Annotated in this window: 220 protein-coding genes and 1 tRNA gene (2 of these 221 running past the window's edge); 88 read left to right on the top strand and 133 right to left on the bottom strand. The window is 40.6% G+C overall.

Annotation, left to right across the window (positions count from 1 at the left end):
- Positions 1-1,637, top strand: the 3' portion of a protein-coding gene (locus ACULLH_RS02725; protein WP_454087192.1) for a tetratricopeptide repeat-containing sensor histidine kinase. It extends 253 nt beyond the left edge of the window; the window shows 1,637 of its 1,890 coding nt (coding positions 254-1,890); its start codon lies off the left edge, out of view; it ends in the stop codon at positions 1,635-1,637.
- Here ACULLH_RS02725 and ACULLH_RS02720 read toward each other — a convergent pair.
- Complete coding sequence (locus ACULLH_RS02720; protein WP_454087191.1) at positions 1,627-2,199, bottom strand: DUF3109 family protein; 573 nt, start codon at positions 2,197-2,199, stop codon at positions 1,627-1,629. The genes ACULLH_RS02725 and ACULLH_RS02720 overlap by 11 nt on opposite strands.
- A 118-nt stretch (positions 2,200-2,317) precedes the next feature.
- On the opposite strand from ACULLH_RS02720, the gene ACULLH_RS02715 reads away from it, so the two are divergent.
- Both ACULLH_RS02715 and ACULLH_RS02710 read left to right on the top strand, forming a co-directional pair.
- Complete coding sequence (locus ACULLH_RS02715; protein WP_454087190.1) at positions 2,318-2,896, top strand: MarC family protein; 579 nt, start codon at positions 2,318-2,320, stop codon at positions 2,894-2,896.
- Between the two features lie 11 nt (positions 2,897-2,907).
- Positions 2,908-3,111, top strand: a complete 204-nt coding sequence (locus tag ACULLH_RS02710) for a hypothetical protein (protein WP_454087189.1) — start codon at positions 2,908-2,910, stop codon at positions 3,109-3,111.
- Here ACULLH_RS02710 and ACULLH_RS02705 read toward each other — a convergent pair.
- The 4 genes from ACULLH_RS02705 to ACULLH_RS02690 form a co-directional block, all read right to left on the bottom strand.
- Positions 3,108-4,739 carry a S41 family peptidase gene (locus ACULLH_RS02705; RefSeq protein ID WP_454087188.1) on the bottom strand — a complete coding sequence of 544 codons (1,632 nt, stop codon included), beginning with the start codon at positions 4,737-4,739 and terminating at the stop codon, positions 3,108-3,110. The two genes, ACULLH_RS02710 and ACULLH_RS02705, sit on opposite strands and share 4 nt — an antisense overlap.
- 15 nt (positions 4,740-4,754) lie before the next feature.
- Positions 4,755-5,192, bottom strand: coding sequence for a deoxycytidylate deaminase (locus ACULLH_RS02700; RefSeq protein WP_454087187.1), 438 nt, complete (start codon positions 5,190-5,192; stop codon positions 4,755-4,757).
- A gap of 85 nt (positions 5,193-5,277) precedes the next feature.
- Positions 5,278-5,862 carry a HupE/UreJ family protein gene (locus tag ACULLH_RS02695; protein WP_454087186.1) on the bottom strand — a complete coding sequence of 195 codons (585 nt, stop codon included), beginning with the start codon at positions 5,860-5,862 and terminating at the stop codon, positions 5,278-5,280.
- 10 nt (positions 5,863-5,872) lie between these two features.
- Entirely contained in the window at positions 5,873-6,610 is a 738-nt protein-coding gene (locus ACULLH_RS02690; protein WP_454087185.1) for a TerB family tellurite resistance protein, read from the bottom strand.
- 125 nt (positions 6,611-6,735) lie between these two features.
- Here ACULLH_RS02690 and ACULLH_RS02685 point away from each other — a divergent pair, with 125 nt between their 5' ends.
- The 6 genes from ACULLH_RS02685 (at position 6,736) to ACULLH_RS02660 (ending at position 11,957) form a co-directional block, all read left to right on the top strand.
- Positions 6,736-7,146, top strand: coding sequence for a BrxA/BrxB family bacilliredoxin (locus ACULLH_RS02685; protein ID WP_454087184.1), 411 nt, complete (start codon positions 6,736-6,738; stop codon positions 7,144-7,146).
- 61 nt (positions 7,147-7,207) lie between these two features.
- Positions 7,208-7,924, top strand: coding sequence for an SDR family NAD(P)-dependent oxidoreductase (locus tag ACULLH_RS02680; protein ID WP_454087183.1), 717 nt, complete (start codon positions 7,208-7,210; stop codon positions 7,922-7,924).
- Between the two features lies 1 nt (position 7,925).
- On the top strand, positions 7,926-8,654 hold the full coding sequence (locus ACULLH_RS02675; RefSeq protein WP_454087182.1) for a lysophospholipid acyltransferase family protein: 729 nt from the start codon (positions 7,926-7,928) through the stop codon (positions 8,652-8,654).
- A 3-nt stretch (positions 8,655-8,657) separates the two neighbouring features.
- On the top strand, positions 8,658-9,308 hold the full coding sequence (locus ACULLH_RS02670) for an HD domain-containing protein (RefSeq protein WP_454087181.1): 651 nt from the start codon (positions 8,658-8,660) through the stop codon (positions 9,306-9,308).
- Between the two features lie 59 nt (positions 9,309-9,367).
- Positions 9,368-10,792 (top strand): Gfo/Idh/MocA family protein, encoded by a 1,425-nt coding sequence (locus ACULLH_RS02665; protein WP_454087180.1) that lies wholly within the window; start codon positions 9,368-9,370, stop codon positions 10,790-10,792.
- A 73-nt stretch (positions 10,793-10,865) separates the two neighbouring features.
- The gene (locus tag ACULLH_RS02660; RefSeq protein ID WP_454087179.1) at positions 10,866-11,957 is read left to right on the top strand and encodes an acyltransferase family protein; all 1,092 of its coding nucleotides are present in this window, start codon (positions 10,866-10,868) and stop codon (positions 11,955-11,957) included.
- On the opposite strand, the gene ACULLH_RS02655 is transcribed toward ACULLH_RS02660, so the two are convergent.
- From ACULLH_RS02655 to ACULLH_RS02615, 9 genes are all read right to left on the bottom strand, one after another.
- Entirely contained in the window at positions 11,954-13,231 is a 1,278-nt protein-coding gene (locus tag ACULLH_RS02655; protein ID WP_454087178.1) for an RNA polymerase sigma factor, read from the bottom strand. The genes ACULLH_RS02660 and ACULLH_RS02655 overlap by 4 nt on opposite strands.
- 133 nt (positions 13,232-13,364) lie before the next feature.
- Positions 13,365-13,718: a YciI family protein gene (locus ACULLH_RS02650; RefSeq protein WP_454087177.1), complete on the bottom strand. Its 354-nt coding sequence runs from the start codon at positions 13,716-13,718 to the stop codon at positions 13,365-13,367.
- A 101-nt stretch (positions 13,719-13,819) separates the two neighbouring features.
- Positions 13,820-14,893 carry a PA0069 family radical SAM protein gene (locus tag ACULLH_RS02645; RefSeq protein ID WP_454087176.1) on the bottom strand — a complete coding sequence of 358 codons (1,074 nt, stop codon included), beginning with the start codon at positions 14,891-14,893 and terminating at the stop codon, positions 13,820-13,822.
- A gap of 55 nt (positions 14,894-14,948) precedes the next feature.
- On the bottom strand, positions 14,949-15,401 hold the full coding sequence (locus ACULLH_RS02640) for an META domain-containing protein (RefSeq protein WP_454087175.1): 453 nt from the start codon (positions 15,399-15,401) through the stop codon (positions 14,949-14,951).
- Between the two features lie 54 nt (positions 15,402-15,455).
- Entirely contained in the window at positions 15,456-17,012 is a 1,557-nt protein-coding gene (locus tag ACULLH_RS02635) for a hypothetical protein (RefSeq protein WP_454087174.1), read from the bottom strand.
- A gap of 24 nt (positions 17,013-17,036) precedes the next feature.
- Complete coding sequence (locus ACULLH_RS02630; protein WP_454087173.1) at positions 17,037-17,819, bottom strand: enoyl-CoA hydratase/isomerase family protein; 783 nt, start codon at positions 17,817-17,819, stop codon at positions 17,037-17,039.
- Between the two features lie 250 nt (positions 17,820-18,069).
- Positions 18,070-19,476 (bottom strand): ATP-binding protein, encoded by a 1,407-nt coding sequence (locus ACULLH_RS02625; RefSeq protein ID WP_454087944.1) that lies wholly within the window; start codon positions 19,474-19,476, stop codon positions 18,070-18,072.
- 160 nt (positions 19,477-19,636) lie between these two features.
- Positions 19,637-20,185 carry a CopD family protein gene (locus ACULLH_RS02620; RefSeq protein ID WP_454087172.1) on the bottom strand — a complete coding sequence of 183 codons (549 nt, stop codon included), beginning with the start codon at positions 20,183-20,185 and terminating at the stop codon, positions 19,637-19,639.
- Between the two features lie 88 nt (positions 20,186-20,273).
- Positions 20,274-23,408 carry a WD40/YVTN/BNR-like repeat-containing protein gene (locus tag ACULLH_RS02615; RefSeq protein WP_454087171.1) on the bottom strand — a complete coding sequence of 1,045 codons (3,135 nt, stop codon included), beginning with the start codon at positions 23,406-23,408 and terminating at the stop codon, positions 20,274-20,276.
- 221 nt (positions 23,409-23,629) lie between these two features.
- On the opposite strand from ACULLH_RS02615, the gene ACULLH_RS02610 reads away from it, so the two are divergent.
- The 8 genes from ACULLH_RS02610 (at position 23,630) to ACULLH_RS02575 (ending at position 31,966) form a co-directional block, all read left to right on the top strand.
- Positions 23,630-24,763 carry an SPFH domain-containing protein gene (locus ACULLH_RS02610; protein ID WP_454087170.1) on the top strand — a complete coding sequence of 378 codons (1,134 nt, stop codon included), beginning with the start codon at positions 23,630-23,632 and terminating at the stop codon, positions 24,761-24,763.
- A 71-nt stretch (positions 24,764-24,834) separates the two neighbouring features.
- Complete coding sequence (locus ACULLH_RS02605; protein ID WP_454087169.1) at positions 24,835-25,923, top strand: DNA helicase PriA; 1,089 nt, start codon at positions 24,835-24,837, stop codon at positions 25,921-25,923.
- A gap of 97 nt (positions 25,924-26,020) precedes the next feature.
- Entirely contained in the window at positions 26,021-26,227 is a 207-nt protein-coding gene (locus tag ACULLH_RS02600) for a hypothetical protein (protein ID WP_454087168.1), read from the top strand.
- A gap of 18 nt (positions 26,228-26,245) precedes the next feature.
- Complete coding sequence (locus ACULLH_RS02595) at positions 26,246-26,887, top strand: hypothetical protein (RefSeq protein ID WP_454087167.1); 642 nt, start codon at positions 26,246-26,248, stop codon at positions 26,885-26,887.
- Positions 26,888-27,040: 153 nt separating this feature from the next.
- Positions 27,041-27,799, top strand: coding sequence for a LytR/AlgR family response regulator transcription factor (locus tag ACULLH_RS02590; protein WP_454087166.1), 759 nt, complete (start codon positions 27,041-27,043; stop codon positions 27,797-27,799).
- 95 nt (positions 27,800-27,894) lie between these two features.
- Entirely contained in the window at positions 27,895-30,120 is a 2,226-nt protein-coding gene (locus ACULLH_RS02585; protein ID WP_454087165.1) for a DUF5916 domain-containing protein, read from the top strand.
- A gap of 11 nt (positions 30,121-30,131) precedes the next feature.
- Positions 30,132-30,596, top strand: a complete 465-nt coding sequence (locus ACULLH_RS02580; RefSeq protein WP_454087164.1) for a nuclear transport factor 2 family protein — start codon at positions 30,132-30,134, stop codon at positions 30,594-30,596.
- A 98-nt stretch (positions 30,597-30,694) separates the two neighbouring features.
- The gene (locus tag ACULLH_RS02575) at positions 30,695-31,966 is read left to right on the top strand and encodes an SMP-30/gluconolactonase/LRE family protein (protein WP_454087163.1); all 1,272 of its coding nucleotides are present in this window, start codon (positions 30,695-30,697) and stop codon (positions 31,964-31,966) included.
- Positions 31,967-31,970: 4 nt separating this feature from the next.
- On the opposite strand, the gene ACULLH_RS02570 is transcribed toward ACULLH_RS02575, so the two are convergent.
- A complete protein-coding gene (locus tag ACULLH_RS02570; RefSeq protein WP_454087162.1) occupies positions 31,971-33,074 on the bottom strand; it encodes a lactonase family protein in 1,104 nt (367 codons plus the stop codon).
- A gap of 69 nt (positions 33,075-33,143) precedes the next feature.
- Between ACULLH_RS02570 and ACULLH_RS02565 the strand changes: the two genes are divergently transcribed.
- The 3 genes from ACULLH_RS02565 to ACULLH_RS02555 all read left to right on the top strand — a co-directional run bounded on the left by ACULLH_RS02565 (position 33,144) and on the right by ACULLH_RS02555 (position 35,838).
- Positions 33,144-34,157 carry a helix-turn-helix domain-containing protein gene (locus ACULLH_RS02565; protein WP_454087161.1) on the top strand — a complete coding sequence of 338 codons (1,014 nt, stop codon included), beginning with the start codon at positions 33,144-33,146 and terminating at the stop codon, positions 34,155-34,157.
- Between the two features lie 80 nt (positions 34,158-34,237).
- Positions 34,238-35,416, top strand: coding sequence for a PQQ-dependent sugar dehydrogenase (locus ACULLH_RS02560; RefSeq protein ID WP_454087160.1), 1,179 nt, complete (start codon positions 34,238-34,240; stop codon positions 35,414-35,416).
- Positions 35,413-35,838, top strand: a complete 426-nt coding sequence (locus tag ACULLH_RS02555) for a nuclear transport factor 2 family protein (protein ID WP_454087159.1) — start codon at positions 35,413-35,415, stop codon at positions 35,836-35,838. Before ACULLH_RS02560 ends, ACULLH_RS02555 begins: the two co-directional genes overlap by 4 nt.
- Before the next feature lie 6 nt (positions 35,839-35,844).
- Here ACULLH_RS02555 and ACULLH_RS02550 read toward each other — a convergent pair whose 3' ends face one another.
- Entirely contained in the window at positions 35,845-37,230 is a 1,386-nt protein-coding gene (locus tag ACULLH_RS02550; protein ID WP_454087158.1) for an MATE family efflux transporter, read from the bottom strand.
- Positions 37,231-38,262 carry a ferrochelatase gene (hemH, locus tag ACULLH_RS02545; RefSeq protein WP_454087157.1) on the bottom strand — a complete coding sequence of 344 codons (1,032 nt, stop codon included), beginning with the start codon at positions 38,260-38,262 and terminating at the stop codon, positions 37,231-37,233.
- Positions 38,263-38,395: 133 nt separating this feature from the next.
- Here hemH and ACULLH_RS02540 point away from each other — a divergent pair, with 133 nt between their 5' ends.
- Entirely contained in the window at positions 38,396-39,244 is an 849-nt protein-coding gene (locus ACULLH_RS02540) for an N-acetylmuramoyl-L-alanine amidase-like domain-containing protein (protein ID WP_454087156.1), read from the top strand.
- On the opposite strand, the gene ACULLH_RS02535 is transcribed toward ACULLH_RS02540, so the two are convergent.
- Together ACULLH_RS02535 and ACULLH_RS02530 are read right to left on the bottom strand one after the other, a co-directional pair.
- Entirely contained in the window at positions 39,230-39,976 is a 747-nt protein-coding gene (locus tag ACULLH_RS02535) for a ThuA domain-containing protein (RefSeq protein WP_454087155.1), read from the bottom strand. The genes ACULLH_RS02540 and ACULLH_RS02535 overlap by 15 nt on opposite strands.
- 9 nt (positions 39,977-39,985) lie before the next feature.
- The gene (locus ACULLH_RS02530; protein ID WP_454087154.1) at positions 39,986-40,864 is read right to left on the bottom strand and encodes a helix-turn-helix transcriptional regulator; all 879 of its coding nucleotides are present in this window, start codon (positions 40,862-40,864) and stop codon (positions 39,986-39,988) included.
- 210 nt (positions 40,865-41,074) lie between these two features.
- Here ACULLH_RS02530 and hemA point away from each other — a divergent pair, with 210 nt between their 5' ends.
- From hemA to ACULLH_RS02460, 14 genes are read left to right on the top strand one after another with little or no spacing between them, the layout of a single operon-like run.
- Complete coding sequence (gene hemA, locus ACULLH_RS02525) at positions 41,075-42,331, top strand: glutamyl-tRNA reductase (RefSeq protein ID WP_454087153.1); 1,257 nt, start codon at positions 41,075-41,077, stop codon at positions 42,329-42,331.
- Positions 42,328-43,254 (top strand): hydroxymethylbilane synthase, encoded by a 927-nt coding sequence (hemC, locus tag ACULLH_RS02520; RefSeq protein ID WP_454087152.1) that lies wholly within the window; start codon positions 42,328-42,330, stop codon positions 43,252-43,254. Before hemA ends, hemC begins: the two co-directional genes overlap by 4 nt.
- 11 nt (positions 43,255-43,265) lie before the next feature.
- On the top strand, positions 43,266-44,405 hold the full coding sequence (locus ACULLH_RS02515; RefSeq protein WP_454087151.1) for a DUF559 domain-containing protein: 1,140 nt from the start codon (positions 43,266-43,268) through the stop codon (positions 44,403-44,405).
- 60 nt (positions 44,406-44,465) lie between these two features.
- A complete protein-coding gene (hemE, locus tag ACULLH_RS02510; protein ID WP_454087150.1) occupies positions 44,466-45,491 on the top strand; it encodes a uroporphyrinogen decarboxylase in 1,026 nt (341 codons plus the stop codon).
- Positions 45,492-45,506: 15 nt separating this feature from the next.
- A complete protein-coding gene (locus tag ACULLH_RS02505) occupies positions 45,507-46,049 on the top strand; it encodes a GNAT family N-acetyltransferase (protein WP_454087149.1) in 543 nt (180 codons plus the stop codon).
- On the top strand, positions 45,959-46,546 hold the full coding sequence (locus ACULLH_RS02500; RefSeq protein WP_454087148.1) for a DUF6973 domain-containing protein: 588 nt from the start codon (positions 45,959-45,961) through the stop codon (positions 46,544-46,546). The genes ACULLH_RS02505 and ACULLH_RS02500 overlap by 91 nt, the downstream gene beginning before the upstream one ends.
- Positions 46,543-47,445 (top strand): oxygen-dependent coproporphyrinogen oxidase, encoded by a 903-nt coding sequence (hemF, locus tag ACULLH_RS02495; protein WP_454087147.1) that lies wholly within the window; start codon positions 46,543-46,545, stop codon positions 47,443-47,445. Before ACULLH_RS02500 ends, hemF begins: the two co-directional genes overlap by 4 nt.
- A 37-nt stretch (positions 47,446-47,482) precedes the next feature.
- Positions 47,483-47,842 (top strand): four helix bundle protein, encoded by a 360-nt coding sequence (locus ACULLH_RS02490; RefSeq protein ID WP_454087146.1) that lies wholly within the window; start codon positions 47,483-47,485, stop codon positions 47,840-47,842.
- Positions 47,843-47,872: 30 nt separating this feature from the next.
- The gene (locus ACULLH_RS02485) at positions 47,873-48,661 is read left to right on the top strand and encodes a PhzF family phenazine biosynthesis protein (protein ID WP_454087145.1); all 789 of its coding nucleotides are present in this window, start codon (positions 47,873-47,875) and stop codon (positions 48,659-48,661) included.
- Between the two features lie 14 nt (positions 48,662-48,675).
- Complete coding sequence (locus ACULLH_RS02480) at positions 48,676-49,287, top strand: TlpA family protein disulfide reductase (RefSeq protein ID WP_454087144.1); 612 nt, start codon at positions 48,676-48,678, stop codon at positions 49,285-49,287.
- Positions 49,288-50,277 carry a porphobilinogen synthase gene (gene hemB / locus ACULLH_RS02475; RefSeq protein ID WP_454087143.1) on the top strand — a complete coding sequence of 330 codons (990 nt, stop codon included), beginning with the start codon at positions 49,288-49,290 and terminating at the stop codon, positions 50,275-50,277. It begins immediately after the preceding gene.
- A 22-nt stretch (positions 50,278-50,299) separates the two neighbouring features.
- A complete protein-coding gene (locus ACULLH_RS02470) occupies positions 50,300-51,601 on the top strand; it encodes a serine hydrolase domain-containing protein (RefSeq protein WP_454087142.1) in 1,302 nt (433 codons plus the stop codon).
- Positions 51,602-51,645: 44 nt separating this feature from the next.
- Positions 51,646-52,767 carry a CNNM domain-containing protein gene (locus tag ACULLH_RS02465; protein ID WP_454087141.1) on the top strand — a complete coding sequence of 374 codons (1,122 nt, stop codon included), beginning with the start codon at positions 51,646-51,648 and terminating at the stop codon, positions 52,765-52,767.
- Positions 52,767-53,237, top strand: coding sequence for a methylated-DNA--[protein]-cysteine S-methyltransferase (locus ACULLH_RS02460; protein ID WP_454087140.1), 471 nt, complete (start codon positions 52,767-52,769; stop codon positions 53,235-53,237). Before ACULLH_RS02465 ends, ACULLH_RS02460 begins: the two co-directional genes overlap by 1 nt.
- On the opposite strand, the gene ACULLH_RS02455 is transcribed toward ACULLH_RS02460, so the two are convergent.
- Positions 53,234-54,343 (bottom strand): hypothetical protein, encoded by a 1,110-nt coding sequence (locus ACULLH_RS02455; protein WP_454087139.1) that lies wholly within the window; start codon positions 54,341-54,343, stop codon positions 53,234-53,236. The genes ACULLH_RS02460 and ACULLH_RS02455 overlap by 4 nt on opposite strands.
- A 74-nt stretch (positions 54,344-54,417) precedes the next feature.
- On the opposite strand from ACULLH_RS02455, the gene ACULLH_RS02450 reads away from it, so the two are divergent.
- Positions 54,418-55,131 carry a 3'-5' exonuclease gene (locus ACULLH_RS02450; protein WP_454087138.1) on the top strand — a complete coding sequence of 238 codons (714 nt, stop codon included), beginning with the start codon at positions 54,418-54,420 and terminating at the stop codon, positions 55,129-55,131.
- A 77-nt stretch (positions 55,132-55,208) separates the two neighbouring features.
- Here ACULLH_RS02450 and ACULLH_RS02445 read toward each other — a convergent pair whose 3' ends face one another.
- On the bottom strand, positions 55,209-57,404 hold the full coding sequence (locus ACULLH_RS02445) for a S8 family serine peptidase (protein WP_454087137.1): 2,196 nt from the start codon (positions 57,402-57,404) through the stop codon (positions 55,209-55,211).
- Between the two features lie 172 nt (positions 57,405-57,576).
- Positions 57,577-58,590: an endonuclease/exonuclease/phosphatase family protein gene (locus ACULLH_RS02440; RefSeq protein ID WP_454087136.1), complete on the bottom strand. Its 1,014-nt coding sequence runs from the start codon at positions 58,588-58,590 to the stop codon at positions 57,577-57,579.
- A 28-nt stretch (positions 58,591-58,618) separates the two neighbouring features.
- On the opposite strand from ACULLH_RS02440, the gene hflX reads away from it, so the two are divergent.
- Positions 58,619-59,830 (top strand): GTPase HflX, encoded by a 1,212-nt coding sequence (hflX, locus tag ACULLH_RS02435; protein WP_454087135.1) that lies wholly within the window; start codon positions 58,619-58,621, stop codon positions 59,828-59,830.
- Positions 59,831-60,159: 329 nt separating this feature from the next.
- On the opposite strand, the gene ACULLH_RS02430 is transcribed toward hflX, so the two are convergent.
- The 13 genes from ACULLH_RS02430 to ACULLH_RS02370 all read right to left on the bottom strand — a co-directional run bounded on the left by ACULLH_RS02430 (position 60,160) and on the right by ACULLH_RS02370 (position 71,759).
- Positions 60,160-61,092 carry a DUF3078 domain-containing protein gene (locus ACULLH_RS02430; RefSeq protein WP_454087134.1) on the bottom strand — a complete coding sequence of 311 codons (933 nt, stop codon included), beginning with the start codon at positions 61,090-61,092 and terminating at the stop codon, positions 60,160-60,162.
- Between the two features lie 61 nt (positions 61,093-61,153).
- On the bottom strand, positions 61,154-61,657 hold the full coding sequence (locus ACULLH_RS02425) for a DUF2480 family protein (RefSeq protein ID WP_454087133.1): 504 nt from the start codon (positions 61,655-61,657) through the stop codon (positions 61,154-61,156).
- 27 nt (positions 61,658-61,684) lie between these two features.
- Positions 61,685-62,047, bottom strand: coding sequence for a four helix bundle protein (locus ACULLH_RS02420; RefSeq protein ID WP_454087132.1), 363 nt, complete (start codon positions 62,045-62,047; stop codon positions 61,685-61,687).
- A 116-nt stretch (positions 62,048-62,163) separates the two neighbouring features.
- Positions 62,164-62,493, bottom strand: a complete 330-nt coding sequence (locus ACULLH_RS02415) for a DUF59 domain-containing protein (protein WP_454087131.1) — start codon at positions 62,491-62,493, stop codon at positions 62,164-62,166.
- A 5-nt stretch (positions 62,494-62,498) separates the two neighbouring features.
- Complete coding sequence (locus ACULLH_RS02410) at positions 62,499-62,921, bottom strand: SufE family protein (RefSeq protein ID WP_454087130.1); 423 nt, start codon at positions 62,919-62,921, stop codon at positions 62,499-62,501.
- Between the two features lie 72 nt (positions 62,922-62,993).
- Positions 62,994-64,208 (bottom strand): aminotransferase class V-fold PLP-dependent enzyme, encoded by a 1,215-nt coding sequence (locus ACULLH_RS02405; RefSeq protein WP_454087129.1) that lies wholly within the window; start codon positions 64,206-64,208, stop codon positions 62,994-62,996.
- A 67-nt stretch (positions 64,209-64,275) separates the two neighbouring features.
- Entirely contained in the window at positions 64,276-64,851 is a 576-nt protein-coding gene (locus tag ACULLH_RS02400; RefSeq protein ID WP_454087128.1) for an outer membrane protein, read from the bottom strand.
- Between the two features lie 108 nt (positions 64,852-64,959).
- Positions 64,960-66,276 carry a Fe-S cluster assembly protein SufD gene (sufD, locus tag ACULLH_RS02395; RefSeq protein WP_454087127.1) on the bottom strand — a complete coding sequence of 439 codons (1,317 nt, stop codon included), beginning with the start codon at positions 66,274-66,276 and terminating at the stop codon, positions 64,960-64,962.
- 81 nt (positions 66,277-66,357) lie between these two features.
- Positions 66,358-67,110: a Fe-S cluster assembly ATPase SufC gene (gene sufC, locus ACULLH_RS02390; RefSeq protein WP_454087126.1), complete on the bottom strand. Its 753-nt coding sequence runs from the start codon at positions 67,108-67,110 to the stop codon at positions 66,358-66,360.
- 83 nt (positions 67,111-67,193) lie between these two features.
- Complete coding sequence (sufB, locus tag ACULLH_RS02385; protein WP_454087125.1) at positions 67,194-68,639, bottom strand: Fe-S cluster assembly protein SufB; 1,446 nt, start codon at positions 68,637-68,639, stop codon at positions 67,194-67,196.
- 33 nt (positions 68,640-68,672) lie between these two features.
- Positions 68,673-69,002, bottom strand: coding sequence for a HesB/IscA family protein (locus tag ACULLH_RS02380; protein ID WP_136468784.1), 330 nt, complete (start codon positions 69,000-69,002; stop codon positions 68,673-68,675).
- A gap of 120 nt (positions 69,003-69,122) precedes the next feature.
- Positions 69,123-70,463 carry a hypothetical protein gene (locus ACULLH_RS02375; RefSeq protein WP_454087124.1) on the bottom strand — a complete coding sequence of 447 codons (1,341 nt, stop codon included), beginning with the start codon at positions 70,461-70,463 and terminating at the stop codon, positions 69,123-69,125.
- A 9-nt stretch (positions 70,464-70,472) separates the two neighbouring features.
- Positions 70,473-71,759: a choice-of-anchor B family protein gene (locus ACULLH_RS02370; protein ID WP_454087123.1), complete on the bottom strand. Its 1,287-nt coding sequence runs from the start codon at positions 71,757-71,759 to the stop codon at positions 70,473-70,475.
- 64 nt (positions 71,760-71,823) lie between these two features.
- On the opposite strand from ACULLH_RS02370, the gene thiL reads away from it, so the two are divergent.
- Positions 71,824-72,864: a thiamine-phosphate kinase gene (gene thiL / locus ACULLH_RS02365; protein WP_454087122.1), complete on the top strand. Its 1,041-nt coding sequence runs from the start codon at positions 71,824-71,826 to the stop codon at positions 72,862-72,864.
- Between the two features lie 128 nt (positions 72,865-72,992).
- On the opposite strand, the gene ACULLH_RS02360 is transcribed toward thiL, so the two are convergent.
- Positions 72,993-73,247 (bottom strand): hypothetical protein, encoded by a 255-nt coding sequence (locus tag ACULLH_RS02360; protein ID WP_454087121.1) that lies wholly within the window; start codon positions 73,245-73,247, stop codon positions 72,993-72,995.
- Positions 73,248-73,517: 270 nt separating this feature from the next.
- Between ACULLH_RS02360 and brnQ the strand changes: the two genes are divergently transcribed.
- The gene (brnQ, locus tag ACULLH_RS02355) at positions 73,518-74,783 is read left to right on the top strand and encodes a branched-chain amino acid transport system II carrier protein (protein ID WP_454087120.1); all 1,266 of its coding nucleotides are present in this window, start codon (positions 73,518-73,520) and stop codon (positions 74,781-74,783) included.
- Positions 74,784-74,867: 84 nt separating this feature from the next.
- Here the strand turns inward: brnQ and ACULLH_RS02350 are convergent, their stop codons facing one another.
- From ACULLH_RS02350 to ACULLH_RS02295, 12 genes are all read right to left on the bottom strand, one after another.
- Positions 74,868-75,383 carry a cupin domain-containing protein gene (locus ACULLH_RS02350; protein WP_454087119.1) on the bottom strand — a complete coding sequence of 172 codons (516 nt, stop codon included), beginning with the start codon at positions 75,381-75,383 and terminating at the stop codon, positions 74,868-74,870.
- Between the two features lie 4 nt (positions 75,384-75,387).
- Positions 75,388-75,999, bottom strand: coding sequence for an FMN-dependent NADH-azoreductase (locus ACULLH_RS02345; protein ID WP_454087118.1), 612 nt, complete (start codon positions 75,997-75,999; stop codon positions 75,388-75,390).
- Positions 76,000-76,059: 60 nt separating this feature from the next.
- Entirely contained in the window at positions 76,060-76,896 is an 837-nt protein-coding gene (locus ACULLH_RS02340; protein WP_454087117.1) for a sigma-70 family RNA polymerase sigma factor, read from the bottom strand.
- A 112-nt stretch (positions 76,897-77,008) separates the two neighbouring features.
- Entirely contained in the window at positions 77,009-77,248 is a 240-nt protein-coding gene (locus ACULLH_RS02335; protein WP_454087116.1) for a hexameric tyrosine-coordinated heme protein, read from the bottom strand.
- Between the two features lie 66 nt (positions 77,249-77,314).
- Entirely contained in the window at positions 77,315-77,938 is a 624-nt protein-coding gene (locus ACULLH_RS02330) for a Crp/Fnr family transcriptional regulator (RefSeq protein WP_454087115.1), read from the bottom strand.
- A 12-nt stretch (positions 77,939-77,950) separates the two neighbouring features.
- A complete protein-coding gene (locus ACULLH_RS02325; RefSeq protein WP_454087114.1) occupies positions 77,951-78,127 on the bottom strand; it encodes a hypothetical protein in 177 nt (58 codons plus the stop codon).
- 98 nt (positions 78,128-78,225) lie between these two features.
- Positions 78,226-78,594 carry a nuclear transport factor 2 family protein gene (locus tag ACULLH_RS02320; RefSeq protein WP_454087113.1) on the bottom strand — a complete coding sequence of 123 codons (369 nt, stop codon included), beginning with the start codon at positions 78,592-78,594 and terminating at the stop codon, positions 78,226-78,228.
- A gap of 10 nt (positions 78,595-78,604) precedes the next feature.
- Positions 78,605-79,348 carry an SDR family NAD(P)-dependent oxidoreductase gene (locus tag ACULLH_RS02315; protein ID WP_454087112.1) on the bottom strand — a complete coding sequence of 248 codons (744 nt, stop codon included), beginning with the start codon at positions 79,346-79,348 and terminating at the stop codon, positions 78,605-78,607.
- Positions 79,345-79,548, bottom strand: coding sequence for a tautomerase family protein (locus ACULLH_RS02310; protein WP_454087111.1), 204 nt, complete (start codon positions 79,546-79,548; stop codon positions 79,345-79,347). The genes ACULLH_RS02315 and ACULLH_RS02310 overlap by 4 nt, the downstream gene beginning before the upstream one ends.
- Before the next feature lie 120 nt (positions 79,549-79,668).
- On the bottom strand, positions 79,669-80,229 hold the full coding sequence (locus tag ACULLH_RS02305) for a Crp/Fnr family transcriptional regulator (RefSeq protein WP_454087110.1): 561 nt from the start codon (positions 80,227-80,229) through the stop codon (positions 79,669-79,671).
- Entirely contained in the window at positions 80,229-81,521 is a 1,293-nt protein-coding gene (locus ACULLH_RS02300; RefSeq protein WP_454087109.1) for an aminopeptidase P family protein, read from the bottom strand. Before ACULLH_RS02300 ends, ACULLH_RS02305 begins: the two co-directional genes overlap by 1 nt.
- A 96-nt stretch (positions 81,522-81,617) precedes the next feature.
- On the bottom strand, positions 81,618-81,899 hold the full coding sequence (locus tag ACULLH_RS02295; RefSeq protein WP_452125407.1) for a hypothetical protein: 282 nt from the start codon (positions 81,897-81,899) through the stop codon (positions 81,618-81,620).
- A gap of 177 nt (positions 81,900-82,076) precedes the next feature.
- Here ACULLH_RS02295 and ACULLH_RS02290 point away from each other — a divergent pair, with 177 nt between their 5' ends.
- The 6 genes from ACULLH_RS02290 (at position 82,077) to ACULLH_RS02265 (ending at position 88,866) form a co-directional block, all read left to right on the top strand.
- Positions 82,077-84,920, top strand: coding sequence for a VPS10 domain-containing protein (locus tag ACULLH_RS02290; protein ID WP_454087108.1), 2,844 nt, complete (start codon positions 82,077-82,079; stop codon positions 84,918-84,920).
- A complete protein-coding gene (locus ACULLH_RS02285) occupies positions 84,920-85,309 on the top strand; it encodes a DUF2721 domain-containing protein (protein ID WP_454087107.1) in 390 nt (129 codons plus the stop codon). The genes ACULLH_RS02290 and ACULLH_RS02285 overlap by 1 nt, the downstream gene beginning before the upstream one ends.
- A gap of 44 nt (positions 85,310-85,353) precedes the next feature.
- Positions 85,354-85,965, top strand: coding sequence for a hypothetical protein (locus tag ACULLH_RS02280; RefSeq protein ID WP_454087106.1), 612 nt, complete (start codon positions 85,354-85,356; stop codon positions 85,963-85,965).
- A gap of 131 nt (positions 85,966-86,096) precedes the next feature.
- Complete coding sequence (locus ACULLH_RS02275; protein ID WP_454087105.1) at positions 86,097-87,275, top strand: DUF1624 domain-containing protein; 1,179 nt, start codon at positions 86,097-86,099, stop codon at positions 87,273-87,275.
- A gap of 50 nt (positions 87,276-87,325) precedes the next feature.
- A complete protein-coding gene (locus tag ACULLH_RS02270; protein WP_454087104.1) occupies positions 87,326-88,186 on the top strand; it encodes an AraC family transcriptional regulator in 861 nt (286 codons plus the stop codon).
- Positions 88,187-88,305: 119 nt separating this feature from the next.
- Complete coding sequence (locus ACULLH_RS02265; protein WP_454087103.1) at positions 88,306-88,866, top strand: hypothetical protein; 561 nt, start codon at positions 88,306-88,308, stop codon at positions 88,864-88,866.
- A gap of 34 nt (positions 88,867-88,900) precedes the next feature.
- Here ACULLH_RS02265 and ACULLH_RS02260 read toward each other — a convergent pair whose 3' ends face one another.
- From ACULLH_RS02260 to ACULLH_RS02250, 3 genes are all read right to left on the bottom strand, one after another.
- Positions 88,901-89,494 carry a 3-keto-disaccharide hydrolase gene (locus ACULLH_RS02260; RefSeq protein ID WP_454087102.1) on the bottom strand — a complete coding sequence of 198 codons (594 nt, stop codon included), beginning with the start codon at positions 89,492-89,494 and terminating at the stop codon, positions 88,901-88,903.
- 130 nt (positions 89,495-89,624) lie between these two features.
- Complete coding sequence (locus tag ACULLH_RS02255; protein WP_454087101.1) at positions 89,625-90,596, bottom strand: succinylglutamate desuccinylase/aspartoacylase family protein; 972 nt, start codon at positions 90,594-90,596, stop codon at positions 89,625-89,627.
- Entirely contained in the window at positions 90,574-91,464 is an 891-nt protein-coding gene (locus ACULLH_RS02250; protein ID WP_454087100.1) for a RimK family alpha-L-glutamate ligase, read from the bottom strand. The genes ACULLH_RS02255 and ACULLH_RS02250 overlap by 23 nt, the downstream gene beginning before the upstream one ends.
- A 241-nt stretch (positions 91,465-91,705) precedes the next feature.
- Between ACULLH_RS02250 and ACULLH_RS02245 the strand changes: the two genes are divergently transcribed.
- The 3 genes from ACULLH_RS02245 to ACULLH_RS02235 are packed head-to-tail and all read left to right on the top strand — an operon-like array spanning position 91,706 to position 95,132.
- Positions 91,706-92,374 (top strand): succinate dehydrogenase cytochrome b subunit, encoded by a 669-nt coding sequence (locus ACULLH_RS02245; protein ID WP_454087099.1) that lies wholly within the window; start codon positions 91,706-91,708, stop codon positions 92,372-92,374.
- A gap of 2 nt (positions 92,375-92,376) precedes the next feature.
- Complete coding sequence (locus ACULLH_RS02240; protein ID WP_454087098.1) at positions 92,377-94,380, top strand: fumarate reductase/succinate dehydrogenase flavoprotein subunit; 2,004 nt, start codon at positions 92,377-92,379, stop codon at positions 94,378-94,380.
- A gap of 5 nt (positions 94,381-94,385) precedes the next feature.
- Complete coding sequence (locus ACULLH_RS02235) at positions 94,386-95,132, top strand: succinate dehydrogenase/fumarate reductase iron-sulfur subunit (protein WP_454087097.1); 747 nt, start codon at positions 94,386-94,388, stop codon at positions 95,130-95,132.
- Positions 95,133-95,185: 53 nt separating this feature from the next.
- Here ACULLH_RS02235 and ACULLH_RS02230 read toward each other — a convergent pair whose 3' ends face one another.
- The gene (locus ACULLH_RS02230) at positions 95,186-96,151 is read right to left on the bottom strand and encodes a WD40 repeat domain-containing protein (RefSeq protein WP_454087096.1); all 966 of its coding nucleotides are present in this window, start codon (positions 96,149-96,151) and stop codon (positions 95,186-95,188) included.
- Between the two features lie 17 nt (positions 96,152-96,168).
- A complete protein-coding gene (locus tag ACULLH_RS02225) occupies positions 96,169-96,756 on the bottom strand; it encodes a YceI family protein (RefSeq protein ID WP_454087095.1) in 588 nt (195 codons plus the stop codon).
- A gap of 106 nt (positions 96,757-96,862) precedes the next feature.
- On the opposite strand from ACULLH_RS02225, the gene ACULLH_RS02220 reads away from it, so the two are divergent.
- From ACULLH_RS02220 to ACULLH_RS02210, 3 genes are read left to right on the top strand one after another with little or no spacing between them, the layout of a single operon-like run.
- On the top strand, positions 96,863-97,744 hold the full coding sequence (locus ACULLH_RS02220) for a helix-turn-helix domain-containing protein (protein WP_454087094.1): 882 nt from the start codon (positions 96,863-96,865) through the stop codon (positions 97,742-97,744).
- Positions 97,745-97,753: 9 nt separating this feature from the next.
- Positions 97,754-98,233, top strand: a complete 480-nt coding sequence (locus ACULLH_RS02215; RefSeq protein ID WP_454087093.1) for a very short patch repair endonuclease — start codon at positions 97,754-97,756, stop codon at positions 98,231-98,233.
- Positions 98,226-99,371 carry a methionine aminotransferase gene (locus tag ACULLH_RS02210; protein ID WP_454087092.1) on the top strand — a complete coding sequence of 382 codons (1,146 nt, stop codon included), beginning with the start codon at positions 98,226-98,228 and terminating at the stop codon, positions 99,369-99,371. Before ACULLH_RS02215 ends, ACULLH_RS02210 begins: the two co-directional genes overlap by 8 nt.
- Before the next feature lie 3 nt (positions 99,372-99,374).
- On the opposite strand, the gene ACULLH_RS02205 is transcribed toward ACULLH_RS02210, so the two are convergent.
- Positions 99,375-100,070: a helix-turn-helix domain-containing protein gene (locus ACULLH_RS02205; protein ID WP_454087091.1), complete on the bottom strand. Its 696-nt coding sequence runs from the start codon at positions 100,068-100,070 to the stop codon at positions 99,375-99,377.
- Positions 100,071-100,215: 145 nt separating this feature from the next.
- Between ACULLH_RS02205 and ACULLH_RS02200 the strand changes: the two genes are divergently transcribed.
- Positions 100,216-100,536, top strand: a complete 321-nt coding sequence (locus ACULLH_RS02200; protein WP_454087090.1) for a hypothetical protein — start codon at positions 100,216-100,218, stop codon at positions 100,534-100,536.
- Here the strand turns inward: ACULLH_RS02200 and ACULLH_RS02195 are convergent.
- The 10 genes from ACULLH_RS02195 to trhO form a co-directional block, all read right to left on the bottom strand.
- Positions 100,525-101,040 carry a GNAT family N-acetyltransferase gene (locus ACULLH_RS02195; protein ID WP_454087089.1) on the bottom strand — a complete coding sequence of 172 codons (516 nt, stop codon included), beginning with the start codon at positions 101,038-101,040 and terminating at the stop codon, positions 100,525-100,527. The two genes, ACULLH_RS02200 and ACULLH_RS02195, sit on opposite strands and share 12 nt — an antisense overlap.
- A gap of 522 nt (positions 101,041-101,562) precedes the next feature.
- Entirely contained in the window at positions 101,563-102,084 is a 522-nt protein-coding gene (locus tag ACULLH_RS02190; protein ID WP_454087088.1) for a hypothetical protein, read from the bottom strand.
- Between the two features lie 34 nt (positions 102,085-102,118).
- Positions 102,119-102,604 carry a hypothetical protein gene (locus ACULLH_RS02185; RefSeq protein ID WP_454087087.1) on the bottom strand — a complete coding sequence of 162 codons (486 nt, stop codon included), beginning with the start codon at positions 102,602-102,604 and terminating at the stop codon, positions 102,119-102,121.
- Positions 102,605-102,610: 6 nt separating this feature from the next.
- Positions 102,611-103,264, bottom strand: coding sequence for a CoA transferase subunit B (locus tag ACULLH_RS02180; protein ID WP_454087086.1), 654 nt, complete (start codon positions 103,262-103,264; stop codon positions 102,611-102,613).
- 34 nt (positions 103,265-103,298) lie between these two features.
- On the bottom strand, positions 103,299-103,652 hold the full coding sequence (locus tag ACULLH_RS02175; protein ID WP_454087085.1) for a four helix bundle protein: 354 nt from the start codon (positions 103,650-103,652) through the stop codon (positions 103,299-103,301).
- 24 nt (positions 103,653-103,676) lie between these two features.
- Entirely contained in the window at positions 103,677-104,378 is a 702-nt protein-coding gene (locus ACULLH_RS02170) for a CoA transferase subunit A (protein WP_454087084.1), read from the bottom strand.
- A 101-nt stretch (positions 104,379-104,479) separates the two neighbouring features.
- Positions 104,480-106,813 carry a penicillin-binding protein 1A gene (locus tag ACULLH_RS02165; protein ID WP_454087083.1) on the bottom strand — a complete coding sequence of 778 codons (2,334 nt, stop codon included), beginning with the start codon at positions 106,811-106,813 and terminating at the stop codon, positions 104,480-104,482.
- A gap of 2 nt (positions 106,814-106,815) precedes the next feature.
- On the bottom strand, positions 106,816-107,304 hold the full coding sequence (locus tag ACULLH_RS02160; RefSeq protein WP_454087082.1) for a gliding motility lipoprotein GldH: 489 nt from the start codon (positions 107,302-107,304) through the stop codon (positions 106,816-106,818).
- Positions 107,294-108,451, bottom strand: a complete 1,158-nt coding sequence (locus tag ACULLH_RS02155; RefSeq protein WP_454087081.1) for a PSP1 domain-containing protein — start codon at positions 108,449-108,451, stop codon at positions 107,294-107,296. The genes ACULLH_RS02160 and ACULLH_RS02155 overlap by 11 nt, the downstream gene beginning before the upstream one ends.
- Before the next feature lie 101 nt (positions 108,452-108,552).
- On the bottom strand, positions 108,553-109,584 hold the full coding sequence (gene trhO, locus ACULLH_RS02150) for an oxygen-dependent tRNA uridine(34) hydroxylase TrhO (RefSeq protein ID WP_454087080.1): 1,032 nt from the start codon (positions 109,582-109,584) through the stop codon (positions 108,553-108,555).
- A gap of 287 nt (positions 109,585-109,871) precedes the next feature.
- Between trhO and recA the strand changes: the two genes are divergently transcribed.
- The 5 genes from recA (at position 109,872) to ACULLH_RS02125 (ending at position 115,643) form a co-directional block, all read left to right on the top strand.
- Positions 109,872-110,879, top strand: coding sequence for a recombinase RecA (gene recA, locus ACULLH_RS02145; protein WP_454087079.1), 1,008 nt, complete (start codon positions 109,872-109,874; stop codon positions 110,877-110,879).
- Positions 110,880-110,971: 92 nt separating this feature from the next.
- Complete coding sequence (locus ACULLH_RS02140; protein ID WP_454087078.1) at positions 110,972-111,394, top strand: hypothetical protein; 423 nt, start codon at positions 110,972-110,974, stop codon at positions 111,392-111,394.
- Positions 111,395-111,427: 33 nt separating this feature from the next.
- Positions 111,428-111,958, top strand: coding sequence for an RNA polymerase sigma factor (locus ACULLH_RS02135; protein WP_454087077.1), 531 nt, complete (start codon positions 111,428-111,430; stop codon positions 111,956-111,958).
- A gap of 8 nt (positions 111,959-111,966) precedes the next feature.
- Positions 111,967-113,583 (top strand): hypothetical protein, encoded by a 1,617-nt coding sequence (locus ACULLH_RS02130; RefSeq protein WP_454087076.1) that lies wholly within the window; start codon positions 111,967-111,969, stop codon positions 113,581-113,583.
- 281 nt (positions 113,584-113,864) lie between these two features.
- Entirely contained in the window at positions 113,865-115,643 is a 1,779-nt protein-coding gene (locus tag ACULLH_RS02125) for a sensor histidine kinase (RefSeq protein WP_454087075.1), read from the top strand.
- Here ACULLH_RS02125 and ACULLH_RS02120 read toward each other — a convergent pair.
- Positions 115,640-116,383 carry a lysophospholipid acyltransferase family protein gene (locus ACULLH_RS02120; RefSeq protein WP_454087074.1) on the bottom strand — a complete coding sequence of 248 codons (744 nt, stop codon included), beginning with the start codon at positions 116,381-116,383 and terminating at the stop codon, positions 115,640-115,642. The two genes, ACULLH_RS02125 and ACULLH_RS02120, sit on opposite strands and share 4 nt — an antisense overlap.
- A 56-nt stretch (positions 116,384-116,439) precedes the next feature.
- On the opposite strand from ACULLH_RS02120, the gene ACULLH_RS02115 reads away from it, so the two are divergent.
- On the top strand, positions 116,440-116,682 hold the full coding sequence (locus ACULLH_RS02115; protein ID WP_454087073.1) for a GlsB/YeaQ/YmgE family stress response membrane protein: 243 nt from the start codon (positions 116,440-116,442) through the stop codon (positions 116,680-116,682).
- Positions 116,683-116,761: 79 nt separating this feature from the next.
- Positions 116,762-117,730, top strand: a complete 969-nt coding sequence (gene trpS / locus ACULLH_RS02110) for a tryptophan--tRNA ligase (RefSeq protein WP_454087072.1) — start codon at positions 116,762-116,764, stop codon at positions 117,728-117,730.
- A gap of 43 nt (positions 117,731-117,773) precedes the next feature.
- On the opposite strand, the gene dprA is transcribed toward trpS, so the two are convergent.
- Entirely contained in the window at positions 117,774-118,880 is a 1,107-nt protein-coding gene (dprA, locus tag ACULLH_RS02105) for a DNA-processing protein DprA (protein ID WP_454087071.1), read from the bottom strand.
- A gap of 105 nt (positions 118,881-118,985) precedes the next feature.
- On the opposite strand from dprA, the gene ACULLH_RS02100 reads away from it, so the two are divergent.
- Positions 118,986-119,930 carry an HU domain-containing protein gene (locus tag ACULLH_RS02100; RefSeq protein WP_454087070.1) on the top strand — a complete coding sequence of 315 codons (945 nt, stop codon included), beginning with the start codon at positions 118,986-118,988 and terminating at the stop codon, positions 119,928-119,930.
- Positions 119,931-119,987: 57 nt separating this feature from the next.
- Positions 119,988-120,503, top strand: coding sequence for an acyl-CoA thioesterase (locus ACULLH_RS02095; RefSeq protein WP_454087069.1), 516 nt, complete (start codon positions 119,988-119,990; stop codon positions 120,501-120,503).
- On the opposite strand, the gene ACULLH_RS02090 is transcribed toward ACULLH_RS02095, so the two are convergent.
- The 9 genes from ACULLH_RS02090 to ACULLH_RS02050 all read right to left on the bottom strand — a co-directional run bounded on the left by ACULLH_RS02090 (position 120,500) and on the right by ACULLH_RS02050 (position 128,696).
- Positions 120,500-121,114, bottom strand: coding sequence for a hypothetical protein (locus tag ACULLH_RS02090; protein ID WP_454087068.1), 615 nt, complete (start codon positions 121,112-121,114; stop codon positions 120,500-120,502). The two genes, ACULLH_RS02095 and ACULLH_RS02090, sit on opposite strands and share 4 nt — an antisense overlap.
- Positions 121,098-121,796: a hypothetical protein gene (locus ACULLH_RS02085; protein WP_454087067.1), complete on the bottom strand. Its 699-nt coding sequence runs from the start codon at positions 121,794-121,796 to the stop codon at positions 121,098-121,100. The genes ACULLH_RS02090 and ACULLH_RS02085 overlap by 17 nt, the downstream gene beginning before the upstream one ends.
- 98 nt (positions 121,797-121,894) lie before the next feature.
- Positions 121,895-122,731 carry an aldo/keto reductase gene (locus ACULLH_RS02080; RefSeq protein ID WP_454087066.1) on the bottom strand — a complete coding sequence of 279 codons (837 nt, stop codon included), beginning with the start codon at positions 122,729-122,731 and terminating at the stop codon, positions 121,895-121,897.
- A gap of 3 nt (positions 122,732-122,734) precedes the next feature.
- Positions 122,735-123,958: a murein hydrolase activator EnvC family protein gene (locus ACULLH_RS02075; RefSeq protein WP_454087065.1), complete on the bottom strand. Its 1,224-nt coding sequence runs from the start codon at positions 123,956-123,958 to the stop codon at positions 122,735-122,737.
- Between the two features lies 1 nt (position 123,959).
- The gene (locus ACULLH_RS02070; RefSeq protein WP_454087064.1) at positions 123,960-124,718 is read right to left on the bottom strand and encodes a DUF4292 domain-containing protein; all 759 of its coding nucleotides are present in this window, start codon (positions 124,716-124,718) and stop codon (positions 123,960-123,962) included.
- Between the two features lie 29 nt (positions 124,719-124,747).
- Positions 124,748-125,662, bottom strand: coding sequence for a tetratricopeptide repeat protein (locus ACULLH_RS02065; protein WP_454087063.1), 915 nt, complete (start codon positions 125,660-125,662; stop codon positions 124,748-124,750).
- Between the two features lie 37 nt (positions 125,663-125,699).
- Complete coding sequence (locus tag ACULLH_RS02060; RefSeq protein WP_454087062.1) at positions 125,700-126,716, bottom strand: sugar phosphate nucleotidyltransferase; 1,017 nt, start codon at positions 126,714-126,716, stop codon at positions 125,700-125,702.
- Positions 126,717-126,802: 86 nt separating this feature from the next.
- Positions 126,803-127,237 (bottom strand): dUTP diphosphatase, encoded by a 435-nt coding sequence (dut, locus tag ACULLH_RS02055; protein ID WP_454087061.1) that lies wholly within the window; start codon positions 127,235-127,237, stop codon positions 126,803-126,805.
- Positions 127,227-128,696 (bottom strand): lipopolysaccharide biosynthesis protein, encoded by a 1,470-nt coding sequence (locus tag ACULLH_RS02050; RefSeq protein ID WP_454087060.1) that lies wholly within the window; start codon positions 128,694-128,696, stop codon positions 127,227-127,229. The genes dut and ACULLH_RS02050 overlap by 11 nt, the downstream gene beginning before the upstream one ends.
- Positions 128,697-128,810: 114 nt before the next feature.
- Here ACULLH_RS02050 and ACULLH_RS02045 point away from each other — a divergent pair, with 114 nt between their 5' ends.
- Complete coding sequence (locus tag ACULLH_RS02045) at positions 128,811-130,448, top strand: sulfatase family protein (protein WP_454087059.1); 1,638 nt, start codon at positions 128,811-128,813, stop codon at positions 130,446-130,448.
- A 72-nt stretch (positions 130,449-130,520) separates the two neighbouring features.
- Here ACULLH_RS02045 and ACULLH_RS02040 read toward each other — a convergent pair whose 3' ends face one another.
- The 12 genes from ACULLH_RS02040 to ACULLH_RS01985 all read right to left on the bottom strand — a co-directional run bounded on the left by ACULLH_RS02040 (position 130,521) and on the right by ACULLH_RS01985 (position 141,614).
- The gene (locus ACULLH_RS02040; protein ID WP_454087058.1) at positions 130,521-131,087 is read right to left on the bottom strand and encodes a hypothetical protein; all 567 of its coding nucleotides are present in this window, start codon (positions 131,085-131,087) and stop codon (positions 130,521-130,523) included.
- Between the two features lie 607 nt (positions 131,088-131,694).
- Positions 131,695-132,555, bottom strand: a complete 861-nt coding sequence (atpG, locus tag ACULLH_RS02035) for an ATP synthase F1 subunit gamma (RefSeq protein ID WP_454087057.1) — start codon at positions 132,553-132,555, stop codon at positions 131,695-131,697.
- A 107-nt stretch (positions 132,556-132,662) separates the two neighbouring features.
- Positions 132,663-134,243, bottom strand: a complete 1,581-nt coding sequence (gene atpA / locus ACULLH_RS02030; RefSeq protein WP_454087056.1) for a F0F1 ATP synthase subunit alpha — start codon at positions 134,241-134,243, stop codon at positions 132,663-132,665.
- Positions 134,244-134,245: 2 nt separating this feature from the next.
- Positions 134,246-134,785 carry an ATP synthase F1 subunit delta gene (atpH, locus tag ACULLH_RS02025; protein WP_454087055.1) on the bottom strand — a complete coding sequence of 180 codons (540 nt, stop codon included), beginning with the start codon at positions 134,783-134,785 and terminating at the stop codon, positions 134,246-134,248.
- 4 nt (positions 134,786-134,789) lie between these two features.
- Positions 134,790-135,290 carry a F0F1 ATP synthase subunit B gene (locus ACULLH_RS02020; protein WP_454087054.1) on the bottom strand — a complete coding sequence of 167 codons (501 nt, stop codon included), beginning with the start codon at positions 135,288-135,290 and terminating at the stop codon, positions 134,790-134,792.
- 82 nt (positions 135,291-135,372) lie between these two features.
- Entirely contained in the window at positions 135,373-135,564 is a 192-nt protein-coding gene (gene atpE / locus ACULLH_RS02015; protein ID WP_045801726.1) for an ATP synthase F0 subunit C, read from the bottom strand.
- A 91-nt stretch (positions 135,565-135,655) separates the two neighbouring features.
- Positions 135,656-136,786, bottom strand: coding sequence for a F0F1 ATP synthase subunit A (atpB, locus tag ACULLH_RS02010; protein WP_454087053.1), 1,131 nt, complete (start codon positions 136,784-136,786; stop codon positions 135,656-135,658).
- Positions 136,787-136,891: 105 nt separating this feature from the next.
- A complete protein-coding gene (locus ACULLH_RS02005; RefSeq protein ID WP_454087052.1) occupies positions 136,892-137,296 on the bottom strand; it encodes a DUF6168 family protein in 405 nt (134 codons plus the stop codon).
- Complete coding sequence (locus ACULLH_RS02000; RefSeq protein ID WP_454087051.1) at positions 137,296-137,526, bottom strand: AtpZ/AtpI family protein; 231 nt, start codon at positions 137,524-137,526, stop codon at positions 137,296-137,298. The genes ACULLH_RS02005 and ACULLH_RS02000 overlap by 1 nt, the downstream gene beginning before the upstream one ends.
- Positions 137,504-137,932, bottom strand: coding sequence for a bactofilin family protein (locus ACULLH_RS01995; RefSeq protein WP_454087050.1), 429 nt, complete (start codon positions 137,930-137,932; stop codon positions 137,504-137,506). The genes ACULLH_RS02000 and ACULLH_RS01995 overlap by 23 nt, the downstream gene beginning before the upstream one ends.
- Positions 137,933-137,938: 6 nt before the next feature.
- A complete protein-coding gene (gene porW, locus ACULLH_RS01990) occupies positions 137,939-140,485 on the bottom strand; it encodes a type IX secretion system periplasmic lipoprotein PorW/SprE (RefSeq protein ID WP_454087049.1) in 2,547 nt (848 codons plus the stop codon).
- Between the two features lie 115 nt (positions 140,486-140,600).
- Positions 140,601-141,614 (bottom strand): GlxA family transcriptional regulator, encoded by a 1,014-nt coding sequence (locus ACULLH_RS01985; RefSeq protein ID WP_454087048.1) that lies wholly within the window; start codon positions 141,612-141,614, stop codon positions 140,601-140,603.
- A 244-nt stretch (positions 141,615-141,858) separates the two neighbouring features.
- Here ACULLH_RS01985 and ACULLH_RS01980 point away from each other — a divergent pair, with 244 nt between their 5' ends.
- The 5 genes from ACULLH_RS01980 to ACULLH_RS01960 are packed head-to-tail and all read left to right on the top strand — an operon-like array spanning position 141,859 to position 143,876.
- Positions 141,859-142,173 (top strand): hypothetical protein, encoded by a 315-nt coding sequence (locus ACULLH_RS01980; RefSeq protein ID WP_454087047.1) that lies wholly within the window; start codon positions 141,859-141,861, stop codon positions 142,171-142,173.
- 1 nt (position 142,174) lies between these two features.
- A complete protein-coding gene (locus tag ACULLH_RS01975; protein ID WP_454087046.1) occupies positions 142,175-142,507 on the top strand; it encodes a TfoX/Sxy family protein in 333 nt (110 codons plus the stop codon).
- Positions 142,504-142,794, top strand: coding sequence for a putative quinol monooxygenase (locus ACULLH_RS01970; protein WP_454087045.1), 291 nt, complete (start codon positions 142,504-142,506; stop codon positions 142,792-142,794). Before ACULLH_RS01975 ends, ACULLH_RS01970 begins: the two co-directional genes overlap by 4 nt.
- 12 nt (positions 142,795-142,806) lie before the next feature.
- Positions 142,807-143,466: a DUF2461 domain-containing protein gene (locus ACULLH_RS01965; protein WP_454087044.1), complete on the top strand. Its 660-nt coding sequence runs from the start codon at positions 142,807-142,809 to the stop codon at positions 143,464-143,466.
- Positions 143,467-143,504: 38 nt separating this feature from the next.
- Positions 143,505-143,876 carry a SnoaL-like domain-containing protein gene (locus tag ACULLH_RS01960; protein ID WP_454087043.1) on the top strand — a complete coding sequence of 124 codons (372 nt, stop codon included), beginning with the start codon at positions 143,505-143,507 and terminating at the stop codon, positions 143,874-143,876.
- Positions 143,877-143,921: 45 nt separating this feature from the next.
- Here ACULLH_RS01960 and ACULLH_RS01955 read toward each other — a convergent pair whose 3' ends face one another.
- Together ACULLH_RS01955 and ACULLH_RS01950 are read right to left on the bottom strand one after the other, a co-directional pair.
- Positions 143,922-144,617 (bottom strand): ABC transporter ATP-binding protein, encoded by a 696-nt coding sequence (locus ACULLH_RS01955; RefSeq protein WP_454087042.1) that lies wholly within the window; start codon positions 144,615-144,617, stop codon positions 143,922-143,924.
- Between the two features lie 41 nt (positions 144,618-144,658).
- The gene (locus ACULLH_RS01950; protein ID WP_454087041.1) at positions 144,659-146,128 is read right to left on the bottom strand and encodes a DUF5687 family protein; all 1,470 of its coding nucleotides are present in this window, start codon (positions 146,126-146,128) and stop codon (positions 144,659-144,661) included.
- A 125-nt stretch (positions 146,129-146,253) separates the two neighbouring features.
- On the opposite strand from ACULLH_RS01950, the gene ACULLH_RS01945 reads away from it, so the two are divergent.
- From ACULLH_RS01945 to arsS, 4 genes are all read left to right on the top strand, one after another.
- The gene (locus tag ACULLH_RS01945; protein WP_454087040.1) at positions 146,254-147,303 is read left to right on the top strand and encodes a 2Fe-2S iron-sulfur cluster-binding protein; all 1,050 of its coding nucleotides are present in this window, start codon (positions 146,254-146,256) and stop codon (positions 147,301-147,303) included.
- A 389-nt stretch (positions 147,304-147,692) separates the two neighbouring features.
- Positions 147,693-148,394: a TIGR04282 family arsenosugar biosynthesis glycosyltransferase gene (locus ACULLH_RS01940; protein ID WP_454087039.1), complete on the top strand. Its 702-nt coding sequence runs from the start codon at positions 147,693-147,695 to the stop codon at positions 148,392-148,394.
- A 166-nt stretch (positions 148,395-148,560) separates the two neighbouring features.
- Positions 148,561-148,896 (top strand): arsenosugar biosynthesis-associated peroxidase-like protein, encoded by a 336-nt coding sequence (locus ACULLH_RS01935; RefSeq protein WP_055397919.1) that lies wholly within the window; start codon positions 148,561-148,563, stop codon positions 148,894-148,896.
- A gap of 10 nt (positions 148,897-148,906) precedes the next feature.
- Positions 148,907-149,995, top strand: coding sequence for an arsenosugar biosynthesis radical SAM (seleno)protein ArsS (gene arsS, locus ACULLH_RS01930; protein ID WP_454087038.1), 1,089 nt, complete (start codon positions 148,907-148,909; stop codon positions 149,993-149,995).
- A 228-nt stretch (positions 149,996-150,223) separates the two neighbouring features.
- Here arsS and ACULLH_RS01925 read toward each other — a convergent pair whose 3' ends face one another.
- Entirely contained in the window at positions 150,224-150,817 is a 594-nt protein-coding gene (locus ACULLH_RS01925) for a hypothetical protein (RefSeq protein WP_454087037.1), read from the bottom strand.
- A gap of 163 nt (positions 150,818-150,980) precedes the next feature.
- Complete coding sequence (locus ACULLH_RS01920) at positions 150,981-152,078, bottom strand: family 10 glycosylhydrolase (RefSeq protein WP_454087036.1); 1,098 nt, start codon at positions 152,076-152,078, stop codon at positions 150,981-150,983.
- Positions 152,079-152,471: 393 nt separating this feature from the next.
- Here ACULLH_RS01920 and ACULLH_RS01915 point away from each other — a divergent pair, with 393 nt between their 5' ends.
- A complete protein-coding gene (locus ACULLH_RS01915; protein ID WP_454087035.1) occupies positions 152,472-153,089 on the top strand; it encodes a TetR/AcrR family transcriptional regulator in 618 nt (205 codons plus the stop codon).
- Here ACULLH_RS01915 and ACULLH_RS01910 read toward each other — a convergent pair.
- The 3 genes from ACULLH_RS01910 to ACULLH_RS01900 form a co-directional block, all read right to left on the bottom strand.
- Complete coding sequence (locus tag ACULLH_RS01910; RefSeq protein ID WP_454087034.1) at positions 153,086-154,135, bottom strand: glycosyltransferase family 9 protein; 1,050 nt, start codon at positions 154,133-154,135, stop codon at positions 153,086-153,088. The genes ACULLH_RS01915 and ACULLH_RS01910 overlap by 4 nt on opposite strands.
- Entirely contained in the window at positions 154,119-154,724 is a 606-nt protein-coding gene (locus ACULLH_RS01905) for a DUF4254 domain-containing protein (protein ID WP_454087033.1), read from the bottom strand. The genes ACULLH_RS01910 and ACULLH_RS01905 overlap by 17 nt, the downstream gene beginning before the upstream one ends.
- A gap of 146 nt (positions 154,725-154,870) precedes the next feature.
- On the bottom strand, positions 154,871-155,803 hold the full coding sequence (locus ACULLH_RS01900) for a hypothetical protein (RefSeq protein ID WP_454087032.1): 933 nt from the start codon (positions 155,801-155,803) through the stop codon (positions 154,871-154,873).
- Between the two features lie 39 nt (positions 155,804-155,842).
- Here ACULLH_RS01900 and ACULLH_RS01895 point away from each other — a divergent pair, with 39 nt between their 5' ends.
- On the top strand, positions 155,843-156,064 hold the full coding sequence (locus ACULLH_RS01895; RefSeq protein ID WP_454087031.1) for a DUF6341 family protein: 222 nt from the start codon (positions 155,843-155,845) through the stop codon (positions 156,062-156,064).
- On the opposite strand, the gene purD is transcribed toward ACULLH_RS01895, so the two are convergent.
- From purD to ACULLH_RS01765, 26 genes are all read right to left on the bottom strand, one after another.
- Entirely contained in the window at positions 156,059-157,330 is a 1,272-nt protein-coding gene (gene purD / locus ACULLH_RS01890; protein ID WP_454087030.1) for a phosphoribosylamine--glycine ligase, read from the bottom strand. The genes ACULLH_RS01895 and purD overlap by 6 nt on opposite strands.
- 58 nt (positions 157,331-157,388) lie before the next feature.
- On the bottom strand, positions 157,389-158,375 hold the full coding sequence (locus ACULLH_RS01885; RefSeq protein ID WP_454087029.1) for a UDP-glucuronic acid decarboxylase family protein: 987 nt from the start codon (positions 158,373-158,375) through the stop codon (positions 157,389-157,391).
- Positions 158,372-159,523 (bottom strand): glycosyltransferase family 4 protein, encoded by a 1,152-nt coding sequence (locus ACULLH_RS01880; protein WP_454087028.1) that lies wholly within the window; start codon positions 159,521-159,523, stop codon positions 158,372-158,374. Before ACULLH_RS01880 ends, ACULLH_RS01885 begins: the two co-directional genes overlap by 4 nt.
- Positions 159,524-159,554: 31 nt before the next feature.
- Positions 159,555-160,406, bottom strand: coding sequence for a polysaccharide deacetylase family protein (locus ACULLH_RS01875; protein ID WP_454087027.1), 852 nt, complete (start codon positions 160,404-160,406; stop codon positions 159,555-159,557).
- A complete protein-coding gene (locus ACULLH_RS01870) occupies positions 160,406-161,170 on the bottom strand; it encodes a methionyl-tRNA formyltransferase (RefSeq protein WP_454087026.1) in 765 nt (254 codons plus the stop codon). The genes ACULLH_RS01875 and ACULLH_RS01870 overlap by 1 nt, the downstream gene beginning before the upstream one ends.
- A 2-nt stretch (positions 161,171-161,172) precedes the next feature.
- Entirely contained in the window at positions 161,173-161,874 is a 702-nt protein-coding gene (locus tag ACULLH_RS01865; protein WP_454087025.1) for a WecB/TagA/CpsF family glycosyltransferase, read from the bottom strand.
- 73 nt (positions 161,875-161,947) lie between these two features.
- Positions 161,948-162,961, bottom strand: a complete 1,014-nt coding sequence (locus ACULLH_RS01860; protein ID WP_454087024.1) for a polysaccharide deacetylase family protein — start codon at positions 162,959-162,961, stop codon at positions 161,948-161,950.
- The gene (gene asnB, locus ACULLH_RS01855; RefSeq protein WP_454087023.1) at positions 162,948-164,789 is read right to left on the bottom strand and encodes an asparagine synthase (glutamine-hydrolyzing); all 1,842 of its coding nucleotides are present in this window, start codon (positions 164,787-164,789) and stop codon (positions 162,948-162,950) included. The genes ACULLH_RS01860 and asnB overlap by 14 nt, the downstream gene beginning before the upstream one ends.
- Before the next feature lie 26 nt (positions 164,790-164,815).
- Positions 164,816-165,724, bottom strand: coding sequence for an O-antigen ligase family protein (locus tag ACULLH_RS01850; protein WP_454087022.1), 909 nt, complete (start codon positions 165,722-165,724; stop codon positions 164,816-164,818).
- A 358-nt stretch (positions 165,725-166,082) separates the two neighbouring features.
- Positions 166,083-167,132 carry a glycosyltransferase family 4 protein gene (locus tag ACULLH_RS01845; RefSeq protein ID WP_454087021.1) on the bottom strand — a complete coding sequence of 350 codons (1,050 nt, stop codon included), beginning with the start codon at positions 167,130-167,132 and terminating at the stop codon, positions 166,083-166,085.
- A gap of 26 nt (positions 167,133-167,158) precedes the next feature.
- Entirely contained in the window at positions 167,159-168,001 is an 843-nt protein-coding gene (locus tag ACULLH_RS01840) for a sulfotransferase domain-containing protein (protein ID WP_454087020.1), read from the bottom strand.
- Positions 167,998-168,969, bottom strand: coding sequence for a lipid II:glycine glycyltransferase FemX (locus tag ACULLH_RS01835; protein ID WP_454087019.1), 972 nt, complete (start codon positions 168,967-168,969; stop codon positions 167,998-168,000). Before ACULLH_RS01835 ends, ACULLH_RS01840 begins: the two co-directional genes overlap by 4 nt.
- 4 nt (positions 168,970-168,973) lie before the next feature.
- Positions 168,974-169,996: a D-glucuronyl C5-epimerase family protein gene (locus ACULLH_RS01830; RefSeq protein ID WP_454087018.1), complete on the bottom strand. Its 1,023-nt coding sequence runs from the start codon at positions 169,994-169,996 to the stop codon at positions 168,974-168,976.
- Positions 169,993-171,234, bottom strand: coding sequence for a hypothetical protein (locus ACULLH_RS01825; RefSeq protein WP_454087017.1), 1,242 nt, complete (start codon positions 171,232-171,234; stop codon positions 169,993-169,995). Before ACULLH_RS01825 ends, ACULLH_RS01830 begins: the two co-directional genes overlap by 4 nt.
- Positions 171,221-171,961 carry a polysaccharide deacetylase family protein gene (locus ACULLH_RS01820; RefSeq protein ID WP_454087016.1) on the bottom strand — a complete coding sequence of 247 codons (741 nt, stop codon included), beginning with the start codon at positions 171,959-171,961 and terminating at the stop codon, positions 171,221-171,223. The genes ACULLH_RS01825 and ACULLH_RS01820 overlap by 14 nt, the downstream gene beginning before the upstream one ends.
- On the bottom strand, positions 171,958-172,830 hold the full coding sequence (locus tag ACULLH_RS01815) for a sulfotransferase domain-containing protein (protein ID WP_454087015.1): 873 nt from the start codon (positions 172,828-172,830) through the stop codon (positions 171,958-171,960). Before ACULLH_RS01815 ends, ACULLH_RS01820 begins: the two co-directional genes overlap by 4 nt.
- Before the next feature lies 1 nt (position 172,831).
- Positions 172,832-174,136 carry an MATE family efflux transporter gene (locus ACULLH_RS01810; RefSeq protein WP_454087014.1) on the bottom strand — a complete coding sequence of 435 codons (1,305 nt, stop codon included), beginning with the start codon at positions 174,134-174,136 and terminating at the stop codon, positions 172,832-172,834.
- Positions 174,137-174,283: 147 nt separating this feature from the next.
- Positions 174,284-175,537 carry a sulfate adenylyltransferase subunit 1 gene (locus tag ACULLH_RS01805; protein WP_454087013.1) on the bottom strand — a complete coding sequence of 418 codons (1,254 nt, stop codon included), beginning with the start codon at positions 175,535-175,537 and terminating at the stop codon, positions 174,284-174,286.
- Positions 175,538-175,545: 8 nt separating this feature from the next.
- Entirely contained in the window at positions 175,546-176,451 is a 906-nt protein-coding gene (gene cysD, locus ACULLH_RS01800) for a sulfate adenylyltransferase subunit CysD (protein ID WP_454087012.1), read from the bottom strand.
- On the bottom strand, positions 176,444-177,046 hold the full coding sequence (gene cysC / locus ACULLH_RS01795) for an adenylyl-sulfate kinase (protein ID WP_454087011.1): 603 nt from the start codon (positions 177,044-177,046) through the stop codon (positions 176,444-176,446). Before cysC ends, cysD begins: the two co-directional genes overlap by 8 nt.
- Positions 177,028-177,459, bottom strand: coding sequence for a DUF2061 domain-containing protein (locus tag ACULLH_RS01790; protein ID WP_454087010.1), 432 nt, complete (start codon positions 177,457-177,459; stop codon positions 177,028-177,030). The genes cysC and ACULLH_RS01790 overlap by 19 nt, the downstream gene beginning before the upstream one ends.
- Positions 177,459-178,274: a 3'(2'),5'-bisphosphate nucleotidase CysQ gene (gene cysQ / locus ACULLH_RS01785; RefSeq protein ID WP_454087009.1), complete on the bottom strand. Its 816-nt coding sequence runs from the start codon at positions 178,272-178,274 to the stop codon at positions 177,459-177,461. The genes ACULLH_RS01790 and cysQ overlap by 1 nt, the downstream gene beginning before the upstream one ends.
- A gap of 140 nt (positions 178,275-178,414) precedes the next feature.
- A complete protein-coding gene (locus ACULLH_RS01780) occupies positions 178,415-179,473 on the bottom strand; it encodes a hypothetical protein (protein WP_454087008.1) in 1,059 nt (352 codons plus the stop codon).
- A 5-nt stretch (positions 179,474-179,478) separates the two neighbouring features.
- Positions 179,479-181,161, bottom strand: coding sequence for a DUF6909 family protein (locus tag ACULLH_RS01775; protein WP_454087007.1), 1,683 nt, complete (start codon positions 181,159-181,161; stop codon positions 179,479-179,481).
- A gap of 247 nt (positions 181,162-181,408) precedes the next feature.
- The gene (locus ACULLH_RS01770; RefSeq protein ID WP_454087006.1) at positions 181,409-182,905 is read right to left on the bottom strand and encodes a GH3 family domain-containing protein; all 1,497 of its coding nucleotides are present in this window, start codon (positions 182,903-182,905) and stop codon (positions 181,409-181,411) included.
- Positions 182,906-183,778, bottom strand: a complete 873-nt coding sequence (locus ACULLH_RS01765) for a M23 family metallopeptidase (RefSeq protein ID WP_454087005.1) — start codon at positions 183,776-183,778, stop codon at positions 182,906-182,908.
- Positions 183,779-183,948: 170 nt separating this feature from the next.
- Here ACULLH_RS01765 and tatA point away from each other — a divergent pair, with 170 nt between their 5' ends.
- From tatA to ACULLH_RS01750, 3 genes are all read left to right on the top strand, one after another.
- Positions 183,949-184,143, top strand: a complete 195-nt coding sequence (gene tatA / locus ACULLH_RS01760) for a twin-arginine translocase TatA/TatE family subunit (RefSeq protein WP_305069276.1) — start codon at positions 183,949-183,951, stop codon at positions 184,141-184,143.
- Positions 184,144-184,373: 230 nt separating this feature from the next.
- Complete coding sequence (locus ACULLH_RS01755) at positions 184,374-186,437, top strand: OmpA family protein (RefSeq protein WP_454087004.1); 2,064 nt, start codon at positions 184,374-184,376, stop codon at positions 186,435-186,437.
- Between the two features lie 258 nt (positions 186,438-186,695).
- Entirely contained in the window at positions 186,696-186,866 is a 171-nt protein-coding gene (locus ACULLH_RS01750; RefSeq protein WP_454087003.1) for a DUF6747 family protein, read from the top strand.
- A gap of 89 nt (positions 186,867-186,955) precedes the next feature.
- On the opposite strand, the gene ACULLH_RS01745 is transcribed toward ACULLH_RS01750, so the two are convergent.
- The 3 genes from ACULLH_RS01745 to ACULLH_RS01735 all read right to left on the bottom strand — a co-directional run bounded on the left by ACULLH_RS01745 (position 186,956) and on the right by ACULLH_RS01735 (position 190,984).
- Positions 186,956-187,945, bottom strand: coding sequence for a DUF4837 family protein (locus ACULLH_RS01745; RefSeq protein ID WP_454087002.1), 990 nt, complete (start codon positions 187,943-187,945; stop codon positions 186,956-186,958).
- 97 nt (positions 187,946-188,042) lie between these two features.
- Positions 188,043-189,674, bottom strand: coding sequence for a LysM peptidoglycan-binding domain-containing protein (locus ACULLH_RS01740; protein ID WP_454087001.1), 1,632 nt, complete (start codon positions 189,672-189,674; stop codon positions 188,043-188,045).
- 119 nt (positions 189,675-189,793) lie between these two features.
- A complete protein-coding gene (locus ACULLH_RS01735; protein WP_454087000.1) occupies positions 189,794-190,984 on the bottom strand; it encodes a phosphoglycerate kinase in 1,191 nt (396 codons plus the stop codon).
- A 132-nt stretch (positions 190,985-191,116) separates the two neighbouring features.
- On the opposite strand from ACULLH_RS01735, the gene ACULLH_RS01730 reads away from it, so the two are divergent.
- From ACULLH_RS01730 to ACULLH_RS01720, 3 genes are read left to right on the top strand one after another with little or no spacing between them, the layout of a single operon-like run.
- Positions 191,117-192,268: a DNA polymerase III subunit gene (locus tag ACULLH_RS01730; protein WP_454086999.1), complete on the top strand. Its 1,152-nt coding sequence runs from the start codon at positions 191,117-191,119 to the stop codon at positions 192,266-192,268.
- Positions 192,269-192,280: 12 nt separating this feature from the next.
- On the top strand, positions 192,281-192,676 hold the full coding sequence (locus ACULLH_RS01725) for a DoxX family protein (protein ID WP_454086998.1): 396 nt from the start codon (positions 192,281-192,283) through the stop codon (positions 192,674-192,676).
- 3 nt (positions 192,677-192,679) lie between these two features.
- A complete protein-coding gene (locus ACULLH_RS01720) occupies positions 192,680-193,171 on the top strand; it encodes a YdcF family protein (RefSeq protein ID WP_454086997.1) in 492 nt (163 codons plus the stop codon).
- Positions 193,172-193,175: 4 nt separating this feature from the next.
- Here the strand turns inward: ACULLH_RS01720 and ACULLH_RS01715 are convergent, their stop codons facing one another.
- From ACULLH_RS01715 to ACULLH_RS01685, 7 genes are all read right to left on the bottom strand, one after another.
- Positions 193,176-195,659, bottom strand: a complete 2,484-nt coding sequence (locus ACULLH_RS01715) for a hypothetical protein (protein WP_454086996.1) — start codon at positions 195,657-195,659, stop codon at positions 193,176-193,178.
- 130 nt (positions 195,660-195,789) lie between these two features.
- Positions 195,790-196,296 (bottom strand): OmpH family outer membrane protein, encoded by a 507-nt coding sequence (locus tag ACULLH_RS01710; protein ID WP_454086995.1) that lies wholly within the window; start codon positions 196,294-196,296, stop codon positions 195,790-195,792.
- 239 nt (positions 196,297-196,535) lie between these two features.
- Positions 196,536-197,366, bottom strand: coding sequence for a class I SAM-dependent methyltransferase (locus ACULLH_RS01705; protein ID WP_454086994.1), 831 nt, complete (start codon positions 197,364-197,366; stop codon positions 196,536-196,538).
- Positions 197,344-197,889 carry a hypothetical protein gene (locus ACULLH_RS01700; RefSeq protein ID WP_454086993.1) on the bottom strand — a complete coding sequence of 182 codons (546 nt, stop codon included), beginning with the start codon at positions 197,887-197,889 and terminating at the stop codon, positions 197,344-197,346. Before ACULLH_RS01700 ends, ACULLH_RS01705 begins: the two co-directional genes overlap by 23 nt.
- 96 nt (positions 197,890-197,985) lie before the next feature.
- Entirely contained in the window at positions 197,986-199,854 is a 1,869-nt protein-coding gene (mnmG, locus tag ACULLH_RS01695; protein WP_454086992.1) for a tRNA uridine-5-carboxymethylaminomethyl(34) synthesis enzyme MnmG, read from the bottom strand.
- Positions 199,855-199,856: 2 nt separating this feature from the next.
- Positions 199,857-200,276 (bottom strand): rRNA maturation RNase YbeY, encoded by a 420-nt coding sequence (gene ybeY, locus ACULLH_RS01690; RefSeq protein ID WP_454086991.1) that lies wholly within the window; start codon positions 200,274-200,276, stop codon positions 199,857-199,859.
- Positions 200,269-203,694, bottom strand: a complete 3,426-nt coding sequence (locus tag ACULLH_RS01685; protein ID WP_454086990.1) for a hypothetical protein — start codon at positions 203,692-203,694, stop codon at positions 200,269-200,271. Before ACULLH_RS01685 ends, ybeY begins: the two co-directional genes overlap by 8 nt.
- Before the next feature lie 130 nt (positions 203,695-203,824).
- Here ACULLH_RS01685 and gltX point away from each other — a divergent pair, with 130 nt between their 5' ends.
- The 3 genes from gltX to ACULLH_RS01670 all read left to right on the top strand — a co-directional run bounded on the left by gltX (position 203,825) and on the right by ACULLH_RS01670 (position 207,656).
- Entirely contained in the window at positions 203,825-205,339 is a 1,515-nt protein-coding gene (gene gltX / locus ACULLH_RS01680) for a glutamate--tRNA ligase (RefSeq protein ID WP_454087943.1), read from the top strand.
- 85 nt (positions 205,340-205,424) lie between these two features.
- Entirely contained in the window at positions 205,425-206,642 is a 1,218-nt protein-coding gene (locus ACULLH_RS01675; protein ID WP_454086989.1) for a hypothetical protein, read from the top strand.
- Positions 206,643-206,726: 84 nt separating this feature from the next.
- The gene (locus ACULLH_RS01670; protein ID WP_454086988.1) at positions 206,727-207,656 is read left to right on the top strand and encodes an SPFH domain-containing protein; all 930 of its coding nucleotides are present in this window, start codon (positions 206,727-206,729) and stop codon (positions 207,654-207,656) included.
- A 259-nt stretch (positions 207,657-207,915) separates the two neighbouring features.
- Here ACULLH_RS01670 and ACULLH_RS01665 read toward each other — a convergent pair whose 3' ends face one another.
- Positions 207,916-209,601, bottom strand: coding sequence for a glutamine--tRNA ligase/YqeY domain fusion protein (locus ACULLH_RS01665; RefSeq protein WP_454086987.1), 1,686 nt, complete (start codon positions 209,599-209,601; stop codon positions 207,916-207,918).
- 261 nt (positions 209,602-209,862) lie between these two features.
- Here ACULLH_RS01665 and ACULLH_RS01660 point away from each other — a divergent pair, with 261 nt between their 5' ends.
- The 6 genes from ACULLH_RS01660 to ACULLH_RS01635 all read left to right on the top strand — a co-directional run bounded on the left by ACULLH_RS01660 (position 209,863) and on the right by ACULLH_RS01635 (position 229,374).
- On the top strand, positions 209,863-212,124 hold the full coding sequence (locus ACULLH_RS01660) for a T9SS type B sorting domain-containing protein (RefSeq protein ID WP_454086986.1): 2,262 nt from the start codon (positions 209,863-209,865) through the stop codon (positions 212,122-212,124).
- A 5-nt stretch (positions 212,125-212,129) separates the two neighbouring features.
- Positions 212,130-214,199: a PorP/SprF family type IX secretion system membrane protein gene (locus ACULLH_RS01655; RefSeq protein WP_454086985.1), complete on the top strand. Its 2,070-nt coding sequence runs from the start codon at positions 212,130-212,132 to the stop codon at positions 214,197-214,199.
- 1 nt (position 214,200) lies between these two features.
- Positions 214,201-227,883, top strand: coding sequence for a T9SS type B sorting domain-containing protein (locus ACULLH_RS01650; protein WP_454086984.1), 13,683 nt, complete (start codon positions 214,201-214,203; stop codon positions 227,881-227,883).
- 18 nt (positions 227,884-227,901) lie between these two features.
- The gene (locus tag ACULLH_RS01645; protein ID WP_454086983.1) at positions 227,902-228,852 is read left to right on the top strand and encodes a PorP/SprF family type IX secretion system membrane protein; all 951 of its coding nucleotides are present in this window, start codon (positions 227,902-227,904) and stop codon (positions 228,850-228,852) included.
- Positions 228,853-228,891: 39 nt separating this feature from the next.
- The gene (gene folB / locus ACULLH_RS01640; RefSeq protein WP_454086982.1) at positions 228,892-229,251 is read left to right on the top strand and encodes a dihydroneopterin aldolase; all 360 of its coding nucleotides are present in this window, start codon (positions 228,892-228,894) and stop codon (positions 229,249-229,251) included.
- 49 nt (positions 229,252-229,300) lie between these two features.
- Positions 229,301-229,374 (top strand) — tRNA-Cys (locus ACULLH_RS01635).
- A gap of 12 nt (positions 229,375-229,386) precedes the next feature.
- Here ACULLH_RS01635 and ACULLH_RS01630 read toward each other — a convergent pair.
- Together ACULLH_RS01630 and ACULLH_RS01625 are read right to left on the bottom strand one after the other, a co-directional pair.
- Positions 229,387-230,061: a LysE family translocator gene (locus tag ACULLH_RS01630; RefSeq protein ID WP_454086981.1), complete on the bottom strand. Its 675-nt coding sequence runs from the start codon at positions 230,059-230,061 to the stop codon at positions 229,387-229,389.
- A gap of 3 nt (positions 230,062-230,064) precedes the next feature.
- Positions 230,065-230,686: the 3' portion of a head GIN domain-containing protein gene (locus ACULLH_RS01625; RefSeq protein ID WP_454086980.1), read on the bottom strand. The gene runs 59 nt beyond the window's last position; the window shows 622 of its 681 coding nt (coding positions 60-681); its start codon lies beyond the right edge, outside the window; its stop codon occupies positions 230,065-230,067.

Raw genomic sequence — 230,686 nt, 5'->3', positions numbered from 1 at the left:
AACTACACCAAGAGGCGCTGGAACTCGCTGAAAAAGCCAACAATACTGGGCTTAGGGTACGGGCATTAAATATGTTGGGTGTTGTATACCGAAGAACGGATGCCATTAAAACCGCCTTGGACTACAATCAAAAAGCACTTGAGCTCGCCGAACAAGTGGAAAATCCTTCCACCCATATAAAACGGAGTATTAATGTCTCCCTAAACTGCATTGGGAACCTGTACCAAACCCTCGAACAGTACGATCTTGCCATTATTCAATTTAAAAGAGCTTTGACCCTGGAAGAGGAATTGGGGAACAAGTTGGGTCTTGCCATCAACTATCAAAACATTGGTGACTGCCTTGAATATAAGGGCGATTTGGAAGGAGCACTGGAAAATTATCGTAAATCCCTTGCTTATAATGAGGATATCAATTCCGATTTTGGACGCGTAGTTTGTAAAAACAGTTTGGCGCAGATCTATCTGAAACAAGATATGCCCTATGCTGCCTTGGTCCTACTTGAACCTCTCCATGAACAATCCAAGAAAATAGGTGACTTTTTTATTACTGCCATGGTGTACATCAATACCGGCTGGGCCCATACCAAATTGGGCAGTTATAACAAGGCCCATGAATTTATTCAGGATGGTCTCGAAATGGCGCAGAGCCACAATTTGCCCAGCAATATTCTATATGCCTATCAAAAGCTTTCCGACCTTGAGCATGAAAGAGGCGATTACCAAAAGGCCTATGAATATTATGTGAAGGCGGACGAGTACGGTAAAGAAATCTCAAGTTCCACCAACTTTAGGTACATGAACGATGTTATTGTGAGATATGAAGCCGATAAAAAGAGCAATCAAATATCTGTTCTTGCAAAGGAAAATGAAATTGTACGGCTTAGGCTTCGTAAAAATCAAACTACGTTATTGGTAAGCGCCTTGATCGTGGGGTTGATTTCATCCATCCTGTACATTCTTTACCGGCAGTATCAGAGCAAAAATGAGAAAAGGGTACTCACACTTGAACAAAATATGCTTCGAAGCCAGATGAACCCTCATTTTTTGTTCAACTCGTTGAATTCTATCAAGCTGTACATCATCAACAACGAGCAGAAAAATGCCGTTCACTATCTCAATAAGTTCTCAAAACTGGTCCGAAAGATATTGGAAGCGTCCTCGTTAAAAGAGATTTCACTTGCAGAAGAGCTGGAAACCGTTGAACTGTACATGAACATTGAGAACATTCGATTTTCCAACGAAATAGATTTCCAAATCATCGTTGATGAAAACATCAATATAGACAACATAAAAGTACCCTCCTTGGCATTGCAACCTTTTCTTGAAAATTCGCTTTGGCACGGCCTCTCACCAAAGGAAGGTGAAAAATTGATTCATCTCCACGTAAAGAAGAAAAGTGAAAGTCACGTTACCATTGAGATTATAGACAACGGTGTTGGAAGGGATGCTGCCCAGGTCAATAAGGCCAATAGGGTCTTAAAAAGAAAATCTGTAGGCATTAGAATCACCAAAGAACGTTTGGCCAATTTTTCCAAAGATTATCAAAATAGTTTTGATGTGGATATTGCGGATCTATATGCAGAAGATGGAACTCCAACAGGAACCAAGGTCACATTGGACATCCCTATTGTTTAGCATTTTCCTTTGCGACTTCTTCCAATTCTTTATACCAAGTTTTCCCAAACTTCCTTATCAAAGCCTCTTTTACAAACTTATAAATCGGAACCTTTAGTTCCTCTCCCAAACTGCAGGCTGGATCACAAATTTCCCATTGGTGATAATTGACCGCAGTGAACTCAGAGTATTCCCTGACCCTGACGGGATACATATGGCATGATATAGGTTTTTTCCACTTTATGGCTCCATCGTTATAGGCTTCCTCCAAACCGCACTTAGCGATTCCCTCTTTGGAAAAAACGACATAGGCACATTCGCTTTTGTTGACCAAAGGAGTTTCCCATTCGCCGTCCTCACCCTTTACAAAAGCTCCTTGTTCCTCGATCGCCAAAATTCCTTCTGGCCTGAGATGTGGTTTGACATCCTGATAGATATCAACCAATATCTCGGTTTCAGCATCTTCAAGAGGTGCGCCGTACTCTCCGTCCACGCAACAAGCCCCTTTGCATGCATTTAGGTTGCATACAAAATCATTCTCTAAAATATCTTCAGATACTATGGTCTTTCCAATTTGGAACATCTCAGAACTTATTTATTGGACAAAAGTAATCCAAAACAAAAAATTGATGTTTTATAAATCCACGTGCGTAATCCAAAAGGCTTTTTTCCACGTAAATTTGCGGACAAATTATAAGGTGATGAATTTCAGTATAAAGGAAATCGTGACTGCCAGCATGGTACTTTTTGCCGTAATCGATATTTTGGGAAGTATTCCCATCATAATTTCTTTGCGAAGCAAGGTTGGACACATTCAGTCTGAAAAGGCGTCCATTGTTGCGGCCTGTATCATGACGGCCTTTCTTTTTGTTGGGGAAAGTATTCTGGGTCTCATCGGAATCGATGTAAACTCATTTGCGGTGGCAGGTGCTTTTGTGATCTTTTTCTTAGCACTGGAAATGGTACTTGGCGTAACCTTATTTAAACATGACGAGCCCGAGAGCGCATCTGTTGTGCCCATAGCTTTTCCAATAATTGCCGGAGCCGGAACTTTAACATCGATTTTAGCACTACGCGCAGAATATCATGTGGAGAACATCATAATTGCCATAATTGTAAACATTATCTTTGTATATCTTGTTCTAAAATCAAGCGCAAAGATTGAACGCTTTTTGGGCAAGAACGGACTTAATGTAATCAGAAAGGTCTTTGGAGTCATTTTGTTGGCGATAGCGGTCAAGTTATTCGCCACCAATGTCAACCAAATGTTTGCACACTAATAGCAATCGCCATGAACAGAACACTTATTATAATTCTCATATTCCTCGCATTGGGGCTGATTGCCTATAATGTTACGCTAGTGGATTTTGAAGCCCCGTTTCAGGGGGATAGCACCATAGCACTCATTGGAATTGTGGCTTCGCTCTGCGCTGTAGTACTTTTGCTGATTTTTATGACCTCCAAGAAAATCGACAAAAAGCTCAAAGACAATTAATCTTCCGGCTTGAAGGCCACTTCTTTGGATTTGTCAAAGGTTGCTGCTGCATCCAAGTCTTTGATTTTTTTCAACATGGTGTCATGCTTCCCTTTTATCTGAGCTGAAAGGTTAGGAGAAAACAATTGTTCCGCAATATTGGCTTTTAGGTAGTCCTTTATTTTATCCTCAAAAGCGTAAAAATCCAACTGTATCTTTCGGTTGAGTACGAACTGAATAAATTCATCAAAAAGAATATCATCTACCTTATACTCATCCAAAAATTGATTTTTGGTGTATTCCATGTACCGTGTGCGGTCCTTTTCCAAATGTTCAAATATGAATCGGGAGAAGAATTCATAGGTGTCATCCATGCTATCTATGGCTTCCTCTTCATTGCTTCCGATAGGAACAAAAACATCGGGGATAATTCCTCCTCCTCCATAGACAATTTTACCCTTGGGCGTCCTAAATTTAAGCGAATCGGCCACTTTAATACTATCCACCGAGATCAACTCACCGCTACTGTACCGCTCCATAAATTTTTGATAGTAATCGCGATGCCCTTTTTTATAGGAACGCTGAATTGAGCGTCCGGTAGGAGTATAGTATCTCGAAACTGTAAGGCGAACAGCAGATCCATCTCCCAAATCCATTTCCCGTTGCACCAAACCTTTTCCAAAGGAACGGCGCCCTACAATTGTGCCTATATCGTTGTCCTGCAAAGCGCCAGCAATAATCTCACTAGCGGAAGCAGATCGTTCATTGATCAAAACGTATACGGGTTTTTCCTCAAAATCCCCATTACTTGTGGCAAATGCCCTTTTTATCCTTCCTTTTTTGTTTTTTGTGTAGAGGATCAACTTATCATCTTCCAGAAACTCATCAGCCAGTTTTTCAGCTATTCCCAAATAACCTCCAGGGTTATCCCTGAGGTCAAGAACCAGCTTTTGGGCCCCTCGTATCTTTAATTTTCTAAGTGCATCCTTAAACTCATTATATGTTGATTCTGCAAAACGATTGATTTTTATATATCCCATGTCACTGGTCAACATATAGTAGGCGTCAACACTTTTGATTGGAATGCGGTCACGTCTGACGGTAACGTCCATCATCCTGTTTTCAGATTTTCTGAACACTTTCAGGTCAACTTTGGTTCCAATCTTTCCCTTCAATGTGGAAACAACAACATTATTGGGTATTCTACGACCGTACAACGTATCGGTATCGGCAATTAAAATTCGGTCTCCGGCTTTGATTCCGCTTATTTGACTTGGGCCATTTTTTATGGTTCGTATTACCGTAATCGTATCCCGGTACATATAAAAGCTAACTCCGATACCCACAAAATCACCCTTCATGTTTTCAGAAACCTCTTCCATTTCACTTTTGGGGATGTACACTGAATGTGGGTCCAATTTTCCAAGGATGTTGTTTACTGTGACATCCACAATGCTATCGGTATCAATGTCATCGACATATTCATAGTCGATATAATCGATGAGTCTATTGAGCTTGTCTTTTTTGGAATTGGTGGAAAACAATTTTTCTGGAGTATCATCAAAGTGAAGCTTACCTCCAATAAAAATTCCGATGGCCACTGCGAGTGCGAGTAGCGTAGGTAATATATATTGATATTTCTTTTTCATAGCTTAATGGTGAGGTTAAACCATTTCTTCCAATATTGGCAGATGATGGGTAACTACCCCGGCACGCTCCAAAAAACGCAGTCCGGAATCGTCTTTATACGCATTTTGATATACCACTCGTTTTATCCCCGCCTGATGTATCAATTTGCTACACTCTCTGCAAGGCGATAAGGTGATATACAGGGTCGATCCCTCGCAAGATTGCGTAGAAGCCGCCACTTTCAAGATGGCATTGGCCTCAGCATGCAAAACATACCATTTGGTATACCCTTCTTCATCCTCACAAAAGTTCTCAAATCCTGTCGGAGTACCGTTATACCCATCAGATATTATCATACGGTCTTTGACTATGATGGCCCCTACCTGTTTACGCTTACAATGGGACAATTTTCCCCATTCCACAGCCATTCTCAAATAGGCTTTGTCATATCTTTCTTGTTTGCGGTCCTCCATATATCAAAAATAAGCCGATAATGAATAAATATACCCGCTTTCAAAGACCCCTACAACCTTATTCGGCTAAATTTAACAAAGGGCCCTATTGGGGAAACGTGGCAATGAGCAAAGGTATTGTAATGGCGATGACCAAAATCGATGCAAGGGCAATAAAAATCGTTCTTTTGACCTTGAGCACGTCCTGAACCAAAAAGGCAATCGCCAAAATCACAAGAATTACGGCCACTTGGGAAAGCTCTATCCCAGTTGCGAAACCCAATAACGGAACAACCTTATCATCCTCCTCTGCCATCATCATTTTAAAGTAATTGGAAAACCCGAAGCCATGGATCAATCCAAAAAAAGTGGTTGCAATCACATGAAGTGTCATACCAACGCTTTGAATCTCTTTTTTGACGTATACAAAATTGAAAAGCGCCGTCAATAAGATTGTGACAGGAATCAAAAATTCAATCAATCCGACATCGACCGTTAGCACCTCGAATGCCGAAAGCGCCAGTGAAGTGCAATGGGCAATGGTGAAGATTGTCGCCAAAATGACCACTCTTTTCCAATTCACAAAGGTAAACGGTATGGCCAATGCCGATAAAAATAGGATGTGATCATAAGCGCCAAAGTCCAACACATGATCCAACCCCAATTTGATATAAAACCAAAATTCTTGCATGATTTATCGATTAAGAAATTCCTCTTTCTTTTTGAATGGTCTCGTAGGCTTTCTGCACCTCCTTGAACTTTTCCTCTGCTCCTTTTTTGATGGCCTCGTTCTCGGTTACCACCCTATCTGGGTGATACTTTTTGGCCATTTTTCGGTACGCCTTTTTTACATCATCGTCCGAAGCGGTCTTTTCAATCTCCAAAATCTTATAGGCATTGTCGGCTGACTTGATGAACATGGCCATGATACTTTCAAAATCGTGGCGTCCAACTCTTAAATACCCAGCGATTTCCTTTAATTTATTTACCTCAGCTTTGCTGACCTGTCCGTCTGCTTGGGCAATTCCAAATAAAAAGTGCAATAGTTGTAATCGAACCTCATACCGTGTTCGTTGGGCGAGATAGGTGGCAATTCGTTGGGCAGAGACTTCCCTTTTTTTGACCACATCGTTGAAGGTTCTGAAAATGGCATTCGCCTTTTCCTTGCCATAGGTACTCAAAAAATATTGTCGAACATAATCCAACTCCCGTTGGCTTACTTGCCCGTCAGCTTTTATGATTATAGAACATAAGGAAAGTAGGTTCAGTTCAAAATCGGCAGGTGAAACGCTTTGGCGGGTAAAATCCTGAAAGACACTTCCACCTCTTGAGCCCGAGCCTCCCACGTTCTCCAAAAGACTTCCAAGAAGAAACCCTAAAATAGCCCCTGGAAACCGTAATATAAAATAGCCCAAAAATGCGGCCACCCATTTAATCATCCCTCAAAATTATTAAAGCCCAAATATAGGGCTTTGCTCAATAAACAAACCTTTTAGGAATGTTAAGGCCTTTGAAAAAAATGCGACAAAAGCCTTATCTTTGAATGCTTTATAAAATTTTAATTATGTATCCAGAAGAATTGGTTAAACCTATGCGAGCTGACTTGGCCTCAGCTGGGTTTGAAGAACTATATACAAGTGAAGCTGTTGAAAACGCATTGAAACAAGAAGGTACTACTTTGGTTGTGGTAAATTCAGTTTGTGGATGCGCCGCTGCCAACGCCAGACCAGCTGCCAAACTAAGTTTGCAGAACAATAAAAAGCCTGATCATTTGGCCACTGTTTTTGCAGGAGTTGACACGGAAGCGGTTAATACGGCAAGGAACCATATGGTACCTTTCCCTCCATCGTCTCCCAGTATGGCCCTATTTAAAGATGGTGAATTGGTCCATATGATCGAAAGACATCATATCGAAGGAAGACCTGCAGAAATTATTGCAGAAAATTTGATGGAAGCCTATAACGAGTTCTGTTAGATTTTATCTTTAGAAAAATTTAGAGACCACCCTTAAGGGTGGTTTTTTATTTTTGCTCCCTATGGAACAAAAAGCAATTGTAATCGGTGCTTCTTCCGGTATTGGAAGAGAACTTGCCATTATACTTTCCCAAAACGGATATCAAACAGGAATTGTTGGGAGAAGGGAGGAACTGCTGGTTCAACTGAATAAGGATTATCCCAACGCTTTTGTTCCGAAAGCCCTTGACTGCACTTCAGAAAATGTCATTGAGAGCCTAGAAGCCCTTGTTGAAAATCTCGACGGTTTGGATCTTCTGGTATTTTCGTCTGGAACAGGAGATCTTAATGAGCCCCTTAATGATCAGATTGAGCAAATGACCAATAACCTAAATGTTATTGCTTTTTCCAAGGTTGTAGGATGGGCCTTCAAGTTTTTCCAGAACCAAGGCCATGGACATCTGGTTGCCATAAGTTCAGTGGGAGGATTACGAGGGAGCCGCATTGCTCCATCATACAATGCTTCCAAAGCATATCAAATCAATTATCTGGAGGGCCTTCGTCAAAAAGCCGCGAAATCCAAATTGACAATAACCGTTTCCGATGTTCGACCAGGCTTTGTGGATACGGCCATGGCCAAAGGGGACGGAAAATTTTGGGTTGCACCTCCAAAAAAGGCTGCGAAGCAGATTTATAATGCCATCAAAAGAAAAAAAGATAGGGTCTATGTCACAAAAAGATGGCGAATCATTGCCTTAATTCTAAAGATTTTACCAACTTGGCTATATAAAAGAATGTAGCATGCTCAAGTTACTTTCATATCCTTTGACCCTTGTATTTTTTATTTGTTTTGGGCTGACTTTGGCAGTTTTTCATCCCATTCAATGGATATGCCTTAACCTTTTTGGTTATGACGCCCATAAGCGAAGTGTGAGTTTGCTTAATTGGTTTTTGATGCGTTGCACCAACTTGTTGGGTGTTCGATATCGATTTGAAAACGAACATGACATCCCAGCAAACAAACCGCTGATCATTGTGACAAACCATCAGAGCATGTACGATATTCCACCTATTATTTGGCATATGCGAAAGCACCATCCAAAGTTTGTCAGTAAAAAAGAATTGGGCAAAGGTATTCCCAGCGTCTCATTTAATTTAAGGCATGGCGGTTCAGCTTTGATCAATAGGAAAGATCCTTCCCAAGCACTGGCTGAAATAGGAAAATTGGGAGATTATATTGAAAAATACAATCGCAGTGCGGTTATTTTTCCTGAGGGGACACGAAGTCGTGACGGCAAACCCAAACCCTTTAAACCTTCCGGGTTAAAGGCGCTAATGAAACATGCTCCATCGGCCCTTGTTGTTCCCATTACCATCAACAATTCTTGGAAAATGTTGCGCTATGGTAAGTTTCCCATGGGATTGGGAGCCTATATCAAATTCAAAGTCCATCCCCCTATCAAAAATGAAGGAAATCCAGATGACCTCATTAAACAAGTAGAGCTTGAGGTCACCAAAGACATCATCTAGTATATGAACAAAGAAGAGATTGTTGCAAAGACCATAACTTTTGTAAAACAAACATTGAAAGGTGCTGAAGGTGGTCACGATTGGTTCCATACCCAAAGGGTATTCAGCAATGCCCATCGCATAGCACAGAGTGAAGATGTTGACGTTTTGATTGTTGAATTAGCTTCTTTATTGCATGATGTAGCTGACCCGAAATTCCATAATGGAGATGAATCCGTGGGTCCTGCAGTTGCCCAACAGTTTCTTCAAAGTGAAAATGTTGCCAATGATATTATTGAGCATGTGGCCAATATTATCAAGTACATGTCCTTCAAAAACAGCTTGGAGGCAGGTGAAAAATTCAATTCCAAAGAACTTCAAGTAGTCCAGGATGCAGACCGTTTGGATGCCATCGGTGCCATTGGAATTGCAAGGACCTTCAATTACGGAGGTTTTAAGAATCGGGAATTACACAATCCTGATATTCCTCCCCAATTGAACATGACCAAGGAAGAATACAAAAACTCCAATGCTCCGACCATTAATCATTTTTATGAAAAATTACTCCTGCTCAAAGACAAAATGAACACTGAAACTGGCAGGAAATTGGCCGAGCAAAGACATCAGTTCATGTTAGATTATTTGGAACAATTTTATAAAGAGTGGGATGCATAACAACCCCTAAGATCTATTGTTGTTTTTTGTATCTTCAATCCATTAAAAATTTAAACTAAATGCAACGAAGAAAGTTTTTGAAAAATGCTGCAGCGTCCTCAGCTGCCTTTACTATTGTGCCCAGTTTTGTACTTGGAAAAAATCACGTACCTCCGAGTGACACCCTTTATGTTGGCGCCTTTGGTGTAGGGGGCCGTGGAAGCGGTGTCATCAAAGGTCTTGCGGCAACGGGAAAGGTGAAGTTTGTATCATTTTGTGATGTGGATGCTAGAAGAGCCAAGCAAACCCACGAGGCGTTTCCTGATGTAAAACGGTACAAAGACTTTCGGAAAGTATATGACAAACATTTAAAGGATATCGATGCGGTTATGGTGGCCACACCTGATCATACGCATGCTACCATTGCGCTGCCTTTTATGCGTGAGAAAAAGCATGCCTATGTGGAAAAACCTTTGACCCATAATATTCATGAGGCCCGGTTGATGACACAGGTCGCCAAGGAGAATGGCATTGTGACGCAAATGGGAAATCAGGGAGCTTCCAGTGATGACAGTAGAATTGCCCGTGAATGGGTTGAGTCTGGTGTTATTGGGAATGTGCATACCATAGAATGTTGGACAAACCGACCTGTATGGCCACAAGGTGTTCCTCTTCCTTCGGAAAAACAACAGGTCCCCAAAGGATTGGATTGGGACCTATGGTTGGGGCCAGCTGCCATGCGAAATTATAACGACGCTTACCTACCGTTTAAATGGAGAGGTTGGTGGGATTTTGGAACTGGGGCTTTAGGTGATATGGGATGCCATATTATGGAAACTCCTTTCAGTGTTTTGGATTTAGGTTATCCTACCGAGGCAGAAGCAAGTTGCACCACCGTTTGGGTTGGAGATTTTGTTGAAGCAGATTACAGTCCTTCATGTCCTCCTTCTTCTAAAATCCACCTAAAATTTGAGCATCCTACGCATGGAGATATTCAGTTGAATTGGTACGATGGTGGTCTTATACCAGATCTTCCGGACGAGTTGAAAGATGGTGAAATTGTTGGCGATGGAAGTGGCGGAACCATTATGTATGGTGATAAAGGAATTTTAGTTTGCGATACGTACTCCAGAAATGCCCGTTTACTGCCATCTGACATGATGGATCTATACAAATCGCCAGACCCTAAATACCCAAGGATTCCGGGAAGCATGGGTGGTCATATTGCAAACTTTGTTGATGGTTGTTTGAACGGAGCCGAGACCTCTTCAAATTTTGATAAGGCAGGTCCATTGACAGAAACGGTCTTAATGGGTAACCTCGCCGTGAAAGCCTATCAATACAAAGTGTTGAAGAAAGGCAAAAAAGTAGGCGATTGGGATCCTTACGAGTATCCAGGAAGACGCAAATTGCTTTGGGATGGTGAAAACATGAAAATCACCAACTACGACAAAGCCAATGAATGGGTAAGCCGTGATTACCGCAAAGGTTGGGAATTGACCTAAACCTTTATTAGGCAAAAATAACGTTGAGGGACCTCAATTTTAAAAGGTTGCAGGTCCCTTAAAACCAATACATATGACCAAACCAGCCAGAATACTTTCAATCGATGCATTGAGAGGTTTCGACATGCTCCTAATTATTTTTGCCGATCACTTTTTTTACAATCTTAACGAAGGAGCAGGAACCTCATTTACGGAATCTTTAGCGGAACAGTTTAGCCATCCAGATTGGTTTGGTTCTACCTTCTACGATATTATAATGCCTTTGTTCCTGTTTGTGGTGGGAGCTGTTATTCCTTTTTCCTTATCCAAAAGGATGCAAGAAAACACCAGTAAGGGCTCTATTTATAGAAAACTGATAAAGCGTTTTATCATTCTTTTTATTCTGGGTTGGATCGTGCAAGGCAATTTGTTGGCTTGGGACATTGACCAATTCCATATTTTCAGTAATACCTTGCAGGCCATTGCGGTTGGGTATTTGTTTTCTTGTATCGCTTACATCCATCTGAAAAGAAAATGGCTGTATGTCATTTTTGGGATTTGCCTTATTGCTTATGCCATGATTTTGACCATCCCGAATGTGCCAGGTTTTGGGAGAAGTTTGCTCTTGCCGGATCAAAATTTTGCATTGTACTTTGATCGTTTGATCCTAGGGAAATTTGATGATGGCCTTCAATATACATGGCTGCTTAGCGGACTCGGATTTACCGCCACCACATTGTCCGGTGTTTTTGCCGGTGAACTTATCAAATCCAACCTCCCTAGAAAGAAGGTTTCATTATATCTGTTGTTAGCAGGTGTTGCCGCATTGGTACTTGGATTGGTGTGGGGTATTTGGCATCCTATTGTAAAAAAGATTTGGTCCAGCACATTTGTATTGGCCTCTTCAGGGGTGTGTTATATGCTATTGGCCTTGTTTTATTGGATTATTGATGTGAAAGGAAAGAGCAAATGGGCATTCCCATTAAAGGTTATCGGCATGAATGCCATTACCGCCTACGTACTTTCCCATGTCATCAATTTTCGGGAGATAGCAGGTTTTCTTCTATACGGACTGGAGCAGTACGCCGGGGGATATTACCAAATGATCCTATCTATAGGAGGTTTTGGAATTCTCTACTTGCTGCTGTGGTATATGTACAAGAACGGCACTTTTATCAAAGTTTAGCTGAGTTTCTTTTGCAAATGTCTCCGAACAAGTTCATTGTCCGTGAATTCAATTGCTTTTTTCAAGGTTGAAGCATGATCTGGATTTTCGAGTTCCAATAACAGCTCTGCTTTGATGGCATAAAACAATCCTGTTTTACCAAAATCGGCCCTATGCTCCAATTTCTTTAGCTCCACAAGCGCTTTTTTGGCTCCATGGACCTTGGCAAAGGGTACGATGCTGTTCAAGGCCAACATGGGTGAATACTGCTGCTTCAATTGTACATCATATAAGTACAGAATGCTTTTCCAATCTGTTTTTTGAAAGGATTCTGCTTGGCAATGATAGAATGAGCGTGCCGCTTCCAAATGATAATTGGACGGTATTTTGTCATCTGTTCCAGAGCTTTCCAAATGATGGACCCCAATTTTAATCAGTTCTTTATTGTATTTGGACCGATCCTGAAATTCCAAAATCACCAATTCCCCATTCTCATCCAACCGGGCATCAAATCGAGAAGCATGAAAACACATCAATGCGATCAACGCTTCCAAATTCGCATGTCTGCAATATGTATTCTCCCTTAGCAACAATGCCAAACGCAAAGCTTCATAACAGATATCCCGTTTTAAAACGAGGGATCCTGTGGTGGCGGCATATCCTTCGGAAAAAAGTAGATAGATTACCCGCAGTACGATGAACAGTCTGGATTGTAATCCCATTTGCACCGGGATTTGCAGGAATTGCACTTCCTCACGGAATTTTTTCTTGGCCCTGGTAAAAGATTTGGCAACTGTTTCTTCTTTCTTCAATAATGCTTCGGCCAGTTCTTTGTTGCTGAATCCCCCAATAAGTTTAAGGCTTAAAATAAGCTGGTATTCTTCGGAAAGGGAGGGATGGCAGCAAGCAAAAATCATTTTTAGCTGACTGTCGGTAATGGAATCGTTCAATGAAGGCTCGTCATCTGAAGAACCTTCCCCCTCTTCTTTCAACTGCCGATCATTCAATAAGTCCATTTTCTTATTTCGCCGAAGAACGTCGATAAGGGCATTATTTGCCACTCTGTACAACCACGCTGTTGGATTATCGGGAATGGATTTGTATGCCCAAACCTGCATGGCTTTAATAAAAGTGTCTTGGGCGGCATCCTCGATTTGCTCCAAGTTTGATATCCCAAATTTATTGGTCAATACGGCAACTATCTTCCCGTATTCATTTCTGAACAAATGGTCTATAGTATTATTAAGGTTGGTCTGTGGCATATTGTAAAAGAAAAGAGGCTGTCTATAATTCATAATTTTCGTCAAACTGAACTAGCTTCAGTTTCTCACAAAAATCGGTTTCCCTACTGATGAGATTCTGAAATAAATTCAGAATGACGCATTTCACTACTTTTTAGACAACCTCTTATGGTTTCAATCTGTCATTTTAATGCCCATCCATGGAAAGAATCTCCCTTACCTCAACAAAACTTCCATCATAATCAAAAATTGGGCATCCTTTGGAAAGCTCCACCGCTTCATCCATATCCTTGGCCGAAACTATAAGATATCCTCCTACGACTTCGGCTCCTTCCGCGTACGGACCGTTGGTAACCAATTCTCCCCGGTTACGCACTACTTTTCCATCCTCGCCCAATGGGAGACCGTCCAAAAGTCGGCCCTTTTCTTTTAGACCTCCCATCCACTCCCCCCAGACCTGCATATGGGCTTGTTTTTCCTCTTGTGATAATTTGGCATAAGCTTCATCACCTCCTCTAAATAAATACAAAAAATTGCTCATTGTTTTTCTTTTTATGTCCCTCCTAAGTGGACTTGTTTTACATCGTTCTTGCTTTAATGACGAAGATTACGCCGGGGATTGGACAATCCCCATAAATTTATTTAAAATAATTTCATTTGGCCATCTTTATATTGCTCATGAAGATCATAGTTCAATTTTGGAAAACTTCTGTCCTTGAAGTATTTCAGTTTGGCCAATCTGGCCATATCATGTATCTGTTTGGCCACATTCCCCTCTCCCCGATTTCGCAATCCAAAACGACTATCATTAATAGAACCACCATGGCAATCTTGGATCAAGTGCAACACTTTTTCCGCTCTGTCGGGCATTGCCTTCTTTATCCAATCGGTAAAAATTTGACCGATAGCGCCGTTTAGACGAACCACTGTTATCGCAAAAGAACTAGCCCCATTGTCTGCTACAGCCTTGGCCAGTTTTAAAAGCTCATGGCTGTTTATTCCGGGAATAATGGGAGCCAACATTGCGTTTACAGGAATTTTGTTTTCTGAAAGGGTCCTAATGGTTTTCAACCGCTTTTGAATGGAAGCCGTTCTTGGTTCCAATTTTCTCCTAGTTTTTTCTGAAAGCGAGGTCACGGATATATTTACTCCGACCAGTTGGTGCGAGGTAAGCTCGGTCAAAATATCCAAATCACGCAAAACGAGCGCATTTTTGGTTATAATCCCAACCGGGTGTCTATACTTTAAAAAGACTTCCAAACATTTTCTGGTAATCTTGAACCTCTGCTCTGCGGGTTGATAACAATCCGTGTTGCCCGATAATACTATGGTGTGTGCCTTCCAATTTTTATGCTTTATTTTATTCTCGAGTAGTTCGGGTGCTGATTTCTTCACCAGAATCTTTCTTTCAAAATCTAAACCAGCACTATAGCCCCAATATTCATGTGCGTTTCTCGCGTAGCAGTAGATACATCCATGTTCACACCCTTGATAGGGGTTCATGGAATACATCATACCCACATCGGGACTGTCCACCTTGTTGACAATCGTTTTTGGAAAAATGGGGATGTACTCCGTTTTGTTGTTCTGCGCTTCCTCTCCTTCCAAACGGCAGAACTCCAAAAAATCTTCCCGCATTTCATACACATGCTGAAGAAACTTGTTGGGCGTATTTTTTTGGGCACCACGTCCTTTAAGTAGGTCTTTAGGTTTCATTTATTGGATTTATTCCAAAAATATGGAAATAATCCAATAATAGATGTTAAGATTATTACTTTTGAAGTGTTAAAAACTTGAACCCTTGATATTCAAGATTTAGGGAATTCCCGTTCGTAAAGACGGATTCAAATTCTGAAAATCCGGTATCGGAATTTCGGCTTTCATTGAAGGATTCGTAAAAAGCTTGACCAAAAACAGTTTCGGCAACCTCAGTTGTTTCCAGTTCCTCTATTACGACAGCATTTGATGTTGTGGAAAACCGTCCACTAAAGGTATTTGCTGAGGTGGTTCCACTAAAGCCGCCATCATTTCTAAAGGTAATGGAAATTATTTCGCCGGTGTTGGGTCCTAAAGTTGGACCTGTAGGACTTGAGTTGTGAATAGCAGAAACTTGCCAAGTTCCAAGTACTCTTTGCTCGGTGACCGTGGTATCATCGGAGCTACATCCCGACACCAAAGCCAGAACTAAATAGCATAGGGTCGATGTAAGAAGACATGCCTTCATGAGAATGGTATTTATCCTTTAGAGGCAGAAACCATCCATCCGTTGCTTTTGTTTCTAAAGAAATGAAACCTTTACCAATTGCTTCTTGCTTCCTCGTTTTGCATAGAAAAGCATATTGTCGTCATTGGAAATCTTGAGGGGTTTGGAAACCATTAAGGGCAAACGCGCTTCCTGGTTGTCGATGATTTTTTCGTAATCCATAACTCCATTTTCATCCAAGGAAATCATAAAAACGTTGCGGTTTCTGCTCAGTCCTTGTTTAAAAATTAGGCGCTCGTTATTGATCAACTGTGGATTCTCCGCAGCGGTGCATATGAAGAAATAGGTTTTTCCATTCTTGCAATATGAACTGTACGAAGCATAGGCGCCATCTCCTTGTGTAACCTCAGCTTTATTGATGTTTCTGGCCCAATCCAAATTTCCATTGGCGTCCAATTTGGCACTTACAATATCATTATGGTGATAGCGATCTATCTTAACACGCTGGCCTGCTCCTGTAACTTGAATACTATTGGTCACAAAATATTCCTCCGCGTTAAAAAAGATTTCTTCTGATGGGGTTACCTCAACACCTTTAAAGACAAGGTTCTTGATGACTTTTTCTTCATCCCGCCCGAACTTGTCTTCCATGAATTGCTGTGAAAACGGATTGTACTTTTTGGAATTGATATCCAAAGAAACCGGACTTACATCAAAATAAGCGATTCCGTTGTAGCGGTTGTCTTTTCTATCGGCATAAAATCCTGCACAGACCAGTCTGTCCTTGAGAATTATAGGATAAAGCGCTTCTGGATACTTTCCGGCATCAACGAATGACTGCGTTTGGCTTCCATTTGGGGAAATCTTGATCAATTCATATTGGAATTTCCGCTCATCCACACGAAAACGCTTCTTTTTAAAATATGCTTTCCCAACGATGTAGACGGTTTGCAAATCTGAAGTGATAGCCAGATTTTCGAACGCATAATTCTTCTCTTCAATTTCATGTGAAAAGTCGTGCTCGAACTGTTTGTTCAAGGCTGTATCATACAGATGGATGATGTGTTTGTTCTGTTTTCCTTTTTTGTGATGCGTGCTGATCACAAAACCTGTTTTCTCCTCATTAAAAAGTATCGTAGTGGAGAAACCACTTGAAAAGTTGCGGTTGTAATAGTTCTTCCCTACTGGATTTCTTACTTCCTCTGAAGCGATGCTCAACAATCTTTTGGGTCTAAAATTAAAGTTGATAATCGGACTGGTATGCACCCAATATTCATATTGTCCCCGATTATAATTATAGTTCAAAAACAGAAGGTTCAGCTGACCGTTTTTAAAGAATCCGTCAACAAAATTCAATCCCTTTAACTTATAGTTATATTCGGATATCAATTCCAGATTGCTATTGTAGCGCTCTATCAAATAACCTTTTGGTTTCAAAATAAGTCCTTGAAAATAGGCCCTTACCAAAATATAACCCCCCGAACCATCATCTGAGATGGTCAAAAGATTCGAATAACGGTATCTATCGTTGAATTTTTCGCCGAAGTCGTAAGAGACCGGCATTTTTTCCTGAGCACTCGTAAGCACTCCTGTCATAAGCAAGCAAAGTAGGATAAATCGCTTTTTCATCATAGTCTGGTTTGGTTAGACCAACAGCTATGACCCCGGAAAATTGGCTTTTCGTTTTTCTAAAAAGGCTGAAGTTCCTTCTTTGAAATCTTCAGTGCCGAAGCAACTGCCAAAAGCTTCGATTTCGGAAGCATAACCATTTACATCATACTTAAAACCAGCATTTACAGCATTTATTGCATATTTTACGGCAACTGGGGAGTTATTCGATATCCTGCTCGCTATTTTAAGGCAAAGTGGCAATAATTCGGCCTGCGGAACCACATAATTGACCAATCCGTACTCCAATGCCTTATTGGCATCGATCATCCCGGCAGTCATGATCATTTCCATCGCCCTACCCTTTCCAATAAGCTGTGGTAGTCGCTGTGTACCACCATATCCGGGAATTACACCAAGGGACACTTCTGGAAGTCCCATTTTAGCATTATCACTGGCGATTCTAAAATGGCTGGACATCGCCAGCTCCAATCCACCACCCAAAGCAAAACCATTAATGGCGGCAATTACTGGGGTGGACAGGTTTTCCACAAAATCAAAGAGGGTTTTTTGTCCTTCTACTGCCAGTTGTCTCCCTTCTTTGACCGAAAAATGTGCAAACTCCGAAATATCGGCCCCGGCTACAAACGCCTTCTCTCCACTTCCGGTCACAACAATCACTTTGGTCTCGCCATCTTCATCCAACTCTTTGAACGCTGTATGGAGTTCAGCAATCGTTCGCTTGTTTAGGGCATTGAGTTTTTTTGGCCTGTTTATGGTGATTGTTGCAATATTGTTTTCTTCCTCGATGTAAATGTTCTCGTATTCCATACTTAGATAAATTCATATATAAATTCCCAAAACCAAAATAAAAATATAATCACCGATAATCCTACAAAATAATTAGCCATAGAGTGATCCATTCTATCAAACGGATCTGTTGGGTTTTCTATGCCATTTACGTATTCTTTGAACTTATATTTCCTTTTTCCTAATACCGTTCGCCAAATAGTTCCAAAAAGATATCTTCAGCAACCTCCTACGAACATAATTAATTCACCTAGTGCTCTTTTGAAAGATGTCATTCCTTCGGAAATTTAACCGTGAACACAGTCCCTTTACCTTCTTGTGAAGTGAAATCTATAGTTCCTTTGTAATTTTCAACAATGTTTTTGACCATCCCCAGACCAAGTCCCATTCCGCTGGATTTTGTAGTGAATTTAGGCTCAAAGATTTTATCCATAAAATCATCTGCAATTCCAATGCCATTGTCGGCTACGGAAATTTTCACATCATCATGTTCAGAGGCGACAGTTACCAAAATCCTCGGTGAGTCCACTTCTGGCACAGCCTGAATCGCATTTTTTACCAAATTGGTTACCACACGAATCAATTGGGTGCGATCCAATTTTGCAATGATTTCCTTTTCATCGGAAATGAAATGGATATAATCTTCATTGAAGATTTCAAGTGCCAACTGAACAATCTTGACCACATTCAAGGTCTCGTTCTGCTGTGCAGGCATATCGGCAAAATTGGAAAATGCCGAAGCAATATTGCTCATGGTATCAATCTGCTGTATCAGTGATTTTGAAAATTCCCTGATTTTTTTCTCCGCTTTCGGGTCATCTGGATTGAACTTCCGCTCAAAACTTTGAACCGTCAATCGCAATGGCGTCAACGGATTTTTGATTTCATGGGCCACCTGTTTGGCCATTTCTCTCCAGGCTTGTTCCCTTTCGCTTCGAGCCAATTTTACAGCACTTTCTTCCAATTCATCTATCATTCCATTGTAGGAATCGACCAACTTTCCTATTTCCTCGCCGGGATTTTCAATATATATTTTCTCGTTCCGTTTGGTTAAATCCGTTTGGTATATTTTATCCGAAATCGTCTGCAACGACCTTGTGATATACTTCGAAATGAAATAGGCCAAAACTATTGCGGATACCAGCATTAGGAGGTAAACCCCGCCTAAACGAAACAGAAATTCCCGCAGTTCCATATTACTAAACGAGTTGTCTTCAAAATAAGGTAGATTTACGATACCAATCGGTTTAAACTTCAGGTCATTGATGTAGGTATAGGAAGCCTGATAGTTATCACCCGCCGCTGTTTTTTTCTCAACATAGCGTTTGTTCGTGGTAATCTTGAGATTATTCAACACCTCTGCATCCAAACAATTGGAAATGGAATCGGCTTCAAATGCAGGTCTTGAGCTTTTGACCAATCCTCCTTCCAAATCATAAATATTAAAAGGAACATTCTGCACATCGGCAATCTTATAAATCTCATCCATAAAAATGAGTTCCAGATTTTCCGTGGTTACCGGATAGGTGGTCTCCCTTAGAACATAGGAAATACTTTGAAGAATCTGCTCCTCTTTCCGTTCCAATCTATTTTCATGGTAATCCTTGCTTTGCTCTCGATACTGGTACACGGTAACCCCAACAATCAATACAGAGGCAATGACCACCAAAAGAATCATGGAGATAAAAATGCGGGAACGAAGCGATAGTTTTTTAAACAATCTTGTGCGGATTTGGGAATAAAGTTAGCAATAATCGCACCAAATTGGTGAACCCTCAAAATTTCAAATCCCAAACTCCAAAAACTTGGAATTTGGTGCTTGAAAATTGGTTTACTATTTAGGCATTTGGATTTTTATCACGGATACGTTTGTACAATCGAATGCCCAACATCAATAAAATGGCAAGAACAAGGATTCCCACAACACCGTAAATCCAGTTAAAGGCATTTTTTAATATCACCAAGAAAACCACGGCAAAAAGAATCAGTGTGGCTCCTTCATTCCAGATTCGCATAAATCGGGAGGTATACTTCACCTCATCGCGCTGCAATTGTTTGAAAATCTGGTGGCATTTCAAATGATAGATAAATAAAAGTCCAACAAAAGCCAGTTTTACATGCATCCAAGGTTGTTGCAGCCAACCTGGCATAAGGACCAATAACCAAATCGCAAATATCGTACACAATATGGCGGAGGGCCAAGTAATGATATACCACAATCGCCGGGTCATCAGTTTTAATTGTGTAGATAGGATTTCCTTTTCCGGCGATGGTTTTTGCCAAGCCTCTATATGGTAAATGAAAAGACGGGGAATATAGAACAATCCAGCAAACCAGGTCACCACGAAAATAAGATGAAGGGATTTGATGTAATTGTAAATTTCCATTCTTTGTGTTGAAGGGACAAAGGTAAAAGGTGTAATCCAGAAATAAAAAAACCTTCTACTTTTTACCCTTCGCCTGTTTGCTCGCTACTTACTCCTCAATAAACAAGTAATCCAACTTAAGATTGTTAAACTCGTTATTGAATGCCACCAGTTCTTCACTTACCAATTTATCAAATGCATCCAACTTTGAATTGATCGCTACAGAAAGCTCATTTTTCACACCGATATCCTGTGCTGTTGGCGGAAAATCATCTATGGATACCAAGCTGTTCAAATGTCCTAACTTGTTGGTCAATCGAATAGGGAAGTTTAAGGGATCTTGAACACTTCTGTTCTTCGTTTGGTACAATGCCTTTTCTATTTCGCCAAAACCTTCCTTCATCTTTTTGGCTTTTTCGACCAAATCCTTGGTTTGTTCATTGTCTTTGTATTGCTTACTAAAGGCATCCAATTGGGCATTGATTTTTCTGATTTTTTTGATGGACTGGTGCGCCCTATCAATGGTCTCGTTGATATCCGAGATAAAATCGTACTGCTTTTGCATATCAGCAACTGAAACCTCAGCTCTAGGATCGGGAAGAATTTTGAATTCTTCGGATTGGTTTGCACCATTGACATTTAAATGGACTTTATAATTGCCCGGTACAGCTTTAGCTCCATTAAGGTTCGCCCACCAAAGAATCATTCCCTTTAACTTTTCTGCGCCTTTTCCGCGGGTGTCCCAGACATGGGTATTCCCTCCTTTTTTCAACTTCAGTTTTTTATCCTTTTTTGAAGTAAAGGTGCTGTACGTTGCCAAAGTGTCGCCGTTCATTTTGGTATAGGTGAGGCTTATACTGTCGTTTTCTGATAGATTTTTCAAATAGAAGTGCGTTATCACCCCATTAGGATGGTTTTGTCCTTCAGTTTTTGAAGGTTCTTTGGCAGCGCTTCCTTTTGTGCGATAACTATCTTTAGGTTGATAGAGCACTGCAGCTGCTGTTTTTTTCGAAGCATCCAACTGATGTAACACCGTCAAATCATCGATCATCCATACGCTGCGTCCCTGGGTGGCCACAATTAAATTGTCATCCTTGATGGTCAAATCGGTGATGGGAACTATTGGAAGGTTCAACTGAAACTTCTCCCAGTTTTGTCCATCATTGAACGAAATGTACATTCCTGTTTCGGTGCCCGCATATAATAATCCCTTGCGTTTAGGATCTTCGCGAAGTGCCCTTGTAAAATGTTCGGCATCTATCCCATTTGTGATTTTGCTCCATGTTTTTCCAAAATCCGTGGTCTTGTAAAGGTAGGGGCGAAAATCTCCCAACTTGTATCGGGTTGCGGCGACATAGCAAGTACCTTCGTCAAAAGCGGAAGGTTCAATGCTATTGATCATGTTCCATTCCGGCATGTTCGGCGGGGTCACATTTTCCCATGTCCTGCCACCATCTTTGGTAAGGTGAATGAGGCCATCATCACTTCCTACCCAAAGCAAGCCTTCTGTTATGGGACTTTCATTGGCCGCAAAAATGGTACAGTAGTATTCCACACTGGTATTATCCTGCGTAATGGGTCCTCCACTCGAAACCAACTTTGCTGGGTCGTTCCTGGTTAGATCACCACTTAACACTTCCCAACTTTGACCTTCATTGGTACTTAAATGTACATGGTTGGAAAAGGTGTACAATTTCTTCGGGTCATGTTTGCTAAAAATGATGGGGAAGTTCCATTGAAAGCGATATTTCATCGCTTCGGCACCATGCCCCATTGGGTTATCGGGCCATACATTGATTCCTCGAACGGTTTTATTTTTATGGTTGACGCGGGTCAAAAATCCATCATAACTACCTCCGTAAACAATGTCGTTATCGGTCGGGTCCACAGCAATATGTGCCGATTCCCCTCCTGCGGTGGGTTCCCAATCATCCTCCCCAATAGACCCATCATCGCTTCGGTGATTAATGCGGATGGTGGAATTGTCCTGTTGTGCCACATAAATCCGATATGGAAAAGCATTATCTGTGGTTACCCGATAAAACTGCGCAGTAGGTTGATTGTAATAGGTACTCCATGTCTCTCCTCCATCATAAGTTACTTGGGCACCTCCGTCATCCCCTATGATCATTCGCTTTGAATTTTCTGGAGCTATCCATAGATCATGATGATCCCCATGAGGGGCATTAAAAGTATTGAAGGTTTTACCACCATCGGTAGATTTATGATATCGGACATTCATTACGTAGACCACATCAACATCTTCGGTGTCTGCATAAACCCTGGTGTAGTACCATGCACGCTGTCTTAACTTTCGTTCGCTATTGACTTGCGTCCATTTTTTGCCCCCATCATCGGAACGATATAACCCTCCTTTTTCCTTGTTTTCGACAATGGCCCACACCCGATCACTATTCACCGGGGAAACTGTTACCCCGATAATGCCCAGAGTATCTTTTGGAAAACCTTCATTTTTTGAAATCTCCGTCCAAGTCTCACCACTGTCCGTACTTTTCCAAAGTGCAGATCCATCACCACCACTGCTTAAACTGTATGGGGTTCTTTTGGCCCTCCATGTTGAGGCATATAAAATTCGTGGGTTATTTGGGTCGAAGGTTAAATCCACAGCTCCGGCTTGATCATTCACAAAAAGTATCTGTCTCCAGTTTTTACCTCCATCGACACTTTTATAAATGCCCCTTTCCTTGGTTGGTTTGTAGATGTTGCCCAAAACCGCCGCATAGACTGTATTATAATCTGTAGGGTGAATTCTGATTCTAGGAACGTGTCGACTGTTTTTAAGTCCTGCGAACGACCAGGTTTTTCCTGCATTCTCAGTTTTCCAGATGCCATAACCACTAGAAACGTTTCCACGAAGTGTTTTTTCTCCCCCGCCAACATACATTACGTTTGGGTCGCTTTTGGCCACTTCGACGGCACCAATACTTCCCCCGAAATAACCATCGGATATATTTTCCCAGCTTCGACCTCCATTGGTAGTTTTCCATACCCCTCCGCCGGTGGCTCCAAAATAGAAGAGATTGGGTTTGCCGGGAACTCCGGTCACCGCTGCCGAACGACCTCCTCGAAAAGGTCCGACCAAACGATATTCCAAACTGGAATACAGTTCTTCTGGATATTCAGGAGCAGTTTGGGTTTTCTTTTTTCGTTGTGATTGGATAGGAATAACAAATAGGCATAGTGCAACCAATAGCACTCCCTTGATGGAAAGCAGTTGTTTCATTTTTTTGATGTTGAATTAGTCTGACTTAAATGTAGGGAAAAAGTAGATATTCTCGCGAGGAATTAACATTGTGCACACCCCACATTCAATACCGTGCTGATCAACTTTTACATTACTAAAACGGTCCCTAATGTAACAATGTGGATAATTTTGTACTAATCCATTGGAGGAAGTATTCATCCAATTTCTTACTTTAGAAACATTAACAAAAACACTTTACCATGGATATTTTTAGCAAGATCAAAGAGAAACTCACCCACGAGTTTATTGATATCATAGAATGGCTCGATTATACTGATGACACCATTGCCCATCGATTTGAGCGCTATCAAAATGAAATAAAAAACGGAGCAAAGCTCATTGTCCGTGAAGGGCAGACCGCAGTCTTTGTGAACGAGGGACAATTGGCTGATGTCTTCACGCCAGGCACTTACGACCTTACCACCAAAAATCTTCCGATTTTGGCAACCTTAAAAGGTTGGAAATATGGATTTAATTCCCCATTCAAAGCGGAGGTCTATTTTGTAAACACCCATTTATTTACTGATGAAAAATGGGGCACCAAAAGCCCAATCACTTTAAGTGATGAGCGATTCGGGCTAGTCGAGATTCGGGCGTTTGGAACCTACGCTTTTAAAATTTCCGATGCCGGAAAGTTCATCGTCGACATTGTGGGTACGGACAACAACTTCACCAATTTTGAAATCAATGAGCATTTAAAAAGTTTGATTGCCACCCGATTCACCGATACTGTGGGCGAGGCCAATCTTCCCATCGAATTATATGCTGCCAACACTTCCGAACTTTCAGATACTTGTAGGGAAGTAATGGCTCCGGAGTTTCAGACCGTTGGAATCTCCTTGGAAAAATTCTATATCGAAAATGTTTCCATGCCCGAAGATCTCAAAAAAGAAATCTTCGAGTACAGTAGAATTGACAAGCTGGATCTGGACAAGTTGACCAAATTCAAAACAGCCAAAGCCATTGAGGCCGCTGCCAAAAACGAAGGTGGAACCGCTGGTGCAGGAATGGGAATGGGAATGGGCTTTGTATTGGCCCAACAAATGGGTGGAATGATGAGTCCGCAAATGGGCGGAAATCAGCAGGTACAGCAAGCAGGAGCTCCAGTACCTCCGCCTATCCCCGCTGCAGTTCAATACTTTTACGCAGTAAACGGCGCCCAACAGGGACCCGTTTCTTTTGAACAGCTACAAGCATTGTTCGCGGGTCGGACCATTAATCGGGATAGCTTGGTCTGGAAACAGGGCATGGCCAACTGGACGGCCCTAAAAGATGTGGAAGAACTAAAATCGTTCTTGGGAGGAAATACGCCACCACCCTTGCCAAATTCTTAATAGTATTCTGTCATTCCTGTGAAGACAGGAATCCATAACAATATGATTCCCGCTTTTGCGGGAATGACATCATGAATGAAACGATAAAAAAAACAGAGCTTAAAAAGTCCTGTGTCAATTGCGGTGCGGAACTCAAATACAAGCCTGGAACCACCAGCATCAGTTGTGAGTATTGTGGCCATGAAGAGGCCATCAACATTGATGAGAATGGGTTCGAGGAATTGGAGCTGTACCCCTATTTGCAGGAAATGGGCGCCCAAAAACACAGTGAAGAGATTTCGATGCTTCATTGCAAAAATTGTGGCGCCAACCAGCATGTCGAGGAAAATTACAAGTCCCTCCACTGTGTATATTGCAGTACACCTTTAGTGATTGAAGATGCCTATAAAGAAGAGTGGATTCTGCCAGGGGCCGTACTTCCTTTTCAGGTGGAGAAAGAGAAGTCCTTTCTTATTTTTAAAAAGTGGGTAGACCGTTTATGGTGGGCTCCCAACAAATTGAAAAAGGCGGCGATAGACCCGCAGTTTACAAAAGGTCTGTATTTACCCTATTGGACCTTTGATGCGCAGCTCTATGCTGCCTACACGGGACAACGGGGTGAGTATTATTATGAGACCCAACGGTATCGGGACAGTAATGGCAAAACCCAGACAAGACAGGTTCGCAAAACACGTTGGTACCCAGCTTCTGGTAACGTTTCGGGTTTTGTTGATGATACCTTGATCAAAGCCTCAAAGCAACGCTCAGGAAGAATTCCAAGTAAAATTGCCCATTGGAACTTAAAAAAGCTTCAACCCTTCGATAGCAGTTTTTTATCCGGTTTTGTTACTGAAAAGTATACCATTCCTTTAAAGGAAGGTCATTTGCATTCCAAGGATGTAGCCAGGGATATAGCAACGAGATGGTGCAGACAAGACATTGGAGGCGACACCCAAAGAATATCCCATATGGACATGAAATTGTCCGAAGAGACTTTCAAGCACATTTTGCTTCCAGTGTATGTGAGTGCGTATCGCTACAAAGGCAAGGAGTATAACTTTTATATCAATGGTGAAAACGGACAAATCTCTGGAACGCGACCCTATAGCTTTTGGAAAATATTCTTAGCTGTTGTTTTTGTATTACTGGTAATTGGCTTGCTGGTCTTTCTGAACAGATAATGGAGCCCTACAACCACTTTTAGGCATAAAAAGTGACCTAACGTCCCATTCGGTGTCTTATCCGTATATTATTATATTAACCATTAAATCACATAATATGCTGACTAAGAAACTAGTGGCCTTCATTTTTATGATTGGCATTATCGTTATGTCCTGCAAAAACACCCAAAAAGAGCAGGAAGAACTCAACCAAAAATTAGAGCAAATAGAAGCTGTTGAAACTGCTATTGACTCAACTCTCAATGTCGTAAACGAAAAGACAGAGCAGGTAGAAGAACTTATTAAAGAGTTGGATAGTATTTAATCCCATAAAAGAGAAAAAATGAAAAACATAGTAAAATCCGCATTGCTTTTAATTATGATGTTTGGCATTGTTGTATCAGTAAATGCACAGGGCAAATCCCAGGATAAAGGAAAAGGAAAGGCTAAGACCGAAAAGGTAAAAAAAGCTAAACAAGACGCTGAAGATGCCGCTGAAGACGCACAAGAAGAAGCCAAGGAAAAAGGTGAGAAAATGAAGGAGAAGGCTGAAAAAATGAAAGAAAAGCATCAAAAAGATGTTGATGAGATGGAAGACGATATCGAAGAGGTCAAAGAGAAAGCCGAAAAAGCCAACAAAGGAAATGCTTATGGCAAAAACAAGGGTGATATGTCCGGAAAAGAGTTTGGTCAATTTCGAGCTTCTCAGGCAAAGGAAAAATTGATGGCTTCCGAAAATATGCTGAATGAAGATGAAGAAGTTCTTAAGAGGGGACGAAGATCTTTGGAGAATGCCAAAAAAAGAGTTGAAGAAGCAAAAGAAAAAGGAGAAGAGCCCGAAATAATAGCACAAAAAGAAGAGCGGCTCAAAAAAGTGGAGGAAAAATTGGATGAGCTGGAAGTTTCCATTAAAAAAGGCAGAGAAAAGTTAAAAGAAAAAACCGAACAGCTTAAAAAGGTTGTTGAGCCAGAAGTGAAGCAATAAATCGCTTTATCAAATAATCACTATAGACCATCTTCCAGGAATACTGGAAGATGGTTTTTTTTGTGCACAGATTTCTATTTAATCCCGAAATAAATTCACTAACTAAATCTTAAAGTTTTAGATGTCAGCCAATAGAATCATTACTTTTAAAGCATGATGAAACGTACAGGTTTAATATCCATCTTTGTTTTGCTGAACATGGGCGTAGGCCGCATGTTCCAAGAAAGTCTGGGTATTAGCTGTTTTTCTGAGCTGTCCATTCTAGCCCTAACAAGTTTTTTCTTTTGGAATATCTCTGCGAAGCAAATTAAGGTCCTTGCTGGAAGATGGGCGTTGGACACTACCGGAAAGAATATTTTGGTACAGGGTGGCATTGGGCTGTCCGCTTCTGCCATAAATATTCTTGTTGGGCAAGTTTTAGTGGTTTTTCTAATGACTACTGTTTATAATTGCACGTCACCGAGTTTCAATATGCTCAATGCAAGCCTTACCAACAATATAGCCGTGAATTTGCTCTGTTACTTCGCATTGCTCTTTTACTTTGTCGGTATTAAAAAAGATAAGTCCACACCTCAGCACAATGGAACCGAGCAAAAAAGTCGTGTTGCAGTTTCAAAAAAGGGTTCGCAATTTCTTTTGGACCCACATGAGATTGTTTATGTGGAGACCAGCAACAATTGTATTGTTTTGCATACCCAAAAAGGCAAGTTTGTAAAATATCAAAGTCTTCGTTCCTTTTCACAGACGCTTTGTCCAAATACTTTTAAGCGGATCCATCGGTCGTATTTGGTCAATTCGGAATTCATAGATCAAATCCAAAAGAATACCAGTGGTGACGGCAAACTTCTTTTAAAAACCGGTGATGATCTAAAGTTCAGCCGAACCTATCTTCAGGAACTCGCACATATTTAGTTTCCGCAACTTACCCTTTTTTTCCCGCAGCTTACGTAGCTATTTTTTATTCCGCAACAGTACACAACTAACTTTGGCCCAAACTGGTCTTGCCTATGCGTTACCTTATTTTAATCCCATTTCTGTTTGTCCCGACATTTTTGTTTTCACAAGATTATTTAAATAGTATTGAGAACATTCACGGTACTAAGGAAAAACTGATTCTTGATGGTTTTTTGGACGAACCTCTTTGGAAGGATGCCCAAAGTTTTCCATTTATGGAATGGCGTCCCGATTGGGGAACCCTGGATAGCCTTACAACACTTTTTATCACTTTTGATGATGATTATTTGTACGTTGGTTTGAACGCAAAAGACTCTAATCCGGATAAGATCATAAGTCGAAATTTGGTCCGGGACGGATGGTATGGAGATGATTATTTTGCCTTTCAAATTGACCCCAATCGCACGCGGAAAAATGCACTGATTTTCAGTATCTATCCTTCAGGAAGTAGATATGACGATGCTATTTACAATGACAATGTACCTTTAGGCAACGCACCTTCCACACCAGCCTATGATATGATTTGGGAAGGAAAGACCCAGATTACCAAAGAGGGTTGGCAGGCAGAGTACCGGATTCCATTGTCCAATCTTAGATTCGAGGTTCGAGACGGGGAAATTTTAGGAGGTATTTCCGCCCAACGAACCATAAATTACGAAAACAAGCTACTGGTTTATCCCGAAGTCCCACAAAGTATTACGGGCGCCAATGGAAAACCTTCCCTAAAAAAACCCGTGCGTTTTGTAGGGTTGCAACCTAAAAAAGACCTTCAGATTACGCCCTATCTTATGGCATCGACACAAACCCAGTTTCAACTTTCCGAAGATGAAACCCAATACCAGAAAAATTCGTTTAACGAACTGAATGCAGGATTGGATGTCCGTTACGGCCTCACTCCAAGTTTAACCTTGGATCTTACCTTGAACACTGATTTTTCGCAAGTGGAAATCGATGACCAAATTTTCAACCTTGGGCGAGCCTCCATTTTCTTTCCGGAGCGTCGAAAGTTTTTTTTGCAGCAATCCGGCCTTTTTGATTTTGACCTGGGCATTCTCTCCCAACTTTTCTACAGCAGGACCATCGGAATCAATAATGGACAATTGACACCCATCATCGGTGGAGCAAAATTGACCGGCGAATTGGGAAATTGGGACTTGGGCTTTCTTTCCTTGCAGACCGAAGGCACAACCATAAATGATAGTGCATTGCCCACCGAGAATTTTACCGTTTTAAGGCTAAGAAAAAAAGTGTTCAACGACCGATCTTTTGTTGGCTTTATGGCTACAAACCGGATAAGGAAAGGAAGCCTCAACACTGCACTGGGAGTGGACGCTGTAATCGATGTTGGCCAAGAGAATTTTATCATCACTTCACTTGCCACAACTTTTGATGGTGAAAAGTTCTCTAATATTGACTACAATCCAATTGACAATTCCAGGTTTGCTTTTCAATTTGCAAAAAGAAAACAGGACGGCTGGTTTTATCGGGCAGCATATGAATATTCCGGGGAAGATTTCAATCCCGGTTTGGGTTTCTTGCTTCGCGAAAAGCACCATAATGTTTATGTTGGACTTAATCACGGTAAATTCAGGACAAATCGGGAAGAGAACACCTTTCAATACAGAAGATGGATGCCCCTTAATTCAGATCTTTATTTCACTACCGACTTGACCAAAGTACTGACATGGTATAACCGCGCCCAATGGACAGGAAGGTTTTTTAATAATGATGAGATTTCCCTTTTTGGACAGTTGCAATATGAATTTTTACCACAACCGCTGCAATTCTCGAATAAAATAGCCATCCCGCAGGGGGACTATTTTTTCAACTTTTTTGGGGCGTCGTATTCGAGTGGCTTTCAAAGGGCGATAAAGATTCCCATTTCTGCGCAATATGGAAGTTTTTTTGATGGTGAAAATCTTCAGTTTCGAGTGAGTCCGGAATGGAGTATCAATGAGCATTTTACTTTAGAAGGTTCTTGGCGTATCAACTATCTCAATTTTAAAAACAGAAATGTCGATGAATGGATCAACGTTCCTCAATTCCGATTGAATTGGGCTTACAATCTTCATCTTTCAGGTAGTGTCACCACTCAGTATAATTCTATCCAAGACCAAGTTTTCGCAAGCGCCCGTCTACGCTATAATTTTAAGGATGGACACAATTTGTACGCAGTCTTCAACCAAGATTACAATACAGGTTCAACCCAAATGGATATTCCATTACCTCGTTTCAACAATCGTTTGTTTACGCTAAAATATCTATATACATTTTTCTAAATCCATACATTATGAAGAACTCGATTCAATTCTTTTTAATCTTGGCAGTTACCATTTCTTGCCAGCAACAAAAACCCGAAGTGGTTCAAACATCAACAATCAACAGTGAGGACCAAAAAATCCTAAGAAATTTGAAGGAGGTCCAATGGCCCATGGCATACCGTGAGCAAGACACCCTTTTGCTCGATAAAATCTTGGGTGATGACTTTCAAATGATCGATGCTTCCGGGGAATGGTCCAATAAAGTCAAGGAACTAGAATGGATCAAAGAAACTGCCATGGAAAACGATTCGTTTTTTTATGAAATTAAGCGTCTGGATGTGCTTCCCAATGGAACCGCGCTTATTTGCGGTACTGGCCATATTTTTAATGATAGTACCGAGACCATTTACCAATCGAGCAATATCCTGATAAAACGCGAAGGTGTATGGAAGGCGGTTGCATCACATGTTTCCGGTATCAAGAAATTGGAATGAGTTAAGCGTGCAGTTTTTGCCTCGTTTTCAGTTTAACATATCTTTTTAAAAGATGGAGCTATATATCCCTTAAATTGAGCTAAATAATCAACCTCTATATGAGATCACTCATTTGGATTTTTACATGTATTTCCTTTTCCATCCAAGCCCAAAATATTGAATTGGCCTTTGAAAAAGACTTGATTCCCGAAGGCATTGCAGTCCATCTGAAATCGGGAAAAGTATATATCAATAGCTTAAAGAAGAACAAAATTGTTCGTTGCAATCTTGATGGTTCCAATCCTGAGGAATTTATTGGCAGCAATCAATATGGCTATCTTTCCGGATTTGGAATGACCATAAAAGGGGATACCCTATTTGCACTTGGAAACAGTCTTCCAAAAATCAACAACAAATCCATTGTATTGCTATTGGATGTCACTTCAGGAAAATTGATCAAATCCTATCCCCTGGACATCCCAGATTTCATTTACCTCAACGATATCGCTATCGGGTCAAATGGAAATAGCTATATCACCGATTCAGAAAGCACTAACATCTACACCGTCAATAAAACTACAGAAAAGCTAGAGGTTTTTTTCTCGGATGAAGAGATCAAACACTCCAACGGAATAGCCATTTCTCCAGATGATAAATTTCTATACTTTGCTTCCTATACCAGCGGAATCCGCATTTTGGATATAGCTACAAAAAAATTGATCAATCAACCCAACGACCATAAGGGTATTGATGGCATGAAATTTTACAAAAACAGTTTGGTCGCAATTGTGAACAGTAGACGGGATAAAACCCAAAACGGGATATATCGGTTCTTTTTAAATGAACAAAGCTCGAAGGTCGTACGTCAGGAAAAATTACGGAACTTCTCTCAAGCCTCTGATATCCCAACCACCTTCGATTTGCAAGGAGATACCATGTATTTTGTAACGGATTCACAATTGGATAACCTGGATCAAGAAAACATCACTATTCTAGACACTTCCGAATTGGAAAACTATCGTCTAAGTGTTTCAAATCTGAAGCATCTTAAAGGCAAGGTATATGCCAAAAGGTATTGCACTGAAATTGGTCGTTTTGATTTGCTTTTTGATGATGATGAAATAGCTGGTGCTTACTATTTGAAGCCCAAAAATGCCCTAGGTGGAATTTGGGGAAAATTGAAAGGGAATGTCATGACCGGAAGATGGCACGATGCCGATGGCGAAGGAGATATCATCCTAACCTTTAACGAAGATTTTTCATTTTTTACCGCGGATTATAGAGCGGATGACGAACCTGAAAAATGGTATAAAGATTCCTGGCACGGCGCTTTAAGACCGGACGATTCCATTTCATTTGAATTCAATCATAAAACTTATCGGTGCGAATAGCCCTTTAATCCAAAAACTCCAAGCAGACAGGACTTGACATGTTCAGTTCGTTCAAGAATTCAAGGGTCCCGTGCTCAACATCCCTTTTGTAAATGGTAATATTGTTGCTCCGCTGATTGGCAACCAAGAGGAAATTGCCGGAAGGGTCTATGGCAAAATTTCGGGGCCAATCTCCACGAACCGATTCCCGCCCTGCCAGACTCAGTTTTCCAGAATCTGAATCCACACTAAAAATCACAATGGTATTCTCTCCACGGTTTGACCCATACAAGAACTTGCCATCCGCCGATAGGTGCACATCGGCACAATAACTTTTCCCTTCAAATCCGGCATCCAAAGTGCTTTGGGCTTCTATTTCCACATAGGAGCCGTTTCCATCCTTCTGAAGAACGGTAATGCTCGAGTTCAATTCATTGATTACATAAAGGAATTTATCGCCTGCCCCAAATGCAAAATGTCTTGGACCTGCACCCTCAGCCAAACCTAAGGAGGGTTGTTCCGCCGCAACGAAAGTGCCATTGTCGTTTGAATAGCGCTTAACCGCATCCAACCCTAAATCGGCCACGAAGACATCGCTCCCCTTAAACCCTGCCATATGGGCGTGAGAGGTTTTTGAGGTATCCAAAACTTTGTGGTCTATTATTTGCGGATTTTCATCCAATGATCCGTCCTCCTTTAACTTAAAAACAGAAACATTACCTCCTGAATAATTCGAAGCAGCCAAATACCCCTCTTCCGAAAGTGCCACGTGACAAGGATGTTTTCCCCCCGTGCCCATGCTGTTCAAAAGCTCCAATTGTCCTTCTTTCAATTTAAACGCAGTCACGCCACCACCCAAACTATCAAAGTCAGCGGTTTCCTGAACTGCATAAATGTTTTTCTTGTCGCTTGAGATTTTCAAAAAAGACGGATTGGGCAAAACAGCCGCCAGATTCTTGTCCGTGAGTTCCCCAGTACCGGAGTCGAAGGTAAATTTATAGATGCCCTCGCTGTCTCCATCGGTATAGGTTCCAACAAACAGTTGATACTTCTTCTTTTCTTCTTGCTTTTCGGAACATCCAACCAAACCCATCAGTAAAACACTTAAAATCAAACTAAAAAATCTCATCGCTAAATTGTCTTTTGCTAAAAATAGCAACTATATATTTATTTGGGTCCTACTTTTTATTTTTGCGACATGAACAAAGAAGCCATAATATTGGTTTTAAGCTGTCTGGGAGTTGCCCAGGCCCTATTCCTCTTTATATATCTCATCTCACGCAATAAAAGGGACGGAAATGCAACTTTTTTTCTTGCTTTTGTGATTTTGGGATTGACCATTCGAATTGGTAAATCCATCCTCAATGTTTATTTGGATTTACTCCCTTGGCAACGCAACCTTGGCCTTTCAGGAATTCTATTGGCAGGGCCATTCTTATGGTTCTACGGAAGGATATTACTATCTGCAACCAAAACCATCCCTGGTAAAGATTATCTCCATTTGGTTCCATTTGTACTTTTTGCAGTATTGAGCTATTTCATTCCCAATACAGCATCATTGGTTTCGTATATCATCTACATAGCCGTTTTTGGGCATTTGGCTTTTTACGTCGGACTTTCTTTTGCCATCTTTTACAAATTCCGGGGCAAAGTGCATCCGCAACGCGCAAAATGGTTTAGAAATTTAGCCATTGGGGTTGCCCTAATTTGGGTGTTTTATATGGGCAATTTGGCCGGAATATGTTCATATTACATTGGAGGTGCTCTTTTCTTCTCGCTTTTGATTTACATTTTCTCCTTTCTTTTTCTTCAAAAACACGCTTTTCAACTCGGCAAGTACAATACCTCAACCTTGGATTCATCCGCCTCACAAAAACTTATGGCGTCGGTTAAAACCCTATTTGAAGAGCAAGAAGTTTTTTTGGACAATACCATTTCACTTGAAAGTATCGCCGCTAAATTGGACATTTCACCTAGAAAACTATCACAGGTCATCAACGAAAATGAGCAAACCAATTTTTCTGACTTTGTAAATAATCATAGAATTGAAAAAGCCAAAGTGCTATTGGCAGACCCCAATCTCCAAAACGAAAAAATTGTGGCAATAGCTTATGATTGTGGCTTTGGAAATGTGACATCTTTCAATATTGCTTTTAAGGTAAAAACGCAATTGACACCTTCACAGTTTCGAAATCAGTTTAAGGGACAATAGTTCCTTTTTCGTTTTAAAAATCATGTTTCTTAAAGAAAAACACAGTTAAGTTTTCATCATTTGCATGAAAATCATAGCTGATGAAGAAACTAGTCCTTTTGCTGTTCATTCTTTTTGTGGGTTGTGAGAACAATAAAAAGATTCCAGATCCAGGCCTGACCCCGTCCTTCCCCTCTAAGCATATCGTGATGGACGGATTGAATCACCCGTGGAGTATTGCCTTCCTGTCCAATAATGAAGCATTGGTTTCAGAGAAAGATGGGAATCTGTTGCGCATCAATCTTAACTCTAAGGAAAAACATATTGTCAAGGGGTTCCCTGAAGACTTGACCGATAGTATTCGCGCTGTTCATTTTGGGGACAACTCAGGAATCTTTGAAGTGTTGGTAGATGCGGAAAGCGAAAAGAATCCCTGGGTCTATCTCTCGTATGCCGCAAAACAAAAAGGTCAAGGCGCCACTACTAAAGTTATTCGTGCTAAACTTGACAAGGATTCCCTATATGACCACCAAACGCTGCTGGTTGCGGAACCTTTTACCAAAGAATATTTTCATTATGGTGGAGGAATGACCTTTGGGAAAGATGGAAAACTTTACATCACCATGGGTGAACGCTTGTTTTGGGAAAGGGACGAGCCAGAAATTCCAATTGCACAAGACGTTACCGATAAACGTGGAAAAATCTATCGAATTAATCCGGATGGCAGTATTCCACCTGACAATCCCGATTTTGGAAAAGAAGCTGTTCCTGGGCTTTTCGCGATGGGAATCCGAGCTGCCCAAGGGATAACGGTCCAGCCCGAAAGTGGCAAAATATGGTTCAGTGAACATGGAACAATTCAAGGTGACGAAATAAACATTTTGGAAGCCGGAGCCAACTACGGTTGGCCCAATGTTACCTCTGGAAAATTAAGAAGTTCCGATTATTTGCCACCAAAATTGGAGGGTGTAAGCTTTACGCCGCCAGTGTGGTTTTGGCCGCACACGGTAGCCCCGACCGGACTTACATTTTACACTGGAAATGACTTTCCGGAATGGAAAAATAATTTAATCGTACCAGGTTTGTCCAGAGGTAGCCTTTGGAGATTCAGGATAGAAGGCGATACCATAAAAAGTGCCGAAGAACTGTTCTTGGATGACCGGATCCGGATTCGAAAGGCTATGCAAGGACCTGATGGAAAACTTTATGTCCTCACGGATGAGGATAACGGAAAACTAATTCAAATAATTCCGCATAAATCAAATTCAATTAGCAAATGAAAATCTATTTTTTAGGACTTCTCTTAGTAGCGTTCAATATTCAAGTTTATGCCCAATCGGAAGAAGCGGCCATTAAAGCTACGCTTCAAAAGTATCTCGATGGTTCATCACATAGTGATCCCGATCTGATCACTTCAGCTTTTTACGAGGAAGCGGATCTATTTCTTTCCAAAAAGGATCAGGAACTCTGGGTCCTGTCACCAGAGGAATATGCCAATCTTTTTAAAAACCGGGAAAAAGGAAAGTTCAATGGAAGAGTTGGTAAAATCCTCAGTGTGGACTACGCCAATAACATTGCCAGCGCCAAAGCAGAAATTGCCATTCCGTCGAGAAATATGTTGTTTATTGATATTTTCCTTTTGAAAAAATTGGAAGGTGAATGGAAAATTATAAGCAAAGCCGCTACTTCCATAGATCCTTAAAAGATCTTATTCGCGTTCCACCAATTTGGTTTTGATTTCCTTCCACAGATAGAATCCAGTAACCAGGGTTGCGAGTGTATCAGCAATAGGAAATGAAAGCCACACCCCAAGTTCGCCCATAAAATTTGGCAATACTAAAATCAGCGGGATAAAAAAGAATCCTTGCCTTGTCAATGTCAAAAGCAAGGCAGGAATTGCTTTTCCAACGGCCTGAAAATAAGCGGCACCTATCAGTTGCAAGGCAATAATGGGTGTCGCTGCGAATACCAACCGCATAGCATTGGGTGCATGCTCCATGACAAAACTGTTGGCGGCCAACTCCTCCGCCGGCAAGTTTGGTTTGTCACTCAAAAACAAGGCGGTGAAGAAATCAGGAAAAACCATAAGCAAAACAAATACCAGGGAAGCAACAAATGCGGCATACTTTATCGCTGTGTAAATTGATTCCTTAACCCGATTGTATTTGGTCGCTCCGTAATTGAATCCGGCAATGGGCAAAAAGCCTTGGGTGACTCCAAAAACTGGAAAGAACGCAAACATTAACATTCTTCCGATGATGGCATAAACCGCAACCATGGCCTCTCCTCCTAAATTGAACAATATATTGTTCATCAGCAAATAGGTGATACTGGTCACGGCCTGTCGCGCAAGCGTCACAAAACCAAGTGCGCCGATTTCCCTGAGAATAGGTGTATTCAATCCAAAATGTGGAAGGGCTATCTTAAGTTCCGAATTTTTGGAAAGGAAGAAGTAAAGAATGTATCCGAAGCATAACAAATAACTCGCAGTAGTTGCCCATGCTGCTCCATGCATTCCCCAATCAAAAACGTAGATGAACAGGTAATCCAAAAACAGGTTGCCAACCGATGGTATTATCATGGCCACCATCGCAAATCTAGGTTTTCCCTCAGCTCGAATGACGGTATTCCCCATCATACAAAGTGCTAGAAAGGGCACTCCATATAGTATGATGGTATAATAGATCTTAGCTGGATCAAAAATGCTTCCTTTTCCCCCAAAAGCTGGAATTAGGTTATCCACAAAATAAAGCCCCAAGGCCACCATGGCAATGGTCACCAAAAGCGTCAATGTTATTTGGTTACCGAATGTTTTGAGTGCTTTCTCCTTATCCCCAGAACCTAAAGCGCGTGAAATAATACTAGATCCCCCTATCCCAATGGCCATCCCCAAAGCAGCTATAAAAAACGAGACGGGAAGTACGACATTGATAGCAGCAATCGCAATGGAACCGATCCAGTTTCCCACAAAAATGGAATCCACCAGTACGTTTAAGGACATCACCAGAATCCCGATGGATGCAGGTACAGCTTGTTTGATCAGCAATTTGCCGATAGGTTCAATCCCTAATTGTTCTGAAGATACTTTTGCCATTTACACGGGCAAAATTTCCTTGGATTGCCATTCATTGACCCACTTGGTCATCAATGCTACCCATGCATCATTGTCATTTAGACATGGGATGTGTTTGTAACCATTACCTCCTGCTTCCTCGAATTGTTCTTTCCCCTCCATGGCAATTTCTTCCAAGGTTTCCAGACAATCGCTAACAAAAGCTGGGGTTATCACCACCAATTTTTTTATGCCCTCCTTTCCAAGACGTTCAAACTCGAAATCCGTAAAAGGTTGAAGCCAGGGGTCGCGACCTAATCTTGATTGGAAGGAGGAGCTTACCTTATCCTCGGGTAAATCCAAATACGCCTTTACCAGTTCAGTGGTATCATAGCATTGGTGTCTGTAGCAGGTGTGATGCGCCACTGAGTTGGTCTTGCAGCAATTTCCATCAATCTTACAATGGAACTTTGTTGGATCCGACTTACGGATATGTCGCTCCGGAATTCCGTGATAGGAAAATAAAATATGGTCGTAGTCAAAATCTTTTAAGCCTTCAGCAATACTTTCCGACAGTACCTTTATGTACTCAGGATTCTTGTAAAAGGCCGGTAAGGTGGTCAACTTTATTTCAGGAAAATGGGCCTGTTGTACTTCCATGGTCTTAACCACTACCGTTTCGTAGGACGACATGGCATAATGCGGATATAGCGGCACTAATAGCACATCATCAACTCCTTTGTCCTTCAATTCCTGAAGGGCATTTTTAATGCTCATAGAGCCGTATCGCATCCCCAGGGCGACGGGCATATCGGTCTGACTACGAATTTTTTCAGCAAATCTCTCCGAGATTACAATCAGCGGAGAACCTTCGTCCCACCATATTTTGGCATACGCTTCTGCGGATTTTTTAGGCCGGGTTTGCAGAATAATCCCCCTAACTATAATATTTCGAAGCCATTTCGGGGTATCGATTACCCGTTCGTCCATCAGGAACTCATCCAAATAGGGTTTCACATCTTTTGCTGTCGGACTGTCCGGGGAACCTAAATTGACCAATAATACTCCTTTCATAGCACTGAGGATGGTTTTGTTATTAGAGGCGATAAAAATACTACTTGAAGATGATTTAACATTTGATTCCCCCAATTTGTTTCCTTATAATTCCATAGATAATCCTAATTTCGAGGTGCAAACCCACAGTCAAATGATTCGAAGAAGGCTATTTTACTTTTTTCTTGTTTTTTCAACTATCAGCAATGCGCAAATAACGTATACCGCTGCAGATTCAACTCTTTTTTATTCCAAACTAAAAGAGTTAAGCCAAATCGAAGGTGAACACCTGGGTGATAGTTTGGTATTTGTTGGAAAGTCTTTTTTGAACACCCCTTATGTTGAAAAAACCCTGGAAATTGGTCAAGTTGAAACCCTTGTAATCAACTTGAGGGGATTGGATTGCACCACGTTTGTGGAGAATGCTCTGGCGTTTACCACCACCTTTAAAAATGAACAGACTGATTTTGCGGATTTTACCAAAAATTTAAAAACCATTCGGTATAGAAATGGGGTTTTGGATGGTTACCCATCTCGTTTACATTACTTTACCGATTGGATACGGAACAACGAAAAAAAAGGATTGGTTAAGGATATCACATCTGAATTGGGAGGTGCCGAGCATAATAAAGCCATCAATTTTATGGGTACGCATCGAGACCTGTACCCATTTTTGAAACAGGATAATAACTATAATGCCATTCTCAAGGCAGAGGCGGGATTGGCACAGGAAAATCTGTGCATTTTAGCCCAAGATCAAATTGAAAACAGCGAACATCTGATTCAATCGGGAGATATCATTGCCCTGGCCACTTCCATTAAAGGACTGGATGTTACACATACAGGAATTGCTATTCGAGAAACAAGCGGAAGAATCCATCTACTGCATGCATCCATTTCAGGTTCGGTACAAATTACCAAGGAACCCTTGGTGGATTACCTCAAAAAAATCAAAAGCAATATTGGGATAATTGTGGCCCGACCAACTTTACTTTCTCCTTAAGCACCATTCAATGGCCCCAAGTAAATGTTGTTTAAAATCAGGGTCGTCGTAAGAGGCTTCGGTATGTCCCAATCCCGTATAAAAAGCCCTGCCGCCATCAAACTCATGATACCAAGCTATGGGATGGTTATCCCCGTTGGTTCCACCTTTGTAACTGGTTTCATCCAACTTCATCAACACATTTACCTTTGGATTTAGGTTTTTGAAGTTGTACCATTCATCAAAATGGAGCCACTCACTTTTTAAGTGGACGGTTGAAGGGTGGGACCTGTCCACAACATCAATTTTGGCCTGTTGTTGTTCAGGATGACTTTCAAAATATGCGCCTGCCAGTTTACCGTACCATGGCCATTCATATTCAGTATCAGCTGCGGCATGGATTCCCATATAACTACCTCCGCCTTTGATGTAAAGTTCAAAAGCTCTTTGCTGTTGGGCGTTTAGAATATCCATAGTAGTGTTCAAAAAAATCACCACCTTGAAATTTCTCAGGTTTCGAATGTTGAAATCCTCGGCAGATTCACTTTGCAACGCTATAAAGCCATTGGTTCTACCAATTTGGCGCAAGGTCCGGGCCCCTTTTTCAATAGCCTTATGCCGGTAGCCTTCAGTTTTGGTAAAAACCAATACTAAATCGGGCATCTTAGAGCCTTCTTTTATGTTGATTGGCTCCTGGGCATAGGAAGTGAAGACGAGGCAAAAAGCAATAAATGAGAGTGTTATCAGGCGCATGGTAAAATTTTAAGCGCTTGAAGTTAAATATTTTTTGGGTGTGGTACCATATTTCTTTTTAAATGAGGCAATAAAGTGGCTTGCTGTGCTATATCCAACTTTTAGGCCTACTTCATTTACGTTATGACTTCCTGTTTCCAGCATTTTTCGTGCATATTCCATTTTATAGTCGAACAAAAATCCATAAACCGAGTCCCCATAAATCTGTTTAAAGCCTTCCTTCAATTTCTTTAGGCTCAATCCGATTTCTTTGGAAAGTTCAACCAGCGTTGGCGGCTCCGCCATTCTAGAAATCATGATTTCCTTGGCCATGCGGATACGCCTAACATTGTCTTCATCAGCCAAGAAAGGACATTGTTCAAGGTCGGCATCAGGAGTTTTGTTGAAATACAAAGAAATCAACTCGTATATCTTTCCCCTTATGTACAACTCCTTTATGGAATGATGTAGACTGTAGTTCATGATTTGGCTCAATACCACAGCGATGGTAGGGGTAACCACTTCTTGGGAATAGTACTTTTTTTCCTTGTTCTCATCACTTAAAAAAGGAATATAGTTGGCCTCGGATGAAAACAAAGAATGAAATTTTCGAATGGTCATTATTACCGATAGCAACCAGGTATTGGGTGCAACGCTCAAATTCATCGGAAGATCTTTTTGCGTATTATAAAGCAAAAGCGAATTTTCTTCTGATACCTCAAGCTGATAATTTCCTTGATTGAAATGGAATTTTGAACCGCCCTTTAAACAAAAATGAAATTGGATAAACGAACTGTCTATTTCCCTTTCAACAACTGCAATTTCATCGCTATCGTTCTGAATCTTAAGTACATAAAACCCATCTTCAATCAAAATTTCCTCATAAGAACCTTTGGCGACATTTTTCATACGGACTTCGAATTGGAAAACAGCAAAACAGCTATTTATATTGATTCTAAATTAACTTATATAATATCAAAATTATCAATAAAACCAATGTTTTTGCAATTTTTTTCCAAAAAATACATCTAAAAGTGTAGGAGGTGATATTTATAGTTCCTCTAGCGTTATTTTTTATGTAATAGTGCTCTTATTTTTGTGACCGATTTTAAATCCCTCATGAGGAGTTATCATATTTCAAAACATAGTTCTTTTTATGCCATTGGCCTAAGCTATAAAAAAGCGGATGCCGAAGTCCGCGGAAAGTTCAGCTTGGATGTTCCGGCCATAGATAGAATAATGTCTCAAGCCAAGGAGCAGGGCATTGATGGTCTTTTGGCCATTTCTACATGCAACCGCACCGAATTATATGGTTTTGCACAACATCCCTTCCAGCTTATAAAAATGCTTTGTGACCAAACCCAGGGAAGTGTTGAGGAATTTCAGGATGTCGCATATGTTTATAAGAACCATGATGCCATCTCCCATATGTTCAAAGTAGGTACTGGGCTTGACAGTCAGATTTTGGGCGATTTTGAAATCATCAGTCAGATAAAACAAGGTTTTTATCGTGCCAAAAAACACGATATGGCCAATCCGTTCATAGAGCGTTTGTGCAATGCGGTAATTCAGGCCAGCAAGCGTATCAAAAATGAAACGGAACTATCTTCTGGAGCAACTTCGGTTGCTTTTGCTTCGGTAAAGTATATTCTGGACCATGTTCAGAACATTTCTGAAAAGAACATTTTGCTTTTTGGTACTGGAAAAATTGGGCGCAACACCTGTGAAAACCTGATTAAGCATTCGAACAATTCACATATCACCCTAATCAACAGAACTCGGGAAAAGGCCGAGGTCATAGCCGGTAAATTCCATCTCACGGTCAAGGATTATGGTGACCTTCAGACAGAAATCAGAAAGGCGGATATTCTTGTGGTGGCAACGGGCGCACAATTGCCCACGGTTTCCAAAGCATTGATCTATTCGAAAAAACCATTGTTGATTTTGGACCTTTCCGTTCCCAAGAATGTTTCTGACGATGTAATGGAATTGGACAATGTTTCGTTGGTCCACTTGGATCAGCTCTCGAGAATTACCGACGATACCCTTGCTAAAAGAAAGGAATTTATTCCAAAGGCCGAAGCTATCATAGAGCAGGTGAAAAAGGACTTCCTAAAGTGGTTGGAGACCCGAAAATTTGCACCGGTTATCAATGCGCTCAAAGAGAAGTTGAAGACGATGAAAGCAGAGGAAATAGATTTCCATTCCAAGAAGTTATCCGATTTTAACCAGGATCAAGCGGAAATTATTTCTGAACGCATCATTCAAAAAATTACCAAGCAGTTTGCAAACCATCTAAAAAGTTCGGAAGTCGACACGGAAGATAGTTTGGCACTTATCCAAAAGGTGTTTCAGTTAGAAATCGATTCGCGATGAGCAAAATCATAAGAATCGGTACCCGTGATAGCGAGCTGGCGCTGTGGCAAGCGCATACGGTTCAGGACAAACTTGCAACTCTTGGATACGATACTACATTGGTTCCTATAAAATCCACAGGGGATCAAGTATTGGATAAGCCCCTGTACGAACTAGGAATCACTGGGATTTTTACCAAAACCTTGGATATTGCCTTACTTAAAGGGCAAATAGATATTGCAGTGCATTCCATGAAGGATGTACCCACCCAATTGCCTAAAGGGATTATTCAAGTTGCTGTGTTGGAACGTGCAATTGCCCATGATATTCTTGTGCATAAAGGGTTGGATTTTCTGGAATCGGATGAATCTTCCACTATCGCCACTGGAAGTCTACGCCGAAAGGCCCAATGGCTTCATAGATATCCACACCATCAAGTTGTCGATTTAAGAGGAAACGTAAATACGCGCCTTCTAAAACTCATTGAGAATGATTGGAGTGGTGCAATTTTCGCACAAGCAGGCCTACAACGCATAAAATTACTTCCGAAGGACGCATTGGTGCTCGATTGGATGGTTCCTGCCCCCGCACAAGGCGCCATGGTGGTTGTGGCCTTGGAAAACGATGATTTTTCGAAAGAAGCTTTGCAAAAATTGAATCATTCCGATTCTGAAATCGCAACTGGAATTGAACGCGAGTTCCTAAGAAAACTAGAAGGTGGTTGTACCGCTCCCATTGGGGCCTTGGCCCAAATAAAAGACCAAAAGGTTTATTTTGAAGGGGTGCTGTTTTCACTGGATGGAAAGGAAAAAATAAGTGTTGAAAAGAATGTTCCACTTTCAAAGGCTAAAGGCTTTGGACAAACTTGTGCCCAAGAGGTTTTGAACAATGGTGGAGATAAATTGATGGAAGCCATACGAAATGAAAACAGTGCTCTCCACTAAAATGAATTTACATGTCCCCTCTCCATAGGGAGAGGGCTAGGGAGAGGGATATGAACAGAAAAATCCAAATAGCAAGATTATTGCGAAAAGAACAGACCAAAGCGGAAAAAAAGCTTTGGGGATATCTTCGAAATCGGAATTTTGAAAATCTAAAGTTCAGAAGACAACATCCTCTTAAAGATTACATTGTTGATTTCTTTTGTGATGAATATGGAATTGTGATAGAATTGGATGGTGAATATCATAATCAGCTTAATCAAAAGGAAAAAGATGAATTGCGGGATATCCATCTAACTGAATTAGGATACATGGTCTTGAGATTTGAAAACAAAGTTGTCTTTGAACAAATTGATACATTGCTCCAGACCATTAAAAATGCCAAAGAAAAACAACATGATTATTCAATAGCTAGAAAAAAGCAATTGGATGAGCGAAGCAAGGGGCGTAAAAGCCACCTCTCCCCAACCCTCTCCTCAAGGAGAGGAAGCTGTACTATCCTCTCCACTAAAATACTCACCCCTTCCCAAAAAGAATTAGTGTTAAACTCAGGCCTTGGTTTCGTAGAATACAATGCCTTGGAAATTGAATTTTTAGCAGTAGAAATTCCCACGAACTATGTGAATTACATTTTCACCAGTAAAAATGCTGTAACAGCTTTTCTAAGGCAAAGTGACGATTTAAAGCTTTCCAAAAACCATGCATTTTGCGTAGGTGAAAAGACGAAACATTTTTTAGAAGAAAATGGGCTAAAAGTGATTAAAATGGCTCAAAATGCTTCAGAATTAGGTGATTTTATAGCAAAAAATCATAAAAATGATAAATTTCTTTTCCTGTGTGGAAATCAAAGAAGAAACGAATTACCACAAATTTTGACACAAAACAACGTTCGGTATGATGAAATTGAAGTGTATATCTCGCATTTAAAACCCAAAAGGTTCAACCGAACTTTTGATGGCATCCTATTCTATAGTCCTAGCGGAATTCGAAGCTATCTAAAAGAAAATGAAATTGGTCAAAGTTGGGTTTTTTGCATTGGATCAACCACGTATATAGAGGCTAAAAAGCATACCTCCCAAATCATAACCGCAAACAAACCCACTGTGGAAAATGTGTTGGTTCAGGCTATCAAAAAACTGTCGTTCCGCACTTGATGTGGAATCCAGAACATAAAAATAAGATTCCTGCCTGCGCAGGAATGACAAAAGAAAAATATGATTAAAAACGACTTATTCCTTAGGGCCTTAAAAGGCGAAACTGTTGACAGACCTCCTGTTTGGATGATGCGCCAAGCGGGGCGTTATCTACCAGAATTTATGGCCCTAAAAGAAAAATACGATTTCTTCACCCGTTGTCAGACTCCAGAATTGGCTTCGGAAATAACGGTTCAGCCCATTCGTAGATATGGAATGGATGCTGCCATTTTGTTCAGTGATATTTTGGTAATCCCCCAAGCCATGAATATCGAAGTACAAATGAAACCAAACTTTGGCCCTTATTTGCCCAATCCCATTCGTTCCGCGAAAGATTTGGAAAGTGTGATTATCCCAGATATTCAAGAATCTTTGGGCTATGTTATGGACGCCATCACCCAAACCAAGGAAAAATTGAAAGATGAGATTCCATTAATTGGTTTTGCGGGTTCTCCATGGACCATCTTGTGTTATTGTGTAGAAGGGCAGGGTAGTAAAAGTTTTGACAAAGCAAGAGGTTTTTGTTTTACGCAACCCGAGGCAGCTCATCAATTGTTGCAAAAAATAACGGATACCACCATTGCTTATTTGAAAGCGAAGGTCAAGAGCGGCGTCAATGCCGTCCAGGTCTTTGATTCCTGGGGAGGCATGTTGTCCCCAACCGACTACCAAGAGTTTTCTTGGAGGTATATCCAGCAAATTGTTGATGCCTTAAAAGATGAAGCTCCAGTAATCGTGTTTGGCAAAGGCTGCTGGTTTGCGTTACGGGAAATGGCACAGTCCGGAGCCTCTGCTGTGGGGGTGGATTGGACATGTTCCGCCAAAAATGCCCGCTATCTGACCGGAGGCAACATTACATTACAAGGAAACTTCGACCCTGCAAGATTGTTATCTCCCCCCGGGGATATCAAAAAGATGGTCACCCAAATGATCCGTGAATTCGGAAAAGATAAATATGTGGTGAACTTGGGACACGGAATTTTACCCCATATCCCATTGGAAAATGCCAAGGCATTTATCGATGCGGTTAAAGAATACAAGGACTAAATTTCAGCGGTATTAATGCAAATCAAATTTGAAAACTACAGCATAAGTCCCATTCAAGAAAAAGATGCCTGGCGCATCTGCGACTTTGTGGTTTCCAATGAAGATCGGCTTAAGGATTATTTCCCAAAAACGGTACAGCAAAATCTTAATCCGACATTGGCACAATTCTTTGTCGCCAAAAAAGTCAAGGAATTTGCAGCCCAGGAAGAATTCCTTTTTACCATAAAGGAAAACACGAACCGAACTATTGTCGGTCTGATTTTTCTAAAAGAACTCAATACTTCGCACAATCAAGGAGAATTGGTATACTGCATTGGTTATCAATATGAGGGTAAAGGAATTATGACCACCAGCGTCAAAAAGTTTATCCCATGGTGTTTTGAGGATAAAGAGCTGAAAACCTTGCAAATCATAGTGCACAAGAGCAATTTGGCGAGCAAAAAAATTGCGGAACACAATGGGTTTCAATGGAAACGGACATTATTGAAAGAGCACACTACAGGTACTGGCGAGACTTTGGATATGGAATTGTACGAACTCCAAAATCCATACATGTAATGCTAAAGGTGCTCAATACATTGAAACGTATCAGTCCAAAAAAACTTTGGAGCTTGGCAAAGCTTTGCTTAAAATTTCCACGTTTTGTTTTCCCGACACTGACCGCTACCAAAAACTGTATGTCACTTTCAACCCAATTATATGGGCGTTTGCATCACAAAAATGGTCCTGCCAATGCCTTTAGACATGCTTTTTGGAATTATTCGATTGCCAAAAAATGTTTTCGCTCGGGAAAAAACATAGGCCCCGTATTAAGTTGGACCAAGAAAATTACCGATTGGCATGAAAATGCATTTCCCAATCGTGAATTGGCCAGAAAGATGGATTTGCATAACAATGAAGTAGGGCGTTTTATTTTCCAAGAACACCTTTCAAAATTGGAAAACCATGTGGTTGAAATTTTGAAAGTAATGGCCTCAAAGGCAGTTAAAATAGACTCTCAAACGGACTTTACCTCACTAAAAAACCAATTGGTTTATATAATTGACGACGAATGAAAGACAAGTTTCACACGTATATACAACAGCTTCAGGATGCTATAACTTCTAAATTGGAAGAGGTCGATGGCGCAGCTAAATTCCAGGAAGATCTATGGAAAAGACCAGAAGGGGGAGGCGGAAGAACTCGGGTAATTGAGAATGGCGCTGTATTTGAAAAAGGTGGGGTGAACATCTCAGCTGTACATGGTGCGCTTCCGCAAAGTATGCAAAACTACTTTGGGGTAACCGATGCGGATTTCTTTGCCTGCGGACTTAGTTTGGTGATACACCCTAAAAGTCCGATGGTTCCCACAGTTCACGCCAATTGGCGTTATTTTGAAATGTATGACAAAGAGGGAAACATTGTTGATCAATGGTTCGGTGGTGGTCAGGATTTGACACCTTATTATCTTTTTGAAGAAGATGCAAAGCATTTCCATGCCATTTGCAAAACTGCCTGTGACGCCCACAATCCAGAGTTTTATCCAAACTATAAAAAGCGATGCGATGAGTATTTCTGGAATTCCCATAGAAATGAGGCCAGAGGTGTAGGTGGACTTTTCTTTGATTATTGCAAAGCAACGGACACCATGGAAATGGAAGATTGGTACAACTTTGTTACCGAGGTGGGGAATAGCTTTTTGGAAGCATATATACCAATCGTTTTAAAAAGAAAAGAGCTCTCGTATGCTGATAAACAAAGGGATTGGCAAGAAGTTAGGCGAGGAAGATATGTTGAATTCAATCTCGTGCATGATAAAGGAACCTTATTTGGATTAAAGACTAACGGACGTATAGAAAGTATATTGATGAGTCTTCCTCCGCACGTTCAATGGAAGTATGACCATCATCCGGAAAAAGGAAGTAAAGAGGAAAAATTGATTCAAGTATTGCAAAACCCTTTGGATTGGGTATGAAAATAGCCACAGCTGACAGTTAAAAGCAAATATCATTATGGTTGATTATAAAAATTATAAGGTTTGGCACAAGTCTCATCTTCTGGTAATTGAGATATATCAAATCACAGATATCTTCCCCAAAAAAGAGCAATTTGGCTTAGTTTCCCAAATAAATAGAGCTGTCGTTTCGATTCCAACAAACATTGCCGAAGGTTGTGGAAGGGAAACCCAAAAAGAGCTTGTTCGGTTTCTGTATATTTCCTCAGGTTCAGCCCACGAATTAGAATATCTTGTTATGCTTTCAAAAGAGCTTAACTTTATCACTGAAGAACAGTTCAACGCGTTGGCTCCCAAAATCGTGGAAATTAAAAGAATGCTGGCCGCGCTAATCAATACTATCAAAAAAGACTTATAAAAACCTTTAGCTGTAAACCGTGAACTTAAAATGAAACAGAAAATATATCAAATAGATGCTTTTACCGACCATGTCTTTGGAGGTAATCCGGCTGCAGTATGCGTTTTGGACCATTGGCTGGATGATGGACTCATGCAAAAAATTGCCCAAGAAAATAACCTAGCAGAAACTGCTTTTGCGGTCAAAAGTGCAGAAGGTTATGAGCTTCGTTGGTTTACCCCAGAAGTAGAAGTAGATTTATGTGGCCATGCAACTTTGGCAACCGCTTATGTGCTCTTCAATTATTACGTTGTTCCGGAAAATACCATCAAATTTCATTCGCCACGCAGCGGTGAGCTTATTGTTGACAAATCATCTGACGGTCTCCTAACTTTGGATTTCCCCACGGATGAAACTGCATTTATCCGAAATATTCCAGAAATAGATAATGCCATTGGATTGACACCCATAAAAACCATCAAAGGAAAAACGGATTATCTGTTGATCTATAATTCCCAAGCAGAAGTAGAGGCCATTACCCCAAACTTCCATTTACTCGACCAACTGGATTGTAGAGGTGTTATTGTTTCTGCGCCTGGAGAGAAAGTAGACTTTGTATCACGCTTCTTCGCTCCTCAATGTGGAATTCCAGAAGATCCTGTAACGGGTTCAGCACATACGACCTTAACGCCATATTGGGCCAGCGTATTGAATAAAAACAAAATGACTGCCAAACAACTGTCACAACGAAGTGGAGATCTGATCTGTGAATTTCTGGGTGCTCGGGTCAAAATTTCTGGAAAAGCAGCGCCCTATCTTATTGGCGAAATAGAAATCTGATTCAATCTAAACCAATGAAAAAGCTAAGATTGGAATATTCATTCCTTTTACAAGGCGAATTTTCTCCCGGAAAGAGGAATCTGCTGTTTGTCTTTCAGGTGAATTGCCCAGGATGTTTCTTCTATGGCTTTCCTTCGGTCAACAATTTGTTCAAAAAATATAGCACCCAAATCAATTTTTTAGGGTTGTCCACAGCTTTTGAAGACTTTCAATTCAATTCCCTGGAAAACACCAAAATGTTGTTGGAAGAAAAAAAGCTCGTAGGAGAAACCAAGAAAGCTTTTGAGACCCATCCAGAAGAGTTTCAGCTTTCTGAAATCGACTTTCCCGTTGCGATGGATGTATTGAGTGATAAAACATTCATCACCCAGGAAAATATTGTATATATCGGCAATCATTTTGCAAATTATGGCCAAGCTCCTGAGCGTGAACGAGAGCAATTTGATTATAAAATCAAGGATTATCTAAATAGGAATCCCATAATCCCGGTCACTTTTACATTGAATCAATTTCAGGGAACGCCCACTTTTGTCCTTTTTGATGAAGATCAAAACATTTTGGAGCACTGGTTTGGGCATAGACCCCATGAAGAAATAGAATATCTCATTAAAAAACATCTCGAATAAATGTTTCCACTGATAAGAAATAGAAGACTTCGTACATCTGAATCCATTAGACGATTGGTTCGTGAAACCATCGTAACGGCAGATGACTTTTTAGTACCCCTTTTTGTTGTTGAGGGGAAAGGGATCAAAGAAGAAATTCCATCCATGCCCAATTATTACCGCCTTAGTTTGGACAATCTGGAAAAGGAAGTAAAGGAGCTTTGGGAAATGGGGCTTTGTGCTGTTCTGCTTTTTGTAAAAGTACCTGACAATCTTAAAGACAACAAAGGAACCGAAGCATTGAATCCCGATGGATTGATGCAACAGGCCATTAAAACAGTAAAAAACGCCTGCCCTGAGATGTTGGTTATGACCGATGTTGCTTTGGACCCCTACTCCTCCTATGGACACGACGGTATTGTTGCGGAAGGACAAATACTAAACGATGAAACCTCCGAGGTTTTGGCAGAAATGAGCGTCTCCCATGCCCAAGCCGGAGCTGATTTTGTCGCACCAAGTGATATGATGGACGGACGCATTCTTACCATTCGGGAAGCTTTGGAAGATGAGGGCTTTCAAAATACAGGAATTATGAGTTACTCGGCAAAATACGCCAGTGCCTTTTACGGTCCTTTCCGCGATGCGTTGGATTCGGCTCCTGTCGACATCGCCAATGTTCCGAAGGACAAGAAAACCTACCAAATGGATTTCGCGAACAGGTTTGAAGCCATCCGAGAAACCCAAATGGATATCGACGAAGGAGCGGATATTGTTATGGTGAAACCTGGCTTGGCCTATCTTGATATTGTTCGAGAAATTAAGAACGAAGTTGACGTCCCTGTAGCCGTTTATCAGGTTTCCGGTGAATATGCCATGCTCAAAGCTGCGGCTGAAAAAGGGTGGCTGGATCACGATGCCGTTATGATGGAACAATTGATCGCCATTAAAAGAGCTGGGGCAAATATCATTGCCAGTTATTTCGCAAAGGATTTTATTCGGGTTTTGGGTTAACTTTATAACCTATACCTCTCCGATGAAAAAACCAATCCAACTTCTATTCTTTTTTTGTGCTTGCTTGCAATGCTCTCTTGCCCAAGTTAGTTTGCAACATGCCAGCCCATCCGAAATGGGTATGGATGAAACCTATATCAACCATCAAGTGGATTCCATAATGACCTCGGGCATCCAAGAACAGGCATTTCCAGGAGCACAAGTATTGGTTGCCAAGAACAACAAGGTAATCTTTCATAAAGCATATGGCTACCATACCTATGACAGCGTCCAAGCCGTTCAATTGGATGATATCTATGACCTTGCTTCAGTTACCAAAATCACTGGACCCCTACCCGCACTTATGAAATTGGTCGATGAGAAAAAACTGGATTTAGATGCGCCATTTAGCAACTATTGGAAATCTTGGGCCAAAAGGAAGCATAAAAAAAGCCTCACCCTACGAGAGATTTTAAGCCATCAAGCAGGCTTGGTACCCTATATCATTTTTTTGGAAAAAGTGATGCGCAATGGGAAAATCAAAAAAAGGTTCGTTAAAAATAAACCTTCAAACAAATTCCAAAAACAGGTTTATGAAGGCCTTTATGTGAAAAATCGTTTTCATCGAAAAATGTATCGCATAATCAATCGTTCCGAAGTATCTCCTGAAAAGAAATACAGATATTCCGGGCTTACTTTTCTAATTTTTCCAGAATTGATAACCCAATTGACGGGAAAGGATTATGAAACTTATTTGAGCGAAACTTTTTATCAACCCCTGGGCTGCAAAACTTTAGGTTTTACTCCATCAAAAAAAGATTTTCCAAATCAAATTGTTCCCACCGAACTGGATACGTTATTTAGAAAAACCGTGGTAAAAGGATGGGTTCATGATGAAAATGCCTCTTTATTGGGAGGAGTTTCCGGCAATGCAGGACTATTTGCTACCGCAGAAGATATGGCCAAAATCATGCTCTTTTATCAAAACTATGGCAGCGTTGATGGCCATCAAATAATTTCAATAGAAACGGTGAAAGCGTTTACGAAGATTCAATATCCTGAAAACGAAAATCGCAGAGGACTTGGTTTTGACAAGCCATTGATTGGGAATGATACGCTGGCCTTAAGTGATGCATATCCTGCTCCTTTAGCAAGCCCGTCCAGCTTCGGACATGCTGGGTTTACAGGAACTTTTGTATGGGCGGATCCTGAAAACCAATTGGTATTTATTTTTCTATCCAACCGGGTTTACCCCTCCCGTGATCATAGAAAGCTGTATCAACTTAACATGCGGACCGCGCTTCAGCAAGTTTTTTATTCCGCTTCTATCAATCCTCAAGAATAGAAATTCATAGGTAATCATTACCTTAGTACAACTAGATAACACGCATGGGCCTACTCTTTTTTTACGCATTCATTTCCATTTTCTTTTCATTTCTCTGTTCCATCTTGGAAGCAGTGCTATTAAGTATTACTCCAACCTTTATCAATGTAAAAAAACAAGAGGGCAAGGAGTACGCTTCTGAGCTTGAAGGTTTAAAAAAAGATGTGGACAAACCGTTAATAGCAATCCTAACCTTAAACACTATTGCACATACGGTGGGTGCTATTTTAGTGGGTGTGCAGGCAAAGGTTGCCTATGTAGACCTCTATGGTTCTACCACTAGAACATTCTTAGGGTTTGAGTTTACGGAAGATTTAATGGTAGGAGTAGTTTCCACAATAATGACCATCCTAATTCTGGTCGCTTCCGAAATCATTCCTAAAACCATTGGGGCCACCTATTGGAAGCAGTTGGCCAATCTCACCGCCAAATCGCTAAGAGTGATGGTGTTCATTCTAAAATGGACAGGTTTACTTTGGCTATTGCAACTCTTTACCAAACTCATTGGCAAAAAAGGGCACCACGGGAGTGTACTGAGTAGGGAAGATTTTACAGCGATGACGGAGATTGCCCATGAAGAAGGTGTTTTTCAGGAATCTGAGTCCAAGGTCATCAAAAATCTGTTGAAATTTGATGAAATCCTGGCCAAGGATGTAATGACTCCAAGGACCGTCATGAAAATTGCTTCAGAAGACACCACCATCCAGGAGTTTTTTGAGGCCAACAGACCACTCCGGTTCTCAAGAATACCCCTCTACAAGGATAGAATGGATAATATTACCGGCTTTTTTCTAAAAGACGAGCTTCTGGAGGCCATTATCAACAAAAAAGGAAAAGAAAGTCTCAATACCATTAAAAGGGAAATATTGGTGACGGATCGCAATAAACCGATTCCAGAGCTTTTGGAAAAATTTGTGGAACAAAAAGAACATGTTTCCCTTGTGGTTGATGAGTATGGTTCCGTAAGCGGGCTTGTGACCATGGAAGATGTTATTGAAACATTGCTCGGATTGGAAATTATGGATGAAAGTGACAACGTGGAAGACCTTCAAGTACTCGCTAGAAAGAACTGGGAAAGCAGAGCCAAACGCTTAGGAATTATTGAAGTTAAAGATGATGAGAAGTAGTGGAAATAGCTTATTTACAAACACCTATAGGATTTACTGAGTTTGCAGGTGACCAAAATGGGCTTGCTTCCATCAAGGTTTTGAATGAAGAAAAACCTGTTGGTATAATTCCTGAGGTGCTTCAGGATGCGGTAGCACAATTTCAAGAATATTTTGAGGGAAAACGCAAGGATTTTGATTTAAAATTGAACCCTTCAGGGACCGATTTCCAAAAGAAAGTATGGCAAGCTCTTCTAGAAGTTCCATTCGGAAAAACACTTTCGTATATGGAACTTTCCAAAAGATTGGGTGACCCCAAAGCTATAAGGGCCGTAGCCGCCGCAAATGGCAAAAATCCTCTATGGATTGTAGTTCCGTGCCATCGGATTATTGGAAGTAACGGGGATTTAGTTGGATATGCAGGTGGTTTGCATCGAAAAAAATGGCTGCTGGAGCATGAAAGTCCCTCTCCCCAACAATCGCTCTTTTAATTTCTCAAAAAATACCCAGGAAAAAACGGGAGGGTAATATTATCAAGCAAATCGCCATCCAGCGAAATTTGAAAAACACCACCAAGCACAGGTTCATCAAGTGTTCCGTAACCTACCAAGAAGACTTCTTCCGATTTATTATAAATCTGTGTCGTGATTTGCAGGGTCCGTCCGATTTCTTCTTCAACCTCCTCAACTAACGCAAATAGGTCAATTCTTCTAGTTTCTTGACTTGAGAAATCGTAAATCGCCGGTGAAGCTGCAAACCTTGAGGGCTGCGCATAGGCCAAATTGAAAAAAATCTTCTCCTCGGACAGAAAGGTGTCCTCCAATGGTCCTGGTAAAAATCCAAAGCTTGTATTCAAAGATATGCTCTCACGCAATGTAAGTGTTTTGGCATCGTATTTTTCCAGTTCGGTTTGGGGCTGACCCTTTAAGATTATCAATTCGCCCAGATCCGAAATTAGCAAGCTAATTGGTGTATCCTCGAAATTTAGAGTCGTTAAAACGGCCCCTGTTGTTATTTGATAAACGGCCAATTTGTAGTTTCCCTGCCCATCAACATAAGATATATAAAGCATGTCCTCGTATAACAGTGGCGCAAAAATGTCGCTTATATTAAAATCCAGAGTGGTCTCTTTTTCATTCGAATTTTCCAGGTCAAATTCAAGAATGCCCAGATTCCTCGAGCCAACTGGACCTATGTATGCAAAAAATGCTTTCGAATCATCGTTTACTCCCCATACTATAGAGCGATCTGGGATATTAGTGTAGAAATCTGGATACGAATCAATTTGTCCTGTAAGTACGTTTTTGAGAACCAAGGAAAACCGCCCTTCAGCAAATGAGTAAAAGGACAGTAGATCTTCCCGTTGTCTTAAGGTTATATAATTAGTGGAGATATTTAGCTCTTGGGTAAGATCAAAAGTGGCCCCTGTTTCTGAAACGGCATTATAGTTATATTGAAAAACCTTGTCCAGGTCCTCACCTACCGCAATAAAACTCCCTTCTCTGAGTGCAGGAGAATTTTCTTGAAACTGATCGTCTGAGGAACATCCGACAAGGCATAAAGCCATAGCCAACCCTATCCAATTTATTGATTTCATAGCATTTATCAACTACAAGATACAATTTATTGGATCATACCGCAGGTATATCCTTTTAATTAGTATTTTCCGACATGCTCAGAAAACTAGATCTAGAGAACATCCTCTTCCTGGATATTGAAACCGTACCAGAAAAACCGAACTTCACCGATCTGGATGAAAGCTCGCAAGTGCTATGGGAACAAAAATCCAAATATCAGCGTAAGGATGAAATAACCGCTGAAGACTTCTATGACCGAGCAGGAATCTGGGCCGAATTTGGAAAAATCATTTGTATTTCTGTTGGATATTTCACCCTTAAAGGAGATTTAAGAAATTTTAGGGTCACTTCTTTTTCGGGTGAGGAAGAACATTTGCTCAAACAATTCAAACAACTGCTCTTGGACCATTTTAGCAAGGCAAAACATCTATTGTGTGCACATAATGGTAAAGAATTTGATTTTCCTTATATAGCTCGAAGAATGGTAATCCAAGGGATAGATCTTCCCTTTAAATTGAACCTCTTTGGAAAAAAGCCTTGGGAAGTTCCACACTTGGATACTATGGAACTGTGGAAATTTGGGGATTATAAGCACTATACTTCCTTGAAGTTGTTGGCCCATGTACTAGGTATTCCATCACCTAAAGAGGACATGGACGGAAGTATGGTAAAGGATGTTTTTTACATAGAAAATGATCTGGACAGAATCATTACTTATTGCGAGCTCGATGTGATAACCACGGCACAAGTACTTTTAAGGCTTCAAAACGAAAAGTTGCTTTCTGAAGAAGAAATCAAAAAAGTATAAAAGAAAGGATCTGGCTGAAAATACTGGACTTTCTAGCAGTTTGTGACACAACCCGATATTTATCGTTAGGGCACATGCTAATTCTTGTAAAATTTGGTGCTTTTTATGCCAGCATAATCCTGAACCACCAAAACATACAGTCCAGTAGCTAAGCTGGAAACATTTATGGATGCATCAGCCCCTCCATGTTGTACGGTGTTGCCCGAAGTTGTAATTATCGAATAGGCCGCATCGGTGGATAATTTTGCATCTAACGTTAACCATTCCGTTGCCGGGTTTGGATACACCGAGATTTCCAATTCATTAGTAAAGGAAAGCGTTTCATTGGTAAAAATTTCGGTGTCGGCTCCTTTGAATAGAAATTGAATTTCATCCGTAAAATCAGATGCAATATTTGCAGTACATATGGCCCTTACCTTGGCTTGATAGGTAGTTCCGATAGTAAGATCGGTAAGTTCAAAATTGCTTTCCCATATCATTTCGGTCTGCCATGCCGTATCGTTCAAAGCTTTATACTGCAGCTCAAAAAGTGTGTCCTCGGTGTTGGCCCAAGAAAGGGTTGCGGCATCTTCGGTAGCCTCAAGCAGTCCAAAATCGGTCGGGCTCTCTGCCCTGCAATTTGTAACCTGCGCCCCGGATACGATAAGGGAAAAATCTTGGGCGCCCAATTTCAATGTTCCTTTATGGCTAACAGTGATTGTGTAAGCTCCTTTCGCATTTGAAATCTCAATACGCTCATAGGGATCTACCTTGTTGTCTCCTTTGACAGCGGCATCATTTGCTTTGGCAGGATTTAATTTCCAGGGAAAGTACGTTTCCCCATCTTTGGTAATTCTAACATCAAGGTCATTGATAAGTGCAGGTGTGGAATTGTTTAAATCACCTATATTGATAAACTCCCCTTCAGGGTCGGTCCAGCTGATTGAAACCATGATGTCTTCATAATTGTTAGCGGTAACCGTAATTTCATAGGTCTCTCCTTCGAGAAGGTTTTCTTCATACATCAAACTACTGTGGTCTTTGCGCTGTATAAGCTCAGCAGCAGTTTTCGCATTCATAACCCCCCATCCCATTTTGTAATCAGGACCTTTGGCGTTCACATCATCTGCGGTATGCAAAGCGAGTCCTTTTAAAGTGGCCGCTTTCATATAGGTGCCATACAGCTCTTCATAATATTGCTGCAACAAAAGCAAGGAACCAGTCACACCAGGTGTCGCCATGGATGTTCCCATGGAAGTATCGTAGCTTGAATTACTACTTGAACTTGTAGATAATATGGAAGTTCCATCTCCTGCTAAATCGGGTTTGATTCGCCCATCATCGATTGGACCCAGGCTGCTATACGTCGAAACATTGGCTTCTTTCAGTTCCCCTTTGCTCCCAATCTTTGTATTTGCCCCAGCAATGGTCAATCCATTTTTTGAAGTTGCAAATCCCAGCAAAAGATCAAAGCCATCGGCTGTTTTTCCAAAATTGGGTGATTCATTGTCATAGGATCTTTGGGCGTTCCCAGCAGCCGATACCATTAAATAATAGGGCGCATTGTGCATTATCCTGTCCCAATCTTGGGATACCCTTATGTAGGAACCAAAATACCAATCGGGAACCCTGTCCGATTTGATTCCATAGGAATGGTTGCTCAACAGCAATCCATTGGCTGCCGCTTCGGTTACCTCTATTTTATCCCTTGTCCAATCGTGTGACAATACCTCAGCGGCATAGGCTACTCCTTTTGCTTTGGCTCTTATTCCGGATGAAATAATGTTTCCTGTTACCCGGGTTGCATGTAGACTTATTTCTGGTGAATTATCCACACTCTCCACCCGGTCATCAAATTCTTGATGTGATACAAGCGCGCTTCCCGCGTCCCAAACCCCAACCTGGAGATCTCTTCCATCCAGACCAAGATTCAAAAGTCCGTCCGAGTACAGGGTGTTCGCCCGGGAAACTTGTTTGGAAGGGTCATTAAAGGTGGTATAAAAAAGTGGAGTGCCATCTGTACCAATATCCTTCAACTCAACAACGGTTCCGTCTTTTTGTTTTTCAAATCGTTCCCAATTGTTTGCTTTAAGTATTTGGTTGATTTTGGTTTCTTTGGATTTGTATTCCTTTTCCATTTTGGAAACCATTGAAGATATTTCTTGACGATTGTAGGTCGATTTGATAAATTCTTTGTTGTCAACGGACTGACCAACAACACAAAAACTGCTCAAAAAGAAGAAAATGAGGGATGAAAAAATGGCTGTGCCCGGCATCGATTTTTTGCAATCCATAATTATAGTTAAGTAGGATTTGGACTACAAATCTATTATTGAAGGAAAGTTTATCGATAAAAAACCCTTTTATTTCGATGAATTGCACGGCTTTGGAAGTTGAGCTGTTGTGAAATTGCGATTAAGTGTGGTGTAGTATTTTTCTTTCTTGTAAAAATTATCTTTTAATCCGTCATTTGTTTTCCTTCAGAATTACATAAACCGGAAAGTGATCGCTATAACCTCCCAGATATTTTTTCCCCACAAAAGTTCTGAAAGGATTTCCCTTATACTTCCCCTTCCATTCTTTCAAAAATTGCGGTGAAAACACCTTGGCCTTTTTGAAGCTGTGTGTGCCGTTCTCATAATTCAAAAAACTATGCGAAATCAAAATTTGGTCAAACAGACTCCATTCTCCTTTATAATTTGCACTTCCCGAATCGGGAGACAACAGTTTTTCCATGGGATTGATAAATAATCCCGTTTCCATCAACTTTTGGATACTTTCGGAATGGGGGTCATCATTAAAATCTCCCATGATGACACAGTTGACATTCTCCGCGCTCAGCATTTGTATCTTTCGAAGCACTGTTTCCGCTGCTTGAATTCTTTTGTGCTTGGTTTCATCGGCCCCTTCTCTTCGGGAAGGCCAATGATTCACAAAAACATGGACCTCCTCTTGGTGCAGTTGCCCATGAACATATAAGATGTCCCGGGTCAAATCCCTATCACCATCCTCCTCCTCAATCAATAATGGTATAATCTCGGCGTCCAAAACCTTAAAGTGTTCTCCATGATAAATTAAAGCAGTGTCTATTCCGCGTTCATCTGGGGAATCAAAATGCACATAGCCATAATCCTCGTTCCTAAGTGCCTTGGCACCCAGCAAAGCTTCAATAACCTTCTTGTTCTCTACTTCAGCAATACCAACAAGTACCGGAGGTGTGGCGCTTTCTTCCAATCCTATTTGAGAGATGGCCTTGGCCATTTTTTTCACCTTCTTTCCAAATTTGGACTCGTTCCAAGCCTTCCTACCATCTGGAGTAAAGTCATCGTCCAAAGTGTGGGGGTCATCGGTGGTATCAAAAAAATTCTCAAGATTATAAAAAGCAAGGGTGTACCGATCTTTCAAGATGCTCAAAGTAAAATGGTTTAGTGTATTTCTAAAGTTATAAAAATCCAATGTACAAAACAGCTTCGTAAACATTGTTTAGATTTGCACTTTAATTGATTCAATGCTAGAAAAGAAGGTTACAAATTATGAAAAGGCAGTGCTCATCGGTGTAATCAACCGAGATCAGGATGAGCATAAGGTAAAGGAATATTTGGACGAATTGGAGTTCCTTACATATACCGCTGGTGGTGAAGTTACCAACCGCTTTACCCAACGTATGGAAGTACCCAATCCGAAAACGTATATCGGAAGTGGTAAAATGGAAGAGGTCGAAAAGTATGTAAAGGAACATGAAATCGGTTCTGTCATTTTTGATGATGAACTTTCACCCGCGCAGCAGAACAATATTGAGAAGATATTACGATGTAAAATTTTGGACAGAACAAGTTTGATTCTGGACATTTTTGCGCAGCGCGCCAAGACCAGTTATGCACGTACCCAGGTGGAGCTGGCACAATATGAATACCTTTTGCCCCGATTGACGGGTCTTTGGACGCACTTGGAAAGGCAACGCGGTGGTATCGGAATGCGTGGTCCGGGTGAAACCGAGATTGAGACGGATAGGCGGATTGTTCGAGACAGGATAGCACTTTTAAAAAAGAAGCTTACCAAAATTGACCGCCAAATGGAAACCCAACGTGGAAACCGTGGTGCACTGGTAAGAGTTGCTTTGGTTGGATATACTAATGTGGGTAAATCCACCCTGATGAATGTCATAAGTAAAAGTGATGTCTTCGCCGAAAACAAATTGTTTGCGACCTTGGACACTACGGTGCGAAAAGTGGTCATCGGCAACCTCCCCTTTTTATTGAGTGACACAGTAGGTTTTATCCGCAAATTACCCACGCAACTTGTGGAAAGTTTTAAAAGTACCTTGGATGAAGTTCGGGAGGCGGACCTGTTGCTTCATGTAGTGGACATTTCGCATCCCAATTTTGAAGAGCACATAGCTTCGGTAAACCAAATTTTGGATGAAATCAAAAGTGCCGATAAAAAGGTTATCATGGTTTTTAACAAGATTGATCAGTACAAACCCGATTCCATAGAAGAGGACGATTTGGTCACAGAACGAACGGAAGCCCATTTTACTTTAGAGGAATGGAAGAAAACCTGGTACAATAAAATAGGTGACCGGGCTCTATTTATTTCGGCTCTGAACAAGGAGAATCTTGACGATTTTAGAAAGCGTGTTTACAATGAGGTTCGGGATATCCACGTAACCCGATTCCCTTACAACAACTTTTTGTATCCAGAACACCTGGATCAGTATTAAAAGCGCTTAGGATAATCTGTTTTAGTTTTCCGATGAAATACAAGCGTTAACATTTTCTACCACATCTTTCAGCCTGTTCACAACAAAAATTTAGGTTCTAGCAACAGAAAAATTACTTTCATACTGTTTTTAAGTGATAGTGTTACAAGCTAAATCTGCTATAAACTTAACCTACTTATAACATGGCTTAAAAACACCCCAAATTCGTATTTAACCCCATAAAAAAGCCCTCTACTTCGAGGGCTTTTTTATTTATACTATCCTTGGACAGAGCCCCTAAGACCCTGTCAAACTTTTATGTTATTTATGGAATTCATGTCAAACTGGGTTTAAAACGAATAGCTCAGTCCCAAGGTCCAATACGTTTGCAGCTCATTGTCAATAGTGTCAAACGTGGCCGTCGGATCTGGAGTGGGTGCATTGTTTACAATATAATTCAATGTCTCCTGCTTATTGTTTCGCAATCCAAAATCAAATCCAACACCGATAACCTTCCATAAGGTATACGCAAAAGAATTGGTCCAGGTCCAATTGCTCAAATCTCCGCTTTCATAACTTTGGAACATGGATAGGTTACTCTTAAAACTAACCGCTCCGATTTGCTTCGTATAATCTGCAACAATTTTCGCGCCCAAGGATGAGTTGAAAATGGTATCCTCATCACTGAATACAAAGTTGTAGTTCAAGGGGTGGATCACCACAACCAAATCAGCAATTGGGGTCCAAGTACCCCCAACGCCAACATCCAAATATCCTGGGTCGTTGAAATTGCTCAAAATGGTGGTTCGGTACTCCCCAAGGGTAGAAACCGCAAACTTATCACTGAGTTTGTATCCGTAAAGTGAGGAGATGTTGAACACGTCGGTCGACTCACGAAAACCATCATCATCAGTGGGATCATCCTTGTCATCCAACTTTACCCAATTAAGGTTGATCGTCGCGGCATTTCTCCAAAAGAACTTCTCCTCCTGTTGATTTGCAAAGGCGTTTACGGTGAAACCAATTGTTCCTGAATTGTTATTGGGGATTCCTTGCGAGAACCAATTATTGAAACCGGATAGGCTTCCTCCAATGGTTCCAAAGGCTCCAACTTTCCAACCGGGCAAGGCATCCAACTGGGCTTGAAGGGCATTTACACGACCCTGAATGGCCGCTATGGAATCTTTCTTAGGAGCAATTTGGGCCTTTAACTCTTCTTCGGTTTGGGCATGCGCAATGGTCATTACAAAAAATGCCATAACAGCATAAGGCAATATTTTCATAGTATGGAGTTTTGTGTTTAGAAACACAAAAGTAAGAAAAGTCACAACCAAGTAACAGCGCCTATTTTTGCTTAAAAAGAGGTACTGCGGAACAGGCCTCCCCGTACATTACGCTTTTTGCGACTTGCTGTATTTTGGCCATCGCCATGATATAGGCATTTTCCGGAACAGGCTTATTGGAGCATCCCTTAATGATTATGGGTTTATCCTGAAAAGCGGAAACGTCCAAATCGTTTAGAATAGTTTGGTACAAGGATGTTTCCAAATCCTCAAGATTCCCCACTACGACTTGGCGGGCATAGGGTTGTAGTTTGGAAGCGACCAACATAAAGGCCCATCCGGGAACAATCGCATCAGTGGAACACGTCAACGCTACATAAGCATCTTTATAGCTAGACCAATCGTGCTCCTCTAGACTGCTTCTGAATTCCTTCTCGCGTAGAATAAAGCCTTCGTGTAACCAATCCTTAATATCCAATAACGCTCTTCGTCCTTCCGGATATAACTCCTCTAGGTCGAACGTTATCAGTTTGCTCTGGGCGACTCTATTTACTATTTCAGACATAAGAATTCAGTTATCAGAAATCTGTTGTTAAAGTTTGTTTTCAAGGTGTTTTAGCAGCCCATGAATGGTTTTTGAAATTTCATCACAAATGCCATAAACTTCCTCAAATTGTTCCTTATCAATATAATTGACATCCAGCGCTAGGTAAAGTTGAGATTTTACTTCATAACCTGATGCTTGTGCCACATTTAAAAAGTAAATAAACTCTTTCGTTGTCTTCCTACCGTAACCTTCGGCTATATTTGAAGATACGGAAATAGATGCTCTTCGTATCTGGTCTCTTAACGCAAAATCCTTTGAAAAAGCTCTTTGCTCCGTTAATTTATAAATCTCTTGGTTCAATTTTCTTGCTTTCTTCCAAGAGATAATCCGTTCAAACCCCCTATCCATAATAGCGATTACTATTTCAGATATCCGAGGTTAATGATATCTATTATTTTGTTTTCTCCTCCTCAGAATTCAGATATCTGATGTCCGATGTCCGACATCTGATATCTGAAAATGGTTTATAAAAGGCCCAATTCCAATTTTGCCTCCTCGCTCATCAATTCCTGCGTCCAAGGTGGGTCAAAAGTGATTTCCACTTCCACATCCTTCAATTCATCCAAGGATTTTACCTTTTCCTCAACCTCAACCGGCAAAGTTTCGGCCACTGGGCAATTAGGAGATGTCAATGTCATTAAAATCTTGACATCATTATCCTCGTTAACAAAAACGTCATAGATCAATCCCAATTCGTAAATGTCCACGGGAATCTCAGGATCATAAATGGTCTTGAGTACCCTGACTATTTTCTCTCCCAGTTCTTGGGTATCTATCGTGATTTCTTCGCTCATGCTATCTAGTTTAATTGCGTTTGATAAGCTATAGCGTACAATTTCAATTGCTTTACCATACTTACCAAACCATTGGCACGGGTGGGGGACAAATGTTCTTTCAATCCAATCTCATCTATAAACCCAGTATCTGCATCTATGATATCCTGTGGTTTTTGATTGCTAAATGCCCGAATCAAAATAGCAATGATCCCTTTGGTAATTATGGCATCACTATCCGCTGTAAAAACCAATTTGTCGTCATCCAGTTCAGCATGTACCCATACCTTACTCTGGCACCCCTTTATAATATTATCTTCTGTTTTGTACTCTTCTTCAATCAGTGGAAGGGATTTTCCCAATTCAATCATATACTCATATCGCTGCATCCAGTCATCGAACATGGAAAACTCATCTACTATCTCTTCCTGTATTTCTGTTATGGTCATTTATACGTTTTGTTCAAAAGTACGATTCGGACAATTGCCAATCAAAGGCTTTAAGAGAAAGATAACTTCTTGTTATAGCAACATATTTCTAGCTCGCTTTACTCCTTCCACCAAAGTGTCCACTTCCTCTTTGGTGTTATAAAAACTAAAACTGGCCCGCACCGTACCCGGGATTTGGTAAAAATCCATGATAGGCTGTGCACAATGGTGACCGGTTCGTACGGCAATTCCAAGCTTGTCAAGAATTGTCCCTATATCGTACGGATGTATTCCTTCTATATTAAAGGAAATGACCGATGTTTTGTGTTCAGCCGTTCCATAAATTCGCAATCCTTCAATCGCCAACAACTGTGCAGTTGCATATGCAATCAACTCATCCTCATACTGCGCAATGGCCTCAAATCCAATGGAATTCATATAGTCCAACGCCGCACCAAAGGCAATTCCCCCGCAAATATTCGGTGTTCCTGCTTCAAATTTATGGGGTAAATCGGCATATGTGGTCTTTTCAAAAGTGACCTCCTCAATCATTTCACCACCTCCCTGGTATGGCGGTAGCTTTTTCAACCATTCCTCTTTGCCAAATAACATTCCCACGCCAGTTGGACCACACATTTTATGCGCGGAAACTGTGTAGAAGTCTACATCGAGACTTTGCAAATCTGGTTTAATATGGGCAGCTGCCTGCGCTCCGTCTATCAATACTGCAGCTCCAACCGCATGGGCTGCATCAATAATCTCTTCAATGGGGTTTATTGTACCCAAAGCATTTGAGACATGGTTGCAGAATACCAATTTGGTCCTTTCGGAAAGCAAAGCATGGTATTCTTTCATGACCAACTCCCCGTTTTGGTTCATCGGTATCACTTTTAAAACCCCACCTGTTCTTTCACAGAGCATCTGCCAGGGCACGATGTTAGAGTGATGTTCCATAGCGGACACCAATATTTCATCTCCTTCTTTTATAAAGGATGAAAAACCATTCGCGACCAAATTTATGCTATGGGTAGTCCCCGATGTCAGGATAACCTCATAGGATTTTGCTATGTTGAAATGCCTTTGGATTTTCTCCCGGGCAGCTTCGTATGCATCTGTTGCTTCTTGGGAAAGACTGTGCACCCCTCGATGGATGTTGGCATTATATCCGTGATAATAATCCACAATCGCATCTATCACCTGTTGAGGCGTCTGCGAAGTTGCAGCATTGTCCAAATACACCAAAGGCTGCCCATTTACCTTTCGGTTTAAAATGGGGAAATGTTCTCTTATTTTATTCACATCCAGCATAGAAATCTCAATAAATTACAAAGATACCCACTATTAGGTGTATGGCCCTTACACCTTTGGAGTTTCTTTAAAAACGAACTCCAACACCAAACTTCAAGTAGCCTAAATCTTGATTTATGTCCGGCAGGACATCAGGTTGGACTTTGTTTCGAACATAGTCATATTGTACTTGTATAAAAATCCGTTTGGTAATATCATACGTAACACCAAGGTTAAGGTTAAATCCTCCATCCGTTGATGATTCGGATAAAACTTCTCCCATTAACATTCCATCAAATTTAGATGTGATTACAGCATATCCCAATCCTATGGAAGGTCTAAGTTTTTCCATTGTCGGAATCTTAAACTCGATAAAAGCTTTTGGTTGAATCACCCAGTTAGTCTCATCAAAATTAAAAGTTTCAGGAACAGTGGACGAACGCAAATTATCATGAAAAACTCCTGCATTTAGACCTACTCCCAAACTAATATTTCCAAATTTCAAAAAACGATACTTTAGCCCTAAATCGACAATTGCGGGATTATCATTTCCTAAATCATCACCAATGGATATCGGATAATTTGCTTCAGCGCTCCATTTATAATCTTGGGCGTGGGCAAAACAAGTAATGACAACAAGCAATAAAAAAAGTTTGGATTTCATAATTAAGTTTTTTGATTTCTGAGGCAAAGAAATCCGATTACTAAAAACAGATTGCTAAAAAAAACTTAATTCATAAAACTTTATGAATTGGGTTTAGGTAGTATATGGTTACAACTCAAACCCAACCCGAACACCCAGCTTGTTGGCAATAATTTTGTTGATCCTAGTTTTCAACTCAGGAATACGAACACTTTCCAAAACATTGTTGGCGAAGGCGTACATTAACAACGCCGTAGCCTCCTTTTTTGGAATACCTCTTGATTGCAGGTAGAACAAGGCATCCTCATCCAATTGCCCGATGGTACATCCGTGGGAACATTTTACATCATCCGCAAATATTTCCAATTGGGGTTTGGTATTGATGGTGGCCTTATCACTGATCAAAATATTGTTGTTCTGTTGAAAGGCGTTGGTCTTTTGGGCGATTTTATCCACTATGATTTTCCCGTTGAAAACCCCTGTAGATTTTTCACCAAAAATTCCTTTGTAGTCCTGGTGGCTTTCGCAGTTCGGCTGCGCATGATGGACCAAAGTATGGTGGTCCACATGTTGTTTTTCACCCAAAATGGTTACACCTTTTAGAACAGAATCTATACGCTCCCCGTTTTGATAAAAATTCAGGTTGTTCCGTGTCAACTTTCCTCCAAAAGAGAAGGTATGAACCCGAACTACACTGTTATTTTTCTGGGAGATATAAGTATTGTCAATCAAAGAAGCATTGTCCCGATCGTTTTGAACCTTGTAGTAATCGACAATGGCATCCTTGGCCGCGAAGATTTCAGTTACGGAGTTTGTAAAAACCTCGTTGCCTGTCAAACTTTGATGGCGCTCAATAATCTGAACCTCTGCATTTTCCTCAACAATGACCAAATTGCGAGGTTGAAGCATCAAAGCCGCTTCATTTCCAGTAGCAAAGTTTAGGATTTGTACCGGTTTTCTTGGCGCCTTGTTCTTAGGGATATAGATGTATGCTCCTTCCTTGCTAAAAGCAGTATTCAACGTGGTCAAGGACTCATCCTTAGAGGCCACTTTGTTGAAATATAGCTCGATAATCTGTTTGTACATGGGTTTGTTGAACGCAGAACTCATCAAACATACATCTACTCCATCATGTGTTGTTTCTGAAAGGTACGAGCTATAAACCCCATCAATAAATACAATCTTGTACGTATCTATTTCATGCAGAAAATACTTTTTGATATCCTTATAATCCAATGTGGTTTCCTGCTTTGGAAAAACACTGAAATCCATCTTTTGGATACTGTTCAACGAAGTGTATTTCCATGCTTCCTCTTTTTTGGAAGGAAATCCTTTGGCCTCAAAATTTTTGATGGCTTCCGAACGGATTTCATGCACGGGGTGCTCCAAGTCCACATTATTCTCGAAGGCAATAAATGAAGAAAGTAATTTATCTTTTAAATCCATTTTTCATTGTTCAGTTGTCAGTCTCCAGTTGTCAGTTGTCAGTTTCCTGCTATCTGATGTCCGAAATCTGAAATCTTATTTTTATACTACCGTCTCTTGCTTTATCCAGTCGTAACCTTTTTCTTCAAGCTCTAGGGCCAATTCTTTGTCACCTGACTTTACAATCTTACCATCGTGCAGCACATGGACAAAATCAGGCACAATGTATTCCAGTAATCTTTGGTAGTGGGTTATTACGATGATGGCGTTTTCCTTTCCCCTTAATTTATTCACTCCATTGGCCACAATGCGAAGCGCATCAATATCCAATCCGGAATCTGTTTCATCCAAAATGGCCAACTTTGGTTCCATCATTGCCATTTGGAAAATCTCGTTTCGTTTTTTCTCTCCCCCAGAGAATCCTTCGTTCAGGGAACGGGATAAAAACTTCCTGTCGATTTCCAACAAACTTGATTTTTCGCGAATCAGCTTTAGCATTTGGTTGGCCGGCATATCTTCCATTCCCCTTGCCTTCCTTGATTCGTTGATGGCCGTCTTCATGAAATTGGTCACCGTTACCCCTGGAATCTCCACAGGGTACTGGAACGAAAGGAATATTCCCTTGTGTGCCCTTTCTTCAGGAGCCAATTCTTCCAAATCCTCACCATCCAAAGCCATGCTTCCCTTCTTTATCTCGAATTCTTCCTTTCCTGCTATAACCGAAGCGAGGGTACTCTTTCCGGAACCGTTCGGCCCCATAATAGCATGTACCTCTCCTGCATTTACTTGAAGGTTGATTCCCTTCAAAATCTTCTTGTCCTCAACACTTGCGTGTAAATTTTTTATTTCTAGCATTTTCAAAAATTGTCTTCTTAGTTTGAATTATATGATTTCGGCCATGCTCAATCACCCAAACTGGTTGCTGAGCGGAGTCGAGGCTATCCTACAGAACCCTCAAGACTTATTTCCAATAGTTTTTGTGCCTCTACCGCAAACTCCATGGGGAGTTTGTTCAAGACTTCTTTACTAAATCCGTTCACAATCAGCGCTATTGCTTTTTCGGTATCGATACCTCTTTGGTTGCAATAGAAAATCTGGTCTTCACCTATTTTGCTGGTTGTGGCTTCGTGCTCTATTTGGGCGGTCTTGTTTTTTGCCTCTATATAAGGGAAAGTGTGTGCGCCGCATTGATTGCCCATCAACAAGGAATCGCATTGTGAAAAGTTCCTGGCATTTTCTGCCCTACTATTCACCTGCACCAATCCTCTATAGCTGTTTTGCGAATGTCCTGCAGAGATTCCTTTGGAAATAATGGTACTCTTTGTGTTCTTTCCCAGGTGAATCATTTTAGTCCCGGTATCCGCTTGTTGAAAGTTATTGGTAACCGCAATGGAATAAAACTCGCCTACAGAGTTATTTCCTTTTAAAATACAAGAAGGGTATTTCCAAGTTACGGCCGAACCAGTTTCAACCTGGGTCCAAGAAATCTTGGAATTTGTCTCGCACAAACCTCGTTTGGTCACGAAGTTATATACCCCGCCTTTTCCTTCTTTGTCTCCGGGGAACCAATTCTGAACTGTTGAGTATTTGATTTCTGCATCATCCAAAGCAATAAGTTCCACCACTGCGGCGTGTAATTGGTTCTCATCCCGTGATGGGGCAGTACATCCTTCCAAATAGCTTACGTAGCTACTTTCATCTGCGATGACCAGCGTGCGCTCAAACTGACCTGTTCCCCCTTCGTTAATTCTAAAATATGTTGATAATTCCATAGGGCAACGCACTCCTTTGGGAATGTAACAGAAAGAACCATCGGTAAATACCGCTGAGTTTAGGGCCGCATAGAAGTTATCCGTTTTAGGAACAACGGTTCCCATATATTTTTTAACCAATTCTGGGTGTTCCTGAATAGCTTCTGAAATAGGCATGAAGATAATTCCCTTTTCAGCCAGCGTCTTTTTAAAGGTTGTTGCTACGGAAACAGAATCTACCACAATATCAACCGCTACATTTTGCAATCTTTTTTGCTCATCAACGGAAATTCCCAATTTTCTATACATTTCCAGTAAATCGGGGTCTACATCTTCCAAGGATTTATTGGGGTCTGCTGCTTTGGGGGCAGAATAGTAACTGATTGCCTGAAAGTCCGGTTTTTCATAATGGACATTTGCCCACTCCGGCTCTTCCATTTTTTCCCAAACACGAAATGCATCCAAACGCCATTCCGTCATCCATTCGGGTTCATTCTTTTTCTTAGAAATTGCACGAATAATATCTTCGTTCAATCCCTTTGGAAACGTATCGGATTCAATATCAGTATAGAAACCATATTCATATTCTTTGGTTTCCAGTTCTTTTTTTAATTCTTCCTCTGTATAAGCCATAGTGTTCAATTGATCAATGACCAAGGGTCAATTCTACAATGAAAAACTTTCTCCGCAACCGCAGGTTCGTTGTGCATTTGGGTTGTTAAAAACAAACCCTTTTCCGTTTAATCCGCCAGAATATTCCAAGGTTGTGCCGACCAGGTATAAAAAGCTCTTTTTATCAACGATGATTCGCACAGCGTTATCTTCAAAAACCTTATCGGTTTCTGAAGCGGCTTTATCAAAATTCAATTCATAGGACAATCCGCTGCAACCCCCGCTCTTTACTCCTACACGAACAAAGTCCGTAGCAGCATCAAAGCCCTCCTCTGTCATCAAAGTCACCACTTTTTGTTTGGCTGTTTCTGAAACTTTAATCATTCTTACTTGGATTTATTCTAAATAGCGTACAAATATAGGTGATTAGTGGCGTTTTACCACATTTCCTAACATTATAATAACGAATAATTGAATAGGGGTTATCTATGGAACGTATTGGGGTTATTTGATTTTGATGACCACCAAGTCGGTCATTCCCTTGGATTGAAGTTCAGGAAAGTCGTCACTTGCTGTTTCTCCCACTAAAACAAGGGTCCCATCGGCATTTTGAATGGCGTCAAATCCGAATTCGATGCCGGAGCCTCCAAAAGTTTGTTGATAGATAATATTTCCTTGGGAATCTGTTAGTATAATCCATAGGTCATTTTCACCGTTGTTTTCCGTTGCATCGCCATCAATACTCTTTGAATTGCCGGCAATAACAAACCCTCCGGTGGCCGTAAGGTTTAGCCCTTGGGCTGCATCAAAAGCAGTTCCTCCATAACTTTTTTCCCAAACCAGATTACCATTGTCATCAATTTTAATCAGCCAAACATCCGATTCCCCGTTGTTTCTAGAAATATCGATATCCGTACTGAACGTGTTCCCCGTAATGACATAAGAATTATCAGCTGTTTTGGCAATACTATAAGCTTTATCAATGCCAGTCCCTCCAAAAGATTTTTGCCAGAGCAAATCCCCAGCACCACTCACTTTCAACACCCAAAAATCATAACTTCCTTTAGGGTCTGAAATGTCAAAATCCTCGCTCTCCGAAGACCCAGCAAGAACAAATCCCCCATCATCGGCTTCCACTACACCATATGACCTATCATTGTTGGTGCCTCCAAAATATCTTCGCCACTGCAAGTTCCCATTGGCATCCAATTTGGTTCCCCAGAATTCACCGACTCCATGTCGCGTAAGGTAGCCGCCCTTGCCGTTGTTCCCATCACCTCCAGAAGAGGTAACATCCAAAAATCCTGAAAAGAAAAATCCGCCATCGGTAGTTTGAACCACATCATAGGAATGATCGTGCCCAGAAAAACCAAAGCTTCTTTCCCAAAGAATGTTCCCGCTGGCATCGAGGCGGAGGATCCAGTTATCGTGGAAGCCTTCGTTGTTGCTTCCATCACCATCATCGCTCATGGCATATCCGACAATCGCATACCCTCCATCAGCAGTTTGAATTACCGATTGGCCACGGTCATCCTTGGTTCCACCATAAGTTCTGTTCCACATCAAATTACCATCAGCATCCAGTTTTAAAAGCCAATAGTCGTTTACATCAGTGCTTTTCCCAACAATATCACCATCCATGCTGTTGCTAAATCCCAAGACCGCATAGCCACCATCGGTGGTTTGAACCACGGATTGGGCAGTATCTTCACCTGACCCTCCAAAACTTTTTATCCAGTCGACTTCCCCTAAAAAAGGAATTGGATTTATTTGAACAGTCGCTCCATCGTCATTGTTGCATGCAACAAAAAAAACCAAGAGGAGTGCACTCCAAATCTTCTTCATAAATCTATCTTAATTGGATTTTTTGATTACGAACAATCCTGAGTTGATGTCGCTTATTATCATCTTACCGCTGCTAAAAAATGGATATACGCTCCAAACCCCATTAAAACTGGCCGTATTATTTGAAGGGAAGGAATCGAAGAAGGCAATTTCAGTAATGTTTTCATTTTCAATATCCGAAATATCGAGTACCCGCATTCCCGCGGTATAATTTGCAAGGAAAAATTCATCCCCGACCACATAACCGTTATGATCAATTGCACTTGTGGGTCCAGTATAGGTAGTGTGGAGTTGAGGGGCATCCAAATCGGTCATATCAAAAACCAAGGTGCGCGAATTGAATCCAAAATCGGTTTCATCCAATTCGTCACCAAGAATAAAATACCTATGGTCCTCGGTAAACCATCCTTGATGGGTATACCCAATATTGCTATAGGAAAGGGTTTCTATTTGTACTGGATTGGCTTTGTCAGTAATATCCACAATGGCAATAAAATTTTCATTGGCCCCAATAAAAATTTCACGTCCTGCATAATCGCTATCGGGTCCATTATAAGTGACAACTTGCGCGTCATGGGTATATCCATTAGCGCCATATCCACCTACTCCATTTGGACTTGTCGGATTCTGAATATCGATAAAATGTACCCCTCCGTTAAAAGCATCGCTCCTTGCCGTGCCAACGGGATAAGCAAATCCCAAAGCTTCGTTGACCACTACATTGTGCGCGTTTCCTATTCCAGTATATCGTGCATCCGAGCTGAACTCCACAGGTGGATTTGCAACATCGCGAAGTTTTTTTAAATCAAAAATCTGCATTCCATGATTACTGGCTTCGGAAACTATCAATGCATAATCTCCATATACCTTAACATCGCGCCATCCACTTGATACGGTAGCGGTTGGCAATTTTCCCAAATACACTGGATTTTCTTCATCGGTAATATCAACAAAGGCGGTTCCGTTGTCAAAAGCAATTATAGCGTATTCGTTGTTCGTTGTGGAATCGGTCCATCCCCAAATATCAGTTCCAGATCCAGCAGCAAAGGCTCCCAGATCCATTTGAAATACAAGGTCGTACCCGTTACAAGGAAAAATGGAAGCCATTCCTCCATCACAAGGAGTTGCCCCTCGGGTCACATTGCCTGTGCCAAGGTCAATGCCTCCGTTACCATTTCCATTCCCGGAGCCACCATTATTGTTTCCATTTCCTAGATTATTGTCCCCGCCATTATCGCTTGAGCATCCAGCAACCACGAATGCTGCAAGAATCATTTTAAGAATCACTCTTGGCATGGTATAGCAATTTTAAGTTTTTACTAAAGATACAACTTAAAATTATCCTATTTATTTTTGCCAAATGCTAGAAGATAAAAGTCCGCAAAGGACCTCATTGGAGAATTTGGGAGAATTTGAGTTAATCAAACATCTTACCCAGAATTTTAAGTTGAAGCACGATTCCTCAATCTACGGGATTGGGGATGATGCAGCTATATTGGATTTCGATGAAAAGAAAACGGTAATCTCTACAGATTTACTTGTAGAGGGTGTGCATTTTGACCTAAGCTACGTGCCATTAAAGCACTTGGGTTACAAATCGGTAATGGTAAACCTCTCCGATATCTATGCCATGAATGCGCATGCAACCCAAATAACTGTTTCCATTGCGGTATCCAATCGATTTCCTTTAGAAGCCCTGGAAGAATTTTACGCTGGGGTGGCCCTGGCTTGCGAAACATACAAAGTGGATCTTATCGGAGGAGATACCACATCTTCTACCAAGGGCATGTTGATCAGTGTGACGGCACTGGGATTTGCCGAAGACCAAGATATCGTTTATAGAACCGGAGCTAAACCCAATGACCTTCTTGTGGTCACCGGTGACCTAGGGGGTGCTTATTTGGGACTGCAGGTTTTGGAAAGGGAGAAGGAAGTTTTCAAGGTCAATCCGAACAGTCAACCCGATTTGGAACCTTATTCCTATATCGTGGAGCGACAATTAAAACCTGAGGCACGAAGGGATATTGTTGAACTATTGGAAAAGTTGGAGGTGAAGCCTACGGCAATGATCGATATTAGTGATGGGCTCTCCTCGGAAATTTTACATCTCTGCGAACAAAGTCAGGTTGGTTGCAATTTATTTGAAGACAAGATTCCGTTGGACCCTACGGTAATTTCCACTTCTGAAGAATTCAAAATGGATTCAACCACCATTGCACTTAGCGGCGGGGAGGATTACGAATTGCTATTTACGATAGATCAGTCCAATTATCCAAAAATCAAAGCCAATCCAAATCTAACCGTTATTGGGCATATCACTGACAAGAAGGAAGGTGCGCATTTAATCACAAGAGGGGAAACAAAAGTGCCGCTTACGGCACAGGGATGGAATTCGTTTTAAGGCAAAAAAAATCCCGAAAACCAAGGCATGGCTCACTAAACGGTCTTGGGGCACTGGACTGAATAGGAAAAGCTGCTTGCTCAATCTCCGGGATAACCTTAAATATTGTAAAGTATCAGAAAATTGTATCAAGCTACATGTTGCACATGTCGGCTTTGTCTTTTGCGGTACATATCTTCTAAAGTACTATTGATATCTTGCATTTGTGGAGTCAATGCGGAAAGCTTCCCACTAACATCCGTTGTCACTTGTTTTTGACAATGCAAGCACTTGTATTCTTTTATGTGTTTGGTAACTTTCTTGGACACTACATAATGGTGTCCAAATAAGTTGCAGAAGAAAGAGGATAGTTTATTGCCATGGGGGGTAGTGGATGTTTTCATAAGCCGGTGTTGTTTGGATGGAGCATTGGTACGATTTGGGGATCGAAAATGCCTAATTTTCTGTAATTCTACTTTATAATCTTAATATTTGCATTTAGACCTTATAATTTAGCAACGGATGTTGATAACTTTTTATTTTATAAACTTTTTTTGAATTGCCATTTTTCGATGAAATGCACAATATTCGACAAAAAGCTTTATACGTCCGTTGTAATACTCGATTGAAATATAGTATTTTGATTTATGTTATCAAAAATTTATTAACAATTTATGAATAGAAAAACCGTCGCGGTAACCGCTTTTGCACTTTTCTCGTTATTCTTTGGAGCTGGGAATCTAATTCTTCCACCACAATTGGGTTTTAAATCGGGCGGTCTATGGTGGTTGGTCGCCTTTGGTTTTTGTCTCTCGGCAGTTTTAATTCCCATTATGGGCATATTGGCGCACGCCAAGTTGCAGGGCACTATGTTCGATTTTGCTAAAAAGGTATCTCCCACCTTTAGTTTGATATACTGTTATATTGTCTATTCCATTTCCATTGCGTTGCCGTCGCCCCGAACTGCTTCAGTAACACACGAAATGGCCATTCAACCTATTTGGAATTCTTCTTCTTTGTTGACTAGTGTCATTTACTTTGCTTTGGTCTATGTATTTGTGGTCAATCGGTCCAAAATTTTAGATGTCATAGGTAAGCTCCTAACTCCTGGGATTCTAATTGTTCTCCTTTTAATTATAGGAGCCGCTATTTTTAATATGGATTTCAGTTTTGGTGGCACCGAATTTAAAAATCCATTTACCCACGGTATCCTTGAAGGCTATCAAACCTTTGATGCCATCGGCGCCGTTGTGGTCGGGGGAGTGATCATTATTTCCATCAATCTAAAGGACACTTCATCCTCTTATGAGGTTAAAAAAAGTTTGATACGAAAGGCAGGTTGGTTAGCAGGTCTTGGATTGTTCTTGGTTTATGCAGGACTTATTTTAACAGGAGCCTTGTTTGGAGATTCTTTTGACACAGAGATTTCGCGGACTGCCCTTCTAAGTGGTATCAGTTTAGAAACATGGGGCAATACTGCGAGCCTTCTGCTAAGTATTTTGGTAAGTTTGGCTTGCTTTACCACGGCGGTTGGCATCGTTACTGGAACTGCAGATTTTATCAAAGGGCGATTCAACGATTCCAAACAAGCCTATATTATCACCGCAATCATTGGTTGTGTTCTCGGTGTGTTGATGGGTCAATTCAACGTTGGCTATATTATTGCCGTGGCCATACCTGCTTTGATGTTTATCTACCCCATTACCATTGTGTTGATTTTATTGAATGTAGTACCAGAGCAATATGCCTCCCCTAAAATCTTTAAATGGGTAGTAACGGCAACAGTTTTATTCAGTATTCCTGATTTTTTAGGTAGCATTGGTTACGGAGAAACTATTACCTCTTTTACGTCATGGATTCCCTTAAGGGAATATCATATGGGTTGGGTGCTGCCAGCTTTGGTGGTTTTTATGGCCACAAATTTTTTGCCGAAGAAATAATTCGCAGATAGTAAACTTATAAAATGGCGGCCCAAACATTGGTATGGACCGCTACTTTATTGCCCTATGCTTATGTCCAACTTTTTAATCCCGCATGGGTATCATATTATTGATATCCACAGGAAAACTGTCATATTTGTTATATAGCTTCAAATATTTATTTGGGTCAATCGGAACCTCATTCAATGTCTCGTACAACCCTCTAAAAAAACCTTCCCGCTTTTGTGATTGATTGAACACCAAAGTCAGTTTTACAGGCTTATTGGTATCGTTCTTAAACCCGTGCGGGGTAAATTTGGGAACATAGACAACAGTTCCTGGTTGGGCTTGATATTCATCCTCCGCAACTTGTATGGTCAAGACTCCCTCGTTCACTATAAAGGTTTCATCCATAAACCTGTGATAGTGCAATTTTGCCCCGATCGCCATTGGAGGTAGTGTAATTTCATAAATCCCCAATTGGTCATTGGACATTTCACTGGTCACTTTAAAAGTAATCGAAATAGTATTTAAATCGAGTCGCTCTCCCTCATTAGGTTTTACAATGGACGCATTGTCTTCCAAACTGTCTTCAAAATAATTTTCTTTCGTTGTATTCATTGCCTTAGTCTTTAAATAATTCATCAATATTGTGCTGTAATATCTGTTTGTTTTTCTTGAGGATGGTCCCATCACTAGAGCCTTCAAGAGAAAATAGTTTTCTTGTTTTTATACCCATATGCGAAAGAATCGCTTGCAGATAAGGTTCTTGAAAATCATATTTTTCCATGGGTGTTCCTTGGTAAACTCCTCCTTTGACTGTTATCAAATAGCACAATTTGTTTTTCAATAAACCGTAATACCCATTTTCATTGATGCCGAAAGTGTGTCCGATCCTTACCACCTGATCGAAATATGCTTTTAGATTTGAGGGAACATTCAGATTGTACAAAGGACTGCTTATCAAAATTTCATCCCCAGTTTTTAATTCTGCAATCAATTCGTCCGACAAGGCAAGGGCTTCACTCAATGCTGAAGTGATCCTTTCCTTGGGAGTATAAAACCCTTCTATGGTATTGTTCTGGATATGGGGAAGGCCTTCTTTAGCCAGGTCTCTAAAAACTATCCTGCCTTGTGGGTTTGCCTGTTTCCACCTTTTTTCAAAGTAATCGGCCAAAGCCCTAGAATGGGACCCCGCAGTTCTGGAACTGCAATCTATCCTTAGTAATGTTTTCATCTCTTGTCATTTTATTAGATTCAAAAGCATGACAATCGAATTGGCAAAAACGTGACAGATTTATTTTGAAAGTGACTGTAATTTCACAGGATCCACAATTGAGTAGATATTTCTGACCTTATTTTCAACGAGATTAAAAACTTGACAGTTGTACAGTACCTCATCTTTAAAGAACAAGATTGCAGGTTGATGGTTTACAACTCCAATTTTAAAAGTCAGACCCTCCAGAAAAGCCTTATGAACGTATAGCAGTAATTTGGAAGTTGCTTTGGTTCCTTCTGTCAACTCCCTTACCACGTTGATACTCTCCCCTCCATCCGCGGCCAACAAAATGTCTTGGGACAATAACTTTTCCAAGTTCATGATATCCCCATTTTTTATGACCTTCATGTAATTTTCAAGGTATGAGGTGCTTTGTTGTTGGTTTGTAGTAGCGTTAGTCCTATAATTTCCCAGCTTAACTCTTGCCCTACTCAGTAACTTCCTTGAATTTTCTATAGCAATGTCAACAGCTTCTGCAATTTCCTTGTGGGAATAATCAAAAGCCTCTTTTAAGATAAAAACGGCCCGTTCCTTTGCCGTCAAGCTTTCGAGAAGAACCAATAAGGAATATGACAAAATCTCTTCCTTATTAATATTGTCATCGGCATTTTCTGTTGAATATGGTTCGGGAAGCCACATTCTATCCACTGTTAGTTGATTTTTTCTCTTTTTTACGTTTATCGAACTATTGATCACCCACTTGATCAAATACCCAGTTTCATTGTCTATGTGCTGCTTGTCGATAGTGAAATATTTCGTCAACACATTTTGAACAACATCTTTTGCATCTTCCGAAGAGCCAAGTATATTATAGGCGTAAGGGAACAGCTTATTATGAAAATCTTGTAGGTCCAATTTTTACGTTTTATATCCATGACAATTTAAAGGATAAAAACGTGACATTTTGGATTGAAAATAAATCTCCTTTTTGAATTTAACTCCCCTGAGATTACAAAAAAGGGAGGAATCACCTCCAGTAATTATTTGCCTGGGCAATGATTGCAAATTCAGCGGCAACAGTTTGTCCGATCGCAATGAGCATCGCCGCATCATTGGCATAGGTGGGGCGAAGTTTCTCGCGCACCTCAGCATCTGGTTGTGTAATCTTTATGGTAAGCCTAGCGATTTTAATCGCAAGCGCCCTACCTTCTTCAGGATTGTTGGTAATCAAGGTGTTTCCCGGGATCAATTGTGTTTCTTCAGACATAAGTGACATGTTTTAATGCCACAAAACTAGTCTCCACACACCTGCGGAACAGTGACTTATGTTACTTTAGAGCACTTTTATTTTTCGTCCTTGCTGTTCTATTTTTCCCGCGACTCCCAGTTTTTTCATCACCCTTGATATAACCTCTCTAGATGTCCCCATATTATCGGCAATTTCGCGATGCGAAATATTTAGAAGATTCGATTTTTCAATTTTGGACTTGGTCTTTAAATACTCAACAAGGCGATCTTCGAGCTTATAGCAAATAAGTTGCTTCGTTGTCCTTAATAAATCTGTGTAGTGTTTTTGAAAATCGTCAAATACCAGATTCCCGAAGGAAGGATATTTCTGCATCCATAGCCTTACCCTATCCACAGGAAGCAGCAATAATGTGCTGTCAGTATCCGCAGTTGCCGAAAAATCAGCTTGTTCATTTCTAAGTATATGAGCGAAGCTATATATGCACGATCCTCCTGAAGCCATATAGTATAGTAGAAATTGAATGGAATCCTCTTGACTAAAAACTTTTACGGTCCCTGAGATTACAATGGGTAGGTATCTCATAAACTCCCCTTGCCTTACAACATGGTCGCCAGTCAAAAAATCTTTTTTTATGGAGTGCTCAGCAATTTCCTCAATAAGGGCTTTTTCCAATTGCGGGTAGCATTCAGCCAAAAAACCAACTTTCATTCGCCCAGAATTTTAGTAATCTCCTCTCTTCTTTTTTGTATAATGATAAATGGCATAGGCTATTCCGACCAAAACCACAAAAGGAATGTAGGAACCAATCACAACTCCAATTTCGTAGGCGCTGTCTGGAGCTTCTTTCATTTTTTCCTCGATATTGGGCTGTTGGATTAAAAATAGAAATGGCTTCACCTTATATTGCTTTTACCGTTAGTAAATATAGTGGCAAATGTACTATAAAGTCAAAAGCGGTTCGCTAGCACAAACCGCTTTGAAATTAAAACCAACCCTTATTCCACATGGGAGAATATCTTATTCACAATGATCCATTTCCCATCGATTTTGGCCATGGATAGGTAATCATAGTAATTATATCCTGAAAAGGGTACATGAACCTTGGCCATGGCAACCTTTCCCATAATATCGACCCCAACGATTTTCATTTGAAAATCCTCTTTCAGTTCGTAAGGGCTCTTTCTGGATTTTACGCCTTCCAAATATTCATTTTTGCTTTTGAGGTAGTCCTCCCCATTAATATCCCCATAAAGGTGGATGTCATCATGAAAGCTTCTTTCGAGTTTATGGATTTCCCCTTTGAAAATTCCTTCAAAATAATCCGCTATCAACTGTTCTATTGCCGTAATGTTTTCTTTGTACATCGTAATATTTTTAAATTGAATGACCGACGGTATGTCCACCAGCCACATTTATGGTTTCTCCGGTTATAAAATCAGAAGTGGCCAAATACTCGGCAGCTTCAGCTATTTCCTTGGCTTCTCCAATCCTGTTCAATAAATGTAGCCCTGATAAACTGTCGGCATCTTCGATACCCATTTTACCTTGTAACGGACTTCTTATGATTCCAGGAGCAATGGTATTCACCTTAATATTGTCCTTCCCGAATTCGGCCGCCAATTGTCTGGTCAACGCATGGATTGCTCCCTTGCTGGTTAGGGGCGCCGTTGCAGGAAAACCACCTATGGCATGATCCACCAAAACGGTTCCTACATTGATAATAGCTCCTTTTTGCTGTTTCACCATTTGGGGAATAACAGCTTGGGAAGTGAAGTAGGTCCCCAAAAGATTTATTTTCCAAAAACGCTCCAAATCGGTTTGGGTGACGTCAAGAAATGGCTTTGGTGCAAAAACCCCTGCGTTGTTGATCAAGACATCAATACTTCCGAACTTTTCCAGGGCTAAGGTTGCCAGCTGTTTTCCAGTTTCCGGCTGACTAACATCCCCGGCAAAGTACATGGCGTTGGACGGAGAGCCAAAAGCTTCGTAAGTTGCTTTCAAATTCTCTTCGTTGGAAGAGTTCATGACCAAATTATAGCCTTTATCCAAAAAGTACTTGGCCGTTTCCCTACCAATGCCGGTTGAGGCACCTGTAATTATTACTGTTTTGTTTTTCATTTTGTCTGTGTTTTAGTTCCTGTGTATTGTTTTCCGTTGTGTCCCCAGTTTCCCAAGGGCACTTCGTCTATAACCACATGCGTGGTTTGCGGGTTCTTGTTTAGAACATCTACAAGCAGTTGTGTTACTCCCTTGATCAATTGCTCTTTCTGTGCTGTGGTCACCTGTTCATCGGTAACCTTAATGTTTACGTATGGCATATTTCTTATTTTAAATTATGGAACAAAGTTCCCACGAAGCCGCAAGGACAGAAAGGAGGTAAATCACAGATTATGTGTGACATATGTCACACGTGACCATGGAAAAAGGTGCGTGTGGTCCTAGGAGGAAAGTCGACTCAAGGTTTCTCGGGAAACGCCAAGGTAGGCGGCAATCAATTTTTTGGGTACGCGTTGAAAAAGTTGGGGATATTCTTCCAAAAGAAGGTTGTAGCGTTCTTTTGCTGAATTTTTTAGGAGGGATAAAATTCTCTTTTGAAGTGCTATTCTGCCATACTTACTTTTTTTGGCCCAAAAACGTTCCATTTTATGCATTTGGGCCGTCAACTTTTCACGATTGTCGTACGAGATGTACAACAGTTCGCAATCTTCAATACAGTCTATTGCGATTTTTGATGGCGTCTTTTTGATGAAGGATTCATAGTCAGTGATCCACCAATTCTCCATGCCGAACTGGAGGATATGCTCCTTTCCATCTTCATCAAAAAAGCAACTTTTTAAGCACCCTTTTATTACCCAATATTCTTTGTTTACGAAATCCCCTTCTTGGACGATATATTGGTGCTTGCGTTTCTTTATGGGTTGGAAATGACTTAGGACAACATCAAATTCCGCATCGGTCAATGGTATCAACTCCTGAATATGTTGTCTTAAAGGATGCATTAGGAATTCATCAACTCCTCGATTTCATCAACCTCGATCGGGATGTTGCGCATTAAGTTAAAAGGCTCTCCACTTTCCTGGATTACCACATCATCCTCCAAACGTACTCCCATACCCTCATCTGGAATATAGATTCCCGGTTCCACGGTAAAAACCATGTTGGCTTTCATCGGTGTCTTTAGCTCACCGTAATCATGTGTGTCCAACCCAATGTGATGACTGGTTCCGTGCATGAAGTATTTTTTATAGGCGGGCCAATCTTTGTTTTCATTTTGAACATCAGCCTTATCCAATAGACCAAGACCGAGAAGTTCTGAAGTCATGATTTTACCCACTTCTTTGTGATATTCTGCCCAGATTACTCCAGGAACCAGCATTTTAGTTGCTTCATTCTTGACTCTTAGCACAGCATTGTAAACCGCTTTTTGTCTATCCGTGAACCGTCCGTTGCCGGGTATGGTACGGGTCATATCGCTGGCATAGTTGGCATATTCCGCGGCCAAATCCATAAGGATCATATCACCGTCCTTGACCTGTTGGTTGTTTTCAATGTAGTGCAACACATTGGCATTGTTTCCCGAGGCAATGATCGGAGTGTAGGCAAAACCTTTGGAGCGATTCCGAACAAATTCGTGCAAAAACTCTGCTTCCATTTCATATTCCCAAACTCCTGGCTTGGTGAACTGCAAAATTCTTCGAAATCCTTTTTCGGTAATGTCACATGCTTGTTGCATCAAGCTAATTTCCTCAGGTTCTTTTATTCCTCTTATTTGTTGAAGGATGGGATTACTTTTTGCCCATTGGTGCGCAGGAAAATCCTTTTTGCATTTTTCAATAAATCGATCTTCTCGGGTTTGGGTTACCACCGATTGTCGATAATGCTCATTGGTGTTAAAATAGATGGCATCGGCTTCCGTCATCAAATCAAAAAATACCTTGTCAAAGTCCGTGAGCCAATAGATAGTCTCAATTCCAGAAACCCGGGTTGCCTGTTCTTTGGTGAGCTTGGCCCCTTCCCAAACAGCGATGTGTTCATTGGTCTCACGAACAAACAAAATTTCACGGTGCTTTTTATCCTTGGCCTCCGGAAAAAGCAACAATATGGTTTCTTCCTGATCAGCTCCGCTCAAGTATAAAATATCTCGATGCTGTTCAAAGGCCATTGTACTATCGGCGCTAATAGGATAGATATCATTGGAATTAAAAACCGCAATACTTTTTGGCTTCATTTGAGCCATGAATTTTTTTCGGTTTTTGATAAAAAGTTGGTTGTCGATTTGATGATATTTCATTGAGATAAACTATTTGCTTCAAATGTAGAAATTTGATTATCGGCTGCAAACAAAAAAGGAGCCATAATGGCTCCTTTTTCACATTGTATGATTTACCTATTTGGACATCGCTCCTTTTATGGCTCCTACAATGGCCATAATAACCCCGCCTCCAACACCACCGCCGGCAATGCTTCCAAGAATTCCTGATACATCCATTCCCCCATCAGTGCCAAGACCGAGCATACCCAATAGGTATCCTCCCAGTCCGCCACCAAGAATTCCCGAAATGGAGTTGCCAAGTGTTCCCAGATTGAGTTTTGGTAATAGTTTTGCTGCCAAATTACCTCCAACGGCGCCCGAAATTAGTTGAATAATCAACGGTAAGTACTCTTCCATATTTATAGTTTAAATGGTTAATTCGCAGAAAATACACATTTTTTTAAGAATATGGCAAAATAATCTTCAATAAAACTTTATATCGTCAATTTTTATTTCTGAATTATGTCGTTTTCTCAGTTTGTTCCTGCGGCTACTTATTCATACCTTGATCAAAAGAATTTAACCCTGATTTCCATGAAGAAATTTTTATTTTTCAGCCTCATTTTACTTTTCCAAAGTACAATTGCCCAACAAACATCAACCTCCGCTGATAAAGCAATGCAGGCCCTGGTTCAAAAGAACGAAATGGCCGAGACCTCATTGGTCAAAAACATTCCCATAAAAAATATTGGTCCCTCAGTGATGAGTGGACGTATCGTGGATTTGGAAGTCAACCCAGATGATCCGACTGAATTTTACGCAGCCTATGCATCCGGGGGCTTATGGCATACAACCTCCAATGGGATTTCATTTGAACCTATTCTGGACAGCTCAAATACCCAAAATATTGGGGATATTGCTGTGGATTGGAAAACACGAACTATCTGGGTGGGAACCGGAGAAAATAATTCTTCCCGTTCGTCCTATGCCGGAATTGGAATTCTAAAATCTACCGATGGAGGAAAAACATGGCAAAATATGGGCTTGCATGATTCCCACCATATTGGTCGAATCTTAATCAACCCGAACAACCCGAATGATGTGGTTGTAGGCGTCACGGGACATTTGTATTCCCCAAACCCGGAAAGAGGTATCTACAAAACCATGGATGGCGGTAATACATGGACAAGGACCCTTTTTGTAAACGATGCTACAGGAATAATTGATGTTGCCCACTCACCCAACAACTTCAATATACAGTATGCTGCAGCATGGGAAAAAGATAGAAAGGCGTGGAACTTTTCCGGCAATGGTGCCGCCTCGGGGATATACAAGAGTGTTGATGGGGGCATCAGCTGGACGTTGAGCACTACGGAAGGAAGTGGTTTCCCCACAGGAGATGGTGTTGGAAGAATAGGATTGGCTGTCTTTGATGACAACACCGTTTATGCCGTGCACGACAGTCAGTTTAGACGAGACAAAACATCGGATAAGAAAAAGGATGGTCTCACTAAGGACGATTTCAAATCTATGAACACCGAGACCTTTCTTGCTTTGGTAGATAAAAAGTTGAACGATTACCTTAAGACCAATGGATTTCAAGAAAAATATCGTGCTGAGAACGTAAAACAAATGGTTCGAAGTGGGGCGGTAAAACCTATTGATTTGGCCAAGTATTTGGAAAATGCAAATTCGCTTTTGTTCGACACCCCGGTAATCGGAGCGGAAGTGTATCGCAGTGACAATGCCGGTTCCTCATGGACCAAAATGAACAAGGATTATATCGATGATCTCTTTTATAGCTATGGCTATTATTTTGCACAGATCCGGGTTGACCCCAACAACAAAGACCATATTTATCTGGCCGGGGTTCCCTTGATCAAATCGGAAGATGGCGGAAATACTTATACTTCTATCAACAAAGAAAATGTGCATGCGGATCATCATGCGCTTTGGATAAATCCCAAAAAACCCGGTCATCTTATCAATGGAAATGATGGTGGAGTCAATATTACCTATGACGATGGCGACAATTGGATGAAGAACAATTCCCCGACCGTGGGCCAGTTCTACGCCATAAACATTGACCATGAAAAACCGTATAATGTGTATGGCGGCTTGCAGGACAATGGGGTATGGAAGGGAGCCCATAATAGCGAGGAAGACAGACTATGGCACCAGTCCGGGAAAAATCCTTGGAAGATGATCATGGGCGGAGATGGTATGCAAGTACAGATTGACAATAGAAATTCGGATATCGTTTATACCGGTTTTCAATTCGGAAATTATTACCGCTTGAATCTAGGCGAAGGAAGCCAAGAATACATTCAACCCAAACATGAATTGGGCGAATCACCATACCGATTCAATTGGCAAACTCCCATTTTGCTATCCCAACATAACCAGGACATCCTGTATTTGGGAGGTAACAAATTGCACCGTTCCTTAAATCAGGGGGATGATTGGGAAGCAATTTCCAATGATTTGACCCAGGGGGGCAAAAAAGGAAATGTAGCTTACGGCACCCTTACTTCCATCTCGGAATCGCCTTTTAAATTCGGTTTGGTCTATACCGGAAGCGACGACGGTTTGGTTCATGTTTCAAAAAACGCAAGTGGTAGTTGGGAAAAAATCTCCAATTCCTTTCCAAAGGATCTATGGGTAAGCGAAGTGGCAGCTTCCAAGCATGCCAAGGAAAGAGTCTACGTCGCCCTGAACGGTTATCGTTGGGATGATTTTACTCCTTATATCTATGTAAGCGAGGATTACGGTAAAAACTGGAAGAATATTTCGGGCAATATCCCAGCCTCTCCCGTCAATGCTTTGGTCGAAGATCCAGAAAATGAAGATTTGATATTTGCAGGAACGGACAACGGCCTCTATGTAAGCTTCAACCGTGGACAATCTTGGGAACTGTTCCAGAACGGAATCCCTAATGTCGCCATCCATGATTTGGTAATTCAACCCGAAGCAAAACATTTATTGGTGGGCACACATGGCCGAAGTATTTACAAAGCGGATATTTCAACCCTTCAGCAAATGCATTCGGATGTGCTATCGAAGGACCTGGTAGTTTTTGTTGCTGAAAACATTAAACATTCCAAGAATTGGGGCAATGCATCATATACTTGGTCAAAACCCAACACTCCAGGATTGGATGTCAACTTTTATTGTTCGGCGGCCGGACCTTGCACCGCCAAAGTGATGACCTTAAATGGAACCGAAGTTAGTTCCACAGAAATAGAGGCCGATAAGGGATTGAATATTCTGTCCTATGATCTGGCCTTTTCCAAAAAGGGAAAAAGCAACTTCCTTAAAAAGAACAAAATGAAGTTGGACGAGGCCAAAAACGGAAAAACCTATTTGCCCAAAGGCAATTATGTGGTCGAGATTTCCGCAAATGGAAAAACCGAAAAAACTGAATTTAAGATAGAATAGTGGACCTTAACCTTAGTATTCCCGCACTCCTTTTTCCGGCAATCTCATTGACCATGCTGGCCTATAATGCCAGGTATTTGGCGATTGCTGGCTTAATTCGCCAATTGCATAAACAATTTGAAGAGACGGAAGCTTCTCCGTTAAAAAAACAAATCGATTCCCTTCGCAAAAGATTGGGCATTATCAAAAATATGCAAGCCACTGCCATAATCAGCTTCTTGCTGGCCGCTGTGACCATGTTTCTCATTTATGTGGAGCTTATGATCTGGGCCAATGTGATTTTTGGGATTAGTCTGGTTTTTCTGATGATTTCTTTGATACTTTCATTGATAGAAGTGCAACTTTCAACCAAGGCTTTGGGGATTCAATTGAGCAATATGGAAAAGTAATGTTTTACAAATGAATTTGATCTAGAAACATAAAATTTGAATACATGAGATACTTCTTTTGGGCTTTTCTGTTTATTCAATGTTCGCTCTTTGCACAAGAACGACCTCAACTTTTCTTCCGCGAAGATTTTAAGGAAACTCCGGCTGAAATCCCGGTCAGCCAAAAGCACATTAGCAATGCTGATGTGGTGATTGAATTGTACGGGGAAGATTCGGACCAACTCAAAAAAAGTCATCACGACACGCCCAAAGACGACCCTTATTATGTTTGGTCTGGATTGTGCAGAAGTACTTGGGCAGTCACTTTAAAGCATCGTTCAAAATATGTAGATCTCTCCAAATTTGGAAAAATCAAATGGCGGTCCAAACAATCTGGCTTCCGCCAACTTCGCATTGTTCTTAAACTGGCAGATGGAACGTGGTTGGTAAGTGATGTTTATGATGGACCATCTACCGATTGGAGAATTCGGGAGTTCAATATTTCAGATATCAAATGGAAGGCGTTGGACATGGAACTGATTGCGGAAACAAAACCGGTGGAAAATCCAGATTTGACCAAAGTGGAAGCCATCGGTTGGACAGATATGATGATAGGTGGTAATTCTGATGCCTGTTCCAGAGTCGATTGGATCGAAGTTTATGGCTATCCAAAATAAAAGCGCAAGAATCCGTAATATTGTTACACCTGTTTCTTTATACTTTTAGCCTATAAAAGTTGACCGCTGCATTGGACTTCCCCCAGTCCATATGAAGGACCATATATACAACCAACCGAATTCTCAATCTAATGCAAACCAAGAGAAGAAACCGTATCAAATCCATTGACATGCTACGTGGACTGGTCATGATTATAATGGCCTTAGATCATGTCCGCGATTATTTTCATTTTGACGCCTATTTTTTTGACCCGGCGGATATGACCAAAACCAATGTGGCCCTTTTTTGGACGCGTTTTGTGACCCATTTTTGCGCCCCGGTATTTGTTTTTTTGGCCGGAACTTCGGCATTTTTTGTTGGTCAGCGCAGGGACAAAAAGTCATTGTCAATTTGGTTGTTGAAACGGGGCATCTGGCTGGTGATTGCCGAGCTTACCATCATCAAATTAGCCTGGATGTTCAAATTGGATTACTCCTCTATCGTATTACAGGTAATTTGGGTATTGGGTATCAGCATGATCTTTTTGGCTGGATTTATCCATTTACCCAAAAAATTTATGATTGGACTATGTCTAGTTGCTATTTTCGGGCATAATTTGCTTGATGCCATAGCTCCTTCTGACCCTTTGACTTCTGGTATTTGGACTTTCTTGCATGTGTTTAATTTGGTAGATTTTGGAAGCTTTCAGGTTTTCGTTGGCTATCCCATGATTCCTTGGATATTTGTAATGCCGCTCGGCTATTACTTTGGCCAACTCTATACATCCTCAGTTAACCCAAAACTAAGAATCAAGCGATTGTTGCAAATGGGATTGGGAATGACCTTGTTATTTTTTGTTCTTCGAGCGATCAACGTGTATGGAGACCTGGTTCCTTGGTCCGAGCAAGATTCTATGGGAATGACCATCGCATCGTTTTTTAATGTTGCCAAGTATCCACCTTCCCTACTTTATTTGCTGATTACTTTGGGGCCATCTTTGGTTTTTTTGGCTTTTGCTGAAAACTGGCAAAACTCCCTTACCGAAAAAGTGGTGGTCATTGGTCGTGTCCCCATGTTCTTTTACATAGTTCACCTGTATGTGATTCATTTCTTTGGGGTTATTGCTGCCATGCTTACCGGTTTCAGTTTTTCTGATATGGTCATCGACCTCTGGATAACCTTGCAACCTCAATTACAGGGATATGGTTTCCAACTTTGGGTGGTCTATCTTATATGGATTGTTTTGACAATTGCCCTATATCCCCTCTGCAGCTGGTACAATGATTATAAGACCAACCATAGGGAAAAGTGGTGGTTAAGCTATTTATAGCTTAATTTATTTGAGAATTACTATCAGTTTTAAATCACTAATTTTAAGATATGATAGTAGACATTCAACAATACTTCAGGAGGCACCCACGGTATAATAAGCTAGTGGGTGACGATTATCTCTTTGTTGAATACAAATGTCCCATCGATGTAGAAAATTTCCAGTTGTTCTCGGATTCCCATATCATCAACTATGTGATCAGTGGCAGAAAAGACTGGTTTTCTCCTGATCAAACTTTCGAAATTCAAGGTGGGGATGCTCTTTTTGTTCGAAAAGGCGTCTATACCACGCGTCAACACTTTGAGGTGGATTATTGTGTGATGCTCTTTTTTGTCAATGACCAATTCATAAACAATTTCTTTCAAGAATATCCTTCATTAAAGCTTAATTCCCAACCGAAAGTTTATGATCAAATCTTCGAAATTGATGTAAACGATTCCTTTGAAGCTTTAATCCATAGCATCTTTAATTACTTTAAACAGGCAGGTGAGATTCCAAAAAGTTTGATTGAAATAAAATTCCGCGAGCTTTTGTTCAATATTCTGTTGAATCCAAAGAACCGCAGGTTGGCCGAATATCTGTATTCGCTGCGCAACACAGAAAAGACCGATATGGAATATACCATGCTAAAAAACTTCAGGTACGATTTGAGCATGGAGGAATTTGCTCGGTTGTGCGGTCGAAGTCTTTCTACATTCAAAAGGGATTTCAAAAACCATTTTTCTCAAACCCCGGGCAGTTGGATCAAAAACAAACGCCTTGAATATGCTAAAACCCTATTGCATGAATCTTCTTTGAGCATCAATGAAATCTGTTACGAAAGCGGATTCAAAAATCCTTCACATTTCAACACAGCATTCAAGGAAAAGTATGACCAACCTCCGCTTCAATTCCGGTCTTCACTCACTTAATTTTACTTTTTATCCCTATAAATTTAGGCATGACCTTTAGAACAAAGAGTTTGAACTTTTAGGAAAATCCAAAGCAAGCTTGTTGCTCCAATTTTGCATTGAAATCAAATAGCAAAATCATGGAAACGTTTAAATCAAAAGGAATCAAAAATTTAATGGGAAACATATTGGTTTCCGCAATGTTCGTTTTATTGGCAACAGAAGTCAAAGCACAAGAAGGTGAATTGTTGGCGCAAAATCTCGAGTCCGAGATGCCTGCACACCTATCAACATTTTCAAATCCTAAAAGTGATTACCTTTTAAAGGCATCGCATGATGGACAATCTGACCAACTATCGGCTTTACAGCAAAAGGTAATTGATTTTGACATCACCCAGTTGGAGGAATATTCAGCGGACGAGCCATCAACATATAAGGTTGTTTTCAACGAAAGCAATGGTTCAGTCTTTGCTAGATACGATAGCAAAGGAAATCTTATCAGCAGCATAGAACGGTATGTCAATATTAAAATTCCACCAACCGTAAGTCGTAAAATCGCAATCCAATATCCTGGATGGTCTTTTGAAAAAAGTATTTACTCGGTTAGGTATAACAAAAATTCAAATTCAGTAAAAAACCTGAGGGTGTTTCTAAAAAAAGAAAGGCAAAAAAAGACGGTAAAGTTGGTGTTGGAGATCTAAAGATATAAGGAGCAGGCATTCCTGCTCCTTTGTTTTAATCCCTCATTTCTTTAAGCTTAATATTCCGGAACTTTATCCTTCCATTCCCCATGGCCTGAAGTCCAATATGCCCTTCAACTAGGGTGTCCTTGTCAATACTGGATGTCAGGACATCGTTTACATAGACTTTTATATTTCCATTTTCCGTAACCGCCTTGTAAGTGTTCCATTTGTTCAAGGTCTCCACAATCTCATAGGGTTTTACCTTGGTCACTATGGCCCCGGTTCTAAAATCTTGATTTGGGTGCAAATCCCAAATGTTGAGCTCATGACAATCCTCTGCCGACATTTCCGGTCTTGCGCATTGTACAAACACTCCTGAATTGATTGTACTATCAGGTTGAAACTCCAAGCTCAATTCAAAATTGCTGTATCTGCCATGGGTAATCACGAAGCCCGAGGTGCTATCGGCCACTCCGATAAGTTCATTGTTCACAAATTCCCATTTTGAATCTCCATCGATGAACCATGCATCGCTATTTTCTTCAAAAAGTGATATTGCTTTGTGCGCTTTGGATTTGCATCCGTGAGCAAAAAATAAGGAAGCGGTGACAAGCAGCGTTCCTACAAAAAGGATTGATTTTTTCATTTGTTTGAAATTTGTGGTTTGCCGAAAATGAAGAAACCAAAATTTCCGCACATTCAGTAATTCGCATAAAAACTTTAATCATTTAGGCTAAGGTAGCGATCAAACTTGTTTATGCTCATTTCATTGGTTTTTATTTGTTGTTTATACTTCCTATATGGAAAAGGGCGTCACCTTGGTTGACCACCGCTTGGTTATTGATACAAAAGACATAGCCATCAAAAGGTGCCTTTATCCTCTTATTCTTCTTGGCGTCGGTATCCGTCACCAATCCCAAGGTCTGTGCTTTGGCAACCTTGTCTCCATTTTTTACTTCGGGGACAAACATTCCTGCCCGTGGAGCCCGAATCCACCGGGTGTAATTCAGATGGATTGAGGCTTTTTGCTTTGATACTCCTTTTTTGGCCAACATTCCCAATCCAACCAATACCCTTTGGATGCCCTCAATACCTTTTTGGATTGATTTCTCATCAAACCGCATGCTTTCACCAGCCTCAAAAACGATGGTTGGAATTCCCATTTTAAAGGTTGTTTTTCTGAATGAACCATTGATTTGTCTTGAAGCAAAATAAAATGGTGCATTGAAAATTTCTGCCAATTCCTTGCTTTTAGTATCCTCGGCCGAATATCGAACCTGCGGAAAATTATGCCGTTGACTTCCACCTGTATGCAGGTCGATACCAAAATCGACTTGAGGTAAAATTTCAGAAGTGTATGTATGCGCAATTCTGCTTGCCAAGGAACCTGTTCTAGTTCCTGGAAAACTTCGGTTGACATCCTTTCCATCGGGCACATCCCTCGAAAAATGAATAAATCCAAAAATATTGAGGATCGGAACAACGATCACAGCACCTCTTTTAATGCTGAACGCATGCTCTTGGAGCATCCGCCTCAAAGTTTCCACCCCGTTGACCTCATCCCCGTGCAATCCAGCTTGCACCAAAACGGTTGGGCCTGCTTTTTTTCCATTAAACACATGCACCGGAATATCAATGAGTGTGCCTGTTGGTAATCTTGAAATTCCAATTCGGACCAAACTATTTTGCCCAGGTGAAATGGACTCGCCATTTATGGTTATAATCTTATTTTCTTCTTCTGCGCCCATTCTTTTCAACAAATTGTATAATGTGCTTGGCCACATTAACTCCCGAAGCAGCCTCTATACCTTGAAGTCCTGGAGAAGCATTTACCTCTATCAAAACAGGACCTTTTCGGGAGCGCATTAAATCCACACCTGCCACGCCTAAACCTAAATATTTTGTTGCATTCAAAGCAATAAACTGCTCTTTAGCTGTTGGTTTTATGGCCACGGTGCTGGCACCGCGGTGCACATTGGATCTAAAATCATCCAAATCACTGATCCGTTTCATACTGGCTACGACTTTGTTCCCCACCACAATAATCCGGATATCCTCTCCATTGGCTTCCTCTATATATTTTTGAAGCAAAATACTTGTGTCCATTTTATAGAGGGTATCTATAATGGACTTTGCAGATTTGTGGGTTTCGGCCAGAATCACCCCACTTCCATGGGTTCCTTCCTGCAGTTTAATGATTACTGGCGGCCCGCCCAATAGCTTTATTTGCTCACTGATATTATCTGGGTTGATGGAAAAGACCGTTTCCGGAATCGGAATACCTTTTCGGGCCATTATCTGCAGTGTCCGCACCTTGTTTCTTGCCCTTGTAATTCCCAAAGACCTGGCCGTACTAAAGATGTTATTCATCTCAAACTGCTTCACAATGGCAGCACCATGGCGTGTCACCTTTGCCCCGATTCTGGGAATAATGGCATCAAATTCATCGGTCACATTTTCCTCACCCAAATAAATTTGAGGTTTCCCCTCGCCCAACTTCACAGAGCATTTGGTATGATCTATAAGTTCCACATAGTGTCCGGCGTTCTGCGCTTCCTCCACAATTCTTTTTGTAGAATGCACATTAAGACTTACGGATAGGATGGCAATGTCCACGTAGTTCGGTTTATTTAGGAAAACGACCTTAATATCGGTAAAATTCCCAGATTTTGGATTGATAATTGAAATTTTAAAAGATAAAATCGACCAAGTTTACAAAGTAAATAAAAACCTTTGCGCGTATTCGGCCCCAAAAAAACCAAACAGCTTAAAATCAATCTAAATAACCTGTTTTACAAGGTTTAATGTTTGTTAAAAACTGGGCCGTACCATAAATTTGCACATAAAACCAACGCTAATGAGTGGATTGATAAAATCTTCGATAGCCCGTAAAGTAGTGATGGCACTTTCGGGTCTTTTTTTGGTTGTTTTTCTTACACAACATTTTGTAATCAACATCACCTCGGTAATTGATCCTGAAATTTTTAATTCATGGTCCCATTTTATGGGATACAACGGACTGGTTCAGTTTATTTTGCAACCCATTCTGATTGCCGGTGTCATCGTACATTTTGTTATGGGATTTGTTCTGGAAATCCAGAACAAAAAGGCGAGAGGAATCAACTATGTAAAATATAAAGGAGGCGCCAACGCACCCTGGGTATCTAGAAATATGATTTATTCTGGTTTGGTGGTACTTGCATTTTTGGTACTTCACTTCTATGATTTCTGGGTGCATGAAATGGCCTATAAATATGTAGAGGTCCTACCAGAAAATCCAACACGGTACCATGAAGAAACGGTTGTCAAGTTTGAACCTTTTTGGCGTACGATTCTATATGTGGTTTCTTTTGTTCTTTTAGCTCTCCATTTATGGCACGGCTTTGCCTCTTCGCTACAGAGTATGGGAGTGAACAACAAATACACCCCGGCCATAAAAACGTTTACAAAAATCTTTTCGGTGGTTATTCCTTTAGGTTTTGCCTTTATCGCATTGTATCACCATCTTAACCCAATAACACATTAATTATGGGCATATTGGATTCTAAAATTCCATCCGGTCCTTTGGCCGATAAATGGACCAAACATAAAAATGATATTGACCTGGTTAATCCGGCCAACAAGCGAAACATTGATGTTATTGTGGTTGGAACCGGTTTGGCGGGTGGAGCTGCGGCTGCAACTTTGGCCGAGTTGGGTTATAATGTAAAAACATTTTGTTATCAGGATTCTCCGCGTCGTGCACACTCGATTGCAGCACAAGGGGGAATCAATGCTGCTAAAAATTATCAAGGAGATGGCGATAGTCCTTACCGTTTGTTCTATGACACCATCAAAGGTGGTGACTATAGATCTAGGGAGGCCAATGTATATCGTCTAGCCGAAGAATCTGCAAACATCATTGACCAATGTGTGGCCCAAGGAGTTCCTTTTGCCCGTGAATATGGTGGGCTTTTGGACAACCGTTCCTTCGGAGGGGTTTTGGTTTCCAGAACTTTTTATGCCAAGGGGCAGACCGGACAACAATTGTTGTTGGGTGCCTATGCCGCTATGAACCGTCAAATAAACCGTGGAAAAATCCAAGCTTATAACCGTCATGAAATGATGGATTTGGTTTTGGTTGATGGGAAAGCGCGTGGAATCATCGCGAGGGATTTGGTCACCGGAGAAATTCAAAGACACGGAGCCCATGCTGTGGTTTTGGCCACTGGAGGATATGGAAATGTTTTCTTCCTTTCCACAAATGCAATGGGAAGTAACGTAATGGCAGCTTGGAGAGCGCACCGTAAGGGAGCATTCTTTGCCAATCCATGTTATACCCAAATCCATCCGACCTGTATTCCCGTTTCAGGAGAACATCAATCCAAGTTGACCTTGATGTCCGAATCGTTACGTAACGATGGTCGTATTTGGGTTCCCAAACGAAAAGAAGATGCGGTTGCCATCCGTGAAGGGAAATTGAAACCCACACAGCTTGGCGAAGAAGAACGTGATTACTATTTGGAAAGAAGATATCCGGCATTTGGAAACCTGGTTCCTCGAGATGTAGCTTCTAGAGCTGCAAAGGAGCGATGTGATGCTGGCTTTGGTGTAAACAAAACTGGAGAAGCCGTTTATTTGGATTTTGCCTCGGCCATTGAACGTTACGGAAAAGAAAAAGCATTGACATCCGGTATCAAAGATCCAGACAAGGGAACCATTACCAAATTAGGTGAAGAGGTCATCGAAGCCAAATATGGAAACCTTTTCCAGATGTACGAAAAAATCGTGGATGAAAATCCGTATAAGACTCCAATGATGATCTACCCTGCGGTACACTACACCATGGGAGGCCTTTGGGTAGATTATAACCTACAAACCACAATTCCAGGTTGCTATTGCGCCGGTGAAGCCAATTTTAGTGACCATGGAGCCAACCGCTTGGGCGCTTCGGCCTTGATGCAAGGTTTGGCAGATGGATATTTTGTTTTGCCGTATACCATTGGAGATTACCTCTCCGATGATATTCGAACTGGTGCGATCTCAACCGATTCTGAGGAATTTGAAACAGCAGAAAAAGGAGTTCGTGATCGCATGGAAAAATTGATGTCGGGTACGGGAATCCATTCCGTGGACCATTACCATAAGAAGCTGGGCAAGATCATGTGGAACAAGTGTGGAATGTCCAGAAACGAGAAGGAACTGCAAGAAGCCATCAAAGAGATTGCCGAATTGCGAAAAGACTTCTGGGAAAATGTAAAAATTCCTGGAAATATCGATTCCAAAAACCAAGAATTGGAGAAAGCCGGAAGGGTTGCCGATTTCTTGGAATTGGGTGAACTATTCGCCAAAGATGCACTTCTTAGAAACGAATCCTGTGGAGGTCACTTCCGCGAGGAATACCAGACGGAAGAGGGTGAAGCACTTCGTGATGACAAAAACTTTAAGTACGTAGCTGCTTGGGAGTTTAAGGGCGAGCCTAAAGATGCTGAATTGCACAAAGAGGATTTGGTTTACGAAAACATTGAATTAAAGACACGTTCTTACAAATAAAAGTTATGAAGCTAACATTAAAAATATGGCGTCAAAAAGACGCTTCTTCAAAAGGGCAGATGGTAGACTATACCCTCGATGGTGTTGAAGGAGATATGTCTTTTTTGGAAATGCTCGACATTTTAAACGAGGAGCTGATTTCCAAAGGAGAAGAGCCAGTAGAATTTGACCACGATTGTAGGGAAGGTATTTGCGGAACGTGCTCGCTTCAAATCAATGGAGAGCCTCATGGCCCAGATAGATTGGTAACCACTTGCCAATTGCATATGCGAAAGTTCAGCGACGGTGATACCATTGTCATTGAACCTTTTAGAGCCAAAGCGTTTCCCGTTATCAAGGATTTGATCGTGGATAGAAGCTCTTTTGACCGTATTCAACAGGCTGGTGGTTATATCTCGGTAAACACTTCCGGGAATACAGTGGATGCCAATGCCATTCCAATTAACAAGGATGATGCTGACGCTTCCATGGATGCTGCAACCTGCATTGGGTGTGGAGCTTGCGTCGCAGCTTGTAAAAATGCCAGTGCCATGCTATTCACCTCAGCAAAAGTTTCTCAATTCGCCTTGTTGCCGCAAGGTCAGGTAGAGGCAGCAGACCGTGTACAGAACATGGTACGCCAAATGGACTTGGAAGGTTTTGGAAACTGTACCAATACCGGTGCTTGCGAAATCGAATGTCCAAAAGGTATTTCATTGGAAAATATTGCTCGAATGAACCGGGAGTATCTTTCCGCTACCGTTAAGGGATAGAACCAAGCTTAAATAAATACCAAAACCCAAATTCCAATAGGAGTTTGGGTTTTTTATTCTTCAATTGTCCTAAGGGGAATTGCATTTTCATCCCACAAAACAACTTTCCCCTCCTTACTTGATGTCACTATAAACTTTCCATCTGGACTCCAATCCACTCCCCATAAATAATCTTTCGTTGATTCAGATGCTGTTATAAGTTTTCCCTCCGGGGACCATATCCGCAAAGCATCGCTGGCACTAGCTAATTTTGCGCCATTTGGGCTCCATCTAATATTTCTGTACTCAACCTCCCTAAGTTCTGCTTCAAAAAGATTTTCCCCTTCTACATTCCAAAACTGGACAAGTTTATCCTTGGCATTTACTTTATTCTTGAGTTCCCCATAATCTCCAACTGCAAAAAAATCACCAGATTTATGCCATTTTACGCATAGCAAAAGAGTCTCTTCAACTCTAGATTTGAACGAATTGATAGTATCTCCATGTTGGGTATAGATTCCTATTTGGTCTCCCACTGTGACCATAATATTTTTAGTTGGATGCCAATCCAATCCTGCAACTCCTTTGGGGTCAGCCGTAAATCTGCTAATTTGAGCACCATCAATAGTATAAATAGATACTGCTTTTTCAAGCTCAGAAACAGCAAGGAGTTCTCCCGTGTAATTCCAATCTAAAGCTCGAAAGCTTGACCGCAACTCTTGCAATTCTGTCCATTTTTCTGTTTGGATATCCAAAATCTTTGCTTTGAAGGTCCTCCCTTGGGTAATTACCGCCAGAACATTTTTGGTTGGATGCCATTTTAGTCTACTTAGTTGCACTCCGTTAACCGGAAAAGTCTTTATGAGCTCAAAAGCCTTAGTGTCAAAAATCTTTAGTTCATCTTGGTTTCCCCCTGTAGCAATGTACTTTCCATTAGGGCTCCAAGCTACGGTCCAGAGTGTTGTTTTATTTGGTTCTGACTTCCAGGAAACACAAAAAATTAAAAGACTCGTTAAAACGAGGGAAAGGTGTTTTTTCATGTTTTCAACCTTTTAAATCAACATCCTTGAAATCGAAAAACCAAGATTACCTCAAATTCAATGGCATCGGAAATGATATCGTCTTTGACGCTCCCGACTATTCCTTTGGATTCGTAGCTAATCCCCCATCGTGTTCTATCAATTATAAATTTTGATGTAAGCAAAGTTTCTTTGGACCCTTTTTCCATAGTGGAGTTGAACTTTATGGTTCTGGAAATTCCTTTGATGGTTAACAAAGCATCAACTTCCATCTGCCCATTGTTCCCCAGTTTTACTTGGTGAATCTCCAATTTGGCTGTTGGATATTTTTCAACATGGAAAAAATCCTGATGCTTAAGATGGGAAACCAACATTTCATTGTATTTACCATCCGTATTTGTGATGCTGTTCATATCAGCAACAAATTTTCCTCCGGATATGGTTGGTCCGTTCATGGACATCTCCCCACTTAAGAACTTTACGGTTCCGTAATGCTGGTTAAATTTAAAGAGGTTCGAGCCTTTCCATTTGATCACACTTTTTTCAGTGTCGATTTTTATACTACCTTGTCCTTGCGCTAGTGAAATAGTGCTGATGCTTACCAATAAGATGATGATTTTTTTCATTGTCCTGTTTTTGGACAAATCTAGACTCGGAGGACTTTCGAGTCGTGAATAAAATGTAAATGAAGTGCAAAAAATTGCAATTTTTCGCATCCTGAAGTTTATACAAATGAAAACAGTTATTTATATATTTTGTGTGCTATTCTTAGTAGTGCTTTCCTTACTGATAAGCAGTTATTCCGCAAATGGCAAGGATGAAGCTTTCTCGAGTTTGGTCAAAGTTGCGCTAAGAAATACAGGGAATTCTCTACTGTTGCAAAGCAATGATTCCACATCTTTGGTATTACCAGTGACTGAATCCCCGAAAAACAATTTCCAATTGTCGTTTCAAACGGAACTGGCAATAACTCCGGACAGTCTTGTCTCGGCAATCAACAAAAATTTTACAGCCCTGGACCTTCCCAACGAATATCTGGTAGAGGTCATCGATTGTAGCAGCAGCGAGGTGTCCTATAGCTATTCCGTATCCAACAACGAGGAAAAAAATATCATTCCTTGTAAAGGGCGAAATCTGCCATTGCGATGTTATATGGTCCATGTTTCTTTCGAGAAAAGTGCTGCATTAATGGGATTGAATTTTGGTGCTTCGTGGTACGCGCTGGTTCTTTTGGGCATAATGGGGATGGGGTTGCTATATTGGACCAAAAAGAAGCAGGAGTACAAAATATATGATGCGTTATCTTTTGAAACCATTGGGGAGTACAAATTCTTCAAAGACCAAAATGAACTGGTTAAAAATAATCTGCAGATTCAACTTACCTCCAAAGAATCGGAGGTATTACAAATCTTGAACAACAATCAAAACCAAGTGGTAAAGCGTGATTTTCTGTTGAAGGAAATTTGGGAGGACAAGGGTGTTTTTGTAGGTCGAAGTCTGGACACTTTTATTTCAAAACTGAGGAAAAAGTTCAAAGATGATACTGGTATAAATATCATCAATGTCCATGGGGTCGGATACAAACTTGAAATTGTAGAAAAAGCTCGAAGATAATCTTCAACCATGCCCAAAAAGTACCCAGAAGAACGTATCAAAGTCCCTCGTTTTAATGAGGAATCCGGATTTTACACTACCCCGGAGCGTTCGAAGATCATGGGCAAAATCCGTGGAAAAAACACCAAACCCGAATTGGCCTTTCGGAAAGCGCTGTGGGCTTCCGGCTATCGTTATCGTATCGACTATAAAAAACTCATCGGCAAACCGGACATCGCATTAAAAAAATACAAAACGGTGATCTTTATTGATGGTGAATTCTGGCATGGCCATAATTGGGAAGAACGTAAGCAAAAAATCAAGACCAATCGCGAATTTTGGATTCCAAAAATTGAACGTAATATTCAACGGGACCAAGAAGTAAATTTAGCTTTGCAAGAGATGGGCTATACCGTCTTTCGGTTTTGGGAAGGCGAGGTAAAGAAACATCTTGATACCTGTCTTCAAAAAGTACTCGAATCATTAAAAAGTCATTCCGCTAATGCATAAAATCCAATCCAAACTGCCCAATGTAGGCACTACCATATTTACCACCATCGGTCAGTTGGCCAATACCCATAATGCTGTAAACCTATCGCAGGGATTTCCCAATTTTGACCCAGATCCCAAACTTTTGCAATTGGTAGATACTGCTTTTAAAAAGGGATACAACCAATATGCCCCCATGCAGGGCACTTTTTCCCTTCGGGAAACCATCTCAGAGAAAATTGAAAGCTTGTATGGTAAATACTATCACCCGGAATCTGAAATCATCATCACGGCGGGAGCCACACAGGCTATTTTCACCACTATTTCCACTTATGTTCATCCAGGGGATGAGGTTATTGTCATCAAGCCTGCTTATGACAGCTACGAACCAGCTATTGAACTTTTTGGAGGCACGGTTGTTCCCATTGCTTTGCAGGGAAATGACTTTAGCATGGACTGGGACAAGTTTAAATCAGCAATCGGTCCAAAGACCAAAATGGTCATAATCAATACACCCCACAATCCTACAGGAGCAATTTGGTCTGAAAGTGATATGCAACGACTTGAAGAGGTGCTAAAAGGAACCGATATTCTGTTGTTGAGTGACGAGGTGTACGAGCATATCGTATTTGATGGAAAACGACATGAGAGTGTTGCCAAATTTTCGGATTTGGCCTCGAGAAGCATCATTTGTTCCTCCTTTGGAAAGACTTTTCATGCCACCGGTTGGAAAATGGGCTATTGCACAGCTCCAAAAGAGCTGATGGCAGAGTTTCAAAAAGTGCATCAGTTCAACGTGTTTTCGGTTAACCATGCCATCCAAATCGCTTTATCGGAATACTTAAAACATCCTGGGCATTACCTTGGTCTAAACGCTTTTTATCAAGAAAAACGGGATTACTTTTTGGATGCCATCAAAGGTTCAAGATTTAGGATGACGCCCTCGTCGGGCACCTATTTTCAATTGTTGGAATATTCGAACATTACGGACGAAAAAGACACGGATTTTGCAGAGCGCTTGATAAAAGAATATAAACTTGCCAGTATTCCGGTTTCTGTATTTAGTGATAAAACGTACGATAGAAGATTTCTTCGCTTTTGCTTTGCGAAGACGGAGGATGTTTTGGACGAAGCCGCTGAAATTTTAAACAGAATATAAAGGTTAGAGCTGCTTTTTAACCACTCTAAAGATTTCCAAAACCTCGGTCAACGCTAAATCGAAGTCTTGGAATTCTGGGGATTTGTTCAAGTTTTGGCAGTGAAAGGTATTTGTTGAAGCATCAAAACCGGTTATCCTTTTACAGATAATCCTGTCCTTGCAGACCAAAATACAGGATGTGTCCAATACACTACTTTCTTTACTTAAGCGCTCTTTCTTTATCTTAATTCCCAATACAATAGCTTTATTCGGAATTGCATCAAGGCTACCATCGTTCATGGAGTTTCCTGAAACTTCAAAGGCTTTAAGAGGGTCTTCTTCCAAAAAATCGATGATAAATCCGGTTTTGTAGGGACTGTTCCCCAATCGACTTTCGGCCAAGCTATCGATATAGTTCTTTTGGCGCTCTACCAATATTAATGGCACAATGACATGGTGCTTGCCAAACTCCATCGGATAGAAAACACAACCGTGTCGAATAAAGGCTTTTTGCTCAACATAAGTCTCGTTTTCCTCTTGTAAGTACAATTCGGGAATACTTAGGTCAAAATATGCTGCAATTTTGGATAGATTCTTGGTTGGGATATTGGCGCCCTGTTGCTCATAATTCTGGATGGTGCGTAGGCTTACACCAATTTCTTTGGCCAAATCGGACTGATTTATGCCTTTTTTACGTCTTAACTGTTTGATCGTGCGCATACTTTTCTTAAAAATATGTAGTAAATTTTCGTATATTTGATTTTGCGCAGCAAGACTATATATCTCTGTAATTGGGTTACAGACCAAATATAGAAAATAGGATTTGACCCCGACATATGAATTGATAAACTATAAAAACATCAATATGGGTTCAATCAAGGATTTCGGTTTGGTCATTGACGCTGACAAGATGTTTTCCAAAGAAGATTTTGGAAAACCTATTAGTGAACAACTTTCCCTTACGCTCAGAAGGAATGTATCCAAAGATGATTTTGCAAACATAGCCTCTCGAAGCAATGTGAGTTTCTCTACAATCAGGGATGTTGTGTATCGAACCAACAGTTTAACCAAGTCCAACGCCAAGGCCATTTCGCTTTTGATACATGCCGCTTACGAAAATTCAATTGCTTACAAGCTGCGAGCTCAGGGCGACACCATGTTCTTGAATACATTTTTAAAGGTCTAGGCGCATTAACCAGTCGGTCTGTTTGTCCTTACCGATAAAATAGGGGTGGGTCCCAAACTTTTGAAAACCGTGTCTCAGGTAAAACCGGATAGCGGCTTCATTCTTTTCCCAAACACCCAGCCATACATAGTTCAATCCCCTCTTTTGGGCGATTTCCAACACCTGCTGCAACAACCATTTTCCTTTGCCCTTTCCTTGATGTTTTCCTAATACGTAGATGCGTTCCAATTCAATGGATGCATCATCCTTGATGTCGGTTTGCGCAGCGCCTTGGTTAAGTTTGATATATCCGATAAGGTCGTGCCCAGCAAAGACAAGATAGAACCAAGTGTCCCTATTTTCCAGTTCTGATTGGAGTTGTTGTAAACTAAAAGCCCGATTGATGTAGGCTTCAAAATCCTTTGGATCATTGTCTTTTTCGAAAGCGTCCACAAAAGTATCCTTGGAAATCTTGACCAATTGCTGCAAATCGGCATTACTACATTGTTGAAGCCTTAAATCCATTATCAATTTTAAGCACTCCAAAGTAAGCCAAAAAAAAAGAGCCAAACATTAATGCTGGCTCTTATTTTAGTTAGGTTTTATAGGTATTAAAGCATAAAAAGCTTTTTGATCAATAGTATAAATCCTGTAAAAAAGTCGTTTCTGTAAACCTGGACGGTATCGTCCATGGAGTTCTGGTTTAATCTGGGTGCCATGTTGTTGATTTTAATGGTGTTAATTTGGGAAAAAATTCAATAATATCAAAACTAAAAACAACTATTAACACCAAAAAATGTTTGTTGTGTAACTATTATATTTTGTTGTAAGAAAAAAGTGCCAAATGGTAAGGGGCAAGGCCATTTAAGTAGTCTTTTGTTTGAACTCCGAATCGATTTCAGATTTTTTAAATCTTTTTTGAGCTTGTCTTTCGCCCTTCCAAAACACCCGCTTCCAAAAGGGTCTTAAATGCTTAGTATACTCTACACTTGTCGTCAACATTCTTTTTTTACCGGACCTAATCGTTTTGTTGGACTTTAATATTATTTAGTTATCACTTTTGTCCATCAAATCCACAATTCGTCCACCTTTAACCCTGAAAGGTCCGGATAAATTTGGGTTTTCACTTTTTGCATCTTCAAAAGCTCGAAAGAAATTATCAAAATGCTCTTTCAAAACTTCCGTATTCCGAGTCATCCAATACTCTCCTTCATCTTCTACAAGCAGTTTTTGAAAATAAGGTTCAACCAAATTCAGAATCTCAATAATTTTAATGTGAATGTCCAAACTTGAAAATTGAGTTTTGCAAAACTCTTGAATGAAATTATCCTCATCAAACTCTAGCCATAAAGGGTCAGAATTGATGTCAGGTTGAATCTTAATCCCACGAGTTGAACCTCTATAATCCCATTCTTTCTCATCTTTTACGCGCTGAAGACGTTTATTGGTTTCTTCGAAAATTTGATAATCCATTTCATTCATTTGAGCAAAAGCAACTGAGGTTTCTATAAGTTTGTGAAACCCCTCTTCTGAATTAAGTTTGCCCTCAAAATGAATTGTTACTCCCATTACTATTTAATTGATCCTATCGTTTGTTGAACTATTATTTTTTCTTATAAATAAGCACATAATTATTCCTGTCTGCTATTACCATGGAGTCTTTTTCAAAGAACAAAATTCGCTTTTGTACAGGTTTTTGATAGTATTTCCCGTCCTTTCTTTTAGTGACAATTTTCTTCAAATATTTCCATGCAACATTATCCGGTGATATGATAAGTTCCAAGTTTATTTCACCCTTTCTCTGATCAAAGAACCATGTTCCGTTTGATACATTTAACGGGTTATAACTCTTGTATTTCATATTGGATTTGAAAATGTAATTGTCCCGATTAATTTTTTCTTTGGCCTTCTTCCCCATTACGGTAATCGGGATTTCGGTGAGCTTTTTACCCTGCTCATCTTGAAGATGTATAAATTCCCATTCTCCAAATAAATCTTCTTCCTTTAATTCCTGTCCAAATAGGGAACCAGCAAAAACAAGACTTACTATTGAAATGACCAATCCAATACCGAACGATCTTGACACCATAACTCCCTAAACATCCATCTCCGGAATATCCCCGCTGACCTCCAGTTTGCCTTCGGTGGCTTGAACGATTTCTTCTACTGAAACACCAGGCGCTCTTTCCAAAAGCTTAAATCCATCTCCCGTTACCTCTAAAACGGCCAAATTGGTCACTATTTTCTTTACACAGCCAACTCCGGTCAGTGGAAGTGTACATTGTTTTAATAATTTGGATTGTCCAGCCTTGTTGGTATGCATCATGGCCACAATGATGTTTTCCGCCGAAGCAACAAGATCCATGGCGCCACCCATGCCCTTGACCATTTTACCAGGGATTTTCCAATTGGCGATATCCCCATTCTCCGCTACTTCCATGGCTCCCAAAATGGTAAGGTCAACATGTTGTCCCCGAATCATGCCAAAACTGGTGGCTGAATCAAAGAAGGAAGCTCCGGGAAGCGTTGTTATCGTCTGTTTTCCGGCGTTGATGATATCGGCATCCTCCTCGCCTTCAAATGGAAATGGACCCATGCCTAAAACTCCATTTTCGCTTTGAAATTCCACACTGATATCGTCGCGCACAAAATTGGCCACCAAAGTTGGAATGCCAATGCCCAAGTTTACATAGTAACCGTCTTTGACTTCTTTTGCAATTCGCTTTGCGATTCCATTTTTATCTAACATAATTTGAAAATCTATGGATTCTTAAATTTGATAATTATTTTTTCTTGCTGGTAGAAATAATTTTTGAGATAATCAGAATAATTGATTTGAGTTCTTCCAACAGCATATCTTTAGGTTCCGGATAATAAATGGAATCCTTACAAAGGTTTAGCCAATACTCCAGCTCATCAGCTTCCTTTGCTGAAATTTTGAATTTATGTATAAAATCCGCCTTGCTTTCCGCATTTTGTGCTTCCCTGATATTCGCCCCAATCGAGGTGCCGCTTCTGAATATTTGGGATGCCATTTCAAATCTGTTCAAATCCCGGATTGATTCAGAAAACTCAATAATATTTAATGAAAATTTAAATGTTTTATCGACTATTAAATTTTGTTTGTCGTTTCTCATTTTCAAATTTTCGCCATTGAACAACTAACTAATTGAACGTACGGTTCGTTGTTCTATTCGTTTTTCATACTGCTTCCCTTGGAAAATGCGTTGGACGAAAATTCCTGGAATATGAATCGTGTTCGGGTCCAAGCTCCCTGCAGGAACCAATTCTTCAACCTCGGCCACCGTAATTTTGGCAGCACCGCACATACACGGATTAAAATTTCTGGCAGTGCCCTTAAAAATTAAATTGCCCGCTTCGTCTCCTTTCCAAGCTTTTACAAATGAAAAATCCGCTTTGTAGGCTGGCTCCAACACATACATCTTTCCATCAAACTCACGTGTTTCCTTTCCGTCGGCCACTTCGGTACCATAGCCGGCTGGCGTGTAAAATGCAGGAAATCCTGCCTGGGCCGCCCTACATTTCTCTGCCAATGTCCCTTGGGGAGTAAGTTCAACTTCCAATTCCCCGCTTAACATTTGGCGTTCAAACTCATCGTTTTCACCAACATAGGACGAAATCATTTTTTTTATCTGATGGTTCTGAAGGAGCAATCCCAGTCCAAAATCGTCGACCCCAGCATTGTTTGAAATACAGGTGATGTCCTTAACCCCTAGTTTTACCAATTGTGCGATTGCGTTTTCAGGAATACCGCAAAGGCCAAATCCACCCAACATAAAGGTCATTCCATCTGCAACGCCATCCAGTGCTTTTTCAACACTGGAAACTGTTTTTTTAATCATTTATTAATGTGTTTTCTTAAGCTCTCAAATTACGATTTAAATAAAAACGCCCCAAGCGCAAAATGCATCTTGGGGCCGATTTTTTTTGGTTCAGAATTATTCTAAAAACCGATATCTTCTTCGAGGTCATCTTCCATGTCCTGCTCTTCTTGGAGTTCTTCCAATATTTTAGTGCAGTCGACATTGATGGTCAATTCTTCAGGTTCTTCAAAAGCGTCTGTGGATACGCCCAATTCTTCATTTTCATAGTTCTTCTTCATGTACAAGGCCCAAATGGGTAAGGCCATGGATGCGCCCTGACCATAGGTAAGGCTCTTGAAATGAATCGATCTGTTGTCACCTCCTACCCAAACTCCGGTAACCAGATTAGGCACCATCCCCATGAACCAGCCATCACTTTGGTTTTGCGTGGTTCCTGTTTTACCTGCTATGGGATTGGTCAACTCATAAGGATATCCGGTAATAATATCTTTATAAACGGCTTGTTCTTTGGCAAAGGTGTGCCGTAATCTTGTGCCTGACCCCCCCTGGGTGACGCCTTCCATCAAATTAACCATAGCGTAGGCCACATCTTTGCTAAGGACATCTTTTGTTTCAGGGACATACTCATAAAGCACGGTCCCATTTTTATCTTCAATACGGGTCACCATTACTGGTTTTACATATACCCCTTGGTTGGCAAAAGTGCCATATGCTCCTACCATATCATATACGCCAAAATCATGCGTTCCTAATGCAATGGACGGAACCTCTGGTATATCATCGGCCAACCCCATGTTTTTAGCAATATTAACCACGGAACCTGGACCAACCTTGTCTATTAATTGTGCAGTCACGGTATTTACAGAGTTGGCCAAAGCGTTTTTAAGGGTCAAGTTTTTCCCAGAGTATTTCCCATCCGAATTTTTCGGACACCAAGCCTCCATATTGCCATGCTTCAAGGGCTCAATGCAATATTGATTGTCCGGCAACGAATCGCAAGGTGAATATCTTAACTGATCGATTGCGGCGGCGTACACAAAGGGTTTAAAGGTAGACCCAGCTTGTCTTGCCCCTTGGATTACATTGTCATATTGAAAATGTTTGTAATCCACTCCCCCTACCCACGCTTTTACATGCCCTGTCTGGGGTTCCATGGACATCATTGCGGTTCTCAAAAAGGTCTTGTAATAACGAATTGAATCCATAGGTGTCATCACGGTATCCTTCTCAAAGGAATCGCTATTCCAATCAAACACGGTCATTTCTGTTTTTTCATGGAAGGACTTCTTGATTTCCTCTTCGCTTTTCCCCTGTCTTGACATACTTCTCCAACGCGCTGAAGTTTTCATTGCCCTGCGCATAATAGTATCTATTGCACCTTTGGTCAAATCTAAAAATGGCGCTGTTGGATTTCTTTTGGGAGTATTTTGGTGAAAAAACTCAGCCTGAAGATTTTTCATATGCTCCTCTACTGCCTCTTCCGCATTTTTCTGCATTCGAGAATCTATGGTTGTATATATTTTGAGTCCATCCAAATAAATATTGTACTTCTCGCCATCAGGTTTGGGATTTTCCTTTACCCAGCCATTTAACCAACGTTGGGCGTACATTCTAAAATAAGTTGCCAAACCTTCCCGGTGTGATTCTGGACTGAAGTTGATGTCCATTTCCATGTTTTGCAAAGAATCTTTCTCCTCGACCGTGATGTAATCGTATTTGGCCATTTGACCCAATACGGTATTTCTTCGATTCAATACCAATTCTGGCCTTCTTATGGGATTATAAAGCGAGGAATTTTTCAACATCCCGACCAATACCGCGGATTCCTCAGTACGAAGCTCATTAGGTTCTTTTCCAAAATAAATTCTCGCAGCTGAGCGTATCCCATCGGCAGCATACCCAAAATCATAGATATTGAGATACATCGCAATTATCTCTTCTTTGGTGTATTGCCGTTCCAAACGCGTTGCCAAAACCCACTCCTTTACTTTTTGAAGAAGCGCTTTTGTTTTAATCTCTTTTTCCCTGACCCCAATAAAAAGTTGCCGGGCCAGCTGTTGCGATATGGTACTTGCACCTCCTTTTTTACCTAGAAAGGCAACCGCTCTTATGGTTCCCCGCGCATCGATGCCCGCATGGTCATAATATCTGGCATCCTCAGTAGCAACCAACGCATCGACTAGATTGGATGGTAAATTGTCAAAGGAAACGGGAGTCCTATTATCATTTAAATAAAACTTTCCCAAGGTTTCACCGTCAGAGGAAAGAATTTCGGTTGCTAAATTGGTCTCTGGATTTTCTAAGTGCTCGTATTCCGGCATTGGGCCAAATGCTCCCCATGCTGCCAAAAGAAAAATCAAAATAGCGACCAGGACACCTGACGCAAAAAGAATCCAAAACCATTTGATGAATACGAAGAAACTTTTTTGTTCCTTTTTTTTCGTTTTTGCCATTGTTAGTGGGTGCTTTTTTCTATTTCCAAGCCTACATCGGTAATGCCATCCAAAATGTGGATTCCATCAACATCACCATTCTTGCGCATGGCATGTACAATGTTCAATTTATATACGCCCGAGTCGGGAAAAACGATCTTTTCTTGAAACCAAAGTTTATTTTCCTTGATGCTTCCCAACCCTTTGCCCAACCATTCGCCTGTTGGCTCGGCCATTTTATACTCTAGGGTGTCTTTAAAGGTTTTACCATCTGGATATTCAAGTTCCGTGATCAAAAAAAGGTTGCTGAACTCAAATGTGTTGTCGTTTCGAACATGAATGAACATATTATGCAGCTGTACCGAATCTAAGGCTGAAAATTCAAAATCTACCGATTTGTCCATATTCCATTTTCCGTTCTCCATGGCTTCGAACTCAGAAAACACCAAATTCCTATTACATGAAACCATGCTCCACATAAAAACCAAGACAATCAAGAATTTATTGTGCATTGGAAGGTTTTTTTGACCTGTTCTTTCTTCGTTTTTTGTTTCTTTTCTTCTTCTTGGGCCGATCAAATCGCGTGAGGCTATCCTGTCCAACAACATTTTCAAAAGTCATTTTTTCTTCACTGATGTTGTCTTGGGCGTATTCTTCGAGACTAGCAATTTTTTCATTGTTCTTGTTCATCTCCAAAATTTCCAAAACCTGATCTTTGTCCAATGCATGCCAAGAGGCCGGATCATCTTTATAGGAAAACCAAAGCGTCTCTTTAAAAATATCGGCTTTTTGACAGAAGGCAATCCCTTTTTCAGTTTTGAGTTTGCTGTCCTGCGGAGGGAAATTTTTTAGTGCCTCCAAGTACATATCCAGTTCATAATTGAGACAGCATTTGAGCTTTCCACACTGTCCTGCCAATTTTTGCGGATTCAAAGCCAATTGTTGATAACGCGCCGAAGCAGTGCTCACAGATCTAAAGTCGGTAAGCCATGTGGAGCAGCAAAGTTCTCGACCACACGATCCGATTCCTCCCAATCGCTGGGCCTCTTGACGATATCCAATTTGGCGCATCTCGATTCGAATCCCGAACGCCTTCGCCATATCCTTGATCAACTGTCTAAAATCCACGCGTTCCTCTGCGGTGTAGTAGAAGGTTGCCTTGGATCCATCGCCTTGGAATTCCACATCACTCAATTTCATTTCCAGTTTAAGTGATATGGCAATCTCTCGTGAACGCTTTTGAATTTCCGCTTCTTTGTCTCTGCATTTTTGCCAAATGTCTATATCACGTTGCGATGCCTTTCTGTAAATCTTGGGGATTACTTCATCATCGGGTGCAACTTTCTTTCTTTTCATCTGCACCTTGACCAACTCACCGGTAAGGGTTACTATGCCCACATCATGACCAGACTTGGCCTGTGTGGCGACTACGTCCCCTATGGCCAAGGGAAGATTGTCCACATTCCTGAAAAACTCCTTTCTGCTGTTTTTGAAACGTACCTCAACGCAATCAAATGGCTTTTGACCGTTGGGTAACGACATATTGGAAAGCCAATCAAAGACTGTTAGCTTATTACAACCATCTGTGCCGCAAGTACCATTGTTCTTGCAACCACGCGGTTGTCCATCCTTGCCGGTTGAACAACTGCTACATCCCATATTTTTTATCTTGATTTAAGAAAATGCACGACATTTTCTTAAAAAGGGTTCATAAAATTACTAGTGGTAAATATAGCACAATTTGCGGCAGCAGTGAAATGTTACTTTTTGTACTTCAGTACTTCAGAACGTCCTTTTTTGAAAATCTTGTTGCTCACCGTTTTTCCTTTTCTAAGCTTTTTTTGCTCTTCAAAAGGCAATGCATGTACATCCTTACATTCTTTCGAGCAACAGTTGTTCATGGCTTCGGCGCACTCATCACACTGAATAAACAACAAATGACAAGCTTCATTGGCACAGTTTACATGGGTATCACAAGGTTTTCCGCATTGGTGGCAATTCGCTATTACATCTTCTGATATCCGTTCGCCTCGTCGGTGGTCAAAAACAAAGTTTTTCCCCAAGAATTTATTCTCAAGATTTTGCGCTTTTACCTGTCTGGTATATTCAATGATTCCACCTTCCAATTGATATACATTCTTAAAGCCCTTGTGCTTGTAATAGGCACTTGCTTTTTCACATCGGATACCCCCTGTGCAATACATCACCAGTTTCTTGTCCTCCTTATGTCCTGCCAGATCATTTTCAATGATATCCAAAGAGTCCCTAAACGTATCCACGTCAGGCGTAATGGCATTTTTAAAATGACCGATTTCACTTTCGTAATGGTTTCGCATATCCACCAAAACAGCATCAGGATCTTCGATAAGCTCATTGAATTTTTCCGCACCAACATGAATCCCTTTATCGGTAACATCAAAAGTATGATCGTTCAACCCATCAGCAACAATTTTCTTTCGGACCTTAACCTTCAATTTCAAAAACGATTTGTTATCCTGTTCAACGGCGATGTTAAGTCGCACATTTTCCAAAAAGGAAATTGAATCAAGGTGCCCTTTGAACACTTGAAAGTTATCCGCAGGAACCGATAATTGCGCATTTATACCCTCGTTGGCCACATAGATTCGGCCAAGGACATCCATCTCATTCCAATTGACAAAAAGATGATTTCTTAAAATTTCGGGGTTTCCGATGTGTGCATATTTATAGAAAGAGATGGTCAACCGATCTTTACCGGCCTCCTCGATAAGTTTTTCCCTTTCCTTTGCACTTAATGTATTGTACAGTTGCATGCTATACCAATAATTTAAGTTGAAAGAATCTGAATTAAAATGATGGCAAAGGTATGATTCTTTGTGGCAAAAAGAAAGGGCCTCTTAATATAAGAGGCCCTTTCAACCACCATGTTTCTTTTCATAGCGCAAATTTCCCTTTGCTGTGTGGCGTTGAATCGACTACTCGATTCGATATGTTGTTTTTTGAATCAGTTGCTTCTTAGATACGTTCTTTTAAAAAGGTTGCGTTGCTTTTGTTGCATGAAGAAAGAAATGGTAATTTAGCCTTCCTAATTACGAGAACCATGAGCAACGAAAACGAAGCAAAACTAAAAGCCTTAAAACTAACCCTTGATAAATTGGACAAAACCTATGGAAAAGGCGCCGTAATGAAATTGGGGGACAGTGTAGTGGAAGACGTAGAGGTAATTCCTTCAGGATCTTTAGGGTTGGATATTGCTTTGGGTGTGAATGGTTATCCACGGGGAAGGGTAATTGAAATTTATGGTCCGGAGTCATCCGGAAAAACTACCCTGACCTTGCATGCAATTGCAGAAGCCCAAAAGAATGGCGGTATAGCTGCTTTTATTGATGCGGAACATGCCTTTGATAGATTTTATGCCCAAAAATTGGGAGTAGATATCGACAACTTGATCATTTCCCAACCTGATCATGGTGAACAAGCTTTGGAAATAGCCGATAACTTAATTCGTTCGGGTGCTATCGATATTGTAATTGTGGATTCGGTTGCCGCCCTTACACCAAAAAGTGAGATTGAGGGTGAAATGGGAGATTCCAAAATGGGGCTTCATGCAAGGTTAATGTCCCAAGCTTTGCGAAAATTGACCTCTACCATCAGCAAGACCAATTGTACAGTAATCTTTATTAACCAATTAAGGGAGAAGATAGGTGTCATGTTCGGTAATCCGGAAACCACTACCGGTGGAAACGCACTAAAATTTTATGCCTCTGTGCGATTAGATATTAGACGTTCTACCCAAATAAAGAACACTGATGGAACGGTCCTGGGGAATAAAACCAGGGTTAAAGTGGTTAAAAACAAAGTTGCCCCTCCATTCAAGACCGCTGAATTTGACATCATGTATGGTGAAGGAATCTCGAAAATCGGTGAAATCTTGGATTTGGGTGTTGCCTACGAGATTGTGAAGAAAAGCGGCTCTTGGTTCAGTTATGGAGACACCAAACTTGGTCAGGGAAGGGATGCTGTAAAAGCCTTATTGGCTGATAATCCAGAACTTTCGGAAGAATTGGAGGCCAAAATCAAAGAGGCCATCGCTACGGTGAACGCCTAATATGGGCTTTCACTTTATCTTACTTTTTTAAGTTACGCCGAATACCACGCAACCCTTACCTTTACTATACATCTAGGGTTTAAAGAATTTGAATGATGAAAAAGGTAATTGCGTTGTTGATGCTGATCGGTCTAGGTTCGTCCCTGAGTTCATGTGACTTGGATGATGGACAAAACTTTCAGTTTACAACGTTAAGAGTTGTGGAGGCCGAACTGCCGGCATTTTTTGAGCTGAATCAAACCTACGATATTGTGGTTACCTATCAGCGTCCCAATGGTTGCACGTTTTTTGAAGGATTTGATGTTACCAAAACAGGAGATACAGATAGAGATGTGGTGGTCATAGGAACTGAAATTGTGGATGAAAATACTGCTTGTACGCTTGCTATTGAAGAGGTGACCGCTATCCTTAAATTCAACGTGATTTTTTCTGAGGAGTATCATTTTAGGTTTTATGCTGGCAACGATAATGACGATAATCCCACATATATAGAATATACGGTTCCGGTGCAGTGAACTAGACATCAATAATCCAAAACTGACCAACATTTGGATCTTGAAGAGTTAATACATAATTGTAAAAAGGGCAAAAGACAGGCGCAAGCTGAATTATACCGGAAATACTCCGGTATTCTTTTCGGTATGTGCCTCAAATATTCCCGGAATAAAACTGAGGCAGAAGATAATCTGCATGACAGTTTTATGACAATTTATGATAAAATCGACCAATTCAACTTTAATGGTTCCTTTGAGGGTTGGATCAAGCGGATTACCGTGAATACCGTACTTCAGAAATACAGAAAGGAGCAACACTTAAACGTGGTTTCCGAGAACATAGGTGAAGAATTGGACGTTGATACGGAACAGGCAGATATAAGCCTTTCCACATTGTTGGGGTATATACAAGAGCTTCCAAACAAGTATAGGTTGACATTCAACCTCTATGTTTTGGATGGCTATAGTCATAAAGAGATAAGTGAGATGTTGGGAACATCCACGGGAACTTCAAAATCAAATTTGGCCAGGGCCAAAATGATATTGAGGGAAAAAATAGAAAAAGAAAATATAAACATTGCTTAAATAATCTAATGATGGGGAAAAAGAATTTAGAGCAATTGTTCAAAGAAGTATTTAGGGACTTTACGGAGACTCCAGATGATAAAGTTTGGAAATCCATCGAAGCTTCCTTGAACAAAAAAGAACAAAAGAAAAGGGTTATACCGATCTGGTGGAGATTGGGTGGAGTAGCTGCTTTGTTGGCCATTCTGTTTTATGTGATGAATCCGTTTGACGGTTCAAATGAAAACGGTGATACTATTATTACTGAAACACAAACAGAAAACAACGTGCCGAACGCGGATGTTGAAGACACAGAGTCCAAAAAGTCAGAAACCTTTACTGCGCCGGACAACGAACAGCTGGTCGAATCTTCCACAGCAGACAATCAGGAATCAAACACAAATAATGATTCCAACAGTGATGCTGATGATGCTTTGCTTAAAAACCAAAGTCACGAATCCAATCAGCAATTGGTTGCAAACCCAGACCAAGAGCGCAATGATAGGACATTGAATTCCGATAGGATTTCTGGCAATGAATTGGATGCAGTCACCACTGCCGAACAAGAAGTTGCCAAAGTAGACAATCAACAACAGTACATAGTCCAGGATGAACGTGAAGAGATTGCGGTTGCAGAGACCAATACTTCTTCAGTAAAAAATGCTGAAACGGAGACCAATGGCAATCTTCCGTCAGAAACCGAAGTGCAGGAAGAGAATATCACTCAACAAGAAAATCTCTTTGAAGTTCCAAATAAAGGTAATGCCATCGCCGAAAATAAAATGGATGAGCAACAAAGCACCGATGAGAACGATACTCAAAATGAGGATCTGAAAGTTTCTCCTGAAAAGAAATCCATATTTGAAGTTATTGAAGAGCGGGAGGAAGAGGCTATAGCAGAAAACAAATCTCCAAAATGGTCCGTAGGACCCTCCGTGGCCCCTGTTTATTTCAGCGCAACAGGGAATGGTTCGCCGATCCACTCCAATTTTGCAGCCAACTCAAAGTCGGGCAATGTCAACTTAAGCTATGGTCTTACTGTTGCCTATGAATTGGGTAAAAAACTGAAGGTGCGATCTGGTGTACACAAGGTGAATTTTGGATACGATACCAACGATGTCGTTTTTTCTTCCTCGTTAACGGCTTCGGCCAGTGATATGATAGATAATATTGACTATAGCCAAACCGCTCGAACCGTGGTAGTTCAGAGTAAAAATAATGCTCCTGAAGCCGCTCTCAATGATGGTACCTTCCTAGAATTGGCAGCCAATGAAAATCCAGCTCTAGACGGGAAAATGGTTCAACAACTTGGCTATATTGAGGTTCCCTTGGAGCTCGACTACACACTTATCGATAAGAAGTTCGGTGTAAACCTAATTGGTGGTGTCAGTTCACTTTTCTTAGTTGATAATTCGGTGCTTTTGGAATCGGAAGATTTGGTGACCGAAGTAGGAGAGGCCAATAATGCGAACACGGTCAACTTTAGCACCAATGTCGGTGTGGGACTTAATTACGAATTTTCTCCAAAGGTCCAACTGAACTTGGAGCCTGTTTTAAAATATCAGTTAAATACATTCTCTGAAACCGCCGGTTCCTTTAGACCTTTTTCTGTCGGTGTCTATAGTGGTGTGCGTTTCAAGTTTTAGAGATATATAAAGAAGTTGGTTAGGAAGATTGCTCCTTTAAGGCAATCATTTAAGCACCTCGCTTCGGCGGGGTGTTTTTCTTTTGTAAAAATTCTATACCTTATACAGGATTTGTTTCCTGCTAAAAGTAAGGCAGTTACATTTTAGAATAGAACTCCAAGTTTTACCGATTCATTTGGTTTACATAAGGCATGCTAAAACTTCTAAGGGTTTTTTATATCGTCCTTTGGCTTCCATGCTTAACACCAGTTTGTTATGCAAGCGATTCTTTTTCTCCGAATATGGAAGGAAAAGAAATTCCATTTCAGGTATTTATCACCCAAGACTCTGAACTATCCTTAAAAGATATAGTAGGACAAGGCAACAATTTTGAAAAGTCTGAGCAGCTAAATCAAAAAACAACTCCTTACAACACCTATTGGATTCGGTTAGATTTAAAGGATGAGTTAAAAAATTTGAACCTAGAACCTACATGGTATCTGACCTATAGCTCATTTGATTACGCCACGCTCTTCTATGAGAAGAACAAAATCATTTTAGAAAAACCCATTGGTAAGTACGACCCCAATACCTATGGCAAAAGAATAAAGGCTCGAAAGTACTTTTCTGAAATTCCATTTGATCAGAACATGCTGATTCAAGGAAGGTATCTATATATAAAGGCACAACGCGTTATGTATTTTGACGAGCCTATAAATTGGAGTTTCAGTTATCAACAGGAATCGATAGAAAACTATTATTCATGGGATAACATAAAGACGTACATCCCTACCTATTTATTCATAGGAGGTAGTGCCATTATGGCGATTCTAACCCTTCTGTTGTTCATTTATCTGAGGCGATGGGAGTTTTTGTTCAATTCCTTATATGTCCTTAGTCTACTCTTTTATTTAGGTAAGGATGAATTATTGCTGTTTTTCAATTTTGGGACGGATAACGCCCTTTTAAAAGATTGGGCAATGGAGAATATTGCCATTACCACTGGTCTTTTTTACCAAGGCTTTTTTTACTTCTACCTAAACCTTAAAAGAGATTATATCTTCTCTTATCGGGTGGTTCAGATTTCCTTTTCCTTGCATGTACTCATGCTGTTTGCAGATACGATCTTTTTCCAAACAAGTGCATACTTAAGTCATATATATCTACTTGAGTCTTTACATATAATCGACGCCATTACTGCTTTTGTGATTCTTGTAAATCTTATTTATTACAACAAAAATGTAATTACCACTTTCTTTATTATTGGTTCAACCATTTTCATGATAGGCGTGGTACATTACTTTTTTACCCAAGATTCATCAGACCCCCTTCGCCATTATAATAAACTCTTTGTTACCATCACTTGCTCCCTTGAAATTTTGATTTTTTCATTTGGTTTGGGCTATAAGGTCTATACTGAGATAATTGAAAAGTTTCGACTTCAGAAAGAAGCATTTATATATAAATCCCAGGCATTAAGAGCGCAAATAAATCCGCATTTTATTTTTAATGCCCTAAGCTCAATCCAACACTTAATTTTACAAAAGAAGAGCTCCAAGGCCCTTACATATCTTACAAAGTTTGGGCGGTTGTCTAGAAATGTCCTCGAAAGTTCGGTTGAGACATCATCTACTTTGGATGAAGAACTAAAAATGTTGGAAGATTATCTCGAACTTGAGGTGCTTAGGTTTGATAGTGCTTTTTCCTATGAATTTAAAATTGATGACAAATTGAATCCGGTTGACATTGAAATCCCATTTATGATCACGCAACCTTTTGTTGAAAATGCCATTATTCATGGCCTATTACCAAAAAAGGACAACGACAAGAAATTGCTGATCCATTTTAAAATGGAACCCGGGTATTTGGTTTGTGAAGTGGACGATAATGGAGTGGGGAGGCAATTAGCTGAGCAAAGACTCCATATTTATCAAAAAGAAAGGAAATCAAGAGGGTTGGAAGTAACCAAATTAAGACTGGAATCTTTAGGGGAGAACCAAAATAGCCTTCAAATTATAGATAAGTTTGATGAAAACAACAATCCCACGGGAACAAAGGTGATTATCCGGATTCCCATTTAAGCATGCTCCTTTTGCAGTTCTCCAAGTATTACCTCTCGAACCTCTTCGCGCAAAGTGGATTTATCCGCTTCATCCAAAATACCGGTTTCGAAAAACTGATGGACCTTGGCCCGGATAACTCCAGGACCACCACTTAAAAACGTAAACGAGAATCGTTTTTTGTTGTCATAAAAAGTAATCGGCACTATTGGAATTTTATGGGCTATTGCCATTTTGAATGCCCCGTCCTTGAACTTATCTAAAATAACATTCTCTTCGGGCACTCCACCTTCCGGAAAAATACAAACACTCAATCCCTGGTCCAATCTTCGCTGGGCACGGCGATAAACACCGGTCCGACTTTTAATATTGTCCCTATCCACCATAATGCACACCCGCTTGTAAAAAAATCCGAAAACAGGAATCTTTACCAACTCTTTCTTCCCTACAAAAACAAACGGATTTTTGCTCACCACCAACATATACATTATGTCCAACATGCTCGTATGGTTCGCGACCAACATATAGCTTTTTCCTCTTTCCATGGTTTGTTCCCTTTCTATTTTTGGAAAACATCCCATGCCATAAAGAATCACTTTGCCCCATAGATTTCGGGCTAGCCAAAAAAACTGTTTATAGGTTTTTTCCGAGAGCGTGGTCAACAATAAAAAGGGGAAGAAAACGAAAATAGGAAGAGCTACAAGTACGTAGAACCATATTCTATATGCCGCGTAACCTATGTTCTTCAAAAAGACAAACATGCGCCAAAAGTAGAATTTTTGAATATCTTTATTGTAATAACCATAAAATCTTAAAGATGGGATTACTATATGCTTTATTGATTGGGGCCGCTGCAGGATGGCTTGCAGGTAAAATTATGAAGGGCGGCGGCTTTGGCGCACTTATCAACATTATTCTGGGTATTGTCGGTGGTATTGTTGGTAATTGGCTGTTTGGTGTTTTAGGTATTCATATCGGTTCCGGAATTGTTGGAGACCTAATTACCGGTGTTATCGGTGCCGTGGTAGTACTTTTTGTTGCAGGCCTGTTCAAAAAATAACTTTTACATCTTTAAACACTAGGGTCGACCGCTTTTTTTATCCCCTACGGATTGTTACTTTTACGCCCAAAAATTAGGTATGGCCCGAATTTTAACCGGAATCCAAAGTACAGGCACTCCCCACTTGGGAAATATTTTGGGGGCGATTATGCCTGCCATCCAAATGGCGGGGGATCCCAAAAATGAGTCCTTTCTTTTTATTGCGGACATGCATTCGCTTACCCAGATTAAAAATGGTGAGGAATTAAGAAACAATACCTATGCCACTGCGGCAACATGGTTAGCTTTTGGACTGGATATTGACAAAACTGTTTTTTATCGCCAAAGCGACGTTCCGCAGGTCACGGAACTGGCCTGGTACCTTAGCTGTTTTTTTCCGTATCAACGTCTTACCCTCGCACACTCTTTTAAGGACAAAGCAGACCGTTTGGAGGATGTAAATTCGGGATTGTTCAGCTACCCTATGCTTATGGCTGCCGACATCTTGTTGTACGATGCCAACATTGTTCCTGTAGGGAAAGACCAATTACAACATTTGGAAATGACACGTGATGTGGCATCCAGGTTCCACCATCAGTTTGGGGAGACTTTTGTCTTGCCGGATGCCAAGGTGCAAGAAGAGACCATGTACATTCCTGGCACCGATGGACAAAAGATGAGCAAGAGCAAGGGGAACATTATCAACCTTTTCCAACCGGATAAAAAACTGCGCAAGCAGCTCATGGGCATTGTTACGGACAGTACTCCCATGGAAGAACCCAAAGACCCCAGTAAGGATAATGTTTTTGCGTTGTACAAAATCCTGGCTTCTCCTGAGCAGATTGAGGAAATGAGTGCAAACTATTTGGCCGGCGGCTACGGCTACGGACATGCCAAGCAAGCTCTGTATGAAGTAATCTTGGAAAGGTTTGCTGAACCCAGGGAAAAATTCGAGTACTACATGAACCACTTGGATGAAGTGGATGAGGCATTGGCAATCGGGGCGGAAAAAGCCAAGAAAGTTGCGGATGCGGTGTTGGATAGGGTTCGTGAAAAGTTGGGATATTAATTGGCAATCTTTTATCATTCTTCACGCTGCCCAGCATGACATTTTAAATTGCTTCAAACAACTTTCCAGGTAAAGGCCGTATCACTCCTTTCATTTCCATCGTCAAAAGTGTAGATGTAGTTTTGTGGATTGGCAGTTTACACTCCAAAGCCACGTCATCCAGCAAGGTTTTTCCGTTCATCTGCAGATAGGAGTAGATAGACTGTTCTGTTTCGTCCAAATCCACAAAAAGCTGTTTTTGAACAGCGGATTCTTCCTTTTTTTCCTCTAAATCCCATCCTAAAAGGTAGATCAGTTCCGCCGCCGAAGAAAGCATGTGTGCTTTTTGGTGTTTGATCAAATCATTGCATCCCTTGCTAAATTTGTCGGAGACCCTCCCCGGTACCGCAAAGACCTCCCGATCATACCCGTTGGCCAAATCGGCGGTAACCAAACTTCCTCCCTTCTCAGCAGATTCAATTACGATCGTAGCTTTGCTAAGTCCGGCAATAATGCGGTTTCTTTTTAGGAAATTCTCACGGTCAGGGTCACTGCTGCTCCAAAACTCGGTTAGAAATCCCCCATTTTTTTCAACATGGGATGCATATTTCTTGTGGCTCTTTGGGTAAATTTGATTCAGTCCGTGCGCCAAACAACCTATGGTTTGCAGACCAGCTTCCATGGCCAATTTCTGAATGGTGATATCCACACCATAGGCGAACCCACTTATAATTATTGGATTTAAGGGTGCAATCTGTTCAATAAAGGATTCGCAAAATGCCTGTCCATAGCTGGTTATGTTCCGAGTGCCGACAACACTGATGATTTTGTTGTTCCGAAGGTTGATATTACCTCGTTTAAAAAGTACTATGGGTCCATCAATACAATGCTTCAGGTATTTTGGGTAATCATCGTCCTTAAAATAAGAAAGTCCAATTTTTTTGTCTTGAACATAGGTGTATTCGGCCTCCGCTGCTTCCAGATGATTTGCATCATGCAAACCCTTCAAAGTCATTCGGCCAATACCCTCTATTTTTAGAAGGTGTTGCAATTTATCCTCAAAAACTGCAATTGGACTTCCGCAATGGGCAATCAATTTTTTAGCGGTAATATCTCCAATATTGGGTACGGATTGCAGCCGTAATGCTGCAATAATTTCAGGCTCAGACATTTCGATTTGGGATTTCAGTTGTTCACAAAATACAGAATTTCAAATGTTAATAAAAAGTTATCCGACGTATTTTGTGCTCTTGGTTTTTTTGCAATATTTGTGCAAATGCGGATTGAGGGATACATAGAAAAATTACTGTACGATTACAACTGTGTCGTGGTACCAGGATTTGGGGCTTTTTTGGCCCATGGAAAATCCGCTGAGCTCGATTCCGCTGCCAATACACTTATTCCACCTTCCAAAACAGTTTCATTCAATGCGCAACTTTCCAAGAATGATGGTCTGTTGGTTTCGCATATTGCCAAAGAAAAGCATCTTGGGTATGAAGAGCTTTTGGAAGAGATTGAAAATGTTGCCGAAACTTGGAAGAAAAGATTGGAGCAAGGGGAAAACATTGAACTCTTTGGTATTGGTAAGCTATGGTTGAACCGAGAACATAAAATCCAGTTTCAACCTGAAAATAAAATCAATTATTTGACCTCTTCTTTTGGTCTGTCAGCTTTTGCAGCGACTCCTATTCAACGTGAAGTATTGAAAGAAGAGGTTGAAGAACTGGAAGAAAAGATTCCGTTTATCATTACTCCTGAAAAACGTCAGGAATCATCGTTCCGCCCTTGGCTAAAGTATGCTGCTGTAATCCTATTGGCCGTTTCTCTTGGTACTACCTCCTATCAGGCCTATGATGATCTTCAACAAAAACAATTGACCGTTCAGCAGGATACGCAACAAGAAGTTTCGCGTTTGATTCAGGAAGCTACCTTTTTTGATAGTGCACCTTTGGAACTGCCTGCACTAAGTCTTAAGGTCAATAAAAAGAAACTGGGCAAGCATCATATAATCGCTGGAGCTTTCCGAATTGAAGAAAACGCCGAAAAGAAGGTGGCGTTGCTCAAAAAAGCCGGATATAATGCATTTTACTTGGGCACCAACAAATTCGGTCTGCATCAAGTGGCTTACGATAGTTTCGAAAACCCGAAAGAGGCCCTTGCATTTCTTAGAAAGGTAAAACGCGCTGAATCCCCAGATGCCTGGATGCTATCTGAGAAATAGTCTTTCTTTCTTTAAAACCATTATCCACTTCAATATCTTTGCGCAAAAATTAGACCTATGCGCGCGAAAACTCCAAGCGAATCACGTACGGTAATGACCGATATGGTATTGCCCAGTGAAACCAATCCCCTGAACAATCTTTTTGGAGGTGAACTCTTGGCTCGAATGGATCGTGCCGCTAGTATTTCTGCTAGAAGACACAGTCGAAGAATTACGGTTACCGCTTCCGTGAACCACGTTGCTTTTAACAGATCTGTCCCTCTAGGAAGTGTTGTTACGGTAGAAGCAGCCGTTTCCAGAGCTTTTAAGACTTCCATGGAGATATATATTGATGTTTGGATGGAAGACCGTTTTACAGGAGAGCGAGCTAAGGCCAATGAGGCTATTTACACCTTTGTTGCTGTTGATGAAACTGGTGTTCCGACCGAAGTGCCACCTTTGGAGCCCGAATCCGATCTGGAAAAGGAGCGTTTTGCCGGAGCTCTAAGAAGAAAGCAATTGAGTTTGGTGTTGGCAGGGAAAATGGCTCCCGATAAAGCTACTGAACTTAAAGCTCTTTTTTTAGGGAATTAGAAGGAATAAACTTTTATTCCAATGGACGGCGCAAAATATTGGGGTCGTCTAAAAAAACGCTTCAATTCTGGAGCGGTATCGATGCTTAAAAAGTCCCAATGGTTGTCCAGCTTGAGATATATTCCGATAAAGTTGCTCAATCTATAAGAAATTGAAACGTTTGCCGATATAGAAAACCCGTCGTCCCTGAACCTGGTGCTACTCTGTCTATGACGATAGGTTGCATATCCCAGCCCCAATGATGGCCTAATTGCAATTCTTGAACTCTTTTTAAGGATGGAATACCCTCCCAATGCATGTATATGGGTGATGGCACTCTTATTTATGCCTCCGACTAACGATATGTCAGTAACATCTCCGGTAAAGTGGCTTAACTGAGCCCCAACAGTCCAACTAGGTTTCAGATGAACGATTCCATCAACATTAAATCCGTTACTCAGGTCATATCCTTCGGATAGAAAATTATTCCCATAGGCATTCGGCACAAGAAAAGAAACTCCTATTTCTCCAAAAATATCGGAATCCAGTTGTTTTCCGTCCTGAGCCAACCCGGGGTATAGCCAAAAACAAACCATGCAAAGCGCTATATACCTGTTAAAAACTAAATTCATACCGATTGGTTTGTGAGTCGGGGGACAGTTCGATATTTTCACTCGCTACAATTCCATTGTTCAATAGACGGTAACTAAATTGCAGCTTTTCACCCTGCGGAAGATTTATAGTGGTCGTAGATTCGGATTGATTTGGATAAAGCACCCCGGAATCGGTTTCCTGCTTATCCTCTAAATCTTCAAAATCCGGCTCAAGATTGATTTCCTGAAAAGTGGAGTTATATCGAATCTCATATTCAAGCGTATCCGTAGCATCGCTAACTCTTTGAATCAACAGTTCCGCATCATTTATTTTTCCAATTTCCACTATGGGAAGGGAATATGTTGAATTGTTCAAGGTTAAAGAATTCACCCCATTCACTAATACCGTGGGCCATTCGCTAGAATGACCATCAGCATTCTCACCATTTATCACTAGGGAAAACCGATTTTGATTTTCGGGCGAAATCACAACTATTTTGTAGCTGCCATTTTCTTCCGAGCTTGAAGTCCCAATAAGGTCAATGTCTTCATTGGTAGCTGACAGGAAAGGAATAAACAGAACAGGTGTAAAAAATCTTCCAGAGGCATATGCTTCAATCGGAAAGTCGGGTGTTGCTTCACCAGAATATGCCTCAATAGAACCTTGTACCAGCAATCTTCTGTTATTTTCATAGGTCAGTTCACAACTGGAAAAAACCAAGCCTAAAATTATGAGGGTGAGAAATCGCCACATGAAATCTAGATACCTATCCAACCAAAAAGCAGCTTTAAAACAGATTAAGAAATTGTTAAGCCTGTTCAGAAGTCAAAATTATTAGGGTCGGGACCAAAGCGTTTTCCCTTGTCCAAACCGTCCATCAACTTGATATCTTCTTCTTGAAGTTCGAATTCAAAAATATCCGCATTGGAAATTATACGTTCTTTCTTGGAGGATTTAGGGATAGTGATTACCCCTTTTTGAAGGTCCCATCGCAATACAATCTGAGCAACAGTCTTTTGGTATTTGTTGGCTAAGTCCTTCAATTCTGGAATATCGAAGATATTGCCCTGCATCATGGGTGACCACGCCTCATATTGGATTCCTTTCCCGTGGCAAAATTCAATCAAATCCTGCTGCACCAGATAGGGATGGAACTCCATTTGGTTGACCATTGGTATAATGCTCGCTTCCGTTAGCAAATCCTCCAAATGATGCTGCATAAAATTACTGACACCGATAGCTCTGACCCTTTTTTCCTCATAGAGTCGCTCCATTGCCTTCCAGGTGTCTTTGGATTTTTCCCCTTTGGGCCAATGGATCAAATAAAGATCTAGGTAATCGAGCCCCAAACGTTCAAGACTGGCATCAAAAGCTTTCAGTGTTGCATCATATCCCTGATCACTGTTCCAAACCTTACTTACCACAAAAACATCCTCGCGATCTACCTGACTTTCTTTGATTCCAACACCTACTCCTGTTCCATTATTATAAATGGATGCGGTGTCAATATGACGATACCCATGGTTCAGTGCTTCCTTTACCGCTTTGACGACCTCATTTCCGTCTTTGGACAAATACACCCCTAAACCAAAATAGGGCATTTGCACCCCGTTGTTCAATTCGAAGGTGCCCTGTAAATCTGTAATGTTTCCCATATATTAAAGCTGATAAATCCACTCCTCAGGATTTAGTCGATTGGAGTCTTGATAAAGATAGAACTTAAGTTTTGTTGTACCGTCGAACCGACTGGTATATATATCTCCAATAACCTCTTTTGCACCTACTTTATCTCCTTTTTTAACGTACAGTTTCGAGAGATTGTAATACGTGCTTATATAATTTCCATGTTTGATTTGAACCCCTCTACTCCCTCCGGGAACGGACAAAATCGCAATGACTTCCCCTTCAAAAATAGCTCTTGCTTGACTCCCTTCATCCGTTGCGATGGTGACCCCATTGTTTCTGTGCTTAATTCCAGGATACAGTTTGTCTGCATATACACCATATCCCTGACTTTTAATTCCTTTTTCTACCGGCCAGATAAGTTTCCCCTTGTTTGCAGAAAAGTTGCTGGCCACCAATTTAGCCTCTGGGGTCAATACAAATTTGGTCCTACTTGATTCCCCTGCCTTTCTGTTGGTGCTAACAATAGCACTTTTGATGAGTCGCTCAATTTCACGATCAATTTTACGGGCTTCCCTTCGTTTTTGAGCAATGGCCTCGGTATACTTAGTCTCATTTTGTCGAATACTGCGAAGGAGGTTTTTTTGAACCTCAATTTCGCCCGACAGCTCATTTTTTACTTTCTTGTTCTCCGCCAGTAAACGCTCTTTTGACTTTCTTTGGGCAACGAGTTCTTTGTTCAAATCAGCCAGTTCATTGGTTTTTTGGACAATATCTTCGCCTTGTTTCTTCCTATGCTTTGCATATTGCTCCATATACTGGAGTCTTTTAAATGCCTGGTAGAAGTTTTCCGCAGACAACAGGAACATCAAACGATTGCTTTGGGCTTTATTTTGATAAGATTTTTGAATCAGGTTGGCATAATCTTCCTTTAAGATTTTAAGATCTTCCCGAAGCTTGCTGATACTTCTGATATTGACATTGATTTGTCGGTTGAGGAGGTTCGACTGTTGATTTGTGACACGAATAAGTTCCTGTCTTACGTTAATTCTTTGGTCCAATGCCTCCATTTGGTCCAGAACATTTCCCTTTTCCTTCTTTTCGGCGAATAGCAATCGGTTAATTTCCTTGATTTCTTTTTGCAAACGCTCACGTTTTGCCTCCAACGCTTTTTGTTCGTTTGTTTGTCCAAATGCAAAACAGGAAACAAAAAATGTAACAATCACAAAATAATTGCAATATGAGATCTTACCTGTCATATTACTTTAATATTATTTCATCATACCCCTTTGGAATCTTATACGGAAAGTTAAGCGTTCTGTTCAATTCCAGGTTCCTAAAACTTAATCCTATGGTAGTCCTGTCCAGATTTTCCATAGCAAGTATATGAATCTCATTGGGCAGCACTTCTCCAGAAATATCCTGATAAGTATATTTTGCTCTAAGTCTTCTATTCTCTTCCGGTTGAGTAATTTCTTGAGCAGAAATCTTAAAGTTTTTTGGCTCCAATTGAAACAAAATCTTGAATAGCTCCCTCGCTCTCTTTGGTTTTAATTGATAGTTGCCTTCATGAATCCCTGAAGCATATTTCTCATCCCTTAAATCAAGAATCGCATCCCCCAACAAAAGGCTTTGAACTTTGTCAAAATCCAATTCGGTTCCCAAAAGTTCGCTTAAGTAACTAAAGTCACCATCAAAATATTCATTCTGTAGTTTGTTATAGAACGAAACTCTTTCCGGCGTAATATGCGCTTTTACCACGCCAAGCGGAGCGCTTATCCATATGACCTTGTCCTTTTCCATTCTCAAACTCACATTTACCCCTTGCTCACTCTTTCCGTTGGAGTAATCAATTTTTACACGTCCGCTCAAGGTTTTAAATTCGGTTCGATTGGAATAATGATTCTCAATAATTCGCTTTGCTGATAATCTGGAGTCAATTTCACCGCCTGTTATGGACTTTGTTGATTTACAGGCCCCGAAAATCAATAGCACTACAAGCAAAAAGCTTAATCTCATTGTTTTATGATATTGAAGTATTCCCATTATTACAAACCTGATTTTACTTTATTCAAATATTCTTGGGCCTTGGTCGGGTTGCCAATAGCGGAATACGCCTTTGAAAGTTCTTTGTAAATATTATTGGCCATAGCATCATCATCCAACAGGTAATCCAATGCGCTTTCCAAAACCTCAACGGCCTTAGCCGATTTGGAGTTTCTATTCAATGCTGTTCCATAAGCAAAATAGAAATAAGGCTGTAATGGATATGAGTCCAATGCTTCCTCGGCGATGGATTCCGCTTGGCTGTAATTTGCATTTGCCAATAACCCCTCGATTCTATTTCTATAATTGGAAACAGGGTCTTCTTCCTTGGAAGACTCCAACCCAGGAGTAGGAGGATTAGGTTGGTTTTTCGTTTTCTGTTGCAATGAATCTTTGATCTTTAGGGTCAGGTTCGATGCAAATTCGGAGTTTCCAAGATTCCCCAACACTTTTAGGGCATCTTGATATTTCTTCTTTTTGAAATAGATTACCGCGAGGTTCTCCTGCAGTTTACTTTCAGTATATGGGATACTTGCTTTGACCATCTCCACAGCATTCCCCTGTTTTTCCAGAATGTTTACCAAACTTTCCAAATACCAAAAATCGGTTGGTTCTGCATTTAAGGCCTCTATGGCAAATTCCTGAGCTTGAATGTATTGTTTGTCCAAATAATAAGCTTTCGCCAGTTCATAATCCACAACACTGTTCAGGGGATCCAAGTTTTTGCATTCCAAAAACAGCTTGATCGCCCTATCGTAGTTTTGGATTCCCTTCTGCTTTAAAGCTTCAAAAAAGTTCTCTTGAAATTCATCGGTGTACTCCTCCAAAAAGACCTCAGCACTTTGTTCTTCCTCTTGGGTGTAAGCCCAAAAGAAGGACATCAAAACAAACAGATATGTGCTTATCGTCTTTTTCATTTCGATTTATGTGCTCTCCCTCAGGAGAAAAAACCAACTATTCCAACACGGAATAATCCCCAATACTGATGGCTTCAAAATTGCCATCAAAAACCACATGGTTCCCAATCATGGCGTTGTCCAGGTTGGCATTGGAAATTTTACTCTTGCTCTGTATCAAACTATTTTTGATGGTCGAGTTTTCCAATATGGTATCCGAGCCAACGGACACATAGGGTCCAACTGTTGTGTTCTTTAGTACCACATTCTCCCCGATGTAACAAGGCTCAACAATATTTGCATTTTCTGTTTTAATGGAGCTTGCGATCAATTCTTCGCCATCTTTTTCCAAAAAGTTGAGCATACGCTGATTGGTTTCCACAGTCACATTCTTATTTCCGCAATCCATCCACTCATCAACTTTTCCTGGGACAAATTTCATGCCCTTCTCCATCATGCGTTTTATCCCATCATTGATTTGGTATTCCCCGCCATGTACAATTTCGTTATCCAACACATATTGCAATTCATTCTTGAGAACTCCAACATCCTTAAAATAATAGATTCCAATGACCGCTAAATCGGAAACAAACTCTTGAGGTTTTTCAACGAGCTCTATGATTTCATTTTGTTCGTTCAAGTTCACTACGCCAAATGCCTCAGGCCTGTCAACTTGCTTCACCCAAATAACGCTGTCCGCGGATTTGTCCAAGTCAAAATCAGCCCTAATCAGGGTATCGGCATAGGCGATAACGGCCGGCCCACTCAAAGAATCCTTGGCGCTCATTATAGCGTGTCCCGTACCTAGAGGCTCGTCTTGCCTGTAAATGGAGCCCTTTGCTCCCAAGCTTTCCGCCAATTCCATCAAACTGTTTACCACATCATCCCCAAAAAAAGCCGGGTCTCCCAAAATAAAGGCAACCTCTTCTATTTGTTCTCCCAAAACCTTGGCAATATCGCTCACCAATCTGTGAACAATAGGCTTTCCGGCAACCGGAATCAAAGGTTTCGGAACCGTCAAGGTATGTGGTCTTAAACGGGACCCTCTTCCCGCCATTGGAACTATAATTTTCATACTATTGCCTGCGTAAGCAGGTGTCTTTTATAATTAAACTTTTTTTTTGCTAAAATATTTTTGATTCGAATTTCACGAATTCTTCATTATTTCACCCCAGTACTCCCAAATCCACCGGAACCTCTCTCCGTAACACCTAATTTATCTGCCTCAACCCATTCCGCACGCTCGTGCTTGGCGATAACCATTTGGGCGATTCGTTCCCCATTTTCAATGGTAAAATCTTCTGTGGACAGATTCACCAGAATCACTCCTACTTCACCTCGGTAGTCTGCATCTATAGTTCCAGGGGCATTTAAAACAGTAATTCCTTTTTTGGCGGCCAGACCGCTTCGCGGTCGCACTTGGGCCTCATAACCAATAGGAAGTTCCATAAAAAGTCCTGTCGGGACAATGGTTCTTTCCAATGACTTTAAGGTAATAGGTTCTTCAATATTTGCCCTTAAATCCATCCCTGCGGACGCAGCTGTTTCGTAATGGGGCAATTGATGGCTTGACTTGTTTATGATCTTAATTTTCACGCTGTAGAAATATGGCTTTTAACTTGTCTCCTTCCATTTTGTAAACTACCCCCAAAAATAACAAAAGAAGTACGCTGCCCGCTATTAAATTTCTGTGAAAACCGTAGAAGGAAAGTGCGGAAAAAACAACAGAAATAGAGAGATAAAAGATAATCTTCCGCATGTTGTAGGGTACGGGATAATATTTCCGTCCAAAATAATAGGACAGGAGCATCATGCTTCCATATGCTGCCAGGGTAGCCAAGGCGGAGGCCATGTATCCAATTTTAGGTATCAATCCAATATTTATGATCAAAGTAATCAAGGCCCCGATCGAAGAAATGTAAGCGCCAAATTTGGTCTGGTCCGTAACTTTATACCAAACGGACAGGTTGTGGTATATCCCCAAACAGAAACTGCCCAATAGTATAATTGGCACTACCTCCAAAGCTTCCCAATAGACCTCATTCCGAATTAAGAGCTTTCCCAATACGTCTACAAAAACAACGACCGCAAGAAGAATTACACTTCCAATGACCACAAAATAATTGGTTATCTGGGCATAGGTTTTTTGAGGTTTTTCCGTTTTGGCATGACTAAAGAAAAAGGGTTCGACCCCCATTCTAAACGCGGTTCCGAAAAGCGTCATAAAGAGCGCCAATTTGTAGCATGCCCCATATTTTCCAACTTCCGCTTCAGCAATATCACTGGGCAGTATTTCGGTCAATAAAATTTTATCAAGTACCTCGTTAATAGTGAAGGCAATACCGGCCAACATTACAGGGCCAGCATACTTCAACATCTGTTTCCAAATGCGGGTGTCGAACTTATAGGACACCTTAAAGTAAGTAGGTAACAGCAATAGTAATGTAATTGCACTGGCGATTATGTTTGAAATGAAAATATATTGGATCTCCCAACCTTCTTTGTAGATACGCGTTAGGAAACCGTCACCATCTTCCTGTGCCATCTTTGGAAGAAGTAACAGGAAAAATACATTGAAAGACAGGTTTATTGCCACATTGATTATCTTCAAAATGGCATATTTCATTGGTTTTTCCTGGGCTCTGAGCAAAGCAAAAGGAATGATCACCAACGCATCCAAAACCAAAATATAGGTTGTGAACTTTATATAATCCACATTAATATTGGTAATATCCGCCAAGGTTTCCTTTAGGGAAAGTGCCAAAATCAAAAACAACAGAGAGGATCCCAAAAGCGAAATCAGGGAGGTCGATATGATCGTGCCTTTATTTTCTCCTTTATGATAAAATCGAAAAAATGCGGTCTCCATACCATAGGCCAAAAACACATTGAAAATGGCAATCCAAGCATAAATGTTGGTATACTGCCCATATCCCGAGGCATTCTCAAAGACTGAGGTGTACAGTGGAAGCAAGAAAAAGGAAATCACCCTAGGCAAAACTGTTGCCAGGCCATAGATGAACGTCTGTTTAAAAAGCCGTTTAAGAGGGTTCAATGGAGACTCCTTGTTATAAAATCATTCTTAAGGTGTGCACAAGTTACGGAAAACCCTTAAGTTATAGCTTCTGACAAACAATTTGTACCTTTTTGGTTTCAAACAATCCAACCCATGAATATCTTATCAAAACCAATTTTTATTGCCCTTTTTACCATCGTATTAATTTCTTGTGCTGAAAAGAAAAACGAAGAAAAAACTGCGCTTAAAGAAAAACCCAACATTATTTTTATAATGTCCGATGATCATGCTTATCAGGCAATCAGTGCTTATAGCGATCACCTTATACAAACCCCCAACATTGATCGTATTGGTAAGGAAGGTATTGTGTTCACCAATGCCAGTGTCACCAATTCCATTTGCGCCCCTTCACGAGCAACAATTTTGACTGGAAAACATACCCATATCAATGGAAAAGTGGACAATCTTATGCCTTTTGACACCACACAGGTCACCTTTCCGCAATTGTTTCAAAAAGCGGGTTATGAAACAGCCATGTTTGGAAAGCTTCATTTCGGAAACAATCCCAAAGGGGTCGATGATTTTATGATTCTTCCGGGTCAGGGTCATTATATCAATCCGGATTTCATCACACAAAATGGCGACACCACAATTACGGGTTACGCTACGGATATCATTACCGACCTAACCTTGAACTGGTTGGACAAAAAACGAAATCCTGAAAAGCCATTTATGCTGATGTATCTTCATAAGGCTCCCCACAGACCTTGGTGGCCCACTCCTGAAAAATTCAAGGAGTTTTATGGGAAAGAATTTCCTTTGCCGGCTTCTCTTTTTGATGATTATAGCAACCGAGGTTCGGCGGCGAAAACGGCGGAAATGAATTTACTGACCCACATGAAGTATGTCTATGATACCAAGGTATGGCCAGAAACTATTGCCAACATGGGAGATGTGACGCCCAAAGTGCCTGATTTGGAGAATGCATTTATCAATATTTACAATCGGGCCACAGAAGAACAAAAAGCGCAGTACAAGCCATTTTTGGACGCTATAAGCAAGGATTTTGAGGAAAATTGGCCCTCCAAGACCTCAGAAGAGAAGATGATCTGGAAGTACCAGCGTTATATGCAAGATTATTTGGCTTGTATTTCTTCGGTAGATGACAACGTTGGTCGTTTGTTGGACTATATGGACGAAAATGGTCTGTCTGAAAATACGATGGTCGTCTATACGTCGGATCAAGGTTTTTATTTGGGAGAGCATGGTTGGTTCGACAAACGTTTTATATATGATGAATCTTTCAAGACTCCATTGTTGATTCGTTGGCCAAACAAAATAAAGCCCGGCATAACCAGCGAAGAAATGGTCCAGAATCTCGATTTTGCCCAGACCTTTTTGGAGGCTGCCGAAATTGAAGCGCCAGATGATATGCAGGGCGAAAGTCTTATCCCACTCCTGACTTCAAACGACAAAGATTGGTCGAGGGATGCGGTCTACTACCATTATTATGAATATCCAGCGGAGCACCAAGTGATGCGACACTATGGTATTGTAACGGTTGATTATAAATTGGCCCATTTTTATTATGACGTGGATGAATGGGAACTCTACGACCGTAAAAAGGATCCACAGGAAATGAACAACGTGTATGCAGACCCAGCATATGCCGATGTGGTCAAAGCGCTCCATAAGAAGCTAGATGAGCTTCGCGTAAAGTATAAAGATTCAGACGAGCTTAACCAACATTACATTGACTTGCACAATGCCAGAACGGCCGGAAAGCACTAAGTCTAAATCTACATATCCATAAAACAAAATGGCCGCTTCTAAAGAAGCGGCCATTTTATCTGCTACAATTGGCTATTCTATGTTGGATGCCAACTCTTTAATATACCATCTTAAATTTTCAATACTGTGATCCACTTTACCATTAACAAGAAAGACGGGATAACCTATTGTGGTTATGTCAGGGTCTTTCAGTCGCACCAACTCCTGCATAATTCTATTATAATGCTCATTTTTTGTGGTATTAAGATATTTGAAAGCCAATTTCTTTTTCTCTAGCATTTCTTTTGCGTATGCAGACCTTGTGCAACCTTCGCCGTAAAAAACAATAACGGGATTGTTCTTTGTGTCCAAAAACTCGAACAGTTCTTTTTTAAGCTGTTTTTTTTGTTTTCCCTGTTCCTCCGTCGTAGGTTTTGGAGTATAGGTATAGCTGGTTTGGTATGACCATGGCAGGTCTTCTTTAAAAGACAGTTGAATCATCTGAATGGAATCTTTTGCCGTAACCATTTTGGTAATAGGTCCATGATATCCAGAAAGGTTTCTAACTGAGAGGTTCAGTGTTATTTCATGTTGAACTTCTGCATTATTCAGCGCATAAAAGGCTAAACCTGATTCCGTTTCCCGTGTTATAATTTGCACATCATTATTTTGAGCTCTTACTGTTGAGCTAATCAAAAAAAAGATAAGACACAGATGTTTCATAAAAACCAAATATATGTTCATATATGTAAAGGTTGAGAGATTGACCAATTCTTTTTTTCAAGTTACTAGGCCTGTTTTTTTGTAGCAGACATGTCCCTCATCTTTTTTAATAGAAGAGGTACAGTCAAACAAATGGTACTTAGAATCGATATCGAGAAAATTATCGTTGGAAATCCAATTATAATGTACCAAATATCAATATTAAGTTCGACAGATTCATTCCAAAGAAAAACTCCCGACAACCAAATCAAAGCATTAAATATGACCCAATAAAAAAAGTACTTTCTCATGCTTAAGTAGGAATTAAAAAGCTTATTAAATAAGGGGAGCTGCACAGCCAAAATAAGAAATCGACATTAAATTCAATCGCATAAGTGCATCAAAAATTCTAGAGGTTTTATTTAGTTTGAAAATTTAGAACGCCCAAAAATAGAAGAAAGCACTACTAGAAATACATCCACAAGTTCAGGATGATATAATATAAAACAAAAGGGCCGCTTCTAAAGAAGCGGCCCTTTTAATGAATTCATTTATTATTCCTTTGCTAATTGTTAAGTGCTTCCGCACCACCAACAATCTCCAATATCTCATTGGTAATCGCAGCCTGTCTCGCCTTGTTATAGGTCAGTTTTAACTGGTCTCTAAGCTCAGTAGCATTGTCGGTTGCCTTGTGCATCGCCGTCATACGGGCTCCGTGCTCACTGGCGAAGGAATCCCGAATGGCCTTGTACAATTGTGTCTTCAATGATTTTGGAATCAATTGTTCAACAATCTCAGGCTTTGATGGCTCAAAAATGTAGTCTGCTGCTCCGGAAGCATCCCCCTCAACAGGAACAATTGGTAAAAACTGCTCCGTCATTACGATTTGGGTGGCTGCATTCTTGAATTTATTGTAAACTAACTCAATTCGATCATAATTACCTGTCGTAAAATAATCCATCAAATCTTGGGCAATTGCAGCTACATTGTCAAAGGTCAAGTCGTCAAATACTTGGCTATGGTTGGCAATGACATTGTTCTTTTTTCCAATGATGTCATTTCCTTTTTTTCCAATGGTCAAAAAGTCAACTTGTTTCCCTGCGTAGGTTTCATGCAATAAAACATTTGATTGTTTGATGATATTGGAATTGAACGCGCCACACAATCCACGGTTAGAGGTAATGGCCACAACCAACACCTTGTTCACCGCCCTGTTGTCTGCAAACTTACTACCGGCATCACCATCCAAGCTTGCGCTAAGACTTTGCAACAACTCCGTAAGTTTATTTGCATATGGACGCATTGCAGTAATGGCATCCTGGGCCTTTTTCAACTTTGCAGCAGATACCATTTTCATGGCACTGGTAATCTGCATGGTTGAAGATACCGAGGCTATCCTATTTCGTATTTCCTTTAAGTTTGCCATTCTTTTTGTTTGTCATTCCGCACCTGATGCGGAATCTTTTGTTTTACTTGATCCTTATTTAACCATGCTTCGACAAGCTCAGCATGACAAAATAGGAATGACAACTGTTATGCTCTATATTTTCCTGAAAGATCTTTACAAACTGATGTCAAGGTTTCTGTGACCTCGTCAGTCAATTTACCAGCTTTCAAGGTGTCCAATACACCTCTGTGCTTGGCATTCAAGAACTCGATAAAATCTCTTTCAAATTCCTTTACCTTCTCAACAGGCACATCTCTCAATAAGTTTTTGGAACCTGCAAAGATGATAGCTACCTGATCTTCCACGGTAAATGGATCGTTCTGTGCTTGCTTTAATATCTCAACGTTTCTACGTCCTTTTTCGATAACGTTCAAGGTAGCGGCATCCAAATCGGAACCAAACTTGGCAAACGCTTCCAATTCACGGAACTGCGCTTGATCCAGTTTCAAGGTACCTGCAACTTTCTTCATCGATTTGATCTGCGCGGAACCACCAACACGGGATACGGAGATACCCACGTTAATCGCTGGACGAACACCTTGGTTGAACAAGTCTTGCTCCAAGAATATCTGACCATCCGTAATCGAAATTACGTTGGTTGGGATATATGCTGATACGTCACCTGCCTGTGTTTCAATAATTGGAAGGGCGGTTAAAGAACCTCCTCCTTTTACCATTGGTTTAAGGGAATCAGGTAAATCGTTCATGTTCTTTGCGATGTCGTCATCCGCGATAACCTTAGCAGCACGCTCCAACAATCTTGAGTGCAAGTAGAAAACGTCACCAGGGTATGCTTCACGACCTGGAGGTCTTCTCAAAAGGAGTGATACTTCACGATAAGCAACCGCTTGCTTTGATAAATCATCATAGATAATCAAGGCTGGACGACCAGTATCCCTGAAATATTCCCCGATCGCTGCACCAGCAAAAGGAGCATATACCTGCATAGGAGCAGGGTCAGATGCATTGGCCGCAACAATAGTTGTATAGGCCAAAGCGCCTTTGTCCTCCAACGTCTTTGCGATGGCAGCAACCGTAGATGCTTTTTGTCCAACTGCTACATAGATACAGTACACTGGTTCACCAGCATCGTAGAATTCTTTTTGGTTCAAGATGGTATCGATACAAACCGTGGTCTTACCTGTTTGACGGTCACCGATAACCAACTCACGCTGACCTCTACCGATTGGAATCATGGCATCTACGGCCTTAATTCCAGTCTGCAACGGCTCGTTTACCGGCTGACGGTAGATAACCCCAGGTGCTTTACGCTCCAATGGCATTTCGTAAGTATCGCCAGAGATAGGTCCTTTTCCATCAATTGGATTACCAAGGGTATCGACCACACGGCCAACAATTCCTTCACCAACATTGATAGATGCGATACGTTGTGTTCTTTTTACGGTTGCGCCTTCCATGACTTCTTTGGATGGGCCCAACAGTACAACACCAACGTTATCTTCCTCCAAGTTCAAAACAATACCTTCCATACCGCCATCGAACTCCACAAGCTCACCATATTGAGCATTGGAAAGTCCATACACACGGGCAATACCATCACCCACTTGCAATACAGTACCTACTTCATCCAAGGAAGCGGTAGCTTCAAAACCTGCTAATTGTTCTTTCAAAATTGCTGATACCTCAGCGGCTTTTACTCCTGCCATTTTTATAGACTATTTGTAAATTCTCTTTTTAATCCGTTCAATTTGTTGGCAACACTGGCATCATATTGCAAATCGCCTACGCGAAGCACAAATCCTCCTATGATACTTTCATCAATCTTATTTTCAATGGTAACCTTGTTGCCTGTAATCTTGGTTACCTCTCCCAAAATCTTTTTCTCCAAATCAGCTGTTAAAGGAACCGCAGTGGTCACATAGGCTACACCCTCTCCTTTTAACTGCTCATGTAGAATGACGTATTTTAAGGCCACCTCTTGTAGTAATCCAATTCGCTTGTTATCGGTCAAAGTTCCGATAAGGCCTTTTGTGATTTCATTGGATCCCTTGAAAATCTTTTGTAAGGAGATTTTCTTTACCTCTCCCTTTACAATTGGGCTCTCCAAAATCTTTTGGAGTTCCGTGTTTTCGGAAATGGTAGCTGAAATCTCGCGCATATCTTTTTCAACGGCTTCGGCCGCTTTCTTTTCGATAGCGAAATCCAAGGTTGCTTTTGCGTAGCGTATGGCTGCCCTACTCTCGTTCATCTTTCTAGTTCAATTTGATATCGCCCAACATATCCTGAACCAACTTTTGTTGTTTCTTATTATCGGACAATTCTTCTTTGATTACTTTTTCCGCAATATTGATAGATAGATTTGCTACCTGTTCTTTGATGTCGGCAACTGCAGCTTTCTTTTCACTCTCAATTGTGGCTTGAGCTTGCTTTACCAATTTATCACCTTCAACCTGCGCTTGTTCCTTGGCATCGGCAACAATTTTATCCTTAATCTCACGAGCTTCTTTCAACATTGCTTCTCTTTCGGCTCTTGCCTCTTTCAAAAGCTTTTCGCTATCTGCAGTAACATTCTGCATTTCCTTTTTGGCTTCTTCAGCAGCATCCAAAGCATTTTTTATGCCCTCTTCTCTATCATTGATTGCCCCAAGGATTGGTTTCCATGCAAACTTCCACAAAAGGAACAACAACAATCCGAATAATAGTGTTTGCCAGAAAAACAGTCCTAACGAAAACTCCTCTAATAACTTTGCCATAATTACTTTCTAATTTGTATAAATTTTAAACTAGGCAAGGGCTGTAACCAACCGTTACAGCCGTTTGCCTTAGATGTTTTGATTAAACCGCGAAAAGTGCAGCGAAACCAATACCTTCAATCAACGCTGCTGCAATCAACATCGCTGTTTGGATCTTTCCGTAAGCTTCAGGCTGACGTGCAATAGCCTCCATAGCAGAACCACCGATTCTACCAATACCAAGACCAACACCGATAACTACTAAACCTGCACCTACCATTACTGGAATTTCCATATCTATCTAGTTTAAAAATTAAAATTCAATATTTAGATTCTTCGCTTTCACTTCGACTGCGCTTAGTGACCGCTTTGAATAACATTCTTTGTTAATGGGCAACTTCTGCCTCGTGTTCATGATCGTGCTCATGTTCTTCTGAAGCGAATCCGAAATACAATGCACTCAACATGGTGAAAATATATGCTTGTAGCAATGCTACCAATACTTCAATCAATGAAATGGCGAAAGCCAGTCCAAAAGACAATGGGCTTCCCAACCAACTCTTAAATATGAACATCAACCCGATCAAACTCATCAATACAATGTGGCCTGCCTGCATATTCGCATACAAACGAATCAATAGTGAAAATGGTTTGATGATCAATCCCAACAATTCAATCGGAACCAAAATGATGTACAATGGTATTTTTCCATACCAAGGCAATGACTTTCCTAGAGGATCAAACTGGTGCATCCAATAATCCTTGGTACCTGTAACATTGGTTATAACAAATGTCATTAATGCCAAAGAAACTGTAATTGCAATGTTTCCAGTTACGTTTACTCCCAGCGGGGTCAATCCAAAAATGTTCAAGAACCAGATAAAGAAAAATATGGTCAACAAGAAAGGCATGTACTTTCTATATCGCTTTTCTCCAATATTTGGTCTGGCTATGTCATCACGTATGTAAAGCACGATAGGCTCAAAGAAACGACCTGCCCCCGTCGGGATTCCGTTATTCTTTGTATACGATCTTGCCAAACTTGAGAACAACCAAAGCATCAACAATCCGGTTACGATGATCATTACCACGTTCTTTGTGATTGAAAAATCCAAAGGTTTTACGTTTGTGGCATGATGGTCTTCATCATAATGGATAGTTCCCTCAGCGTCGGTCTTATAAATTTTGCTGTGGTATAGCTTGTAATAGTTACCATCTACCTCAGCCAAAGTCTCTCCATGATGGAATTTTGAAGATGAGAAAACCTTTAAGCCATCATCCCACAACATTACTGGCAATGGGAATCCCACATATTTATGCTCCCCATTTTCCTTGGTATACGAAAACAGTGAAAAATCATGTGAATCCTGAAGGTGGTGGGAGATATATTCCTTTATTTCTGTCTTAAGGTCTTTGCCGTGATCACCGGCCTCGTTTTCTTTTTCACTGGCAAAAGTGAACTGACCTAAAAATAGTGCTGTTACAACGAGTATTCCCTTGAAAAAAGTTTTTTGCATTTCGCTCAAAATATCGGTCTCTCAAAAATCGGTGCAAATGTAATTCTTTCTTACAAAAAGAAAAAAGCTTTCAAGCTTTTATTTTTGAGGATTTTGAGGGTCAAATTATTTGGAGTCGTCTTCCAAATTTTTGAGCATTTTCGAGGTGTAAAATGTTTCCAAAAAAAGAGCCACTAAGTAGGGCACAAAAAAAGCACCAAATTCGAGGCCAGACATGTCACCATCGCTCTTATAAGTGGGGTAAAAAAGCAGGAAGAAAAACACGAATTTCAACAAGCTGCCTCCCATAAACAGAAATCCGATCTGGTTTTTCAGTTTTTGACGAAACTTATACAGCAATATGAAGATAATCACTGCAAGAAGTCCATTGACCACATAGGAGCGCACTATCAAATTGTCCAAAGTGGGCAATTCCATGTTTGATAAAACCAAAATGTGCAATCCAAAGGAAATCAGCAACAGTGTCACCAGAAGTGCTACAAACTTGGCCGGAAAATTGAGTTTGGGCATCAATATTTTATACGTTTTAGTTGCTGCAAAACTACCCAAATAGAAATAGCCACTCCCAATAAAGTGGCAATTACCGTAAAAATATTCTTTTCGTTCTGGTAATGTGCATCCAGCCATTTCCCGCCTCTCACGGCCAAGAAAATAATGGCACCCATTTCAAAGGCGATGCCGGACAGCATCGCGGCATTCTTAAAATTGTTTTTCTTCTTAGGAGGCTTTTGCTGGCTCATTGGTCTTTATGGGCTGTGGCTTTGAAGCGCTCGGAGCTGGTTCCACTCCTTTGCCCATAGTACAGGCCGCATTAAATGTTGCTCCGGGTTCCACTGCCAATTTTGTAACACTTACCGTACCTTCGATGATAGCGGAAGCTTTTAAAGAAAGTAAATCCTTCACAGCAAGTTCGCCATTGAATTTTCCTTCGATATCGGCATTAACGCATTCTACTTTTCCGTTGATGTAGCCATCTTTACCGATAACCACTTTTCCGGAAGTTTTCACATTACCTTCCAATTTACCGTCAATTCTGAAGTCTGCTTCGGAGGTAATGTTTCCTTTTATCTTTGTATTCTTTTCGATTCGGTTGGGCTGTCCTCCAAATTCTGTCATAGGGCGAGGTTTTTTGTTGTCTGAAAACATGGTGTTCTAGGGTTTTGGGGTTGAAATATGTTCTTTGTATAGTTCTAAAATCTTATGAACCTGGATGATTTTGTAATTGTTGGATAAAACTACAAAATTCTCATCGTTGATTCGGTAGTCCTTATTCTTTTTTATAAGCTCTGCATAGCCCAAGGCAAAATCCTTTGACTTGAATCCGTGCACAACCACAAATTGGTCTTCCAAGTTATATATGTCCTTGGAAACAATATTCTTATAGTTAAGATCCTTGATGGAAGCTTCCAATCGTTCTTTTAGTTTTAACGCCTTTTCGTTGTCCCTTATTTTAAATGGGAACACAACTTTCCAATTGCCTTTTGCCCCGTCATCCAAAAACACCTTGGATTCCAGTTTGGGCAATTGATCGGCAACCATCTCTTCGGCTTTTTTCCCTTCGGGATTATTCGGATACGTCAAGGCCACATAGTTCAAGGCTTCCTTGAACGGCTCAAAGCCCTGCAATCTTCCAATCGCGTTTGCCTTCAACATTTCAAATTTGGGCACTATTGGGTCTCCTGTAAATTTATTGATGTACTGCTGTGCCAGCGTGATCACCTGCAGGTATTCCTGTTTTTCATATAATTTATAAAGGGAAACATACCGGGCATCGGGACTGTCCGTATTTCCTTGAAGTACAACTTGGGGGTTCAATAATATTTCAGCGTAACGCGTATTTGGATGGTTGCGGATAATATCCTGTTTCATATTGTCCGCTAACGGACTTCCTGTTTCTTCGTAAATTTTGAACAAGTTGTATTTTGATGGTAAGATCAATCGTTCCTCGGGATCAAGCTTCAATACCCTTTCCAATTTGGCAGCGGCCAAAAGGTTGTCTTTAAACTTTTCCTTATAAATCAATCCCAATTGATAGTTGGCAAAGTTTCTTTCCCCTCTTAGGCTATCGATGACCGTAACATCTGTCGGCACTTGATCTAAATAAAAATCCAAGGAATATTTTTGGTCTTCCCCAATTTCCGCTGGCGAATCTTGACCTGCGTAAATCTCCTCACCTGTCGCTTCAGAGGGTAAGGCTCTGGTCTTATTGCTCCAGCGCCAGTCATCTTCAAGCGTCCGATCGCCCCAACGGGTCTTAAAATCATTCTTGCCGTAGCCTAAACTTGTGATGTTGTAGAAATAAAACTTCCCTTTGTTCTCTTTCCCGCCCTTAGTCTCGGCAAAGGCAGCAAATCCGGCAGTCGTCCTTTCCAGTTCTTTTTGAGCCGCTTCCTCCTCTTGACGCTTGAGTTCAGCAATAAAATCCTCAAAATAGGCTCGCCGCTCTGCCTCGGGCATCTCATATAAGGTGATGACGCTATCGGAATGTTGAACAATATCCTCGTATTTGATCACATCCTCTAAGTTGTCCAACTTCTTTTTAATGTTGCGGTATTTTTTAGTGTTCACTACAAGATTCGTCAAGGTGCTATCATAATATGCTCCAGCCGTTTTGTATTCATCCTGATCAAAATTGTAATCGGCCAAACTTTGGTAATTGAGCGCATTCAATTTGCGTTCTGATTTGTTGGCGGCCAGTGATTTGTTATAGTACGCAATACCGAGGCTGTCCGATTGATTGGCCATATGGTATTGCGCAATCTCACGGTAAATTTTATCCAAAAAGGGACGGTTTTCGCGATTCTCCTCCAACTCGGTCAGATACTCAAGCAGTGCTTCGCGATTGGTATCGGTGATTTCCGTGTTTTGAATTTTCTTAAGGTGGGCATTGATCATATACACCCGGGGTGACTTTCGGTTCAGTGCGATTACTTTATCAAAAGCATAATTGGCACTGTCCTTATATCCCAACTGGTTGTAAAGTTGTCCTATGATGAACAGGTATCTTCCCCTTTCCGCATTCTTTTTGGTGTAAGCTTGGGCAATCTTTAATTTTTGGATTGCGGTATCCTTCACTTTTAGGTTGATGTAACATTGTGCCAATACTGCATTGGCATCTGCGTGTTCCTGATCTTTTAATCGTTCAAATTTGAAGAGCCTTTTCAAGTTTCTAATAGCCAACTCCGGATTGTCCAATCGCATGTTGGTCTTTTCGCGCCAGATCGTGGCTTCATTCAACTTATCGCTTTCAACATACTTTCGAAGTACATAGTTGAAGGATTCCAAAGCAGGAATATAGCGTTGGTCAAAGTAACGTGCCTTCCCCAATAGCAAAAAGGCTTCATCGGTCTGGGGATTACGTTCCTCATCCTTAATGTCCATGCTATGTTTTTGGATGGCCTTCGTGGCCTTTTCTTCAGCAATTATGAAGTTGGGATTGTTATCTTCCGAATCCAGTTTGATTTCCTCAGTAACCTCAAGGCGTTCAACTGGCAAGATTTCCCAAAAATCATCGCGGTAGTTGGCATTCAATTCCTCTCTTCCTTGCTCAAAGGAAATATTACCATTGTACAGTACATTGTACTTGGTTTTTAGGGCATGCCAATTGCGGTTGACAAAAGCATCCTTTTTAGTGGAACAGGAGTTGAAAAGTACTCCCGTAAATAGACATATTATAAAAACTTGGTATTGAAGCTTCAAAATTATAGGTAATCGTGTTTTACCTTAACTGAAAAACGGCCAGTTTATTATAAGGCTCATCGGTAAAATGCAATTATTTTTTGCGAGTACTCGAACATTAACAAAGATGCGTCTTTTACCAAGCCGTTGGGCGTTCAAAATTGACCCTACTGCGATTGTATTTCGATTTATAGGCCACCGGGGATAGTCCAGCATATTTTTTGAACACTGTGCGAAAGGCTTTTTGGTCCGCATAGCCCACTTGGTACATGACCTCGTTTACATTTTGCTCCGTGGATTCCAAACTACGTTTGGCTGCTTCAATCTTCACCCGTTGAATATATTCCAATGGTGTATTTTGGGTAGCTTTTTTGAATCGTCGAACAAAGTTCCTACTACTTATGGCATATTTCTTCGCCAATTGCTCTACCGAAATTTTATCCTTTACGTTGCTTTCAATAAACTTTTGGGCTTCTTTGATTGCTGAGTCGTCATGATCTTTCTGCCCTTGAAAAATGGCAAATTGGTTCTGGTCCACACGGTCCATATCTATCTCAAAGAATTTTGAAAGGTAAATGGCGGTTGCCCTTCCGCAGTATTTTTCAATAAGATGTAACATGAGGTTCAAAAAAGAAAATGCTCCACCGCTGGAATAGATGCCATCTTCATCCGTGACGATTTTATTGGAAACCAGGTGCACCTTGGGAAACATCTTTTTAAAAAGTTCCATTCCCGCCCAATGGGTTGCACATTGTTTACCATCTATCAATCCGGTCTGGGCAAGCACAAAAGCGCCCATACACATACTGGCTACTTCGGCATTATGAACATTTCTTTGGTGCAATATCCACGGAATAAAATCCTTGTTCTGTTCCAAATCCGCATCAAGCTTGTCCGGTCTAAGCGCTGGTATGAGGATTAAGTCCGTTTTTTCAATGTCTGCAATAGTACTATCACAGTGAATACTAAATAATCCATCGTACAGGGAATAGTCATGTTCCAGTCCTACCAAATGGATATCAAAAAAATCGTCGTCCCTTGCTTTTGTCTGCTTTAAAAATTGATTTGCCGCCATCAAAACCTTGAATGGCCCAACAACATTGCTCAAAATTGCATTGCCCTTCGGCACCAAAATACTTACATGTTTCATCTATTTGAAATTTTTTATTTCATCGTTCATCAAGCATTTAAAAAATTTATGCATAGATCAACCGCTACGCTTTAGCACCAAGAAATTTAATTTTCCATGGCCCAAAAATTAAATTGGCTTGTACTCATTTCATTCCCAATGCTTTTAGTGCTATAAATGTAATGGTAATACTTGGCACATTCAACCCTTTAAAGTGTCTTATTTCCCCTTATTTTCACTTTTGCCTCTTTTGTAGCTTTGGGAAATGGAGTTGGAAAAATTTATGGAAATCCGGGAGCAGTTTTGCCTAAAATATCCTGAAGTGACCGAAGGCAAAATGATGAGTTCACCTGCCATACACTATAAAAGTAAGGTGTTCGCTTTCTTTTCCAGAAAGCACAAAATGGTGTTTAAGCTTGGAAAAGAATATCCATTGGACGAGTTGGGCGTGGAGGTTTCGGAGTTCAATCCATTCAAGAACAAAAAACCGCTCAGCGGTTGGTACGAAGTGCATTATGACTTTCATGACAAATGGGAAATGCTGACCTCTACAGCATTGGAACAAATAAGTTCAAATTAAGATGGGAACAAAAGGTGCGAAAATGACAAACACTTCCGTTTTAGCGGCGGAGGAATTGGTTCAAAAGCTTGAGCTTATCGGTTCGATCAGTTCAAAAAAAATGTTTGGCGGACATGGGATATTCCATGATGGCAAAATGTTTGGAATTGTCGATTCGAAGGGATTGGCGTATCTTAAAGCTGACGCCTCATTACTGGAGTTTTTTGAAAATTCCGGTGCCCATAAGCATGGGAAAATGCCTTACTATTCAATACCGGAAACCGTCTTGAAAAATCCGGAGTTGTTGCTGGAGTGGGCCGAGAAATCAATCAAAATCTCAAAAGCTAAGTCATGATCCATGTTTTTGTTCCTTATAAGGTGAAGACAGAATCGATTGAGGAAGTAAAGGCAATCGTTGCCAAATTCATTGCGGCCATTGAAAAAAATGAACCGGGCACTTTGTTGTACAAATCATTTCAGCAAGTTGATGACCCCTCTTATTTTACCCATGTGATGACCTTTCAAGATTCCGAAGCGGAAATGTTGCATAAAAAGAGTTCGTATTGCCGGGAATTTACCGATGTATTGTATCCGCTTTGCAAGATAATGCCCAAAGCGATTGGCCAAAATGAAATCCATTAAAATGTACGTCTTATGATTACCAAAGCTTACACAGCTTTCTTTAAAGAACTTGCCAAGAACAACAATAAGGAATGGTTCCATGCCAATAAAAAGCGCTATGAAAATGATGTCAAAGAACCCTTCCTAAGCTTACTTGAGCATCTTTTGGCAACCCTTATGGATTGGGATTCCCGAATACTAGCCGATCCTAAAAAAGCCATGTTCCGAATCAACAGGGATGTTCGTTTTTCTAAGGACAAAACCCCCTACCATACCATTCTAAAGGCTGGATTTTCACCTAATGGAAAAAAGTCAATCCTTCCAGGGTATTATTTGGGTATCGATGCCACCAGTATTCATGTAGGCGGTGGGTTATTTATGTTGCGGCCTCCCGAACTTTCAACCTTAAGAAACCATATTGCCACGAATACTTCAGGATTGCTCAAAATCACGTCGGATTCAACATTTGTTCAAAATTTTGGACAGCTCAGCGGTGAAAAGGCCAAACGGTTGGATAAGAGTCTGCTTCCGGTAGCAGAAAAAACCGATTTGATCTATAACAAACAATTCTATGCGATGGCTGAATTTCCGTTGGAGCCTTTTTACAATTCAGAAAAACTGAATGAAGAAATCTTGAACCATTTTCATGCCATCAAACCTTTGAACACCTATTTGAACCAAGCGTTCGAATGATAACGAGTTTATTTATTAATCATAAAAACAAATACAAAATGACAACACAAGAAGTTGCAGACAAATTAGTGAGCCTTTGCAGAGAAGGAAAACATCAAGAGGCATATGGCTTATATGCCGACGATGCGGTAAGCGTTGAGATGGCTGGTGTGCCCAATGAAGTCACAAAAGGACGGGACAACATTTTAAAGGGATATGATTATTGGGCCAGCTCTATTGAAGAAGCCCATGGCGGAACTGTTGGAGATCCCATTGTGGTCGGCAATCACTTTGTGGTGCCCATGACAAGTGATGTTACCTTTAAAGAGGGTGGTAGGGTCAACATGGAAGAATTTTGCATGTACCAGGTAGCGAATGGCCAAATCACAAAAGCACAGTTTTTTTATGACCCATCCGTTTTTGGGGCCTAATTCATACATCAAAAACAGCTAAGGCGATGTCATCCATCGCCTTTTTTATTCCCCGAAAAAGGTTTCCAGTTCTTTTAAGGTTTCCGTTGAAGTCTGGATATCTTTCACTATTTCACCCTTGTTCAAAACCACAATGCGTTCGCAAACTTCGGTTACATGCATTAGGTCATGACTTGATATCAATACCGTGACATCCTGCTTGGCTGCCAAATCTTTGATGATTGCTTTCAATCGAATCTGTGTGGTAGGGTCCAAATTTGCAAAAGGCTCGTCCAAAATGACCACCTCAGGATTACCAATAAATGAGGCTACAATCCCCGCTTTTTTCTGATTTCCTTTGGAAAGATCTCGTAGATATTTCTTTTGCCCCAAGATTTCACCATGAAAAAAATCTTCAAAGGATGACAACAGCTTGTCCACATCCGCTCGGTTTGTTCCTCGAAGGTCCCCTATGAAATAAAAATATTCCTCCGGGGTAAGATATCCTATCAAAAAGGTTTCATCAATAAAGGCAGAAGTAAAAGGCTTCCATGCTTCGCTTTGGTCCACCTGTACCTCGTTGTTGACAATCTTGCCAGAGGTTGGTTGAATCAAATCCAATAACAGGCTGAAAAAGGTAGTCTTCCCGGCGCCATTGTTTCCAACCAAACCAAAACTTTGCCCTTTTGGAATTTCCAAAGCGTCAACATTCAGCACCAATTGTGAACCGTATTTTTTGGTTAGATTTTGAGTTGTGATCATATGTTTTTCATTTTAGTTTCCGCTAAACGGAAATCTATTTGTTAACTATTCTTTTCTTTAAATCCGGCAATCATACCATATTTCTTTTTTCGGTATTGCTCTGTGATCATATTCAATAATTTGTTTTTGAGCGCAAATCCGATTATCCCCATCAGGGAAAGGGCCAATACTCCGGCTTCCAAAGAAATCAGATAATAGAATGCTGTAAAAATTAAGATCGGTAGTCCCAGTACAGGAATTATGATCAGAAATTGGGTTGCACTGGTTCCCTGCATATTCCCAACCGGGCTTTTCTCAAGATCAATCCGTTTTTTGTTATAGGAACCAAAGTATAGGATCATGGGAATGTTGACCCCTAAATTGTATAGGGCGCTTCCAAAGTTGATGGCGAGCTTGTCCCAACCAAAGTATACATAGGGTATGGTGAGCAAAAACATGGTCACCACACTTACGGATATCAAGCTTGCTTTCGATTCCAAATATTTTCGAAGTGGAATGTTCTGCGACATCATCATGCTATAATAGCTGCTATCCCAAGCTGGAATAAATTGACCGAAGTTGGTCAGGAAAATTCCCGTCATGAAAATTCCCAAAAAAGCAAACATGGGCACCATACTGGCATAAACATCCTGCAGGTAAAAAATGAGTCCATAAAACACAAACAATAAGGAGATGAAAACTTGGGCTTTTGTTCGTTTATTTCGCCAAATCATCTTAAGATCCAGCTGTAGAAAAGTTCCCATATCACCAAAGCGTCTGGTCCAGGCCAATTCTGAAGTCTTGGCTTCTTTTGTTTTGACACGTAGTGAAGCATCCAAGAACAACTTGTTCCTCAAGTAGCTGAAATTGATCCAATAGGTTATGATTGCCAGTGCGATGGGAACTAAAACGGCTACAGGGTACTGGTAAAGTCCATGAAAAATAGGTCCGAAGAAATCTTTTACCGGTAACACCTGAAAATAGTCCAAGCCATATAGAATGGCTATTATCCCACCAATAATGATCAACGCCTTATCGCTCTTGTTTATGATAAAGTTTACATAGTTAACACATAGTACTAAGGCAAATATTGAAACCAACCACAGTCCGACATTTAAGGCTGGGTAGCCTTTGACCAGCAGAACAATCCCAAAGGGAACGAAGAAACACAGTGCCAAAATGTTATAGCCAGAGAAACCCGAACGACCTAAAATATAATGCGCTATTCTACTTTTTTTGATAGGCATGGACAGCAGCGGTTTGATATCCATCACCGGTAGTTTTTGCATAAAGTACCTGAAAAAGAGTTCGATCAAGATCCAATACACCATATACCTGCTCAACATCCACATCGGATTCTGGTCAGGAAACACTTCTCTAAGGATTTTATATAAAAAAGCACCAATAAGTACCACAGAGCCCAACATCCAGAGTCCGAAAAAAATCATGATAATCTTTAAAGCCAGACTTTTACCGAAAGATGAGGACCTAAAAAAGGCTTTCCACTGAAGATCTATAAACCGTTTAAACATGGGTTGGTAATTTTCAAGAGGTTAGTACCTAATTGATGCGATTTGTTACACCAACCGCTCTTTTTTTGAAATCCTTTCCATCAAAATTGTCCGAATCCGTAGCTTTGCAAAAAAATTGATCTTCCATGAGTGACTTTCATGCACTAAAAATCTCTGCTGTAGATGCATTGACCCCAAACGCAGTAGCTCTGACTTTTGAAATTCCAGATAATCTTAAAGACACTTTTACCTTTACCGCTGGACAGTATATTACCATAAAACATAGTATTAACGGCGAGGAGTTGCGGAGAGCCTATTCCATCTCATCGGCGCCATCTTCTGGTAGAGTTACTGTGGGCATTAAAAAAATGCCAAGTGGTACATTTTCTGTTTATGCCAATGAAAGTTTGAAAGCTGGTGATGAATTGGAAGTAATGCATCCTGAAGGGCGTTTTGTTTTTGCACAAGATGCCGCTCCAAAAAACATCGCTGCTTTTGCTGCAGGAAGCGGGATCACTCCAATAATGAGTATCGCACAAACCGTTTTGGAAGGTCATTCCGATAGTACTTTTGTTTTAGTCTTTGGAAACCAAACTCCCCAAGAAACCATGTATTTACGGGCTATTCAAGAGCTTCAATCTAAATATACCAATAGGTTTTTTATTCAAAACATCTACAGCCGTTCGCAGGAGGAGGACTCTCTTTTCGGTCGAATTGAAACCTCAACCGTCAATTTTATCGTAAAAAACAAGTTCAAGGAGACCACATTTGATGCTTTTTATCTCTGTGGTCCTGAAGAAATGATCTCCACAGTTTCAGATACCTTAAAAAATAATGGTGTTGCTGAAAACAAAATATTGTTCGAGCTGTTTACCTCTTCGGACACGGAAGACACTGTAGCGGAAAGTTTGGATGGAAAAACCAAAGTGGAGGTAACGGTTGACGATGAAACCTTTTCGTTTACCATGGATAAAAAAGCCCTGGTATTGGATGCCGTTCTCAAAGAAGACATCGATGCTCCATATTCCTGTCAAGGCGGGGTATGCAGTAGTTGTATTGCAAGAATTACCGAAGGGAAAGCTGAAATGGTAAAAAATCAGATTTTAACGGATGCTGAAGTAGCCGAAGGATTGATCTTGACCTGTCAGGCCCATCCACTTACCCCAACCCTGAAGGTGGATTATGATGATGTTTAGGCACACTTAAAAGTGCTGGGAAACGCTGTTCTCGATTAATTCTAATCCATCAGAAACGAGTTTTGTCACCCTGAACTAATTTCAGGGTCTCATCAGCACGAAATGGGATGCTGAAACAAGTTCAGCATGACGATATGCACAAAAATTATCTGGAAAAGAGCGTGCAATTACCGACTCCTTAGTCTGTTTTCCCTAAAAACCGAAGCATTTTTTACACTTTATCGATTTTGCTTCGATTTTAATCCTGACGAATCTAAACTCTCCATTTTATAAAACCGACCAGCGGGTCGGAATGTTAAAATTTAAGATTATTGGGATTATATTGTAATTGAAACACCCCAGTTTCGACCTAAATTCTTAATATTAAGAGAACGATCGAGACTCAAATTTTGAATAACAAGGGATTACAGGAAACGGCTGTTTTGATTTTCGCGAACTCTGCTGAAGTAGACGCTCGTAAGAAGACTACTATCCCCAAAACAGAACTTTTTCAAGAATTTATCGAGCATACCCTTAAAGTAGTGCGACAATCAGGCCTGCCTTTTTTCCATATTTCGGAAAAGGAACAGCATGGAAGCACCTTTGGGGAGCGTTTTGCCCATGCCATCCAAAGCATTTATGACAGAGGCTATGAAAATGTAATCACCATAGGAAATGATAGTCCTGAACTAAGGGCACATCATTTAACCGAGGCCAGTAAGCAATTGAAACAAGGTAAAACTGTACTTGGCCCGACCTTAGATGGTGGTTTTTATCTCATGGGGTTGCACCAATCCAACTTTGATGCCCAACTTTTCCAAAAATTGCCATGGCAACGTGTGGGATTGTTCCACAAAATCTCCCAGTTATTCAGGACTAATAATTCAACACTGTACACGCTTCCCACTCTTCGGGATATTGATGTCCTTGAGGATGTAAAGGTTTTGTTGAAATTCATTGGGAGAATTCCCAAGGCTGTTTTTAAAATTTTAGCTGACTTAACTAATACAGATATTCAATTTTTCGATTCGTTTATTCCCAAACCGGAAATTCGTTTCATCACTTTTTCTTTCAACAAAGGTTCACCCAACCCTTTGCTATCAATCCACTAGAATTAGCATTTTAAATCCTGTTTACACTTCAAAATAACACTTCATAAGGTATGTGGTTTTGATGAATTTCTTTTGAATGGAGAAATGGGTTAAAAAAGGAAAATCATTTTCAATTAGAACATAAGATTCCCTCCAAAGCGGGAATGACAAACCAAAAAATATAAAAATGGCAAATAGTTATTACGATCCGGCAGACCTTCGAAAATTTGGAAAAATCACCGAATGGAGCGAAGAACTCGGCAATAAGTTTTTCGATTATTATGGAAAAGTTTTTGAAGAAGGAGCGTTGAGTGCCCGTGAAAAATCCCTTATCGCATTGGCGGTAGCTCATGTTGTAAAATGCCCGTATTGTATCGATGCCTATACCAAAGATGGGTTGCAAAGAGGTATCACGAAAGAAGAAATGATGGAGGCGGTCCATGCTGGGGCAGCCATTGAAAGTGGCGCAACTTTGGTGCACGGGGTTCAAATGATGAACAAGTATAATAAGTTATCCATGTAAAATCTTTGAAATGAGTGAAAGTATAATGCCTCAAATTAAAAAGGCTGCCAAAAAATCCCTTAAGGCCCGGGAAAACGAATTGGCTGAAACCAATAAGCAATTGGAAATTTTGAATGGTGGAATTTTTGCCGATGGCGAGCTTCCTTATTTTAAAGATAAGATTGCTGAAATTGGCCATTTCCCGCTTCGACCCAACAAGTTGGAAATCTTACAGATTAATGTAGGCTATATGTGCAACCAAGTATGCGAGCATTGCCACGTGGATGCAGGTCCGGATAGAAAAGAGATTATGACCCGCGAAACCATGGAACTGTGCTTGGAGGTTATTCGAAACACCGGAGCACACACTTTGGACCTTACCGGAGGCGCACCCGAAATGAATCCCAACTTTAGATGGTTTGTAGAAGAAGCGTCCAAAGCAGGTATACAAGATTTTATTGTGCGTTCCAACTTGACTATCATCCGGGCCAATAAAAAGTATTACGATTTACCAGAGTTCTTTAAAAAGCACAATGTGCATGTGGTTTCTTCCATGCCACATTATACTCGGGGCAAAACTGATAAACAACGTGGTGATGGGGTTTTTGATAAATCCATTAAAGCTTTACAGGAATTGAATGCCGTCGGATATGGCATGCCAGATAGCTCATTACGATTGGATTTGGTCTATAATCCTTCCGGAGCATTTTTGCCTGGGGACCAAATGGCCATGGAGCGTGATTTTAAAAAGGCATTGGATGAGGATTTTGGAATTCAGTTCCATAATCTGTTTGCCATAACCAATTTACCCATCTCGCGCTTTTTGGATTATCTGATCGCTTCGGAAAACTATGAAGATTACATGTACGCCTTGGTCGAAGCCTACAATCCGGCTGCGGTGGCCAATGTGATGTGCACCAATACCATCTCCATAAGTTGGGATGGCTGGTTGTACGATTGTGACTTTAACCAAATGCTCGACCTAAAGGTCGCCAGTAAGGTAAAACACATCAAAGATTATAACGAGGACGTTTTAAACGATCGCAATATCATCATATCCCAACATTGTTATGGCTGTACTGCGGGAGCAGGGAGTAGTTGTCAAGGGACGGTGGCTTAGTCTAATCTTCCACTACGTCTGACGAATCATGTTTGAAGAGAGTTTTTGGCTTTGATCAGTGCACTTCCATTAATAACTCCTTCCCTTGGCAAGGGAAGGTGACCGAAGGTCGGAAGGGATGATTTTATACCCTTTCCGCCCACTAAAGTGGACACCTCTTTTGGGTGAATGTAGATTTTATCGGATAGCACAAAACATACTAAATCGTACTTATTGTGGTATGCTCTTTTAATCTATTGAGTATTTTTTTCTTACAGCTCCCCTGTCATGACTTTCAAAATATAAATTGTTCAAATCGGGATAATGATGACTAATTTGTATAGGGATAGGGGCATTTTTACATTTTTCTATGGCGCCGCAGGGAAGACTGTCCTTATGAATTCTAGTCCTAACCGAGTATTTTTTATTTAAATACGTATAATTGATATATAGGTCACAATAATTCTTAAGATTATATTTCACTTTTTCAATGCTGCCTTCGATTTCAATGCCATTTTGAACCAAAATCATTGGATTTTTTACTTTACCTCTGACAATTCTTGATATTTTCGGATTGCTTCTTTTAAAATTTATTTCATAAAAATCATTTTCAACCACTCCAGAACAAGTAGATTCTAGGTTTTCATATCTTCTACCTTTATAGTAGAATATATAGGTAATTTCTCCGCTTTGATTACAGGAAACTTTAGTAACACGTCCAATAGTAGTCCCTTTATCATTTTCAATTTCCTTTCTTTCATTAAAATTGAATAAAATAGAAGATATTATCAAAATAATAATGAAAGCATACCAAATGAGATTATCCCTTTTTTTCTGATTCAAATCAATTTGTGTTTAATATTGCCCAATGTTTGGGGTATGGTTAGTTTCACTTAACTGTATCGGCTGAAACAGAAATACATTGAGCATAGGTAAGTGAATTTACAGGTTTTCGGATTAAAAATCCAACCTGAAATTATGGCCGGCTCTTTTGGGTTGATACTATTTATTCCAAATCAGTATACACTTTTTTCATCACTGCGGTCTTACCATCGTCTTCCGCCACGGCCGAAGTGGTAAACATCATAACTCCGCTGGACTCTCCTGCCAGTCCTCCTTTCAGCACAATTTCAAATTCCTCTTTGGAAACAACACCTGGACTATTATGTGCCTGTACAATGGGCCATACCTTTGGATAAGCATCCTTTTTTATGTCCAATCGATTGCTAAACCACTCTATGTTCTCTTTTACCCAATTGGGATCTCGCTCCATTCTTTCATGGTACACCATGGGAGAAAATACATCAATCGTTTCCTTTAACAGATCATAATCGAGTCCCAGGATACGATATCGTGCACCATCAAACTCATCATCGTTCCATGGGCTATGATAAAGTCCAAGGAGCGCCTTTGGCTTTATTTCCTTAATGATGTTTTTCGTTTCATAGGTCCAATCATAAATCACTTTGCACCGCCAACTGCGCCATGGTGTATCATGATTGTTCAATATCCAATCTGCTTTTTGGGGAGTGGTTCCCTCAGGTATCTCAATTCCTGAATCTTTTGAAAATGTGTTCAAACAATGGTCACAAAAGCAGGTTTCTGGCAAGATGGGTTCGGGGTCCTCGAACTGTGCGTGCCAATGCACATAGTCCATCCAAACACCATCAAGGTCATAGGTAGAAAGTAAATCATGTAATTGATCAAACCGATATTGTCTAAATCCAGGTTCTGTTGGACAAACCCCCATAAACCAAGAGGCAGCCCTCACTTGTTCCCCTCTTTCATTGATTGCCCAAGCCTCAGGATGGTTTTCTACATAGTTTTTGCCATTCAAAGTTGCGAATTCAGCATAGATGGATAATCCTTCTGCCCTAGCCCTCTTAATCATATCTTCATTAATGGAGCCACTATGAACAAAAATAGCATTGACGCCAAAATCCTGAAGATTGAGTTCTTTGTCCCAGAAAGGTTTAGGGTTTCCGTAAACACCTCTGATCTCTATTGTTTCAGAAGTTCTTTGTCCACAGGACATAGAGATTCCACAACATAAAACAATATACATCAAAGTGTATCGAAAACGGAATTTAATACTTGAACGCATGCTGCTAATTATTTTTTACATAACGAATTAGACCTAGTCCGTTTTGCTGGACGATAATGAAACAAGTTCAGCACAAGTAGGTTAAGTTCGTGAAATTTACAACAACAATAAAAGTCAAATTGTTAGATTGACACAATAGAACCCTATGTAAGACAGTTTTATGCACTTTTTCAAGTGCCTGTGTATAAATCACATTTGTTTTTCGTCCCCAAAAAAGGTCGCTTAAACCGACCCACTGGTCGGTTCGTATTTTTGAGAAATTCGATTTTGGGTGCTTTTTTCACGTTTCACCGATTTTTCTTACAAATACGTCCTTGATTCTTGAGGTTGGGTCCAATCTGCAGAAACTTTGTAACAGACTTAACGGTCTAATTGAACCCAAAACCAAATCTTATGGAACGAAACCTAAAACGACGCGAAACCATGCACCGGTTGCATACCATGGGCCTCGAGATTTTTCATGCCAAAGGCTATTACAATACCAGTCTGGATGATATCTTGACCGAACTGGATCTGTCCAAAGGTGCTTTTTACCATCATTTTAAATCCAAAGAGGATTATTTTATCAGTATTGTGCAAAACTTGATTGTTCAGAAGGTTTATGCCTTATTGGTAGAGCCGTTGAATGAGCAGGAAAATCCTTTACATGCTATTATAGACAGTATGGAAAAGGCCTTGGAACCCGGGAGGACCAACGAAATGGCCTATGGTTTTATGCTAAACGATTTTATCACAGAGTTTAATAAGCGAAACACCGAAATAAGTACTTATTTAAAGGACATCCTTAAAGTATGGGAAGTGAATTTGGTCTCTGTACTGAAGAATGGAAAAATTGATGGTCATATTGCTCGCCATATTGATTGTGAAGGCGTGGCAACCTATATCATTGCCTCCTACTTAGGTATGCGTTCTTTGTTGTCAGAAACCAACGGAAGACAATTAAAGTGCCAATATCTGCAGCAATTGAAGCATTATTTTAATTCCATTTCAGAAAGACAAGTCGTAGCCTAAGCATCCAACATGGTGGTGATCTTATCTACCACCTGTTGGGGCGTTATGGTTTCCATTGCCTTTTCGTACCCCTTGGGCAATTTATTACCATACACAGAAGTCGGTATCAAAGGGAAACGACCACGATCAGCCAACAAAGCATTTTCTTCAGGTTGGCCAAAAGGATAAAACCCAGCAAAGGGATGCGTAACTCCCCAAAGTGTAATCACCGGAATTCCATAATTAGCTGCCAAATGGGAATTGCCACTATCCATGGAAAGCATGACATCCAAATTCGAAATCAATTCCAATTCTTCATTCAAATTGAGCTTTCCGGCCATATTCAAAACATTTTCTCCATCCTTGGAAATCCCCTCCAACTGCTGAATTTCCTGGGCTCCTCCACCAAAAAGCAATATTTTATACCTTTTGGTATCATTGAGTTGGCGAATCACATCCTTCATTAGGTTCAAAGGGTACATTTTGCCCTCATGAGCCGCAAAAGGAGCTATTCCCACCCATTTTGCCGTGTCTTGTTGGACCAGCTGAAGTACTTTATCTGAAAGTGAAATGCGTTCCAAAAGCTTTGCTTTTTCCATATCGATCGGAAAACCAAGCTTAGTAAACACCTCTGCGTAACGTTGATGTGTGCTTTTGAGTTGTTTGAATATTTTGGCCCTGGTGCGCGTCAACGCTTTTTTCTCCGCCCTGCCTTTGTCCAATTGTACAAAAGGAGTTTTTCCCAAGTTGAAATACTTTTGAAGAATCCTGCTCCGAAGTACATTATGTAAATCAGCCACGGCATCCAACTGAAGCGGTTTAAGCTCTTTGTACAATCTCCACAGCCCGACCAGTCCTTTGTGGCGTTTTTTTACATCGGCCTCAAACACCTCAACATTTTTCAATCCTGAAAAAATGGGAAGAAACGGCTTTTTGGTAAGGACCGTAATCTTTACCTGCGGGTTTTGATCAATTAAGGTTCGTAAAACTGGAACTGTCATAGCCACATCACCCATGGCAGACAGGCGAATGACCAAAATATGGGTTTGCTTACCCTTTTTGTCCACGGAGTACCGGATTTAACTCATCGTCGTTGTACATTTTCATCTGTTTGTAGACTTTCATGTACTTGTTTCCAACTGCAATATCTTCCAGCAATTGGTCGATCGCTGTAGAAAGGTCTTTCTTTTGTTCTAAAAGTACGGCCAACTTTTGACTACATTTTTCAATATGCTCGGCGGATGCATCCGTACGATCTACCTCTTCCTGCATATGATAAATTTTTAAGGCCAAAATAGAAAGTCGGTCAATGGCCCAGGCTGGACTCTCCGTATTAATTGAAGCCTTAGGACCAACCGCCACATCCTTGTACTTATCCAAAAAATAGCTATCGATATATTCTACCAGATCAGTTCTATCCTGGTTGCTGGCATCTATCTTTCGTTTTAGGTCTAAAGCATCGACAGGATTGATTTCGGGGTCTCGAATGATATCTTCATAATGCCATTGGACCGTATCTATCCAATTTTTTCGGTAAAGCAAATGTTCTACTTTATCCTTTGGATAAGGATTTGCAAATTCTTGATAAACATCATCTTTAATATGGTAAGTATCTATGCTCTCTTGAAAAACCTTAAAGGCAAATGAACTAAACATGCATTGCTAATTTGGGCAAAGATATTGCTTTAAGGTGAATTGAATCCTGTTTACTTCTTTTCAAAATTGAAGTTTCCCTTTGTTTCCTGTTTGACACGAATGTCACGAATTACACATATTATATTTCTTTTTCCCGGAGGACTATTTTATAGGTTGAGTTCTAGCAAAAAAAACAAAAATGAAAGTACTAGGCAGATTCCTACCATCAATTCCTTGAGTTTAGGCCTTTTGATGGTCTCCAAATAATTGGTCAAAAACACTGCCGTTGGAAAAAAGGTAATTAATACCGGGGACGATTCATTGAATTTTAGCACTCTCATGACCGTTCCCAGAACAAACGCCAAAAAAATGATTCGGAGCAAAACCAATTTTCCACCTCCCTTTTTCCTCACTTTTAAAAAAACCAGGAACATTATGATCAGCATTAGGGATGCATAGACCAGCAGTTTTATGTTACTGCCACTTTCAAAGAACCCATAGGTCAAAAAGTCAATACTGAACCGATAGTGCTCTTCGAAAAAATTAAGTGAACCGTTAAATTTTAACAAGGCATATGACAGTATAAAGATGGTTACTATAGCTACAAAAGGGACCATCCAGTTTTTAGGGGGTTTGCGATCGTATACATTGATCACAACAAAAACAAGAATCAAAAATAGAATCGCCCAGTCATAAAAAAAGGTGGCCACACATATTAAAAAGGTGGCATCGAAAATCTTATGCTTTACATTCCTCATAGATTTGATGGCCAATAATCGCCAAATGGCCAACAGCAAAAAGAGGTTGGTAAAAATCACGTTTTTGTCTTCCAAGGTTTCCGAAAACGGCAACAATAACAACGTAAAAAATAGCATTGCAAACGAGCTGAGTGCCGTCACCTTCTCAACCTTGACCATTCTACTAATGATATATATTGAAAGTAACAGGGTCCCAAGAATCAATCCTTCTGCTGGAAGGGAATCGACAGTTATCCCCCTGCCCGAACCCAAAAAAAGAAAGGCGACATAGAAGAAGAAAAGAAAAACAGATAAAACAATGTAATTTATCGGTTTAGTTTTTCCGAAAAAGCTTGAAATCATCTTAGGTTTTACTACTTTTGCAAAGTAAATATAGCTAAGATGAGCAAGTTTTTTTACGGCATTGAAGACTTATTTGTAAATGGTCTTTTCGCTCCTTATGATTTCTTCAGATTTATGCAAAACTGGTGGGGTTCCAACTCCGTGAACTGGATTTTCGCCATAATCGGTTTTGTAGCCATGATTTATTGGATGAAGGAACTCAAGATTTTCAATGATAATGGTGAGGAAGACAAGAGCATAAGCTCCCACTCCTACCTATAGGTCAAATCCAAGATCTTTTCGGTAATACATCCCTTCAAAGCTTAGGTTTTCTATGTTTTGATAGGATTTTTGTAATGCTTCCTTAAAACTATTTCCGAAGGAAGTGATGGCAATAACACGACCGCCATTGGTCACAACCTTGCCATCCATAATTTTGGTTCCAGCGTGAAAAACCAAGGAATCTTGGATGTTTCCAATCCCAGAAATTTCCTTTCCCTTTTCATAAGCTTCCGGATAACCACCTGAAACCGCCATTACCGTTGTAGCCGCCCTTTCGTCTATTTCCAAGTTGACCTGATCCAAAGTTCCGTTTGACATTGCCACAAGAACTTCAGCCAAATCCGATTTTAATCGGGGTATGACCACTTCCGTCTCGGGGTCACCCATACGAACGTTATATTCGATCACCATAGGTTCTTCCCCAACTTTGATCAATCCAATAAAGATGAATCCCACATAGGGAAGGTTGTCTTTTTTAAGTCCTTCTACCGTAGGAATAACAATTCGTTGTTCAATCTTATCCATGAAGCTGGAATCGGCAAAAGGAACCGGCGAAATAGCTCCCATTCCACCCGTATTAAGCCCAGTGTCTCCTTCCCCTATTCTTTTATAGTCTTTTGCCGTGGGTAAAATTTTGTAGTCGGAACCATCAGTGAGCACGAAACAGCTCAATTCAATCCCGTCCAAAAACTCCTCGATAACAACTGTGGCACTGGCATTCCCAAATTTGGAGTCCAGTAGCATGGCCTTTAGTTCGGCTTTTGCCTCATCCAAATCTTGAAGTATCAATACCCCTTTGCCAGCGGCTAGTCCATCTGCCTTCAACACATAAGGTGGATTTAGGGTTTCCAAAAAGGCATAGCCTTCCTCCAGATTGGTTGAAGTAAAACTCTGATAGGCCGCCGTTGGAATGTTATGACGCATCATAAACTCCTTGGCAAATTCTTTGCTTCCTTCCAGTTCTGCAGCAGCTTTCCGCGGCCCGATTACCGGAACACCCTTAATTTCTGAATCATTCAGGAAAAAATCGTGAACCCCATTCACCAGAGGGTCTTCTGGACCAACGACCACCAAGTTGATGTTCTCCTTTAGAACCAGTTTTTTTATCTCCCCAAAATCATTTACTCCAACATCAACATTTGAGGCAATTGCAGCTGTTCCGGCATTCCCGGGAGCAACAAACAACTTTTCAACTTTAGGGCTTTGAGATATTTTATGGGTAATCGCATGTTCGCGACCTCCAGAACCAAGGACTAGAATGTTCATCAATCAAAATTTTGGCAAAAATAATTCAATTCAAATATCAGGAGCTAGATATCGGTACTTATTTGCCATTTAAATGTGAAAAATCGCGATGCTCCTTTTGGTGTAATTCTTCAGGAGACAGTGATTTGAAGTATTCGTACACCTTTTTCAAGCCTTCAGAACGATGTACCTTGGGTTCCCAATCCAAAATTTCCTTTGCTCTTGAAATATCTGGCTGTCGCTGTAAGGGGTCGTCCACCGGTAAAGGTTTAAATATGATTTTTTGGTTGGTCCCAGTAAGTTTAATAATCTCTTCTGCGAACTCCAGTATTGTGGTCTCATCGGGATTTCCAATGTTGACGGGTTCCACATAATCGCTCATCAAAAGACGATAAATTCCCTCTATCTGATCATCGATATAGGTAAAGGACCGGGTTTGCGAGCCATCTCCAAAAACGGTCAAATCCTCACCGCGAAGAGCTTGGCCCATAAAGGCGGGCACCACACGGCCATCATTTAAGCGCATCCTAGAACCATACGTATTGAAAATCCGAACTATACGGGTATCCAATCCGTGGTGTCGGTGATAGGCCATGGTAATGGATTCCATGAAGCGTTTGGCTTCGTCGTAAACCCCTCTTGGACCAATTGGGCTAACGTTTCCATAGTACTCTTCATTTTGTGGATGCACCAATGGATCCCCATATACCTCCGATGTTGATGCTACAAGTATTCGCGCATTTTTATCCTTGGCCAATCCCAACAAATTCAGTGTGCCCAAAGAACCGACTTTTAAGGTTTCAATTGGAATTTTTAAATAATCTATTGGACTGGCTGGGGAAGCAAAATGCAAAATATAATCCAAATCTCCTCCCAAATGCACAAAAGTGGAAACATCATGATGATGAAACTCGAATCGTTCCAACGGAAAGAGGTGTTCAATGTTCTTTAGGTCCCCTGTGATGAGATTATCCATCGCAATGACATGATGTCCTTCCGCGATAAATCGATCACAAAGATGTGAGCCTAGGAAGCCTGCTGCGCCTGTGATGAGGGTTTTTTTCAAGTCTTCTTTTTTTTCTTTTTTGCAAGCTTTTCCGGATTTCTCTTTAAAGATTCTATTTTTCTCTTTAGCAAAATTTTCTGCTTTAACGTTGTGAAATTGTAATTATATCTAAAGAAAACATAAGCCAACAAAATAACAACACTTACCAGCATTATTACCATTCCGGTGTTCTTTGCCTTGCTTCCCAATATAATAAACAGTACAACAAAAATTAAATTGAAGCATCCAATTATAAAACTAGCTTGTTTATGGCTCAATCCCCAAAAATCAATGAGCACATGATGGGTATGATTCCTGTCAGGAGAAAAAGGAGATCTTTTATTCGCTATACGAAGGGCGAATACCCGTGCTGTGTCAAACAAGGGAACTATTAATATACTAATTGCAATTAACGGGGCATTTTCCAGTAAAAAAGGTAATCCCTCGTAAGATTCAGGCTTTAAGGCCAAAAACTTTAATGTAAGTATGCTAATAATAAACCCAACGATTAACGAACCTGTATCTCCCATAAATATCTTCTTGCTTGAGGAAACATTAAATCCGAAAAAGGCCAGTAAGCAGGCATTGAGGGCAATGCTGATCAAAGCATAAAAGGGTTCATTCGACAAATAGAAAATTACTGTGTAAATGATTAGAATAACTATCCCTATGATGGAGGCCAGACCATCAATACCATCAATTAAATTATAGGAGTTTATTATTGTGAGCATCACAAAACCACCTATTGCCAAATACAGAAAATATGGTATCTGATGGATATTAAAAAACCCATTCAAGGAAAATATTGTAAAACTCTCATTGATTAAAATAAAAGAAACCGCTATAATTTGAGCTAAAAGCTTAGAGCCTGGGGACAGTACCACCAAATCGTCTTTTAACCCCACAATAAATAAAATTGTCAGCCCCGGTATAATGTACATCGCCTCCTCATGCACATCTCTGTCACTAATGAAAAAGAGTGCCATGACCATAACGAAATAAAAAGCAATACCTCCCAATGTAGGCGTTTTTGACTTATGGGAACTTCTGTTGTTGGGATCATCCATAAGTCTCTTATACTCCACCACACCAATAATTTTAGGAATTGTAAGGTAGGTAAGCAAAAAAGCTCCTATAAAAATAGCAACCGCGGTTTCCAGAAAATACATGATGCTTTCTTAAAAATTAGTGACTATTTTCTCAGTTGTATTTAACAACATTTACTTTGGCCCAGTCAATTTTGTTCGTTGCTGTACGCAAATCTATGAATTCATATTCTCCCAGCCATTTTTTTAATTTATTCCCGCAATTCTTAATCCCATAATATGACTTGAATTTTCGAACAAGACTTAACCCATCGATCATTGGCTGATCTGGGTCAAAGTCACGTGGATGAAAATAGGTCATGATATAGTCTTGCTTGGCACTTGCCCTTCGAATCCAGGCATACGGGAAAAGCCTGAAATACCCTCCGCCGGAAAAAATCATCTTTTTGGAAAGGAATTGGGCCGTATTGATAGGAAACTCTTTAATAGAAATCCCTTTATAGTCTATTATACAAGGTTTGTCCTCTTCAAAACCTGAAATACCCCCATGGGCCCTACTTGCTGGGAAAATAGAGCAATCGTATTCTATACCAGCTTTGCTAAGACTCTCCAACGCCCATAAATTACTTTCCTTAATCGAAAACCCAGGTGCGCGATACGATTTAACCTTCTTTCCTGTAATGTCTTCCAACAACAGAACAGATGTTTTTAAGTCCTCCTCAAACTCCTCCTGCGACATGTCATAGGCTAATTGGTGCAAATTGGAATGAGTCCCGATTTCATAACCCAGGTCATCAATTCTCTTGATTACATCAGGGTATTTTTTCGCTATCCAACCTAAACAAAAAAAAGTGGCCCTTGCCCCAGAATCTTCCAAAATGGCAAATATCCGATCCATGTTTGCATGGATTCTGGACTCGTAATTAACCCATTCCCTCTCTGTTTTGGTAGATTGATTGTCGAGAATATGAAACCATTCCTCTATGTCAAAAGTCAATATTCTCATTAAAAAAATCGTTTGCCTTTTTTCTTGAACTCTTTTATATCCTCTTTTGTGGGGAAGGAAAAATAAGTCTTTTCTTCTTCAGGGTTGTCGATTAGTTGATATCCCCCTTTCATAATCAACGCTATAGCTTCTAGGATGGCGTCCATACCTATTCTCTTGGATATTTTAATCAACTGCTGTTGCGTTAAATTTCCTATCGGAATCTCTTTTTGAACCAAAATGGGACCGCTATCAATTCCTTCATCAACAAAAAAAACACTAACTCCCGTTTTCTCCTCGTTGTTCTTCAACACCCAAAAACTTGGCATAAGCCCCCGATACTTTGGTAAAAGCGCCGTATGAAGATTAAGGCATCCGTGCTTTGCTAAATTAATTAAATCCGTTTTGAATATCTGGTTCCCAGCTATTGAAATTAATAGATCCGGCTCACAAGACTCAATTATTTTCAACGATTCCTTGTTATTCACAGATTTCTCCAACCTTATTTCGGCAATGTTATTTTTTCTCAGCGTTTTTGGAACATTCTTGTTCGGTTGAAAAAAATGGAGCAAATATTTAATTGAATAAAAACAAAAGAATTTGAATCCAAAAATTGACATCGTCTTTTTTGCTTTGTCCAAAAACGACTCCTTTTTACCAAAAGGGGACACATCAAAAAGGACTGCCGAAACAATTTCTGCCCCTACCGGTAGGTTCTTGGCCAAATAATCTATATTCTGGGCAAGATAAAAGGGTTCGTCCTGTGTTAGCAATACAATTCGCATAACTAAATCTTGTTACTAATGACTTTTAATGAAAAGCTGATATAGGTAAGTTGTCTTCTCCAGCGTGTTGGTTCTTTAAGCAATCTATAAAACCATTCCAATCCCATTTTTTGAAAGATAAGCGGGGCGCGTTTCTTTAATCCAGCGTAAACATCAAAACTCCCGCCAAGACCCATGTACAATGCAGGATACCTTTTTAAAAAATCCTCCATTAAATACTCTTGTCTTGGACTTCCCATTGCTACAAAAATAACATCAGGTTGAAGGTCTTGAAACTCTGAGATCAGTTTTTCCCTATCCCCTTGCTCAAGGAATCCGTTCCTAAATCCTTTGATGTTGATCTTAGGAAACTCTTTCTTGAGCTTATCAATGGTTTGTTCTATCACTTCCTGGGAAGCGCCAATAAAATAAAATGATTTTGACATCTGATAGTAGGAAATGATGTCCAGCCAAAACTCCGCTCCAGGAATCTTTACAGAATTTATACCTTTCTTTTTTAGGGCCCAAACCGTACCAACACCATCGGCATAGCCGATATTTTCGTTAATCAACCGGTTAAGTTTTTCGTCCGTTTTATTAAGTTTTTCGGCATTTAAAGCTACAAGAATGCTATTGCGCTTATCAATGAATTTTAAAAAATCCGTCCTTGATAAAAATGCAAAAACCCTTTTGCCGTTGATCAATTGTTTATTGACCTCCATCATATTGAAAATACCATTGCTTTTGATCCAGGCAAAAGTACTATTAATAATATTCTAAGAAGAAGAAACCTGTAAATTACATATTGGTATACGTGCAATACTTGTGCTCCTTAACCGTTCGTTTCAAAAAATGCGTAAGCTTTTTGAGTGAATAAGGGGTAAATGCCTTTGGATGCCCAATGAGCACAAAATTCTGTGGCCCTGTTGCTTTTTGTTTATACTTTTTGAAGGCGCTTGTGATGAGTTTGGATTTATACCCGTCAATAGAGACCACAGAATAGGACGAGAAGGTCATTAATCGCAAAACCTCCTTTTTTGACATAGCAATTGCGGCACCATCACCATATGAAACATGTTCAGGACGCTTTTTGATTTTTTCAAGTGCAAATCTCCAAAAGAAAGTTGGACGCACTTTAATCGAGCTTATAGGGATTTCTTCAAAATCGCCATTGGTTTCAATACTAACAAGATCGGTGGAAAACCTGTATCCCGTGGTATACTTTGGAACTTTTCGAAAGTCGAAAACTTGTTTTTGGGATTGATAATATCCTTCTGGATAAACCGTGCTATCTTTTAATATACCATTGGCTCTTAAAGCTTTTCCGATCGGTTCAAAAGGTTGGGCGGACCAACCACCAGCCCTATAGGCAACAGGGGATTTACCCGTAATTTTTTTTAGGATCTGAGTATATTCTGTAACTATTCTGAGGACCTCTTGCTCATCAAATTCAGCTAATTTATATCGTTTGGTGTCAAATATCCATCGGTTCCCATCAAAACGGGAATCTTCCCAATGTGGGTGTACATGGAGTTCAATTCCATGTCCGTTCTGAGATAGATATCGTATCTGGTCCGTAACCTTATCGTAGTCTTGTTTCAGCCTTGGAAATTCATCCATTTGCCTTTCCAGCGCAATGAGATATCCAGAATCAACAAAACACGTGAACTTGACGTCAAGCGGCTCAACAATATCCAAAAGCGCTTGTGTCGGCTCTATGATGCACTGCTCTACGGAACCGCTTTTGGAACCGAAGAAAAGTTCGTAGTCTAGGGTAACGAAGATGTTCATCCTTCCTTTACTTGAGTTCAAAAAAGTTATTAAGCCATGTTGCTATTGAAATTAACAAAAATATATGCCTCTTATCATATCCCGATGATGGGTCTGAGTAGTTCTTGAGCAATTTTTGAACCTCATTCAAATCAAAATGATTCGAAAAATTTGTGTTTTTTTCCAATAATACCTCCCTAAAATGATCATTTTCGTTTTTGAACCAAGCGTCAATTGGAGTCATAAATCCTTTTTTTGGCCGGTTAATGATTTCTTTTGGCAAAATCTTTTTCGCCAATTTTTTGTGAATCAGTTTGGAATTCGAAAGAGAAAGTTTATAATTTAAAGGCAGGCTGTTAATATACTTAACCAACTCCAAATCAAGCATTGGCACCCTGGCCTCCAAACTGAAATTCATAGTGATCTTGTCGGTGTACATCAATAGATCATCAGCTAGGTTCATATGCAAATCCAAAAACATCATCTTGTGTACGTTATCACAGTTCTGTGGTATCACATGATTTGCCATTGATGTCAAAAGTTGATAAGGCACATCGAAATTTGTTAGTCCGGTCAGGGCATTAATGTCTTGGGAGGTATATACTTGCGAGCTAACAATGAATCTTTCATAAGGATTCTTTTCTTTAAATATTTTAAATCCCCTTCTCAGTTGTTGGGTGTTTGCGAAGCCTTCAAGGTTTCCCAAACCTTTATGAAGTACTTTGGGAATCTTATTATATAAAAGTTCTCCCCTATATTTAGTATATCCGGCAAGTGGCTCATCGGCCCCCTGACCTGTGAGCACCACGGAAACATGATCTGAGACCAACTCGGATAAGAAATACATCGGAATTACGGAACCTGTTGCAATTGGCTCTTCAACAATGCCAATAATCTTGTTCAGGGTGTTTTGAAAGTTTTCAAAATTAATTTTTTTGGAATAATGCTCGAGGCCTATAAACCTCGCTGTTTCATTTGCCTCTTCTATTTCATTCTCATTTTGATTGCCTTCAAAACCAATAGTAAAAGCCTTTAATTTTGTCTGGGAATACTTCTGAGCATAATGTGCAACCATCGCCGAATCTATGCCTCCGCTCAACATCAAACCAACATCCACATCTGAAAGCAATTGACTTCTTATTGCTGTTTCCAACTTATGCTCATACCCTTCAATTGCTTCCTTAAATGAAATTTTGTCATTTTGAATATACGTTTCCAAGAAGCTTTTCTTCTCCAGGGTCAGAACATCTTTCGATAAATCTATTTCTATTACTTCTCCTGGGTTTACCTTGTTCACATTGTTTAGCAGGGTTAAGGGGGAAGGAGTATATCTTAGCCTTAACAAACATGCGAGAGCATCGCTATTAATTTCTTTTTCGTTTGAAACTTGGATTATTGGCTTTAGTTCTGAAGAAAAAACCAAACCATTGTCTTTAAAACAATAGTATAATGGTTTTACACCGAAAGGGTCTCTTACCAAAAACATTTTTCGCGCGGTAATATCCAGATAGGCAAAAGCAAAAATCCCATTCAGGCTATTGACCGATGCCACACCCTGCTCAGCCAATAAATTTACAATAGTTTCCGTATCGGATGTTCCCCTAAAAGCAGCACTAATTCCCTTTCTTAATTCTCTATGGTTATAAATTTCGCCATTGAAAATAATTCTCTTCGAAGCCGATGCATCGGTCATGGGTTGATGGCCTCGCTGCGATAAATCTTGAATCGAAAGTCTTTTATGGGCCAAAATTATCCTATGCGGGCCCACAGATAATGTTTCCATTCCCTCATCATCTGGGCCACGATGCTTTATTAATTGCAATTCCCTGTTGTCAAATGACAAATTTATCGACCCTAATATTCCACACATAAAGCGCTAAAGTTTCAGTTATTATTTTACTGTTGTCCAGATACCTCCTGTTGTCCATTTTCACTTACTTCATAGAAATAGAAGAATGTATTTAGCAAAGAGAAAAAAACAATTCCAAAATGGCGTTCAAAAATATTCTCCGTACAACAGGTAATTATTATTATTGACAAAAAGCCAAGATATAAGGTGTCTCGTTCAGAAATGGCTTTTCGCGCAGATTTATAAAAAACGATCATAAAAATCAAAAAAAGCAATACCCCTCCAGTCAACAACCATCCTACATATTGATTATGAACATTGTATTTGTTCTCAAAGGCTTGAGCGAGTTGATTTTCCTTATAGCAATCCAACAATTTCTGACTTGATTCATAGTTGCTTCCATAACCAAACAACCATTTTTCCTTGAACATTTCCAATCCGCAGTTATTCATCAAAATTCTCCTCTTCACGGAGGCATTATCTCCCGGATTCTTTCCATACTTTGCATATTCAAATTTCTTGGTAGGATTAAAAACCGTATCCAACACGCGTTCTTTGATAATTGGTATCTGTGTGAGCAACACTCCTGAGAAGATAATAGTGCCCAAGAAAACGATCAACCCTTTTTTTGAGAATCTTGCGATCAGAAAGAACAATAACATTACAATGGCAACAACGATTTGAATTCTACTTCCAGAAAGTACCGTAATCAGCAAGGACAAAACTATCATGCCATAGGAAAGGGTGCGATTTGAGCCATTATATTTTTTTAATGAAAGAAGTAAAAACAGGATAATAAGATTGTTGAGAAGCCCCAAATAAGTGGCATGAATATCAAAATACTTGAGCAACCCTCGATAGCTAAAAAAATACCAGTTGATTCTCGAAAAATCAGGATACCTTGCAACCTGCCTAACAAAAGCCACTACTAGAATCAGTATGTTATAGGAAAACATCAAATAAGAAAATAGCCTCAATGTCTTTTGTCTGGATATGGCAAAATTGGGCCTTAGGAATACAAACAAAATAGGAAATATCAGCAAGGGAAGGCTCCTAATAATAAACTTGGATTCTATTTCAACATTTAGAAATATTGTACTTACTAAAAGAAATATGAATGGTGAGGACAACCAAATGGCCTTTTGAAAGTCTTCTTGTTGTGACGAGGTTCTTTTCTTAATTAGCTGGAAACCAACATAAACCAAAAACAGTATTATACATATGCTGCTAAATGAAGATTTTAACACCAGCGAAAACAAAATAGCGCACAACCCAAACTCAACAGCACTTATATTTTTAAACATTAGTCCTATTCTATGCATCACCTAAAGACTTTAGTTGAATGTACAAGTCTTCCGCCACTTTTTTGGAATCATATTCTTGTGCAGTTTCCAGCGCATTCCGGGACATCAATTTTCTTTCCTCCTCAGGCATTTGCAAGTAATGTAGCAACTTGTTATAAAGTGCCGAATGACTTCCCACTTCAAAAAGATATCCGTTGAAACCATCTTTAATGTACGTTTTAAGCCCCCCTATATTGCTCCCTATTACAGGAATTCCACATGCCATAGCTTCCACACCGACCAACCCAAGGCTCTCATACAATTTTGTCGGAAATACATTAACGTCCAATTGGTTTAGATAATTTGGTAATTCCTGATGGGATACCGCGCCAACGACCTCGACATTTTGCGTGATCATAAACTCCCCGAGCCTGTCCATAAGCTCAGCGTGATTTGTTCCACCACCTATCATAATAGCTTTGAATGGTATATTTTGTTTCTTCAACAGTGACAGTGCCTCTATGAAAACTTCCCATCCTTTTCCTTCTGAAATCCTTGAAAAAAAACCAATAACAGGAATGTCGTTTTCCGGAGATTTGGGCACAGGCGAGAACAACTCGGTGTCAACCCCACTAGAGGGAGAAACAATAATCTTATTTTTATCGACAGCATGCTCATCAACCAGAAAATCTTTTAGGAAATTGGACGGAACAATGAAAAGGTCAGCAGCCGACAATACCTTACTCGATAGCAATTTGGGTTTCCCGTCCAGGTCAATTAAAAATCCCCCGTGGAAATTTATTATCAACGGAACTTTAGGTCTAAGCTTTTTGAAAAGATATAGAGGGTGGATTGCTATTGGAACATAGTGTAGATAAATCAAATCATATTGTTTGAACTTAAAAAGGTTGAAGCAAATAGAAAAAAAGAAGTCTAAATATTTAAGCCCTTTACGAATTTTATTTCTCTCTAATCCCTTTATCAGGCTCTTAACCTGAAACTGCAATCCTAGATTGGATAAATTCAACTCAAGGTTTCTTACAAAAACACCATAATAGGGAGTTTTTGAAGTTGGGTACATGTTAGATATCAAAAAGACTTTAAACACTATATTTTATGGATTTCCCAGTTACTTGTATCAAAGCCAAATTCTTTTTCAAGGGCTAAAGCATCGTCGATTAAATCGTCTTGCAATATTTTTTTTTGTTCCGGCGTCAACTTATAATCTTCTTGACTAATGCCTTTGCCACCGTACTTACCAAAAACCAAACGAAGCTTATCTTTTGCAATCTGCGGTATTAGCGGTGTAAGACGTAGTTTTCTTAAGATGTCCCTTAATAACCTATATGATCTAAAGCTTTGGCCGATAGCCGACTTCTTTTCATTATGAAGATAGGAGGTGTCAAAGTCGAACTCATCCAACTCTAGAAACTTTGAAATCTCGCTCATCACATTATCTATATCGGCTTTCATCCTAGCGAAATCAACCAATAAAAATTTGTCCCGATCAAAATGGTTAAGGTATTTCTTAAGCTGTTTGTAGTATTTGGAAGATTCAACAATTCTAGTGTCCAAACATTCATAGATCGGCCTTATGGAATCCCTGTCAATCAGGAATTGATGGGTTTGCGACTCAATCTTTTGAAAAGGGTCCCTTAAGATATAAATGAATTTGAAATCATAGCCTGAGGCTTTCATGTTCTCTGGAATGTTCAAGAATCCATCCTGGGTATAATCTGTAGTGGCATCAATCCCATATTCGTGGACTTGTTTGTCGTACCCAACAAATTGTTCCTCGTACCATTCCAAGCCTTTCTCCCAATTTTTTATATGCCCGAAGAAGTTTGGCTCCTTTTTAAAGCCTCCCACAACCGCAGGATGCTGTCTTATATATTCATAAAGGCTGGAAGTTCCTCCCTTTTTAGTGCCAATAATTATGCAATATTTCATTTACCTTGTCTTTGTACTTGATCAATCGGGTCGCCTTCGTACCGTTTCCTTTTTAGCAAATAACTTAAGTATATGCCCAAGTTCATAATTCGGTATTTCATAGGTTTAAAAATAACCTTGAATGCGTACCCTTGCTTTAAATCGGGGTTAAAGGATGTCTTGAATTTTTGAATGTTATAATACTTTGAGTTTGGTGAGGGGTCAATACGAGCTCCGACAAAGTCGTACGTACTTACGCCCATGTCCCTTAATTTCTTCATAGACTCAAACTGCAAAAAGTTAAGAGCGCCCGCATGTGGTCTGGCCGCACTTCCACCAAAAAGATAATAGGCCGTGCTATCATCAAAGGGGATTCCAACTATTCCTTGAATTGTTCCGTTATGGACAGCTTTGAGGATCAAGAATTTGTCTTTTAGCCCTTGCTTCAGTTTTTTAACATAGTCAAGGCTTGGGGCCAGAAAGTCCTCACCTTGTCTTTTAAAAGTATGTTGCATTAGTGTCCAAAGCTCCATATAGTCTCCTTCTTCGACCTTTACTCCTCCCTTAAAGGCCCTTCTTACCATATTCCTGGTTTTGCTTTTGATGGAAAGCATCAATTCTTCATCAGATAATTGAATATCCTTTTGATAGCTTCCCCATGGAATCGAGTTCGCATTATCCGGGGCCGAATTGAAGACCGCATTGGATTGGGCCTTTGCAACCATATCAACCTGTAATTCGTTCTTTATCAAATCAATTGCATTGTTTAAGAACAATTGCTCTTGTTGTGGCGTTGTTTTTTTGCCCCTGGATATAACTTCTGTAGTGAAAATAAGCCTCTTAAAAATATATCTTTTGTCCACAATAAATGGAAGGACAAAGTCATTGTCGCAAATCCAGCCGTACTGATCTGATCTGCAATCCAAAAAAGCTTTTTTTGCAAAAACAGGTAATTGGCCATCATCAATATTGTCTACAACTTCCATCATTGATTTACTTGATAAGATTTACTGTCCAAACCACATCAGAATATCCCACATAAATTGGATACAATATGAATGGCACTGGACCGGTTAGATTATTGTTGAATTTATTTGCGTATTGTTCAAACTCTTGAATATTAGTTTTATCGTAAAGAATCCTAAGTTGAATAATATGCAACTTATGGTACCAAGGGTTGCAATAGGTGTAATGATTTTTCATCGATGGTTGATCCATAGAATAGGCGCTCCAGCTTCCAAGGTCATATCCTCGTATTTTATCTTTCAAAACCCCTGTAAACTTAACAAAAAGCTCCCTTGCTTCATTACTATTTAGAATTTCATATACATCATTTAATCCAAGTAGGGCGTAGTTATATCCATTTAAAACATGAACCGCAGGACTGGTAGGGTACTCCTCAAGAAAAACGCCAAAGTCAATATCCGAACTCATCACCCCCCCCTCATTGATGTCTTTTGAAAATGGTTTAAGCCCATTGATCGATGCTACTAAAAAAAGAGAATCCTTGGTAACCTCATATGCCCTGGAAAAAACCGAAAGGGCAAGTCCTTGGCTCAAAGCTGAATACCAGGGAGGATCTATTTTCTTATCAAGGGTAGATAAAGGAACTCCAAACGGAATTCGCCCCAAAGAATCTTGATTTTGTAGTAACCACTTTGCATTTGCCAGAAAAGACCTTAATGCCATGGTGTCGGTATTATTATTTGCCTTTTGCAAATCTCTTAAGCTTGCTAGTCCTATAGCGGTTGGGCTGTAAAACACTTCCTGACCTTTGGTAAAATTGGTCTTCTTAGATCTGTCGGTCATATATACTCCATTCTGATCTTTGACCAACGCTTTTTCGTCTTTATTGAATATAAACGTAATCGGGTAATTTTTGGAGTATGCTCCAGATTCAATTTTTTGTTCCTCGACCTGCCACTTTTTGTGAATCCCAATAGACCTAAAGACCAATGAGATAACATATAGAAACAATAGGACGAAAAATATCTTTTTTATTCTGAATCTCTTCATTGCGTTTTCTTTTTTTCCTGGGTTTTTAATCCCAGCAAGAATATTGAAGCCAAAACACCTGCGACAGTGGGACTATAAAATACATGTCCAGCCATATACCCATGTAAAAAAGCCAAGGAGACAACCAGCGCAATTGAATAGTAATAGATGTTCTTTGTGTTCCACGCTCTTAAAATGATTTTAACATAAAAAAAAGCATAGGCCGAGATTAGAGCCCACAATAGAATTAATCCATAAGCCCCTTTTAAATCATGGTAATCACGCTCAACGTAGGCGCCTTTTTCAAATTTTTTCCCCTTTTCCCCGCTGGCATACGAGACAAAATTTTTGCTAAAAGAGCTTATCCCCTCTCCAAAAACGTTTTTTGCGGTAGGCCTTTCATCAAAATATTGAAGAGACCATTCGGTCACATCAGATCGCACTCCCTTGGACAAGATCTTTTCGTATTTATTTATAAAATAGGGCGTGCTTTGAATTACGCGATACAAGGCAATGGAAGAACTTATCACAACTATAACCGAAGCAAATACGATCACAATTCTTTTGATCAAGCCCATCTTGGCCATAAAAAACTCGACCAATATATATAAGCCCACCACTAAAGTGGAAACCATCATCCCGGTAGTTGTTCCCAAAAAAATAAGGGACAAATACCCGATAAGCAACCATAACCAGTGAATGTTATATTTGGTTCGGTTGAAAAGGAAGAAACTAAAGAGGAGTAATATGGAAATCCCGATGTCATTGGCTGCCAAAAAAAAGGATTTGGTGCCAAATCCCCATCCATCATAGGCCGGGATTCCAATTTTTGTCAGAAATGAAAAACAGATTAACCCTGAAGCCACCTTAAAGTAAAGTTTTAAGCAGTGCCCCACATAATCTTTTTTTTCTTTGATTTTAATGCCAGACAAGACCCCCAATATCACAAAAAAATAGGTGGCCTTTGACAAAAAGGAGAATTCATAAACAAAGTCGAATTTCTCATCTAGAAAAAACCAAATACCGCAATGAAGAAGCCAAAAGGGAACAAAAAACTCCATAAAGCTCAAGGACTTTCTTCTTAGTAAATAGATAACTCCCAAAAACCATAACAATCCTCTGTAAACCTTACCAATGGAAAAGTCCAATTGAATCATTTCAAAAACACCCATCAAGCAATCTATGAGAAGCGGAACAAAGATTACCGCAAACACCAATTTTTTATTGAAGTATTCTTTGCTAATTCTAATTTGATGCACTTTTAAAACCTTTCCTAATTATTCCCCAAAACCCACAAGTCTTTACCGCCGTTTCGTATAATGTGGGCGTGTCGGATATGCAAATTCTCTTAAGCCTAAACAGGTCGGTCTGTTTGGAATTAAATCCAAAATCAACCGTAACCGCATTGGAATAACCAGCTTTTCTGGCCAATTCAGTATCCCTGGGTGTATATCTTCCGTAAGGATAGGCAAATGAAGTTATTTGCTTTCCCAGTTTCGCCTCAAGATCTATCTTACTCCTTCCTATTTCAGTTTCCGCGTTTAGATCAGAAGTTTTTTTAAGGTCTGGATGGGAAATCGTATGAGCCTGTAAATCATAAACCAAATTGGCCCGGTCAAAGTCTTTTTCGTTAAAAAGTGGATAGCCGTCCAGTTGATTTCTATCTGAGCATACATAAATGGTCGGAGAATTCTTATGTTCTTGAAAGATGTCAATTAATTCCATATTGCTTTTTCTCCCATCATCAAAGGTGATAACTAAAGAATAGGGAGGTAATTCCGAGGGGTTTGCATGCAATCTATGTCCAATATATTGGTCCAAAGTAATCACCTCGTAATGTCTGTTCAAGAAGCTAACTATTCGGTGTGCATTATCAAGGGGAAGCTCATGAAAAAGAAGAATGGTCACTTTGTTTTTTTGAAACAGGAGTCTAAACAACATATGTAGCCTGAGCCCAAAAACAAATTTAAAAGCAAGTTCTTTCATTTTGGCCAATATTCAATTTTACTCCCTAAGAATGATTCAAGACTTTTGATGTCCAATGCATAGACTTCATTCATAAGGTAGTTATAAAGGTCTTTACTTATTCCTTCACTTACTGTATTTTTTTCATTAAATTTCTTAAAAATTGCCCTTATCCGCTGTCTGTATTTAAATGAGGGCACCATAAACTTTAATATCTGTCTTAAAGCGTTTTGGTCTTCAGAATAAAACATTCGGTGCAATAATTTGCTTTTAGGCGAAAATCTTGGATTGGAACGTGTTTTCGTATCCAGTTCAATATCTGTTTCCACGCCCAAAAAAGCAAGTAGTTTGTTGATTTCTTTGTCAGGTGAATCACTTAAATTTTCAAGAAATAGTACTTCAACGTTCTTCTGGCCAAAAAGTTGGATATATTTTTGCAAATGTTTGAAGTAAAACCCTCTTTCTATTATGGAGGAATATAGGGGCATATTTTCATCAATTTTACCCTTTTCAGCATAGTACTTGTTCAGGTCGAGTACTTCATCCGCCAAAGTTCTTTTTTGATGGAGGTATTCGGAATAGGCTCTTTTTGCCGGATTCCTAAGGATAACGGCTATTTTTACGTCCTTCCCAAAGCACTCAAATATTCTGCTGGCAGCCTGTTGGGAGTATAAATAGGTCGCTGAAACCTCACCTACTATTTTCTCATTCGTTAGTTGGGTGAATTTTTTTTGATACCACTTCATTCCTTTACCATAGTTATCCTCACTGTCAAAAAAATGAAAGTCCTTTTCATCGGGTAGGTAAATATTCGGATGTTGGACTAAAATATCGTGCAACGTGGTTGTGCCTGATTTAGCAGCTCCAACAGTTAAAAAATTAAGTTTCATACTACAACGAAAATAGGTAATAGGACTTTATATTTAACTTGGTTTTTATGTATACGGCACTGGAAATGTTCCATACTGCCATGGCCATAATCGTCGCGAGGGCCCCACCAAGCATTCCCCATATAGGGATAAGCACCAGATTTAGCGCCACATTCACTATAAGTGCCAACACCAAAAAGTTCTTAAACGTTTTTTGATGTCCTGTCATCTGCAAAATTACGCCTACTGGACCGCAAATCGCATTCACCAATTGACCAACGCAAAGAAGCACTAGTGCCGCAGCACCAATTAAGAATTCCTCACCGAAAAAAGATAGAATGTAATTCCTGAAAACAATAATAAGAGCTATTGTCATTAACGAGAAAAAGAAATTGACTTTTGCCGTTATTCCAATCAAATTTTTGTACTTGGGAATTTCCCCTGCGTTATAAAAGGATGAAAGTTTTGGGGCTAAAATGGAATTCAATGAATTTAACCCAAAGCTGACCAATGTGGCAAGCCTTACAGCAATACTGTAAACCCCGACAACATCTTTACTCTCAAATAGGCTTAGAATTATGGTGTCTGCCCACCCCATCATCACTACAATGGATGCAGACAACATCATGGGAAGTGAATCCTTTGTAAAGTCAATCAACTTGAGCCTTGCTCCGGCGCTGAATCGGTTGTTCAATATTGGCCAAATTCCGATAGTCAATAATACTGCACTAACCAAGAGCGCTATAAGATAAGCTTTTACAGGTGCATCCTCCGAGCGGAATCCAAACACATAATAAAGCACTAGAATTATAACTAAAGAGAATAAAAACCTGGAGGTGTTGGTGTAAAACGAGAACTGCGCATTCTTTTTATCTGCCCTGTATACACTCGAAGCCACTGAAATAAATACCCAAATCGGAATCGCAACCGCCGAAAAACGAATATATCCAATGTTTTCGGTGGAAACCCCGAACCAATCCGCAACATGCCCTTCAAAAAGCACGATCAGGGCCATTAAAATAAGTGCGGTCAAGGTTGAGGCCCCTATAGCTTCCCTGAACAGTATCTTGTTGGCTTGTTTAATAGGAAATAAACGAACAAAATTTATATCGTAGCCAAGCTTGGGAACGATTGAACCTATCATTATTATTGATATGGAAATTGCCATTAGCCCATTAACCTTGGCGCCATATTTATGGGCCAAAAACCACATAAATGCAAAACTGCATAGCAGTCCGACTGCTTTTATCAGAAAAAAAGAACCTCCTTTAAAAAGAAGTTCTTTAATGTCCGTGTCCCCTAATAGTTTTTTTATCCTAATGAGCACGTTTCTTTTTGGTTTTGAGGTGGGATTATTTTTTACCTATGATGTGAATGGTCTAGCCATATACTTACAAGAGCACAAAATTAGAATAATACGTTATATAATTTGGAATGCAAGATTGTGCAAAAACCGCAAAGCCACAATTATATTCTAAACTATCATCCCGGCCGCCACTGTCTCATTGGTGCTCTCATCCACCAATATAAAACTTCCGGTGGTTCGGTTCTCCCTGTAAGCGTCAACCAATAATGGCTTGGTAGTCCTGATTTTTACTTTGCAAATATCGTTCATGCTCATTTCCACATCCTCTGGCTTACGGTTCAAGGTATTGATGTCAATTTTATAGATGACTTCCTTAATCATAGCCTTTTGTTCATTGGACGTGTGTCTGATAGTATATTTTGCCCTAGGTTTGGCAGGGTCATTGTGCAACCAACAAAGCATCGCTTCGACATCCTGTCTTGGCTCAGGTTTATTGTTTGATCGCGCGATCATATCTCCACGGCTTATATCGATGTCATCTTCGAGTGTTATGGAAACGGACATAGGTGCAAAAGCTTCATCCAGTTCTCCACTGTTGGTGTCTATGGATTTAATTTTTGAGGTAAATCCTGAAGGCAAAACGGTTATTTCATCTCCTTTGCGAAACACTCCGCTAGCAACACGCCCGGCGTACCCACGATAGTCTCTATATTGCTCACTCTGTGGGCGCAACACTGTTTGAACCGGGAATCTTGCATCCACCTTGTTAATGTCGCTGCTAATGTGCATGGTCTCCAGCGTATGAAGCATAGGAGCTCCCTGGTACCAGTCCATATTTTCAGAGCGGTTTACCACATTATCACCAAGTAAGGCACTGATCGGTATAAAACGAACATCTCTGACCAATAATTTTGAAGAAAATTCCTCGAACTGGCCAATTACCTTGTTATATGCCTCTTCTTTATAATCAACCAAATCCATTTTATTGATGCAGACAATAATATGGGGTATCTGAAGTAATGATGCAATAAACGCATGTCGCTTTGTTTGCTCGATCACCCCATGCCTGGCATCCACCAAAATAATCGCTGCATTAGCAGTGGAGGCACCGGTAACCATGTTTCGGGTATATTGGATATGACCAGGAGTGTCGGCAATGATAAACTTCCTTTTTGGTGTGGTAAAGTAGCGATATGCTACATCTATGGTAATTCCTTGTTCACGTTCATCCCTTAGCCCATCTGTGAAAAGTGCCAAGTCCACTCCTTCGTGGCCTTTTTGTTTACTAGTGTTTTCAATGGCTTCCAATTGATCCTCAAAAATAGATTTGGAATCATAAAGGAGGCGCCCGATAAGGGTACTCTTTCCATCATCTACACTTCCGGCGGTTGTAAAACGCAATAACTGATTGTTGTCTAACATCTTTGTGCTTAAAAATATCCTTGTTTCTTTCTGTCTTCCATCGCTGTTTCAGAACGCTTGTCGTCACTTCTGTTCCCTCTTTCGGTCTGACGCATAGCTGCTACTTCTTGGGCAATTTTTTCCACCGTATCGGCATCCGATTCTATTCCGCCGGTTATGGTGATGTCTCCAAGTGTTCTAAATCGAATTTTTTTTGTTTCGATTTTCTCGCTTTCATCCAATTGTAGGTATTCGGAATTCGGAATCCAAGAATTATTTCTCCATACCACCTCACGTTCATGTGCAAAATAAAGCGATGGGATTTTTATATTTTCACGTTTGATATAGTTCCAAACGTCCATTTCCGTCCAATTACTGATGGGGAATGCCCTGAAGTGTTCTCCTTCAAAATGTTTCCCATTAAAAAGGTTCCATAATTCTGGTCTTTGGTTTTTTGGGTCCCATTGACCAAAATCGTCCCGGTGCGAAAAGAAGCGCTCTTTGGCCCTTGCCTTTTCCTCGTCCCTACGGCCGCCTCCAATCGCACAATCAACTTTGTTGCTTTCAATGGCATCTAACAGTGTCGTAATCTGAAGCGCGTTCCTGGTAGCATTCTTTCCTTTTTCCTCTGCAACCCTTCCGGTGTCAATGGATTCTTGAACCGACCCAACTATTAGCCTAACTCCAAGAGAAGTGATGAGGTCGTCCCTAAATTTTATCGTTTCAGGAAAATTGTGTCCCGTATCCACGTGCATCAGCGCGAACGGAATTTTGCTTGGGAAGAACGCCTTTTTTGCCAAATGCGTTACTACTATGGAGTCTTTACCTCCTGAAAACAAAATCACAGGGTTTTGGAATTGCGCCCACACTTCCCGAAGCACATAAATAGCCTCAGACTCCAATTCATCCAAATAGTTCAAATAATATTTACTCATTTTCCTGAAGTTCTAATTTTTTCTGAATCGCTTTATAAATGATTTCAATACTTTCTTCAACGGTGTTTTTTTCCGATACTTCCACGTCAGCGTCATTCGGAGCTTCGTATGGTGCGGAAATCCCCGTCATATTTGTTATTTCCCCTTCTCTGGCCTTTTTATACAATCCTTTCACATCCCTTTTTTCACATTCTCCAAGACTGGTGTTCACAAACACCTCCACATAATTTTCCCCTTCGACGGTTTTCTTAATGAATTCCCTATCTTTTTTATAGGGAGCAACGAATGCCGCCAAAACCACTATTCCGGCGTCAATGAATAATTTAGAAATCTCACCGATCCTTCTATTGTTTTCGGAACGATCTTCTGGACTAAAGGTCAGGTCAAAATTAATCCCTCTTCGGATATTATCACCATCCAATACATATGTTTTTATACCAGAGTTGAATAATTTTTGTTCTAATGCGTTGGCAATGGTAGATTTTCCCGAGCCAGATAAGCCAGTAAAGAAAATTAGAAAGGAATTATGCTTGTTCAAAGCTCTTCTTTCCTTTCTATTAATCTTATAGTTATGTGTTATGATGTTCTTTTCCATTTTTTAGCTCTTTTTCTAATATCAAGGCCATAGTTTATGCGATACCATGCTCTTTCGTGCAAATAGTATAAAACCATCTTTGTAACTACTTCTGCGAAACCGATTTTTAGTCCGGTCAAAGGGTTTCCTGAAATAACCCAAGAAAGTAAAATGGTGTCCAAGGTTCCAATAACCCGCCATGTCACAGTTTTTATTAAGTGCCTTTTTTGACTACTGCCAACATCCACAGATAGCCACATCCTTTCATGAAGATAGTACAAAACCATTTTGGTGATCATCTCCGCCAATCCAATTTTTAATCCCGTAAATGGATTTCCGGTAATTAACCATGAAATTAAAATAGTGTCCAAGGTTCCTACCAGTCGCCAAGTAATGGTTTTGGCCAAGTGTCTTTTGTAGGATACCTTTCGCATTAGCCCTTAATAAGAAAATAACTGTTCAACAAATTTTCTTTATTATACTCAAGTTCCTCATTGGTCTCCTTGGATATAACTTTTAGGCCTACTGCATTACATATGGCATGGCCTGCCGCCGTATCCCATTCCATAGTAGGGGCAAAACGTGGGTACACATCGGCTTTGCCCTCGGCAACCAAACAAAATTTCAGGGAACTTCCTTTGGAAACAATTTCTATCTCATCATACTGGTCTTTTAGGTTTGATATGAAGCTTTCAGTGTCCGGATTCATGTGGGACCTGCTCCCAACCACACGGATCTTGCTCGGATTTGTAGTCCCTGGAGCTATTTCGTCTTTGGCTGTGAAAAAAGATTCAGGGAGCTTATGATTCTCGTTTAATCGAAGTTTGTAGGCCTTCTTATCCCCAGTATTGGCAAGGTATAATTCCCTGCTTACAGGCACATAGATCACGCCCATCACAGGAGACCCTTCTTTGATCAACGCTATGTTAACCGTAAATTCACCGTTTCTTTTGATGAACTCTTTGGTTCCATCCAAGGGGTCTACCATCCAACAGGTGGCCCATTGTTTCCGAACCTCAAACCCAAGTTGTTTGTTTTCTTCTGAAATTATGGGGATATCGGTTGGTATTAGATACTCATTGATCACTTTATTGGAGCATAAATCTGCCTCTGTGAGCGGAGACTTGTCTCCTTTTTCCAAAACTTGGTAATCCGTATTTTCATATACTTCTAAAATGGCTTTGCCCGCATCTACCGATGCTTCTATTGCTGTCTTAAGTAATTCTGAAATTTCAAGGTTGGGTTTCAATTCCTAAAATTTTTGCAAAAGTATGATAATTCTGTCGTCGGAAGGTAACAGTACCAACCTAAATAAATGCAAATATGTACAGTAGTAGTCGTAGTCGACAAACAAATACGTTTAACGGGTCGTTTTTATTGTTTTACATTTTAGGAAAGTCTATCGATACTGTAATTTCGGAGATATTTATTTATTTGAACTACCGTCAGTGCTCCAATCACAATCAGCAACAAAACTAGAGGAAATACAAAAAGATATCTGTTCCAGAAACCCTTCATTTCTACCCCCCTCGCTGGAAAATCACTAATAATATTCAAAATTTCCGATTTGTTGGCCCGTTCTTCATTAAGGTCGACCAATTTCTCCTTGATAACCTCCCTTTCCTGGACCAAAGCCAGTTCTTTGTTTTGTGATTCTCCGTTTTCAGCAAGATTAATACTTGTTCCCTGCATCGGTTTTTCCGCTTCTTTTTCCAAAACTCTTTTATATAGGTTCTGAAGAGAATCTATTTCAGTGAGCTGCTGCATATAGATGGAATCTTGAAGCTTCAAGTTTTCATCATTCACCTTTTTTTGTAGTTTAAAGTAATCATTGACGGAGATAGAGCTTATAATGGATGGTTGCGTTTTTTTGGCGACCAGATTATTCGTGCTTATTAATGAAATTTGATGAAACCTTGCATCTAAAGAGTTAAAGTTTTTAAGATAATTTTCAAAGTCAATAGTCTTAATTGTTGTGGTATCCAACTCCTTTATGAAATTGTCGAATAATTTTATTTTTTGATTTTCATCCGAATATGAGTCCACAAAAATCTTTTTAATGCTTGCCGCTTCATTTGTAGAAATATTCAAAGCCGAGGCCAATGCTACAGAGTCCTGGGCCTTTGCCAGGTCATTATAAAAATCAATGTTGTTATATAGTTGCTGGACACTGTTGAAATTAGGTTCAACCACCATCTTGGAAATATACTTTTCAGGTAAATGGTTGTCCAAGAAATATCCTCCAACACCTCCTGCAACAATTGCAACTGAAAGAATTAGGAAATGCTTCTGAATAAAAAGTAGAAACAAAATCAATAGATGGAACAACCCCTTAAAGATGCTTCCTATAAAGTTGAAGAACTTTTGAAAACCTCTTCCTATAATTTGAAACAATTGTCCCAAATCAATCTCTTCCGATGTGTTTTGGTTTGATGAGTGCTCTGCCATTTTTTCTAATTGAATATTTGTTTTAAAATCCTGTCTGTAATCAAATATGTAGGTTTTACCCCGGTAGTTCCCAATCCTCCGGAGGCCAATGTACTTCCTGTTTCCAAAGGGTTGTCCGAAGCATAGTAGGCATACCTGACCTTTACGTCTTTCTTAATGCTCTTTCTCACCTTGGAAGCTGACTGTATGGCCTTTTGGTAATGTACTCCTTCCATTTCCAGTCCAATAACACTCCAGGTGGATTCGTAGAAAAACCTTAATATATCTTTGTTCTGAAGTGAGGTCCCCAATACGGTTACCATGGTTCCCTCCAAAACTTTTAATCCATGATCCTCAAAATCCGCTGCACAAAGTTCATTTTCAAAGGGGTAGTTATCGGCTGTTCCTTCGAAAATATGTGCCGACGGAATCATCAAATCACCTTTACCTCCTTCCAAAATTCCGGCTTTTCCCATAATCGATATGGAGTCTACGTTCAAAAACTTTTTTTGGCCGTCCTGCTCCAAAGGTTTTAATAGCTCGTCTATGGTTTCATACGCTTGTTCTCCAAAGGCATAATCCATAACGAAGATAACTGGTTTTTCATCTTCTGGAATATCTTTCGGAAGTTCATAGCAACAAGCACCTTTCCCAAACTTAGCTGAATCAAAAATCTGTACATCGATATTTGCCCCGGAAGTATCATCGATGAAAATCATCCCATTTTTTGAGCCGGCGTTCATCACCTTCTTTCGTAAGTCCTTATTTCCCGATGAGCTCAATGCTTCATAAATGCTCAAGGATTTCGTATCCGGAAACTCTTTTGCCAGTGCTTTTTTGGCAAACAACGAATTCATGACACTGTGCATATTTGCACTTATGATATGAATGGGCCTATGGAGCAAATTATTATTGCTCAATGTTTCCTTGATCAGGTTTGCCCAGCGTTCACCGTGAATGTGATGACCTAATCGCTCGCGAAGCAAGGGGCTAAAGGTAATTGTACGTTTGTTTCCTGTAGTTTCTTCCTCAATGGCTAATTTTCCCAACCAAAAAATCACATCCAAAAACCGATCTTGGTCTTGTGATGTCTTTAATTTGTCATGAAGTTCAACTACCTCATCAAATGTCCTACCTAAAATATTGGCTGTATGGATCAAAGCGATTTCTCTTTCAGCATCTTCTTTTTCATCACTTTGGACAAAATCTGCCAGCTTGTCCCAATCACGAATGGTTGCCGTTCCATCCTCAACCAAAACCCTTTTGCTAATTTTTCCAGATTCGATGAACAAAAAAGTAAGGTGGGTCAAAATATCATAGATATCACTTCGCCCGCGGGTTATTTCAATATTCATTTGCTCATCGTCAATACGATAGCAATTTCTTCTTCGTTTTGGAGGTACGATAGCCCTTAAATGTGATTTGGAAAATCCCTCATCAGAAGTAAGATTGATAAACCTGCATTCTTCTATTCCCTTGGGAAGTCTTTCCAATACATATATGAGGCCGTTTAGCTCTGCTTTTTCCTCAGCGATTGAGCCATAAATCTCAGGTCTAAGCAATAAAAGAGCATTTCTAAGTGCATTTCCTGAAACGCCTGATGGTTTGTAAAATCCACGGTTGAGCAGGTGTCTCATGGTAATGTACATGCGCTCAATGGCATTAGTGGATTCTTGTGCCCGTGTAGTCTGTTTTACTTTGGTTGCCATAAATCGTTCTGGCAAAAATACATGAATTCCTACTAAAGTAGCACTGTTGCAACCCAATTAATATATCGGAAAAGTTCATATCGTATTTTACTTGTCCAAACCCGGCTGATAAATGTAAAGGAGGGGATTTTGAGTTTCTGTTTTTATTGACACGAATTGCGCCGATTTACACAAATGTTGTCAGAAAGTCCTCGATAACTGAGGAAACAAGATTGGAATTTGGTGCTTGGGCTTTGTGTTTAACCAGTTATAACTGAAATGGTTCCAAACCTTCTGCTACCTTTCTGTCATTGGATAGTCTTTGCACCTTATTTTGCCCACCAAACTTGCCAATGGCTTTCATATAGTCTTGGAATCCACCCGTGCGAATCTGGGTGATTATAAGAGATTGAAGTATGTTCCCCTCGATCAAATCGAAATAATAGCTATTCTGCTTTTTCATACTTTCCTCGATATGATTTGAAAACCTCAACAAGTCGGATGGAGCTTTTTCAAACTCAATGTACCATTCATGGTATGGTAATTCGCCATTTTTTGGAGCCGTTTGGGGTGCAACGGTGAATTCATTTACCAAAGCATCTGAGTTCTCTATGGCATATTTTATAGCTTCCTCTACTTCTTTGGCTATTACGTGCTCGCCAAAGGCAGATATAAAATGCTTTATTCTTCCAGAAACGACTATTCTATAGGGCTTTAAAGAAACAAACCGAACGGTATCTCCTAGGTTATACCCCCAAAGTCCAGCATTTGTTGATATCACCATAGCATAATCGACCCCAAGCTCCACATCGCCAATGGTATATCGTTTTGGGTTTTCTTCAAAAAATTCATCAGCCTTAATAAATTCATAGAAAATACCGGAATTCAGCAATAAAAGCATCCCGTCCTCTTTTTGGGAGTCCTGATAGGCAAAAAAACCTTCGCTAGCCGGAAAAAGTTCAATACTGTCCACCCTTTTGCCCATCAAATCTTCGAATTTGGCCCGATACGGTTCGTAATTCACTCCTCCATAAATGAACAATTGAAAATTTTTGAAGAGTTCCACCACCTTTTTTCCAGACTTGGCATTGAGTTTTTCAAAATACATCTGCACCCAGGAAGGTATCCCCGCGATCACGGTCATATCCTCGTTTTCCGTTTCTTCTATGATTTTGTCCACTTTGGTTTCCCAATCCTCAATGCAATTGGTTTCCCAGCTTGGAAGTCTGTTTTTTTGCAAATAGTTGGGCACATAGTGCGCTGAAATTCCAGAGAGTCTACCCAATTTAATACCTCCTTTTTCCTCTAAAATTGGGCTGCCCTGTAAAAAAATCATTTTTCCATCCACAAAATCGGCGTTCCCTGTCTCATGGATATAGGACAGAATCGCATTTCGTGAAGCCTCCACCTGGTATTTAATGGATTCTTTTGTTATGGGGATATACTTGGCCCCGGAAGTAGTCCCTGAGGTTTTTGCAAAATAGATGGGCTTATTGGGCCATAAAACATCGTTTTTACCATCAATTATCTCCTGAACATAGTTTTTTAGTGCTTCGTAATCCCTTACGGGAACATTCTGAACAAAATCGCGATGTGTTTTGATCTTGTCAAAACCGTGATCCTTTCCGAATTGGGTATGTTTTGCAGTGGAAATCAGGTGTTGAAATACACTTTGCTGGGTTCTAATTGAGTCATTTGCCCATTTAGCGGTTTTCTTGGATATATGCTTGGCAAAGAGTTTTGCCCCAAACGCTTTTAACGACATTTAGTTAAAATCAATATAGTTTAAGGGGTTTACCGGTTTTCCTTTTCTCCAAAGTTCAAAATGTAAATGGGGTCCGGTGGTCAATTCTCCAGTATTTCCAATAGATGCAACAATCTCCCCAGCCTTTACCAAATCGCCCTGAGCTTTGCTCAATGAGCCATTGTGTTTGTATACTGAAGTAAGATTATTGTCTTGGTGCTCGATAATGATTACATATCCTGTTTCGGCGGTCCATTCGGAGAATAACACGATTCCATCCGCAATGGATTTGACCGGAGTGTCTTTTGGCGCAACTACATCAACGGCGTAATGCTTGTTTTCAGGGTCATAACGTTGTGACAATGTGCCATTTACAGGTGAAAATAATAAAGTCCCAACATTTTCGGCATCCCGCTCAAACAAATTGTATTTGTCCTCCAGTTCAACTTCCTCCCTAAGCAGCAAGTCTTGGCGAATTGGAGTCAAATCAACTGTTGAAGGGTCCAATTTGTATTTTTCGAAAAGTGAATCGCGATTTACCTCATTATTTTCAATATCTCCTCTCAAAACAAGTCTTACATTATCTAAATACCGATTAGTATAGTTTAGTACAGTTACCAAAGAATCCGTTTTATATGTCAATTCGGTTGCTTGTCTTTTAAGACGGGTAGAGGAATAGCCAGGGATATACTCCCTTAAGGGAGTAAATGCGATTATTAGGGTGGTAAGCCCAATTAGGACAATTATAAAAAGTGTTCCTGTTACAAAAACGTTCAGCCTGCTAAGCTTAAAGGATATCTTTTCCTCAAAGGTACTTTCGTTCAATATCACCAGCCGATACTTATGCAGCAGCTTACGTTTTATTTCTTTTCTCTTTTTCTTGTCCCGTGCCATATTGGACAAAGATAGTTCTTGATTTTTATTTTGGTTGTTAAGCTTTTTAAAATACTTCAAACCGTCCTAATACCACCGACATCCACCACGAAACGCTAATTTTCGTTAATGATGTGGGGGCTTACAGTTCTTTTTAGTAATTTTACCCCTCATTTAAAGGTGTAGATGTTATGATTGCTCAAACTTTTTTTCTTGGTATGCTAGGTCCTTGGCAAATTGTACTGATTGTTTTAGTAGTTCTTTTGCTATTTGGAGGCAAAAAGATTCCTGAACTCATGAGAGGTTTGGGTAGTGGCATCAAAGAATTTAAAGACGCTTCCAAAGAAGACGAAAAATTGGAGAGCGGCAAGGAGTCTGATTCCTAATTCCATTTTTTTATAAAGGTTTTTCCTACGCAATCAATGCCCCGTATTTAAAGGGTTCATCGATAAAAAACCACATTTTTTACGCCTACACGCCGTAAAACATCTCATTCACAACAAAAAGTTATCCACGCTATTACCATATTTTATTTTAGCAGTTGAGACTTACGTCACTTTTACGACGTTGGTCACTTTTGTCAACCACCAGTGTTATTTGGTGTTGTGGAAAGATTATGAAAAACCTCATTCTAATCCTAATTCTTCTAGGTTCATTTGGGCTTAACTCCCAGGAGCTATCCCTATTGCAGTTCGAGGACGAAGAACTGTTTACTGGGGAAGTTAGCTCCGAGGATGCCGGTATGCCCGTGCAGGCCCCTTTCATCAAGCAATTGGAGGGAATGAGCAAACGTGCCCTGACCAGATTTGTCCAAAAGAAAGGAATCACGGCTAAGCTTATAAGAACCGCCGATGAATACTACGACAAAATGTGGTTTGCCGAAGCGGCCCGGGTTTATGACATAGTGCTTGAGAAAAGTAACGAAAAGCACACTTTCAAACTTCTTTCCAAAGCAGGTGATTCCCACTACTATAGTGGAAACCTTGAAAAGTCATACAAGTGGTACCACGAGCTTTATGAGACCTTTACGGATGAGATAACCGAGGATAGATTCTTTAAATACACCCATACCCTCAAAGGAACCGGTCGGTATCGTCGGGCCGCAAAGCTTACCAAGATGTTTAGGCAGCAACGAAACGAACCCTTCCAAGACATTGATGAGGAAATGATGACATTTAAAAGTCCAGTTCAAATTAAAATCAAAAACCTGGCCATCAATTCCAAGTATTCCGACTTTTCACCTATGTTCCATAACGATTCTGAAGTCGTTTACGCCTCTGCTCTTGATTCTTCCTTTTTGACCACAAGGCGCTACCGGTGGAACAATCAGCCTTTCTTGGATCTTTATGTTGCCAAAAGCGATGGACAAGGAGAAGAGTTGAACGGCTCCAAGAAATTCTCGAAAAAAATCAATACTAAGTATCACGAGGCTTCCGTAGCTTTTTCCCCTGATCAAAAAACAATCTATTTTACCAGAAATAACTATGGAAAAAAATTGAAGCGTGGTAAAAATGGTGTCAATCATCTTAAAATCTACCGTTCAAAACTGGTTGAGGGCGAATGGACCGACCCTGTTGAACTTCCTTTTAACAGTGAGAACTACTCCAATGGGCACCCATCCATAAGTCCTGATGGTAAAAAAATGTATTTCGTATCAGACATGCCGGGGGGTTATGGAGGTACGGATATATATATGGTGGACATCCATGAAAATGGCCGTTTTTCCACACCAAAGAACTTAGGTAGAACCGTGAACACCAGCAAAAAGGAAATGTTTCCCTATATAACGGAAAACGCGCTATATTTTTCTTCGGACAGAAATATGGGCATTGGCGGGCTGGACATCTATCAATCGGATTATGCAGAAGACATTTTTGGGGTTGCAGTCAATATGGGAGAACCCATCAACAGTAATCGGGATGATTTCTCCTATATTATTGACAAAAAAGGAGAGAAAGGTTATTTCGCTTCAAATAGAAAAGGGGGCAAGGGGGACGATGATATCTATTCCTTTAAACTTATCGAAAACCTGAACTCCATAGCCGGGATCGTAGAAGATGATGATACAAGCGAAATTTTGGCCGAGGCCACCGTTGCCTTGTTCAATAGGGATAAGGTAATTGTTGCTGAAGCGAAAACTACTCCAGAGGGAACTTTTGTTTTCAAAAATCTAAAACCTTTGACCAACTATACGATCAAAACAATTAAAGATGGGTATTTTGAAAATGAAATAAATATCTCTACAAAGAACAATATAACCGTAAACATTAAGCAATCCCTAAAAAAGCTAAAGGAGATTATCGTAGAGGAGAAGAATGTTAAAAAGATAGAGACTGAAACCATCTACTTTGACTTTGATAGGTATAACATTAAACTGCAAGCGGCCCATGAATTGGACAAACTTGTTGAGGTGATGCGGGAATATCCAGATATGGTGATCAAAATTGAATCCCATACCGATGCCATTGGTAAAAAGGCCTATAACAAATACCTTTCGGACAAACGGGCCAAATCTACACGGGATTATATTATCTCAAGGGGAATTGACCCTATGCGTATACAAAGTGCCATTGGTTATGGGGAGGAGCGTTTGCTCAATGACTGCGGAGATGGCAAACGGTGCTCCAGGGCGCGACATCAAGAAAACCGGCGATCCGAGTTCATAATCGTCGATATGTGACGAAACAACGTTATAAGAAGCCCCGAGAAGGGGCTTTTTTTATGACCATACTTTCAAAAGAATGCATTACATCGATAGTTCCCCTCGACATCCCGTTTTCCATCCTATGCATTTCATCGATGAAAAGCTATACTTTATAGTGTTTTGAGATTTAGCAGGACTTTCATCATTCATTTTTGGCCTTTCATCTGGTTGTTTTTCGGACTGATGAATTTGATCTAATCTTTGCTTTGTCTTTAAATCTTAAAAACTCGACTTATGAAAAAACTATTACTCGTAAAAGAAATTTATTTAGAAGGATTCAGAAACCTGGGTCATTATCTATTGGAAAGATATTTTAAAATCTTTGCATGGTTCAGCTTTGTAATGTTCTTTATTGTGCTTTACGCATTCGTTTATAGAATTTCAACTGGATTTGCATTTGATTAAAAAATCCCTTTTAAGCATTTAAAGAACAAAAAAGCCCAGGACATCTGGGGAGATACAACTGGGCTTTTTTGTCTTGCTTACAATTGTGGTCAAGAACCTAATTCGAACTTTACGGTCTTTAAAATAGCCTCAAGTTCGAACATATAATCCCGTTTTTCTTCGGAAGGGGCGAACGTGAACCCTTCAAGTATCAGTTTTCTGTTATTCTCCTTATCATTAATAATGTAGGTCAAGAAAGGGCCTGCCATTGGGTATCCATTAATTTCCCAAATGCCTCTAGCTTCTGCAGCCTTTTTCCCGCCAATCTGCGCAGGATAGATATAGGGTGAAAATGCCTTTTCCGTCATCATAAACGTTCCATCATAAGGTCCCGGAATATATTTTTTCCCAATGGAATCCCGCATCTTTATAATGTCGGTTACAAAGGTGGAATCGTTAGAGAAACTGTCCCAAGGCATCGAATACGCCAAAATGTTCATAGTTCCTTTTGGAATCTGGATATCCATCCAAACAAAATTCTTCTCCCGTTTACCAAGTTTATATAATGATGGGATTTTTAGGCTGATTCCAAACTCTTCCTCAAAGGCCTTTTCCTTGTTCAATGAACGTGTAAAGCGTTTTTGCGCTTCTCCAATTTCAACCTTTTTAAAAGCCGCAATGGCCATCCCGGCCAATGAATCAAGGTTATGGGCAAAATCGTTATAGGTCTCTCCTTTGATTACAGCAATTTTTTGGGGTTTGGCATACACGTTTGTTTTTATGTGTGCCAATGAAAGGGTGTCTTGTTCCACAAAAAGCACCGATCTGGAATAAGCGGTAGCTCCCTTAAATACCTGTGGTGGAATTTGTGTTATCGTGAATTTCGGTTCCCCTTGCGGAAGTCCGCGTACCGGAGCTGCGAAATGTTCCCTTATTTTGTCTCCAACACCACCCTTCCAAAGTTCAGTATCCATAACCACCATCAAGGAATTGATTCCCCCGGTGGAAGGTGGGAGAAATCGCTTTTTCGGTCCTGAATCATTGCATGCTGCCATTACCAAAGCGATAATGGTGAGGTATAGTATTCCTAATCTTTTCATCTGTTTAAAATTTTCAACTAATCGTAAATAAATTGCTTGAAAATTTAAGATTCCATGCAGCCACTCGTTGCACTCGTTCTTTCATCTTGCATTAAATTTACGAAGAACAATCGCACAATTTCAGTTTTGTGCCGGGTTTTAAATTATTACCGCTAAGACCGTTCCATTCACGTAAATTTTCAATAGAAACTCCGGGATACTTTCTTGAGATTGTCCAAAGGGAGTCGCCTTCTTGCACAGTATGCACTTTTGCTCCCCCTGCAACCGTACCGGAAGCTGATTTTGAAGTGCTTTTTTTAGCTACCGTTTGTTTTGGAATGTAGGGTTTTCTAGGAAATATGGTAAGTCGTTGTCCGATTCTCAAATTATTGCTACGCAAACCATTCCATCTTTTGATCTGGCTTACACCAACGCCGTAACGTTCCGCTATTTTACCAAGATAGTCCCCACTCCGTACTTTATATCTTATCTGGTTTTTGGTCTCCACAAGCTGTGGTAACGGTTTTTCAAGGGAATCCAGTTCTTTCTTTGCATAATCATAAATGGCTTCCTCGTTACTCACAAACTTTCCAATCTTGGTAATGGGCAATCTTAGTGTATAGGTTTTGCCCTTGATTTTTGGTATGATGTTCAATTTGTAGGCTGGATTCAACATTTCCAACTCCTCTGTACTGATATCCACCAACTTAGAAATCTGGTCGAAGGTGATAAGGTTTTTCACATGCACTGTGTCCGTTTCAAAATAAGGTCTCTCGGCTTTTTTGTATTGCAGGCCATGTTCATCGGCATACTCAAAAATGTACATGGTTGCCAAAAATGCTGGAAGATAGCCAGCAGTTTCACGGGGCAGATTTCTTCTAATATTCCAGTAGTTTTTGTACCCTCCCGACCTCCTAATGGCCTTGTTCACATTTCCAGGACCAGAATTGTAAGCGGCCAAGGCCAAATCCCAATCATTAAAAATATCATGAAGTTTGGATAGGTATTTGCTGGCTGCCTTGGTTGCCAAAATGGGGTCATGTCTTTCATCAACATAACTACTTACATCCAAACCATACATTTTTCCGGTGCTATACATAAACTGCCACAGCCCTTTTGCTCCGACCCGTGATCTTGCACGTGGGTTCAATGCCGATTCCACAATGGCCAAATATTTTATTTCCAAGGGAATGTCATTGTTGTCCAATTCTTGTTCAAAAAGTGGAAAATAGAACTGACTTGCGGTAATCATGCGCTGCATCAGGTCCTTTTTGCGTACCAAAAAAGATTTGATCACGCGTTCCAATGAAGGATTATAAGAAATGTTGAAAGGCGTTTTTTCATCCATTCTTGCCAATCTGGCCTTTAAGGTGTCTGTTGGCAAATCGACTATGGTCAATTCTTCGCTTGCCGGATTTTGTACCTCAAGCAACATTTCGCTAAACAACTGTGCACTGGCATGTAACTCCTTTAACCATAGGCTGTCATAATTTCTGGCTTCCTGTAAATCTTTAAGGTGGAATTTATTGTCCTTGTCAGACTTAACAATCTGCTGCCCATCAATCTGGTTTGGCTGAATCTTTAAATCCGTAATGGGTAGTACGGAAACAGAATCCTTATCAGTTACAAGGGGTAAAGTCTTTGTTTCTCCATTTTGATTTACCACTGTAGAATCCACTTCCTGCGCACTAAGGAATGAAGCTGAAAAGAGCAGTGTCGCCGAAAGGGCGATTTTAAATTTTTGGTTCATTTTGGACAAGGTTTGGTTTTGGGGCAAACGAAAATGATGTTTTTTTCTGAAATATTAAAGTTTTCAGTCTAAAACATATCATAAAATAGCGCCTTGCCTATTACTTCATAACGTGGGTGTTAGCCCAATATTGCCGCAATACCGGGAAGGGTTCTTCCTTCCAAACTCTCGAGCATGGCGCCTCCTCCCGTGGAAACGTAACTTACTTTATCCTGAAAGCCAAACTGCTTTACCGCAGCAACCGAATCCCCTCCGCCAACAAGCGAAAAAGCTCCAGTTTGCGTTGCTTCGTCAATATAGTTTCCCATGGCGATCGTTCCCTTGGCAAAATTTTCCATTTCAAAAACCCCTACCGGACCATTCCATAAAATGGTTTTGGATTCCGAAATCACCTTTTTGAAGATTTCCAGGGATTGTGGTCCAGCATCCAGCCCTTGCCATCCCTCTGGAATTTCATTTACATCCAAAATTTTGGTGTTCGCATTGTTATCAAAAGCGTCCGCCGCGAGAACATCAACAGGTAAATGGACCTGGACCCCTTTTGCTTCTGCCTGTTTTAAAATATCAAGTGCCAATTCCATTTTATCATCTTCGCAAATGGAATCTCCAACCTGGCCCCCTTGGGCTTTGATGAAAGTGTAGGTCATTCCTCCACCAATAATCAAGTTATCGACCTTATCCAGAATGTTTTCAATGATGGTGATCTTCGAAGAGACTTTTGCTCCACCCAAGATCGCGGTTACAGGTTTTTCACCTGTTTGCATTACTTTTTCAATTGCTTTTATCTCTTTGGCAAGCAAGTATCCAAAGCATTTGTTCCCTGGAAAATAGTTAGCCACAATAGTTGTTGAAGCGTGGGCCCTATGCGCTGTTCCGAAGGCATCGTTTACGTAAATATCCCCGTTTTTCGAAAGTGCTTCTGCAAAGGTTTCATCCCCTTTTTCCTCTTCAGCGTGAAATCTCAGGTTTTCCAAAAGAAGCACTTCTCCGCTTTGAAGGTCAGCAATGGCCTGGGCCACATTATCTCCAACACATTCATCTACAAATTTCACCTGGACCCCAACAATTTCAGAAACCTTTTCACAAATATGCGACAAGGACATATCTGGATTCACCTGACCTTTTGGTCTACCCAAGTGGCTCATTAAAACTGCACTTCCTCCATCTTCCAAAACCTTTAAAATGGTCGGCGTGGCCGCTTCAATCCTGCTAGTGTCCGTTACGTTGAATTCCCCATCCAAAGGAACATTGAAATCTACACGGATCAACGCTTTTTTATCTTCAAAATTATAGTCGTCTATGGTCTTCATCTGTTTGATTTTATGGCGAGGTCAAATGTAAAGATTTCCTGCTTTTCCGGTGGGTTCTGATGCTTATAATTTTAAAGTTCCAACAAAAAAAGTGTTTCATGCACCAGAACCTAAAAAATGTATCTTTGAAACATGTTGTTTAAAGATGTTTTGGGCCTTGAGCACATTAAAACCCATTTGGTGTCAACCGCCGAATCAGGTCGTGTGGCCCATGCACAATTGTTCGTTGGAAAAGAAGGCACAGGAACCTTATCGATGGCCATCGCCTACGCGCAATATTTATTGTGCGGTAATAGTGGTGGAGAGAATGAAGGTGACAACGTTGTTTGCAACACCAAATGCAATTCCCTTACACATCCGGATCTTCATTTCGCCTTTCCGGTGTCCACTTCGGACAAAATAAAGTCGCACGCCGTAAGTGATCACTATCTAGAGGATTGGCGGCAATTTGTAAAGGAACAACCGTACGGCAACTTGTTCGATTGGTACCGGCTAATCGGTATCGAAAAAAAACAGGGCCAAATTGGGGTGGACGAAGCCCAGGATGTCGTTAAAAAACTTTCCCTGAAATCGTATGAGGGCGGTTATAAAATCCTAATCATATGGATGGCCGAAAAGATGAACATCGCGGCTTCGAACAAACTTTTAAAATTGATTGAGGAACCTCCTGAAAAAACGATGTTGCTCCTGATCGCCGAAGATGAAGAACAAATCATAAATACCATTCGGTCCCGTTGTCAGATTTTGCATTTCCCCCCACTGGCTGAAAATGCCATCGCCAATGCGCTTTTGAGTAAAGGTGTTTCGGAAAGTGAGGCGAATTCCATTGCCCATGAAGCCAATGGAAACTTTAACAAGGCCTTGGATCTGATGAACAAGGATTCGGAAGACCTGGTCTTTGAACGTTGGTTTGTGCAGTGGGTACGAAGTGCTTTTAAAGCAAAAGGGAACAAAGGAGCAATCCAAGAATTGATTCTTTGGAGCGACGAGGTGGCGAAAACGGGCAGGGAAGTCCAGAAGCAATTTTTAAATTACTGCTTAAGGGCCATGAGACAGGCACTATTGTTGAACTATCAAGCCAACGAATTGGTGTATCTTAAAATACATATGGAAAAGTTTGACCTCTCCAAGTTTGCTCCCTTTGTCCATGAGAACAATATTGAGCAAATCGTGGAGGAATTGGAAAAAGCCATTTTTCACGTGGAACGGAATGGCAATTCCAAAATCATATTTACGGATCTTTCGATAAAACTGACCCGGCTTCTTCACGCGAAGGCGGCTTAAAATAGCATGACAATGGAACATATCTTATCTAACGCCGCCCAAATTCTAATTCTCCTGTTTTTGACCATAACCCTGTTGCAAAGTGGCATTGACAAAATCATGGATTGGAAGGGAAATGTCACGTGGCTAAAGAACCATTTTTCTAAAAGTATTTTCAATGGTCTGGTTCCCTTTTTGCTGGGAATTATACTCTTGATGGAAATGATCTCGGGTATTCTGTGTGCCGTTGGTGCATTCCAGTTCATAGCTTCCGGCGAAAGTAATATGGCCTTTTGCGGTGCATTGCTTTCTGCAATCACGTTGCTGTTTTTACTTTTGGGGCAAAGGGTTGCCAAGGACTATGAAGGTGCCAAGACCATTGTGGTCTATTTTATTCCTGCCATTTTTCTGATCTATCTACTACAATAAAAAATGCAAGAGGTACTTGTTGTCTTGGGGTCGCCAAATTCTGCTTCGGGAGAATTGGGTCCCATAGCAATAAGTCGTCTTGGCCGTTGCCTAGATTTGTTCCAAAAGAAAAGTTGGGTCCTCTGCACAGGTGGTTGGAGCCCTCATTTTAATACCGCCGAACTGCCACATGCCCACTATGCAAAGGCCTACCTCGTTAAAAAGGGTGTTCCGGAAGGTGCGTTTTTGGAATTTGCCCTATCAAAAAACACTGTGGACGATGCCGTAAAGGCGAAAACTGTGTTGACTGAGCTCAACACTGAAGTTGCACTGACCATCATCACTTCGGATTATCATGCGGAAAGAGCTAAATTGATTTTTGAAGAAGTGTTGAATGGATACGCCATGAAGTTCATAGGTGTGGAAAGCAACCTTAGTGAAATGGAATATGAGGAAGTATTGTCCCATGAGAAAAGGGCCATTGCATCAATTCAACAAAATGGATTATACTATTGAATTCTTATTCTTCGATTGAAAATGTTTTTTCCTGATATCCTATCTGACCATCTTCCGAAATGGCTTCAACAATTATGACAAAATCACCAGTAAGATCACCATTGTAAAAGCTCTCAGAAATTTTTCCGGTTTCATCGATGATAAGATTAGGGTTCCAATGTAGCAATGACCTTAAATCCGGCTTTTGCTCGTCAACCGGAACAGGTTTGTCATATTTTGGAGCATAAAATTCCTTCACGGGAGAAAATACTTCCATGGTGGTGTCAAGTGTCCCGGGAATGGGTTTGTTTGTGGCATGAATTCCAACTTTGCCCTTAGTGGTTATAGAAATAATATGTCCCACATAGGGTGCCATTAAGGGGTCGGTTTCTGGAAATACTGTCAGATACCTGGACTTGAAGAACTTGGCGAATTTTATAATTTCAATATTTTCAACCACTTCCGGTGGCATTAGGGGAACATGTCCATATTCATGGCTCTGTAACAACCTGCCGTCTACCATGAGCAAAGTCGGGCCCCCGGCGACATGTGCCAACATAAAACCATCGGGGAATCTTTCAATCTGAACCTCGTCTCCATAATTAAACAAGAGTATGCTATATATTCCGTAAGACCACTTTTGCTTCTTTTGCTCAAGAGAATCCCCTGTTATTATAACATCAGGCTCGCCATATTTTTCATAAAGCGCTTTTCGTTCAGGGGTCAACTTATAGTCTTCGACCACAACCTCATCCAATTGGGTAACTCCGAAAAGTGAATCAAAGACCATCTCTATTCTGTTCTGGTTTTGTTGGTTTTCCAAGAAAGCTTTGGTAATGGTATCCGCTTTTTGCGCAAACGGATTAGGTAGGTATGTAGTTTTAGGCTTGGGAAATGAATCAATTGTGATTTTAAGATTCCTTTTTCGTTTTCCATTTGAGTTTGCGTGAAGTAAAAATCGCATCTTACTACCGAAAGTGTCATCCAGCATAAATTGAAAATTCCCAAAACTATCTACCTCGGCAGTATATACAGTTGTCTCTTTGCCAAAAGTTGTTAATGTCAAATCTGTTTTTTCCGAGATCCTCTTTTTAGAGGAGAGTGGGGCCACTCTTCCCTTGATGTCTAGGGTTGGTTGCGGCCAAAAAAAACGCTTGCCCTGCCTTTTCGAAGGATACTTATAATTGCGCCATCCTTGGGTCAACAGCAGCGCATCCATATCCTTAAAGCGGTCAGAATTGTCCTTATCAAAATAACTTCCAGGATTCTCAATAGCTCCTTTTAGTTCCGATTCCAAATTAAAGAACGACACTATCGAACCATCAATACTTTCTCGCCATTCAGTTTTTTGAAGTACCATGACCGAAGCATTTGTGCTTGCGTTCTGTTGTTGCCCATTGAGTCGGATATCCAACTTTACCTGCTCCCGTTTTCCATATTCGACCTTGTCGGTATCAATTGCAAGTTGCAGCCCATTCTTTGTTCTATGATTAAAATAAAGTCTTTCGGCAATTGGTTTGCCCCCTTTATCCATCAAGGTGAAGACGATGATTCCATTAGGGAAGTTTTTCGATGGCAAGTCCGAAACCAATCTTCCATTGTGCAAGGCGCCTTCTATCAAATAATAATCCATTCCTCTACAGCTCGCTTTCACAGCTACGCTGTCTTTAAGCGCATTCGAACTAACGCTAAACCTTATCTTTTCTCCTAATTTTTCAATCGACAGGATACTTCCAGCTTGGGCTATTGGTAAAGGAAAAAGGATATCGTCCGAACGGTTAGCGAGCCCTACTTTTGCGTAGTAGGTTGAGTTGCTGTCAACGGGCATACGAAATGTACCCATGCCCAAATCGTTGCTTTTAAAGGAAGTTATTCTTTTTCCTGTGCCATCAATAACCTCCCCTTTGATTTTTCTTCCCTTTCCATCAAAACCCAAAGCCTTAAAGCCAATTTTGTTTTCAAAACCATGAATCATTTTCCCACTCTCAGGGAAAAATTGTAAGTCCAAACCGGATAAGGCAATATTTTCTTCAAGATTTTGAGCAGGTTTTAGTCCGTCAAACGTATATGTGTTCCCGTGCTCTGTAAACGAATAGATATTGATGTACTTCTTGAAAGTATGATCATCACCAAAATTCTGGTTCCATCGTGTATAAGCCCTGATTAAAAAGCGACCGGCCAGATCTTCATCCAAATCAAAGCTGCCCTTGCCGATGCCGTTGGTCAGCTTAACCACGTTATGCGCTACAATGCTGTCTTCTCGATTTATTAAATCGACATATAATACCCCACTGAGATTGGTAGGGGTATGGTTTTGATAGTCCGTTACAATGGCCTTAAACCAAATCGTCTGATTGGTAGTATACTCTTTTGAAGTAAGTTGCAGGTACACTTTTTCCGCTGCCAAAAGTTCCGTTCCAACCGTATCAGCCTCTTGAGAAAAAGTAAAGGAATATGACAGCAAGCAAGAAATGAAAAGCAGGTTTAGTCTTTGGTAACAAGCACCCATCGGGATAATTCTTAGTGGCCATTCAAGCTACAAAATCACGCTGAAACCTTACATCATTTTTAGAATTTATTGGGAATAAAAAAAGCCCGCTCAATAGAGCGGGCCAACATATCTTTGGTGACTCCAGTTCCTATTTTTTGTATTTGTCGTTCAGAATCTTTAGCACTTCAGTGGTAAGATTATTGGCATCTTGTCCATAAAGAACCGCACCACCATCACCACCACCAAGAACATAAGTATACCCGTTGGCTTTTCCATACGCCTTGATTTCTTTTTTGACCTTACTGACTATGGAATCCATCTCGGTTTGGCTATTCTTTTGTAGCAACTGCTCTTCCTGTTGCAGCTGTTGGCCTACAAATTGTCCTCTTTGTTGTAGCAATGCGTATTCTTCCTGCGCACTTTTCTGGGACATTTTTTGGGCTTTGGTCTGAAATTCTTGCAGCTCCAATTGAAATGCCTGTGAAATACTGTCTCTCTTTTTGTTCAGCGCCTCAACTTTGGTTTTGAACTTGGCCTCGACATCTATCTTCTCTTGATAGCCATCCATCAACTTCAAATTATCGACATATCCAATCTTGTTCTGTTGACATGCCATTGCTGTCAAAGCAATTATAAATACTATACCTTTTTTCATTTGTCCGGTTTAAAGATGCGCAAAAATAGAAAAGCTTTTTTAATGACTCACATTATCGCGCAAGGAATCAAAATTCCCTATTTCCAACACTATAAGGAATTTCTATTTAAATTCCACTTTTCTATAAGTTTACTTTATTCCTGTAGGCTTTAGAAATGCGGCTTAGAGCCACTTTCTTTTTTTGTTCAGGTCAATACAAGCAAAAGAAGGATAACAGCCAAATATGGGCTTAGAAATGCTTAATTTTTCTTTTTTATCACGTATATGAGCGATGAGTATTCTTTGGAAAAATAAGCTTTGATATTCGACCACAGACCCAAGAAGAAAGCGTTGAACAAATACAACTTGTTCTTTTTATATTTTTCCGATAGCAGGGAAACATAAAACGCATCGAACAACATCGGTTTGATAGAAACAACTTCCATGTTCCGTTTGTCAAAGAGGCGAATTATCGATGTCTTGGAAAAATGCCATAGGTGTCTCGGGACATCATAGGCTGCCCAATGGGCTCCATAATGTTTGGCATCGAAGGATTTGTAATTGGGAACCGCAACAATCAAAACTCCATTTGCCTTCAGCAAGTTTGAAATCTGTTCTATCTGCTCCTCCAAATTAGGTAGATGTTCCAATACGTGCCATAATGTAATCGCGTCATAAGAACCTGTATCCAAATCCACAATGCTTTTATGGAGTTTGATTCCCTTTGAGGCCGCTTTGGCTCTAGCTTTTTCGTTCGGTTCAACACCCGCTACCTCATATCCGTTGGACTTCGCTTGTAGTAAAAAATCACCTGTTCCAGCTCCATAATCGAGTAGTTTTTTTGATTCAACTAGTTGATAATCAACTAGTTGAATCTTTTTCCTAAGACTATAGTGCTTAATGCCTTGATACAATTTGTCCGTAAACGACAAGCTGGAATCCGTATGTGAAATGTAAGCTTCACTATTGTAGTAAGGAGAGCTATCCTGTGGTTGGGGTTGTGTTACCAACATGTCCAAGTCAGTGTCATACACTAGTTCAAAGTCTTCTCCCGAAACGGAATAATCTTTAGTTCTTAAAAACAACTTCATTATAATTGACCGTATTCAAATATTCATCTTTGAGCTGTGAAAGATACGTCAAAAGCTGTGGTCTATAAATGGAATCTTCATGTAAACAATCCTTTTCTGTTTTGGTAAAAACTTCCATAGCGATATACCAATTTCCAATTCGTGAAGTATGCACCTCTTCCAACATGGGATCCATTTCCGTTGTTTGACTTAAAACACCATCGATCACAATTGGAATCAGATTTATGGTTTTGGTAGGTATCTCAACCTCATAAAAAGAAAAATAGAACGTTTTACCATCCAAATCAAAAGGCACCTCAACATCTACATAATGGTCATTTAATTGAAACCTTGTATTGATATAGTTGTAAAATTCATTTTCATCTTTTGGATCCTCAAAAATGAACATTGTTTTCTTTGGTAAGTTTCTTTTAAACCTTTTACCATTTTTTATTTTATAGTTTTTGATGTTCGGGGCAATTCTGAGAGGGATACAGGATGAGATAAAAAGCAAAGCTAGGCTTAGGAGTAGTATTTTGCGCATGATCTTTTGGTTTGATGGCTTACATCAATCAAAAACCAGGCCATGCGTAAATAAAGGGATTAAGTTTAAAAATGTTCCACGTGGAACAAAAAATACCTAACGTCCTAAAAACACAAGCAATACACTAATGTCGGATGGAGAGACGCCACTTATTCTAGATGCTTGGGAAATGGTTACAGGTCTAATTGCTTCCAGCTTTTCCCTTGCTTCATAGGAAAGGGACTTAAGTTTAGTATAATCAAAATTCTCAGGAATCTTTACATTTTCAAGTCTATGAAGCTTATCCGCATTATTTTTTTCCTTTTCAATATACCCAGAATACTTAACTTGAATTTCAGCCTGCTCCAAAACCTCAGTATTTAATTCATTTTTATTCACGTACTCAGCGACCGCATCCAAACTCAACATATGATCCATGGTCACCTTTGGTCTAGAAAAGACTTTAAAAAGTTTATCAGATTGTTTTACAGTTGACGAAGCTATAGATTCCAGAATCGGATTTATTTCATCCGGAACAAAGCTGGTCTTTTTGAAAAACTCGACAAACTTTGCTGATTTGTTTTGTTTAATCTCCATTCGCTTCATACGCTCTTCTGAGGCCAATCCCAGTTCAAAGCTTCTTGGTGTCAATCTTAAATCGGCATTATCTTGTCGTAGTAATGTTCTGTATTCTGCTCTCGAAGTAAACATGCGATAGGGCTCTTCCGTTCCCTTTGTAATCAAATCATCTATCAATACCCCGATGTATGCCTCGTCCCTTTTAAGAATGAAAGGTTCCTTTTCATTGATTTTAAGGTGGGCGTTTATCCCCGCCATGAGTCCCTGTGAAGCCGCTTCTTCATAACCGGTAGTTCCATTGATCTGTCCAGCAAAATAAAGGTTGCTGACCAATTTGGTTTCCAGGGTGTGTTTTAGTTGGGTTGGCGGGAAGTAATCATATTCAATTGCATAACCCGGTCTAAAGAACTTCACGTTCTCAAAACCTTTGACGGATTTAAGGGCCTTATATTGGATGTCCTCGGGTAAGGACGTCGAAAATCCATTTACATAAACCTCAACAGTTTGCCAACCTTCCGGCTCGACGAAAATCTGGTGGGCATCCTTCTCTGCAAAACGATGTATTTTATCTTCAATTGAAGGACAATATCGTGGTCCAATACTTTTAATTCTTCCGTTGAACATTGGAGATCTATCAAACCCCTCTCGCAACAAATCATGAACCAAAGCGCTGGTATGCGTCATATGACAATCGCGCTGTTTTGACAAAACGGGAGTCTCCAGATAAGAGAATTTATCGGGAGTTTCATCTCCTGGTTGTGGGATCATCTTTGAATAATCCAATGATCTTCCATCAACTCTTGGAGGCGTTCCGGTTTTCATTCTTCCACTATCAAAACCAAAGTCAACCAATTGTTCCGTAATACCTGTTGCGGCTTTTTCACCGGCCCTGCCACCACCAAATTGTTTCTCTCCAATATGGATAAGACCATTTAAAAAAGTCCCGTTTGTAAGGACGACCGCCTTAGCCCTAATATCAATCCCAAGGGATGTTCTTACTCCAACCACCCTATCACCTTCTACCAACAAACACGAGACCATCTCCTGATAAAAATCAGCGTTTGGAGTGTTCTCCAATGCTAGCCTCCACTCCTCTGCAAAACGCATTCTGTCATTCTGCGCCCTAGGACTCCACATTGCAGGTCCCTTGGATTTGTTCAGCATCTTAAATTGAATGGCTGACTTGTCCGTAATAATTCCACTATAGCCTCCAAGCGCATCAATCTCACGTACAATCTGGCCTTTTGCGATTCCGCCCATAGCAGGGTTGCACGACATCTGACCAATGGTCTGGAGATTCATGGTCACCAACAATGTTTTGGACCCCATGTTCGCAGCGGCAGCTGTAGCCTCCGCTCCGGCATGTCCTCCTCCTACAACAATAACATCATATTCCTTCTCAAACATAACTATGGTTCCACGTGGAACAATTTAATCTTTTCGTCTTCTTTCCTGCGCATAATTTTCCTCTCATCATCGCCTTTATCGCCATATCCCATTAGGTGTAAAACACCATGACTCATAACCCTTAAAAGTTCATTCTCAAACCGAACTTTAAATTCTTTAGCGTTCTCTCGAACCCTCTCATCGGAAATAAAAATATCCCCTGAAAGCACCTTCCCCTCCGAATAATCAAAGGTTATAATATCCGTAAAAGTGTCGTGGTTTAAGTATTCCTGATTGATGTTCAACAGGTACTCATCTGAACAAAAAATATAATCAATCTGGCCTACTAGAAAGTCCTCTGAAACAATAACTCTAGTAATCCAATCGGAGTATTTGGTTTTTCCCTCCAACTGAAACTCAGACTCATAATGGAAATCAATCATTCTTAAAATAAACCTTGACCTTCTTGTCGTAATTTTGCCGCAAAGGTAATGCTTGTCTATTTAATATTTCAATGTCATTCCCATCATCCCTAAGTACTTCGGGTTTGGTAATAATCGGATTGGAAAATCTATTTTCATTTGTATTGCTCTCCCTTTCCTTTTGCTTGCCTTGTTTTAAAGCAGCATTTTTAAGTTTTAGCAACTGGTGCTGAATGGCGTTAACCTTATTATGTGTTCGTTGCGTTATTCCATTTTCCAATAAGTCATTCTCAAAATCTTGCATCTGCCTAACTAGCTTTTTGGCCAAATTCCTGTCAGCATTGTTAATCATATCTTCCAGCTGCTTTTCCAACTCTTGTCTTATTTGTTGCTGTTCCTTATAGATCTCATAAATCTCACTTAGTTCCATTTCACCCAATCCATCGTTTCCATCTCCCCCTTGACCATTCTCGCCTCCCTTTTGCTTTCCTTGTTCAAAGTTCCCCTCCTTGCCGTTTTCACCTCCACTATCTCCTTCGGAATCACCCTCTTTATTTTCTCCTTGGTTCCCTTTTCCTTGTTCTCCCTCACCTTCAACTTCACTTTGTTTCCCTTCACCAGATCCATTCATCTTTTCCTGAATCCCTTTCTGGCCTTGAATAATGTCGGGTAATTGAAAATCTCCTCCTCCCTGACCGCTGCCTTGGCCAGATTGCATGTTTTGCTGCATATTATCCAGGATATTTGCCAAAAAATCAGCTAAGGAATTGGTTGCATTAATCACATATTGCTGGTAAGAAGTTCCCTGAAAAACTTGATTGTCAGCAATGCTCTCCAATGATTTATCAATGTTATAATACACTTCCGTTATTTGCTCATTGACAAACTCCGACAGCTCTACTCTTCGAAGCGACAATGCAAACAAACTATCGTCCACATGCTCAAACAGTCTTCTAAGCTCCTTTTGATCACGCACTGTTTTTGAAAACTGGGAGACATCAACATCTGAACTCTCAACATGTTCAAAAAGGTTTTCCTGCTTGAAAGAAAATGTTATCAAATTGTCCAAAATCTGTCGAAGCATTTCCGCATCCTCAGTATCCGAAGAACCTCCGCCGCCCATCGAACTTTGTTGTAGTGCACTGCTCATTTCTTGCATCTTCTGTGCCGCGGATTTTTGTTTCTGTGAAAGTCTATTTCCCGCTTCTTGCTTCTGATTATCCCCAGCTGACTCCTCATTTCCTTGATGCTTGTTGATTTCCTCCAAGGCATCCTTCTGGTCTTTCTTTACGGCTTCCTGTTTCTTAGGAGTTACACCCATCCCTAGAGGCTTCTTAAGTTTGTCATTGTCCTTCCGTAGTGTATCCAACTCTTTGGACAACTCATTGAACTTCTCATTCAATTCTTTCTGTAACTTATTGTCCAAATAATCCCCCAATTTCATCTGGGACAACAGCTCCTGTTTTTCAGAGAGCTTTTCAAGTTCCTGAGCCAATTGATTCATCTTCTCAGTAACATAGTAGCGTTTGGTCAACTCCAAAATCTGCTCAAGATTCCTTGTTCTAGTACGCTGACTCTTACCAATCTCTTCTAGCTTCTTCTTTAAGTCTTCCTTATTAATTTTATCAGACAGCTTATTAAGTTCCTCCAATAACTTTTCATTCTTTCTAGCTTCCAATTCCTGTCGCTCCAATCGTTCTTGAAGTAGTTTCTTCATGTCATCGGATACCTCCTCCTTATCAAGACTTTCCTTCAATTGTCTGCTAAACTTTTCCATCAATTGCTCCTGCAATTCCTGCTTTTCCAAAAAGTCCTTTATCTCGTTTTTATCCTCAAAACTTAAACCTGTCTCTTCCTTCTGTTTCTCATTGATTTTGGAAAGTGTTTCTTGTTGCTCCTTGTATTTCTCCAAAGATTTATCCAGGTTGTTCAAAACAGAGTTTTGAAACTCTAACTCCTTGTTTTTCAGCTGATTATCGCTAAACAAGTTGGTGTTAAACACCTTGCTTTTACTCACCTTCCCCGACCTAAGTCCATCATTATCAACAACTTCAAAGTACAGTTTATAATTTTTACCCTGCTCCAAAGTCAGTCCGGAAGGAAAGGTGTAATAAAACTGGTGCATGCTAGCCTTAGGATATTCTAGAACAACCCTTTGCTCCTTTTCCCTATCGTCGACAGGGAAACAAACCACCCGTACCTCGTTGACTTTAAAATCATCAGAAGCCTGTCCCGTAAAGAAAGACTGATTAAGGTTTATAGAATCCAAAACCTGTTCCACCTCAACCAAAGGATATGCGTCTTTAATCACATCCAATTGATACCCCAATCTCTCAAAATCCTTTACATTGCTGTTGGATGTGCTCAATTCATAGCCCAAGTTATTGTAAACACTCATGCTATTAGTAAACGTATCCCCTTCTTTGATAAGGGGTATAATGGAATCCTTAAGAGTCATATTAATCTCTTCAACATGAACTCCTTCAATCTTCCAAGACACCTTGGTCCCCTCTGGAATGACCGCGTTACCAGAACCACTAACAACTTCCGATGGTCGCTGGGTGTAGCTGGGGTAATCAAGTTCCATTTCAAAATCCACCAAGGATGGGGTGCTGTAGCTTTTAACCTTGTACGCTTTGGAATCCCAACCATTGGCTGTTAAATAAAACGAGCTTTCGGCCACTGGAGCAACAAACGTATGAAGAAAAACATTTCCCCGTCTCTGAAGCAACAGCTGTTCGCCATCAACCACCATGTAAACATTTTCGGGTTGAACATCACCGATTATCTTAGCCTGAATGGTCAACGGTTGGTTATCCAGCACTTCCAACTTATCATTCAGAATCCTAAACTCGAACGGTGCGGGTTGCTCATACGCCATATCATAGTTCACCACCCTGTTATAGGAATTAAAAAAATCCGCTATGTTTCCAGAAATCCAAATAAAAGCAACGATTGCCAATGGAATGAGCACATATTTGGCATACCCAACACTTTCCTTTAGGTCAACGGCATTTACGAATGCAAAACCATCAAGTTGAGTACTTTTTTGTTCAATACTCGCCAACAACAATTCAGATTGCTCACTATTCTCCGCAAGTTCCAAAAGGTTGTACAGCTTGTCATCAATCTTTGGAAAGTGCTTCCCAATCAGTTCAGCCGCATCCCTGTTTGAAAGACCCTTTTTTACTTTGAAAAGATAAAATATGGGAACCAGAATAAACTTGTACACCAAGAAAAGCTCCACCAAAACAAAGGCCAAAAACAACACCAATCTCCAATCTTGACCTAGCCACAGCATGTATTCCAAAGACATCACCCCTAAGAAAAAAAGTAATCCAAGTGCTAAAAACAATAAGCTACCCTTAATCAATTGTTTGATGTAATACTTTTTGGTAAACTCGTTGAGCTTTCTCAGAATGTTGTTATAGCCTTCCAAATTGCATCATATTTATTACCAAGATACCCGATAGCCCGGAATACTCCTGAAAACTTTTTGTTAAAACACATGTTGCGAACAGTTTTTTGCTGCTTTGTCAAACACTATCTTTGCGATTCAAAATTGAATGATGAATCAAAAAGTACGGGTTCGTTTTGCTCCCAGTCCAACTGGACCACTACATATCGGCGGTGTCCGTACCGCCCTCTTTAACTATCTGTTCGCTAAAAAACATAACGGTGATTTTGTGCTTCGTATTGAGGACACCGACCAAAATAGATATGTTGAAGGTGCTGAAGATTACATTGTTGAAGCATTAAATTGGTGTGGTATTCCTTTTGATGAAGGTCCCGGGAAAGAAGGAGCTGTGGGTCCGTACCGTCAAAGCGAGCGCAAGCATTTATATGAATCCTATGCCATGGAACTTATTGAAAAGGGCCATGCTTATTATGCGTTCGATACTGCTGAAAAACTGGATTTTCATAGAAAAGACCACGAAGCCAAGGGCAAAACCTTTATTTATAATTGGCATAACCGACTGAAGCTTTCCAATTCCCTTTCGTTGTCCAATGACGAAGTCCAAAAAAAATTGGATGCCGGTGAGGATTATGTTATCCGCTTCAAGTCGCCTCAAGACGAGACTTTGTTGCTTACTGACATCATTCGTGGTGAGATAAAGATTGACACCAATATCCTTGACGATAAAATCTTGTTCAAAAGCGATGGCATGCCAACATATCACCTGGCCAATATCGTTGATGATCACCTCATGCAAATTTCACATGTGATTCGCGGTGAGGAATGGTTGCCCTCGTTGGCTCTCCATCAACTCCTTTACAACGCCTTTGGTTGGCAGGCTCCGGAATTTGCCCATCTACCGCTTATCATGAAGCCTGTGGGCAAAGGGAAGTTAAGCAAGCGTGATGGCGAAAAAGGGGGATTCCCCATTTTTCCCTTGTCTTGGAACGAGTCCGAAGGGTATCGTGAGGCAGGTTATTTTCCAGAGGCAGTAACCAACTTTTTGGCGCTCCTGGGATGGAATCCAGGAACCGAACAAGAACTGTTCAACCTAGCTGAATTGGTAGATGCTTTCAGCCTGGAGCGTGTGAATAAATCTGGCGCACGTTTTGATCCTGAAAAAACAAAGTGGTACAACCATCAATATTTGCAATCCAAAAACAATGTTGAGTTGGCTCAATTGTTCGAAAAGCAACTGAGCAACAAATTGGAATCAAAATTAGAACTACCGACCACTGATAAAATAGAAAAGGTGGTCTCCCTAATCAAGGAGCGTGCAAACTTTGTTTCGGACTTTTGGGAACTGGGTAAATTTTTCTTTGAAGCACCAACCACTTACAACGAAAAAATGATCAAAAAGCAATGGAAAGAAGGTACGCCACAACTCATGCAAAACGTTTCCGACATATTGGCCGACTGTGATGATTTCAGTTCATCCCATATTGAGACTCAAGTTAAAGATTGGATAACAAAACAGGAGCTTTCCTTTGGAAAAGTTATGGGTCCACTTCGCTTGATCATTGTTGGTGACATGAAAGGACCACATCTTTTCGACATATTGGAGCTAATTGGTAAAACGGATAGTTTGGCCCGAATAAAAAATGCTTTAGCCTCACTTTCAAGTTAATAGCTGACAACCTGAATTTTAAATCACTTTCTTTTTCATTTAAAGTTTTGTAACTTATTGTCATAATCAACCACTTTAAAGTTCAATGCATAAGCGTGTTACACTCTTATGCTATGTTGTTTGTCTGTGCCTTTTACTGTCGGTCCAATTTGGAACCGCCCAAAAAGTTCATAGATCTTTTAAAAACGGAATCTCCAAACCTTACACCCAGGCCACCCATCCTTTTGGGGTTTTGTTCTACACCGTGCCCCATAATTTTAGGGCCCGGGCGGAACAGGTTTCCTCATTGAATTTTCAACTTAGTAGTGGAAATATTTGGGGACAGCCCGTGACCACCTTTGTGCCAACATTAGGCATTGACCGCAGCCAACTAACCAATTTGGAATTCTACAGTAGGGGCTCTCAATTTAATCAAGATATAAGCCCTTCTGAATCTTATACCATTGCCTATGATGGGGTGATAAAGGATTTCCGAATAACCTCAACACTGCCTCTTTCAAATAAAAATGACATCACCATTACCGCCCGTTCTTTTCTATTGACTAAAGGCACATTCCCGTTTACGACCATTACAGGAGACCGTTTTATTGAATTCTTCCACGAAACTATTGCCGGAGGTGATGACCCATTTGGCCGTGAGCTGCTTGGGGTTGACCGAGCTCAAATTGCATACACGGACAGAAACGGCAACTCCTTATCCATAGCTGATGGTGAGTTTGTTTTCTCTGGAATTGAAACTGCCTTTTATCATTATCCCGAGCTACTTTCGAAGCATCACATTTACATCAATCTAGGCGCTCATCTGGGCACCAACCTAAGTCAATATAATAGTTCCATGGATGTAGGTTTCTCTATTGCGGGGCTGAAAGAATTTCAATCTTCAGGAAGCATACAAGCACTGTTTGGTTTGGGGCTAAACGTATTGCGTAAGGGCATCATTTCGTTCCAGCCGAATCAAGCCGATTTAGGTACCAGCAATTTTATTGGAAGCTTTGAAGGACATTTCGAAGTGTACAAGCAAACAAACAACAATGGATACCATTCCATCGGCCTCAATTACCGAATTCAAACCCCGTATAACCATAAAAAAGAAGAGGCATATTATGTGCCAACATCACAAGAGCGAATCAAAAGGTGGCATGATGCATCCAGACAACTGTACAAATACCAAAGCTACTGGTCGCTCATTTATTCTTTTACTAAAAAGACGGTGTTTTCAGTTTATCTACAGCAAGACATGTTGGTCAACAACGCTCCCGACCTTCAAACCGGAATTCGCTTAAAGATTCCATTGGCGTTTTAAGCCCTTGTAACAAATACATCAATTTATATACACATCATTACAAGCTGTTTTGTACCTTATTCACTTAATTTAAATTGTATCGCTATGGGTAATTTTTTCATCATTCCATTAATTTTCTTCGGACTTATCATTCTGATATCTTCTTTTTTTGTGGTAAAACAACAAACCGCTGCAATTGTTGAGCGCTTTGGTCGTTTTCAAAGCATTCGTCAATCTGGTTTACAGATGAAAATTCCTTTAGTGGATAGAATCGTAACTCGTGTTGGGTTAAAAATTCAACAATTGGATGTTATTGTAGAAACCAAAACCTTGGATGATGTATTTGTGAAATTGAAAGTTTCAGTTCAATACGTTGTAATAAAGTCCAAAGTTTATGAAGCTTTTTATAAGTTGGAATATCCCCACGACCAGATTACCTCCTATGTTTTTGATGTGGTCCGTGCCGAGGTTCCAAAAATGAAATTAGATGATGTCTTTGTAAAAAAAGATGATATTGCCATTGCGGTCAAGAGCGAACTGCAAGATGCCATGTTGGAATACGGATATGACATCATTAAAACTCTTGTTACCGATATTGACCCAGATGCACAGGTAAAAGAAGCCATGAACCGAATCAATGCCTCCGAGCGTGAAAAAATTGCTGCCCAATTTGAGGGTGATGCTGCTAGGATTCTAATTGTGGAAAAAGCAAAAGCTGAGGCAGAAAGTAAAAGACTGCAAGGACAAGGTATTGCCGATCAGCGTCGTGAAATTGCACGAGGACTTGAAGAATCGGTCGAAGTATTGAACAAGGTGGGCATTAATTCCCAAGAAGCTTCTGCCCTGATTGTAGTTACCCAACATTATGACACCTTGCAATCCATTGGGGAAGAAACCAATACCAATTTGATCTTGCTTCCAAATTCACCCCAAGCCGGAAGCGATATGTTGAACAATATGGTAGCTTCGTTTACCGCTAGTAATATGATTGGTGAACAAATGAAAAAAACAGGTGTTACCAAGAAAAAAGAATAATAGAAACCAACCTTGCCAAATTTAAAAGGGAGCAACTTTGCTCCCTTTTTACTTTTTCATTCTTCAGAAAACGACTTAAATTTATTAGCACCCTCAAATTTTCTGATTATCAATTTTAGGCCACTCTCAGCATGTTTTATGGGTCAACGGGGCTAACTGGTCCAATCCTTTTAAAAGCACTCAGAAACTGTCTTAAAATCACGCGTTTTTAATAAACAAAACAAATAGTTTTCGTGCTCAAGAATAGATAAATGCTATCCTATGATTTTTGCTCCAATTTGGCCCAAGTATCCCTTAAAGTAACTGTCCTGTTGAAAACCAAATTCTCAGGTATCGAATCGGTATCGACGTTGAAATATCCCAATCGTTGAAATTGGAATCGATCTCCAACTTTGGCATCCTTGAGACTTGGTTCCAAATATCCGGTAACTTTTTTCAAGGAGTCGGCATTGACAAAATCCATAAAGTCCTTGTCCTTGTGGGTGTCGGGTGAGGCGTCGGTGAACAGACGATCATACAATCTAACTTCGGCCGAAATCGCGTGAGGTATGGAAACCCAATGTAATGTTCCCTTCACCTTTCTTAAGCTTTCTTCCGTTCCACTACCACTCTTACTTTTTGGATCGTAGGTGCATTGTACTTCAACAACATTTCCATCCGCATCTTTTGTGCAGCTTTCTGCTTTGATGATATATCCATTTTTGAGACGTACTTCGCCGCCAAGCTTCAACCTAAAAAACTTTCGGTTGGCCTCTTCCCTAAAATCTTCTTGTTCGATATACAATTCTTTGGAAAATGGCACCTTCCTGCTGCCTGCATTTTCATCTTCCGGATTGTTTTCCGCATCAAGCCATTCCTCGGCACCTTCTTCATAATTTGTTATGACAAGTTTTAACGGATTCAACACGGCCATTACCCGAGGTGTAATTTTATTCAAATGCTCCCTTACATGAAATTCCAACAAGGAAACATCCACAATATTCTCCCTTTTGGCAATTCCAATGGTATCCGCAAAATTTCGAATTGACTCAGGTGTATACCCTCTTCTTCGTAAGCCGGAAATAGTAGGCATTCTTGGGTCGTCCCATCCATTTACCACCCCATTTTCCACCAATTGAAGCAATTTACGTTTGCTCACTACTGTATGGCTGAGGTTTCTTCGTGCGAATTCACGCTGTTTAGGTCGCAATTTCTTAGAATCTACCAATTGGTCCAAAAACCAATCATAAAGCTCTCTATGAGGCAAAAACTCCAATGTACATAGGGAATGGGAGACTTGCTCAATATAGTCGCTTTCTCCGTGTGTCCAATCATACATCGGATAAATACACCAATCGGTATTTGTGCGGTGGTGTGCTCGATGCAAAATTCTGTACATGATTGGATCCCGCATTAACATATTGGATGATGTCATATCAATTTTCGCCCTGAGTACATGGGTTCCCTCTTCAAAATCCCCATTTTTCATCCCTTCAAAAAGAGCAAGGTTTTCCTCAACCGAACGATTGCGAAACGGGCTTTCGGTGCCCGGTTCAGTAGGAGTGCCCTTCTGCTCTGCCATTTCCTCGGAACTCTGACTGTCTACGTATGCCTTTCCCTGGCGGATGAGTTCAACTGCCCAATCATAAAGCTGCTGAAAATAGTCCGATGCATAGCATTCGGTATCCCATTCGTATCCCAACCATGCAACATCCTTTTTAATCGCATCAACATATTCCTTTTCCTCCTTTGCCGGATTGGTGTCATCAAACCTTAGGTTGACCGGCGCATTATAACGCAAGCCCAAACCAAAATTCAGGTAAATAGAGCTCGCATGTCCGATATGGAGGTAGCCATTCGGCTCTGGAGGGAATCTAAAACGAAGGTCATTTTTCCCATATCCATCCGCCAAATCATCCTCTACGATATGCTCTATAAAATTCAGTGATCTCTCTTCTTCACCCATATCCAAAATTTGAAGCGCAAAGGTAGTAAAATCCAGTGTTTATAGTCGATGAATGGTTAAAGTGTATACAAAGAAGGCCATTTCACAACAGTTTTGGTGTCACCTACAACAATATCTTTCCAATCGACGAAAATAAAATCATATTTGTTATTGGAATATTATATGAAATAGTCGGCCTTGAGAAAGCCGAAAAGAACTGAACAAATTTAAGGGGCACAACAGGAGGGCATTATTGCCCATAACCTCTTAAAACTAACGCTGATGGAGAAAACTAGTTCATATAATCGCATCCTTGTGGCCGCTGCTGCAATTTTTCTACTTGCGGCCACGTATTCAGAAGCCCAGGTACTTAACAAGCCAGAAGCAGCTGATAACCCCAATTTAGCTGGTAACTCAGCATGGACCGCTGCTTGTGCCTCTGATAGTTTCAACGAATACTTCGTAAACTTTACATGGAACCCACCTATGGTGGATTCGGACAATGAGTTCATTCTAGAACTTTCCGATGCCAACGGTAATTTCGGGTCTCCAAGGGAACTTGCCCGAGTAGGGGACAAAAATGCTGTTTTCGATTTTGAGTTTCAGTTTGCTGTACCCACAGATGTTCGCGGTGAAAGTTATAAAATGCGTGTCCGCAGTACAAGTCCTTCAAAAACAAGTCCTGCCTCCGATGCATATCCCATGCACTATGTGGATTACAACTCTCCCTTGTTGATCAGCCAAGATGCTAATGGGACAATTCCTGCCGGAGGAACCATACAACTTTGTGGTGGGGCTTCAATAAATCTCTCTCCCCATAATATTCCGGGTGCAAGCACCTATCGATACAACTGGTATCGCAGTGGTACGCTGCTTTCAGAGAAAACAGAAAGAATTACTGTTTCAGACCCTGGAATGTATTATGTGGAACTGGATTATGGGTCCGTGTGCTCTGGTTCGGCCAATACACTTTCCAACACGATTGAAATAACTACAGGTACAAGCCAAGGCATTGCCATAAACGGCTCAGCCGACATTGGACTATGTGCCGGTGATACGCATACATTGCAAGCTAACATAACTGGTGTTGGGCTTACGTATACATGGTATAAAGACGGGAATGTTGTTGCAGGCCCTACTTTAGAAGGAGATTCATTTAATGTTAATACAGGTTCTGCCGGGTTTGAAGGTGATTATGAGGTAGAAATTGAAGGGCCCTCAGCTTGTTTGGAACGTTCCTCAGCTGTCACTGTAAGAAATCTAGGAGACTTTACGGTAACAAGGGAAAATGATGCCAATATCGTTCTGCTACCATCGCAAACCAAAACACTATCTGTATCCTCAACCGCTACAACACCCACATATCAGTGGTATAAGGACGGATCTCCAATTGCAGGAGAAACCAACAGTTCTGTAGTAATCAATGAAACCGGTGTGTATTTTGCCCGGGTAACAGAAACAGGAGGGGGATGCTCTGGAGCTCCTTTGGACTCTGAAAGCACTACGATTGTTTCTCCCGATTCCTTTGAGTTTGTGGTTGAATACGTAGGCAGCTACTCCTCATGTCAAAATACAGATGTCACCCTTAGTCTTTCTACCATTAATGCAGTTGGTGGATCTGGTGCCAGAACAGATGTTACATCCGATTTGGAATCAGCTTTCTCATATCAATGGATTTACGATGGCAACGCAGTTGCTGGTGAAACTTCTAAAACAATTACCGTTTCCAATTTTGAGGACAACGGATCGTACCGATTAGACGGTAGCTTGGACAGCTTTAATGCTTCATCCAATGATTTATCCGTTTCCCTAGTAACAAATATCACTTTGGGGATTACTTCCAACGGTACCGTATTATGTGAAGGAGCTGACCCCATCGTATTCAAAAGTTCTGAAAGTTTGACGGGCGAAACTTTCGAGTGGACAAAGGATGGTGTTGTAATTGACACTTCGTCCGATACTATTACCGCTTCAGAAGTAGGTGTTTACCAACTTATTATAAGAACGCATGATTGTCCAGTCGTTTCCAATGAGGTGACCGTCAATGCATTTGATGAATCCTTGTTGACTTTGGATAAACCAGAAGAGCTTATCATCATAGAGGGCGAAACGGAAACAGTTACCGCAAGTGGGGCCGAATCATATCAATGGTTTGATGCCAACAACACGCTATTGGGCACCCTTGACTCTTATGACTTCCAATTGGAAGGTCAATATTTATTGGTGGCCAACTTTGGCAACTGTACGATAAATAGGGTCGTTACTGTTTCATACCGGGACAACTTCGCCATTCCTAATGTTATTACTGTGAACGGAGATGGTATCAATGATTTATGGATTCTTCCAAATACCTATTCTCGTCAGAATGATGTTGTGGTAACCATATATGATGAGCGAGGCAAGGAAATTTTTAGCCAATCCAATTACGAAAATAACTGGCCACAATCAACAACAATATTTAATAAACAAAGTATGGTTTTCTACTACACCGTAGCAAGGAGTGGTGAAAATCTAAAACAAGGAACCATAACGGTCATTAGATAACCCCAATGCGAACAAACAAACCTCAACTCTTACTACTATTTATTCTATTGCTTGCCTTTACAGGGGTTAAGGGCCAAGAGGAGACCCCTTTTGTTGCCTATAATGTACCATCGCAAAACCTGCTAAAGTTCAACAGGTTTCTGATAAACCCCACATTTTCCACGGTTAGGGAGGATAAGTCCTATATCAATCTTTTTCACAGAAACCAGTCGGTATCTTTTGATGATAACAATCAGGTCTACTTCCTTAGTTATAGCGGTAGAATAAGTGACAGGAGTGGTGTTGGTTTAAGTCTTTTTACCAACCGCGAAGGTTTGTTCAACAACTTCGGGGTCCATGCAAACTATGCCTATGGTGTGCGGTTGAGTCCTAAAAGTAATTTCACGTTCGGTGCCAACTTTTCATACTATCAAAGTGCATTTAACCAGAACAGGGCAAATGCTGTTGACGTTGATCCATTGCTAAACAATTTGGAAAGCAGTTCCTTGGTTACTTTTCAGCCAGGTTTCAATCTTTCATTGGGAAATTTTGATATCGGTGGTTTTGCCGAAAACCTTTTTGATTATAACCTGAAAACCAGCGAATCGGTTACTGATTTTGCTGACAAAACATATTCCGGACATTTACAATATACCCATCAGTTTAAAAATGCTGCCGGGCTATTGGAAGAAGCCCGTTTAATGCCTCTAGCGCGTGTTAGAAAAACAGGTGATGAGGATATTACCTTAGGCGGTAATCTTATTCTCGACCTTCCAAAATTAGGGTGGATGCAAGCTGGTTATGATGACTTTTATGGCGCTTCCGCTGGATTAGGTTTCAACCTGAACAAAAACCTTTCCATTGGTTATACCGTTGAGAAGGGACTATCCAACAATTTTGAAAACTTTGGTTTAAGTCATGAGGTTTCGTTGGCATATTCTTTTACACCTAACCTTACTGAAGACCGTGTGTTGCTGGATGAGGACTATGAGGATCTGGCCCAAGCCGATTCTATTCCTCAGGAAAATTTGACTCTTTCCGAAAAAGACCTTGAAATTCAGAGGCTGCAGGATAAGCTGGCCGAAAACGATGCTATTTTGGACGAGCTCTTGATGCGTCAAGATTCCATCGAAAATACGCGTAAAAGTGATTTGGAAAGACGCTTTGAGACCGTAATGAAAATGGTGCGTCGTGAGACCAGAGGGGAAAGACCAGAGTTGGAAGAAAAGGCCAAAGAGGTCTATTTCGCCAACATGGATAGTGTAGATGTAACTCCTAAGAGACCCACACAACCCTTAGCGAATCATGGGTTGACCAATACCACTGCCGCCAAAAAGGTAATCCGCTTGGATAAAAACAACAAAGTGGCTGCCAAAACTTCTTCCGTCAAAAGGGATAAGACCACGAGAATACACAACAGAAATGTAAAAAGAAGGTTCCGATCATATGCCATTCCAAATGTGGAAAGCGGTCACTACCTAATCGCAAACGTATTCAAAAATCCAAGTAACGCAACCGCATTTCTGGACAAGCTTCAGACACAAGGTATTGACGGAGGTTTCTTCATCAATCCTAAAAATGGGCTTAACTATGTTTATCTGAAGGGTTTCCAGAACAAAAAGGAGGCAATCGATGCCTATCACTCAAAGCTCAATGGCTCATATAACGGAGATGCTTGGGTCATGAACGTAAATGGTGTTAACACCGGTTCTGGTCAAGCTCGCTTGGTTGCTGTTCAGAACAAATCGAAATCAAAATATGGGGACAATGTGCTCCATAAAAATGTTAATCCATCCAAAGGAAACCTTTCCCAAGTTTCCTATTCCACCTACAAAATTAACGGCCTGGGTTCTGGCTTTTATATCATCGCCAATGTATTCAAGAGCGCATCTAACGCAAAACGTTTTGTCAAAGATTTGAATGCTAGGGGGTTGAATGCCAGCTATTTTATCAACCCAGAAAATAACTACAGGTATGTGTATTTGAAAAAACACGAAACCTGGAACAATGCACTGACCTCTTACTATTCCAAACTAAACGCTTCGTATGATGACGAAATGTGGATCATGCGGGTAAAACCAAACTCCAATAGTTAAAATGACCAATCACTTTCTTAAAACAGCTGTATTCCTAGCTATAGGTCTTATTTCTCTTGTAGGTTTTTCTCAAGAATTTAACTCTTTTGATATCCGTTATCAAGACAATATTAAAGGAGATCTAACCTTTATTGCAAACAATATTGTTAATAGAGATGGGGGTGATAGTTCAAGTGAGCCAGAAGACCCATACGACCTTACTGGAAGTTCTTCAATCTATAATGATTGGCTTAACATGCAATATATTGATGTGGACAGTGATGGAACTACCTTTAGTTCAAGTACCTCAACATTCACTTTTCCGCAAGCCAACTGTAACCTCATCAGGTATGCTGGATTATATTGGTCCGGAACATACCCGAGCGAACAGGCCGGACAAGCAGTTGGAACCAACAGACAATCAGATTTTAACCAAGTTAAATTAATGGTTCCGGGGGGGTCCTATGTGGACATCACCGCAGATGAAATTCTCTATGATGGCTTTACAAGCAGCAGTTCTTCAATGCAACAGAACAGTCCATATGCCTGTTATGCTGATGTAACTTCGTTGATAACACCGTTGGCCAATCCTGAAGGGGATTATACTGTGGCCAATGTTCGCTCAGTCACAGGATCACTTTCTCCTGGAGGAGGTGCAGCAGCAGGTTGGACCTTGATCATTGTTTACGAAAATCCTACCTTAACCGGTAAACTCATAACGACTTTTGATGGTTTTGCAAGAGTAAATAGTTCCAATCCTTCGGTAAACATCAATTACAGCGGTTTTAACACAATTCCCGTTGGCCCTGTTGATGCCAGAATAGGTGTTGCTGCCCTTGAAGGCGACAACAGAATTACAGGTGATGGAATGAGTATTCGCGCAGCCAGTAATGGTTCATTTACCTCCATTAGCAATACAACCAATCCATCCAACAACTTTTTCAACAGTAATATCACCTTGGATGGCACTGTTACCACCAACCGTAATCCAAGCAGTGTCAACACTCTCGGGTACGATACCGATATCTTTTTATTGAGCAATCCGGCCAATTCGGTAATTCCGAACAATGAGACCGATGCTACTTTTCAGTTTACCTCAAATGGAGATCAGTATTATCCGTTTTTCAATTCATTCAATGTAGAAATCATTGAGCCCGAAATTGGGCTGGAAAAAAGGGTAGAAGACATTGCCGGTAACGACATAACAGGACAAGGTGTTAACTTGGGCCAGGTGTTGGACTATGTGCTTTCCTTCGTAAACAATGGAAACGATGATGCCACCAATTATACCATTAGAGATGTTTTACCTATAAATACTACTCTTCAGGAGACCTTTATAACCCTTCCCCCCGGGGTAACCTACACGTTTAATTCCGGTACTCGGGAGATTATTTTTACAATCCCCGATAATCTTGTGGAAGTGGGGGATCCCATTTCGGAAATACGGATGCGTGTTCAAGTAGCACAGAATTGTTTTGATTTTATCGATGCGTGTACTGATCAAATACAAAACCTCGCCTATTCTACCTATCAAGGTGTGATCAACAATAACCAAATTTCTGATGACCCCAGTGTTTCTGACTTTGATAATTGTGGGTTCTCTACTCCGGGAGCCACAAACTTCTTGTTAGATGACCTTGAAAATTGTGATTTTTCCAGAACGGTACAACTCTGCGGGAATGATGTAGTGTTGGATGCAGGTGACAACTTTGATGCCTATATCTGGTATTTGGACAACAATGCCAATCAAGTCATCGATGCTGGAGACACCGTGCTTAACGATGGAGATCCTGATAGTGATCCCAGCACATTACTTGTAAGCAGCACGGGGATTTATATCGTGGACAAGCAGGTTGCTGATCCATGTAAGGGATTTCAGGAAATTATTACTGTGGAGCTTTTTGGCGCCACACAATCCAATCCAATTACTGCACTAATCAACGATACTTCGAATACTGTAGAGGGTGAGGTTGTAACATGCCCCAACGACGGCAGTGAGCTACCACAAATCTTTTTATGTGGTTTGAACGATACGGAGTTGGTTCAAATAAACATTCCCGACGCCCTAAGCATTGATTGGGAGCAATTGGACGAAACAAGCTGTTCTGCTGGAACCGCTGATTGTGCCAATACGGATAACTCTTGTACTTGGAACAATGTCGGCACAGGAGGCGATTTTTTGGCTGCAGATGCTGGCCAGTATCGCGTTGTGATCAATTATTTAAATGGATGTTTTAGCCGTTTTTATTTCAACATTTTCAAGAATCCGCTAGACCCGCAATACACTTCCCGTGATATCATTTGTACCAGTGATGGAAACATTACCGTGACCAATATGCCGTTGGATTATGAGTATAGATTGATTGACCAAGCAACTGGAAATGAGTTGGTTGCTTACAATCCAAGTCCAAGTTTTGATATCACTGCGAACGGTGCATACACCGTAGAAATGAGACAGCAAGGTGTTGTTGATGGATGTGTTTTTGTGCTGGACAATATTGGAATCCTTACCCGTGATTTTCAAGTTGACGTAGTGCCTGCCGATACAGATTGTAATGGACTGGGTGAGATTGCCATCTCGGTTTTGAATGTAGAACCGCAATATTATTATGAAATATCCCAAGGAGGTACTGTAGTTGATACTTTTGGTCCCTCTACGGACAACAATTATACCTTCCAAAACTTGAACGACGGTGTATATGATGTTGATGTTTCAACAGATGATGGTTGTGTATATAGTGAGCAAGTTACCATTAACGATCTGACAGATCTAGATCTCGAAGCAAGGGTATCGCAACACATTACATGTCGGGAGGGTAATATTTTAATGTCGTCGACAGGTGGACAAACCCCTCACACTTACGCAATTTGGTCCTATGTGGATGAAAGCGGAACAACTATCACCTCATACCCAACTGTCAATGATATTCCGGCTTCGGCCTATCAAACCAGTCAAATCTTTGATATTCTGGCCCCTGGAGACTATACTTTTGTTGTTATTGACAGGAATAACTGCCATGCTTTTTCCAACACGGTCACTATCTTTTTCGAGCCCTCTGTGGATTATACCACTGCAGCTACCGATGAAACCTGTTTTGGAGCTTCTGATGGAACCATTTCATTCAACCTAATAAGTACCAATGGATATCAAGTAGAGTTCTTCTTAATTGACTCCACAGGAACTGAAATAGCATCCAACACCTCGGGCTTGTTTACCAATCTTCCGCAAGGAGATTATACAGTTCGGGTAAACCAAAGAAAAGGAAGCGCTTCATGTGATTACTTTGAAGATTATACCATAAGTGGTCCAACAAGCGGTGTATCTGGTGATGCCGTTTTGATTCAAGATTATACCTGTTTACAGAACGGTATTATCGAAGCTCAAAATGTCACCGGGGGTACTGCTCCCTACGAATATAGCATCGACGGAGTGAACTTTGTAAATGGTGCTGGAGCGGAGACATTTTCGAACTTGACCAATGGCACATACAATATTACTATTCGCGATGCTAACAACTGTACATTTGTTACCAACGGAATAACTTTTGACCCCCTAAATCCTCCATCGGACTTAACCTTTTCTGCTACGACCCCAAACTGTCCCGCCTTGACCTCAGATGTTACGGCCACCGTAGTTGATGGCAATACTCCATTTGTTTTTGAAATCATTGCTCCTGCCCCAATAGCAGCAACTTCAACCACTGGAGGTTCTGCAGATTTTGATGGTTTGGCACCTGGAACCTATACGTTCAGGGTAACTGATGACAAAGGTTGTACTTACGACGAGTCCTTCACCATAGATCCAGTTTCCCAAATCAATGTTTCAGGACAACTTATAAGCAATATTTCATGTTTAGGAGATACGGACGGTGAGATTTCATTCACTGTTGCAGATTTCAACACAGACTATGATTATACAGTAACTGGGCCATCCAATTTCAATGGCAGCAACCAAACTGCCACAACAATCCCATTAACCGGATTGGCTGATGGAACCTACACCATAGTTGTGACCGACAATTTAACCAACTGTACCGCTACTACGGATGTTACGATAAATGCCCCGGCTGCCGCTTTGACTTTAAGTGCTACGGAAATACAGCCTACTTGCGTTGCGGATGGAAGTGTAACCTTGACCTCGACAGGAGGATGGGGTGGCAACTCATTTACTTTGACCAATCCCGACACAACAACTTTTGGAACCAATAGCACAGGAAGCTTCACTGGGTTGACCCAAACAGGAACCTATTCTGCTTCCGTAACAGATGCAAATGGTTGTGTGGTGAGCACAAACTTTACGCTTAATGCCGCTGTGCCACCAGTATTGGCCATTGTGCCCAACGATACTTGTTACGACGATGGTGTTGGGCTAACCCTAACCGCCAATGTAACTTCCGGTGGTGATGGCAATTTTGAATATAGTCTTAACGGAGGTGCCTTTGTAACAACCAACGTATTTACCGGGTTGACCTCTGGAACTTATACGATTGATGTAAGGGATGGCAATAGCTGTACAGATTCTGCTTCTATTACCATAAATCCTGAATTGACCGTAATCGCATCTGCCCCAAATATTACAGCTTGTGGTACAGATACCGATGTTAACATCACCGCAGCGGGTGGAGATGGAAACTACGTATATGCAATTGTTGCTGATGGTGTTGTACCAGTCCCTGGAGATTTTGCCGCCACAAACCCAGTTACAGTTACTGGTGCGGGAGATTATGATGTATATGTTCGCGATAATAATGGTGCCGCTGGATATTGTGAAGCTAGTTATGATTTGACCATTGCTCAGGATGCGCCATTATCCATTACTTCAAGCTTCACTCCAGTGTCATGTTTTGGAGGTTCTGATGGTTCCATTACGTTAAGTGCGTCAGGTGGTGAAGCTCCATATTTGTTCAGCATTGATAATGGAACAACTTATCAAGCTTCTGGAAGTTTCGTAAACCTAACTGCTGGGACATATAACCTAAGAATTCAAGATGCCAACAACTGTGAAACCACAGATACAATCACGGTTACACAACCTAATCAATTGGCTGCAGAAGCGCAACAAACCCAAAGCTATACATGTCTACAACTGGGCGAAATTACCGTAGGAAGCGTAACTGCTACTTCTGGTGGTTCTGGTGACTATCAATATAGCATAAATGGGGGGCCATGGACGCCTTCAACAACCGGAGGTACAACCTTTACTGGTTTGACCGATGGAATCTATTCTATTCAAGTTCGTGATGCCAATGCAATTGGATGTACCCTTACCTTACCGGATGTAATCATTGCTCCGCTCCCAACGGAACCCACATTGAGTACAACAGTTGTCTACAACTGTGATGGTACCGGAAACATTACGGTGCTTCCAAATGACCCATCGTATACCTATAGTCTGAACGGAGGAGCTGCCCAAGCCAGTAATGTTTTTAACAATGTTGCTATTGGAACACATACAATTGACGTCAATTACGGTAGTGATTGTGTTACGCAAACGACAGAAACTGTTGCAGCAGGAAATGCGTTTGGGGCTTCAATCACAGCTTTTACAGATATTTCCTGTAACGCAGGAACCGATGGGGCCATCACTTTTGAAGTTGAAAATTTCGACGCCGTAAACGGTTTTGAATACCAAGTTAATGGAGGCGCCTTTTCAGCTCCTCAAACAGCTAGTCCAATCAATCTAACTGGACTTTCTGCAGGAGCCTATACCATCATAGTTCGGGATGTGTTGGACAATACCTGTTCCATCACTTTAAACCAAACTTTATCCGAGCCATTGGTGCTAACTACTTCAGCTTCCATAACAACTGTAATGACGTGTACAAATGGAGGTGGAACAATTACAGCTTCTGCCACAGGTGGAACCCCTGCATATGAATATCAATTGGAAGATGGTGTTGGAGGAATTATTGCCGGTTTCGATTATGCAACAAATGGAAACAATACCGTTTTCACAGGACTGGCCGCAGGTGATTATATTGTTCGCGCAAGGGACACAAATCTGTGTGAAGACCCAATCGATGCTGCCTTAACTATTGTTGCGCCAACGCCTATAACTTTCACCTCAACACCTACTGCTTGTTACAGTGGTAGCAATGATGGCACTATAGCGGTTAGCGTTACAGCTGGTAACGGAGATTATCAATTTAGTTTGGATGGCGGTCCATGGATTACACCATCACCAGCCACAGCAACAACACATACCTTTTCAGGGCTAACTGCTGGAAACTATACCATTAATGTAAGAGACGGTTTTGGTTGTGTTGGAACACTTCAAAATTTAACCATCAATGATGCCCTTGTGGCCATAGTTGATGTTGTCGATATTAGCACCTGTGCGGATGGTAGTATTACGGTAACGGCTTCAGGTGGTGTTCCTAATTTGGAATACGCCTTTGTGCCTACAACCACCAGCCCGACTGGTCTGTTTTCAACTACCAATACCTTTGCGGTTACTGCTGGAAACGATGGTGATTATGATGTTTACGTCAGAGACAATTCAGCTACTGTACCTTTCTGTGAATATGTTGAAACGGTTACTGTAAATCCCGCTACGGCATTGACAATTACAACTACACCAACGGACCCATTGTGTCATGATGGAACCGGTTCTATCCAGGTAGATATTACTTCTGGAACCAGTCCTTACACCATCCAAATTATCGATTTGGACAATGGAGGGGCAGGCGATCAAACGGATACCAATGTTCTTGTAACCACTCGTACCTATTTCAATTTAATGCCTGGGGATTACACCATCAATGTAACTGATGCAACAGGATGTACGGTAACGGACACTCCGGTAAACATCGCCAATCCGGATGAACTTACTGCTACAATTCAAGGAGTTACTCCGGCAACCTGTACAGGTGACCCTAATGACTTTGGTTTTGAGTTTGTTTCATATCCTACAACTCTAGGTACCATTGAATTTAGCGCTGATGGAGGTGCTACTTGGATTGGGGACAATAGTAACCCTGGAACAACAGACCGTTTCACCGGGTACAATTCTGGAGATGTTGTGAATCCTTCCATGAGAACTGTTGATGGATTAGGAAATACCGTTTGTCAAACAGATTTCCCTCCATTTATTATTCCATATCCATTGGATGATTTGGATATTACCATCTTGCCTATAGTTGTTAACTGTAATGAACTTCAGGTTACGGTAAGAGGTCAAAATGGTACTGCACCATACGAATATGCCTATACCGATGACCCATTTAATTTCAACCCAGCTACAGCCACGTGGACAGCTCCTCTTGCTTTAGGGGTAACTCATACTTTTGTAGGCTTGGTTCCGGGTAGAACATATACTTTCTATGTTAGGGACAACGCAGGATGTGTTAGACAGAGTAATGTCAATGTAAATGATATTATTACTGTTCCTTTGGAAATTACGTCTACCATTACACCTTCTTGTGATGGTGCAAGTAACGGAAGCATTACGTACACAGTAACCGACAATCAAGCTCCTTTTGGATCTCATATTAGATGGGAACTTTTTGATATGTCCTCCGGTTCTGCCGTTTCGGTGGCAAACAGCGGTGGAAACATCTTATACACATCCCCACAAAATGTAACCATAACAGGTCTTGCAGCAGGAAACTATTTCTTGGAAGTTGTGGAAAGCGATGGTGTAACGGACAGTTGTGTTGGAGCAACGGAAAATGAGTTATTAGAGGAACTAGACCCATTGACCGGTACGCCTGTTGTATTACAAAACATAAGCTGTGACAGCCCTGGACTCATCCAAGTACAAAGTCCTTTTGGTGGAGGCGGAACGTATACTTATACCGTTACCGGTCCCGCTCCTTTTGTGACCATAACATCGACTTCGGATAATCCTATTGAAATTCCTGCAAACTCTCCAGCCGGAAGTTATCATGTAACCATAGAAGATCAATACGGCTGTTCATCTCCATTAGGTAGTGTTGGCTTGACATTGACGCCAAACCCAACCATCGATGCTATTGCAGTTGATAACTGTAGTGACCCATCAACAGTGACAGTGACCGCGACTAGTGGTGCGGCCCAAATATTCTATTCTTTGGATGGTGGCACAACATATTTGGACAATGGCGGAGTCTTCAATAATATTTCAGCGGGAACTTACAATGTGGCTATTTTGGACAGCAACGGTTGTACAGATACCAGCACGGTTACGGTTCATCCTGTATTACAAGCGACTGCAACATTGACAAAACTGTTGGATTGTTCGGTTACTCCGGATGCCCAAATCACAATCGAAGTACTAGCTGGTTCTGGAAGTTATGATTATGAAATCGCTGATGGAACGGGTACAGTTGTGACTAGAACAGCTTTACCTTCCAACCCATTTGTATATAGCACAACCACGGTTGAGAGTTATACCATTACAGTTTATGATAACAACACTTCTGGTCCAGAGTGTTCAAGAGTGTTCATTGTTGATGTGGACCCTGCCTTGACACCAACTTTTAGTGTTACTTCAACTACGGATGTAACATGTAACGGCAATGATGATGGAACTATTGATGTAAGTGCTACGGATAATGGTATTGGCCCATATACATTTGAAATAATTTCTGGTCCAGGAAGTTCGGCCACTTTCCCAATTGCGCCTACTTCAAACAATGCAACAACTGCATCGTTCACGGGGCTTGAAGGTTCCGCTGCCGGAATCACGTACACCATCGAAGTAACTGCCGCCAATGGTTGTACCTCTACTCAAACCCAAACGATAACCCAACCTGATGTGTTGGCCAATATCAATACAACTGTTGTTGAATTTGGTTGTACAACAGGAAATAATACTGATAATGCCACCATTACGGTCGATACCGCTTCGATCACTGGAGGAAGCGGCACCTATACCGTATATGAGTTTATCAATGATCAAGGTACTGTTCCAACTGGCGATGATGTTGTAGTGCAGTCCGGTCCAAATAATGTTTATACAGAAACAAATACTGCAGGCGGAAGTTATATCATAAATGTTTATGATAGCAATGGTTGTGTGGGCACGGCCACTGAATCCATTGCTGCTTTTGATGAATTGCTGTCCACAAGTATTGCAATAGATGCCGCAGCAACATGTCTTGTTGGTGAGAATATCACAATAACCGCGACAGGTTCTATCACCAATTCCACGACAACGCCTGCCAATTACGAATTTAGATTGTTGCCTGCAGGTGCTTTCCAGACTTCTGGAAGCTTTACTGGTTTAGCTGTTGGAACCCATAATTTTGAGGTTCGAAATACTGTAACGGGTTGTATCATTACAACGGCGCATGTAGTTGCTGACCCAGAGGTGTTGGATTTAACAGTGGGCAACATTACAAACATTACATGTTTTGGAGACACCAATGGAGCTGTCGATCTAGACCTAGTGGATGCTCTAAGTGTTACCTATCCAAGTGCAATAACCTATACGCTTTACTACGATGTAAACAATACTCCCGGCAACCTGGCTGATGATGTCACTACCGCAGGTGGTGATGCTGATGGGGCTTTCTCATTGACAGGTCTTGCTGCCGGTAATTATTACATAGAAGTTGTGGATACCAATCCTCCAGGTTCTGCTTGTACCTATACGCAATCTTTTTCTATTGCTGGACCAAGTGTTGGAATATCCGCAAACACGCAGGTTACCCCAGTGACATGTTTGTTGAATGATGGTATTATTGAAGTAATCAATCCTGCTGGTGGATGGGGTAGATACACCTATTTTGTGGATCTAGCATCCAATCCGGCTCCTACTTATCCAGGAAGTTATCAGGTTTCTCCACAATTTACTGGCCTTGCTGGTGGAGCGGGAATCAACTATCAGGTGTGGGTTGCTGATCAGAATGGATGTGAATTCCAATTGCCAAACGTCAACTTGGTTGATCCTACAGCGATAACGGCCACTTTACAGATCAATCAAGAAAATTGTACCGCGCTTCAAGGAGAAATTGAGGTTGTTGGAACTACTGGTGGTCAGAATGCCAATTACACATACCAATTGGTTAGAGGTGGAAGCAATGTAGGTTCTCCTCAAACTAGCCCAGTATTCTCTGGTTTGGGTGCCGGTTCTTATGAAGTATTGATTGCAGATCAATGGTCATGTACTACCACTGTAGGCCCTGTTGTTTTACTTGATGAAATGGTGGCAACGGCAACTGTTGTAAAACCGATAGATTGTACAGTAGATCCAGGGGGTCATATTACCATCACCGTAACCGGTGGTTCTACTAACCTAACCTATGATGTGCTGTTCCCTGATGCTGTTACAACGGCCAACAATACAACCGGGGTATTCACTGGATTGACGCAACCTGGCACTTATACGTTTACCGTAACTGACGGAAATACCATAACACCATGTACTGTGGTAGTGACACAAGATTTGGATGATAGGGTAGACCCAGTCATAACCAACGTGATTGAAGACCCAGTAAACTGTTTTGGTGGAAGTGATGGAAGTCTTACCGTTCAATTGGATGCGGCCACAGCGGTAAATCCAGTTTACACGTATGAGCTTTATGAAATCTCCAATTTGGCTGTACCATACAGGCCTGCCCAAACTAGCCCAGTTTTTGATAATCTTCCTGCTGGGGATTATAGGGCTAGGGTTATTTCAGCAAGATCTTGTGATGATTTCTTTGATCAGACAGTTACCGAACCAGTGGCCTTGGCTGTTTCTGCTAGTGCAACTCCTTTTGTTTGTAATCCAAGCAATACGGTTAACACTTCAACAATAACTGTTACGGCTACCGACGGAACTGGTCCTTATCTCTATAGTGTTGACAATATCAATTTCCAGACATCGAATACTTTCGACATTCCGGATACTGGAGCTGTTCAAAACATTACAGTTTTTGTTACTGATAGCAATTCTTGTGCAGAAACTGATGTTGTGGTAATTCAACCTATCAACACATTTACCGCTGCGGTAACCCAGAACACGGCAATTAGTTGTGTCAATCCAGAGGAAGTGTTGATTACCGTGACCGATGATGGAAATCCTGGCAACACCTATACTTTCGAGTTATTGCCAATTGGAAATCCTTCAGGAAGCATTACCGGTACTCCTACCAATGTGACCGCGACTGCTGAGTTGACCGCGCCCGGTAGCTATACTTTCAGAATAACAGATAATGCAACAGGTTGTTATGTTGACACAGCACCCTATGATATTGCGCCATACGATCTAATAGAAGTTGTGGCAACAGCTACCGCTCCTGCAGTATGTTTTGGTGATACAAATGGTGCCCTGCAAATCAACATTACGGGTTATACCGGGGCATATTCCTATGAGGTTTTCAACGCTGATGGGACCACAACTGGGACCACAGGTGTTGGTAACACCACTACAAACCCATTGCCTATTAGCGGCTTCCCAGGCGGAAACTATTTTGTACGTATTACTGAAACAGCAAATCCACTATGTGTTGAAGATTCCAACATTATAACCATTGCCTCTCCGGATATGGCCTTGACCGCTACGCCTACAGAGGTGGCCAATGTAAGTTGTGCAAACAACCTTGGGGAAATTGAGGTTTCTCCAAACGGAGGATTCGCTCCTTATAATATTCAATTGACCAATACAACCACTGGTCAAATCTATAATGCCAACAATGTTGCCAGCGTTGTCTTCCAAGGACTTTCTGCCGGATTGTTTGATGTTGAGATTACCGATAATGCCGGATGTACCATAAATGAGCCGATAACACTGGTGCAGCCACTACCTATTACTGCTGACATTTCAGCAACTCCAACTGCTTTGGTATGTTACGGAGATACAAATGCAACAGTTTCAGCCATTAACGTACTCAATGGACAAGGTGTTTATCAATATCAGTTAAATGTTTATGATGCAACAGGAACCACCATTACGTTTACTTCTGGCGCACAATCTAGCCCAGATTTCACAAATCAAGGAGCCGGTATTTATAGCATTACCGTTTCTGATGGTTGGGGATGTGATGTGGAAACCGTTCAGGTTACCATTTCGGAGCCAACGGGCGTTCAGGCGAGCTTGATTCAATTGACACAATTGACATGTACGGCAAATGCACAATTGGAGCTTTCTGCAACAGGAGGAACCGGACCTTATCAATATAGTACAGATGGAGTGGTTTACTCGCCCATGTCAGGTGGAAATACGCATACGTTTACCGTTCCTGCCGGACCTTATCAGTATTACGTAAGAGATGCCTTCGGGTGTGATGCCCTGATATCAAACCAAGTAACGGTAGATCCGATTGTGCCGCTTGATGTAATTATTGACGATAGCGCTGCCCTGATCAACTGTACTGGTGAAGCTTCAGCCACAATTTATGCAGAAGCCATAGGAGGATTGGGCAATTATTCATACGAATTGTTCACTGACCCTGGTTTAACCACCTCCGTAGCCGGTCCACAAAATGATGGAGAATTCAATGGCTTGATTGCTGGGACATATTATGTCCAAGTGATAAGCATGGATTGCGAAATAGTAAGTTCAGCTATCAACATTGTTGATCCAGTTCCATTGCAGATTGACAGACAAGAATCTACAGATATTACTTGTGCTGGGTTGGAAGATGGAACGATTACCGTCGAAGTTTCTGGCGGTACCGGAGAGATTCTTTACGCAATCACACCGAACCTAAATCAATTTGACACACAAAATGTGTTTACAGGACTTGCTCCGGGTATCTATGATGTGATCGCCCAGGATAGAAATGGTTGTTTCGAAACCTTCCAGTTCGATATTCAGCAACCAGCTCCTATTCAGGCACAGGCTATCAATATTTTACATGAGGTTTGTTTTGGTAGTGCAGATGGGTCTTTTGAACTGGATATTACCGGTGGAACAGCTCCATATTCTTCAGCCTTGAATTCAAATGCTGATACAGATTTTGTTCCTGATCAAGTATTGTTCCAAAACCTACCAGCCGGAACGCATGTTGCATTTATCCGTGATGCCCAAGGTTGTGAAACCAACGTTATCGTGGAAATCAACCCTGGTGTTAACCTTACGGCTACAGTAACTCCGGTTTACGAATGTGATGGTGACCTCCCAACAAATCGTTTGGATATTGTGTTTGAAGATCAAACTGTTGTTCCAGATGTACTTTACGGATTGGATACCACAGACCCGGCCTTGATGCAATTGACTTCAGATTTCACAAACATTGCGCCTGGTGATCATAGTTTGACCATTTTACATTCGAACGGATGTGCAAATACCATTGATTTTAACATTATTGGTTTTGAGCCATTGGCCTTAGTGTTGGAAAACAGCAATATCAACGAAATTACGGCCCATGTGACCGGTGGATTGGAGGATTATACCATTTACTTTGGTGACGTTAACAATGGAACCGACAACACCTATATCATCAACAGAACGGATACTTATGTGGTAAGGGTGGTTGATCAAAACGGTTGTGAGGTGATGGCAGAAATATTTATGGAATTCATTGATATTGATGTTCCTCCTTTCTTCACCCCTGATGGTGATGGATTGAACGATAGATGGTTGCCAGACAACTTAGAAGCCTTCCCGAATGCACTAATGATCATTTTTGATCGTTATGGTAGAGAGCTCTATCGCATGGGATATGGCGATGCTGGTTGGGATGGAATCTATAACAACAAAGAGCTACCTACAGGGGATTACTGGTACATCATAAAGCTCCGAGGCGAAAATGATGACAGAGAACTGGTAGGACATTTTACCCTATATCGACAATGATACTTAACCTATTGAACCATGTTGAAAAAAAGTTGTTCTTTATTTTTTCTGATACTCTTGGCTTTTGGAGCTAGGGCCCAAGAGTTGACCATACCACAGTTGTCGCAATATATCGCGGACAACCCCTTTTTGATGTCCCCGACCTATGCGGGTATTGGGGATCATATCAAAGTTCGACTGAACGGGCTGACACAATGGGTGGGTATAGAAGATGCTCCTGATACCCAAACCTTGGCTGCCGATGCTCGAATTGGCAATCGTTCAGGTCTTGGAATGCTTATGTATAACGATAGTAATGGTGAAACCAAGCAAAGAGGGGCTCGGGTTTCCTTTGCCCACCACCTTACATTGAATCGCTATGATGATATTTTCCTTTCTTTTGGGATTTCATATAATTTCAACCAGTTTAGGATAGATGTTGAGAACTTTACGGATTTTAATGGTCAGCGGCCAACGGATGATAAGGCAACTACCAATCATAATTTTGATTTAGGTGTTTTATATCGCTATGATAAGTTTTTCATTAGCTTAAATGCTTCCAACATCCTACCTAAGAACCTGGAACAATTCAATCCGGTTTTTGAGCCCAATACCCTTCGTAATTATTACGCCTATGCCGGTTATAGCATTTCAAAAAGTAAAAACAGTAAATTGGAAATAGAACCTTCCGTGTTTTTCCAATGGTTTGAAAGTGACGGCCGATCCGTCACCGACTTAAACGCAAAATTCCGTTTTCACGATTTTGAGGATTACTATTACATCGGTGCCACATATCGTTTTTTAAATGACCAATTGGGTAAACCGCTTTATATTGCCCCCATTGCCGGCTTGAAAAAAAGTAATTTCTACTTCGGGTACTCTTATCAAGTCATCACCAACGAAATTTTAGGTTACAGTACCGGTACCCATGTATTGACTGTAGGTATGGACCTATTTCAAGGGATAAGCAACTGTAGGTGCATGTATTAATTTGGTTTGGATTATTTTTGCCCCACTTAACTTTGGTTCGTGGGAAAAATAACGATAAAGAACATTAGGGTACACTCCAATCATGGATGTTTAAAAGAAGAAATGCTCATTGGCAGCGATTATCGGGTAGATCTTGATGTATATGCAGACCTTTCTCAACCTTCCAAATCCGATAAGCTACAGGAAACTGTTGATTACGTTCATTTAAATAGCATAGTTCAAGAAGAAATGGCCATACGTTCCAATCTTTTGGAACATGTATCGCAACGTATTATTGATCGTATTTTATTGGAACTACCATCAGTAAATGAAGTTCAGGTTAGGGTTGCAAAAATCAATCCTCCAATCGGTGGAGATGTAGAAAGTGTTGCTGTTTCATTAAAGCACCAAAGACCTTAATACTGCTTTTGGGTAAGCTAAAAAAAGTAGTACATTTGCACCCTGAAATGGCATCGTGGCCGAGTGGCTAGGCACAGCTCTGCAAAAGCTTGTACAGCGGTTCGAATCCGCTCGATGCCTCCAAAAACCCAGCATTTATGTTGGGTTTTTTTGTTCGCTGATACGTTCTATTCCATCCTTGATGTTAAACTTTTCCTTGGGTAGAAAGCCCTTTGTGATCAGAACGATACCACAAACCATCAAAACAACACCCAATCCTTTTTTAATCAGAACGATACGCTCTTGTGTCAAATATTTTTTTAGTTGCTTCGCAAGCAATATTTTAAACAAGTCAGTAATAAAATAAACCAAAATAACAGAGCTAAAGAAAATCAAAATGCGGTTCGGGGTGTTTTCAAGACTTGGTCCTACAATTACAATCAGTCCTAACCAAAAGACCAAGACCCCAATATTTATAAAATTCAACAAAAAGCCCTTAACCATAAGCCCTAAATAAGTTCCTTTTGAAGCTTTTATATTTTCTTTTTTTGAAGCTTTTTTTACAAAGATCACAATCCCATATACCAACAAAATCATGCCTCCGAAAACAAAAAGACCAGGTTGATTGCTGAGGTTTTCCAACAATTGAAAACTACTAAAATAAGCAATCAGCAAAAACACTATATCTGCAACGATAACACCTATATTAAAGCTCAAGCCCGCCCTAAACCCTTTGGTGGCACTAGTTTCAAGCAACACAAAAAACACCGGGCCTATCATAAAACTCAATAGAAACCCTAGAGGAATCGCCGCTTGTATATCATCAATCATATGTTACTCCACCCTTTTTATTTTACCGCCAAACACCTTCTTTTCATCCATCTTCTGCGGATCACCATACACCAATACTTCTCCTCCGGCCTTTACATTCGCTTTTACATAATTGGTCGCGTAGATTTCCGCATTACCTCCGGCATTCACCGTGATTGTGGTGAATTTAGTTTTAAATGCTTTCCCGTTGTAGGCTCCACCTGTATTTATTATCACATCCTGATTATCCGAAAAACCAGTCACCTCAATTTCACCTCCGGTAACCGTTTTCACTAAAAGTTGTTCGGTTTGGCATTGCAATAACAGCTCCCCACCTTCTTGTGCTCGAATATCCAAAACGTCCTGGACAAAAATCTCTTCAGACGCAATTCGGGCATCCTCGTTCACGTCGATAACTTTTAATTCTTCCGTAAAATAAAGGTCAATAAAGGTTCTGTAACCACTGAATATTTTATCAATTTCCATTCGAATCTTCAGCACGCCGTTATTATTAACAATGGCAACTTTTTTAGTATTGGCGCCGGTGATCACCGCCTTGTTCGTATCCGATTTAACAAGGTTGATGGAAATACCATCAAAACCTTTTACTTCAGTAAAATTTTCAAGTTCGTGGGTTATTTTTTCA

This window comes from Flagellimonas sp. 2504JD4-2, assembly GCF_053642935.1.
Note: the sequence above shows the minus strand (reverse complement) of the source record. Positions and strands in the feature narration are given on the sequence as shown.

Coding starts and splice junctions, on each gene's coding strand:
- ACULLH_RS02720 (WP_454087191.1), bottom strand. CDS start 2,199: ATGTTCCAAATTGGAAAGACCATAGTATCTGAAGATATTTTAGAGAAT.
- ACULLH_RS02715 (WP_454087190.1), top strand. CDS start 2,318: ATGAATTTCAGTATAAAGGAAATCGTGACTGCCAGCATGGTACTTTTT.
- ACULLH_RS02710 (WP_454087189.1), top strand. CDS start 2,908: ATGAACAGAACACTTATTATAATTCTCATATTCCTCGCATTGGGGCTG.
- ACULLH_RS02705 (WP_454087188.1), bottom strand. CDS start 4,739: ATGAAAAAGAAATATCAATATATATTACCTACGCTACTCGCACTCGCA.
- ACULLH_RS02700 (WP_454087187.1), bottom strand. CDS start 5,192: ATGGAGGACCGCAAACAAGAAAGATATGACAAAGCCTATTTGAGAATG.
- ACULLH_RS02695 (WP_454087186.1), bottom strand. CDS start 5,862: ATGCAAGAATTTTGGTTTTATATCAAATTGGGGTTGGATCATGTGTTG.
- ACULLH_RS02690 (WP_454087185.1), bottom strand. CDS start 6,610: ATGATTAAATGGGTGGCCGCATTTTTGGGCTATTTTATATTACGGTTT.
- ACULLH_RS02685 (WP_454087184.1), top strand. CDS start 6,736: ATGTATCCAGAAGAATTGGTTAAACCTATGCGAGCTGACTTGGCCTCA.
- ACULLH_RS02680 (WP_454087183.1), top strand. CDS start 7,208: ATGGAACAAAAAGCAATTGTAATCGGTGCTTCTTCCGGTATTGGAAGA.
- ACULLH_RS02675 (WP_454087182.1), top strand. CDS start 7,926: ATGCTCAAGTTACTTTCATATCCTTTGACCCTTGTATTTTTTATTTGT.
- ACULLH_RS02670 (WP_454087181.1), top strand. CDS start 8,658: ATGAACAAAGAAGAGATTGTTGCAAAGACCATAACTTTTGTAAAACAA.
- ACULLH_RS02665 (WP_454087180.1), top strand. CDS start 9,368: ATGCAACGAAGAAAGTTTTTGAAAAATGCTGCAGCGTCCTCAGCTGCC.
- ACULLH_RS02660 (WP_454087179.1), top strand. CDS start 10,866: ATGACCAAACCAGCCAGAATACTTTCAATCGATGCATTGAGAGGTTTC.
- ACULLH_RS02655 (WP_454087178.1), bottom strand. CDS start 13,231: ATGAATTATAGACAGCCTCTTTTCTTTTACAATATGCCACAGACCAAC.
- ACULLH_RS02650 (WP_454087177.1), bottom strand. CDS start 13,718: ATGAGCAATTTTTTGTATTTATTTAGAGGAGGTGATGAAGCTTATGCC.
- ACULLH_RS02645 (WP_454087176.1), bottom strand. CDS start 14,893: ATGAAACCTAAAGACCTACTTAAAGGACGTGGTGCCCAAAAAAATACG.
- ACULLH_RS02640 (WP_454087175.1), bottom strand. CDS start 15,401: ATGAAGGCATGTCTTCTTACATCGACCCTATGCTATTTAGTTCTGGCT.
- ACULLH_RS02635 (WP_454087174.1), bottom strand. CDS start 17,012: ATGATGAAAAAGCGATTTATCCTACTTTGCTTGCTTATGACAGGAGTG.
- ACULLH_RS02630 (WP_454087173.1), bottom strand. CDS start 17,819: ATGGAATACGAGAACATTTACATCGAGGAAGAAAACAATATTGCAACA.
- ACULLH_RS02625 (WP_454087944.1), bottom strand. CDS start 19,476: ATGATTCTTTTGGTGGTCATTGCCTCTGTATTGATTGTTGGGGTTACC.
- ACULLH_RS02620 (WP_454087172.1), bottom strand. CDS start 20,185: ATGGAAATTTACAATTACATCAAATCCCTTCATCTTATTTTCGTGGTG.
- ACULLH_RS02615 (WP_454087171.1), bottom strand. CDS start 23,408: ATGAAACAACTGCTTTCCATCAAGGGAGTGCTATTGGTTGCACTATGC.
- ACULLH_RS02610 (WP_454087170.1), top strand. CDS start 23,630: ATGGATATTTTTAGCAAGATCAAAGAGAAACTCACCCACGAGTTTATT.
- ACULLH_RS02605 (WP_454087169.1), top strand. CDS start 24,835: ATGAATGAAACGATAAAAAAAACAGAGCTTAAAAAGTCCTGTGTCAAT.
- ACULLH_RS02600 (WP_454087168.1), top strand. CDS start 26,021: ATGCTGACTAAGAAACTAGTGGCCTTCATTTTTATGATTGGCATTATC.
- ACULLH_RS02595 (WP_454087167.1), top strand. CDS start 26,246: ATGAAAAACATAGTAAAATCCGCATTGCTTTTAATTATGATGTTTGGC.
- ACULLH_RS02590 (WP_454087166.1), top strand. CDS start 27,041: ATGATGAAACGTACAGGTTTAATATCCATCTTTGTTTTGCTGAACATG.
- ACULLH_RS02585 (WP_454087165.1), top strand. CDS start 27,895: ATGCGTTACCTTATTTTAATCCCATTTCTGTTTGTCCCGACATTTTTG.
- ACULLH_RS02580 (WP_454087164.1), top strand. CDS start 30,132: ATGAAGAACTCGATTCAATTCTTTTTAATCTTGGCAGTTACCATTTCT.
- ACULLH_RS02575 (WP_454087163.1), top strand. CDS start 30,695: ATGAGATCACTCATTTGGATTTTTACATGTATTTCCTTTTCCATCCAA.
- ACULLH_RS02570 (WP_454087162.1), bottom strand. CDS start 33,074: ATGAGATTTTTTAGTTTGATTTTAAGTGTTTTACTGATGGGTTTGGTT.
- ACULLH_RS02565 (WP_454087161.1), top strand. CDS start 33,144: ATGAACAAAGAAGCCATAATATTGGTTTTAAGCTGTCTGGGAGTTGCC.
- ACULLH_RS02560 (WP_454087160.1), top strand. CDS start 34,238: ATGAAGAAACTAGTCCTTTTGCTGTTCATTCTTTTTGTGGGTTGTGAG.
- ACULLH_RS02555 (WP_454087159.1), top strand. CDS start 35,413: ATGAAAATCTATTTTTTAGGACTTCTCTTAGTAGCGTTCAATATTCAA.
- ACULLH_RS02550 (WP_454087158.1), bottom strand. CDS start 37,230: ATGGCAAAAGTATCTTCAGAACAATTAGGGATTGAACCTATCGGCAAA.
- hemH (WP_454087157.1), bottom strand. CDS start 38,262: ATGAAAGGAGTATTATTGGTCAATTTAGGTTCCCCGGACAGTCCGACA.
- ACULLH_RS02540 (WP_454087156.1), top strand. CDS start 38,396: ATGATTCGAAGAAGGCTATTTTACTTTTTTCTTGTTTTTTCAACTATC.
- ACULLH_RS02535 (WP_454087155.1), bottom strand. CDS start 39,976: ATGCGCCTGATAACACTCTCATTTATTGCTTTTTGCCTCGTCTTCACT.
- ACULLH_RS02530 (WP_454087154.1), bottom strand. CDS start 40,864: ATGAAAAATGTCGCCAAAGGTTCTTATGAGGAAATTTTGATTGAAGAT.
- hemA (WP_454087153.1), top strand. CDS start 41,075: ATGAGGAGTTATCATATTTCAAAACATAGTTCTTTTTATGCCATTGGC.
- hemC (WP_454087152.1), top strand. CDS start 42,328: ATGAGCAAAATCATAAGAATCGGTACCCGTGATAGCGAGCTGGCGCTG.
- ACULLH_RS02515 (WP_454087151.1), top strand. CDS start 43,266: ATGTCCCCTCTCCATAGGGAGAGGGCTAGGGAGAGGGATATGAACAGA.
- hemE (WP_454087150.1), top strand. CDS start 44,466: ATGATTAAAAACGACTTATTCCTTAGGGCCTTAAAAGGCGAAACTGTT.
- ACULLH_RS02505 (WP_454087149.1), top strand. CDS start 45,507: ATGCAAATCAAATTTGAAAACTACAGCATAAGTCCCATTCAAGAAAAA.
- ACULLH_RS02500 (WP_454087148.1), top strand. CDS start 45,959: ATGGAAACGGACATTATTGAAAGAGCACACTACAGGTACTGGCGAGAC.
- hemF (WP_454087147.1), top strand. CDS start 46,543: ATGAAAGACAAGTTTCACACGTATATACAACAGCTTCAGGATGCTATA.
- ACULLH_RS02490 (WP_454087146.1), top strand. CDS start 47,483: ATGGTTGATTATAAAAATTATAAGGTTTGGCACAAGTCTCATCTTCTG.
- ACULLH_RS02485 (WP_454087145.1), top strand. CDS start 47,873: ATGAAACAGAAAATATATCAAATAGATGCTTTTACCGACCATGTCTTT.
- ACULLH_RS02480 (WP_454087144.1), top strand. CDS start 48,676: ATGAAAAAGCTAAGATTGGAATATTCATTCCTTTTACAAGGCGAATTT.
- hemB (WP_454087143.1), top strand. CDS start 49,288: ATGTTTCCACTGATAAGAAATAGAAGACTTCGTACATCTGAATCCATT.
- ACULLH_RS02470 (WP_454087142.1), top strand. CDS start 50,300: ATGAAAAAACCAATCCAACTTCTATTCTTTTTTTGTGCTTGCTTGCAA.
- ACULLH_RS02465 (WP_454087141.1), top strand. CDS start 51,646: ATGGGCCTACTCTTTTTTTACGCATTCATTTCCATTTTCTTTTCATTT.
- ACULLH_RS02455 (WP_454087139.1), bottom strand. CDS start 54,343: ATGAAATCAATAAATTGGATAGGGTTGGCTATGGCTTTATGCCTTGTC.
- ACULLH_RS02450 (WP_454087138.1), top strand. CDS start 54,418: ATGCTCAGAAAACTAGATCTAGAGAACATCCTCTTCCTGGATATTGAA.
- ACULLH_RS02445 (WP_454087137.1), bottom strand. CDS start 57,404: ATGGATTGCAAAAAATCGATGCCGGGCACAGCCATTTTTTCATCCCTC.
- ACULLH_RS02440 (WP_454087136.1), bottom strand. CDS start 58,590: ATGTTTACGAAGCTGTTTTGTACATTGGATTTTTATAACTTTAGAAAT.
- hflX (WP_454087135.1), top strand. CDS start 58,619: ATGCTAGAAAAGAAGGTTACAAATTATGAAAAGGCAGTGCTCATCGGT.
- ACULLH_RS02430 (WP_454087134.1), bottom strand. CDS start 61,092: ATGAAAATATTGCCTTATGCTGTTATGGCATTTTTTGTAATGACCATT.
- ACULLH_RS02425 (WP_454087133.1), bottom strand. CDS start 61,657: ATGTCTGAAATAGTAAATAGAGTCGCCCAGAGCAAACTGATAACGTTC.
- ACULLH_RS02420 (WP_454087132.1), bottom strand. CDS start 62,047: ATGGATAGGGGGTTTGAACGGATTATCTCTTGGAAGAAAGCAAGAAAA.
- ACULLH_RS02415 (WP_454087131.1), bottom strand. CDS start 62,493: ATGAGCGAAGAAATCACGATAGATACCCAAGAACTGGGAGAGAAAATA.
- ACULLH_RS02410 (WP_454087130.1), bottom strand. CDS start 62,921: ATGACCATAACAGAAATACAGGAAGAGATAGTAGATGAGTTTTCCATG.
- ACULLH_RS02405 (WP_454087129.1), bottom strand. CDS start 64,208: ATGCTGGATGTGAATAAAATAAGAGAACATTTCCCCATTTTAAACCGA.
- ACULLH_RS02400 (WP_454087128.1), bottom strand. CDS start 64,851: ATGAAATCCAAACTTTTTTTATTGCTTGTTGTCATTACTTGTTTTGCC.
- sufD (WP_454087127.1), bottom strand. CDS start 66,276: ATGGATTTAAAAGATAAATTACTTTCTTCATTTATTGCCTTCGAGAAT.
- sufC (WP_454087126.1), bottom strand. CDS start 67,110: ATGCTAGAAATAAAAAATTTACACGCAAGTGTTGAGGACAAGAAGATT.
- sufB (WP_454087125.1), bottom strand. CDS start 68,639: ATGGCTTATACAGAGGAAGAATTAAAAAAAGAACTGGAAACCAAAGAA.
- ACULLH_RS02380 (WP_136468784.1), bottom strand. CDS start 69,002: ATGATTAAAGTTTCAGAAACAGCCAAACAAAAAGTGGTGACTTTGATG.
- ACULLH_RS02375 (WP_454087124.1), bottom strand. CDS start 70,463: ATGAAGAAGATTTGGAGTGCACTCCTCTTGGTTTTTTTTGTTGCATGC.
- ACULLH_RS02370 (WP_454087123.1), bottom strand. CDS start 71,759: ATGCCAAGAGTGATTCTTAAAATGATTCTTGCAGCATTCGTGGTTGCT.
- thiL (WP_454087122.1), top strand. CDS start 71,824: ATGCTAGAAGATAAAAGTCCGCAAAGGACCTCATTGGAGAATTTGGGA.
- ACULLH_RS02360 (WP_454087121.1), bottom strand. CDS start 73,247: ATGAAAACATCCACTACCCCCCATGGCAATAAACTATCCTCTTTCTTC.
- brnQ (WP_454087120.1), top strand. CDS start 73,518: ATGAATAGAAAAACCGTCGCGGTAACCGCTTTTGCACTTTTCTCGTTA.
- ACULLH_RS02350 (WP_454087119.1), bottom strand. CDS start 75,383: ATGAATACAACGAAAGAAAATTATTTTGAAGACAGTTTGGAAGACAAT.
- ACULLH_RS02345 (WP_454087118.1), bottom strand. CDS start 75,999: ATGAAAACATTACTAAGGATAGATTGCAGTTCCAGAACTGCGGGGTCC.
- ACULLH_RS02335 (WP_454087116.1), bottom strand. CDS start 77,248: ATGTCTGAAGAAACACAATTGATCCCGGGAAACACCTTGATTACCAAC.
- ACULLH_RS02330 (WP_454087115.1), bottom strand. CDS start 77,938: ATGAAAGTTGGTTTTTTGGCTGAATGCTACCCGCAATTGGAAAAAGCC.
- ACULLH_RS02320 (WP_454087113.1), bottom strand. CDS start 78,594: ATGTACAAAGAAAACATTACGGCAATAGAACAGTTGATAGCGGATTAT.
- ACULLH_RS02315 (WP_454087112.1), bottom strand. CDS start 79,348: ATGAAAAACAAAACAGTAATAATTACAGGTGCCTCAACCGGCATTGGT.
- ACULLH_RS02310 (WP_454087111.1), bottom strand. CDS start 79,548: ATGCCATACGTAAACATTAAGGTTACCGATGAACAGGTGACCACAGCA.
- ACULLH_RS02305 (WP_454087110.1), bottom strand. CDS start 80,229: ATGCATCCTTTAAGACAACATATTCAGGAGTTGATACCATTGACCGAT.
- ACULLH_RS02300 (WP_454087109.1), bottom strand. CDS start 81,521: ATGAAATATCATCAAATCGACAACCAACTTTTTATCAAAAACCGAAAA.
- ACULLH_RS02295 (WP_452125407.1), bottom strand. CDS start 81,899: ATGGAAGAGTACTTACCGTTGATTATTCAACTAATTTCGGGCGCCGTT.
- ACULLH_RS02290 (WP_454087108.1), top strand. CDS start 82,077: ATGAAGAAATTTTTATTTTTCAGCCTCATTTTACTTTTCCAAAGTACA.
- ACULLH_RS02280 (WP_454087106.1), top strand. CDS start 85,354: ATGAGATACTTCTTTTGGGCTTTTCTGTTTATTCAATGTTCGCTCTTT.
- ACULLH_RS02275 (WP_454087105.1), top strand. CDS start 86,097: ATGCAAACCAAGAGAAGAAACCGTATCAAATCCATTGACATGCTACGT.
- ACULLH_RS02270 (WP_454087104.1), top strand. CDS start 87,326: ATGATAGTAGACATTCAACAATACTTCAGGAGGCACCCACGGTATAAT.
- ACULLH_RS02265 (WP_454087103.1), top strand. CDS start 88,306: ATGGAAACGTTTAAATCAAAAGGAATCAAAAATTTAATGGGAAACATA.
- ACULLH_RS02260 (WP_454087102.1), bottom strand. CDS start 89,494: ATGAAAAAATCAATCCTTTTTGTAGGAACGCTGCTTGTCACCGCTTCC.
- ACULLH_RS02255 (WP_454087101.1), bottom strand. CDS start 90,596: ATGGGCGCAGAAGAAGAAAATAAGATTATAACCATAAATGGCGAGTCC.
- ACULLH_RS02245 (WP_454087099.1), top strand. CDS start 91,706: ATGAGTGGATTGATAAAATCTTCGATAGCCCGTAAAGTAGTGATGGCA.
- ACULLH_RS02240 (WP_454087098.1), top strand. CDS start 92,377: ATGGGCATATTGGATTCTAAAATTCCATCCGGTCCTTTGGCCGATAAA.
- ACULLH_RS02235 (WP_454087097.1), top strand. CDS start 94,386: ATGAAGCTAACATTAAAAATATGGCGTCAAAAAGACGCTTCTTCAAAA.
- ACULLH_RS02230 (WP_454087096.1), bottom strand. CDS start 96,151: ATGAAAAAACACCTTTCCCTCGTTTTAACGAGTCTTTTAATTTTTTGT.
- ACULLH_RS02225 (WP_454087095.1), bottom strand. CDS start 96,756: ATGAAAAAAATCATCATCTTATTGGTAAGCATCAGCACTATTTCACTA.
- ACULLH_RS02220 (WP_454087094.1), top strand. CDS start 96,863: ATGAAAACAGTTATTTATATATTTTGTGTGCTATTCTTAGTAGTGCTT.
- ACULLH_RS02215 (WP_454087093.1), top strand. CDS start 97,754: ATGCCCAAAAAGTACCCAGAAGAACGTATCAAAGTCCCTCGTTTTAAT.
- ACULLH_RS02210 (WP_454087092.1), top strand. CDS start 98,226: ATGCATAAAATCCAATCCAAACTGCCCAATGTAGGCACTACCATATTT.
- ACULLH_RS02205 (WP_454087091.1), bottom strand. CDS start 100,070: ATGCGCACGATCAAACAGTTAAGACGTAAAAAAGGCATAAATCAGTCC.
- ACULLH_RS02200 (WP_454087090.1), top strand. CDS start 100,216: ATGGGTTCAATCAAGGATTTCGGTTTGGTCATTGACGCTGACAAGATG.
- ACULLH_RS02195 (WP_454087089.1), bottom strand. CDS start 101,040: ATGGATTTAAGGCTTCAACAATGTAGTAATGCCGATTTGCAGCAATTG.
- ACULLH_RS02190 (WP_454087088.1), bottom strand. CDS start 102,084: ATGGGAGTAACAATTCATTTTGAGGGCAAACTTAATTCAGAAGAGGGG.
- ACULLH_RS02185 (WP_454087087.1), bottom strand. CDS start 102,604: ATGGTGTCAAGATCGTTCGGTATTGGATTGGTCATTTCAATAGTAAGT.
- ACULLH_RS02180 (WP_454087086.1), bottom strand. CDS start 103,264: ATGTTAGATAAAAATGGAATCGCAAAGCGAATTGCAAAAGAAGTCAAA.
- ACULLH_RS02175 (WP_454087085.1), bottom strand. CDS start 103,652: ATGAGAAACGACAAACAAAATTTAATAGTCGATAAAACATTTAAATTT.
- ACULLH_RS02170 (WP_454087084.1), bottom strand. CDS start 104,378: ATGATTAAAAAAACAGTTTCCAGTGTTGAAAAAGCACTGGATGGCGTT.
- ACULLH_RS02165 (WP_454087083.1), bottom strand. CDS start 106,813: ATGGCAAAAACGAAAAAAAAGGAACAAAAAAGTTTCTTCGTATTCATC.
- ACULLH_RS02160 (WP_454087082.1), bottom strand. CDS start 107,304: ATGCACAATAAATTCTTGATTGTCTTGGTTTTTATGTGGAGCATGGTT.
- ACULLH_RS02155 (WP_454087081.1), bottom strand. CDS start 108,451: ATGGGATGTAGCAGTTGTTCAACCGGCAAGGATGGACAACCGCGTGGT.
- trhO (WP_454087080.1), bottom strand. CDS start 109,584: ATGCAACTGTACAATACATTAAGTGCAAAGGAAAGGGAAAAACTTATC.
- recA (WP_454087079.1), top strand. CDS start 109,872: ATGAGCAACGAAAACGAAGCAAAACTAAAAGCCTTAAAACTAACCCTT.
- ACULLH_RS02140 (WP_454087078.1), top strand. CDS start 110,972: ATGATGAAAAAGGTAATTGCGTTGTTGATGCTGATCGGTCTAGGTTCG.
- ACULLH_RS02130 (WP_454087076.1), top strand. CDS start 111,967: ATGATGGGGAAAAAGAATTTAGAGCAATTGTTCAAAGAAGTATTTAGG.
- ACULLH_RS02125 (WP_454087075.1), top strand. CDS start 113,865: ATGGAAGGAAAAGAAATTCCATTTCAGGTATTTATCACCCAAGACTCT.
- ACULLH_RS02120 (WP_454087074.1), bottom strand. CDS start 116,383: ATGTTTGTCTTTTTGAAGAACATAGGTTACGCGGCATATAGAATATGG.
- ACULLH_RS02115 (WP_454087073.1), top strand. CDS start 116,440: ATGGGATTACTATATGCTTTATTGATTGGGGCCGCTGCAGGATGGCTT.
- trpS (WP_454087072.1), top strand. CDS start 116,762: ATGGCCCGAATTTTAACCGGAATCCAAAGTACAGGCACTCCCCACTTG.
- dprA (WP_454087071.1), bottom strand. CDS start 118,880: ATGTCTGAGCCTGAAATTATTGCAGCATTACGGCTGCAATCCGTACCC.
- ACULLH_RS02100 (WP_454087070.1), top strand. CDS start 118,986: ATGCGGATTGAGGGATACATAGAAAAATTACTGTACGATTACAACTGT.
- ACULLH_RS02095 (WP_454087069.1), top strand. CDS start 119,988: ATGCGCGCGAAAACTCCAAGCGAATCACGTACGGTAATGACCGATATG.
- ACULLH_RS02090 (WP_454087068.1), bottom strand. CDS start 121,114: ATGAATTTAGTTTTTAACAGGTATATAGCGCTTTGCATGGTTTGTTTT.
- ACULLH_RS02080 (WP_454087066.1), bottom strand. CDS start 122,731: ATGGGAAACATTACAGATTTACAGGGCACCTTCGAATTGAACAACGGG.
- ACULLH_RS02075 (WP_454087065.1), bottom strand. CDS start 123,958: ATGACAGGTAAGATCTCATATTGCAATTATTTTGTGATTGTTACATTT.
- ACULLH_RS02070 (WP_454087064.1), bottom strand. CDS start 124,718: ATGAGATTAAGCTTTTTGCTTGTAGTGCTATTGATTTTCGGGGCCTGT.
- ACULLH_RS02065 (WP_454087063.1), bottom strand. CDS start 125,662: ATGAAAAAGACGATAAGCACATATCTGTTTGTTTTGATGTCCTTCTTT.
- ACULLH_RS02060 (WP_454087062.1), bottom strand. CDS start 126,716: ATGAAAATTATAGTTCCAATGGCGGGAAGAGGGTCCCGTTTAAGACCA.
- ACULLH_RS02045 (WP_454087059.1), top strand. CDS start 128,811: ATGAATATCTTATCAAAACCAATTTTTATTGCCCTTTTTACCATCGTA.
- atpG (WP_454087057.1), bottom strand. CDS start 132,555: ATGGCAAACTTAAAGGAAATACGAAATAGGATAGCCTCGGTATCTTCA.
- atpA (WP_454087056.1), bottom strand. CDS start 134,243: ATGGCAGGAGTAAAAGCCGCTGAGGTATCAGCAATTTTGAAAGAACAA.
- atpH (WP_454087055.1), bottom strand. CDS start 134,785: ATGAACGAGAGTAGGGCAGCCATACGCTACGCAAAAGCAACCTTGGAT.
- ACULLH_RS02020 (WP_454087054.1), bottom strand. CDS start 135,290: ATGGCAAAGTTATTAGAGGAGTTTTCGTTAGGACTGTTTTTCTGGCAA.
- atpE (WP_045801726.1), bottom strand. CDS start 135,564: ATGGAAATTCCAGTAATGGTAGGTGCAGGTTTAGTAGTTATCGGTGTT.
- atpB (WP_454087053.1), bottom strand. CDS start 136,786: ATGCAAAAAACTTTTTTCAAGGGAATACTCGTTGTAACAGCACTATTT.
- ACULLH_RS02005 (WP_454087052.1), bottom strand. CDS start 137,296: ATGCCCAAACTCAATTTTCCGGCCAAGTTTGTAGCACTTCTGGTGACA.
- ACULLH_RS02000 (WP_454087051.1), bottom strand. CDS start 137,526: ATGAGCCAGCAAAAGCCTCCTAAGAAGAAAAACAATTTTAAGAATGCC.
- ACULLH_RS01995 (WP_454087050.1), bottom strand. CDS start 137,932: ATGTTTTCAGACAACAAAAAACCTCGCCCTATGACAGAATTTGGAGGA.
- ACULLH_RS01985 (WP_454087048.1), bottom strand. CDS start 141,614: ATGAAACATGTAAGTATTTTGGTGCCGAAGGGCAATGCAATTTTGAGC.
- ACULLH_RS01980 (WP_454087047.1), top strand. CDS start 141,859: ATGGAGTTGGAAAAATTTATGGAAATCCGGGAGCAGTTTTGCCTAAAA.
- ACULLH_RS01975 (WP_454087046.1), top strand. CDS start 142,175: ATGGGAACAAAAGGTGCGAAAATGACAAACACTTCCGTTTTAGCGGCG.
- ACULLH_RS01970 (WP_454087045.1), top strand. CDS start 142,504: ATGATCCATGTTTTTGTTCCTTATAAGGTGAAGACAGAATCGATTGAG.
- ACULLH_RS01965 (WP_454087044.1), top strand. CDS start 142,807: ATGATTACCAAAGCTTACACAGCTTTCTTTAAAGAACTTGCCAAGAAC.
- ACULLH_RS01960 (WP_454087043.1), top strand. CDS start 143,505: ATGACAACACAAGAAGTTGCAGACAAATTAGTGAGCCTTTGCAGAGAA.
- ACULLH_RS01955 (WP_454087042.1), bottom strand. CDS start 144,617: ATGATCACAACTCAAAATCTAACCAAAAAATACGGTTCACAATTGGTG.
- ACULLH_RS01950 (WP_454087041.1), bottom strand. CDS start 146,128: ATGTTTAAACGGTTTATAGATCTTCAGTGGAAAGCCTTTTTTAGGTCC.
- ACULLH_RS01945 (WP_454087040.1), top strand. CDS start 146,254: ATGAGTGACTTTCATGCACTAAAAATCTCTGCTGTAGATGCATTGACC.
- ACULLH_RS01935 (WP_055397919.1), top strand. CDS start 148,561: ATGGCAAATAGTTATTACGATCCGGCAGACCTTCGAAAATTTGGAAAA.
- arsS (WP_454087038.1), top strand. CDS start 148,907: ATGAGTGAAAGTATAATGCCTCAAATTAAAAAGGCTGCCAAAAAATCC.
- ACULLH_RS01920 (WP_454087036.1), bottom strand. CDS start 152,078: ATGCGTTCAAGTATTAAATTCCGTTTTCGATACACTTTGATGTATATT.
- ACULLH_RS01915 (WP_454087035.1), top strand. CDS start 152,472: ATGGAACGAAACCTAAAACGACGCGAAACCATGCACCGGTTGCATACC.
- ACULLH_RS01905 (WP_454087033.1), bottom strand. CDS start 154,724: ATGTTTAGTTCATTTGCCTTTAAGGTTTTTCAAGAGAGCATAGATACT.
- ACULLH_RS01900 (WP_454087032.1), bottom strand. CDS start 155,803: ATGATTTCAAGCTTTTTCGGAAAAACTAAACCGATAAATTACATTGTT.
- ACULLH_RS01895 (WP_454087031.1), top strand. CDS start 155,843: ATGAGCAAGTTTTTTTACGGCATTGAAGACTTATTTGTAAATGGTCTT.
- purD (WP_454087030.1), bottom strand. CDS start 157,330: ATGAACATTCTAGTCCTTGGTTCTGGAGGTCGCGAACATGCGATTACC.
- ACULLH_RS01880 (WP_454087028.1), bottom strand. CDS start 159,523: ATGTATTTTCTGGAAACCGCGGTTGCTATTTTTATAGGAGCTTTTTTG.
- ACULLH_RS01875 (WP_454087027.1), bottom strand. CDS start 160,406: ATGAGAATATTGACTTTTGACATAGAGGAATGGTTTCATATTCTCGAC.
- ACULLH_RS01870 (WP_454087026.1), bottom strand. CDS start 161,170: ATGCGAATTGTATTGCTAACACAGGACGAACCCTTTTATCTTGCCCAG.
- ACULLH_RS01865 (WP_454087025.1), bottom strand. CDS start 161,874: ATGATGGAGGTCAATAAACAATTGATCAACGGCAAAAGGGTTTTTGCA.
- asnB (WP_454087023.1), bottom strand. CDS start 164,789: ATGTGTGGAATATTAGGGTCGATAAATTTGTCATTTGACAACAGGGAA.
- ACULLH_RS01850 (WP_454087022.1), bottom strand. CDS start 165,724: ATGTTTTCCTATAACATACTGATTCTAGTAGTGGCTTTTGTTAGGCAG.
- ACULLH_RS01845 (WP_454087021.1), bottom strand. CDS start 167,132: ATGTACCCAACTTCAAAAACTCCCTATTATGGTGTTTTTGTAAGAAAC.
- ACULLH_RS01840 (WP_454087020.1), bottom strand. CDS start 168,001: ATGAAATATTGCATAATTATTGGCACTAAAAAGGGAGGAACTTCCAGC.
- ACULLH_RS01835 (WP_454087019.1), bottom strand. CDS start 168,969: ATGATGGAAGTTGTAGACAATATTGATGATGGCCAATTACCTGTTTTT.
- ACULLH_RS01830 (WP_454087018.1), bottom strand. CDS start 169,996: ATGAAGAGATTCAGAATAAAAAAGATATTTTTCGTCCTATTGTTTCTA.
- ACULLH_RS01820 (WP_454087016.1), bottom strand. CDS start 171,961: ATGAAAGAACTTGCTTTTAAATTTGTTTTTGGGCTCAGGCTACATATG.
- ACULLH_RS01815 (WP_454087015.1), bottom strand. CDS start 172,830: ATGAAACTTAATTTTTTAACTGTTGGAGCTGCTAAATCAGGCACAACC.
- ACULLH_RS01805 (WP_454087013.1), bottom strand. CDS start 175,537: ATGTTAGACAACAATCAGTTATTGCGTTTTACAACCGCCGGAAGTGTA.
- cysD (WP_454087012.1), bottom strand. CDS start 176,451: ATGAGTAAATATTATTTGAACTATTTGGATGAATTGGAGTCTGAGGCT.
- cysC (WP_454087011.1), bottom strand. CDS start 177,046: ATGGAAAAGAACATCATAACACATAACTATAAGATTAATAGAAAGGAA.
- ACULLH_RS01790 (WP_454087010.1), bottom strand. CDS start 177,459: ATGCGAAAGGTATCCTACAAAAGACACTTGGCCAAAACCATTACTTGG.
- ACULLH_RS01780 (WP_454087008.1), bottom strand. CDS start 179,473: ATGGCAGAGCACTCATCAAACCAAAACACATCGGAAGAGATTGATTTG.
- ACULLH_RS01775 (WP_454087007.1), bottom strand. CDS start 181,161: ATGGCAACCAAAGTAAAACAGACTACACGGGCACAAGAATCCACTAAT.
- ACULLH_RS01770 (WP_454087006.1), bottom strand. CDS start 182,905: ATGTCGTTAAAAGCGTTTGGGGCAAAACTCTTTGCCAAGCATATATCC.
- ACULLH_RS01765 (WP_454087005.1), bottom strand. CDS start 183,778: ATGGCACGGGACAAGAAAAAGAGAAAAGAAATAAAACGTAAGCTGCTG.
- tatA (WP_305069276.1), top strand. CDS start 183,949: ATGATTGCTCAAACTTTTTTTCTTGGTATGCTAGGTCCTTGGCAAATT.
- ACULLH_RS01755 (WP_454087004.1), top strand. CDS start 184,374: ATGAAAAACCTCATTCTAATCCTAATTCTTCTAGGTTCATTTGGGCTT.
- ACULLH_RS01750 (WP_454087003.1), top strand. CDS start 186,696: ATGAAAAAACTATTACTCGTAAAAGAAATTTATTTAGAAGGATTCAGA.
- ACULLH_RS01745 (WP_454087002.1), bottom strand. CDS start 187,945: ATGAAAAGATTAGGAATACTATACCTCACCATTATCGCTTTGGTAATG.
- ACULLH_RS01740 (WP_454087001.1), bottom strand. CDS start 189,674: ATGAACCAAAAATTTAAAATCGCCCTTTCGGCGACACTGCTCTTTTCA.
- ACULLH_RS01735 (WP_454087000.1), bottom strand. CDS start 190,984: ATGAAGACCATAGACGACTATAATTTTGAAGATAAAAAAGCGTTGATC.
- ACULLH_RS01730 (WP_454086999.1), top strand. CDS start 191,117: ATGTTGTTTAAAGATGTTTTGGGCCTTGAGCACATTAAAACCCATTTG.
- ACULLH_RS01725 (WP_454086998.1), top strand. CDS start 192,281: ATGGAACATATCTTATCTAACGCCGCCCAAATTCTAATTCTCCTGTTT.
- ACULLH_RS01720 (WP_454086997.1), top strand. CDS start 192,680: ATGCAAGAGGTACTTGTTGTCTTGGGGTCGCCAAATTCTGCTTCGGGA.
- ACULLH_RS01715 (WP_454086996.1), bottom strand. CDS start 195,659: ATGGGTGCTTGTTACCAAAGACTAAACCTGCTTTTCATTTCTTGCTTG.
- ACULLH_RS01710 (WP_454086995.1), bottom strand. CDS start 196,296: ATGAAAAAAGGTATAGTATTTATAATTGCTTTGACAGCAATGGCATGT.
- ACULLH_RS01705 (WP_454086994.1), bottom strand. CDS start 197,366: ATGAAGTTGTTTTTAAGAACTAAAGATTATTCCGTTTCGGGAGAAGAC.
- ACULLH_RS01700 (WP_454086993.1), bottom strand. CDS start 197,889: ATGCGCAAAATACTACTCCTAAGCCTAGCTTTGCTTTTTATCTCATCC.
- mnmG (WP_454086992.1), bottom strand. CDS start 199,854: ATGTTTGAGAAGGAATATGATGTTATTGTTGTAGGAGGAGGACATGCC.
- ybeY (WP_454086991.1), bottom strand. CDS start 200,276: ATGATTGATTTCCATTATGAGTCTGAGTTTCAGTTGGAGGGAAAAACC.
- gltX (WP_454087943.1), top strand. CDS start 203,825: ATGAATCAAAAAGTACGGGTTCGTTTTGCTCCCAGTCCAACTGGACCA.
- ACULLH_RS01675 (WP_454086989.1), top strand. CDS start 205,425: ATGCATAAGCGTGTTACACTCTTATGCTATGTTGTTTGTCTGTGCCTT.
- ACULLH_RS01670 (WP_454086988.1), top strand. CDS start 206,727: ATGGGTAATTTTTTCATCATTCCATTAATTTTCTTCGGACTTATCATT.
- ACULLH_RS01665 (WP_454086987.1), bottom strand. CDS start 209,601: ATGGGTGAAGAAGAGAGATCACTGAATTTTATAGAGCATATCGTAGAG.
- ACULLH_RS01660 (WP_454086986.1), top strand. CDS start 209,863: ATGGAGAAAACTAGTTCATATAATCGCATCCTTGTGGCCGCTGCTGCA.
- ACULLH_RS01655 (WP_454086985.1), top strand. CDS start 212,130: ATGCGAACAAACAAACCTCAACTCTTACTACTATTTATTCTATTGCTT.
- ACULLH_RS01650 (WP_454086984.1), top strand. CDS start 214,201: ATGACCAATCACTTTCTTAAAACAGCTGTATTCCTAGCTATAGGTCTT.
- ACULLH_RS01645 (WP_454086983.1), top strand. CDS start 227,902: ATGTTGAAAAAAAGTTGTTCTTTATTTTTTCTGATACTCTTGGCTTTT.
- ACULLH_RS01630 (WP_454086981.1), bottom strand. CDS start 230,061: ATGATTGATGATATACAAGCGGCGATTCCTCTAGGGTTTCTATTGAGT.